Origin of the sequence: Pontivivens insulae (genome assembly GCF_900302495.1) — a bacterium.
Classification (GTDB): Bacteria; Pseudomonadota; Alphaproteobacteria; order Rhodobacterales; family Rhodobacteraceae; genus Pontivivens; species Pontivivens insulae.
The window spans coordinates 497515-723497 of record NZ_OMKW01000002.1; the positions used below are offsets into that span (position 1 = coordinate 497515).

Consider the following 225983-nt stretch of genomic DNA (forward strand, 5'->3'; position numbering starts at 1 on the left):
CAACACCTCCCACGCGCGCTGAATGCGCATCGGGTTGGCTGTGTCGATCCGGGCGAGCGTGGCTGAATCCTCTCGCAACAGGTCGGCCCGCATCCCCTCGGCGCCCAGAGCATCGGCGGCGGTGCGAACACTGGGCGGTGTTGGTGGAATGTCGGCCAGCCCGTCTGTTGCCGCGGCAAAATTCAGGCCTGTGCCGCCGATGATGATGGGCCTATGTCCTGCATGCCGGGCGCGCCGGAGTTGGGCGCGCAGATCACGCAGCCAGTGCCCGGTTGAATAGCTTTCGTGATTGGCCACATGACCATAGAGCGCGTGCGGGGCCGTGACCTCATCCGCCGGGCTGGGGCGTGCGGTCAGGACGCGCCACCCCGAATAGACTTGAAGTGCGTCGGCATTGATGATGATGCCGTTGTCACGCTGGGCCAGGGCGAGGGCGAGGGCGCTCTTTCCGCTGGCGGTCGGGCCCGCGATGAGGATCGGGTCAGAGGGCACGAGCGATGTCGGCGGCAAGGCGCGCATTGTTTTTGACCAGCGCGATATTCGCCGTCAGCGACCGTCCATCCGTCAGTTCGAAGATGCGACCCAGAAGGAAGGGGGTGACGGCCTTTGCGGCGATGCCCTGATCCTGCGCCTCGGCCAAAGCCTGCGCGACGATGGGCATTATTTCGGCCGAAGCGATTTCTGCCGAGGTGGGAATGGGATTGGCGATGAGTTGTCCGCCGGGCAGGCCGAGGGTGGCCCGCATGCGATGGGCCGTCGCGATGTCGTCGGCGGTGTCCATGCGGAGCGGAACCGCGATTTCAGAGGTGGCAGACCAGAAGGCGGGCAGGCGGTCTGTCTGGTACCCGATGACAGGAACGCCAAGTGTTTCAAGCACTTCCATGGTCTTTGGCAGGTCCAGGATCGCCTTCGCCCCGGCTGCGACAACGGTGACAGGCGTTTCGGACAATTCGCGCAGGTCTGCGGAGATGTCGAAACTTTCCTCGGCGCCACGATGTACGCCTCCAATGCCACCTGTGGCGAAGACGCCGATCCCGGCCAGATTGGCACAGATCATAGTCGCTGCGACCGTTGTGGCCCCGGTCGCGCCGGTTGCGAGTGCGGCGGCCAGATCGGCGCGGGAGAGCTTCATGACGTTATTTGCCTGCGCAAGATTATCGAGCTCGGCAGCCTCTAGCCCGATATGGATCTTGCCGCCCATGATGGCGATTGTGGCTGGAGTGGCGCCCGCATCGCGGATGGTCTGCTCAACCTCTTGCGCGGTGTCGCGGTTCTGCGGCCAGGGCATACCATGGGTGATGATGGTCGATTCCAGCGCGACGATCGGGGTGCCTGCGGCGCGGGCTGCGCTGACTTCGGCAGAGAAGGCAAGGGGCGCGGTCATGAGGATATTCCGTTGATATGGTCGGCGGCGGATTGAAGGGCGGCTGATAGCGCGTCCGCATCCGATGCGCCAGAGAGAGAGGCGCGGACATGTCCGGCCACGAACGCATCGCCCGCGCCGGTGATCTGGCCTTGGGCGGGTGGGGGCATCTGGGTCAGGACAGTGCTGTCCCGGCAGAAGCTCGCCGGGCGTGGGCCGTCCGTGACAATGGCAAAGGCGGCACCCTGTGCGCAGAGCGCCCGTGCGGCATCCGCCGGGTCGGCGTGGCCCGTCATTGCCTGACCTTCAATCTGATTGCAGTAGAGCGCAGCCCCGGCTGCGATCAGCGGGTGCAGCCGTGCCGTCTTGGACGGGCTTGCGGGCACAAGCCGCAGGTCGGCGGGCATGTTCGCGGTCAGTCGGGCGAGCGCGGCGCCTGGCAGGTTTCCGTCGAGAATGACGGGCGTATGCTCACCCGCGATGCGGTCGATGACCCGGTGGGCCTCCCGCTCCAACAGGTCGCAGCTGGCGATGGCTGCGACCAGGCCAGAGGGGTCTTCCACGGCGATGTAGTTGTCGGTCGCCCCGTTGGCGACGATCAATCCCGGCAGGCCGATCGCTGCGGACAGTGCCTGTCCGTCCGGATCATTGCCGATCACCGCGACCAGTTCGCAGCGCAGCGCGAGTGCGATATTGCAGGCAACCCCGCCCGGTCTCCGGATGACGGAGCCCGCCTGATCCGCGCCCCGTGGTGCCGGTTTTGGAGCCACGGCAATGACATCCCAAAGGGCCGCGCCCGCGCAGATCACACTCATTGCACCCAGCCGATCACATAGGTCAGCGTGCCAATGCTGAGAGCGGTGGAAAAGAGGATCGCGGAAGACGCCCGTTGGGGCGCGGTGTTGTAGTGTTGGGCGACGATATAGATGTTACCCGCAACCGGCATGGCCGCGGCACAGATCATGATCATCGCGTTGAAGGGGTCGAGATCGAAGAGCCACAGGGCGGAGATACCGACGAGCACGGGATGCACCACCAATTTCAGCGAGGAAATCCAAAGTGCCACAGAGGCCCGCTCCGCGGACTTACCGGCGAGTGACGCTCCGATTGCGAAGAGGGCACAAGGCGTCGCAGCGGACCCCAGGATCGTCAGGAACTCTGCCGCTGGCGGTGGCAAGTCCTGCCCATAGGCGGACCAGAGCAGGCCTGCGACGATAGCCATGATCATCGGGTTGGACAACAGGCCCTTTGCGATGGTCGCAATCGTGCCGACGCCGAGACGCGACCGGCTGCCGGTGATCACGGCAACGATCAGCGAACCGAAAATGATGAGATCCACGCAGAGAACCATGATGACGGGCAGGGCGGCACGCTCTCCGAACAGGCTGACAAGCATCGGGATACCCAGAAAACCCACATTTCCGATGACGGCGCATTGCGCCTCGACCGCGGCGACGCCTGCTGATTGCTTTCGGGCGATGGCAATGATCGTTGCCACGACCCACAGCGCGAGGGACGGGATCAGATAGGCCATCAAGAACGGCACATTCGCCACCTGGGCAAATTCCAGTGTCGCGGTGAAGTTGAAGATCATCGCCGACAGGGCGAAGAAAAAGACAAATCGTGTCAGTGCAATCGCGGCCTCGGCTGCGAAAAAGCGGGTGGCCGCCGCCCCATACCCCAGTCCGATCAGCGCAAAGAAGGGGATGATCTTGAGGAAGATGTCGAGCATGCCGTGGCCTTGATCGGGGGCGTTGGCCTGGGTTTATCATGTTTGCGACCGGATGGTAGGGGCTTGGCTGCCCCAGTCAGGCCCATCAGAACCGCCCTGACGCACCACCACCACCACTGCGCCCGCCGCCAAAGCGCCCGCCGCCCTGTGCCTTGGTCGGTCGCTGGGCAGGGATGACATATTTGGTCTCGGCCCGGTGATCGCAGCTTGTGCAGGTGATCAGATCAATCCCTTCGCCGCTTTGACCGAGCGAGGCGGGGCGAAGAACGCGGCTGCTGACATTCAGGGTGCGCTTGCCGCATTGTGGGCACGCCCGGCGAGCGATCAGCCATTGACGAATTTTTCCCGCGAACAGCCCCACAGCCCCAGCCAAGACTGCGAGGGCCAGAAACACTTTGTCGGAAAAACTCATGCTGTCGTTTTCCGGCGGGCTGGCACCTTCGAGGTAAGGCTGCACAATCCGCGTGATGATATCCGAAGTGCCAAGGTCGATCCCGGTGGTGAAATCATCCTCACGCAGCCAGGGCACCAGCGTTTCTTCGACTACCTGTTCCGCGAAACTGTTCCAATCCTGGCCATAAGCCGCGCCGAGTTCGATGCGAACCTCACGCTCCGCAACCAAGATCAGAAGCAGGACACCATCATTGCGTGATCTGTCTCCGATCCCCCAGCTATCGAAGAGCGCGGTCGCAAATTGCTCTAGCGTGACCTCCCGCGCGGTCCCGGATCTGCTGCGCAACGTCGCGACCGTCATTTCTACTCCGCTCTCGTTCTTTAACCGCGCCAAACGGCTGGATATGCGGCTCTCAACCGGATCGGGCAGCAGGTCTGCAAAATCATTAACGGTGCTGCTATAGGGCGGGGGGAACCCCTGTGCGGATGCAAGGCCGGCCCAGCATAGAAAGACGATGACGAAGATGCGCATGAACGGAAGCTCCGGCGGAAACAACTGAATGACGCCATTGGGATTGGCCGCTGGCAACGCTATCGTCCCGCCAGAATTCAGGCCAGTGCGAATGCACACAGGTCACGGGCTTGCATCCCCGGCCAAACGCGTCTAAGGCACCCGCACTTAATCCCGCAGGCGGGGGCGGGTGCATTGGGGAGACATCCCAATTCATCCACCGGTTGGGCCAGATGGTCCCTCACCCTTGCCGAGGCGAAACCGGAAAAGGAATATCAGATGGCTCTTCCCGAGTTCACTCTGCGTCAGCTGCTGGAAGCTGGCGTGCACTTTGGCCACCAGAAGCACCGCTGGAACCCGCGTATGGGCCAGTACATCTATGGTGACCGCAACGGCATCCACATCCTCGACCTGACGCAGACCGTTCCGCTGCTGGACGCAGCGCTGAACGTCGTGCAGCAGACCGTTGCAAAAGGCGGCCGCATCCTCTTCGTCGGCACGAAGCGTCAGGCGCAAAAGCCCGTCGCAGATGCGGCAGAGATGTGCGCGCAGTACTACATGAACCACCGTTGGCTGGGCGGCACGCTCACCAACTGGAAGACGGTCTCCAACTCCATCAACCGCATGAAGTCGCTTGATGAGCAGCTGGGCGAAGGTGCGGACGGCTTTACCAAGAAAGAGCGTTTGCAGCTCGACCGTGAGCAGTCCAAGCTCACCGCGTCCCTGGGCGGCATCCGCGACATGGGCGGTGTTCCGGACCTGATCTTCGTGATCGACACGAACAAAGAGGCGCTGGCGATTGCAGAAGCCAAGAAGCTGGGCATTCCGGTGATTGCGGTTCTCGATTCCAACTCCAACCCCGAAGGCATCGACTACCCGATCCCGGGCAACGACGATGCGGCCCGCGCCATCGCGCTTTACTGCGACCTGATCGCCCGCGCGGCTCTGGACGGCATGTCCGAGCAGCTGGGTGCGGCAGGCGTCGACCTGGGTGAGATGGAAGAGGGCATGGTTGAGGAAGCCGTCGCTGAATAAGCGACCCTCTGACTGTCACATATGGTTTGCGCCCTCGCTTTAGGTCGGGGGCGCACGAATTTCCGCTACATGAATTTTCCGTTGTAGGAGAGACGACATGGCAATCACCGCAAAGCAGGTGAAAGAACTGCGCGACAGCACCGGCGCAGGCATGATGGACGCGAAAAAAGCGCTGACCGAAACCGATGGCGACATGGAAGCCGCGGTTGATTGGCTGCGCACCAAAGGTCTTGCGAAAGCGGCCAAGAAGTCGGGCCGCACCGCGGCAGAGGGCCTCGTCGCTGTGAAGGCAGAGGGCGGCGTTGCCGTTGCAGTCGAGGTGAACTCCGAGACTGATTTCGTTGCCCGTAATGCCGAGTTCCAGCAGATGGTCGGCGACATCGCGGGCGTCGCGATGGGTGTGGACAGCACCGAAGCGCTGGCTGACGCGGATATGGGCGGCAAGTCCGTCGCCGCTGTCATTCAGGAAAAAGTCGGCACCATTGGTGAGAACATGGGCCTGCGCCGCATGTCCAAAGTCACCGGTGAGGGCGTTGCGTCCTACGTGCACGGCGCTGTTGTCGACGGCATGGGCAAGATCGGCGTGATCGTGGCGTTTGACGGCGACAATGCGGATTTCGGCAAGCAGGTTGCGATGCACGTCGCTGCAACCAACCCGGCCTCCCTGAACGAAGGCGATCTGGACCCGGCGCTGGTTGAGCGTGAAAAGCAGGTTCTGACCGATCAGGCCCGCGAGTCCGGCAAGCCCGAGCAGGTCATCGAGAAGATGATCGTTGGCCGCATGAAGAAGTATTTCGAGGAAGTCACGCTGGTGAACCAGAAATTCGTGATGAACCCCGATCTGACCGTTGGTGAAGCCGCGAAAGAAGCAGGCATCACCATCACCGGCTTCGCCCGTGTTGAAGTCGGCGAAGGCATCGAAAAGGTCGAAGAAGACTTCGCAGCCGAAGTCGCAAAGACCATGGGCGGCTAAGCCCACACGCGCAAGACGCACCACAAGGAAACGCCGCCTCGGAAGCATCCGGGGCGGCGTTTTCTGTTGGACGCAAATATTGAAATATTTGTTGTTAATGAATGCGGGCCAGTGTTTCTCTTCAAACTTGATCCGTGGGAAAAGGAACTTGGATGTTTAGTGCTAGAAAACACACTGGTGGCGATGAAAGTGCGCCTTCCAACGCTGGTGTAGTCCTGATTGCTCGCTTGAATTCAAAGACGCAACCCATTGACCGAGGTGATTTCTATGAGGATCCCCTTCATAATCGACTCGAAGCGCGGGGACTTGGCGCAGTAAGCGGCGGTGGAACGCAATTGATGGACGAACCGCACGGAATTGCCTTTGTTGATGTTGAAATTTTTGCTCGCGATGCCTCGGAAGAAACACTGACAGCCATTATCGAGGAGCTTGAGGCCATTGGAGTTCCGAAGGGATCAAAGCTGTTCGTTGAGAAAAGCGAGGATGGTAAACAGTTCGGCACATTGGAGGGCTTAGGTCTCTTCCTGAATGGGGTGGATTTGCCCACAGAGGTTTACGAGACTTCAGATGTGAATGAACTAATACGGCGCTGCGGGGCGCTCATGGGCGACGATTATGCAATGATGGGTTACTGGCAGGGTGCACGGGAAACCGGCCTTTATTTTTACGGCCCATCTTTTGAGCACATGAAGATTGCAATCGAGAATTTCGTTGCCAACTCGCCTCTTTGCCAGATGTCCCGGATTGAACAGATTGCCTGACAAGTTCCAAGACAACTTGACCTCCGCCTATTCCGCCCGACATCTCCTTCATGCCTATATTGCACCGCAACAATGAATCCGCTCAGCTTCGTCGGCGCTTCGAGGATTGGAAGGCGACGGCGACGCATCATTCTCCGCTGGAGGATGCGCAGGGGATCGGGGCCGGGGTGGTGATCACGGCGCTGGGGCTTGCGCTTTATCAGGGGGCGGGGCTGGTCACGGCAGGCATGGCCGGACTGGCGCTGATCATCAGCTATGCAAGCGCGTGGGATGCGGGGATCGTGTTCTGGTTGCTCAATCTGCCCTTCTATGGCCTTGCGATCCTGCGAATGGGCTGGGCCTTCACTCTCAAGACCTTTGCCGCGATCACGCTGTTGTCGGTGCTGCTGTCCTTTCAGGCAGATTGGCTCGCCGTGGCTGATATTGCGCCTGCTTATGCCGCTATTGCGGGCGGGATTGCTGTTGGCTTTGGACTTTTGGGGTTGTTCCGGCACCGCGCGAGCCTGGGCGGGGTCGGTATCCTGGCACTTTTCCTGCAAGACCGGCTCGGCTGGCGGCCGGGACTGGTGCAACTGGTGCTCGACCTGATGATCCTCAGCTCGGGTTTGCTCGTCCTGCCCTGGGGCGCGATGCTGTGGTCGATCATCGGGGCGGTGGTGCTCAATCTGTTTTTGACGGTCAATCACCGGCTGGACCGCTATATCGCCCGTTGAAGGTAAACGCGATCTGGGGCAGTGTCCGCGCAACCCGAATATTGGAGACTCGCCCATGTCTGACGCTGCGCCGACGCCTGCCTATTCCCGCGTGATGCTCAAGATTTCGGGGGAGGCGTTGATGGGCGATCAGGGCTTTGGCCTGCATCCTCCGACTGTTGAGCGTGTCGCCAAGCAGGTGCAGGGCCTCCATGCGATGGGTGTCGAGGTCTGCATGGTCATCGGCGGCGGCAACATCTTTCGCGGCCTTTCCGGTTCTGCCCAGGGGATGGAGCGGACCACGGCGGACTATATGGGCATGTTGGCCACGGTGATGAATGCGCTGGCCATGCAATCGGCGCTTGAGGCGCTCAAGATCAACACGCGTGTGATCTCCGCCATTCCGATGGATCAGGTTTGTGAGCCCTATATTCGCCGCCGTGCCGTCCGCCATCTGGAGAAAAAGCGGGTCTGCATCTTTGCCGCGGGGACGGGCAACCCGTATTTCACGACCGACACGGCGGCCACGCTGCGCGCGAACGAGATGAAGTGCGAAGCGATCTTCAAGGGCACGCAGGTTGACGGTGTCTATGACAGCGACCCCAAGACCAACCCGGATGCCGTCCGATATGACACCGTGACCTATGACGAGGTTCTGGCCAAGAACCTCAAAGTCATGGACGCCAGTGCCATTGCGCTGGCCCGCGACAACAAATTGCCAATCATTGTTTTTTCCTTAGGCGCGCCCGACGGCCTGTCCGGGGTCTTGAGTGGCAAGGGAAAATTCACCAAAGTGACGCAGTGACCGCCAATCGCGCTATATAGACGCGAAACCGCGCCCCGACGCGCGGCGGCACAGGAATTAGAGGGACCGAGCATATGTCCGACGAGCTTGATATTGACACCGACGCGCTGGCCAAACGCATGGATGGCGCGCTGAGCAGCCTGAAGGGCGATTTCGCCAGCCTTCGGACGGGGCGGGCCTCCGGCTCGATGCTCGACGTAGTGGAGGTTGAGGCCTATGGCTCCATGATGCCGATCAATCAGGTGGCGACGGTCAATGTGCCCGAGCCGCGCATGGTCACAGTCTCGGTTTGGGACAAGGGCATGGTTGGCGCTGTTGAAAAGGCGATCCGCAATTCCGGCCTCGGCATCAATCCGGTGATGGACGGCACGACGCTGCGCCTGCCGATCCCCGAGTTGAACGAGGAGCGTCGCCGGGATCTGACCAAGGTTGCGGGACAATATGCGGAAAATGCCCGCGTCGCGGTCCGCAACGTCCGCCGCGACGGTATGGATCAGATCAAGAAGGCCAAGGCCGCAGGCATGGCTGAAGACGACCAGAAGGTCTATGCCGACGAGATCGAAGAGATCACGAAGGCCCATATCAGCAAGATCGACTCCGCTCTGGAAACCAAGCAGGAAGAGATCATGCAGGTCTGACGACCTGCGATCCTGCATTTTCCCAAGGATTGCCCGCAATGAGCCGCTCAACCCAACGACCGACCCACGTCGCCATCATCATGGATGGCAATGGGCGTTGGGCCGTGCGCCGTGGGCTGCCCCGTGTGGCTGGACATAAGAAGGGCGTGCAGCGCGTGCGCGAGATTGTGCGCTCTTGCCCAGAGCTCGGTGTGGAAACCCTGACGCTCTACGCTTTCTCGACAGAGAACTGGAAGCGCCCGGTGATCGAGGTGGCGGCTCTGATGCGTCTGTTTCGGATCTATATCCGGATGGAGGCCGTCAAGCTGATCGAAAACGGCGTGCGCGTGCGCTTTATTGGTGAACGCTCAGCGCTGGAGGAAGATATCCGCGCGATGATGCTGGGGCTGGAGCAGGCCACGAAGGACAATGATCGGCTGACATTGCAGATCGCGCTGAACTATGGCGGACGTGATGAGATCGTGCGCGCGATGCGCAATATGGGCGAGGCGGTCGCACACGGTGCGCTGAGCCCTGATGATATCAATGAGGCGCTTTTGTCCGCCCATCTCGACACTCATGCGTGCAGCGATCCCGATCTGGTGATCCGCACCAGTGGGGAATATCGAACGTCGAACTTCCTGCCGTGGCAGGCGGCCTATTCCGAATATGCTTTTGTGCCAGAGTGTTGGCCTGATTTCACGCCAAAACAGTTTGGCGAAATTCTGGATGCATTTGGCCTGCGTGAGCGGCGCTTTGGTGCTGTCGAGGCGCAGGGCAGTTCGGCTTGAGTGGTCAGGCCTCCAAGTTCGATGATCTTCACATCCGGCTGATCTCAGCGCTGGCGCTGGGACTGATTGCTCTTGTCGTCTTTGTGTTCGGGGGCCTGTGGTCTGCCGCGTTGCTCGCCCTTGGATGCGGAGCGATGATCTGGGAATGGCGTGAAATGGTTGTCGGTAAGGGGCAGGGCCTCCGGCTGCGTGCGTTGCCGATGGTGATCGCTGGACCGGTTGGCGTACTTGTTGCTGATCAATGGGATCCGTTCACCGGAATTTTCGCGATGCTGGTCCTGCTGGCTATTGGCGCGGGGGCCGAGCGGGCGCGGCTTCGTTTCATCCTCCCCGGTGTTGCCTATATCGGCATCGCCATGATCTGTATCGAGGCGCTGCGCAATGACACGCGGTTCGGATTTCTGGCCGTGCTTTGGTTGGTTCTGATTGTGATTGCGGCAGATGTTGGCGGATATTTCGGGGGGCGGATATTCGGAGGGCCCAAGCTGTGGCCTCGGGTCAGCCCTAAGAAGACCTGGGCAGGCGTCATCGGCGGGGTGCTCTTTGCCCAGATCACGGGATTTGTCTTTGGCCTGTTCACCGCAGTGACATATGCGCCCGAAGTCGCATTGATGAGTGCGGTGGTCGCGCTGGTCAGTGTGGGCGGGGATTTGATTGAAAGCTCGGCCAAGCGTTATTTCGGGGTGAAGGACTCCAGCCGTCTGATGCCGGGGCATGGTGGCATTCTCGACCGGTTGGATGGACTGATGGCCGCCGCGATCTTTGTCGCCGCGATCAGCTTCTTCCGGGGGCAGTCGATCTTCCTATGGTGAGGCGTGTTTCAGTCCTGGGGGCAACAGGATCCATCGGAACCCAGACTCTTGATCTGATTGATCGTGCTGGCGGTGCAGAGGCGTTTGATGTCATCGCTCTGACGGGTCACTCCAATGTCGCGGCCCTTGCTGAGGCGGCGATCCGCCTGCGGGCAGATGTGGCCGTGACGGCTGATCTGTCAAAGCTGGATGCCCTGCGCGAAGCGCTCTCAGGATCAGATGTAGAGGCTGCGGCGGGACCTGATGCGATATGTGAGGCTGCGTCACGTCCGGCGGATTGGACGATGTCTGCGATCGTGGGCGCTGCCGGTCTCGCCCCAACGCTGGAGGCGGCGCAGCAGGGCAGATGCCTTGCGCTCGCCAACAAGGAGAGCATGGTCTGCGCTGGCGATCTGCTAAATGCTGTCTGTGCTGAGCACGGCACCACATTGCTGCCTGCTGACAGCGAACATGCAGCCATCTTTCAGTGCCTGCGCGGGGAAACAGCGCGTGAGGTCGAGCGGGTGATCATCACCGCGTCGGGTGGGCCGTTCCGAGGCCGAACCCGCGATCAGATGCGCGACGTGACGCTCGCAGAAGCCGTGGCGCATCCGAACTGGGACATGGGACAGGGGATTTCGATCGACTCTGCCACCATGTTCAACAAGGCTTTAGAAGTCATTGAAGCAAAATATCTTTTCGATTTACGACCAGATCAGATTGAGGTGATCGTGCACCCGCAGAGCATCGTCCACTCGATGATTGGGTTCGCGGATGGGTCGATCATGGCACAGCTGGGGCCGCCGGATATGCGGGGGGCCATCGGCTATTGCCTCAACTATCCAGAACGTCGCGACCTGCCGGTGGACCGGCTAGATTTTGCCAAGCTTGCCTCGCTCGACTTTCATGCACCTGATCTGGACGCCTTCCCGGCCCTGCGGCTGGTGCGCCGCGTGTTGGACGCGGGCGGTGCGGCGGGTGCCGTGCTGAATGCGGCCAAGGAGGCGGCAATGGCCGGGTTTGTCGCAGGCCGGATCGGATTTCTGGCGCAGGCCGACCTTGTGGAACTGGCCCTGAACGCCCTAATTGATGAGGCAGCCCGGGCTGGGCAGACGCTGGAGGCGGTGCTCGATATCGATCAGCGCACCCGGTCTTTCGTAGAACAGCGCATCGCGCAGGGAATTGAGCAATGATGGAATTGATCGCGGCAATCCCGCTTGTCGGTGGCCTGCTCGCCACGCTTCTGCCTTTTGTCGTGGTGCTTGGCATTGTCGTGTTCATCCATGAGTTCGGACATTACATCGTCGGTCGCTGGTGCGGGATCGAGGCCGAGGTCTTCTCCCTCGGTTTTGGCAAGGAAATCTGGCACCGGATGGACAAGCGCGGAACACGTTGGCGCATCGGGATCCTGCCGCTGGGCGGCTATGTGAAGTTTCTTGGTGATGCAGATGGTTCGTCCCGCCCGGATCGCAACACGATTGACCAATTGGCTGAGGATGAGCGGAGCCGCTCTTTCCCCGGGGCGGCGTTGTGGAAGCGTGCGCTGACGGTCGCTGCGGGACCTGTTGCAAATTTCCTTTTGTCCATCGTGATTTACAGCGGTCTGGTTCTATCGAGTGGGGTCGGCGTCGAGGAACCGCGTCTAGGAGAGTTGCCCGCCTCGGTCGCAGCTGAGGTTCCCTTGGAAGAGGGCGATCTGGTCCTCGCGGTGAACGGCGATCCGGTTGAGAGTTTCGTGGATCTTGTCGTCTATGTGGCCGAGCTTGAGAGCGGTACGTCCATTCAGTTCCTTGTGGACAGGAATGGGGAAGAGTTGTTGCTCGATGTGCCGCTTTTGCAGGCGCCTTTTGTGGCTGGTATCCGCCCGCTTTCGGCGGCGAGCCGTGCGGGGATCGAGCCGGGCGATCTGATCGTTGCCGCCGACGGTGCACCCCTGCCTGATTTCGACACGCTCAAAGATGCCGTCGCGGCCAAGGCTGGTGAGGAAATGGTCATAACCGTCCGACGCGGTGACGAGCGGATGGATCTGACGATGGTGCCAACCATCGAAGATGTTCAGGAACCTGACGGCACCTTTGTGCGACGGCCCATTATCGGCGTGAGCCTGTCGGGATATCTGGAGCCAGCAATTGAAAGCGCGGGATTTGTACGGGCCCTCGGCATTGGTGTGGACCGAACCTGGGGTGTCGTGTCCGCGACTTTCGAGGGAATCGGTCAGATGTTCGCAGGCAATGTCAGCCCGACGAATCTGCAAGGTCCGGTCGGGATTGCGCAGGTCTCGGGCGAGACGGCGAGCTATGGGCTGACGAGTTTCATTTTGCTCGTCGCCCTGATTTCGACAGCAATCGGCCTTATGAACCTGATGCCGGTGCCCGTTTTGGACGGTGGACACCTTGTTTTCTATGCGATTGAGGCGGTTACGGGCCGTCCTGCGCAGGGCAAATGGGTCGATGTTGCTATGGCAATCGGCATTGCAATGGTGTTGTCCCTGATGCTTTTCGCGACGTATAACGACCTGACACGTCTCTAGCTCCGCCATCGGGGCCGGAAGGGCGGCACCAAGTGATGACGAGGACGGACCAGATGCGATCAACTCAGCAATATGCGGGCCTTCGCCCGGTGCGTGCAGCCTTGTTTGCGGGCACGATGCTCGCGACCGGATTGTTCGGGTTCAGCGCGGCCGCGCAGGGAGTGCCTCGTCCGTTCACGCTGCAAGGTGTGCAGGTGCAGGGCAATGTGCGGATCGAGGCGGAAACCATCCGTATCTATTCCGAGCTGGTTCCCGGTGAGACGGTCTCTCCATCCGAACTGAATGACGCGGTGCAGGCGATCTATGCGTCCGGACTGTTTGAGGATGTTCAGCTTCAGGTCGCGGGCAACTCCGTCTTGATCGCAGTCGTCGAGAATCCGATCATCAATGTCGTCGCTTTCGAGGGCAATGATCTGGTCGATGACGAGACATTGGATGCCGCCGTAGATCTGCGCCCGCGGCTTGCCTATAACCGCGCTGATGTTGAGGCCGCCTCCGCACAGTTGATCGATGCCTACCGCGCGGTCGGGCGTTTCGATGCGCAGGTCAATCCGGTGATCATCGAACGCGCTGACAACCGCGTCGATGTGGTGTTCGAGATCTTCGAAGGCGGCGTGACGGAGATTGACCGGATCACCTTCGTGGGCAACGAGACGTTTTCTGACGGTGATCTGCGTGACGTGATTTCGTCCAATCAGGCGGGTTTCCTGTCCACATTCTTCTCCGATGATACCTATGATCCCGGTCGCGTGCGGCTGGATGAGGAATTGCTGCGCCAGTTCTATCTCGAAAATGGCTTTGCGGAATTTGTCGTTGAAAGCGCTGTTGCCGAGCTTTCGCCCGACCGTGAGGGTTTCTTCCTGACGTTCACGGTCAGCGAAGGGCCACGCTATACGTTTGGTGAGCTGGCGGTCGATAGCCTGATCGAAGGTTTGATCCCGCAGGATTTCGAAGGTGACATCACGGCGGAGGCCGGCGATGGCTTCGACCAGCGGGTCATCGACGATTCAATCGAGAATATTCTGGAGACCGCGCGGCTACAGGGCTTCGCCTTCACCGATGTTGTTCCGCGCGTGATGCAAGATCCCGAGGCGCAAACCGTCAACGTGATCTTCGAAGTCCTGCAAGGCGACCGTGTCTTCGTTCAGCGCATTGATATCGAAGGCAACACGCAGACCCTCGACCGTGTCATCCGGCGTGAGTTCGATCTGGTCGAAGGCGACGCGTTCAATGCCGCCTCCGTACGCGAAACAGCAGACCGTCTGCGCGGGCTGGGCTATTTCCAGGATGTTGCTGTAAATGTCAGCGAAGGCTCTGCCCCGGATCAGGCGGTTATCGATGTCGAGGTGGAAGAGCAACTGACCGGTGCGGTGAACTTCGGCCTCAGCTTCTCGTCCCAATCCGGTGTGGGTGGAACAGTTGAGTTGAGCGAACGCAACTTCCTGGGCCGTGGGCAGCGGGTCGCCGTCGAATTCTCGACCGCTTCGGACCTCAACGTCTATTCATTCAGCTTTGATGAGCCGTCCTTCCTCGACCGCGATGTGGGCGTCGGGTTTGACGTCTATGTGCGGGAGGAAGACCTTTCGACCCTGACATTCAACACCAACAGCATTGGGTTTGAGCCGCGTGTCAGCTTCCCTGTGAGCGACAATGGAACGGTGCAGCTGCGCTATCGTATCTCAAGTGATGAGATCGTGACCGGAACCGCGACGACAGCATCGGCAGCAATCCTTCAGGATGCAGGCGACGCGACGACCTCCTCTATCGGGGCGACCTATGTTTATGACCGGCGCAACAGCCGCGCGGCCCCCACGGATGGATATCTGTTCACCACCTCAGTCGATCTGGCCGGGTTGGGTGGCGATGCGCAATATCTGCGCGCAACGGCCCGTGGACGTGGGTACCTGTCGTTCCGCAATGACAGCGTTGTCACCTTCATCGAGGCGGAAGTTGGCGCGATGGGCGGTGATGACATCCGCATCAATGACCGGTTCTTCCTTGGCGGTTCCTCGTTCCGTGGCTTCGCGGCTGGCGGATTCGGCCCGCGTGACCGCTTCGTGAATGGCACGACGCGCAACATCAACTCGGCACTTGGCGGCAACTACTACGCTGTCCTGCGCGGGCAGGCATCGTTCCCGATTGGTTTGCCGGAATCTGCGGGCATCTTCGGTGGGGTCTTCGCCAATGTCGGCTCGATCTGGGGTCTGGATCGGGTGACCTATACCGACGCGGCGCGCCCCGGTGGCACGTTCACAGTGGATGACAGCCTCGAAATCCGCAGTGCTGTGGGTGTGTCGATCTTCTGGGACAGCCCCATCGGCGGTCTGCGGCTCGACTTTGCCAATCCGATCGAGACGATTGTCGGGGATGAGACCGAAAGCTTCCGTCTGTCGGGCGGTCGCCGCTTCTGATGGTCCGCTTGGGCGCAGCCCTTCTGGCGCTGATGCTGATGGGCACAATGGCGATGGGGCAGGGGCGGATACCGCCTTTGCTCCTCGTGAACCCGCAGCAGGTTCTTGAACGATCAGAAACCGGTCGCGCGCTGATTGCCGAAAATCAAGAGGCACGGGAGGCGCTGGCCGCTGAAAGTGCTGAGCGGTCCGACGCGTTCGAGCGTGAGGAGATGGAGTTGACAGAGCGGCGCGGCGCCATGGAGCCCGAAGCCTTTGCCGCCCTTGCCGACGAATTTGACGCCCGCGTGCGTGCAGCACGAGCCGAGCAAGACCGTGCGGGCCAGCAGCTCGCCCGTGATCAGGAGGCCGCCCAGGCGCGCTTCAATGCCTTGCTCACACCCATCTATTCCGAATTGATGCGCGAATCCGGCGCGGCGGCCGTGCTCGACATTCGAAATGTGGTGCTGGCAAATTCACAACTCGACATAACACGTGAAGTGATCCGGCGGCTCGATGCGGCTGCCGCGCTTGACGATGAACCGGCCGATCAATAGGCCGACAAGACCAACTTGCAGGGGGAAACCATGTCTGATCATTTCAAGGAAGCTGTCGGCCTGGCGGATATCAAACGGATGATCCCGCACCGCTACCCGTTCCTGCTGGTGGATCGGGTTGAGCGCATGGTTGAAGGAAAGTCGGCGGTCGGCATCAAGAATGTCACGGCCAATGAGCCTCATTTCGAAGGCCATTTTCCCGATAAGGCCGTGATGCCCGGCGTTCTTCAGGTCGAGGCGTTAGCGCAGACTGCGGCTGTCATGGTGGTGAACTCCCTTGATCTGATCGACAAGGGCATGCTCGTCTATTTCATGTCGATTGATGAGGTCAAATTCCGCCGCGTGGTTGAGCCCGGCGATGTTTTGGAACTGCATGTCGAAACCATCCGTGGCCGTGGCAAGGTCTGGAAGTTCCGGGGTGAGGCGAAGGTGAACGGTGAGCTGGCCACGGAATGCGTATTTGCCGCGATGATCGCTCCTGGCGAGTCCGAGGCATGACAGTCCACGAAACAGCAATCATCCACCCGACCGCCATCATCGCAGATGGTGCAGAGATCGGTGCGAAAACGGTTGTTGGTCCCTATTGCATCATCGGGGCAGAGGTGCGCCTGGGGGCTGAGATGACGTTGCATTCGCACGTGGTTGTCGCGGGCGACACGATGATCGGGGATGGTACGCGGATCTGGCCCTTTGCCTCTGTCGGGCATCAGCCGCAGGACCTGAAGTTCAATGGTGAGAAGACGCGCCTCACCATAGGCGCGCGGAACATGATCCGCGAAAGCACCTCGATCAATCCGGGAACGGAGGGCGGCGGGGGCCTCACTCAGATCGGTGACGGCAACCTGTTCATGCTCGGCTCGCATGTCGGCCATGACTGCATCATCGGCGACAACAACGTCTTCGCCAATAATGCTGCCATCGCGGGTCATTGCGTAATTGCGGATAATGTCATCGTTGGCGGTCAATCCGGGGTGCACCAATTCGTGCATATTGGGCGCGGCGCGATGATCGGTGCCGTCTCGATGGTGACCAAAGATGTCATCCCCTATGGCAATATTACCGGCAATCGCGGTCAGTTGTCCGGTTTGAACGTGACAGGTCTGAAGCGACGCGGCGTGCCCCGCGAAAAGATGCACGCGCTGCGGGCGGCCTATCAGGCGATCTTCGCCGACGGAACCGGAACCTTGCAGGATCGTGCGCGCCGGGCGGCGGAAGATCATCCTGAGAACGAATTGGTCGCCGAGATTGTCGCCTTTGTGTTGAAGGAGCATCAACGCTCCCTCGCGACGCCCTGAGCCATGCCTGGGCTGGGCATCATTGCCGGGCGGGGGGACCTGCCGCGCCTGATTGCAGAGGCACGGGCCGGGGACGGTCAGAACTATCACGTCATCGCACTGCGCGATTTCGCGGGCGACTGGGTTCGGGGCCATCCGCACAGCCGGGTTGGAATGCTCGAGATCCGAAAATTGCTGGGTGCGCTATCCCATGCCGGTTGCGACGAGGTTGTGATGGCGGGCGGCGTCGAGCGTCCGAAGATCAATCCACTTGGCTTGGACACAAAAGCGCTCAGCTGGCTTCCCCGTCTCGTCCCGGCGCTGCGCAAGGGCGATGACGCCGCACTGCGCACGGTGCGCGCGCTGTTGGAGGGGGAGGGGCTGACCCTGCGCGGTGCGGATGAGGTGTTGGATGGCTTGCAGGTCGGGGCAGGTGTTCTTGGCGCCCATGGCCCGGACGCGCAGGCCCTCGCGGATATCGAACGGGCGGAAGCGCTCTTGGCGGCCATGGCCGAGCAGGATGTCGGACAGGGATGTGTTGTCCGCGGCGGGCTGGTGGAAGGGGTCGAGACGGTGAGCGGCACGGACGCAATGCTCGGTTTTGTGGCCGAAACGCGCGCGACTGAGCCTCGTGGCGGCGTCTTGGTCAAGCGGGTCAAGGCCGGGCAGGACCGCAAGCTGGATCTGCCGGCCATCGGGGTAGAGACGGTGCGCCGCGCCCATGCGGCCAATCTGGCTGGCATTTCGATCGAGGCGGACGGTACCCTGATCATGGGCAAGGCCGAGGTGGTCGCGGCGGCGGATGAGGCGGGCCTTTTCCTGGTGGCGCGGCCATGAAGCTATTTCTGATCGCGGGGGAGCCATCGGGAGATCGCCTCGGTGCAGCTTTGATGGCGGGCCTGAAATCAATTAACCCGGATGTAGAGTTCGCGGGCGTGGGTGGCCCGGCTATGGAGGCTGAGGGGCTTTCCTCTCTCTTCCCCATGCACGAGCTGAGCGTCATGGGTTTGACGGAGGTTTTGCCCAAGCTGCGCAGCCTCTTCCGCCGTCGTGATCAAGCGGCAGGGGCCTTACTCGCCTCTGGTGCGGATGCTCTGATCACAATCGACAGCCCCGACTTTTGTCTGCGTGTTGCGAAAAAGGCGAAAGCCGCAGGCTTTGCGAAGCCTGTCATCCACTACGTCGCGCCGTCAGTCTGGGTTTGGCGTCCAGGACGCGCGACCAAGATGGCACGGCATGTCGATCACGTACTGGCTCTATTGCCATTTGAGCCGCCCTATATGGAAGCGGCCGGGATGACCTGTGATTTCGTGGGGCACCCCGTCGTAGCCGAACCACAGGCAACGGAGGCGGAGGTTGCCGCGCTGCGCGACGCGTTGGGTCTGGGAGCAGCACGCACTCTCGTGGTCCTGCCCGGATCGCGCAACGGCGAGGTTGGGCGGCTTGGTGAGATCTTTGGAGAAGCTGTCGCGAAGGTTGCGACACCAGATATGCGTGTCGTCGTGCCCGTGACCGCGAATGTCGCCGATCATGTCGCGGACGTGACCGCGATATGGGATGTGGACGTCACCTTGCTCGACCCAAGAGGATTGCCCCCGCATGAAGCGGAGGCACGCAAGCGCGCGGCCTTCGCCATGGCAGACGCCGCATTGGCGGCCTCTGGCACCGTAGGGTTGGAACTTGCAATGGCCGGGTGCCCCGGTGTGATTGCGTATCGCATGGCTCCGATCACGACATTCCTCGTGAAACGCATGGTGAAGGTGCGGTTTGTGAACCTCGTGAATCTGCTGCTTGATCGTGGCGTGGTGCCGGAAGTTCTGTTGGACGATTGCACACCGCAGACCATAGCCAACGCGCTCAAACCCGTTCTGGACGATCCTGCTGCACGAGAGGATCAGCGAAACGGCATGGCACAGGCGATGCAGATGCTGGGGCAGGGCGGGGAGGCTCCGGGCCTGCGCGCGGCGCGTTCGGTGCTTGGGGCGATCGAGCGTCACGGCTAGGCCAGCGCAACCGCGCCGCCCCTTGGGGGCGGAACGGCGCGGCGCAACGGTGCCCGTTGCGCGGGTACGGTATTCAACGTCTGACTCATCGCGGCCAGAGCCCCCGGATCAGGTCCGGGGCATGTGTCGTCTACATTGCAAAACGCCCCACCTTTGTCAGGCAGGGCGTTCCAAAATTAAAGCTAAGAACGGACCTTACCGGTCTTCGACATTCACATAGTCGCGGTAGGCGGCACCGGTGTAGAGCTGGCGCGGACGACCGATCTTTTGCTTCTCGTCGCCGATCATCTCTTTCCACTGGGAAATCCAACCGACAGTCCGGCTCAGCGCGAAAATCGGCGTGAACATGGAGGTCGGGAAGCCCATCGCTTCGAGGATGATGCCCGAGTAGAAATCGACATTCGGGAACAGCTTCTTTTCGGCGAAATACGGATCGGCAAGGGCTTGTTTTTCCAGCTCTTTCGCGACCTGAAGTACGGGGTTGTTCTCAACACCCAGCAGCTCCAGCACCTCGTCGGCGCTTTCCTTCATGACTTTCGCGCGCGGATCGAAGTTCTTGTAGACGCGGTGGCCAAAGCCCATCAGGCGGAACGGATCGTTCTTGTCCTTCGCGCGTGCGATGAACTCTGGGATCCGGTCGACAGAGCCGATTTCCTGAAGCATCTCAAGGCAGGCTTGGTTCGCACCACCATGGGCCGGGCCCCAAAGGCACGCGACGCCCGCTGCGATACAGGCGAACGGGTTCGCGCCGGACGAACCGGCCAGACGCACGGTCGAGGTCGATGCGTTCTGCTCGTGATCCGCATGCAGCGTGAAGATGCGATCCATCGCGCGGGCGAGGATCGGATCGACGACATATTCCTCTGCCGGGACGGCAAAGCACATGCGTAGGAAGTTCGACGCATAGTCGAGGTTGTTGTCGGGGTAAACGAAAGGCTGACCGATGGAGTACTTGTAAGCCCAGGCCGTCACCGTCGGCACTTTCGCGATCATGCGGATCGAGGCGACTTCACGCTGCCACGGGTCGTTGATGTCGGTGCTGTCCTGATAGAAGGCAGACATCGCACCCATCACACCGCAGACGATTGCCATCGGGTGCGCATCGCGGCGGAACCCGCGATAGAAATTCATCATCTGCTCGTGCAGCATCGTATGCTTGGTCACACGACCTTCGAAATCTTCCAGCTGTGCGGCGGAGGGAAGCTCACCGTAGAGCAGCAGGTAGCACACTTCGAGGTAATGCGACTTGGCCGCAAGCTGGTCGATCGGATAGCCGCGGTGCAGCAACTCACCCTTGCCGCCATCGATGAAAGTGATCGCACTCTCACAGGACGCGGTGGAGGTGAAACCCGGATCAAAGGTGAACACATCTGCCTGCCCATAGAGCTTGGAGATGTCGACAACGTCGGGGCCCGCGGTTGGGCTCATCATACCCAGCTCGTAGTCCTTACCGTCAATGCTCAGCTTTGCGGTCCGTTTTTCGCTCATTGTGTAATCCCTGTAATCGGCGCCAACCTTGTGGGAGAGGTCAGCAGGACCCCCTCCCGCAAGAGGCGGGGCCCGTGGTGGAACATGTTGTGGGGATTGGGGCCCCCAGCGCCCCCGAACGTTGCCGGGGGATGGTTCGCCCGTCTCCCCGCGTTATGCAGGGGCGAGCTGGTCTTCGATCCGGGCAAGGCTTTCGTCGCGGCCCAACTGGACCAGAACGTCGAAGACACTCGGAGACGTCGCGCGACCCGTCAGCGCAGAGCGCATCGGTTGCATGACCTTGCCAAGTTTGAGGTCTTCTTCCCCGGCGAAGGCCTTGATTTCGGCCTCCAGATCGTTGAGCGACCAGTTAGCATTCCGCAGGCGCTCAGTCAACTTTTCCAGCATACCACGGGATACATCATCCAGTTGTTTGGCCGCTTTTTCCTCAATTTCGAGGGGGCGTTCGGCGCGCAAATAGTATGACATATCAACAAGATCAGCGTAGGTCTTAGCGCGATCTTTAAGGGCCGACATTGCCTGTGTAATCTTTTCGTGACGGTGCGTGTCTGGCACCGAATTATGTTGCAGTGCCATAAATTCGAGCATCGCTTGCGTCAGTGCAGCGTCATCGGTCGCACGAATATGTTGTCCCGAAAGGTTATCGAGCTTCTTGAAGTCGAATCGAGCCGCTCCTTTAGAGATCGCGTCCAGACTGAACCACTCGATGGCCTGTTCGGTGGTGAAAAACTCTTCATCCCCGTGGCTCCACGACAGGCGGGCGAGGTAGTTGCGCATGGCCGCAGCCGGATATCCCATGTCGCGATAGCTCTCGACGCCGGGTGCGCCATGACGTTTCGAGAATTTTGCGCCATCTGGTCCGTGGATCAGCGGGATGTGGGCGAAGGTCGGGCGCTCCCAACCCATTGCGTCAAAGATGAGCACCTGACGGGCTGCATTTGTCAGGTGGTCGTCTCCACGGATCACATGGGTAACACCCATATCGTGATCATCGACCACAACGGCCAGCATATAGGTCGGACTGCCATCTGATCGCAGGATGATCAGATCATCGAGCGTCTCATTCTTCCAGCTCACGTCCCCCTGTACGGCATCCGCCACACGCGTCTCACCATCGCGCGGAGCTTTCACGCGGATCACGAACGGTGCGTCGGGATGGGTCGAGGGCTCGGCATCGCGCCATGGGGACTGAAAAACCGTGGATCGCCCTTCGGCCTTTGCAGCCTCACGAAATGCCGCGATTTCATCTTGTGTGGAAAAGCATTTGTAGGCGGCCCCCTTCGCCAGCATCTCGTTCGCCACCTCTGCATGACGCTCGGCCCGGCTGGCCTGACTGACGGCCTCCCCATCCCAGTCAAGACCGAGCCAGCGCATTCCCTCAAAGATCGCCTCGGTGGCTTCGGGTGTAGAGCGCGCCTTGTCAGTATCTTCGATACGCAACAGGAACTTGCCGCCATTTGCGCGGGCAAACAGCCAGTTGAAGAGCGCCGTGCGCGCGCCGCCAATGTGAAGAAAACCAGTCGGTGAGGGGGCAAAGCGGGTGATGACGGGCTGCGTGCTCATAGGAGTTAACCTTTCAGTAACCGTGCGGACGGCAGGATTTGCCTTGTGTCTAAACTGTATGAGCCCCCGGCCACAAGGCGACCGGACCTTGCCTTCCTGCTGCCCTTACTGGAACCGCAGCGGCGGCGTCTGGTACTCTGGGTGCCCGTCTTCCTCGCAGCCGGGATAGCACTCTATTTCGCCTTGCCTGTTGAGCCTTCGCGGCTGGAATATGGCACGAGCCTTATCTTGGGCACTCTCTTTCTGCTGCTTGGGTTGAATTGGCGGCAAAGGCTGCTGAGAGCGGCTACGTGCGGTGCCGTTGCGGCCATCTTGCTGGGGTTCGGCCTCGCGGCGCATCGGACGCATCACGTCGCGCATCCGGTCCTCACGTCCGATTTTTACGGCACGGTCACAGGAACCGTTGTCGGCATCGGTCGCAGCGCTGGTGGCAATCCGCGACTGCTTTTGGACGATGTGGTGCTCTATGGCGGTCCGCCGGTCGCGCGGGTCAGGATCGCCTTTGTAGGTCAGGATCTGGCGGACGGTCTGGCTGGGCGGCGCATCATGGTCACTGCACGCATCGGCCCACCCGGCGATCCGGTAGAGCCCGGTGGCTTCGACTTTCGCCGTATGGCTTACTATGAGCGGCTCAGCGGTGTCGGCTACACGGATGCGACCGTGTTCATTCAGCCCGATCCCCCTCGCGCTCCGGTTCTAAGGGCCCGGATGCAGGTCGCAGATGGGTTGCGCACTCGCATGGAGGCGCCTGCATCCGGCTTTGCGGCAGCAATCCTTACGGGAGACCGATCAACCGTCGATCCGGCAAGTCTTGAGGATCTGCGAGCCTCCAACCTCGCGCATCTGCTTGCGATTTCTGGTCTGCACATGGGGTTGCTGACCGCCTTCATCTTCGCGTGTGTGCGCGGGGGCCTCGCTCTGATCCCAAGCGTGGCACTACGCTACCCGATCAAGAAATGGGCGGCGGTGGCGGCCCTGTGCGGCGGGGCGGTGTATCTGGTGCTTTCGGGGGGAGCGGTGGCCACACAGCGCGCCTTCGTGATGACGGCCGTCGTGCTGATTGCAGTGATCATCGACAGGCCGGCCTTTACGCTGCGCGGCGTCGCGTTGGCCGCAACGATCATTCTGATCTGGCGGCCCGAAAGCCTGTTCGGGGCGGGGTTTCAGATGTCATTTGCCGCCACGGCCGCCCTTGTCGCCGTGTTCGAAGGATTGCGCAGCCAGCCGTGGTGGCGGGATGAGGGCCGGGGCTGGGTCACCCGGTTTCGCGCCCCGATTGCATTGCTGATCACCTCCAGTGTCGCGGGGGCGGCGACCGCACCGATCGGTGCATTTCATTTCGGGCAGATGAGCCAGCTTGGCCTGATCGCCAATCTGTTGGCGGTCCCGATCATGGGCATGATCATCATGCCTAGCGCTGTGATTGCCGCCGTTTTGTTCCCCCTCGGCCTTGATGGGATCCCCCTCCATATCGCGCAGGTCGGGATCGAAACCGTCCTGGGCATCGCAGGCTGGGTGGCCGAATTGCCGGGCGCTGTTCGCTATGTGCCCGCAGCACCGCCTGTTGTCCTGCCCTTGTTGGGGGGGGGCCTGTGTTGGGCGGTCCTCTGGACGGGGTGGGGGCGTCTCATCGCTTGCCTTCCTGTGGCCTATGCACTGACGCTCTGGTTGCAGGTGGAGCGTCCTCACATTCTGATCGACGCAGGCGGGCGGATGATTGGCGTCATGACTGTGGACGGACGCGCCCTCAGCCGGGCACAGGGCAACAGCTTTGCCGCTTCCACGTGGCTGGAAAATGATGGCGATCCCGTAGGACAGGAGGGGGCGGCGGCACGTTGGGTCGCGCAAGCGTCAACCGGCGCACGCACCATATCCACAAATGACTTCACCCTGCATCACGTCACGGCGCGCAATGTCTGGCCCGTCCTACCTGACTGTGACGGTCCGACACTCAACCTTGTCACAGGCTGGCAGGGGGACTTGCCGGATCTTTGCGGAACGGTGATCACACGCGCCGACTTACAACGCCGTGGGGCACTTGCAATCCGCCTGACCGCGGGACGGCTTGAAATTGTCAGTGTCCATGACGGCCAGCCTGACCGCCCGTGGACGCGGGACCGCCGCAGCAGCGATCAATAAGTGCGGATCAATCCGACCAGCTTGCCCTGAACCTTCACCTGATCATCGCGATAAACGCGGGTCTCATAGGCCGGGTTCGCGGCCTCTAGGGCAACGGCAGAGCCACGCTTGCGCAGGCGCTTCAGCGTCGCTTCCTGATCTTCGACCAACGCAACGACGATATCCCCACTATCTGCGTCATTCTGCTCTTGAATGACAACAATATCGCCATTGTTGATCCCAGCATCGATCATCGAGTCACCCTTGACCTCCAGGGCATAGTGTCGGCCGCCACTTGCCAACATGCCGCCGGGTACCGCGACAGCCGCGGAGGCCGTCTGGATCGCCTCAATCGGTGTCCCCGCTGCGATCCGACCCATGACCTGCAATTCGACTGCTGCAGCTTCGACCTGAAGGGCCGCCCGCGGCCGTTCTGTCAATCCGCCAGAAACAACTGTCGGGGTGAAGCCACCCGGCTCGGACGCGTCGGGCATCCGCACAATTTCGATCGCACGGGCACGGTGGGCGAGACGTCGGATAAAGCCACGCTCCTCCAACGCCGTAATCAAGCGATGGATCCCGGATTTCGATCGTAGATCCAGCGCCTCCTTCATTTCGTCAAACGAGGGGGAAACACCGTCCTTCTGAACACGGCTGTGAATGAAGTTGAGCAGATCGAGTTGCTTACGGGTCAGCATCGGTATTCCCCTTGCAGGTGATATCTCGACCCCGTTCTACAAAAGTTCTTGTTTTGTGTCAACTAAAGGTCTGAAAGGGGAACGAAGGGAACACGCGCGCCCTGTTTCAGGGGCGGAGCATTCGGTTCCCGCACCACAAGGGCGTTGGCATTCGCGATGACGCTGAGCAGTGAGGAATCCTGCCGGTCAAAGACCTTGACGGTATCACCCGAAACCAGCGCTCGCATGTAATGCTCACGCCCACCATTCGCGCCCAGGTCATGCGATAGGGCCGCACTGCGCCGCGGCAGGGCGCGTTGGGGCAGACCGAGCATTGCGTCGATCAGTGGTCGAAGGAACACATGGGCACAGACCAGCGCGCTGACAGGGTTTCCCGGTAAGCCGACAATCATCTGCTTCTGAAAACGCCCGGCCATCAGCGGCTTACCCGGGCGCATCCGAACCTTGTTGAATGACATTTCACCGCCCAGAACCTGCGCCACAACATCATGGTCACCGACAGAGGCACCACCAAGCGTCACGACCAGATCGCAGTCCGACGCCAGGGCAAGGGTCGCGCTAAGGCTTTGCGCCGTATCCCGTGCGATGGGCATGATATGGGGCAACGCGCCTTGCGCGCGCAGGATTGACGCGACCCCGTAGATATTCGAGCTGACAATCTGTGACGGACCCGGCGCCTCACCGGGCACCACCAGTTCATCCCCAGTCGCGATCAGCGCGACACGTGGCTGACGTCGCACGGGCACGTGCGCGATATTCATCGCGGCAAGCAGGGATTGCCGGGCGGGGCTGATACGGCAGATATCGAGTGTGTCTCCAACCTCGAAATCTCCGCCAGCCGGTCGCAGATAGGGGCTCTCGTCAAGATTGTCGCCCACCGTGATGGTGTCGCCATCACGCCGCACATCTTCCTGGATCAGGATACGGTCCGCGCCCTCAGGCACAGGTGCGCCGGTGAAGATGCGCACAGCTGTTCCCGCCGTTACCGTGCCGTGCCAAGCGCCGCCCGCCGGAATTTCAGCCAGAACCCGGAGTGTGGCGCCGGGAACGATATCGGCACTCCGAACGGCATACCCATCCATCGCGGAGGCGGGGAAGGGGGGCTGCGTGCGCTGCGCCGCAACCAGATCAGAAAGTACGCGCCCTTCCGCCCGGACCAGCGGCACGACCTCGCCCGGCATCACCCGACAAAGGGAGAAAAGATGCGAGAGGGCTTCGTCGACTGTGATCACAAAAGGGGCCTCACTCTTCGGCGGCGAAGCGGCCAGACTTTCCGCCGTCCTTGAAGACCAGCCGGATGTCGGTGATCTGCATATCCTTCTGCACGGCCTTGACCATGTCGTACACGGTGAGCGCAGCAATGTTGACGGCGGTGAGCGCCTCCATCTCCACCCCGGTCTGACCCGTCGTTTTAACCGTCGCTTCAATGGCGACACCGCGGTCGTTCAGCTCGAGCTGAACCGAGACTTTCGACAGCGGCAGGGGATGGCAAAGTGGAATCAGGTCGGCGGTCCTTTTGGCCCCCATGATCCCGGCCAGCTGCGCCACGGACAGAACGTCGCCCTTCTTGGCCTGACCGCTCTTGATCAAGTCAATTACATGCTGGGCCATGACGACCTGACCGCGTGCGATGGCTGTGCGAGTGGTGACAGATTTATCCGTCACATCAACCATATGGGCATCGCCCTCGGGCGTGAAATGGGTCAGGCTCATGCTGGGACCGGGTCAGATAGAAGATTGCGCGTCGCTGCCTCGACATCCTCTTTGCGCATCAGACTCTCGCCAATCAGGAAGGTCCGGGCACCATAACCGGACAGCTTTGCCAGATCTTCCCGCGTGGCCATTCCGCTTTCAGAGACAAGCAGACGCTCGCCGCCGACGCGCGCTCCAAGATCCCGCGTCACATCAAGAGACGTCTCGAACGTCTTGAGATTGCGATTATTTATCCCGATCAGGCCGGATTGCAACATCAGCGCGCGGTCGAGCTCCTGCCCGTCATGCACTTCGATCAACGCGCTCATGCCCCACGCACGCGCCGCATCTTCTAACTCAGTTGCCTGACTTTCGCTGACTGACGCCATGATGATCAGAATGCAATCCGCACCCAAGGCTCGTGCCTCGGCCACCTGCCACGGATCGTACATGAAATCCTTGCGAAGAACGGGTAGGCTCACGGCCGAACGTGCCGCGACCAGATAGTCCTCGTGACCTTGAAAGCTGGGCGCGTCCGTCAGAACGCTCAGGCAGGTCGCGCCACCCCGCTCATATTGCGCGGCGAGGTCTGCGGGCTCGAAGTCGGCTCGGATCAGGCCCTTTGACGGGCTGGCTTTCTTGACTTCGGCAATCAATGCGTATCGGCCCTCGGACACCTTGCGGCGCAGGGCACCCTCGAAATCGCGTACGGGTGACGCAGATTTTGCCGCCGCTTCAACCTCGGCCAGCGGACGCTGCGCCTTGCGGGCTGCGACCTCCTCCAACTTATAGGCTTTGATGCGATCCAGAACATTGGTCATACAAGTTACTCGTCTTGGCGGGGCTCAGCCCGCTGTGGTCACGCGGGCGAGGCCCTCAACTTTTGATAGGGCTGCACCGCTGTCGATGCTTTCCTGCGCCATATCGACCCCCTCAATCAGGCTGCCTGCGCGGTCTGCGATCACAAGGGCGGCGGCGGCGTTCAGCAACACCGCATCGCGATAGGCAGAATGTTCACCATTGAGCAGCGCACGGAAGGCCACGCCATTTTCTTCCGGCGTGCCGCCCAGGATCGCCTCGAACGGATGGACCGGCAGGCCGGCATCCTCGGGGTGCACTTCTCGCTCTGCCACGATCCCGTCTTCGAGGGCGGCAATCCAGCTGATGCCGGTGATCGTCAACTCGTCCGTTCCGTCAGACCCGTGGACGAGCCATGCCTTCTCCGAACCCAGCGCCCGCAATGTTTCCGCCATCGGGCGGATCAGATCGCGGCTGAAGGCACCGGTCAGCTGGCGTTTGACGCCTGCGGGGTTGGTCAGCGGGCCCAGGATATTAAAGATGGTGCGCGTGCCCAGTTCCTGACGCGCGGGCATCACATGGCGGATCGCCGGGTGATGCATCGGGGCCATCATGAAGGCGATCCCAACCTCGCCGAGCGCCTGCTCAACAACGTCAGGTCCGACCATGACGTCGATCCCCATCTGGCCGAGCGCATCTGCCGCACCTGATTTGGAAGAGAGGTTGCGATTGCCATGCTTGGCCACGGGAACTCCTGCGCCTGCGACTACAAAAGCCGTGGCGGTTGAGATATTGAGCGTTCCTTTTCCGTCACCGCCGGTGCCGACAATGTCCATCGCACCCTCAGGCGCGCGCACGGCATTGCACTTCGCCCGCATCACGGCGGCTGCCGCGGCATATTCGTCAACTGTTTCGCCGCGCGTGCGCAGCGCCATCAGAAATCCGCCAATCTGATGTGCGGTTGCTTCGCCCTCCATCAACACGCCAAAGGCCTGCTCGGCCTCCGCGCGGGTGAGGGGCCGTTCGCAGGCAGCCCCGATCAGCGGCTTGAGCGTATCAGGCATGTGCGGCCTCTTTTTCGTGCGCAAGGTCAAGGAACGTGCGGATCATCTGGTGTCCATGTTCGGACGCGATGCTCTCTGGATGGAACTGAACGCCGTGAATGGGGAGCGTCTTGTGGCTCAACCCCATCACAGTGCCATCGGCCACATCTGCGGTGATCTGAAGGCAATCGGGAATGGTGTCCCGCGCAACGGTCAGGGAATGATAGCGCGTCGCGGTAAATGGCGAGGGCAGCCCCCTGAACAGTCCGCCCTGGTCATGCCGGATTTCATCGACCTTGCCATGCATGATTGCATCCGCGCGCACGACCTTGCCGCCGAAATATTGCCCGATTGTCTGATGCCCCAGACACACACCCATCAGCGGGATACCTGTCTCGGCCGCGGCGGCCACCATATCGAGGCAAATCCCTGCCTGATCCGGGTCGCACGGGCCGGGAGAGAGCAGAATTGCCGTCGGGCGCAGCGCCATTGCCGCCTGAATATCGATGGCATCGTTGCGCTCAACCCGCACATCCGCGCCCAGTTCACCGACATAATGCACCAGATTATAGGTGAAGCTGTCATAATTATCTATAAGAAGCAGCATGTAAGGGTTGCCTTCGACCTTGAAGCGGGCTTGTCTTAAGAGGTTCTTACACCCGAGCGCGCCGGGTATAAATGCGCGAAGGGCCTGAGCGGGGTCAAGAGACCATCCGCACGCGCCTGTCCGTTGGGGCGGAATGGAAGGGGAAATTGATATGGCGCAGGGATCGGGCATCAGCTTCATCTCCGGTTTTGTGGGGGGCGGCCTTTTGAGCGGTCTGGTTCTGGGCGCTGTGTCCATTGCTGTTCCTCTGCCCGCGACCGAGCAGGTCGCGCGCGAAGATGTTGCAGCTGCCGCGCCAGACGCCGAACCGGAACAGGAAGAGGCCAGCAGCACTCCGCGTCTCGAAGTGACCGACAGGGATGTGACCGTCGCCCCCGCGCCTGAGACGACGACAGCCCGCCCGGCGGCAACCTCTGTTCCTACTGGCTTGAGCACGGCTCCGGCGGTCGATCCTGACCTGCCACAAACAGAGATCGCGCTCGCACCGGTCGAGGATGTGGATGAAGCGGTTGCCAACCGCTCTGGCGCGCCGCGACCTGCTGCCCCCACTGTCGACGATCCATTGCGCTCCGCAGCGCTGGAGACGCCGACCGGAACCGATTTGGGCGGCTTGAGTACCGACAATCCCGAACGTGTGCGCGCTCCGGTTCGGGAACCGACAAGCGGGCTGGGCGCGCCAGCGCCAACCGAACAGGCGACGGTCTCCCCCTCGCTTCCCGCCACGACCCCGAGTGTCGAGCCAACACGCCCGACGCCCGGTTTGATCACCGCCCGCGGCAGCGAGCTGATCCGTGGATCGATCCCCGATGTGGACAGCGCTGATCCACCGCCGGCGCCGTTCGAGTTGCCTGATGTCGCGCCAGCGGTTGAGGCTGTTCCCGATAGCCAGCGTCCGGTTCTGGTCAATGCCGCGCCATTTGAGGATGATCGCAGCCGTCCGCTTTTGGCCGTTGTTCTGATAGATGACGGCACTTCTGAAAATATCGCAGGCGCTTTGACGGCGGTCAGCCTGCCAGTCACCTTCGCGCTGGCGGCGGACCTTCCCAATGTGGAAGAGCGGGCCAATGCCTATCGTGCCAGCGGCTTTGAAGTTCTGGCGCTGATGCCGGACGATCTGGCAGAAGACCTTGAGACGCTGGAACTGGACGCCTTCAACCGCCGGATCGCCGGCGTGCTTGCCTCTGTTCCCGGCGCGGTCGGGCTGATGGATCGCGAGGGGGGCGTGCTCAGCGCCAATGCGGGTGTCGGGTCAGCTGCCGTCGATTACCTTGCGCTGTCGGGCCACGCTTTGCTGGTGCATCCCCGGATGGGTCTGACCCAGCTGGATCAGGTTGCGCGGTCTTCCGGCGTTCCATCCGTCGCCGTCGGACGTGATGTCAGCACAGCGGAGGGAGCGCTCGCCGTCGGCAGTACTCTGCGCCGCTCTGCCGTGGACGCACGCTCCAATGGCACGTCCGTGGTTGTCGGGTCCATCAACGACACCACGCTCTCGACGATCGTGACCTGGGCTTTGGCGACGGAAAACCGGACGGTTGCCCTCTCACCACTCACGGCGGTGCTGAACCGGGTCGGCCTCTGATCAAGACGCCAGAAAAACGAAAGGCGCGCTGCGATGTGCAGACGCGCCTCTTTTTATGGACATAGGTGGGGGGAGCGTCTCAGTTCCCGCGTCCGGTCATCCTGTAGGCATCCCGTGCTGCGGCCATCAGTGCACCAGCCTTGTTGACCGTCTCCTGATACTCAGCCTCTGGGTCGCTGTCGTAGACAACACCGCCACCCGCCTGAACATAAAGGGTTTCATCCTTCAGGACGGCTGTGCGTAGGGCGATGCAGATATCCATCTCGCCATCGGCTGAAAAATAGCCGACACCGCCGCCATAGACGCCGCGCTTTTCCTTCTCCAGCTCGTCAATGATCTCCATCGCCCGCACTTTCGGCGCGCCAGAAACTGTGCCTGCGGGAAGGCCTGCAAGCAGCGCGGAGAGCGCGTCATGCTCTTCGCTCAACTCGCCCTCGACATTCGAGACGATGTGCATCACGTGGCTATAGCGCTCAATGATGAATGTTTCGGTCGGTGTGACCGTGCCAATCTTGGCCACGCGGCCGACATCATTGCGGCCCAGATCTAGCAGCATCAGATGCTCGGCCCGCTCCTTTGGATCTGCGAGCAGGTCGAATTCGAGGGCCTTATCCTCCTCCATCGTAGCACCGCGCTTGCGGGTGCCCGCAATCGGTCGGATCGTCACCTTGCCATCGCGGGCCTGGACGAGGATTTCGGGGCTGGCCCCAATGACCTGAAAGCCGCCGAAATTGAAGAAGAACATATAAGGCGACGGATTCGTCCGACGCAGCGACCGGTAGAGCGCGAAGGGCGGCAGGTCGAAGGGCAGAGACCAACGCTGGGAGGGGACGACCTGAAAGATATCGCCTGCCTTGATATAGTCTTTGGCCTTTTCAACAATCCCGTCATATTCCGCGCGGGTGGTGTTCGAAACCGGCTCCGCCTGACCATCGGACGCGCCCGCGAGCGCTGTTTCCACCTTTGGGGAGCGGTCAAAATCGGCGACGGCATCCATCACCCGTTCGGCCGCCTGCGCATAGGCTGCGCGCGCGTTCAGACCACCTTCCGCCCAAACGGGGGACACGACGATGACTTCCCCCTTCACGGCATCCACGATTGCGATGACCGTCGGACGGATCATAACCGCATCGGGCAGGCCCAGCGGATCAGGGTTGATATTGGGCAGGTGTTCCACATGGCGCACCATGTCGTAACCCAGATACCCGAAAAGCCCCGCCGACATGGGGGGCATCCCCTCGGGCAGGTCAATGCGGCTTTCCTCTAACACGCTTCGCAGGCTGGTGAGGGGATCGGCGTCAACCGGGCTGAAACTGTCTGCATCGACACGGGCATCGCGGTTGATTTCAACCTCTGACCCGCGGCAGCGCCAGATCAGGTCAGGCTTCATTCCGATCACTGAATAGCGACCGCGATGCTCGCCACCCGTTACGGATTCGAGGATGAAGCTGTCCTTGCGCGCCCCGGCAAGCTTGAGCATCAGACCGACCGGCGTATCGAGGTCCGCAACCAGCCGCGTCCAGACGATCTGGTTCTTCCCCGCATCATGTGCCGCGGCGAAGTCTGCCATCGAGGGAAGGATGTTCATGGTCACTTACCGTGTGTTCTGGACGATATAGTCGATGAGCTGCTGATTGACGGTGAAGCCTTGCTCCTCGGCAATCGCGTTCGAGAAATAGCCAACCAGATCCTGTTGGTAATCGGCACCGACCTGCGCGTCCAAAATGGTCTGCAAATCGCGCCCCTCGTCGCTGTCGACGTCAAACTCGGTGATCGCGGTCAGCACGGCAATGACGGCGCCGGCTTCGTCATCCGCCTTGATCGGGCTGCCAATCTCCAGCTCGAACAAGGCGTCGCGGCTTTCTTCAGGCAAAAGGCCCGCTGTGCCATCGCGCGTAATCCCGTCATCGCTTTGCAGAACCAACCCATCCCGTTCTGCGAGGGCGGATAGGGTGATCCCTTCCTCAATCTCGGCGATCAGCGCATCGGCTTGCGTGCGGGCGATGGTCAGCGCCTCGCTGTCGCGCCAATCCTGCAACACCTCATCGCGAATATCGGCAAGGGCCGGCAGGGCAGGTGGGATGATCTCATCGACACGGACATGGAAGAATTCCAATGCATCCGTCTCTACCTGGTCCCGATCCTCGCCAAGCTCTGACGCGAAGGCCTCGTTGGCGAGCACGGCAGGCCGGTCGCTCAGCGTCAAGGTTGCAGTCTCAAGCTCGTAAGAGGTTTCGGCGGCGATATCTTCCGGCTGCGCACCACCCGCGATCAGAATTTCCGCATTGGTGGCCTCGTCCAGCACAAGTTGCTGCGCCTCGGCCAACGCCTCTGCGGCGCGAAGCTCCTCTCGCACATCCTCGAACCCTTGCGACAGGGCGGGCAGGATCGCGTTCACGGTGTAGATTGCGGGGCCAAGGTCGGTGTCAAACGGACCGACTGTGCCGGGACCGTCGAGTGCGAACACCGCGTCGCGGGCGCTGCTGGGCAGTTCGGATTGTTCCGTCAGGCCAAGCGAGATGTCATTCTGGGACAGGCCCCGCTCTTCGGCCAGACCGACCAATGTGATCTCGCCCGCGTCAATCCGCGCCTTTGCCTCTTCGGCCAGTTCGGGCGTTCCGAACGAGAGTCGGTCGAGAATGCGCCGCTCTGGCGTCTGATAGTCCTCGATATTGTCTTCGAACAGGCCACGCAGGAAATCGTCCTCATAATCCAGCGTATCTGCAATCATCGCAGGCGAGAGGGTCGCATAGGTGACGACGCGTTGCTCGTCGGTCTCGAACCGTTCTGCGAAAGCCTCAAGATGCTGCTCCAGCACGGCATCACCCGGGTCATCGAGTGCAAGCGGATCAGCTGGGACGATCACCCAGTCAATGCTCCGCTCTTCACCCAGATAACGCATCGTGGTGTGGGCATAGGTCGGTGGAAGCTGCGCGCCAGAGGTGAGCGCCGCGCTCAACGTACCGACCGTGATCTGGTCGCGCATTAGCGCCTCATAGCTTGCAGGCGTCAATCCACGCTGGCCCAGGAAGAATTCGTAGGCGGCGATATCCACTTCGCCATCAGCGTTGCGCAGACCGGGGGTCGACGCAATCTCGCGCGCGACCACGTTGTCTGGCATCGACAGGCCGAGGCGTGAGGCCTCATCCTCAAGCGCCGCAGTCCGCAGCAGCTCTGACGTGATCTGACGATCCACGCCTTGCGACTGCACCAGCAGCGGGTCGAGGCGAACGCCGAACTGTTGCTGAATGGTGCCGAGGCGGTTCTGAAGCGCGACGGAATATTCCTGCGCGGTCACCTCGGCGTCACCAACCCGGGCGACGCGGTTCGACGAACCGCCCTGCAAAAGATCGGTAAAGCCAAACGCACCCAATCCAATGATCAGCAGGATGATGATGATCCAGCCAAATATCCCGGATTTCTTGGATCGCATCGAAGACAGCATCACTCAGGTTCCCTTTGGCATCGCCGCTTGCATCCTCGCAAGGTCGAGCGAAGTGTTACGGGAGGGGTGGGGCGAGTGCAAGACACCCGGCGCAGGCTAGAGCGCCGCAAGCCTCCGCCCCATTTCGGCCAGCCCATCTGCATCGGCATTCGCAAAGGCAATTCTGACCGTTCTGCCACCAAACGGGTCGCCCTCTGGCACGAACATAGTGCCCGGCAAGATCAGCAAGGATTGCTCTAGCACCAGCCGCTGGGCAAGCGTATCTGACGGTTCGTCGAAAGGGTGGCGAAGGTATCCGAAATAGGCGCCAGACCCCAAACGCTCCCATCCCTCAAGCGCGTCTGTAACTTCTTCCAGCGCCTTGCGGCGGCGCAGGTTCTCTGCCCGTTCTCCGGCCACCCAGTCGCCCAGATGTTGCAACCCGAACAGGGCCGCACGCTGCCCGATCTGATTGGGGCAGATGGTCATCGTGTCGAGGACTTTCTCAACTTCGGCCATGCGGCGCGCACCAGTGATGAGGGCGCCAATCCTGTGGCCGGTCAGCCGAAATACCTTTGAAAAGGAGTAGAGATGGATCAGCGTGCCCTGCCAATCAGGGCACGCAAACAGGTTGTGGGGCGCACCAGACCGGCTGTCAAAGTCGCGATAGGTCTCATCAACGATCAGGCCTAGACCGCCGCTTTGGCAAAGCTCAAAGAAAGCGTCCAATACGCCGTCGGGATATTCCTTGCCCGTCGGGTTGTTGGGCGTCACCAGAACGATTGCGCGCGTTCTGTCATCCATCAACGCAGCCGCACGAGAAGGATCAGGGAGAAGATCGTCGCCACAGGGCAGTGGGCGAAGCTCGATCCCCATCATGTGCAGCCACATCGCGTGGTTGAAGTAATAAGGCGTCGGAACGATGACGTTATCACCGGCCTGGGCAAGCGTTGCGATAGCCGCGCAAAACGCCTGATTGCAGCCGGAAGTGACGGCAACTTGTGCGGCTTCGATCTCTCCGCCATAGGCTCGCGACCACCGCGCGGCAATTTCCGCCCTCAAATCAGGTTGCCCCAAGACTGGCCCGTAAATATGCGCGGACGGATCACCGATAGCCTCCCCCATCGCCTCTCGCAGCGGTGCGGGCGGCGGGTCGACCGGCGCGGCCTGGCTGAGGTTCACCAATGGGCGTTCAGGCGGGAAAGTAACGCCTTCAAGCCAGCGACGGGCCGCCATGACAGGCGGGGCGAATGTGGCGGCGAGGGCGGGATTGATTGGTGCATCGGTCATGGCTCAGACCGTGCCGTGTCCGCTGCGCGCGTGCAAGTGGACTTGACCCGCGCGGCGCAACACCGCAGATGGGCGCCATGGCACAACCACCGATCCTGACCCTCTCCGACATCGCGCTGACCTTCGGCGGCGATCCCCTGTTCACCGGTGCGGAACTGACCGTGCACCATGGCGATCGCATCTGCCTTGTCGGGCGGAATGGTTCGGGTAAATCAACGCTGATGAAGATCATGGCGGGCATGGTCGAACCTGACGGCGGGACCCGGTTCCTGCGTCCGGGTGAGACGGTCGCCTACATGGATCAGGATCCGGATTTCAGCGGCTTTGCGACCCTTGGTGCCTTTGCCTCTGCCGGTCTGGAACCTGGCAGCGAATGGCGGGTTGAGGCGGTGGCCGAGGGACTGAAACTTGCCATGGATCAGGATCCGGCGGCGGCCAGCGGGGGGGAGCGGCGCCGCGCCGCACTGGCCCGATTGCTCGCGGCTGAACCGCAGCTGATGCTGCTCGATGAGCCGACGAACCACCTCGACATCGAGGCGATTGCCTGGCTAGAAGATCATTTGAAATCAACGCGCTCTGCCTTTGTGTTGATCTCTCACGACAGGGCATTTCTGCGGGAGCTTACCCGCGCGACGCTTTGGGTGGATCGGGGCGTTGTGCGCAGGCTCGACAAAGGATTTGAGGCGTTTGAAGATTGGCGCGACAAGACCTTCGAGGAAGAAGATCTCGCCCGCCACAAGCTTAACCGCCTGATCAAGGAAGAGGCGCGATGGGCCGTCGAGGGTATCTCCGCCCGGCGCAAACGGAACCAGGGCCGCGTGCGGCGTCTGGGGGAGTTGCGCGACCAGCGCGCCAGCCAGATCAAGCGCAAGGGTACGGCGGCGATGGCCTTTGAAGGCGGCCAGAAATCGGGTCGTCTTGTCGTTGAGGCAACGGACATATCGAAGAGATATGAAGATAAGGTTATCGCTAAGGACTTTTCGATCCGCGTGATGCGGGGGGAGCGCATCGCCCTCGTGGGGCCGAACGGCGCAGGAAAAACCACACTTCTCAAAATGTTGACCGGAGAGGTTGAGCCTGACAGCGGAACGGTTCGGATCGGGCAAAACCTATTGCCGATTGTTCTTGATCAGAATCGCGCGGCTTTGGACCCGGAAAAATCGCTTTGGACCTCGCTGACGGAGGATCCTGAGTTGGGGGTTTCGGGCAAGAATGATCAGGTGATGGTGCGCGGCACGCCCCGCCATGTCGTTGGTTATCTTAAAGATTTTCTGTTCGATGATGCTCAGGTGCGCTCTCCGGTGCGGGCTTTGAGCGGGGGGGAGAAGGCGAGGCTGCTTTTGGCGCGTCTGATGGCGCGGGAGAGCAATTTGCTGATCCTTGATGAGCCGACCAATGACCTCGATGTTGAAACGCTCGATCTGTTGCAGGAACTGGTAAGTGACTATGATGGAACGGTTATTCTGGTCAGCCACGACCGAGATTTCCTTGACCGGGTCGCCACCACGACGGTGATGATGGAGGGGGACGGGCGCGTTCAGGCCTATGCGGGCGGCTGGTCTGACATGCTGGTCCAGCGCGGTGCACAACCCGTGCACAATGCGTACACAAACCGTGCACCGAAAAGTCAGACAAAGTCCGCGCCGAAACCCGCGTCGGAGGCGGCGAAACCGGCGGAGGCCAAGGCCAATCCGGTGAAGCTTACAGCCCTTGAGGCGGAGATGGAGAAGCTGACGGCGGAGATCGGCAAGCTCGAAACATTCCTCGCCGATCCTAACCTGTTCACGACCGCGCCGCAGAAATTCGAGAAGGCGAGCGCGGGTCTGCTGGAACGGCAGGAGCGGCTGGCCGCCGTCGAGGAAGAGTGGCTGGAGTTGAGCGAAGGTTGACGGTCAATCCGGTGGAACGATCAGGCCTGTGCCCGACCTTTGGTGGGCGTTCGTCCACTCAGAAGGATGCGCTTTATCTATCAATCCAGAATTCCGGCACCGCTGCGTGCGCTACCGATAAAGCGCCCTGCCGGGGGGAGGTCGGGCGCTGCCCGGATGCTGGTCGCATCCGGCAGTTATGGTGCACACGTCCCGGACTTGATCCGGGATCTCGATCTCCATTGGCGCGGCACCTGAAATTGGCTGAGGTCCCGGCGCGAGGCCGGGAAGGGCTCAATTGAACAGGAATTGCACTTGCGTATGACGGCCCTCGACCGGGCGGTCGGCGGTGAGCGTAAGGCCGTCATAGGTGCAGGAGAGGCGCGGGATCACCGGCGCGCCGTTCGCGTCGAGCGGTACGGTCAACTCTGCCGGTGTGGCAAATGTGAAGCTCTCCACCCCGACCGTCGCATGACAGAACGCGCCGGGCGCAATGCCCTGAGAGCGGGAGCGCGCAATGACGGAGATCGTCTGATCTGTCCCTACTGCAGTGTCGGTTGAGAGAAGGCCGCCCGGTGTGGCGCAGGTGGTGAGGGCAAAGGGCGGGGCGAGAAAGATACGTCTGGGGTGTGCTCTGGTTTGCGGGCAGAAATTGAAGTCGAATGGGGGAGATCAAATATTGAAAATTCTTTGACATCCGGAAAATAGATTTAATGATGTTCGGATTCCTCTATTCTATTTCTACCCAAAGGAAACGCGAGCATGACAGTTATTGATCTACGCAAGGTTCGCGATCCAGACGAATTTGTATTACGCCTTTCTGGCGATTTTCATTCTGTAGAGGCGAGTGATATTTCGCGCCTGATCGCGAGCTTCGCAGACGCGTACCGTGAACTTGGAAAACAGGTTCAGTGGGATGACTTTGAAGTCCATGTCGTTGGGTTTGAGGCTGGCAGCTTCAAAACGGTTTTCCGTAGGATAGACTCGGAAATTCGATCGCTTTTCACCGACGTGCCCAGGCAAGTTGTTGTAACGGTTCTAGCTGCCCTCCTTCTTAATTTTCTAAGGGATCCTGGCTTTGAGCTAACAGAATTTCAGGATCACGTTGTCTTCCAGCGTGGTGACGAACAGTACATTTTTGATAGGGCCGATTTCGAGGCTGCCGAGTCGCTAGAACAGCCTGAGAAAGTTGGAAAGCCTCTAGCGCGGTTTTTCCGGCGTCTTTTTGATATGCCCGACGTGATCGGCCTATCGGTCGAAGACCGCAATGAAAACTTACCATACCCATACATTTACGTACCAAGAGTAGATTTTGCACGAGTGGCTGAACAGGCGGAATTAGAGGAAGATCGTCGTGAAGAAAGGGTAATTCGGGAAGAACGTATTCCTATTCAGATTGTGAAGGCGGTGTTCAATGATCCAACCCGCAAATGGGATTTCATAATTGCGGGAAGAAAAGAATCCTGCCGCATAACCGACAAAGACTTCTACAGAGACACTCTGGCGCGCAAATACGTTTTTGGGCGTGGAGACGTGCTCCTTGTAGACTTAGTTGTTTTTCAAAGACTAGACGCTGAGCATGGTGTTTGGATGAATGAGGCATTTGAGGTCGAGAAGGTTCACGAGCTCGTTCCTGGCGGAAGCTAAATCTTTCACAGGTTAGAGGGATGCCCCCGCCCGGCATCGCCGGGCAGCGCCCGACCCTCCCCACGGGAGGGCGCTTCGCACCCACCCAGGGTCAGGCGCTGCCCTCTGTTTCGAGTTGGAATGGCGGCAGCGTTTGCTGCTGCGGAGGGACGCTTGGCCGCAACTTTACGCCCCCTCAAACATCCACATCCTCCACGAAACGTGCGTTCTCCTGAATGTACTGGAAGCGCAGCTCAGGCTTCTTGCCCATCAGGCGCTCGACCAGACCGCCGGTCTCTCCCGGGGCGTCCTCGTCCACCGTCACCTTGATGAGCGTCCGTTTGGACGGGTCCATCGTGGTTTCCTTGAGGTCCTTGGCGTCCATCTCCCCCAGACCCTTGAAGCGGGAGATGTCGACTTTGCCACGACCACCGAGGCCTTTCTCAAGCAGGGCGTCTTTTTCCGCGTCGTCGCGCGCGTAGACGCTGATCGCGCCTTGTTTCAGGCGATAGAGCGGCGGGGCGGCAAGGTAGAGGTGGCCGCCGTCGATCAGCGGGCGCATCTGCGAGAAGAAGAAGGTCATCAGGAGCGCCGCGATGTGGGAGCCGTCCACATCCGCATCCGTCATGATGATGACCTTCTCATAGCGCAGATCGTCGAGGCGGAATTTGGTGCCCATGCCGGTGCCGAGCGCTTGGGTCAGGTCGCTGATCTCTTGGTTCGTAGCGAGTTTCGCGCTGGCTGCGCCCATCACGTTGAGGATCTTGCCGCGCAAGGGCAGGAGGGCTTGTGTCTTGCGGTTTCGGGCCATCTTGGCCGAGCCGCCCGCGCTGTCGCCCTCAACGAGAAACAGTTCGGTGCCGTCGCGGGTATTGGTAGAGCAATCGACCAGCTTTCCGGGCAGGCGCAGCTTTTTCGTGGCGGACTTGCGGGCGGTCTCTTTCTCTTGCCGGCGGCGCAGGCGTTCCTCGGCCTTGAGCACGAGATAGTCGAGGATGGCTCCGGCGGATTTCGGGTCGGCGGCGAGCCAGGTGTCGAAGCGGTCGCGGATGGCGGTCTCCACCAGTCGCTGCGCTTCGGTGGTCGCAAGGCGGTCCTTGGTCTGGCCGACGAATTCCGGCTCTGCGATGAAGACGGAGATGAGGGAGGACGCGCCCGCCATCACGTCGTCGCGGGTGATCTGGGCGGCTTTTTTGTTGTTGGCAAGCTCGCCGTAGGCCTTGATGCCCTTGGTGAGCGCCGCCCAGAAGCCCGCCACATGCGTCCCGCCCTCGGGCGTGGGGACCGTGTTACAGTAGCTCGACATGAAGGCGTCGCGGGCAGGCGTCCAGTGGATCGCCCATTCGACGGAGCCGGGGGTGTTGAACCGCTCGGTAAAATCGACTTTGCCTGCAAAGGGTTGCTCGGCATAGGTGACCGCGCCTTCAAGGATTTCCTTGAGGTAGTCGGCAAGGCCGCCGGGGAATTTGAACGTTGCCTCGGCGGGCACGCCGTCCGCCTCAATCGCCGTCTTCCAGCGGATTTCAACGCCGGAGAAGAGGTAGGCTTTCGAGCGCACCATCTTGAGCAGGCGCGCCGGTTTGAAGCGGGCGGACGCGCCAAAAATCTCTGCATCCGCGTGGAAGGTGACGGAGGTGCCGCGGCGATTGGGGGCCTGTCCGACCTTCTCCACCGGGCCTTGCGGCAAGCCGCGGGAGAATTCCTGGGCGAAGAGTTCCTTGTTACGCGCGACCTCCACCCGGACATGGTCTGAGAGCGCGTTGACCACCGAGATGCCGACGCCGTGCAAACCGCCGGAGGTCTGGTAGGCTTTGCCGGAGAATTTGCCGCCAGCGTGGAGCGTGCACAGGATCACCTCCAGCGCGGATTTATCGGGGTGCTTTGGGTGCGGATCGATGGGGATGCCGCGTCCATTGTCCCGGATGGTGATGGAATAATCGGCGTGAAGCTCCACCTCGATCCGGGTCGCGTGGCCTGCGACGGCCTCATCCATCGAGTTGTCGAGCACTTCGGCAACGAGGTGGTGCAGCGCCCGCTCATCAGTGCCGCCAATATACATGCCGGGGCGCTTGCGCACGGGTTCAAGACCCTCCAACACCTCAATGGAAGAGGCGTCATAGGATTGTGATGCGTCGTCTTGAAAGAGATCGTTGGGCAAAGCGATTGTCCGGGTATAGTGGTGGCTGAGCTGCATTAGACCAGATGTGGCGGCGCGGGGCCAGTGGGGCCTCCTCGAAATTGAGGCGCGATATGAGCGGAGATCATGAATTTTCCTGCAGATGCGGCGCGTTCCGTGCGCGGGTGGCCCCCGGCGGTCCATCCGGGGCCAACCGGGTGATCTGCTATTGCGAAAGCTGCCAGAAATTCGCGCGCGAATTGGGGGCGGAGGCCACATTGGTGGAGGGTGGCGGCTCTGACATCGTTCAGATCAGCAGCGCCCGGATCGACATTCTGGACGGATCGGAGAGCCTTGCCGCGCTCAAGCTGAGCGAGAAGGGGCCCGTGCGATGGCACACCACCTGCTGCAACACGCCGATTGGAGCCGCGGCAGGATCGGCGCGCATCCCGTTCATTGGTTTGAACAATGAAGTTGCGAAGTTGCCGGAGGCGATGACTGGTCCTGTGACGGCGCAGCTCTATCGCCGCAGCGCGACCAAGCGCGTCCCAGAGGTCGGTCAGGGCCAGGGGATGTTTGCGGTGATCCTGGGTTTTGCGCGGGTGATGATCCCGGCCATGCTGCGCGGCGATGGGGCGCGCTCTCCGTTTTACGGACCCAATCGAAAACCGATTGTGCGGGTGCGGAGGATCGAACCATGAGAGCGTGGGCCATAGCTTGCTGTGTCGCACTGCCGGTTGCGGCGCAAGAACCGGGGCAAATTGTCGATGAAGAGGTGTTCCGAGCCAATGCCCTCGACCGCGTGTGGCTGGCACCGGGGGGACAGGTGCAGATCTTTTCGGACGGAACACTGCGCGCGAACTGGGGTGGTCGGATCCTGAGCGCGGAATGGGAATGGCGGCAGGACAAGGGCATGATGTGCCGCGAAGGCGACTTCGACGGCGACCCGCGCCCCTATGAATGCCAGATCATCTCTTTCACTGAAGACGGGATCAGTATTTCAAGATTTGAGGGACGGGGGCCGACTTTTTTCTTTGTTGAGGAGTAGCGGGTCTGGCGATAGCGACACAGGCGGAATTGAGGGCTGTAAGAACGGAGGCCCGGAATGAGCCTGGCCGGACGCTGCATGTTCCACCACAGTTCCGGGCTTGACCCGGAACCTCACCGGTTGATCGGGGTTCTAGCTTCTGCAGGAACAGTGGTTTCAAGCGGCCTATCGGGACTCAGTGGCAAATGCGAGCAGCGAAGACATAGGCGCATTGATCCATAGGCTGCCGGAATGCTAGCAGGCTGTTATTCGCACTTGGTCGTTTGGCAGATTGTCGCTCCCCGGCCTCCGCGCCGGGGCCTCGGTTTGTGAAAGAGACCCCGGAGCAAGTCCGGGGCGTACGGTAGGTGGCATGACAAGGTTTTCGTCAAGCCGATTGCACTCACTCGCTGCAAGACTGGGCGCAGTCGTGTATTCAGCTTTCAGCAATCAGGGCAATTGCGTTTGGCGTCACATAAAGGCGCAGTTCCTAACTCCTTTGCCAAAACGTGATCTGATATCCAATGATATCATCAAAGTCATCGGGCCGATAGAACTCGACTTCGCAGGGCCGGTCCGGGAACTGAAGCGCGAGTTTGGCGGCATACATCTCAGCCAGCACCTCTCCGAGGTAGATGCAGCTTTCGACCGTAACTTCGCCCTCTGACAAGGCATTCATGTGAATGTCGCTGATGTGAATGTGATTGAGCATCTGTTCGATCGCGGCGGGTTCGGTGAGCTGCGCGCGCCATGCGTCAATCGAGCCAGCGTCCAAGCCAGGGCGTAGGATCAGGCCATCAACCAGTTGAAAGTCAGGCCAGAACAGGTCGGCATATCCAACGGCGAGCCAGTAGTTCCCCATCATCTCGGAATACGCCTCTGGCGTGACTGGAGGGGCTGATGTTCCGGCATTCCATTGATTGAGATGAATCCGGAAATCGGGCGGTATCTTGCGCTCGGCCATATCTTCTTTCCTCATCACTCCGCCAGCGGATGTTTTTCCAGCACCAGTTCCTTTAGTCGTTCATCCAGAACATGGGTGTAGATCTCGGTTGTGGAGATGTCGGCGTGGCCCAGCAGCATCTGGATGGCGCGCAGATCCGCGCCGCCTTGCAGGAGGTGCGTAGCGAAGGCGTGGCGGAGTTTGTGGGGGCTGATCTTTGTCGGGTCGAGACCAGCGGTCACAGCGATCTGTTTGAGTGTCTGAAAGAAGCTCACGCGGGTCAGGTGGCCTGACTTACCCCGGGACGGGAAGAGGAAGCGGCTTTTCGCAGCACCGCGGGGCAGGGCGTCCTCAGCCTTGTCGCGCAGCAAGAGCCATTCGCTGAGCGCCTCATGCGCCTCCGGTGACAGCGGCACCATACGATCGCGACCGCCCTTGCCCTTGACGAGGATCATGCGGGGTTGGCCGCGCACGGCTGCGACGGGCAGAGACACCAGTTCGGTCACCCGCAGGCCAGTGGCGTAGAGCAGTTCGAGGAGGGCCGTATTGCGCACGCGGTCGGCCGGGGTGCGCCCCGTGTTGCGGGCCGCGGCCAACAGCGCGTCCACATCCTCAATCGCGAGGGTGCCGGGCAGGGTGCGCGGCTTGCCCGGGCCGCGGATCAGCGCGGCGGGGTCGTCCGCGCGCCAACCTTCGAGAAACGCGAAGCGGAAGAGCTTTTTCACCGAAGACAATCGCCGGGCGCGGGTGGTCACGGCCATGCCCTCTGCCTCCTGCGCGGCGAGCCACCCCTCGATATCCTCGCGCTCGGCCTCAGCAGCAGGGCGGTTGCCCATGAACGCGATGAACAAAGAAATGTCGCGGTGATAGGCCTGCACGGTGTTGTCGGAGGCGTCATTTTCGGCCCGCATGGCATCAAGCAGCGCGGGCAGCCAGCGTTCTGCGGTGCCCGTCACACTCATAGTGGAGCTGTGAGCCAGAGGGTTTCGATGGCGATGCGTCGCGCGATTTCCGGCTGGATCGGCGCAAGTGCGGCGAGGACGGCGTGCAGATCGCCAAATTCTATTTCCGTTCCGGCATCGAGCACGCGCAGGGCGCGCAGGATCGCCTCCCCAACCTGCTCATCGGCGACCAGTTGGCGCGGGTCCGAGAGGTCGGCGCCCGGCGGCTCTGGCGCGGCGAAGGCGGAATAGGCAGCGAGGGCGCGCCGCTCTCGATCTGTGCGGGGGGCGATCGCCGGGGGTGGAATGCGGCGCTGCTCCAGAATGGCAATGGACAGTGCCTCAATCAGTGTCAGCTCTTCATCGCGCATCCAGTCGCGGGCCTGACCGGGTTTGTTGTCCAGCAGGAACCACGCCGCGAGCGTCGGGTTTGGCGCATCCGCAGGCAGGTCGGCAAGTTGCACCGCGAACTCGCGCGCGGCGGCCTGTCTCAGACCAAGTGGGGCGAAGGCCTCATCCACCGCTTCGACGGCCGCAATGATCTCTTCGACCGAGCCGATGCGCAGCGCGTCATCGAGGTCTTGCACAGCGCCCGAACGCCCCCACAGCCCGCCCGATGCCGCAGGACGGGCGCGCCGATAGGTGGCAAATAAGACGGGTGGTGGCAAATCCCCGCGCTGTACGAGCGCCTCCGCCGCCTCGATCCGGGCACGCAGCGTGCGATTGCCCGACAGATCACCGTCGAGATAGGCCAGTGGCAACGTACCCGGCGGGCGCGGCTGGCCAATGGCTTCGCGCAGGGCGAAATCGAGCGGGGTCAGCGCCTCCGGCACATCAAGTTCAAAGCCGGTCTCAAACATTTCGGGGTCGAGAAACCAGGCGAGGTGATCTGCCCGGATCGGATCAATCTCTTCCAGTGCCGTCGCGATGCGGTAGAGGAACGCGGCCTCGTGCCACCGGCCCAGACGTGCGGCGCACCAGATCTGGCTCTCCACATTTGGCGCAAGTTCGGTCTGATTGAGCAATGTGCTGCACACGCGGTCATCGCGCCCCGTCAGTACGCCAATGTCGAAAGCAAGCTCGGTCACTTGCAGGTCGGGCTGTTCGGCGCGGTTCAGCATCGCCTCCGCGGCGTCGAGCGCGCCGGTGTCGAGCAGCCGTTCGATGCGTACGCCAAGAACCAGTCCGGGTGGACCTTGCGGGGGGCGTGCCTCGGCCAGCAGGATGCGGTTGAACAAGTGGCGCGAGGCGGGGACGCCGGTGTTCTTAATGTTGCGCAGCAGGGTCGCAATGATCCCCGCGGGCGCATCACCCCAAAGCGTGACCGGCAACCCGGTGATCCGGCTGGGCAGGAGCCCCAGTGCATCGGTCGTGAGACCGGGCAGGGGCTGTTCTTCGACCGCTCCGAAATAGCTGCGCAACCGATCCTGTTCGACGGTCGGGCGGGGCCGCGGCTGGGTCGCCACCTCCCGCGTAAGCCATTCGAGCGGGGATTGTCGTTCGGTGCTGCGGGCGGGGCCGTCTTGCGCGCTCAGCGGCGCGGCGGCGAGCGCAAGCGCGAGGGTCGCGCGGACCAGTCCCTTACGCATCCGGGCTGAGATCAACTTCGACCTCGATCGGCGTGTTCGGCGCCTCGGGCGGCACAAAGATGGAGTAAATCGCAAAACCCGCTGCGCAAAGCAGCAGAAGAAGGATGAGATAGCTCAGAAATCGGATCACTGCGCGTGCTCCCAAATGCCTGTACGCAAAACTGCTTGCCCGTTCGGGTCAATTTTGACAGATGCTAACCCGACGTGGCGACGTGGTCCAGCATATGGGCGTGATCGCCAGACGGGACAAGCCGGGGAGCAGGCCAATGGCACCGGAAACAACGCTGACGCGGCCCATCGTATTGATCGGGCTGATGGGAGCGGGCAAAACGAGCGTTGGGCGCAAGCTCGCCTCGGCGCTGCGGGTGCCTTTCCGGGACAGCGACGCAGAAATCGTGAAGGCGGCAGGGCAGAGCATTCCGCAAATCTTCGCCACACTCGGGGAACCTGCATTCCGGGATGGGGAACGTCGGGTCATCGCCCGGCTTCTGGGCGAGAAACCCAGCATCATCGCGACCGGTGGCGGTGCCTGGATGGATGCGGAAACCCGCGCGGCGGTCGCTGCCCAGGGGACGAGCATCTGGATCGACGCGACGGTTGAGACATTGTGGAACCGAGTGCGGGACAAGACAGGCCGTCCACTGCTGGACGAACCCGATCCGCGCGGTGTTCTGGAAGCGCTCGCCGCTGCGCGCTACCCGGTCTACGCACAGGCCGAACTGCGCGTCTTGTCAGAGGCCGGACAAACCCATGAGGCGATGGTGGATCGGATCATCGCCGCGCTGAAATCAGCAGGTAAGATTGCATAATGACCCTCTCCCAAGCTTTTGATACTCAATGTGAAACGGTCCGCGTCGAACTCGGCGATCGCAGCTATGATATCGTGATCGGTGCCGATGTTCTGACAGAGGCGGGTGCGCGCATCGCGCCCCTTTTGAAACGTCCGAAAGTCGCCATTCTGACGGAGAGCCGCGTTGCCGGGCTGCATCTAAACGCGCTGCAAGTCTCGCTAAAGGCCGCCGGGATCGAAAGTACAGCGCTGGAACTGGCGCCGGGAGAGGCCACAAAGGGTTGGGCTGGCCTGCAACAGGCCGTTGAGTGGCTGCTGGAGCAAAAGGTTGAGCGGGATGACATCGTTGTCGCCTTTGGGGGGGGCGTCATTGGCGATCTGGCCGGGTTTGCCGCGGCGATCCTGCGGCGGGGCGTGCGGTTCGTGCAAATCCCGACATCTCTTCTTGCTCAGGTCGACAGTTCGGTTGGCGGAAAGACTGGGATCAATTCGCCCCAGGGCAAAAACCTTATCGGGGCGTTTCACCAACCTCATCTTGTGCTGGCGGATACCGCGTTGCTGGGCACATTGACGGAACGGGACTTTCTGGCCGGCTATGGTGAGGTCGTCAAATATGGCCTGCTGGGGGACGCTGCCTTTTTTGACTGGATGGAACGGGAAGGCCCGCGCCTTGCCGCCGGGGATATGGCAGCGCGTGCCCGCGCGGTGCGCCGATCTTGCGAGATGAAGGCAGAGATTGTCGCGCGCGACGAACAGGAGCGTGGCGATCGTGCGCTGCTCAATCTCGGTCACACCTTCGGCCACGCGCTTGAGGCGGCAACGGGTTATTCTGATCGTTTGCTGCATGGTGAGGGCGTGGCGGTTGGCTGCGTGTTGGCCTTTGAATTGTCGAGCCGCCTCGGCTTATGCCCGCAAGAAGCGCCCGGACGGGTCGCGGCCCATCTGACGATGATGGGCATGAAGGTCCGTCTGGGCGACATTGACGGGGCCTTGCCAGATGCTGACGGCCTGATCGCTTTGATGGGGCAGGACAAGAAAGTGCAAGATGGGCAGATCACCTTCATCCTCGCCCGTGCCATCGGGGAGGCTTTTGTGGCCCGTGACGTCGATTTGAGTGTGGTGCGTGATCTTCTGACGGAAGAGTTGGCCGCGCGCTAAGGCGCGACGCCCGCCGGTCACGGGAACAAAGAAAGGGCCGCCCATATTCCGGGGCGGCCCTTCTTCTTGGCTCAAATATCCCCGCCGGAGGCGGACAAACCTAGCGGATATGCGGTTCGGTCTGACGCTTGCGGACGTAGTCCTGAACGTTGCCGATCATCTCATCCATGCCATTCTCAAAGAAATGGCCCGCGCCGGGCACGGTTTGATGGGTGACCGTGATGCCTTTTTGCTGTTGCAGCTTCTCGGCAAGGCCCGTGACGTCGGCGGGAGGAACAACGCGGTCCGCCTCGCCATTGATGATCAGGCCTGATGAAGGGCAGGGCGCAAGGAAAGTGAAGTCATACATATTCGCGGGCGGCGCGACAGAGATGAAGCCCGCCACTTCCGGCCGTCGCATCAACAGCTGCATGCCAATCCACGCGCCGAAAGAGAATCCCGCAACCCAGCATTGGCGGGAATTCGGGTTGAGCGACTGAAGGTAATCCAATGCGCTCGCCGCGTCCGACAATTCACCGATGCCCTGATCATATTCGCCTTGGCTTCTGCCCACTCCACGGAAGTTGAACCGCAGGACGGTAAAGCCCATGTCATGGAAGGCGTAATGCAGGTTGTAGACCACCTTGTTGTTCATCGTGCCGCCGAATTTCGGGTGCGGGTGGAGGATGATCGCAATGGGCGCGTCTTTTGATTTTTGCGGGTGGTAGCGTCCTTCGAGGCGTCCTTCGGGTCCGGGGAAGATCACCTCGGGCATGGGTGCCACCTTTCTCTTATCTTGTCCTGCCGCGAATGCTTGACGAAAGCGGTCAGGTTACCTAGAATTATTCTAAACAGAGCGCTGCGCACTCTTCCGAGACCCGGAGGTAGTCGCTGGCGGGTTTTGCGTCAATAGCGCTGACGAAAGGCGGGGTCATGAAGCTGAGCACCAAAGGGCGTTACGCGATGATTGCGCTGGCTGATCTGGCCGCTCAGCCACAGGACGTGCTGGTGACCTTGTCGGAAATTTCCGAGCGTCAGGATATTTCTCTGGCTTATCTGGAACAGCTTTTTGTGAAGTTGCGCCGGGCGGGTCTGGTGGAATCTGTGCGCGGGCCCGGTGGGGGGTATCGTATCGCGCGCAATCCCGAAACGATCCGGGTGAGCGAGATCCTGACCGCTGTGGACGAAACGATGAATGCGATGGCGCGCGGGGCCGGTGCCTCTGGCGCGACGGGCGGGACGGAGGCGCAGGCGCTGACGGACAAGCTGTGGGAACAGTTGTCGGCCCATGTCTATGTCTTCCTGCACCAAACCCGGCTGAGCGATATTACCGGCAACCAGCTCGCCCCGTGTCCGGCTGTGCCCGCACTGTTTGATCTGGTGGACGAATGAGCCGGGTCTACCTTGACTGGAACGCAACCGCACCTTTGCGGCCGGAGGCACGGGCGGCGATGCTGTCCGCGATGGAGGCTGTCGGCAATCCATCCTCCGTTCATGCCGAAGGGCGTGGCGCCAAGGCGATTGTTGAGCGGGCGCGTGCGCAGATCGCAGCAGCCGTCGGGGCATCCAATTCAGATATCGTCTTCACATCGGGCGCGACGGAGGCCGCAGCGTTGGCTCTGGCGGGGCGTGATTTGGCGAGTGCGGCGGTTGAACATGATTGCGTTGGCGCGTGGACTCACGGGGACTTGTCTGTTGATCAATACGGTGCTGTGGAGGTGAGCGATCCTGCGCAAAGCACTGTTCAGGTTGCTAATTCCGAGACGGGCGTAGTTGCTGTTTTGCCCGAAGGGCTGGCGGTGACGGACGCCGTGCAGGCCATTGGAAAGGTGCCATTCGCCTTTTCCTGGTCCGGTGCGGATATGGCCTTTGTGTCAGCGCATAAATTTGGGGGGCCGAAAGGCGTCGGCGCTTTGGTCCTGAAACAGGGGCTCGATCCCAAGGCGCTGCTGAAGGGCGGCGGTCAGGAGATGGGCTGGCGTGCGGGCACCGAGAATATCATTGGCATCGCAGGGATGGGCGCGGCAGCGGAGGCTGCTCTGCGTGATCTTGAGGCTGGTGTCATGGACGCTGTAGCAGAGCGGCGCGACGCACTGGAGGTGCGGTTGAAGGCCGGGTGCCCAGACCTCATCTTGATGGGAGAGGGGGCAAAGCGCCTGCCCAACACCTCGTGCTTTGCGGTGCCCGGTTGGAAGGGTGAGACGCAGGTGATGCAGATGGATTTGGCCGGATTTGCGATTTCTGCCGGGTCAGCCTGTTCAAGTGGAAAAGTGAAGGCCTCAAAGGTGATCCGCGCGATGGGTCATGACGAATTAACTGCAAGCAGTGTTGTGCGCGTCTCGATCGGGACGGACACGACAATGGATGAACTGGACAGCTTCGCCACGGCCTGGCTGCGCCAATACGAGAAATTTCGCGCCCGCGCGGCGTGACGGATTGATTTGCACGATTGCTGCAAAAGCAAGGGGATAGACAGATGACTGCTCTGGATGAAGCTCAAGTCGATATCGGCCAGGTCAAGGATGGCGTGGAAGAAGAGACCGTCGCCGCTGTGCAGTCCCTTGCGGGCAAGTACAAATATGGCTGGGAAACCGATATCGAGATGGAATACGCCCCCAAAGGGCTGACCGAGGATATTGTCCGCCTGATCTCGGCCAAGAATGACGAGCCGGAATGGATGCTGGAGTGGCGTCTTGAGGCGTATCGCCGCTGGCTCAAGATGGATGAGCCCGAGTGGGCGATGGTCGATTATCCCAAGATCGACTTTCAGGATCAGTATTACTATGCGCGGCCTGCGAGCATGGCGGAGAAGCCAAAGTCGCTCGACGAAGTCGACCCCAAGCTGCTGGCGACCTATGAAAAGCTTGGTATCCCGCTGAAGGAGCAGATGATCCTCGCCGGTGTCGAAGGCGCGGAAAACATGGATCCGGGCCGTAAGGTTGCTGTGGATGCTGTGTTTGACAGCGTCTCCGTCGGCACGACCTTCAAAGATGAGCTGGCCAAGGCGGGCGTGATCTTTTGCTCGATCTCTGAGGCGATCAAGGATCACCCAGAACTGGTGAAGAAATATCTCGGCTCGGTGATCCCGACTTCTGACAACTACTATGCGACGCTGAATGCTGCCGTGTTCTCGGACGGGTCGTTCGTATATGTGCCGGAAGGGACGAAGTGCCCGATGGAGCTGAGCACCTATTTCCGCATCAATGCGGAGAATACGGGCCAGTTCGAGCGCACGCTGATCATCGCGGACAAGGGTTCCTATGTGAGCTATCTTGAAGGCTGCACCGCGCCGCAGCGGGATACGGCGCAGCTGCACGCGGCCTGTGTGGAACTTGTGGCGCTGGAAGATGCCGAGATCAAATACTCCACCGTCCAGAACTGGTTCCCCGGCGATGAAGAGGGCAAGGGCGGCATCTATAACTTTGTGACCAAGCGCGCCGATTGCCGGGGCGACCGCTCGAAGGTGATGTGGACGCAGGTCGAGACCGGCTCCGCCGTGACCTGGAAATATCCGTCCTGCATCCTGCGCGGGGAGGAAAGCCAGGGTGAGTTCTACTCCATCGCCATCGCCAACAACTATCAGCAGGCCGATACCGGCACGAAGATGGTGCATCTGGGCAAGAACACGAAGTCCCGGATCGTTTCGAAGGGGATTTCGGCGGGCAAGGCGCAGAACACCTATCGCGGGCTGGTGTCGATGCACCCCAAGGCGAAGAACTCGCGCAACTACACGCAGTGCGACAGCTTGCTGATCGGCGATAAGTGCGGGGCGCACACGGTTCCGTATATCGAGGTGAAGAACAATTCCTCGCGGGTCGAGCATGAGGCAACGACCTCCAAGGTCGATGACGACCAGCTCTTCTACTGCCGCCAGCGCGGCATGGACGAGGAGGAGGCCGTGGCACTCGTCGTGAACGGCTTCTGCAAAGAGGTGCTTCAGGCGCTGCCGATGGAGTTCGCTATGGAAGCGCAGGCGCTGGTCGCGATCTCCCTTGAGGGGAGCGTGGGGTGAGCACTTCGCAGAAAGTGGAAGCGATAGAGCGCAGTTCAGGACAAATAATGCATTTCGCAAACTACCTGAGGGCAGCGACCGGCCCGAGGGTGGGCGAGAAGCGCCCGCCCTGTGGGGCGGGTCGGGCGCTGCCCGGCGGTGCCCGCCGGGCGGAGCATTCGATTGGAGACCTCTGACATGAAACACCTCTGGGGCGCGACCATCATTGCGGTGGTTATCTATTTCATCCTGTCGTTCTTCTCCGATCTGTGGTTCGGGGTGCCGAACCAGCAGACCATCGGGATTGCGCTGCGGGCCGGGGCGAAGGCGCTGATCCTCGGGGTGATCTTCCACTATGTGCACTCTTTCGTGGCGCACATGTTGGGCTGGTATGACTACGATCCGGAGCTTGATGCGCCGCGCCGCAAGCCTGAGCCGGTGGCGGAGGAACAGGAATGATCGTCTCCACCACCACGACCCTCGAAGGGCATCGGATCACCGAATATCGCGGAATTGTCACGGGTGAGGCGATCATGGGCGCAAATGTCTTCCGCGATTTCTTCGCGGGTATCAGTGACATCATCGGGGGCCGCTCCGGCGCCTATGAGGGATCGCTCAAGAAAGCGCGGGAAACCGCAATGGCAGAGATGGAGGCCGAAGCGGCACGGCTGGGCTGTGACGCGGTGGTCGGAGTGGACCTCGACTATGAGGTTCTTGGAGAAAAAGGCGGCATGCTGATGGTGAGCGTCAGCGGCACAGCTGTGAAGTTGGGATAAGAAATATGCTTGAGATCAAGAACCTGCACGTGAAACTTGGAGAGGAAGACAAGGTCATCCTCAAAGGTGTGAACCTGACCGTCGAGGCGGGCAAGGTGCACGCGATCATGGGGCCGAACGGCTCTGGCAAGTCCACGCTCAGCTATGTCCTGTCGGGCCGTGAGGGCTATGAAGTGACGGATGGCTCAGCCTCCCTTGCCGGTGAAGAACTGCTGGAAATGGAGCCGGAGGAGCGCGCGGCGCTCGGCCTGTTCCTCGCGTTCCAGTACCCGGTGGAGATCCCCGGCGTGGGCAACATGACATTTCTGCGTACGGCGGTGAACGCCCAACGCAAAGCGCGCGGGGAGGAGGAGCTTTCGGCGGCCGAATTCCTCAAAGTCGTGCGCGAAAAGGCGAAGAGCCTGAAGATTGACGCGGATATGCTGAAGCGTCCGGTCAATGTGGGCTTCTCGGGTGGTGAGAAGAAGCGCAACGAGATACTGCAGATGGCAATGCTTGAGCCGAAGATGTGCATTCTGGACGAGACGGATTCGGGCCTCGACGTGGACGCGATGAAGCTCGTCTCCGAGGGTGTGAATGCCCTGCGGGACGAGGGGCGTGGCTTCCTTGTGATCACGCACTATCAGCGCCTGCTCGACCACATCAAACCCGATGTGGTGCACATCATGGCCGATGGCCGCATCGTGAAGACCGGTGGGCCGGAGCTGGCGCTCGAAGTTGAGAACAATGGCTATGCCGACATTCTGGCGGAGGTCGCCTGATGGCTGTTCTGAAACCAACATTGAAGGCCAAGGGGCCATTGTCGGTCGAGGGGCTGCTGGCCCGGCACCCGATGGGCGGGCCCGGTGCAAAATGGGCGGAGAGCGCGCGGGCTGCGGCGCGGGCGCGGCTCGAAGGGTTTGGCGCGCCCCAGCGGCGTGACGAATATTGGAAATTCACCAATCCAGTGAAACTGGTCGGCGACGCAGTCAAAGCGTTCGCGATGGATCCAGATGACGTGTTTGGCGAGGTGGATGCACTGTCCCTCGTCTTTGTGGACGGTGTGTTCGATGCGGATGCGTCCGACTCTCTTGAGGGCGAAAGCCTTGAGATCGCAACATTGTCGCAGGCTCTGTCGGCCGATATTCACTGGGCCTCCGAGCTGTATGGCAAGCTGGAGGAGCGGGGTCAGAACCCTGTGCCGCGTGAGCTGGCAGCGCTCAACACGGCGGTCGCGCAGGAAGGGATCGTGATCCGGGCAACGGGAAAGGTCGCGCGACCGGTGCGGTTTTCCTATATCCACCGCGATGACGCCTCTGACGCTGTGATCCACAACCTCGTTAAAGTGGAGGCTGGTGCGGAAATCACGATCCTCGAAAGCGGCCCCGCTGCCGCGCGCTTCAACAAGCAGTTCGAGATCGACATCGCGGATGGTGGTGCATTGCATCATGTCCGCGCGCAGGGGCGTGACCACGATCGGCTGGCCTTTACGGCGATGTTCACCCGCCTTGGTCAAGAGAGTGTCTACAAATCCTTCACGCTGACCGCTAATGGCGTGCTGACCCGCAATGAGCAGGTGATCGAGATCACCGGTGACGATGCTGTTGCCCATGTGGCTGGTGCCTGTGCAGGTGAGGGTGACTTCCACCACGATGACACTGTGTTCATCACCCATGATGCGGTGAATTGTGAAAGCCGTCAGGTCTTTAAGAAGGTGCTGAAATCCGGGGCAACCGGTGTGTTTCAGGGCAAAATCCTCGTGAAGGAAGATGCGCAGAAAACCGATGGCTACCAGATATCACAAGGTTTGCTGCTCGATGATGACAGCCAATTCCTCGCCAAGCCGGAGCTTGAAATCTACGCCGATGATGTTGCGTGCTCGCATGGGTCGACCTGTGGCGGTCTGGATGAAACCGGCCTGTTCTATCTGTTGAGCCGGGGCGTGCCCCGCCGCGACGCCCAGAACATGCTCGTCATCGCGTTCATGGATGAGGCCGTGCAGGAGATCGAGGATGAGGACTTGCAGGAGTTGATCCGCAACCGCATCGCGAGCTGGCTCGACAAGCACTAAGAGGGGCCCTTCATGAGCCTTGTGAATGAAGTCTTCGCCGCGTGGGGCAACCCCCGCGCGGCTATGGCACGCCGGCTTGATGCAGGCGATGGCGAAGAGCGCGCCCTGTTCTACCTGATGGTTGCCCTGACCATTCAGGCCGTGGCCAGCCTTCCAGAGACTGTGATGCTGGCCGGTCAGGCGGGAAGTCCCGAAGATGAGATCGGCCCGCTCACCTTCGCAAGTTTTACCTTCCGCATTATCGTCGGTGCATTGGTGATGTATGCGCTCGGCGCCGCGGCCCACGGCGTGGCCCGGCTTTTCAAGGGGCAGGGCAGCTGGTTCGGTGCCCGTCTGGCCCTGTTCTGGTCGCTGTTTTCGGCCGCGCCGTTCTATCTGCTCGCCGGGGGGATCCTGGCGGTTGCCTTGGTCCTGAATGTCCCTGTTCTGGTCGAGGGCGCGTGGATCCTCGGGATTGCGGCCCAGCTCGTCTTTCTTTGGGTTTGGGCCGGATCGATCGCCGAGGTTGAGGGCTTCCGCCGACCTTTTGTCGTAGCGCTTGTGATTGGTGGGATCGTTCTGGTCGTGCTGGTTGTTTTCGCGGTAACCTCTGGTGGTGGAAGCGGGATTGCCTGATTTCTGCCCATATTCGAGCCGACACTCAGGGCAAACTCTGGGGGGAGATGCGCATGTCCGACGATTTCGAGGTCACACACGGTCACTACGAAGAGCGGCACGCAGGGCTCGCGTGGCGGATTGTGGATGCGTGGCGCGACATGTCGGGGTCAACCCATCGGTTAATCCGCGAGGATCCGCCCGAGGGCCGGTTGCTGTTCTACGTTCTGATGGCGGATATCGTCGTATTCCTCAGCTGGGCCTTGAAAACCGTGGTCGTCCCGCATCCAGATGCGCCGATCCCGTTGCAGGTCAGCCTCGTTCTGGTGCTGGCGCTGATGCTGCGCACCACGGCGATGTATGTGTTCGCCGGTGTCGCCGGGTTTATCGTCGGACTGTTTGGCGGGACCGGCAGCTATCGCGACGTCCGGGCGGGCGTGTTCTGGGGCGCACTGGTTGCCGCACCGTTCAGCCTGCTGGCCGCGCTGATTTCCGTCTCACTCGCAGCGACGGGCAGCGGGGGCGAGCAATTTATCCTGCCGCTCTACTGGATCAGCATGATCCCGTTCGTCTGGTATATCTCGGCCGGTCTGGCCGAGGCCCGCAATGTCCGTGTGGCCCCCGTTTTCCTTGGTCTAACACTTGCCACGTGCGGCGCGCTGTTCCTGGCACTCTATGCCAGTGCGGTTGGTTGGATCAGCCTGCCGACCGGCATGCACTAGGGCTGCGGCCAAAGGGCACTTTTGCCCGCCTTCACAATCCCCTATGTCTCGAACACTGCGCGGGCGTGTCGTCCGCGATGGAGGCTTCTCATGTATGATGTCCATGCAATCCGTGCCGATTTCCCGATCCTGTCGCGAGAGGTGAACGGCAAGCCGCTCGTCTATCTCGACAACGGGGCAAGCGCGCAAAAGCCGCAGGCCGTGATTGATGCGGTGGTAAAGGGCTATGCTGAGGATTACGCGAACGTGCATCGGGGTCTGCACACGCTCTCGACCATCTCGACAGAGAATTTCGAGGCGGTGCGCGGCAAGATTGCCCGCTTCCTGAACACGCCGACCGAAGAGGGCGTGATCTTTACCACGGGTTCGACCATGGGCTTCAACCTGATTGCCTATGGCTGGGCAATGGCCAATCTGCGCGAGGGGGACGAGATCCTGATCTCCGTCATGGAGCATCACGCCAATATCGTGCCCTGGCACTTCCTGCGAGAGCGTATGGGCGTGAAGCTGGTCTGGGTGGCACCGGAGGCAGATGGCTCCTTTGACGTTGGTAAGGTCGCGGATGCGATCACCGACCGCACAAAGCTGATCTCGCTGACACATATGAGCAACGTGTTGGGCACGATTGTGGATATTGCGGGCGTGGTCGAATTGGCAAAGCCGCGCGGCATTCCCGTGGCCGTTGATGGCTCGCAAGCGTCTGTTCATATGCCGGTGGATGTTGCGGCCTTGGGCTGTGATTTCTACGCCATCACCGGGCACAAGCTTTACGGACCGTCAGCCTCGGGTGCGGTCTGGATCAGTGATGCGCGTATGGCCGAAATGCAGCCGTTCATGGGCGGTGGCGACATGATCCGGACGGTGGCTCAGGACGAGATCACCTATAACGACCCGCCGCACAAGTTCGAGGCGGGCACGCCCGGCATCGTTCAGATGATCGGCCTCGGCGCAGCGCTCGACTATATGTCTGCGCTGGGGATGGAGAATATCGCAGCCCATGAGGCGGCTCTGCGCGATTATGCTCTGGAGCGGTTCCGGTCGCTGAATTGGCTGAACCTGCAGGGCACGGCACCGGGCAAGGGTGCGATCTTTTCGTTCACCATGGATGGGGGCGCCCATCCCCATGACATCTCGACCATTGTGGATCAGAAGGGGGTGGCCGTGCGCGCGGGCCATCATTGCTGTCAACCGCTGATGCAGTATATGGGCGTGAGCGCGACGACGCGGGCGAGCTTCGGCCTCTACAACACGACCGAAGAGGTGGACGTGCTGGTCGATGCGCTTGAAACCTGTCACCGCCTGTTTGGCTAGGTGAATTTCCCGCCGCCCCCTTGTCATTCCGGGCAGGCTGCGCACCTATGTGATCAAGACGAATTCAGGAGGCCGCGATGAGCGACAACGAAGACAAGAAAACGGACGCAGAGCAGGCCAACCCGATGATTGAGCGGATGCTCAAGGCGCGTCAGGTCCTGATCTGCGAAGCAATCAATCAGGACATGGCAAAGCGTGTGACCGCGCAGCTTCTGATGATGGCCAATGACAGTGATGACGACATCACCCTGTTCCTCAACAGTCAGGGCGGTCATGTTGAGGCTGGCGATACGATCCACGACATCATCAAGTTCATCAAGCCACGGGTAAAGATCGTGGGCACCGGCTGGGTGGCCAGTGCCGGAACGCATATCTTCCTGGCCGCGGACAAGGAAGACCGTGTCTGCCTGCCCAATACCCGCTTCCTGATCCATCAGCCCTCTGGCGGCGTTGGCGGGCAGGTCACCGATATTGCCATCCAGGCCCAGCAGATCGAAAAAATGCGGGCGCGTCTCGCCCGTGTGATTGCCGATGCAACCGGTCAGCCTTTCGAGCGGGTGATGGAGGATATTGACCGCGATCATTGGATGGATACGCAGGAGGCCATCGAGTATGGCATTCTCAGCCGCGTGGTCAGCAGCAGCGCTGACCTCTAGGCGTTGAACTCCGAATGCCTTTGATGGGGGGTGCTTTAGGGCGCCCCCTTTCTTCTTGGCAGAAATATCCCCGCCGGAGGCTATCCGTCCGGTTGCAGCGTGGTGATACCGATCGTACTGGCGCGGGCCTGATCCTCGCTCAGGCTCATGGGGATATACTCACCGCGCCGCCATAGGACCGACAGGTCGTCATAATGGCGCGACAGCGGATGACCGGATTGACCCGTGGACATGATATAGCGCGAGGCTTCGGGATCCCCGAAATCGACCACGATCCGCAATCCGGCAGCGTGGACATTGGCGTAGGGATTGGGCGCCTCGCCACCCAGTCGTCCACGCATCAGTGTATTGTCGCCGCCTGAGGTCGGCTGGATGATCGAGGCGATATAGGAAATGCCCGGCACGCGGTCGAGCACCTCATGCAGGTGCATCGCCTGATGGGCATCGCCCCAGCGCCATCCCTCAACACGGCTGCCATATTGGTCTTGCAGCTCAGCAAGCGCTTCGTTCAGTGCCGCGCGTGCCATGTCATAGCAGCTTTCGCTCTGTGCAGAGGTCACGACATCGCACCAGGCCGAGGCGCCGTCGACATCGCGGAAGACGCGTTCGATGAAGAGCGGTTCGAGGCGGTTGATGCGATCAGCCATCGCTCCCCCCAACTCGTCCCGGATAAGCAGATGCTGAAGGTTGCGGACCCACGCGGCATAGATCAGCGGCTCTGGCCCGTGTTCGGTCATGTCGCCATTCCATTCCGCGAGCCGCTCCAGCGCGACCCGCCGTAGGGGGGAGAGCGCATCATCCTCAACCGGGCTGCCGCTCCACCACAGATCCCGGCCAATCAACGGCAGCAGGGTCCGTGCGGTTGGGCTGACAGTGTCGGTTTGCGCCTCGATAAAGCTCTCTACCGAATGGAACTCCCGCTCCGCCAGCAGGCGCCGGGCGCGTTGAATGCGCTGCGTATCGCCCCAGCGATGGCTCAGATGCAGCGGAAAGGGCTGATCAGCCGTGCGGTTGTTGGTGTTGATGACAAGGCCCGAGCGCGGGGCGTAGATCGCGGGATTGTCGTCAAGCGGCACGTAACCCGCCCAGTCATTCTCGGCCACCCAGCCAGGCACTGGTATCCGGCCTTCGCCCTGATGTGTGCTCTGGCGCAGGGGCGCTCGTCCGCCGACTTGTAGTGCGACGCCATCCGCATCGGCCATGGTGAAGTTCTGCGAGGGCGAGATCAGACCTTCCAGCGCGCTACGCCCCTCCGCGATATTTCGCGCGGACATCAACCCTACAAGGGCATCCATCGCACGGTCTTGCGGGTCGAGAGCCGTCCACGCCAGCGCAATCACATGGCCCGGAGGGGTGATCGCGTCGATCCCGAAATTGCCGGCGGGCAGGACCGGTCCATGTCTTGTCCAACGCAGTGTTATCGGGCGCGCGGGCTCGTCCGGTCCGACACCGACAAGCACATCGCGCGTCTCGAAGGGCACATAGCCATCCGGCGTCAGATACTCGTCGGAATTGTCGGGATTGACCCGCTCAACATAGAGGTCCTGATCGTCCGTATATGCGGTCGTAAGGCCCCAGGCGAAGTCATCATTTCGCCCGATAATGATCCCCGGCATCCCCGGGATCGTTCCTCCAATCGCAGACCCGTCTTGAAGGCCCAACCGGGCGAGCATCCAGATGGAGGGGGCACTCAGTCCCAGATGCGGGTCATTGGCCAGCAGCGTGGCCCCCGATGCAGACCGGCTCGCGTCCGCAGCCCACGCGTTGGACGCCCCGGCGAGGCCCGGAGGGGCCACAGGGTGCAGCGGATGGTGCATTTCCGCCAGCGGGGTGACGGGGGCCAGTTGGGGGAAGAGGTCGGCAAATTCGGTTGAGGGTTCAGATAGCGCGGCCAGTTCCGGCGCATCGGGGATCAGATCCCGCAGCCGTTCTTCCTCTATCAACAGAGAGAGGGCCGCCCGCCGAGTCTCATACCAGGCGTGACCGCTGAGTTGCAGCGCCATAATGCGGCTCACAGCGATCGAATCCGCTGGTGTCCATGGCGAGATTTCACGGGAGAACAGGAAAAACTCCGGCGCACCCCGGCCCAGCGCCTCCGTCTGGATCTGCGCAAGACGGGCGTTCACGCCGCGGGCATAGGCGCGCAGGGCGGCCTGTGTCTCGTCTGACTGATTGAGCACCATCGCCCGGGCGACGCCATAGATGTCGAGCGCGCGCAGCAGGTGATCAATCTCGAAAGTCGCGTCTCCGAACAGCTCGCTCAGCCGTCCCTGGGCCGTGCGGCGCAGGATCGTCATCTGCCACAATCTGTCCTGCGCATGGGCGTAGCCGAGGCCGAAATGCACATCCTCATCGGTGTCGGCGAAGATATGCGGGACGGCGTGGCGATCCCGTACAATTTCAACGGGGCCGTTCAGCCCGGCCACCTCGACCTCGTCCTGATAGTCGGGCAGGGAGCCTGCCGCCAGATACCACACCAGACCCACAGCAAGCAGTGCGAGGATGGCAAGGGCCAGAAATCCCCGCGTAATCCATTTGAAAAGTGTCATCATGGTCGTGACCCGAACCCGCCGCAAATTGTCGACAGAACACGTAGCAGTGCCCTTGACTCGGCGCAATCGCACCGCGCCTTATCCCCCCAACGTAACAGCAAGCAGGAGCAGGCCAGATGGCAAAATGTGCATTTATCGGATTGGGTGTCATGGGATATCCGATGGCGGGTCATCTTGCCGCAAAGGGTCACGAGGTGCGGGTCTACAATCGCACGTCCTCCAAGGCAGAGGCCTGGGCTGCCGAACATGGCGGTACAGCCTGCGCGACACCTGCCGAGGCGGCGGAGGGGGCGGAATTCGTCTTTTGCTGTGTGGGAAATGATGATGATCTGCGCTCTGTCACCTTGGGTGCGGACGGGGCGTTCGCGCGCACTGGCAAGGACGCCGTCTTTGTGGACCACACGACCGCATCCGCTGAGGTTGCTCGGGAACTGGCCGCAGAAGCGGAGGCCGCTGGTTTTGCCTTCATCGACGCACCTGTATCGGGCGGTCAGGCCGGGGCGGAGAATGGCGTGCTGACGGTCATGTGCGGGGGGGCGCAAGCCGCATTCGATCGCGTCGCGCCGGTCATCGACTGTTTTGCACAAGCCTGCCGTCTGATGGGTCCTGTCGGGGCAGGGCAGACCACGAAGATGGTTAACCAGATCTGCATTGCCGGATTGGTGCAAGCGTTGAGCGAGGGGCTGAACTTTGCCGATAAAGCGGGGCTGGATGGCCACGCCGTCGTCGACGTGATCTCAAAAGGAGCGGCCGGATCGTGGCAAATGGCCAATCGCGGGAACACAATGCTCGACGATCAGTTCGACTTTGGTTTTGCCGTGGATTGGATGCGCAAGGACCTTGGCATCGTATTGGCCGAGGCGCGTAATATTGGTGCCTCCGTTCCGGTCACGGCGCAGGTCGACCAGTTTTATCAGGACGTCCAGAATATGGGGGGCGGACGGTGGGATACCTCCAGCCTAATTCGTCGCCTGCGTGCACTTTCGCACTGACTTTTCCGCTCCAGTATCTTGTAATCACAGATATATGATACGATATACATTTGTATACAAACATTGAAGGGATTGGGATGCTGGACATGCTCCTGTCGCCGAACGGGTTTCCGTTCGCGATTGCACTTGGACTTTTTGCGGGGCTGCTGGCGCTCGAACTGATCGCACTTGTTGTGGGTGGATCGCTGTTTGCATTCGATATGGATGCGGACGTTGATCTCGACCTGGATGTCGAGGCTGATGTTGATCTGGACGGCGATGCCTCTTTCCTGACCTGGCTGGGCCTTGGGGAAGTCCCATTCATCATGTGGTTCGCATCGCTGCTGGCGGGATTTGGCCTGTCCGGCGTCTTGATCCAGACGGGTGCTGTGGCGCTGTTTGATGCCCCGTTGCCCGCATGGGGGGCTGGCCTTGCGGCTGTGATCCCCGGATTGCTGTTCGCGCGCGAAGTGGGGACGCTGATCCTGCGGTTTTTGCCCCGGACGGAAACCAGTGCTGTTCCGCGCAGCCAATTGGGCCGTCGCACGGGCACCGTGACGCAAGGTACGGCCCGTGAGGATAGCCCGGCACAAGCGCGCGTGCGCGACCGCCACGGCAACCTTCAATATATTCGGGTTGTCCCCGCACAGGGTGAAGACCCAATCCCGCAGGGCAGTGAAATACTGGTCCTGACGGAACAGAACGGCGTGTTCCGCGCCCGTAAGCTCGGCGCCTGATCGGCGTCCAACAACACCATTTTCCACCAATAGGAGTACACAGATGGAATCCATCCTCATTCCCGTGGGCATAATCCTTGCCCTTGTCGTTTTTCTGGCGCTGGTCGCCTCCCGCCTTTATCGCCGGACGACACGCGAAGTCTCGATCGTGAAGACCGGATCGGGCGGCAAAAAGGTCATCATGGACGCGGGCACGCTCGCGATCCCGATGCTGCATGAAATCTCTTATGTGAACATGAAGACCCTTCGCCTTGAAGTCTCGCGCACAGGCGATGCCGCGCTGATCACCCGTGACCGGATGCGTGTGGATGTGGGCGTGGAATTCTATGTCTCGGTCAATGCGACTGAGGATGGGGTCAGCCGTGCCGCCCAGACCCTGGGCGACCGGACATTCGATGTGGAACAGTTGCGCGAGATGATCGAGGGCAAGCTGATCGACGGTCTGCGTGCGGTCGCGGCGCGTATGACGATGGACGGGTTGCATGAGAACCGCTCTGACTTTGTGCAGGAAGTGCAAAATGCCGTCTCGGAGGACTTGCTGAAGAACGGCCTCGAACTGGAGTCCGTCTCGCTGACCGCGCTCGACCAGACGCCATTTGAGGCCTTGGATGAGAACAACGCCTTTAACGCCGTCGGTATGCGCCGTCTGGCGGAGGTTATCGCGACCTCCAAGAAAGAGCGGGCGACGATTGAGGCTGAAGCCGAGGTTGAGGTTCGCCGTGCGGGCATGGAAGCCGAGCGCCAGAAATACCTGATCGAGCGGGATGAGGAGCAGGCCAAGATCGCTCAGGTACAGGAGCTTGAGACGCTGCGCGCCGCTCAGGAAGCCGAGATTGCGCGCCGCCGCGCTGATGCAGAGCGGGAGCAGGAAGAGGCCCGGATTGCGAAAGAACGCGCCGTGCGGGCGGCGGAAATTGATCGGGAGCAGACGATCCGTGCCGCTGAAATCGCCAAGGAGCGCGAGGTCGAGGTCGCCGATCAGGAGCGCCAGATCATCATCGCCACCAAGTCCGAAGAAGAGAGCCGCGCGCGCGCCAGCGCTGACAGTGCCCGGGCCGAGGCCAAGAAAGCGGCAGAGGCGATCGAAACCGCCCGCGCGGTCGCAGAGGCAGAGCGTGTGAAGCAGATCGCCCTGATCGAAGCAACGCGCGAGGCCGAGCGTGGCGCAACCCGCCTGCGCGTCGAAGCCGAGGCACACAAGGACGCCGCGGCGGACCGGGCTGAGGCTCGCCGTGAGGAAGCACAGGCGGAGGCCGACGCGATCTCCATCCGGGCCGAGGCGAAGAAGAAGGACCTCCTGGCGCAGGCCGAAGGTCAACGCGCGATCACCGAGGCAGAGAATGCATTGTCGTCCGCAATCGTCGACATGAAGATCGCGCTTGCCCGGTTGGAGGCGATGCCCAAGATCGTCGAGCAAATGGTCAAGCCGGCCGAAAAAATCGACTCGATCAAGATCCATCAGGTCACGGGCGTCGCAGGTGCTGGCAATGGTGGCGGCGACGGGCAGGGCGGTACGCCGGTCAATCAGGCCATGGACTCGATCCTCGGCATGGCGCTGCAACTGCCGGCCATGAAGAAGCTGGGTGAGGAACTTGGCGTCTCGATGGAGGATGGTTTGTCAGGTGTCACCAATGCAGCGCTGACAGACACCCCGGCTGAGCCTGCATCCGAGGTGCTCGAAGAGGCAGAGAAGCCTGCCTGATCCTAGGCGGTTTTGAATGGTTGAATGGTTCGGGCAGGGCGGCTAGACCCTGCCCGAACTGCATTTGGGAGAGTGCCATGAGCTTTGACCGGTCCATCAAGATCGCCCCATCCATCCTCGCCGCTGACTTCGCCGCCTTCGGCTCGGAATGTGAGGCGGTCGAAGCGCAGGGCGCGGACTGGATCCATGTCGACGTCATGGACGGGCATTTCGTTCCCAATATCACATTTGGCCCGGCCACCTGCGCCGCAATTCGCCCGCACATCAAAGGGGTGATGGACGTCCACCTCATGATTGCGCCTGCTGACCCTTATTTGGCGGAGTTTGCCAAGGCTGGCGCTGACGTTATCACGGTCCACGCCGAAGCTGGCCCGCACATTCACCGTTCCCTTCAGGCGGTGCGCGGCCTTGGCTGTAAGGCGGGCATCGCGCTGAACCCTGCGACACCTGCCAATGCGGTTGAGTACGTCCTCGACCAGATAGACCTGATCTGCGTGATGACGGTGAACCCCGGTTTTGGTGGGCAGAGCTTCATCCACTCGCAAATCGAAAAGGTCCGCCAGCTGCGGGCGATGATTGGGGATCGTCCCATTCATATCGAGATTGACGGTGGCATCACGCCCGAAACCGCCCCTCTGATGGCGGAAGCTGGCGCAGACGTGCTTGTCGCTGGCTCTGCTGTCTTCAAGGGCGGCAGTGTTGCGGAGCCTGCGCCATATGGTCAGAACATTCGCGCCATTCGGGCCGCAGCCGAAGCTGCACGGGGCACGATGGTCTGATGGAACCCGAAGAAAGCCTGAACGTCTTTGGTCAACCCATGCTGGTCTGCGGCACGGATCCGGTGACGGGATTTTTCCGCAATGGAAAATGCGACACCTGCGCGGCGGATGCGGGCTCGCACACTGTTTGTGCAGTTATGACGGACGAGTTCCTGGCCTTCTCGAAATATGTCGGCAACGATCTGAGCACGCCCCGCCCAGAATTTGGCTTTGCCGGGCTGAAAGCAGGCGATCACTGGTGTCTGTGCGCTGGTCGCTGGGCACAGGCCGCCGATGAGGGCTGCGCACCAAAGGTGAAGCTCGCCGCAACCCATCAGCGCGCGCTTGAGGTCTGTGACTTCGAGACGTTGAAGAAGCACGCGGTGGATCTGTAAAGCCGCTGCTCGATGATTTTCGCGGCTGCTTCAGCCCAGAGCGCATAGGTTGGCGCCGCTGGATGAAATCCATCCTCAGCCATCAGTGAACGGTCTGACATATCTGGGATCGGGATCGTTAAATGCACCACGTCCGGCGCGGTGGCGAGACCGACAAGCGTTTGGTCAAATCGCCGGGCCTGTCTGCCTAGTACCCAGCGTAGTGGCTGTGGCAAAAGCGGAAAGAGGTGCACAGGTGGCAAAGCCGTAAGAATGATGAACTGTGCCCCTCTTGCCCTAAGTCGCTCGATTAATCTTACTTGCCGCCGCCGCCAGATCGGTAGCGGCACGCCGCGCGTAACGTCGTTCACACCAAGTGCGATCACCGCAATATCAACGCGGGCTGGAGCATCCTCGTCCATCTCTTCGAGCATCTGACGCGTGGTACGCCCGGTTCGGGCATTGAGGTGCCAATCAACCGCTCTCGACGCCGCGAGGCGGCGGACAAGTTGGCCGCTCAGTGCCGATTCTTGTGTTTTCACCCCGACACCAGCCGCAGAGCTGTCGCCGAGAATGAAAAGAGAAAACGCGTCGCCGCTACCGACGCGCCCTCGGCGCGGTCCGGCAGCTTCCGGCAACTGCCGCGCCACATGCCGGACGTTCAATGCCTGCACGACGAGGATTGGAAAAAGAACGACCCGTGCGATCAGGTCCAGAAGGATCACCCCAGCGGGCCTTCCTCGGCGATCAGCTGCGCCACGTCCTTGGCAAAGTAGGTCAGGATGCCGTCGCAGCCCGCGCGCTTGAAGGCGCCAAGGGACTCGATCATGGCTTTTTGACCGTCAATCCAACCGTTATGGGCTGCGGCTTTGATCATCGCGTATTCGCCGCTCACCTGATAGGCGTAGGTCGGCACGCCAAACTCGCGTTTCACGCGGGTGCAGATGTCGAGATAGGGCATGCCCGGTTTCACCATCACCATGTCGGCCCCTTCAGAGAGGTCGATGGCGATCTCTCGCAAGGCCTCATCGGTGTTGGCCGGGTCCATCTGGTAAGTCTTTTTGTCGCCTTTCAAAGCGCCGGTGGCGCCCACCGCGTCTCGGAAGGGCCCGTAGAACGCGCTCGCATATTTCGCGGCGTAGCTCAGGATCGCAACATCGGGGAAATCGTGTTGTTCGAGCGCCTGCCGGATGATCGCAACGCGCCCGTCCATCATGTCGGAGGGGCCGAGGATGTCGCAGCCTGCCTCCGCCTGTGCAAGGGCCTGTTTTTCCAGCGCCATCAACGTCTCGTCATTCAGGATTACGCCGTCGCGCACGATGCCGTCATGCCCGTCCGAGTTGTAAGGATCGAGGGCGACGTCCAGCATCACGCCGATATCAGGCACCTGCCGCTTCACCTCGCGCGTGGCCCGGTTGACGAGATTTTCGGGGTTCCACGCCTCTTCCGCGCCGGGCGTCTTTACACTCGGGTCCGTGTAGGGGAACAGTGCGATGGCCGGGATGCCGAGGCCAGCGGCCTCATTCGCCATTTCGGCTACAAGATCGACGGAAACGCGCTGTACACCCGGCATGGAGGGGATGTCCTGCCGCTCGTTCTGACCATCCACCACGAAAAGGGGCCAGATCAGGTCGTCAACGCCCAAACTCGTCTCACGCACCAGACGACGCATCCAGTCGGATTGACGCAGACGGCGCGGGCGGGTCATGGGGAAGGGGGCTGCGGGATGCGGCATGTCAATTCTCCTGTTGCCAAATGTGTCGCACGAGCCTGACACAAGGCTCAAGTACGAATGCGCTTGCCCTTGCCGCCCATCGCCATATCGTCGCCGGACGTGGAGGGGTTTAACCGATGATGAGTGTGATTGACCGCCTGATCTCATTCGAGAGTTTCGGCTCGGTCTGGTACTGGATCTTTCTGGGACTGGCCTGGTCGTCTCGCACCCATTGGACAATCGGAATTCCTTTTGACGCCATCATGCGGGCCGACCGGCGAGGTGGCGAGTGGGAGGCCGATATTGATCGGCTGGCCATTGCGGCCTCGCGCCGTTTCGCGCTGATCGCCGGAAAGGTGGCGGCTGTCCTGACGCTGTTCGTGACTTTCTTTCTCGCAGCCCTCGCCACAGCCGCGCTCTATCTGGGCAATGAATTGAGCCAGGCGATGCTTGCCATTGCGCTGCCGATGATCGTGGCGGAGGTTGGTGACATCAGGCTGGCGCAACGTATTCACCATCAACAGATCCGTGGATACGAGCTGCGCCGTGCCATCGTTTGGCGTCGGTTCCTCAATCAGGCCACGGGGCTGAGTTCCCTGATCCTCGCTACGCTGTTTGCCACCTTCCAGTTCCTCGATCGTGTTGGATATTTCGACTTCTGGTAGACGTGCGCCTGTGCCCCCTTGTGTGCCCCGGCCAGCCGGGCTACCTGCCTGCGCATGGAAAGAGCCAAGCCCTTGAGCATCGGAACCGTAAAGGTCGGGGGCGCGCCAGAGGGGTATGACGCCCGGCTGGTCGCGGACTACGTGCGCGCTGAAACCGGCCCGCTGATCCATGTCGCCCGCGACGATACGCGCATGGCCGCGATGGAAGCGTCGCTGCGCTTTCTGGCACCCGAAATTCCGGTATTGCAGTTTCCCGCATGGGATTGCCTGCCCTATGACCGAATTTCGCCGAACGCTGACGTGGCCGCGCGGCGCATGGCCACGTTGGCGGCCCTTGCAGATGGGTTTGACCGCCCCGCTGTGATCCTGACAACGGTGAATGCGGCCACTCAGCGAGTGCCCGCGCGTGAGACGATGCGTGATGCCAGCTTCACGGCCATCATGGGTCGAAGGTTGGATGAGGAACGTCTGCGCAAATGGCTGATCCGAATGGGCTTTTCGCAAACGCCCATGGTCACGGAGCCGGGTGACTATTCCATTCGCGGCGGCCTGATCGACATCTATCCACCCGGTCCGGCGGGGCCTGTGCGCCTCGACCTGTTTGGCGATGAGCTCGACCGGGCGCGGCGCTTTGACGCTCAGACACAGCGCACGAAGGAAGAAGTCGCTCGGGTTGAGCTTGCCCCGGTCTCAGAGGTCATCCTCGATGAGGACAGCATTGAGCGTTTCCGCAAAACCTATCGCGAAACGTTTGGACAGCCAGGGCCTGAGGATGCGCTTTACGAAAGCGTAAGTGCGGGCCGCAAGCATCAGGGCTATGAGCACTGGGCCCCGTTCTTCCATCAGCGCATGGAGACCCTGTTCGACTATCTGCCGTACGCGCCTGTGACGATGGACGATCAATCGGATGCCGTGCGCGATGCGCGCTGGGACACCGTGCTGGATCATTACCGGGCGCGTGCGGATGTGCTGAAGGAAAAGGGCCGCCGTGACGGCGCCTACAAGCCGGTTCCGCCCTCACAACTCTACCTTGATGATGCCGCTTGGGACACAGCCATCGGCGCCCGCGCTGTGCGGAAATTCTCTCCTAACCCCACACCATCGGGGCCGGGTGTGGTGGATGCGGGTGGCCGCATTGGACGCAATTTCGCGCAAGAACGGCAGGCCGAAGATCTAAGCCTTTTCGGGGCTTTGGCCGATCATGTTGAGAAACGCCGAAAGTCAGGCGCTGTTCTGATCGCCAGCTATTCGCAAGGATCGCGAGACCGGATGTCGACCCTGATGTCCGACAGCGGGACAGCGGGCGCGGAAGAGATTACCCGGTTTTCCGAAGTTGGCGGGAAGGGCGCGCTGGCGTTGGCGATCTGGCCGCTCGATAGCGGATTCGAGGCGCCCGGACTGACGGTTATTGCTGAACAGGACGTTTTGGGCGACCGGCTCGTCCGCCGCGGTCGGCGCAAGAAGCGGGCGGACAATTTCCTGACCGAAGCGACCAGCCTCGCCCCAGGCGATTTGGTCGTGCATGTCGAGCATGGCGTCGGACGCTACCACGGGTTGGAGACGATCACCGTCACAGGCGCACCGCATGAGTGTCTCAGCCTTGAATATGCCGACAACGCGCGGCTTTATCTTCCGGTCGAGAATATCGAACTTCTCACCCGGTTTGGCCATGAAGAAGGCTTGCTCGACCGTCTGGGTGGCGGGGCGTGGCAGGCCAAGAAGGCAAAACTCAAGGAAAAAATCAAACTCGCCGCAGAGCGTCTGATCCGCGTCGCGGCTGAGCGGGAGTTGCGCAAAGCCCCGATCCTGACCCCGCCCGAGGGTCTGTGGGATGAGTTCTGCGCTCGCTTTCCCTATCAGGAAACCGAGGACCAGCTTTCCGCGATCGAAGACGTTCTGGACGATATGGGCGCCGGTAAGCCAATGGACCGGCTCGTCTGCGGCGATGTCGGCTTTGGCAAGACAGAGGTGGCGCTGCGCGCGGCCTTCGTCGCGGCCATGTCCGGGGTGCAGGTCGCAGTGATCGCCCCGACGACGCTGCTCGCACGACAGCACTATCGTGCCTTTGCCGAGCGGTTTAAGGGCCTGCCCGTGAAGGTGCGGCCCATGTCGCGCTTTGTCTCAACCAAAGAGATGGCGCAAACGCGTGAGGGGCTGGCACGCAACGAGGTTGAGATTGTCGTGGGCACACATGCAGTGCTTGCCAAGAATATGAAGTTTGCAAATCTCGGTTTGCTGATCATCGACGAGGAACAGCATTTCGGCGTGGCGCATAAAGAGCGGCTCAAGGAACTCCGCTCTGACATTCACGTGTTGACCATGACGGCGACGCCGATTCCACGCACGTTGCAACTCAGCCTCTCCGGTGTGCGCGAATTGAGCATCATCGGCACCCCGCCCGTCGATCGCCTCGCCATTCGCACCTATGTCAGCGAGTTCGATCCGCTGACCGTGCGCGAGGCGCTCTTGCGTGAGAAATACCGGGGCGGGCAGGCGTTTTATGTGGTGCCGCGCGTCAGCGATCTGGAGGAAATTGAGCGCTTCCTGAAAGACGAAGTGCCAGAGGTCAGCTTTATCACCGCCCACGGCCAGCTTGCGGCGGGCGACCTCGATGAACGGATGAACGCGTTCTATGATGGCCAATATGACGTGCTGCTGGCGACCACGATTGTGGAAAGCGGCATCGACATTCCGGCAGCAAACACGCTGATCGTGCACCGGGCCGATATGTTCGGCCTGTCACAGCTGTATCAGATCCGGGGGCGCGTGGGACGGTCCAAGATCCGCGCTTACGCCTATCTGACGACGAAAAAGCGCAAGAAGCTGACACCGGCGGCGGAAAAGCGGCTGCGTGTGCTGGGATCGCTCGACAGTCTGGGCGCGGGCTTTGCGCTGGCGTCCCAGGATCTCGACATTCGCGGGGCAGGGAACCTGCTCGGTGAAGAGCAGTCGGGCCAGATCAAGGAGGTCGGCTACGCCCTCTATCAGGACATGCTGGAAGAGGCGATCAACAAGCTGCGCTCAGGCGAGGGCGAAGGGCTGAGCGATGACGGCCAGTGGTCGCCGCAGATCAATCTGGGCGTGCCGGTTATGATCCCTGAGCCTTATGTGCCGGACCTCGACGTTCGCCTTGGCCTGTACCGCCGTCTGTCCACGCTGGAAAAGAAAGTGGAGCTTGAGGGCTTCGCCGCCGAACTGATCGACCGCTTCGGCCCGCTGCCCGCAGAGGTGGATACGCTGATGAAGGTCGTGCGCATCAAGGCGATGTGCCGCAAGGCGAATATTGGCCGGATTGACGCGGGCCCAAAGGGTGCGACGGTCCAATTCCATCAGAACCGCTACACCCGGCCCGAAGGTCTCGTGCAGTTTTTGCAGGACCAGAACGGCCGTGCAAAGATCAAGGACAACAAGGTCATCGTCGCGCGCAATTGGCCCGATGAGGCCGCGCGCATTCGCGGCAGTTTTGCAATCGCTCGGGATTTGGCCCGACTGGCAAAGGCCTGACTTTCTCGGAACCTTCCTTTCAGAGCGTCGTTGGTCCCTCAGAAGACGACAAGAATTTTGAAAGGATGTTTGTTATGAAAAAGTTTGTTTTTGCCGCCCTTGCCGTGCTGATCGCTGTTGGTCTGTTTTTCTTCATCGACGTCGAGCAGACGCAGCAGGCTGAACTGCCTGAGATCTCTGTTGAAGGCGGTCAGGCACCGGAGTTCAGCGCAACAACCGGTGATGTCGAAGTCGGGTCGGAGCAGGTGACGCTCAACGTGCCGACGGTCGACCTCCAGTCCGCTGAAGAGGAAGCTGCCGAAGAAGGTTAATTCAAATTCGAATTGAGTTACAAAAGGGCTGTTCCCTATGGGAGCAGCCCTTTTACTTTGCCATCATCTCATCAAGGTCTTTGATGATCTGAACCCAGGTTGCAGTGTCCTGTGCGCCCTGAACCGCGTATTTGCCACCGATGATGAAGCAGGGCACGCCAGACACGCCCATCTGCCGGGCATTCGCGTCCTCTGCGCGGACATCCTCGACATCGGCGTCGCTGGCGAGCAATCGTTCAATCAACTCACGATCAAGGCCCGCTTCCTGTGCCGCATCCGCCAAAACGGCGTGGTCGGAGATATCCTGACCTTCCTTGAAATACCGCCGGAACAGGGCACTGCCCACCGCATGTTGCAGTCCTTCGCTGCGCGCCCAGCGGATCACGCGGTGGGCGTCGATTGTGTTCGGCGTCCGCTCAATCTTGCTGAAATCCACGTCGAGACCGGCTGCATTCGCCGCGTCTTCGATCTGAGCGTAGAAGGATGTCGCCCGCTCCTTTCCAAACTTGCCCTCAAGATAGGCGCGCCGGTCCATTCCGTCCGCGGGCATGTCCGGGTTTAACTGAAACGGATGCCACGTGATCTCAAACGGATTGCCTGCCTCGGCCAAAGCCGCGTCGAGCTTTGCCTTACCGATGTAACACCATGGGCAGATCGGGTCGGAGATGATGTCGAGGCGGGTGGTCATGGCAGGCTCCGATCTGGGTCATAAAGGGCAGGCAACGCGCGGCGCAGCAGCTTTCCCGTCGCACCGCGGGGCAGGTCATCGACCCTTTGAAAATGTCTGGGCCATTTGTATCGAGCCAGATGGGTGGTGCAATGCTCTGACAGCTCTGTAGATGTCACATTCCCGCGAATAAACGCTGCGATCAGACGCAGACCCGGCCGAACCTCCACCTCGCACACGGCGGCCTCTGTAACGGTGGAATGCCGTTCCAATACCGCTTCGACCTCTGTTGGCGAGACCCGATATCCCTGCGCTGTCATCACATCATCGCGGCGACCGTGATAGCAAAACGCCCCATCTTCGCGCATCTCGACCAGATCCGAGGTTACAAACCACGGGTCGTCCGCCAGCGATACGTCATCATATCCCAGCATGAGACCCGGATCGTCACGTCCAATGGCGAGCAGCCCCGGCGTTCCTCTGGGGCAGGGGATGCCATCATCGTCCAACACCGCAAGAGTTCGGCCCGGCTGGGCGAACCCCTGGGTTCCCTCAGGCGCGGGATGTGTCGGGCTTGAAGACAGGAACGTTGAAACCTCCGTCATGCCGAGAGCTTCATGTATGTCGATGCCCAGTCGGCGCTGCCATTCCGCGCGTAGCGTTGGTGGCAGGGCCTCCCCGGCGCTCAATCCATGGCGCAGGTCGGGCAGGTTCGGTAGCGCGCCGAGGGCGAGGATTTTACGGTAGACACCCGGTACAGCGGCGAAAATCGTGGCGCGACTTTGCCTGAGTGCCGCCAAAATGCGGACAGGGGAGCGATCCCCCTCCAATAGCAGTGCGGTGGCGCCAGCGGCGACAGGATCGGTCAGACCGGTGCCCAGTGTATAGCTCCAGTTGAACGCTCCGGCGTGCAGAACGCGGTCGCGCGGTGTCAGCCCATACCAGCCGTCCCACATCATCTTCCGCGCCCAGCCCGCGCGATGGGCGTGACGCACAGCCTTCGCCCGCCCGCCAGAGCCGGAGGTGAACAGGATATAGGCCAGGTCATCTGCCGCGCTCTGCGTCGGCGCTGGCAATGGGGCAAATGCCTGCGCCACTTCGACAATATCATCCCGCATGATGGGGACGCCAAGATCCGGTACACTCAAGCCCTGATCCGCCAGAACCAGTGCGGGGGCAAGACCACGCAGCATCGGCGCGAGCTCAACATCCGTCAGCATCGCAGAGACTGGGACAGGCACGTAACCTGCAGCGATTGTTCCGAAAAAGGCGAGGGGGAAGCCGATTGTGTCGCCAAGACGCAAGATGACCCGCGCACCGGGCGGAAGCCCGCGATCCTGCACGGCCGCGGCAAAGCCCAGAATGGCGCGGTTCAACTCGGCCCGCGTCCAGCGCGTCACGCCGTTGGTGCTCAGAACCTCGACCGCGACCGTGTCTGGTGCGGCACCACCGCCCTCCAGCATATGTTGCGCCAGATTGAAGTCCTTCGGGCAGCGGAGCGGTGCAGATTTGATCAGGCTTTGCGGCATATACGGTGTCTTTGCATGTTGCCCCGGACCCGTCCATCGCTAAACTTGCGCCATGACTGATCAGACTGAACCGAGCGTCTTGCGCCTTGCCCGCGGGCCAAATTCCATCGAAACGCCAGAGCCGCTGCGCCTGGGTGAGCGGGTGCGCGCCTTGCGCAAGGCGCGCAACTGGACTTTGGAACAGGCCGCCAAGCAGGCCGGTCTTGCCCGCTCGACCCTGTCAAAGATCGAGAATGAGCAGATGTCGCCCACATTTGATGCTGTGCAAAAGCTTGCACAGGGCCTCGACATCACCGTGCCGCAACTGTTTACCCCCGCGACAGAAGAGCGGGCGATGGCACGCCGCACTGTAACGCGGCGCGATGAGGGGCGAGAGCATATCACGCCAACCTACGAGCATGAGATGTTGGCCACCGAAATGACGCGCAAGGTGATGCTGCCCTACAAGGCCCGTATCCGTGCCCGGTCAATGGACGATTTTGATGGCTGGGTGCGCCATGATGGAGAGGAATTTCTCTACGTGCTGACGGGCCGCATTCGCTTCTTCACCGAGTTCTACGAGCCGGTTGAGATGCAGCGTGGCGACAGCGCCTATTACGATGCCGCCATGGGCCACAATGTTGTGTCGATTTCGGATGAAGATGCGGAAATCCTTTGGGTGACCAGTCTTCCGAAAGATTAGGTCACTCAAACATCGCGCGCAGGTCCACGGTGGACCGGGTCCCCAGATCCGACCAATGCTGCTTTAGGAAAGTGTCCGCTGTTTTCCGACCGCGCGCTTTCAGTGTTTCGAGAAGCGTCAAATCGGGCTGCAATTTCGTGGCGACGCCCAGAGAGGCCATCGTATCATCGTCGCGCAGAGAGTGGATAAGGACGTCCTTGAAGCCCTTGCCCTCCAACTGACCGTCCTCGATCAGCCGTTTGACGAAGTCGATATTGCGCAATTCGCGCAGCAGTGAAGAGTTAAAGCTGATTTCATTGACCCGGTTGAGGATGTCAGTGGCTTTTGTCGGTACGTCGTCACGCTCAATCGGGTTGATATGGACAATCAGAATATCGCGCGTTTTCGTCTCGTAGAACAATGGGAACAGGGCAGGGTTGCCAATATAGCCGCCGTCCCAATACGCCTCCCCATCAATCTCGACAGCCTGAAAAAGTGTTGGAAGGCAGGCAGAGGCAAGGATTGCATCCGTACTGATCTCCTGTCCCTTGAACACCTTGATCTTGCCGCTGCGCACATTGGTCGCACAGATGAACAGCCGGGGGCCTTCGGGCTCATCCATGTCCTTGAAGTTCAACTCTCCAACCAAATCGCGCAAGGGATTGATGCCCAAAGGGTTGAGGTCATAGGGCGAGAACATGCGCGTCAGCGCATCGCCTGCCAGATAAGCCGGATTGGCTTGCAGCGCGCTTAGGCTCAACGCAAGGGACGGGTTCACCATGCGCAGCCATTCCAGCATAGGATTCGAGCCGCGGCCCCGTTCAGCGACCGCACGCCAGAATTGATCAAGCCGCGCCCGCGCGCCCTCTCGGCCGCCGCCGACCCAACCGCATTTCAATGCAGCTGCATTCATCGCCCCGGCAGAGGTTGCCGTGATCCCTTCAATCTCTAACGCCTCCTCCTCCAAGAGCCGGTCGAGAACGCCCCAGGTCAGCGCGCCATGGGCACCACCGCCCTGAAGCGCCAGGTTCACGGTCTTGATCGATTTGCGGGCCACGGGACGCATCCTTTTCGCAGGCGCCCCCGGCACATGTCGAAGGCGTATTTTCACATGAGATGAAGCGGATCAGAGCGCTGTCCATCCCCCATCGACACTGATCGTGGTGCCCGTGATTTGCGTTGCCGCGTCAGAGCACAGGAAAGCGACGGTCCCGCCGATCTGTTCCACGGTCGCAAATTCCTTGGACGGCTGGCGGGCAAGCAGAACTTCCTTGACCGCAGTGTCCCGATCCATGCCGTATTTCTCCATGGTTTCGGGGATCTGCTTTTCCACAAGCGGTGTCATCACATAGCCCGGACAGATCGCATTTGCCGTTATCGGTTCCTGTGCGGTTTCCAGCGCGACAACTTTGGTCATACCCACCACACCGTGTTTCGCGGCCACATAGGCCGACTTATACGGTGAGGCCGTCAAGCCATGGGCCGAGGCGATGTTGACCACACGGCCCCAACCCGCCTTGCGCATCAGGGGCAGGGCGGCGGCGGTGGTGTGAAAGTTCGATGTCATGTTGATCGCGATGATCGCGTCCCACTTTTCTGCCGGGAATTCATCAATACCCGCGACATGCTGGATTCCGGCATTGTTCACGAGAATATCGACGCGTCCCATCTTTTGCGCCGCCGTCTCGATCAAGGCACGGCACGCGTCGCCGTTCGAAAGGTCTGCGCTGACATAGATGCATTCGGTCCCGTGATCCTCTGCGATACGGGCGGCCAGGGCGTGATCGTCTTCCGAATCGGTGTAGGAGTTCAGCACCACGCGCGCGCCCTGACGGGCCAGTTCCTCGGCCACGCCCAACCCGATACCAGAGTTCGATCCGGTGACGACTGCGACTTTATCTTTGACGGACATGGGCACATTGCTCCTGCTGCGACTGCGTTTGGCCCTAACATACGTGTTGCAGGTGCGAAGGCGAGGGGCAGGCCAAAAAAAACCCCCTGGCAAGCCAGGGGGTAAGGTATTGAGGCAGGTTTCATACAGGCAAGAAACCTATCGAGCAGTGCCCTCACCATAGGCGCGGCGCCCGATGAACACAAAGATATTTTTTTGAACCCGGCCCGCAAGGGGTGTAGGCTGACCTCTATAAACCCATAAGAAACAGGCAGGTGGTGTAGAAATGTCACGATTTGGTTTGATCCCGGTCGCCGTAATCCTGAGCGCGACAACCGCGCTCGCAGAGCCGCAACATGGCATCGCTATGTATGGGGAGCCTGCGCTTCCACCAGATTTTGCGCATTTGCCCTATGCGAATCCTGATGCGCCGAAAGGGGGGGAGATCGTGTTCGGTGAAACCGGCTCCTTCGACAGCCTCAATCCCTGGATTCAGGCGGGACGTGCCCCATGGGGGACGCGTGCCCATGTCGCCGAGGGATTGATGGGCCGCTCTTACGATGAACCGTTCACACTCTACGGACTGCTCGCCGAATCGGTTGAGATGTCCGAGGCGCGCGACTGGATCGAATTCCACCTCAATCCGGCAGCAGAATTCTCCGACGGATCGCCGGTCACCGTCGAAGACGTGGTTTGGTCGTTTGAGACCATGGGCGAGGAGGGGCATGGACGCTACCGCCGCGCGTGGGACGGGGTTGAAAGCTGGGAGCAGACCGGCGAGCACTCTGTCCGCTTCAACCTCACCGGCGACAACCGCGAATTGCCGCTGATCCTCGCCCTGCGCCCGATCCTGAAAAAGGCCGATTGGGACGATCGGGAGTTCACCGAAAGCTCGATGGAGCCGTGGATCGCCTCTGGCCCATATGTCATTGGTGAGGCTGATCAGGGGCGTTCCGTCAGTTTCGAGCGGAACCCTGACTATTGGGGCGCGGATCTGGGCTTCAACGTCGGCAAGCACAATTTTGATACGATCCGCTACGAATTCTTCGGCGATAGCGAGGCGGTCTGGCAGGCCTTCACCTCAGGCGAGACCAACCATTTCGTCGAGAATGATCCGGGACGCTGGGTGGATCGCTATGACTTCCCGCGCGTCCGCAATGGCGAGGTCGTCCAATCCATCGTGCCGCATGAGCGGCCCTCGGGCATGTCCGGGCTTGTTTTCAATACGCGCAATCCGCTGTTTGAGGATGTGCGTGTCCGCGATGCGCTGATCCACGCCTTCAATTTCGAGTTCATAAACGAAACGCTCAATGCCGGGGTCCCACAGCGGATCGAAAGCTATTTCGACAACTCGATACTGGCCTTTGACGGTGCAGCAGAAGGGATGGAATTGGCTCTGCTAGAGCCTTTCGCCGGCGATCTGCCCGCAGATGCGCTGGAGGCTTATGAGCTGCCGTCCGGCACGGCTGATGCGCGCAACCGTGGCAACCTGCGCCGTGCGACCCAATTGCTCGCCGATGCGGGCTGGACGGTACAGGATGGTGTGCTGCGCAATGAAGAAGGGGAGGCATTCACCTTTGAGATCCTCATCAACTCCTCGCTGAACGAGCCGGTAACCAACATCTATGCCGATGCGCTGGAACGGTTGGGGATCGATGCGAATATCACGCTGCTCGTGGACAATGCGCAATATACCGAGCGGCGCGACAATTACGATTTCGACATGATCACCTACACTTGGGGCCTGTCGTTGAGCCCGGGAACCGAGCAATACCGCTATTGGGGCTCAGAAGGCCGTGAGGAAACCGGCACCCGCAACATGCCCGGGATCGATAACCCAGCAGTGGACGCATCAATCGACGCAATCCTGAATGCGGGCAGCCGTGACGAATTCCTCGCTGCCACCCGTGCTCTCGATCGCGTGCTGACGACGGGTCGCTATGTGGTACCGTTCTGGTTCACGCCGGAGGTGCGCGTTGCCCATGCGGCGGAAATCAGCTGGGATGCAGATAATCTGCCAATCTACGGCTACTGGATTGGCTTTATGCCAGACGCGTGGTGGTTCGAGGCCGAATGATCCGGTGATGTTTTTGGGGCAGGGCGCGTTGCAGTCGCAGCGCGCCCTTTTCCTTGGCCGGTCAACTGGGGCCCGTCAACAGGGGCCGATCAACTGGCCTTGCGGCGGACCGGCTCTCCGCGACGGTTCGCAACACGAACGCCTGCTGCACGCTCCTCCGGCGTGGGCGGCACGACAAGCCCGGCAGAGATCACCAGCTTCGCGGCTTCCTCCACATCCATGTCCAACATCACGACATCAGAACGGGGCACAAACAGCAAAAATCCACTCGTGGGGTTTGGGGTGGTCGGCAGAAAGACAGAGATCATCGGATCCTCATCCAACTTTTGCGCGACTTCGCCCTTTGCTTCGGTCGAGACAAAGGCAATAGCCCAGATGCCGCGGCGCGGATATTCGATCAGACAGGCTTTCTGGAAGGATGAACCGGACTGGCTCAGGATCGTTTCTGCAATCTGTTTGATGCCGTTATAGATCGAGCCGACCATGGGCATGCGATCAATCAGGTTCTCACCATAGCGCAACATCGAACGGCCGATCATACCCTTGGTCAGATATCCGACGAGGGCGGTGAACAGCAAGAAGATGACAACGCCAAATCCCGGGATCGATGGATCGATATAGGATTGCGGGACAAGCGGCACGACCTTGGCATCAATGAAGTTGATCACCGTCCAGATCAGCCAAAGCGTCAAACCCACCGGGGCGACAATCACGATACCAGTCAGGAAGTAGCCACGGATCCGCTGGAACAACGGCGGCCGTGATCGTCTACGTCGGGGGCGGTTGGTGGGGGCCATGTCAAAAGAACCTTTGCTTCACCCGTGTTAGGTATGGAATCTGGCCCTGCATGAAAAGACCCACGCGCACGTCACCGCAAAATATCCTACTTATGTATAATAAGTATTATGATAAATATTGGTGATAGGTTGATTGAGGCGTTGATCTGCTGGCTATGCTCACCCGTACCGGTTAAGTCCGTGCGTGACAGATCGTTCTGGAGGTTCGATGCCCACAGCTCTTATCACCGGTGGTGCCCGCCGCATTGGTGCAGCGATTGCGACTGAGCTTGCGGCTCAGGGCTTCGACATCGCACTTCACTACAACAGCAGTTCGTCCGAGGCGGATGCCTTGGCAGAGACGTTGCGCGCCAGCGGCATCCGGTGTGAGACGTTCCGGTCGGGGTTCACGTCCCAGGCTGATCTGATCGAGATGATGGATCGGATTGAGGCGTCGTTGGGCCCGCTCGATCTGCTGGTGAACAATGCGTCGGCGTTCTTCAATGATGAGATCACTGAGATCGACGAAGCACAGTTTGACACACACCTGATGGTCAATTTGAAGGCTCCGATCTTTCTGGCCAGCGCGATGGCCCGTCAAAACCATTCGGGCAACCGGCTGATCGTCAATATGCTCGACAACAAGCTCTTCGCGCTGAACCCCGATTTCCTGACCTACACGCTTTCCAAATCCGCGCTCCACACCAGCGTTGAGATGCTAAGCCGCAAGCTCGCGGGTCAGATCCGCGTTTGCGGCATAGCACCCAGCATCACCTTGATCTCTGGCAAGCAAAGCGTCGAGAATTTCGAAAAATCACGCCGGATCAATCCATTGGAGCGTGCTGTGAGTGTTGAGGATATCGCGCGCACCGTCACTCATCTCTGGCAAAATGATGGCCTGAATGGCGAGGTCATCCTCCTCGACGGGGGTCAGGCACTATGGCACCTGCCCCGCGATGTGGCTTTTTACGTCAAGGATGGAACCTATCATGGCTGACTATCAGATTGTTCTGGATGAACAGGAAATCACGATGTTCCTGGGCATTCACGCCTTCGAAAAAGAGACGATGCAGCGCGTCCTGATCTCGGCCACGATTGACGTCTTCCTCACCGATGACAGTGATTTCTACGACTATGACGCCCTCACTGATTTCATCCGCGGCTTTGCGGGCAAGCAGATTGAAACGCAAGAAGAGCTTCTGCGTCTCATCCATGGTTTCATCGTTGAGGATCGCCGCGTGCGCCATGCGGTCGTGCACACGAAGAAACCGGATATCTACCCAGATACCCGGTCCATCGGTGTGCGCTATTCGGGTTGATCCTCGAAGATTGTGCTGTGGGTTTTGAAGAACTGGTTCTTTTGTTTACCCGACCACTCAACCTCAACAATCATGCGCATGTCTTTGACATCGCTTGATTTAACCAGCTTATTGGCGTGAAGCCAGGCCACCGCCTCCCCGGCTGAGAATGGCAGGCTCAGCGTCTCCACCGACATGTCGGGCCGAAGTGCCTCGTCGATCAGAGCGAGCAATCCGTCCAGATTGTGCCCCGTGGTTGCGGAGATCGCGACATGGCGTGCATGTCGGTCGGCCACGTTTTCAGCCGCCCGTAACCCATCCTCATCCAGCAGATCAACCTTGTTCCATACCTCGATCATGTTGTTGCGCGCCTTCTCGGCCACGCCGAGACTTTCGAGGATATCCCGCACGTCTTCCGCCTGCTCCTGACTGTCAGGATGCGCAATATCACGCACATGCAGGATCAGATCGGCGTCCAGCACTTCTTCCAACGTCGCTCGGAAAGCCGCGACGAGTTGTGTCGGCAGGTCAGAGATGAAACCAACCGTGTCCGACAGGATAATGTTCTGTCCTGATGGCAGCTCCAGCCCGCGCATCGTGGGATCAAGCGTTGCGAACAGCATGTCCTTTGCCATCACCTCCGCCCCGGTCAACGTGTTGAACAGAGTCGATTTTCCGGCGTTGGTATAGCCGACAAAAGCCACGATCGGATACGGCACCTTCGCCCGCGCCTTGCGATGCAGGCCGCGCGTTTTTACCACTTTGTCGAGTGCACGGCGGATCTGGTTGATCCGCTCATCCAGCGCCCTGCGGTCCGCCTCGATCTGTGTTTCACCGGGTCCGCCGACGAAGCCCAAGCCACCGCGCTGCCGCTCAAGGTGTGTCCAGGACCGGACGAGCCGGGTTTTTTGATAGTTCAGCGCCGCCAAATCGACCTGAAGCACACCTTCACGGGTTTGCGCCCGGTCTGCGAAGATCTCAAGGATCAGACCGGTTCGGTCCAATATCTTGACCTGCCAGGCTTTTTCCAGATTGCGCTGCTGAACCGGTGTCACCGGCCCGTCAATAATGACGAGCTTCACCTCACGGTCGTGCAGCCACTCACCCAGTTCGTCCACCTTGCCCGAGCCGAACAGATAGCCGGGCCGCGCCTTGGGCACGCGCACGACCAGCTCATCCACAACCTCAAGGGATTGCAGAGCATGGGCCAGAGAGACCGCTTCGGCCAAAGCATGTTCAGGCGCACGCCGCTGGTCTGCACGCCTGAGGTCGGGATGCAGCACCGCCGTGCGGGTCAGACCTTCGCTCAGGTCCAGTTCGATGGGATCACTCAGCGTCTGGCTCGTAGAGGTTGACGGGTTGGGAGGGCATGATTGTCGAGATTGCATGTTTATAGACCAGCTGGCTCTGCCCATCACGGCGCAAGAGCACACAGAAATTGTCGAACCAGGTGATAACACCCTGGAGCTTCACCCCATTGACGAGGAAAATCGTCACCGGAATTTTCGCCTTGCGCACGTTGTTGAGAAACGCGTCTTGCAAGTTCTGCTTGTCGTTGGCCATGTCACACACTCCGAAGTTGGTGCACGAATTCTGTCACGTGCACTGACATTTTTTTGTTTCGTGTATGGAAAGTGGCCCAAGCGCCCGACTTTTTCCAGTGGTGCAGTGCAAAATTTTCGTGACTAGGTTGCTTTAGCGCCGCCAGAAGTCGGGATTGAGTAGCGCAATGAAAGCGAGCGCTTCCACCCGGCCCAGGATCATGCCCGCGGCCAGGATCAATTGGATTGTCGGGTCAAAGTCGATCACGCGCACCGGATCGGCTGAAAGCAATTCATATCCCGGCCCGGTATTTGCCAGCGTCGTGACCCCCAGCATCAGGGATTGTTCGAAACTGAGGCCGGCAAAGGTAAGGCCCAGCATCAATAGGCTCAACCCGCCCAGAAACAGCATCACGAAAATCCAGGCGATGAACGCGCCCTCGGTCCTGATGCGCCGCGCGGTCTGTCCAGATCCACCAATGGAGTGGGGCAGCGTCAGGCGCCGCAACTCGCGGGAGCCATGTTTGTAGAGCGCGTAGATCCGCAACAGCTTCATGCCGCCAGCGGTGGTCGCAACCCCTCCCCCGATCATCATCAAACCCATCAGGACGATGCCGGGCGTGGGCAGGCCGGACCAATCCTGGGCTGTCTGCCAATACCGGCTTTCCTGCCCAAAGGTCGCAATGAAACTCAGCGTCGTGAATATGGCCCCCCACAGCGCCTGAAGGCCCAGAATGAAGCCATCTTCGCGCCCGCCCTCAACATCGAAGGTGGCCAGCCAGTGGCGCAGGAACAAAAGTCCCGGCACGATGATGATCAGCGCAAGCAGCAAACGCAGTTCGGGATCCGTTGAATAGCTGTCTGCCGCCCGCCAACGCGCAGGATCATACAGGATTGACGTGATGGCGATGATCAAGAACGCCGCAACAATCCCCTCGCCCAGCCAGGATCCCCCGACATAGAGGTCATCCGCCCGGATGCCAGAGGTCGACATCACCGACATCGCCTCCATGAAGGCATGGAACGTGTCCTGTCCTGACAGCGCGAGCAATACGAACAGCACCGCCGTCAGGCCAGTATAGACTGGCAAAAGCCCGGCCAGCGTGCGGATCAGGCGGTCAGAGGCGTCCGCAGCCCCAATCTGGGCCCACCCTGCCCCCGGTTGCTTTCCGTGAATTACGCTTCGGATCTCGAACCCACCGATGTTGAGCGGTGCCATAATTGCAGCAGCGGCCAGCAAGATCATGAACCCGCCCAGCCAGCCAACGACACCGCGGTAGAGGTGCACCGTTTGGGGCACACTCCCGGGCGGATCGATCAGTGGAAGGCCGGTCGTTGTCAGTGCTGAAACCATCTCAAGATACCCGACAACCGGGGTCAATGTCGGAACCACCAGGATCAGCGGAACGGCCAGCCACAAGGGCAGCATCAGATAGGTGCCGATCAGCGCCAGAAGGTGCGAGCGCGCGGTCACCTTCGGCGTTCGGTTCATCAGGGTCAGCGCCAGCACCGCAACCGCAAAACCCGTGAGGATTGCACCATAGAGGAACGGACGCGCAGTCTGATGATCGTCCGCAAAATAGGCAACAATGGCGGGCAGCAGCATCGCCGGGGCCGCCATCGCACCGAAATAGACAAAGAGCGGTGCGCGCCGCCAACCCGATTGCATCAGAAGAAGTCGATTGAGACGCGGAACAGTTTTTCGACCTCCGGCACCTGCTCTCGCATGGCGAAGATCGTGATGCTGTCGCCTTCCTCGATCACCGTTTCCGCACGTGGAATGACAGTCTGACTGCCCTTCTGCACCGCACCGATGATCGCACCTTCAGGCAGATGCGTGTTGCGCACCCGTTTGCCGGCAATTGACGAGGTTGAGAGCACCTGCGCTTCAATCACCTCCGCTTCCGCATCGCCAATCGAATAGACCGCACGGATGCGTCCATGCCGTACATGGCGCAGGATGGATGACACCGTCGTTGAGCGTGGGTTGATATAGGCATCAATACCCAATGGCTGCATCAGCGGGGCGAGGCTCGGATCGTTGATCAGACAGACCGTCAGCTTTGCCCCCAGCGATTTTGCCCGCGCACAGCTCAGCAAATTCGTCTTGTCGTCATCGGTCACAGCGAGGAAGCTGTCGATATTGCGGATGCCCGCCTCTTCCAGCAATTCGATGGACAGACCGTCGCCGTTCAGAACGATGGTCCGCTCCAATGTGTCCGCCACGGCCTCCGCCCGATTACGATCCCGCTCAATCAGTTTGACGCGGGATCGGCGCTGCCCCTGTTCCAGCTGGCTTGCCACGCCTAGCCCCACATTTCCGGCTCCAAGGATGAGCGCACGATTTCCTTGCTGGGTCGTCTTGCCAAAGATCTCCAACGTGCGGTCCAAATCGCTATTGGCCACAAACACATAGATTTGATCGCCTGCGAAAAGCTGATCATCACTGTCCGCGACCCGCAATTCCCCATTCTCGGACCGGATGCTGACGACATAGGCGCGCAAGGTGGAGAAAAGCTCGGTCAGCTGGCGCAAGGGCGTGTTCAGCACCGGGCAGTCCTCGTCCAGCATCAGACCGACCAGTTGAACACTGTTGTCGAGAAACCCCTGAATCTCGAACGCTGCCGGGGCGGACAGGCGGCGCAATGCGGCCTCAGCCACCTCTTTCTCCGGCGAGATGATGACATCGATCGGCATATGGTCTTGCCGGTAAATGTCTGTCCATTCAGGGTCGAGATAGCTTTGCGCGCGCACGCGCGCGATCTTGCGTGGAACGGTGAACACCGAATGCGCCACCTGACAGGCGATCATGTTCACCTCATCGGAAAAGGTCGCGGCGATGATCATGTCCGCATCGCGTGCCCCCGCGCGCTCCAATACGTCAGGGTGGCTCGCATAACCCGTCACACCGGCAACATCTAGCGTATCGGTGATCCGTCGCACGAGGGCGGCGTCCTGATCCACGACAATCACATCGTTGTTTTCAGAGGAAAGGTGCCGGGCAATCTGCCAGCCGACCTGCCCTGCCCCGCAGACGATGACCTTCATTCTTCAGCGTCTCCGCCGCCGTCTTCGACGTCATCGACGGTGGCCATGCGCGCACCGCCACGGCTCAGCGTGACGATGCCCAGCGATTTCAGTTTGCGGTGAAGGGCCGACCGCTCCATGCCGACGAAATTCGCCGTGCGGGAAATATTGCCGGAAAACCGGTTGATCTGGGCAATCAGATATTCGCGCTCGAACACTTCGCGCGCTTCACGCAACGGCAACCCGGCCAGCGCAGCACTCAACTGGTCGCGATTGTCACCCGCGCTGGCATCCGGCTCTTGCGGCAATTCACTTGCAGCGATCGGGCCGCTATCGGCGCCAAGGATCAGCACGCGCTCGACCATGTTGCGCAGCTGACGGACGTGACCGGGCCACGGCAAGGTCTGGAGGATCGCAATCGCATCCTCGGACAGATCACGCCGCGGCAGGCCCTGTTCTTTGTGCAGAACGTCAACGAAGTGCTTGAAAAGCTCGGGAATATCATCACGGCGACTGTCGAGGCCGGGCACCTCGATCGGCACCACATTCAGGCGATGATACAGGTCCTGACGAAAGCGCCCTTCCTCGATCTCTCGCTTGAGGTCCTTATTCGTGGCCGAGACAACGCGCACGTCAACGCGCACGGTATCGGCCCCGTTGATACGGGTGAACGCCTGATCCACCAGAACCCGCAATATCTTTGACTGGGTGCCCACAGGCATGTCGGCCACCTCGTCGATGAACAACGTCCCACCATGGGCCCGCTCGAACAGGCCCTTATCGTGGGCGCGGTCCTCATGCTCGACACCGAACAGAACCTCTTCCATCCGTTCCGGCTCGATGGTGGCGGAGTTGACCACGACAAAAGGTTTGGTCGCCCTGTCGGACTGACCGTGCAAATAGCGGGCGGCCACATCCTTCCCCGATCCCGGCGGGCCAGACAGCAGCACTCGACCGTTGGAGCGGGCAACGCGGTCCAGGCTCTGGCGCAGTCCACGCATGGCCGCCCCCGCCCCGATCAACTCTGCCTGCTCGCCCTCTTGTCCGCGCAGGGCCGCATTCTCGCGCCGCAGGCGAGAGGTTTCCAGCGCCCGGTTCACCGTCATCAACAGCTTGTCGATGTTGAAGGGCTTTTCGATGAAGTCGTAGGCCCCCTGCTTCACGGCTGCGACCGCGATCTCCACATTGCCATGGCCAGAGATGATGATGACCGGCACGTTGGGATTATCACGTTTCACCGTCTTCAGGATCTCGATCCCGTCCATCCGGCTGTCCTTCAACCAGATGTCGAGCACCATCAGATCAGGGGCGCGCGCGTTCATTTGATCCATCGCCGCATCGGAATTGGCGGCGGTACGGGTTCCGTGACCCTCATCCTCCAGAATGTCGGCGACAAGCTCCCGGATATCGGCTTCATCGTCGACGATCAGAATGTCTGACGGTGCAGTCTCAGGCATGTTCGGTCTCGCTTCGGGTTGCAGCAGGCTTGCCTGCCTCCGTCTCTAACAGGGGAAGGGTCACGATGGCCACCGCACCCTGTCCGGGTTCCGGAGCGTCAGCTCCCGCCGGGGCAAGGTTCAGGGTTCCAGCATGATCTTCGATGATCTTCTTCACAATGGGCAGGCCCAAGCCAGTACCCTTGTCGCGATGAGTGACATAAGGTTCGAACAGCCGCTCAGGCGGCCCGTCCGGCAATCCACAGCCGTTGTCGGTGATGCGCAAGACAGCGATGCCCTCCTCAACAGAGAGGGAAACGTCCAACAGACCCGGAACGTTCCCGTCATCGCGCATCGAAATCGCTTCACATCCGTTCTTCAACAGATTGCCGAGCGCCTGCCCGATCATCGTCTCGTCGGCCTCAATCATAAGCACGCCGTTTGGCAGAGTGTCGGTGATGGCCACATCTGGTGAGCCGTCGCGTCGCAACAGCAAGGCTTCCTGAACAGCCTTCACCAGATCGAGCGGTTTGCGCCGTGGCTCTGGCATACGGGCGAACTGGCTGAACTCGTCAACGATCCGGCGCAGGTCATTTGTCTGACGGACGATGACATCAGTATATTGCGTAAAGCCCTCAACCTGATCTTCGGCCAATTGGCGTCCGTATTTCCGCTTCATCCGCTCCGCAGCCAATTGGATCGGCGTGAGCGGGTTCTTGATCTCATGCGCGATGCGCCGGGCAACATCGCCCCAGGCCGCCATCCGTTGGGCACTGACCAGATCGGTGATCGCGTCAAAGGTGATAACGAAGCCGTCCCGCTCTGCGTCGATATGGTGGCGGGCCACGCGCACCAGCAATTCTTCGGCCCGGCGCGGCGTTGTCAGCCTCAACTGTGCCTGAACGCTGTCGCGGCCCTCCCGCTCCAGTCGTTCAAAGGGCTCTGCAAATTCGGGGACGAGATCTGCGATGGGTACGCCAATCACATCACGCCGACCAAGGCCCAGAATGGTGCGCGTTGCCTCATTCATCACCTCGACACGGCCCTCAGGGTCGAGCCCGATGACACCCGCAGTCACACCGGATAGCACAGCTTCAAACAGGCGCCGGGCCTGCTCGCTCTCCGCCCCGGCCTCGACCAGCGCGTCACGCTGGTTTTTCACCTGTGTTGTCATACGATTGAAGGCCCGGCCGAGCATCGCGATCTCATCATCGCCCTTCTCTTCGCGCACGCGCACCGTGAAATTGCCAGATCCGACCTGCTGGGCGGCCCCTGCCAGTCGGGCCACGGGCCGGGACAGGCGGTCCGCAAACCAAAAGGCCAACCAGATTGCCGCAAGGATCACGATGACCGCAAAGCCCAGATAGATCAGCGCGAACTCAAACAACAGCTGTCCGCGCTCCCCTTCCAGCTGACGATACAGCAGGAAGGTTGCCTGCGTTTCATCCAGCAATTCCAAAACCTTACCATCCACATTTCGCGTCACGTAGAGATAGCGATCCGCAAAGGAGGTCAAATAGACGAGCGCGCGGAACTCGTTGTTTTCCCAATCCTCCAGAATAACCGGTGTGCCGCTTTCCCGCGCGATCTGTAGGTCCTGCGCGGTGGGCGCTTCGTAGTCAAACAGGTAGGAGTTCAGCCCCCGTGCCCGCAACTCCGCCGACCCGTCGATAATATAGGCTTCCGTCAGTTCCCGCAGCATCTGCGCCTGGCCAGAGGCAAGAAGCTCCCGCATTTCCCCGGCCGAGATCAGCGGAAACTGATCCTTGTTGCGGTTGATATAGTTGGCCAGCAGCTCAGCATCCGCAGACAAATTCTCCCGGTGCTCGCTCTCATAGGCTTGGGCCGCCTCGAAGGAATTGCCGATAACGCGCTGCACACGCTCGGAAAACCAACCCTCAAGGCCAAAGTTGATAGAGATGGCGGCAAAGATCGCCACGATGATCGTCGGGCCGAGGGCAATTACCGCAAATACGGTGGTCAACCGCGCATGCAACTTCGACCCGGCAGAGCGCGCGCGCCGCGCCGCAACCATCGCCCCCACCCGCATGGCCACCATGCCAGCGACCACGATAATGTAGACCAGATCGAGGGTCAGAACCGTGCGCAACAGGTTGTCGGTGCGCGATCCAAGTCCGTCAAAGGCGAGCCATGTCGCAAGTCCCAGCACAGGGGCCAGCGCCACGATAAAAACGGTGAACGTCAACCGCACCGATCGTCGCTGGCGCCAGCGTTCAAGCGACGCCAGTGTAGAGATCAGCCAACGGCTTCTACGCTTGATCAAGATGCACTGGCCTGACGGCTCCCTGTTGCAATTCTACATCAATTTCTTTCCCCGTGTGACGGGGATGTCAAGTTCCTGTATCTTCTTGCGCAGCGTGTTGCGGTTGATCCCGAGCAATTGTGCGGTCTTCACCTGATTGCCGCGCGTGGCAGCGAGGCTCAGCGCGATCAGCGGCATCTCAACCTCTCGAAGAATGCGGTCATAGAGGCCCGCTGGCGGCAATTCCCCGCCATGCAGGTCAAAATAGCGCCGCAAATGGTTCTCGATCGCCTCGCCCAGACGCTCACCATCCATCCCGCCGCTGCGCGTGGCAGCAGAGCTTGGCCGCGCGGCCAGCTCCTCACGCACTTCACGCGCGCCGATCACGTCATCCGGGCACAGGGCTGCGAGGCGCCGCATCAGGTTCTCCAACTCGCGGACATTGCCGGTCCACTGTTCCTGCTTGAGCACGTCAATCGCGTCGGTAGAGATGCTCTTGCGCGGCAGGCCCTCAGCCTCAGCCCGCCCCAGAAAGGCCCGCGCCAGATCCGGGATATCCTCAAGGCGCTCGCGCAGCGGCGGCAGACGTACTGGCACGACATTCAGGCGATAGAACAGATCCTCACGAAACCGGCCCTCATTGATCAGGGCGCGCAGATCCTGGTGGGTTGCCGCAATGATGCGCACGTCAGCCGGAATATTCTCCCGCCCGCCGATCCGCGTAAACTCGCCCTCTTGCAACACACGCAACAGGCGGGTCTGCGCATCCGCAGGCATATCCCCGATCTCATCCAGAAACAGCGTACCGCCCGCCGCCGCCTCAAAACGGCCCGTCGTGCGCTCTGTGGCCCCGGTGAAGGCGCCCTTCTCATGTCCGAAAAGCTCACTCTCAATCAACTCTCTCGGAATGGCCGCCATATTGAGTGCGACAAAGGGCTTGTCCTTCCGCGTGCCGAAATTGTGCAAGGCGCGTGCGACCAACTCTTTGCCCGTTCCGCTCTCACCATTGATCATGACGCTCAAGGTCGTATTCATCAGGCGTGCCATGATGCGATACACGTCCTGCATCGCCGGGCTGCGTCCGATCAGTGGCAGGTTCTCGGTCGAGACGGTCTCTGGCTCCGACGTGTTTGAAGAGGTCGGTGCACGGTCACGTTGGCCCAGCCCCTTGCGGACCTGCTCCAGAACCTCTTTCAGGTCGAAGGGTTTGGGCAGATACTCGTACGCCCCTGCCTCAGCCGCGCGAATGGCCGTCATCACCGTATTCTGAGCGCTCATGACGATAACTGGCAAATCGGGCCGTTTGCGCCGGATCGCCGGTAACAGGTCCAGACCGTCACCGTCGGGCATCATCACGTCCGTGACCACGACGTCGCCATCGCCCTCTTCAACCCAGCGCCACAGCGTGTTGACAGAGCCGGTGGCCCGCACCCGGCAGCCAGCGCGCGTCAGGGCCTGGCTCAACACGGTCCGAATGGCGCGGTCATCGTCGGCAATCAGGATCGTTCCGTCCATCAGCGTGGCTCCTTCCAGACAGGCAACAGGACGCGAAACGCCGTCCAGCCCGGTTCACTTTCACATTCGACGACACCGCCATGCTGACTGACGATCTTTGAAACCAGCGCCAGCCCCAGCCCGGATCCGGCAGCCTTGGTGCTGACAAAGGGTTCAAACAGATCGGCCTTCAAATCGTCGGGAACGCCATGACCATTGTCGATGATCGAGATTTCCAGCGGCAGGCTCTCGCGCCGCCCCCCGGGGAGACTCAACGACACGCCAGAGCGATAGGCGGTGCGCAGCGTGATCATCGCACCCATCTTCGGTGCTGCTTCGGCCGCATTCTTGATCAGGTTCAGCATGACCTGCATCAGCTGATCGGCATCGCCCGGAGTCGACGGCAAGGAGGGGTCGTAATCTTCGACAAATCGCACGGCCTTACCGAAACCCGATTCCGCGCTCAGCTTTGCGCGGTTGAGAATGTCGTGGATGTTGACCGGATCGCGCGCGACGGGGCGCAAATCGCCGAACTGCTCCACCCGCTCCAACAGCTTGCCAATGCGCTCTGCCTCTTCCCGGATCAGCACCGTCAATTCGGCATCGTCGCGCGTGGCGCTCATCTCCAGCAATTGTGCCGCGCCCGAAATGCCAGCAAGCGGATTCTTGATCTCATGGGCCAGCATCGCGGCCATCCCGGTCACCGAACGCGCAGCCGCCCGTGCTGACAGCGAACGATCCATCTTCTCGGCAATCGAGCGGGGTTGCAGTTGCAGCAAGATCAAACCGTCATCGCCCACCGGCGCGGCCTGCACACTGGCCACACGCGGCGGATGATCCGCCCAGACCAACTCGATGTCATGCTGTGCATAACTCACACTGTTTCGGCGCGCCTGCTGGACCATGTCCAACACGGCCGACCCCGCGCCGGAAAACTGGGTGATCGGCTTTCCACGCAATTGGCGATCGGACAGACCGGCGAAAATCTCCGCCGAAATGTTGACCGATTGGATCCGATCTTCCGCGTCCAGCATGATTGCCGGATAAGGATTGGCATTCCAGATCGCCTCATAATCCACGCTCATGCGGCCTGATCCTCATGTGTCATCGAAAAAGCCTCCCGCAACAGCGGTCTCGCGGCCTCGGGCGACGGTGCCGTCAGAATGGCACGCCGCAGCGGCGATGGTGCCGGCAATTGGTCGAGATACCACCCCAGATGTTTCCGCGCACATTTCAACCCGTGCTCAGTCCCATAGAAGCTGAGCATCGCGTCATAGTGCTCCAACACCAGATCACACAGCGCCTCGTGATTGAAATTTTGGTGCACGCTCTGTGCACGCTCTGTGCACGCGTTGTGTATGCCCTGTGCGACCTCGGAAATCAGCCAGGGTCGGCCCTGAGCACCCCGCCCGATCATCACCCCAGCTGCGCCAGATTGCTCCAGAGCCGTCTTCGCGTCCGCAGTGCCCAAAATGTCACCATTGGCAATCACGGGGATATCTGGAACGGCCTCAACAACGTCACGGATCGCTGCCCAATCGGCGCGACCCTTATAGAATTGGCAGCGCGTTCGCCCATGAATCGTGACCATCTGAACGCCCGCATCGCGTGCCCGCCGCGCAATTTCGGGCGCATTGAGCAGATCGTCATTCCAACCCAGACGCGTCTTCAAAGTAACGGGCACGTCAACGGCCTTAACCACCGCTTCGATCAACGACAATGCGTGATCCGGGTCGCGCATCAAGGCAGAGCCGGACGCCCCGTTTGTCACTTGTTTTGCAGGACATCCCATATTGATGTCGACAATGCGGGCGCCGCGATCCACGACCAGCTTGGCACATTCAGCCATCCAGTAGGCCTCACGCCCTGCAATCTGGACGCTCGCATTGCCCAGATCGCCATGCACTTCTGCCTTCGCGCGGGTCGATGGTCGGTTTTGGACCATCTCCTGACTGGCCACCATCTCACTGACCACAAGTCCCGCACCAAACCGGGACACCAGACGCCGGAACGGCAGGTCGGTGATGCCCGCAAGCGGGGCCAGAAGGACGTTCGAGTTCAGGGAAATGGAGCCAACAGTGAGGGTCATGTGCCTGTTTCCTGTGCAAGAATATCGCTTAGCGCATTTTTCAGGCACACGCAATTCCTTGCCCCCGCCGATGACTTGGCCCATCTTGCGCAAAACCGCCATGAAAGGACCCAAAATGCGCACCGCCGCCCTTATCGTTGCTGCCGGGTCCGGGATGCGGATGGGGGCTGGATTGCCCAAGCAATACAGGCTTTTAGGCGGTCAGCCCGTTTTGCGCAGAACGGTTCTCTCACTGCTCGACCACGTGGATGATCTGCGGGTCGTGATCAACCCTGACTTCGCGTCTGAGGCGGAACAGGCGCTCGCCGGGCTCAACGTGCCAAATCCGGTGCCCGGCGGCGCCACGCGCGCGGAAAGTGTCCGGGCGGGGTTGGAGGCTTTGGCCGAAAGTGCGCCTGATATTGTTCTGATCCACGATGCCGCCCGGCCGTTCCTTTCCGCGGACATCATCACTTCGCTAAAGCAGGCTTTAAGCGACCATGACGGTGCCTGTCCGGTTCTGCCGGTTGTTGATGCCCTTTGGCACGGCGAGGATCGGCTCGACACCAGCCATCCGCGCGACGGCTTGCTGCGCGCTCAAACGCCACAAGCGTTCCGCTATGACGCCATTCTGCACGCCCATCGCGCACAAACGGGAGATGTGGCCGACGATGTGGCTGTGGCGCGGGCTGCCGGGCTGGAGGTTGTCGCGGTGCCCGGCGACGAGCGAAATTTCAAGATTACGACGGCCGCCGACATGGCGCGTGCCGAACGGGAGAGCCCTATGGATATACGGGTCGGGAACGGCTTTGATGTGCACAGATTGGTTGAGGGTGATCATGTAACCCTCTGCGGAATAGACATTCCTCATGATCGCGCCTTGTCGGGGCACTCGGATGCCGATGTGGCGATGCATGCCATCACGGACGCGATTTTTGGTGCTTTGGCCGAGGGGGATATCGGGCAGTGGTTTCCGCCCTCCGATATGCAATGGAAAGGTGCGGCGTCTCATATCTTTCTGGAAAAAGCGGTGGAGCGTGTCGCGGCCAGAGGTGGAACCATCAGCCATCTGGACTGCACGATCATCTGCGAACAGCCCAAGATCGGACCTGTCGCGGGTGCGATGCGTGCGCGCATCGCCGAGATTTGTGGCCTGACCGAGGACCGCGTCAGTGTGAAGGCTACGACGTCCGAACGGCTCGGCTTTCCGGGCCGTGGGGAGGGGATCGCGGCGCAGGCGACTGCCACGGTGGTACTGTCATGATGGTCGCCCGACTGATCGCAAGTTTTGGCGGAGTTGGCTTTCTGCCCAAGGCGCCGGGAACGTGGGGCAGTCTGGCCGCCCTGCCCTTTGCGTGGCTTTTGCACGGTCTCGGAGGACCGTTTCTGCTGACCATCGGAATTCTTGCGGCGATCCTGATCGGCGTTCGGGCCACGCAGGAAGTGACGCGCGATGCCAAGGATCATGATCCCGGTTGGGTGGTGATTGACGAGGTCGCAGGCCAGTGGATCGCACTTTGGCCTCTCTCCATCGGGATGGTTATGGCCGGAAGCGATCCATGGGTTTTCCCGTGGCCCGGTGTTCTGGGTGGTTTCTTTCTGTTCCGTCTCTTCGACATCTGGAAGCCCGGTCCGGTTGGTTGGGCGGACCGTAGGGGCGGCCCTTGGGGCGTAATGCTCGACGACGTGTTTGCGGGGCTATTCGCTGCAATCGTCCTGGTTGCAACCGCATGGCTTGGCCATCAGGTGCTGTTATGAGCCGCGCGGCAGAGGTGCTGCGCCTCGCGCGGGCCAAGGGCTGGATGATTGCGACGGCGGAAAGCTGCACGGGCGGTCTGGTCGCAGCGGCGCTGACAGATGTGCCCGGTTCGTCAGACGTATTTGACCGTGGGTTCCTGACCTACTCCTATCCGGCAAAGGTTGCGATGCTTGGTGTCCGGCAAGACACGTTGGACGCTGTGGGCGCCGTCTCGGAAGAGGTCGCACGGCAAATGGCCGAGGGGGCCTGTGAGGCATCCGATGCTGTTTTGAGTGTCGCGATCACGGGTGTTGCTGGTCCCGGTGCGTCTGGCAGCAAGCCAGAGGGGCTTGTCCACTTTGCCACCACCTCCCCCACGGGTACGGTGCATTCCGTCAAGGAATTCGGCCCCTTGGGTCGAGAGGCTGTGCGGCGCGCGAGTGTTGATCACGCTTTGGAGCTGCTCCTCGATAGATTGATCTAGTCAATCAGCACCTTAACATCCTGTTCCGTCACGCTAAGTGTACGGCGCCCGAATACCGGCCGTGAGGTGCGCAGATCTATATTTGCGTCGCGCTCCAGATGCTCCAGAACGCGCGGATGGATATAGCTTTCGCGCGCAACGCTTGGCGTGTTGCCCAGATGTGTGGCCACAGCCTCAACCGCGTCGAGCACCCGACCTGATCGCGCGACTTTGCGTGCCGCAGCGGCGCAGAGGACGGTGCCGCCCCATGTGCGGAAGGTCTTCGCGCTCATCTGCTCACCAACGATGCTTTGCAGATAGGCGTTGAGATCTTGCGCGGTCAGGCGGTTTACATATCTGCCCTCCCGGTAGCGAAAGAGTGGCGTGCGTGGGCCGCCGTGAAGATGGCTCAGCGCCTGTGCGAGAGGTGCATCCCGCAAGACGATCTTGCGCGCTTGGCCTGATTTGCCGGGAAAGGCAAAGGTCATCTTTGCGCCTTCGATGCGGAGATGGCGACCGGTCAGCGTGGTCAGACCGCGTGTTCCATTGAGCTTGCGATAGCTCTCGCTGCCCACGCGGATATGGGCGCGGTCGAGAATTGTGACCATCAGGGCGAGAACCCAACGGCGGCTCATGACCGGGCTCCGCCGATCCGCCAGGACCTGAGACCGCAATGTCGGGAGCGCTGCGGCGAACTCAGTAAGTTGTGCAAATTTGCGGTCCGCCTGCCGCGCCTGCCAGTGAGGATGATAGATGTATTGCTTGCGTCCCAGCGCATCACGGCCCATCGCTTGAAGGTCAGCATCTGGGTCGGGGTTGATCCAGACGTCTGAATAGGCGGGCGGAATGGCCAGGGCATTGATCCGCGCCCGAACGTCTGGGTCCAGGATCCGCCCTTGCGGCCCACGGTAACTCCATCCCCGGCCAGCCCGGCGTCGGAGAATTCCTTGGGAGAGATCTATGCCGTCCAGAGTGCACATGAGCGGGTAACCCGCGTGGATGGGCTGCCGTTCCCGCAAGGTCTGCGGCATTTGCGCCTGACTTGTTCAGCAAACCCGCTAGGTCTTTTGTCAAAGCAAGAGGAGACTACGATGCGTCTGGCCCTGATATTCAGCATGTTTGCCCTGCCCGCGCTAGCAGATGATCTTCGCAGTCCCGCTGACTTTGCAACAATTGCTGATGATCAGGCACGGGCTGAGGCGATCTTCGCGGAAGCCGCGAAGGTGTTTCAGCACCCGCGCTGCTCGAATTGTCATCCGGTTGGTGAGCGGCCGTTTCAGGGCAACGATCCTCATCCGCATCAGCCGCATGTCATTCGCGGGGATGGCGGCTTTGGTGCGCCGGGCGGCATGGTCTGTACCACCTGCCACGGAGCGGAGAACTATGAGGCGTCCGGCGTGCCGGGAAACCCGGTCTGGCACCTCGCCCCAACAGAAATGGGCTGGCATGGACGGTCGGTCGGAGAGATTTGCGCGCAAATCTCAAATCCTGAAATGACGGGTGGTCGAGATCTGACCGAGGTTATCGAGCATCTGGCCGAGGATGAATTGGTCCATTGGGGCTGGGCGCCGGGCGCTGACCGCGAACCTGCTCCGGGCAGTGCCGAGGCTCTTGTCGAATTGATGGAGGCCTGGGTTGCGGCCGGGGCGCATTGCCCGGCCTAAGGGCGGCGTATTGCTGCGGGCAGAACCCGATCACGCGCATCGGTTCGGGAAGGTGTCCGATGCAGGTGACAGGCCCTGCCCGCAACGTCCCTATGTCAGCTTCCGGATGGCATTGGGAAGGTGCGTACGACACGGAAACCGACGGTGGGATGCCTCCAATCCTCATGGGCGCCCCTGCGGTTTTCGACACGCAGGGCTTCGGCGCGCATGCTCCAACTGCCCCCGCGCTGGGTGAACCAATTGCAGTCTGTGCCATCTTGGGCGGCGGGCTCCCAACAGTCGGCTGTCCACTCCCAAACATTGCCGCTGACATCGAATAGATCATATGCATTGGCGGCGAAGGACATGACGGGGCGCGTGGCGAAAGCATCATAATTGCCAATGCCATAACCAACGTCGTTTCCAGTCCAATAGACAGTGTCCGTACCGCCACGGGCTGCGAATTCCCACTCCTCACCTGTTGGCAAACGGTAGTTGAAGGCGGGGTCGAGGGACGATAGCCAATCGGTGAATGCGACGGCGTCGGCATGACTGACATTGATGACGGGCAAGCCCGACGTTCCAAACCCATCATCGGCGGGCCGATAACGGTTACAGCCCCCCTCCGCTACACAGCGAGACCATGCGTCGAATGTCACCTCGCCCTGCCCGATTGCAAAAGGCGCGATTGGTTCAGCCCCCAGGGGAGCACCGGGCAGCGATCCGCCTGCGACAATAACCATCGGCGGACACTCGGCGCAGTCCGTAAAGGGCACGCCGTAAGAATCCGCCGGGTTCACGCCCTCTGCCAGATAGGTCCGCGCATCGAGCCGCTGGCCTCGGCTGTTGATGTCATCGGCGGAGAGGGTGAACTCTGCACGTTGGAACAGGTCCGCGAAAAGCGGCGCCTCGACGATGATCTCGTCCCCAACGTTGAGCGTTTGGGAGAAGCGGAACCACGACCGCCCCTCATCATACTCCCCTTGCGCAGCCGCGCCATTCACCCGCACGTTGGCGTCAAAAGGAACGTTGCGCAGCAGGAAATCTTGCGATTGGGCCACGATAGAGGTCGTGACCATCGATGATCCCGCCAAGAGCCCCGTGAATATGAATGTCTTGAGCATGTGCCTTCCCCGCTGCTGTGAATTTGGTCTTTGGTGCGTCCGCGCGCCCCACAACGCGCGAACGCACCTCCCCTTCGGCGTTAACGAAGGGTGCCCGCATGGCTGGCGATCAGGCCCAGCGTTTCCCTGGTCACAAATCCCGGTCCTGAATCGATGTCGTTGGCTGGAAGCACCCCATATCGGTGCAGGTTCGCGAACACGACGATCGGCATGTAGCCTTGCAGAAACTGCTGTTGGTCGATGGCAAATGCGGTGCGTCCATCCTGAATGGCCTGAACCACAACTTCATCCAAATCAAAGGTTGCGTGGTAGATTGTTCTATCAGCAGGCATATTTGCAAGCGCTTGCAACGCGGATTGTGCTGCGGTTGCGCCTAGAGTGAAGACCGCTTCCGCCTCGCCGTCATCGGCAAGCCGCTGCGCGATGGAGGCAGCGTCAGAGGCGTCGCTCAGGCGCAGCTCCCGGCCCGCCAGATCCAGCCCAAGCCCATCGGCAAAGCCAAGACACCGCTCGCGCGCCGCTGGCACCTCTGGTCGATCGTTCACGCAGAGGAAGCTATCAACGCCATCCGCACGGGCGCGCTGACCAGCCGCAAATGCTGCGTCATAGTCTGGTTGCCCAACATACATCACCGCCCCCAACGCATCAGCCTGCGCGACAGTCCCGGAATTCACGACAATAACATCGGAGCCATTTTCTTGAATTCCTACAACGGACTCCGAAAGTTTCTGTGCGTCTGGCAGTGTTGTGACAACGCCCGCGAACCCACCGTCCGCGACGGCATTCAGGATAGCTGCCATCTCGTCAAGCGATCCGTTAGTCGGATTGAAGTGCTGCACTTCAACCCCCATCTGCTGGGCCGCAAGGTCGGCAGCATTGCGCATCGTTTGCCACCATTCGTCCCCGTCAACGGCATGGGTGATGAAGGCATAACGCTCCGCCTGCGCGCTGAGAGCTGGTGTCATCAGAGCGAGCGTCATCGCCGCGATTTTCAGCGGTTTTACTTGCATTGAGCTGTTCTCCCTTTGCGCGAAGGCGATACGTCGCCGCCTTGGTCACTGGCAGAATCACTAGCTCAAATTGATGTAAATTGCAACCGGTTGCAAGATTTGTGTGGGCAAAAAGATGGCCGGGATGTTTCAACACCCCGGCCGATCAAAGACTTAGCCGACGATTTCGAGGCCGGAGAAGAAGTAGGCAATTTCAACGGCTGCGGTTTCCGGTGCGTCGGACCCGTGAACGGAGTTCTCGCCGATGGACAGTGCGAATTCCTTGCGGATGGTGCCCTCTGCGGCTTCGGCAGGGTTGGTTGCGCCCATCACTTCGCGGTTCTTTGCAATCGCGTCTTCGCCTTCCAGGACCTGCACGACGATCGGGGCGGACGCCATGAACTCACACAGCTCGTCATAGAAAGGACGCTCTGCGTGCACGGCGTAGAAGACGCCTGCTTGTGCTTTGGTCAGGTGGATGCGCTTTTGCGCGACGATGCGCAGGCCCGCTTCCTCGAACTTCGCGTTGATCGCGCCGGTCAGGTTGCGGTTGGTTGCATCGGGTTTGATGATGGAGAACGTACGCTGGACAGCCATTGTGGGCTCCTTGGGTTCGGGTTTGAAATTGGCGGCGCTCTAACACGCAGGTTCGCCCGGATAAAGGCCCCTTTCGCTTTTGCAAACCGGGCTGTATGGCAGGCCTATGCTTAAGATCAGCGATATCACTTTTGTTTTGGAAGGCCGACGCCTGTTTGATGCGGCCTCGGCAACCATTCCGGCAGGCCACAAGGTTGGTGTGGTTGGGCGTAACGGCACCGGCAAGACCACACTTTTTCGCCTGATCCGGGGGGAGTGGACGCTGGACGGCGGAAGCATTGAAATTCCGCGCGGGGCCCGGATCGGGGGTGTCGCGCAGGAGGCGCCAGCCTCTGATATGAGCCTGATCGACACCGTGCTGGAAGCGGATGTGGAACGCACAGCATTGCTGGCAGAGGCGGAGACCGCAACGGACGGAATGCGCATTGCCGAGATTCAAACCCGCCTTGCGGACATTGAGGCGCATTCGGCCGAAGCGCGGGCAAGTGCGATCCTCAACGGTCTGGGCTTCGACAAGGTTGCCCAACGGCGCCCCTGTGCAGACTTTTCCGGCGGGTGGCGTATGCGTGTTGCACTGGCGGCTGTTCTGTTCAGTCAGCCTGACGTTCTGTTGCTCGACGAGCCGACAAACTACCTTGATCTGGAGGGCACAGTCTGGCTGGAGACCTTCCTGACGCGCTATCCGCACACGGCTCTGGTGATTTCGCATGACCGGGGCCTGTTGAACCGGTCGGTGGGTGGAATCCTGCACCTCGATGCTCAAAAGCTCACCTACTATCAGGGCAATTACGATCAATTCGACAAGATGCGCCGCGTCCAGTTGGAGCAACAGATCAGCGCGAAGAAAAAGCAGGATGCACAACGCGCGCATCTGCAAAGCTTTGTCGATCGCTTCAAGGCGAAAGCTTCGAAAGCTAAGCAGGCGCAAAGCCGCGTGAAAATGCTGGAGCGGATGCAGCCCATTGCCGGTGTGGTGGAAAGCAGCGTCGCGGGCTTCAACTTCCCCTCACCCGAGGAGCTGTCACCCCCTATCGTGTCGATCCGCGATGGTCAGGTTGGATATGACGGCAAACCGGTGCTGCGCAGCCTCGACCTGCGGATTGATCAAGATGACCGGATCGCTCTTTTGGGGGCGAATGGTCAGGGCAAGTCGACGCTTTCGAAGCTGATTGCTGGGCGTTTGGCGGCGATGGAGGGCAAGCTGACGACACCGTCCAAGCTGCGCATCGGTTACTTTGCCCAACACCAGTTGGATGAGCTATACCCTGACGAGACACCGCTCGACCACCTGCGGCGTGAACGGTCAGAGGAAACGCCCGCAAAACTGCGCGCCCGCCTCGCGGCCGCGGGGATCGGGGTTGAGATCGCGGATGTAGAGGTTGCGCGCCTGTCCGGTGGGCAAAAGGCGCGTTTGGCGATGATGCTGGCCACGTTGGAAGCGCCGCATCTGATGATCCTCGATGAGCCGACCAACCACCTCGACATTGAAAGCCGCGAGGCGTTGGTCATGGCGCTGACGGAGTATGAAGGCGCTGTGATCCTCGTCAGCCATGATCCCCATCTGGTGGAGAGCGTTGCGGATCGCCTCTGGCTGGTCAAAGACGGCGCGGTAACGCCCTATGACGGGGATATGGAGGCATATCGTCGATTGCTGCTGTCAGAGCGGGGCGGCAAGCCTGCAAAGGACAAAGACGAGAAGCCAAAGGCCAAACCGAAGCCCGCCCCCCGCAATGCAACCGCCCCGATCAAAGCCGAACTCGTCAAGGCAGAGGCCCGCATCGCGAAGCTTGAGGAGATGCGCGACAAGATCGATGAAGGTTTGGCTGATCCGCGCCTCTACGAACGGGGTGATACAGAGCGGCAGGAGATGCTTCAGAAAAAGCGTGCCGAGGTCATGAAGGGACTTGAGCGGGCGGAAGAAATCTGGATGGACCTGCAAGACAAGTTGGAGAAGGCCGGATGACCGAAATTGCCATCAGTGCCTTTGTCACGCTTTTCGTCATCATTGATCCCATCGGCCTGACCCCGATTTTCGTCGCATTGACGCCGGGGTTGAGCCGGACAGAGCGGACCAAGATCGCGGTGCGTGCGGTGGTCATCGCGTTTGTGATCCTGTGTCTTTTTGCCTTTCTGGGAGAGGCACTGTTGAACGCGGTTGGCATCGGTATGCCCGCCTTTCGTATTTCAGGCGGAGCGTTGCTGTTCCTGATTGCGGTTGAAATGTTGTTTGAGCGACGCACGGCGCGACGCGAAAAACAGGCGGATGAGCCCGAACCAAGCCGTGATCCGTCCGTCTTCCCCCTCGCCCTGCCCTTGCTGGGCGGACCTGGTGCGATGGCCACGATCGTCTTGCTGATGGGAGAGTTGGAGGGCGATTTCGCGTCACAAATGGTGGTTCTTGGCGTGATGGCGACTGTTCTGCTGATCGCGCTGATCCTCTTCATGATGTCGGGTGTGCTGGAGCGACTGTTGGGCGCAGTTGGTATCAACCTGATCACGCGAATTCTCGGTGTGCTCCTTGCAGCACTCTCGGTCCAGTTTATCTTGGATGGTCTGACCGCCTATGGCATCGCCGGGAGCTGACCCATGGCTGACTCTGAAGTCGCCAGCCTCATCTATCTGTCCATCATCCTGATCGCACTGGCCGGGTCGATGTTTGGTGTCTATCGCGGGCGCCTTGGAAAGATGTTGAAGGGTGTTTTGGGCTGGGCCTTGATCTTTGGCGTGCTGGTCGTCGGTTATACGTACCGCGAAACGATCGAGGATGCTGTACTGCCAGCGCAGACCGTCAGCATCGGAACGGGCAAGATCGAAATCCGGCGCCGCTTCGACGGGCACTATCACGCGGATGCGCTGGTGAATGGCGTTCCGGTCGACTTCATTGTTGATACCGGTGCCAGCTCCATCGTGCTGAGCCAACAAGATGCAGAGCGGATCGGCATTCCGATGGACAGGCTCGATTTTTCGGGCCGTGCGCGAACTGCGAATGGTGAGGTGCGCCTGGCAAGCGTCAGGTTGGGCGAAATCCGAATTGGCGATGTCGTCGATCAGAACCTGCCCGCCGTGGTGAATGGCGGTGAGGTGCACACCTCGCTTTTGGGTCTTGAGTATCTTGACCGTTTCGACAGCGTTTCACTGAACGGGTCGATCATGGTGCTCGAACGCTGATCAGCCAGAGCGGGCCTTTTCGACCCAGCGACCATCTTCCTCGGCCCAGAAGACAGCGGTTTGACCCGTTTCGGTGACCTTCTTCCAATCTTCCCGTGCGGCCTGCGTGGCCTCTGCATCGTGACCATCGAAGATCAGGGCCAACCGGTCGAGCTCGTCGATCCCGTCGGCCTCAAACCGCGCACCGTCGACGAGCAGCACCGTGCCCGCCGCATTGGGACGCCCCGCTTTGGTCGTCAGAAGGACGGGCTGCTCAGCATCATGCGTGCCGTCACGCCCATGTGGCAGAAAGCTGTCATCACGATAGGCCCACAGATGCGCATCGAGCTGGTCAAGGCGCGCCGCGCCCGTCCCGCGCACGATCATCCGGCCCCCGCGCTGAAGCGTCCGCTCCGCAAATGTGGTGACGGTCGCTTCCAACGAGGAACTGGTCAATCTGTAGAACAGGATATCCACCCGGCCCTCACTCCACCTCGAAATTGTCGCGCACTAACCGGTCGAGCGCACGAACGCCCCAGCCGGTTGCACCTGCTGGCGCATAGGTCGTCGCCGCCTTGACCGAGGCTGTTCCTGCGATGTCCAGGTGGATCCACGGCATGTCTTTCTTGATGAAGCGCTGAAGGAATTGCGCCGCCGTGATCGAGCCTGCATCGCGTCCGCCGACATTCTTCATATCGGCCACGCGGCTTTTGAGCTTTTTATCGTAAGCAGGGCCAAGCGGAAGCCTCCAAGCCCCTTCACCCTCTGCTTTCGCTGCCATCAGGAAGTCGTCTACGAAGGTGTCATTGTTCGAGAAAACGCCGGTATTCTCATGTCCCAGCGCTATGATGACGGCACCGGTCAGGGTGGCGAGGTCAATGATGCCGGACGGCTCGAACCGCTCCTGCGCATACCAGAGCACATCGCACAGGACGAGGCGGCCCTCGGCATCGGTATTGATCACTTCAACGGTGTCACCCTTCATCGACTTGACCACATCACCGGGGCGTTGTGCGCGGGCGGATGGCATATTCTCAACCAGTCCGACGAGGCCCACGACATTGGCCTTCGCGCCGCGCAACGCCAATGCACGCATGACGCCGGCGACCGTTCCGGCACCGCCCATGTCCATTGTCATGTCTTCCATGCCGCCGGCGGGTTTCAGACTGATGCCGCCCGTGTCAAAGGTGACGCCCTTTCCGACGAGCGCCAACGGTGCCTCATCACCACCGCCATTCCATTTCATGACAACAACCTTGGACGGCATATCCGACCCCATGCCGACGGCAAGGAGGGTGCGCATGCCGAGCTTTTCCAGGTCATCCTCCTCAAGAATTTCGACATCGAGACCGAGCTCTCCCATCGCGGCAAGCCGCGCGGCAAAATCGTCGGTGGTCAGAACGTTGGAGGGTTCGTTGATCAGATCCCGCGTGAAGAAGACACCCTCAGCGACCGCGGCCATCGGTCCCGCCTGGGCAGAGACCTCTTCCGGCTTTGTGACGAGCGCCGTTATCCGTGCAGGTGTCGGCGTATCATCGGTCTTGTGATCAACGAAGGCATAGGCTCGTAGGGCAAGCCCATAGGTAAAATCCGCCGCGTTGCGCAGTGCGCCCAACCCGAGCGTAACATCGCCCTTGCCCATCCGCGTCGCGACAGCCGCACCGGCCTTACGTGCCGCTTCCGCGCCAGCACGGGTGTCGAGCTTGACGACGATCAACGCCTCTGCCGCAAAGCCCACTGGATATTCCAGTGTGACAGCGCCCGATGCCGCCAGATCTTCCCAACGTTTCGTCTCACTCAGCCTGACCAATGCGCCTTTTGACAACTTGTTTGCCCGTCGCGCCATCGGTGACAACGTGCCATCTGTTCCCATCGTGACCACGACGCGCCCCTCAGCCGTGGCCAGGGCATCAATGTCAGCTTCGGCAAAAGTGATGTTGAGAGGTGTCGTCATCGAAAGCTCCAATGGGTCCAAACGGTTTCCCACAGGTCTAGCGGGCGGGTCGACCGAATGACAAGGCCGGGGGTGTTTGCTTGACCCTTAGCGGTGTGACGCGGTAGTCAGACAGACCGCCCCGGCCCAGATCTAGGACCCCGCCTACATGCGTTTGCTCGACCGATATGTTCTGACGCAAGCACTTGGCCCATTCGGATTTTTTGCCCTTATCTTTGCTGGCGTTATCTGGCTGACCCAGTCGCTGCGGATTGTGGAGGTTGTGGTCAGCAATGCGCAGGCGGCCGGTGTCTTTCTGGAACTGTCCGCGCTGCTCTTACCGGGCGTTTTGAGCATTGTGCTTCCAATCGCCGCATTCGCCGCGACGATCGTCGCCGTGAACCGCCTCTACACAGAATCTGAGCTTGTCGTGATGATGTCTGTCGGCAAAAGCCGCATCGCACTGGCGCGTCCAATCATCGTGCTCGGGCTGTTTGCGGCAATCGCCACACTCGTTCTGACAACCTATCTCGCCCCTCGTGCTGAACGGCAATTGAGCGACCGGACGGCCAGTATGCAGGCTGAGGTCGCCAATTCCGTGTTGCAGGAAGGCCGGTTTAATTTTCCAGCAACGGGTCTGACCGTCTTTATCGAACAATCGACAGCAGCCGGCGAAATGGCTGGCGTTTTCATCCACGACACCCGGGATCCTCTCGCCAAACGCACCTACATCGCGGAGCGGGCGCAACTTGTGAACGATGCGATGGGCACGCAGCTGGTCCTCTATGATGGCAACGTCCAGACCCTCGATCTCAACAGTCGGGAGTTGAGCCTTCTCGATTTCGACCGGGCCGGCTACAACATCGATCTGGCACAGGAACAGGTCGAAGAGCGGGTGCCAGACGAGAAAGAATTTACGATCTTTCAAATATTTGAGGAGTCTGAACTGTGGTGGGACCGTTTTCCGCCGCGGGCAAGATCGCTCTATGCCGAAGGACATGAGCAGCTGTCTTCCCCCTTATACGCGCTGGCTCTCCCGCTTCTTGGTGCGGCCTGCATACTGTTCGGTACGTATCAGAGAGGCGGTTTTGGGCGAAGAATTTCGATGGCAATCGGCTTAGCCATCGTTGTGCGGCTCACCGGTGTACCTCTTGCCAGCATGGCGCGGGAAGCGAGTGACCTCGCACCACTCATGTATGTGCCGCCATTGGTGACAATTTTAGGGTCTCTCATTGTCCTCGGTGGAAATGTTCGCGCACGCAAACCCAAGGGCGTCCCTGCATGATCGGGACGATGAACCAATACCTTTTGCGGCGCCATCTCGCCGGTCTCGGGTTGGCGTTACTCGCGGCCACGGCGCTGGTGGTCTTGGGTGATTTTCTCGAACTTACAAGGCGCAGCTCTGCGGCATCCCGCGATGACGTTCCGGTCGTCCTGATGCTTGCGTTGCATGTCCCCTCGATCCTTACAAAAACGCTGCCATTCGTGGTTTTGCTCGGCTCGCTGACTGCGTTTCTCAGACTTGCGCGCAGTTCGGAGCTGGTCGTGACGCGCGCTGCCGGAGTATCAGTTTGGCGGCTGCTCCTGTGGCCGACAGCGATGGCGATGGTGCTGGGGGCCCTTGCCTTCGGGGTCTGGAACCCCATCGCGTCAGCCGCGCTCGCCCGCTACGAGACGTTGGAGAGCCGTTACTTGCGAGGGCAGGAAAGCCAACTGTCAATTTCTGAGGATGGGCTCTGGCTGCGCCAGTCCGTGCGCGGCATTCAAACGGTGATCAACGCGCAGGAATCTTCGGCTGATGGGCAAAGCCTGTCGACCGTCGACATCTACCAATTCGACGCAGACGGGAACCAAACACGACGTATGACCGCAGAAAGCGGCATCTTGCGCTCGAACTATTGGGAGTTCAGTGCCGTTGCAGTCTGGACCTTTGAGCGGGATGGCGGCTCACTTACGACCAGTCCCGGTCTCATCGACGAAATCCAGATCCCGACAGATCTGACCGCAGCGCGGATTCTTGAGGGGTTCGCCCCACCCGAAACGCTCGGCTTTTGGTATCTTCCCGACTTCATTGAACGAATGGAAGCATCGGGGTTTTCCTCTGTCCGTCACCGCCTCTATCAGCAAACTGAACTCGCCCGGCCCGTTATGTTCGCGGCGATGGTGCTGCTCGCGGCAGGCTTTGCGATGCGGCATGTTCGCTTTGGATCCACCGGACGGCGCGTCCTTTTGTGTGTTCTGGCCGGATTTGGGCTGTTTTTTCTCTCCGATTTCACGCAAGCCTTGGGGGCGGCCGGAACGGTTCCGGTTGTCCTCGCCGCCTGGGTCCCCCCCGTTGCTGCGTTGATGCTTGCAATCGCGCTTCTGCTTCATCTTGAGGATGGTTGATATGCCCCGTCTGGCCCCTATCGTGGTCGCAGCATCGATTGCACTTGCAGCCCCAGTACACGCGCAGAATGCGGCGCCGGTAGGCGTTCTTGCAGACAGAATGTACGTGGATGCTACGACCGGCGATCTTCGGGCCGAGGGCGATGTTACAATCACACAAGGCACCACGACGCTTCAAACCGACGTTCTTGTCTACAATTCGACTGACGGCACACTGAGCATTCCGGGCCCGTTGCGCCTGATTGACGGAGCCGACGACACGGTCCTTGTTGCAGATTTCGCGGAATTGGATGCGAGCCTGCAGGCCGGTGTGATTTCGGGCGCACGGTCGTTGATTGACGGCGAATTGCAGCTGGCCGCTGGAACAGCGCAACGCGTGGGTGAACGCTACACCGTCCTGAACCGCGTCGTCGCCTCGTCCTGTTCAATTTGCGACACGGGTGAAACCCCGATTTGGCAGCTGCGCGCCACACGCGCAGTTCGCGATGCCGAGGAGCAACGGCTGCATTACGAGAATGTGAAGCTAGATGTTTTTGGCGTGCCTGTTCTGTATCTGCCCTATTTCAGCCATCCAGATGCCGGAGTCGAGCGAACTACCGGCCTGTTAACACCACTATTCACGTCGTCGTCAGTCTATGGAACGGGTGTCAAATTACCATACTTCGTTGCCCTTGCGCCAGATCGTGATACGACGATTACGCCGTTCCTTACGACTGGCGATGGAATTCTATTCGAGGCTCAGTATCGTCAAGCATTTACTCAAGGATATTTGGAGCTCAACGGTAGTGTCCGGCCATCAGATGACCTGTCAGATTGGCGCGGATTCTCCACAGCGCGCGGCAATTGGACTTTCGCCAACCGTGTTCGGGCCTCGTTTGCATTCACACAGATCTCCGATGATCGGTTCCTGGCAGATTACGGCTATTCCTCGCCGGATCGCATCGAGTCCAATTTTGGCCTCTCCTACTATGAAGAGGATCATTTCTGGGAGGCTGAGACCGTCTATTTCCAGACTTTGCGCGCGACTGAGGCGCAAAGCACTGTGCCGTATATCTTGCCGGATGCAGATTACCGTCGGCGGTTCACCATGGGCGACATGCAGGCCGAGCTGAGTGGCTCCATCCTGAGCTATTCCCGCCAGAACGGGCGCGATGTGACGCGAGTGACAGTCGGGGGACAAGTTGATCGAACCTATATCACTGGTCCCGGTCTGGTTTTGCGCGCCTTTGCTGAGGCCAACGCGGATTACTACGTCACGCAGGACGATCCAGTGTTCGGGTCCGACGATCAGGCGCGATTGCGCAGCCTTGCAGGGATCGAGTTGCGATATCCCTTCATTCTGCGCGGAGAGGGCTCCCATATTATCGAGCCGATTGTGCAGCTTGTTCGGGGAGATGATACCGCTGATCTGTCGCGCATAGCGAACGAGGATAGCAGCCTTGTCGAGTTCGATGAGACGAGCCTCTTCAGCACAAACCGCTTCGCCGGCGCGGACCGCTTTGAATCGGGAACTTACGCAAATGTCGGCCTGCGTTACGAATCCCGTACGCGCACTGGGATGCTGCTTTCTGGAACCTTGGGGCGCGTTTTCCGTTCGGACAGCAATTCGGGCTTTGCCGCGAATACCCCTTTGGGGGGTGAAGATTCCGATTACGTCGTCAGCTTCGGTGTAGATACGCCAAGCGGACTTTCCGTATCCGGGAGTGTTCTCGCATCTGATGAGTTCAACATCGAGCAGACCGAACTGGATGTCGGCTACACCCACGGCGATCTGAATGTGGATGTAACCTATGCTCAGCTAGAGCGGACCGCCACGGACCCCGCCCGCGCACAGTTGATCGCCGCCGCAGGCTATAATTTCGACGAGAACTGGCGCGGTGAAATTGATTTCCGTCGCGATATGGAAGTGGACGAATTTGTGTCAGCCTCGGGTCGATTGAGATGGGAAAATGAGTGCATTCGTGTTGGGTTTTCCGTGTCGCGCAACTTTGCGCAATCCGCTAATATCACTGGCGAAACGTCGTTTGGCCTGAATATCGAATTGGTTGGCGTCGGCTCGGGACGAGCTGCTGAGCGGCATCGTGAACGCTGCGCCGAAACGCCTGGGAGTTAAATGAAATCATGCGCTTACTGATTGCAATTGCCGTTGCATTTTCTGCGGTTTGTTCAACTGCTGTCGCCCAGACGACGCCGTTCGCACCGGCGATCATCGTCAACGAGGACGTCATCACCTATTACGATCTGCAGCAGCGTCGCGCGCTTTACAGTGCAACCGGCACCTCGCCCAATGCGCTGGACGAGCGGGTATTTCAGGACCTCACCGAAGAGGCCATCATGATGCAGGAAGGCCGTCGCCGTGGCATCACGCTGAGCGATGAGCAGTTGAATGCCGCTTTTGAACAATTCGCTCAACAGCGCGGCACGACAGCGCAAGGGCTTCTCTCAGCACTGGGTGGTGCCGGAATTGATCCGCAGACCATTCTCGATCAGGTGGCCGCGCAGACGATGTGGCGCCAGGCCGTGCAGCAGCGTTTTACCTCCCGCGCCCTGCCCACAGATCGTGATGTGGAAGAAGCCCTTGTGATTGATGCAGCGGGTGCCGGGCGGGAAGTTCGCCTGTCCGAGATCGCTATCCCCTTTGCGCAGCGCGGTGAGCCCGCGACGCTGCGGCTGATCCAACAGCTTTACGAGCAATTGCGCACCGGGGGCGACTTTGCCGCAGCGGCGCGTGAGTACAGCCGCTCGCAAAGCCGTAATGCCGGCGGTGACATTGGTTGGGTGGCCGTTGAAAACCTGCCGCCGACCATGCGTGCAGAGGTGGACCTGATTGACGCCGGTGGTGTGACCCGTCCAATCCCGATCACGCGGGGTGTGTCCTTGCTGAAAGTGGTGGATGAGCGTCAGATCGCGGCGAGCGGTGGCGCGCAGGTCACCATCACCTATGCGCGCGCGATTTTCCCGATTATCGGCGGTGATACGAACTCTGCCCGTGCAACGGCAAGTGCGGCACGGCGTGGCATCAGTTCTTGCGGTGATATTGAAGAACGCGCCGGGCAGTTTGCAGAAGGCAGCGGACGTTTCGGGCCGGTGCCGTTGTCCAGCGTGGACGTGTCCCTGTTCTCGGCCTTGGCCGGGTCACAGGTCGGCGAGGTCAGCCAGCCGATCCGTGTGGGTGATACTCTGAACCTCTTCGTGACCTGTGCGCGCGACGTGGAATTGGGTGAGGATGAGCGCCGCGCCGTTCAGGAACAACTGTTCAACGATCGCATTTCCTCCTTCGCGGACGGCTATATGCAGGATCTGCTGCGTGATGCGGTGATCGAAACGCGATGATCCCTGCCCTGACGATGGGTGAGCCTGCGGGCGTCGGGCCGGAGCTGATTGCCGCGGCCTGGAAAGCCGGGGTTGGCCCGTTCACCTGCCTTGGGGCGCCGGACGTGTTACGGCGCTTCGACGTTCCTGTTGTAGAGGTGGCGGAATTTGCAGACGGCGCAAAGGCGTGGGAGCATGGCGTTCCCGTCCTCGGCAAAGGTCTGCCCGAACCTGTCACGCCGGGCACCCCGAACCTCGCCAACGCGCCGGCAACACTTGATTGGATTGCCCAAGGCATTGATCTGGCTATGAGCGGTGCTGCCTCCGCCCTTGTGACCGCGCCGATCTCAAAGAAGGTCTTGCAGGACGGCGCGGCCTTTTCGCACCCCGGCCATACAGAGTTTCTGGCCCATCAATCCGGCGCGGCCCGCCCCGTGATGATGTTGGCAGGAACAGCGCTTAAAGTCGTGCCGGTGACCATCCACATTGCCCTTGCAGACGTGCCAACCGCGCTGACTGCGGATTTGTTGAAAGAAACGATCCGCGTCACGGATGCAGGTTTGAAGCGTGATTTCGGGATCGCCGCGCCGCGCATCGCGGTTGCGGGTCTCAACCCCCATGCAGGCGAAGGCGGTGCGATGGGGCAGGAAGAGATAGAGCTCATCAAACCCGCTTTGGTTGAGTTGGATGCCGAGGGTCTGCAGGTTACAGGCCCCCTGCCCGCAGACACGATGTTTCACCCCGCCGCGCGGGCACAATATGACGTGGCTGTCTGTATGTATCACGATCAGGCGCTGGTCCCGCTCAAGACGCTCAGCTTTTCAGATGGGGTGAATGTGACGCTGGGGCTGCCCTTCGTCCGCACCTCCCCCGACCATGGAACGGCGTTTGACATCGCGGGCCGTGGCATCGCTGATCCCGAAAGCCTTTTTGCCGCCATCAGGATGGCCGGTGACCTGGCCGATCGTAGGTCCGCGGTATGAGCATCGATGCCCTGCCCCCCTTGCGAGAAGTCATTGCGAAACATGGCCTGAGCGCGAAGAAACAACTGGGTCAGAACTTTCTGCTCGACCTCAACCTTACGGCCAAGATCGCACGGCAGGCTGGTGATCTTTCGAGCTATGACATTCTCGAAGTCGGTCCGGGCCCTGGCGGGTTAACCCGCGCCCTGTTGGCAGAGGGCGCGCGCAAGGTTGTGGCGGTAGAACGTGACGCACGCTGCCTGCCCGTCCTCGAAGAAATCTCCGAAAGCGCGCCAGGTCGATTGCACGTGATAGAAGGCGATGCGCTCGCTGTGGATCTGCGCCCGCATCTGACCGCTCCCTATAAGGTTGTGGCAAACCTGCCTTACAATGTTGGCACAGAGCTTCTACTGCGTTGGCTTACCCCAGCCAGTTGGCCGCCCGATTGGCAGAGCCTGACATTGATGTTCCAGCGAGAGGTTGCCGAACGCATCGTTGCTCAGCCGGGCAGTAAGGCCTACGGGCGGCTTTCGATCCTTGCGCAATGGCGATGTGATGTGCGCATTGCCCTGCACCTACCGCCACAGGCGTTTACGCCACCGCCAAAAGTGTCATCTGCCGTGGTGCAGGTCGCCCGGCTTGATGTTCCGCGATACGAGGCGGATGCACGCATTCTGTCGGACGTGGTGGCCAGAGCCTTCAATCAACGGCGCAAGATGCTGCGGGCCAGCCTGAAGGGGCTTCTGCCAGAAATTGAAGAGGCTCTGATCTTGGCCGGGATCAAGCCGACCCAGCGCGCCGAAGAAATCGGCCTTGAGCAGTTCTGTGCGCTGGCCCGCATCGTGGCCGACCAGCGCAAATCCTGATCACTCAGATCAACCAGCTGCCTCGGCTGTCGGCTCTGCGGGCTGTTCTGCGGCGGCCACCGGCGCATCTTCAGACGCAACAGTATCCTTGCGTGAGTTTCTGCGGGAACGGCGCGGCTTTGCCGGGCGATCCTCGGGCGTTTCGACAAGCTCTGCCGCTTCACCAGGTTGCTGTTCGACCGTCTCTGCCTTGGGTGCGTCATCCGCTGCGTCGCCACCACCATTCTGGCGCTGCTGCTCGGCCTGTGCCTCGCGCTGCTCCTGCTGCTGGCGATTGCGTTCGGCCTGCTCAGCCTCCCGCTTGGCATTTGCCGCTTCCTGCTGGCGCTGAGCTTCGGCCAACATGCGGGTGTAATGCTCTGAGTGCTGGGTAAAGTTCTCCGCCGCGACACGGTCCCCAGAGAGCTGGGCGTCTCGTGCGAGGCTTTGATATTTCTCGATAATCTGGCTTGGTGTTCCGCGCACCTTGCCTTCCGGTCCGGCACTGTCAAACACGCGGTTGACCACGTTGCCCATGTTGTTCTTCGAGCGGTTGTTCTTGTTCCGCGACCGGTTCTTGTTGGGTTGTCTCATGCTATCCGATTTCTGCCGAAGCCCTCACGAAGACAGCCCGTGAGGCTTGGTCGTTTTTCCTGCATAGTACGGGCTACGGCCCGGTGAACTCCTGCGGATTACGCTGAACGATGCGAGGTCCTGAATAGGGAGCGGGACATATCACCGCTCTCAGGATGGTTTTAAGTATCGTGCTTTTGCAGGGAAGTTCAAGCCTTTTGCCCGAAATTCCATGCTACATACGGATTTCAACGACGCGGTCACGCCCATCTAGGTCCTTGTGGACGCTGACGGACCCCATTTGCGCGAAATAACGGCTTACCGGATCGGCTTGCGTCGGCCCGATCTCCAGCAAAATGCGCGCATTCGGTGTTGCGTGCTGCCTGATATTTGCAGCGATTTGCCGATAGGGCTCCAGCCCGTCCCCGCCCGGCGTCAGGGCGAGGTGTGGTTCCCAATCGCGCACGGTGCGGGATAGATCTTTCATCTCGCTCTCTGCAATATAGGGCGGGTTTGAAACGATAAGATCGAACAACCCAACCACGCGATCGAACCAATCAGACTGTATGAAGTCGACGCCCACGATGCCGAGCTGTTCTGCATTCCGCCGGGCGACGTTCAGGGCAGCTGTCGAAATATCCGTTCCCATACCGTGCGTCTTCGCCCCCCACTCTGCCAGCAGGCTCAACAAAATCGCGCCGCTTCCGGTGCCTAAGTCCAAAACGCGCTCGGGCTGCAGCCCATCGAGCGCCAGTGCAACCAATAGCTCAGTCTCGGGCCGTGGATCCAACACGTCGGATGTGACACTGAAGTCGTGCTTCCAAAAAGCGCGCGTACCCAGGATATGCGAAACGGGTCGATGCTGGGCGCGATCCTCGATCCGTGCGCGATACTGGTCAGCAATATCAATGGCATCGTCCCTGCGCACGATTGCGAAGGAATGCGCGACCAATCCTTGCAGCAAACGACGTGCGTCTGTGTCTGCGGAGGTGATCCCGGCGTTGCGCAAGGTCTGGCTGCCTTCGCGCACCAATTCCTCGATTGTCACGCCTCGCTCTCCATCGCGGCGAGCCGTTCGGCCTGATCCGCTGTGAGCAGAGCGTCAATAATCTCATCCAGATCGCCACCAACAACTTGGTCGAGCTTATAGAGTGTCAGGTTGACGCGATGGTCCGTGACCCGACCTTGTGGGAAATTATAGGTGCGGATGCGTTCTGAACGGTCGCCCGATCCGACCTGACCCTTGCGATCCGCCGCACGCTCTGCATCCGCTTCTGCCCGTTGCATGTCGAACAACCGGGTGCGCAGGACCTGCATCGCCTTTGCACGGTTCGTATGTTGAGACTTTTCCGACGATGTCACGACAATGCCCGTCGGAATATGGGTGATCCGCACGGCACTGTCTGTGGTGTTCACGTGCTGGCCACCTGCCCCGCTGGCCCGCATCGTATCGATCCGAATATCTTCGGTGCGGATTTCAATATCGACTTCCTCAGCCTCGGGCAAAACCGCGACTGTCGCAGCCGACGTATGAATACGCCCGCCGCTCTCGGTTGTGGGAACCCTTTGGACCCGGTGAACACCGGACTCAAACTTCAAGCGCGCAAAGACGCCGTCACCCTGAACGCTCGCGACCAAGTCCCGTATGCCGCCCAGCTCCGTCAGGCTCTCTTCAACAATATCGAACCGCCATCCCCGCCCTTCGGCGTAGCGTTGATACATGCGCATCAAATCGCCGGCGAAAAGCGCGGCCTCGTCCCCACCGGTCCCGGCACGGATCTCAACAATCGCGGGTCGGGTGTCAGCCGCATCTTTCGGAAGCAACGCGATTTGCAGGTCAGCGGTGCGCGCCTCCAGACCGGCTTCGAGCTCCGCGATTTCCTCTCGCGCCAGTTCCGCCATGTCGGGGTCGGTCAACATGTCCCGCGCCTCATCCAGCGCGATCTGCATATTGCGATAGGCCTGCGCTTCTTCCGCGACGGGTCGCAATTCCGCATATTCGCGCGCGGCTTTGACCATCTCATCACCGCTCGCGCCATCATTCATCTTGGCCTCAAGATAGGCAAAACGGTTCAAAAGGGACGCGATTTTCTCGTCAGAAATCATGCTGTTATCACAGTGGCCGTGCGGCTCACTCTGCCTCGAAGCTTGCCAAGGGCTCAAGCCAACTGTCGATCCGGGCCTTGTTCACGCCCAAATCAGATTGTCCGATGCGCGAGCGTGAGAAGATCGCCAGCGTGCTGCGCCCTTCCCCCAGATCGAAGAAAATGACGGAGATATAGTCGGGGAACGCCAGCCGCTCACTTGTTTGGACATAGGTCATCCAGCCGGATTCGGGCGTACCGGCGATCCGCTGCACCCGCGGTTGCCGCAAGACATATTCGTCGAACGCCTGCGAAATCAGCGCCGGATTGGCATCATAGATTGGTGCCTCGCGATCTATCCGCTCGGCCGTCAACGGATCGAACCCGTCCAAGACGGGCACCACGCGATAGCTGTTTGGGCTGTCCGGCGTCGGCGCTGTCAGCGGATCAACATGCCACATATCCGCATCGTGGGTCAGATTGCGCAGCATGAAGAGGGAAGCAAGGCTTCCGACAATCACAACTATGGCGCTCCAGAACAAGATACGCGCGATCATTCGGCGGCCTCAGCCCCTGCGGCGCGCTCAATCTCAAGCTGCTCGGCCCGTTTTTCGACCAGTTCGACGATATGATCTATCATGCCGTCATTGCCTTGCTTGTGATCCTGCTTGCCCGCCAGATACACCATACCCGCGCCGTTTCCACCGCCGGTAAAGCCAACATCGGTCATCAACGCCTCACCAGGTCCGTTAACGACGCACCCGATGATCGAAAGGCTCATGGGCGTCTTCACATGTTCCAGACGTTTTTCCAGTTCGGCCACAGTCGCGATCACGTCAAAGCCTTGTCGCGCGCAGGATGGGCAGGAAATGATGTTCACGCCACGATGTCGCAGACCAAGGGATTTCAGAATTTCGAACCCGGCCTTCACCTCTTCGACCGGATCAGCAGACAGGCTCACGCGGAGTGTGTCGCCAATGCCAGCCCACAACAGGTTGCCCAAGCCGATTGCTGATTTGATCGTGCCCGCGTAATAGCTGCCCGCCTCGGTGATGCCCAGGTGCAGCGGCGCATCTGTTGCGTCCGCCAGCGCCATATAGGCAGCGGAGGCCAAGAACACGTCGCTTGCCTTCACGCTAATCTTGAACTCGTGAAAATCGTTGTCTTCCAGCAGCCTAATGTGGTCGAGACCGCTTTCGACCATCGCCTCGGGGCACGGCTCGCCATATTTTTCAAGCAGGTGCTTTTCCAGGCTCCCCGCATTCACGCCGATGCGGATCGAACAGTTGTGATCCTTCGCGGCCTTCACAACCTCGCGCACGCGCTCGGCAGAGCCGATATTGCCCGGATTGATCCGCAGACAGGCCGCGCCAGCTTCGGCCGCTTCGATGGCGCGTTTATAGTGAAAATGGATGTCGGCGACGATGGGAACGGGGCTTTCGCGCACGATCTCATGCAGTGCGGCGGTGCTGGCCTCATCCGGGCAGGACACGCGCACGATATCGGCACCAGCATCGGCGCAGGCCTGCACCTGCGCGATCGTACCGGCTACATCGTGGGTCAGCGTATTGGTCATGGTCTGCACGCTGATCGGTGCGTCCCCACCGACTGCTACAGGCCCCACGTGAATTTGTCTGCTTTTGCGACGCTCGATGTTCCGCCAGGGCCGGATATGGTTATGCATCGATTTTTGTCCGTATCGAGGGTGCCGTTGCCGCTAACATAGGTGGCACCACGCAAAGAGTCACGCCGTTGCCCGGCGTCACTCGGTCGTGAGTGCGGTTTGCGCGCCCATCAGGATCAACTCGCCTTCCAGCGCATCCCGTTGGTCATCGGTCAGATCGGCGATTGGCCACGACGCCGAGATGTCATCGGCCAACAGCGACACGGAACGTGCGACATTCGGGCCCGTGCCCAAAGGACCATGGACAGTCTGCCCCACCATCAGGAAGACGGAACCGGAATTGCCCGCGCGCAGCTCTGGTCCAATGACATCAGCAGGCAGCTCATAGCGCTCACCGGCGGCGAGAATCTTCTCAAACAATACAGCGCCGTCACCCTGGCGAACCCTTACCCAGGCGGGTTGGGCCGCGATAATCGAGACACTGGGCGGCCCGGCCGGTTCTGGCGCCACGGCCTCAAGCTCTTCTTCCAGCGCCGCAACGGTCACGGCATCTGTCGACGTTTCGGCAAGGGCTGCATCCCGCACCGTATCGCTCGTGACCGCAAAGCTTCCAACGCGGTCGGGATCAATGATTGAGATTGGTCCATCGCGCGGCGCGAGCAATGGCGTTGCGGGCTGCGATGGTTGATAAAGGCGCAGCAGCGCGGCAGAGCGCTCTTCTGCGGCAGCCACGTCCAAAAGCCCAACCTCTGCGCTTTCTGTCGGCGCGGCGCTCACAGCTGCGACTTCATCGGCGAGTTCGGGGGCCTGTGCCACAGGGGCCAACTCAACGCGCTGCACCTCCTGCAGAACGAGATAGCCACCATATCCGACACCGCCCAGAAGCCCGGCCATCACAAGCAGAGAGGCCAAAGCCGCCCCGGTCGCCCGGAAATCAAACGATCCACCCGAGCTGGACAATCCGACGCGGCTTTTCATCAGCGGATCGTTCTTAAGGTCGACCTTCACGGGAACGGACTTGTCACGCCCCTTCGCCTTGGTCCCGCTCAGATCGGAATTCACGCCCTCAAAACCGCTCTCAGCGCAGAAACGCTCGAACACGTCTTCGGGATCAAGGCCAAGATAACGGCCATAGCTGCGGACATAGCCCGCTACAAATCCACGATTTGGAAACACCGCAACGTCGCAATTCTCAATCGCAGCGACATAGGCCGCCTTAATGCGAAGCTCACGTTGCACATCGAGAAGGGATTTTCCCTTCGTGGCACGCTCACCACGAAGCTCATCCCCCAAGGTCACCTGGAAGGAGTCGTAACCTGACAAAGAAGATTGGCTGTCAAATCCCACAGCGTTGTCCAATTCTGCCCCTGGGTGCGGTTTTCCACTATCCCAAAACGTGGTTCAGTTTCTCCGAACCTTTGAGTGACGGTAACAGAATTTCTGAGGAAGTTGAACGGTTTTCCCATCGAACTTGCGATACGGCCTTCAAATTTTGTTTGAAGCATCCGCGCATTGAGCGGATTTCTGCCGGAAAATTCGGGAAATTTGCCCAGATCACACTACGGAGGGTGGACGGTCCTAATAAATATACCGAATCTGCTCTGTCCAATAGTTCTCAACCCGCCGCAAATCGTTGTTGATCTCCGAGATCCGATTTGGCGAAAGCACGTCGCGCGCGACGATTCCGGTGGCATGACGCTCGAACAGGCTGGCGACAACGTTGCGAATCTCTGCGCCGCGGGCGGTCAGGCGCACACGCACAGCGCGGCGGTCCACGCTGCAACGCTCGTGATGCATATAGCCTGCCTCAACCAGTTTCTTGAGATTGTAGCTGACATTCGAGCCCTGATAGTAGCCGCGGGTCTTCAGTTCCCCCGCCGTCACCACATTGTCGCCGACGTTGAACAAAAGCAGCGCCTGCACGGGATTGATGTCGATCACACCCAGCCGCTCGAACTCATCCTTGATCACATCGAGCAATAGCCTGTGCAGACGCTCCACCATGGAAAGGGTCTCAAGATAGGTGCCCAAAAAATCAGGACGCTTTTCAGCCCCAGGTGTGGAGGGGGTGTCGGCCATGCTCGTCATTGGTCTGCAACTCCTTTTCAGGCGAGATTGCAGTAAAATTCCGGCAAATGTCCAAAGAAAGTATTAAGGGTGCTGCATCAAAATTAGTTAAATTTCTCTGCGCCTTGGATGATAGAGACGATTGACACGTGCTCTGCCGGCACTGGTTCGCGCCCCGAAAACCACGTGTAAAGGTCCTGATCATTCTCCCCCAAAAGGGCTTCATACTGGTCGAGTTCTGCAGTCGTCAGTTGGCGCATCCCTTTGTCTGCAAAGGGGCCCAGGATCAAATCCATCTCCTTGATCCCCCGGCGCCAGGACCGGATTTTCAAGCGCTTCAGACGGTTTTCAGCTGTTTCATTTGCTGCACCTGGAATTTCGCCGGTCATGTGATCCTCGCCGCGCCACGCACGCCAGAGCTGTCGCCGAAGACCGCTTTGGTGACACGGGTTGCAAAATGGGTTGAGTAAACGTGGGGACGCATCAGTTCCGGCAACTCCTCGGCCAAACCCGGCAGGTTCGACACCCCTCCGCCCAGTACGATGACATCGGGGTCAAGCGTGTTGACGACAGTGGCCAGGGCGCGCGCCAATCGGCGGCGGTGGCGCTGCAAGGCCGCCTCTGCCTGGTCCTCGCCAGACTGAGCCCGTGAGACGATTTCAGGAACGCGCGGACCTGTGCCGGGCGTCATGCCGCAATCGCGGGCGTAGTCGGCTTCAAGTCCTGGTCCGGCCAGCCATTGCTCGATACATCCTTTCCGGCCGCAAAAGCACTCAGGCCCGGGAAATTCACTTGGATCGCTGATTGGCAGCGGGGAGTGGCCCCATTCACCTGCCATGCCGGACGCGCCGTTGACCATACGACCATGAACGGCCAAGCCCCCGCCGACACCAGTACCAAGGATTGCCCCGAAAACGATATCCGCGCCCCTCCCGGCCCCATCAATTGCCTCTGACAACACAAAGCAATTCGCGTCGTTGGCAACACGGACGGTGCGATCCAGTCGCGCGCTCAACTCAGCGCCAAGAGGCTGGCCAATCAGCCACGTCGAATTTCCGTTGAAGACCCGGCCGTCTGGAGCAACGGCGCCAGGAATGCCCAGTCCAACAGGCTCACCACTTCGGCCAACCTCCGCTTCGATATCTTGCACGAGGGAAACGATTGCATCCAGCGATCCGGCATAGTCATGACGCGGCGTGGGGACACGTTTGCGCGTCAGTTCGGTGCCGTCTTCGTCCAGCACGATGCCTTCAATCTTCGTTCCGCCATAATCAACGCCAATGGGCATGATGCATCCTCAATTCCGTCTTGCCCCGATGTATCACCGGAAATGGCAACAAGACGCAATAGGCGTTTGAAAGCGGTTTGGAAGGTTTTACAGAACCATCGAACGCAGCTTCTTCTCCAGCTGGCCAGAGCGCTCTGCGAGCCGGGTTTGCTCAATGCGAATCGCGCGCACCTCGGCAAGGATCGTGGCCAGGTCACCGTCATTGTCGGCGCCGACGGTGATTCCGTCACCCTGCCCGCTCAGCAGCCACGTGATCGAGACGCCCAGCACGCCCGCAAGCATCTGGATCCGGTTCGCGCGCGGCTCGGCCCGGTCATCTTCCCAGTTCCGGATCGTGTCGACCCGCAGGCCCAGACGTTTGGCAAGCCGTGACTGATCAAGGCCAATCGCCTCACGTGCCGCGGCCATACGGTCACCGAACGTTGCGGCATCGTCGTGAAAATAGTCCTGCATATCCGTCGGCTCCTGATCGCGCATCCGCTCTCTCCTCATACCCTTGGGTGGGACATAGCGCGAGATCGCCGGATTTGCACAAGGGAATGCGACGTCGGTGAGTGCGCTGGCGACGGTCCCAGCGCGAAAGCCTTGAAAATAGGGGGCGATCGCGGCATCAGTGGCGCAACTGACCCTAGGAGCCCTGTCATGCCCTTCCTCTCCGACCAGCTGTCCCGCGTTAAGCCCTCCCCGTCCATCGCTGTGACGACACGGGCGGCAGAGCTGAAGGCGGCCGGACACGACGTTATCGGATTGGGCGCGGGCGAGCCGGATTTCGACACGCCCGAACATATTCGCGAGGCCGCAAAGGCCGCCATTGATGCGGGAAAGACGCGCTACACCGCCCCGGACGGCATTCCCGAGCTCAAGCAAGCCATCTGCGACAAGTTCCAGCGCGAAAACGGGCTAAGCTATACCCCCGCGCAGGTTTCCGTCGGTTCGGGCGGCAAGCAGACCCTCTACAACGCTCTCGTTGCGACATTGAATGAAGGGGATGAGGTTCTGATCCCCGCGCCTTATTGGGTAAGCTATCCCGACATGGTTCTGCTCGCAGGTGGGACGCCTGTCGTGATCGAAGCCAGTGTCGAAGCGGACTACCGCATCACGCCAGAACAGCTTGAGGCTGCAATTACACCGCAAACCAAGTGGTTCATCTTCAATTCCCCGTCCAACCCGTCCGGCGCTGGGTACAGTCGGGAGCAGTTGAAGGCCCTGACCGAGGTTCTGATGCGGCACCCCCACGTTTGGGTCATGACCGACGATATGTACGAGCATATCGCCTTTGATGGTTTCGAGTTCTGCACCCCGGCCGAAGTTGAGCCCGCGCTCTATGACCGGACGCTCACCTGCAACGGTGTGTCGAAAGCCTATGCGATGACGGGGTGGCGGATCGGCTATGCTGCAGGCCCGGTGGATTTGATCGCAGCGATGCGAAAAGTGCAGAGCCAGTCGACGTCGAACCCCTGTTCGGTCAGCCAATGGGCCGCGGTGGCGGCACTGAACGGCCCGCAAGACTATATCACCATGAGCCGTGTGGCCTTCCAGCGCCGACGCGACCTTGTCGTCGCATTGCTCAACGACTGTCCGGGCATCACCTGCCCCGTGCCGGATGGTGCATTTTACGTCTATCCCTCCATCGCGGGCTGCATTGGCAAGTCTACACCCGACGGCAAGATCATTGAGACGGATGAGGATTTCGCGACGTCCCTGCTCAATGATGAGGGTGTCGCCGTCGTCTTCGGCGGGGCGTTCGGTCTCTCGCCCAATTTCCGTGTCAGCTACGCCACCGCAGACGATACGCTGCGTGAGGCCGTGGCCCGGATCAAACGCTTCTGCGAGGGCCTTGTATGAGCACGGCGACCCCGCTCTACTTTCGTGCGCGCGACAATGGCGCGGCGGTCTTTCGGGTCGAGACGGACAACCGTCAGCGGCGTCTTGAATTGCGCCAGTTGGCGGTAATCAATATCCGGTCGGGAGAGATCAAGCCCCACGGACAGCAGGTTCCAACCAATGCCGAGTTGGAAGAGATGCAGGTTTGGATTTCCACCCGCCGCGATACTCTGACCTCTCGCGAAGCCGACGACATCGCCCGCACTGTGGATGCGATCAGCGCTGCGGCGCAATGGGCACAGGCCCGCGCGTCGCAACACGATATCGATAAATTTGCCGATCCGCTGATGATGGCGATGCACGACTTGCGCGCCGTTCTTATCCGGCGAAAACTCGACAATGAGGCCGAATGACGCCTAAAGCCCCCCGGTGCGTACGATGAAGGACACGATCTCATCGACGCCAACACCGGTCTTCACATTGGCAAAGACCGTCGGCCGTTCGCCCCGCTGAACCTTTGCATCGCGTTCCATCACGTCAAGCGATGCGCCAACATGCGGGGCCAGCTCGATCTTGTTGACGATCAGCAGGTCCGAGCGCGTGATCCCCGGCCCGCCCTTGCGGGGAACCTTGTCGCCCCCGCACACATCAATCACGTAGAGCGTGATATCCGCAAGCTCCGGCGAAAACGTCGCGGACAGATTGTCTCCTCCACTCTCGATCAGCACGAGGTCGAGGTCGGGGAATTTCTCGACCATCTGATCGATAGCGTTGAGGTTGATACTTGCGTCCTCGCGAATGGCGGTGTGCGGACAGCCGCCTGTCTCGACCCCCATGATCCGCTCCAGCGGAAGGGCCTGCGCGCGCATCAGAAACTCCGCATCCTCCCGCGTGTAGATGTCGTTTGTGATCGCCGCGACGGAATAGTCACCGGCCATCGCCTTGCAGAGCTGTTCCATAAGCGCGGTCTTGCCCGCGCCGACCGGACCACCAAGGCCCACACGCAACGGGCCGTTAGGACTGGGCATTCTGATCTTCCTCTTCAAAAACTTCGAGCGCTGCATTCAGCGCATTGATCGCGGCCGGAAACCCACCATAGAGGCTCATCTGCCAGATGGTTTCGGCAATTTCCTCGCGGCTCAGACCGGCCTTGCGGCCGCCTGCGATGTTTACTTTTAGTTGCGGACGCGTCTGCCCGCCAAGGGCGGTCAGCGCGGCAATCGTCGCGATGTAGCGATCGCGCAGGGCCAGGCCCGGACGTCCATATTGCCGCCCATAGGCAAAATCGACCACGCCCTCTGCCATCCCCGGCAGCAAGTGGCCATAGCGTGCATCAAGGGCCGCCTCCATCCCAGGATTAAGCTCTTCGGACATTCTGCGCCCGCGTTCGGTTGTGTCGCTCATGAGCGGAACATCCTTGAATATTGTGTTTCGTGCTGAAGGCTTGCCATGTCGGCCCGAATGCTCGCCGTCCCAATCTTGTCCAGCCCGGCGTCTTGGGCGTCTTGGGCGACCGTCTCGCACAACGGCAACAGAGCCATGACGATCCGCTGTCCATCCGTCTGCCCAAGCGGGATCGCCCGTACGGCAGCGCTGACCAGATTGGCGACAAAGGCCTGTAGATAAAGCACCACCGTCATGTCGAGTGCGATCCCCTCTCGCGCGGCGCCATACCCAACAGCCACCGGGTAAGGCAGCGGATCGGTTCGCCCGCCAAAAAGCGCGCCCGTGACGCGCATGAAACTGGCCCCCTGATCCATCGTTTCGGCATAGCGTTCCCGCGAGGGGGCGAGGGCTGCGGCAAGCTCGGCAATCTCGCTGACATCATCCGCATGATAGGCATGGGACAGAAGGATCGCATCAGCCCGCCCTGCCCCATGGCGAAGGACATCCTCCAACCATGCTTGCAGGCCCGCCGCATCGTAGATGACATCATCAGAGATCAGCCGGTCCAAGCCATGCGACCAGGCAAAAGCCCCGGTCGGAAAACCGGGCGAGAGCCATTGGTGCAACAGCTGCGCATCCCTCATGATCCATCCTCAAACCTGTTTGCGAGATCATCGACATCGCCCATGGCCGCAAGCCGAAGCTCCCGAATGACATTCAGTGCCGGGCTGACCATGAACAGCGCGGACCCGATGACGAAAAGCCAAGTTCCCAGATAGAGCCAATCCTCCGAGAAAAAGCAGACAGACCCGATCACGAAGAGCAGTGCCGCAAGGAAATTGGCAACCGTCATGGCCAGCTCAAAAGCGGCATGCAGCCGCCTGTGTCGGTGGCTTAGGCCCCGCCGATCCGCTTCGAAAATCATCTGGACCTCAATGCTCGTGGGAATGCGTGCGACCCTGACCATAGGCGCCCCCTTCGGGCGTAAAGGGGCCGTCACGATAGGTAACCGCACACCCAAGGTGTTCGAGCATATGGGCAATCACCTTGTCCGCGCGCAACACCAACCGGTCGCTGAGAATTTGGCAAGTCAAATGCCGGTTGCCGACATGCCACGCGACCCGCGCGAGGTTTGAGAGGTCCTCCGGCACAGCCTCCATCAGCGGCTCATCCGCGGCAACAATGCGGATCAAGCGGCCGTCGTCCAAGACAAGACTGTCCCCCGCCCGCAATTCCTGCGCGTCCGGCAGATCGAGCAGGAACGCGGTGCCGCCGTCACCCGTCATCGCCATCCGCCGCCGGAAGCGGTCGTCATAAGCAAGCGTGATGGTGTCAGCGGGGGCGTCGTGGGAGTGGGTGAGTTTTGTGGCGCGGGTCATTTCGTCTAAGATATCTCGTTATAGGCACTTAGGGCCAATGGTCTGGATCTGATCTGATACGTCTCGATGGCCACAAGAAGTGGTCGCGGATCGGGTATTTGGTAGTACCCCGTGACCACATATCGGCTGACATCATTTGCCTTGTGCCAAGCTGCTAAAAACGAAGTGAGATCATCAAACTCGGCGCTTGGCAGGCCGGATGCTGACTGGGCGTGCTCCAAAATCTTTTGCCATTTTGGACGCTTTGACAACCACCGTTTTAATTTGCCGATGTCGTGGCCAAATTCTTCTCGGATCTGTGTGATTGTCTCGCCTTCCGCTCGGACCGCGGCTTTCATCGCCAGTTCCCACGAATGACCGACGAGAAACCAAGTCGGAATAAGGTGCGGCACATCCGTTGTCATCCAGCCGGGGCCTTGAACCAAAGCCAAAGCGGCCTTCGTAAACTCTTCCGATTTCGCCAGCATTGCGGTTGCCGGGCTACGCTCAGATGCATCAGGCTCCTTTAGCCGCTCGATAGTATAACGGTCGGACACTTGGGACTCCTTGAGCCCACTCAAAACATAAAATATCGCTGCGCCATCGGCAGCACTTCGGCGGGCTCGCAGGTCAGCAATTCGCCATCGGCACGCACCTCGTAGGTTTCGGGGTGCACTTCGATGTTGGGGCAATAATCGTTGAGGATCATTGCACTCTTGCCGATGCCGGAGCGGACGTTTTCGACCGCAAGCGTCTCCTTTTCCAGCCCCAGATGCGACGTCTCTGCCGCGCCACTCACGAAATGCACCGAAGACGCTTTTTGCGAGCCGCCGAATGCGCCGAACATCTGGCGGGAATAGACTGGCTGCGGTGTCGGGATCGAGGCGTTCGGGTCGCCCATCTGCGCGCAGGCAATGGTGCCGCCGACCAGCGTCATCTCCGGCTTCACGCCGAAAAAGGCCGGGTTCCACAGGCAGAGGTCGGCGCGCTTGCCTTCCTCAACCGAGCCGATATGCGCACTCACGCCATGGGCAATCGCGGGATTGATCGTGTATTTCGCGATGTAGCGACGGACGCGAAAATTGTCATTTTCGCCGGTCTCTTCAGCAAGCCGCCCGCGCTGTTTCTTCATCTTATCAGCGGTTTGCCACGTACGGATCAGCACCTCGCCCACACGGCCCATCGCCTGACTGTCACTCGCGATGATCGAAAACGCACCCATATCGTGCAGGATATCCTCTGCCGCGATGGTCTCCCGCCGGATGCGGCTCTCGGCAAAGGCCACATCCTCGGGGATCGATTTGTCGAGGTGGTGGCAAACCATCAGCATATCGAGATGCTCTTCCAACGTGTTAACCGTGTAGGGCCGCGTGGGGTTGGTTGAGGACGGTATGACGTGCTCCTCCCCACAAACCTTAATGATATCAGGGGCATGACCGCCGCCTGCACCTTCCGTATGGAAGGCATGGATCGTGCGGCCCTTCATGGCGGCGACGGTGTTCTCGACAAATCCGCTTTCGTTGAGCGTGTCGGTGTGGATCATCACCTGCACATCCATCGCGTCCGCGACGCTAAGGCAGGTGTCGATGGCAGCGGGCGTCGTGCCCCAATCTTCGTGCAATTTCATAGCGCAAGCACCGGCGCGGATCATCTCCTCCAACGGCGCCACCCGGCTGGCATTGCCTTTACATGACAGGCCGAAATTGATCGGGAACGCATCGAGCGCCTGTAGCATCCGCCCGATATGCCATGGCCCCGGCGTGCAGGTGGTTGCGAGCGTGCCGTGGGCCGGGCCTGTGCCGCCGCCGAGCATCGTGGTCACTCCAGAATGCAGAGCATCTTCAATCTGCTGCGGGCAGATGAAGTGGATATGAGCATCCATCGCGCCTGCCGTCAGGATCCGGCCCTCGCCCGCAATAGCCTCGGTGCCCGGTCCGACAATGATATCAACATTGGGCTGAGTGTCGGGGTTGCCGGCCTTGCCAATCTTATGGATACGACCGTCCTTAAGTCCGACGTCTGCCTTGTAAATCCCGGTGTGATCGACGATCAGCGCATTCGTGATAACAGTGTCCACCGCCCCTTCCGCGCGCGTCACCTGAGATTGGCCCATGCCGTCGCGGATCACCTTTCCGCCTCCGAACTTGACCTCTTCCCCATAGGTCGTCAGGTCACGTTCAACCTCGATGATCAGGTCCGTATCCGCAAGGCGAAGACGATCACCGGTCGTGGGGCCATACATATCCGCATAGGCGGCGCGAGAGATCTTAGCGGGCATTGGTTTCCCTTTCTTTGCAGCCTGTTAGGCGCGAATATTCAAGTGCTCAAGCCAAGCAGTGCGAGCCTTGGCGCATGCCGTTGGCGATACATTCGCTTGGCCAGAATCGCAGTCGGCAATGTCAGCCATCCGGCGTCGATTTCGATTGTGTCGATCTGTTTGCTGCCAGATGCGGTTGGTTGGATTTCGAGCGAATGGCGCCATGATTTGACGCCGCTGCCCTGCTCCATCGTCACGTAGCGGAACTGCGCATCATCAAGCTCCACCAGTTCCACGCGATATGGTTTCCAATCGCCACGCCCCATGACTTTCACTTCAAAATCAATGACATCCCCCAGCGCGACCGGGCCGCTCTTTAGTCCGCGATATTCAACAGATCCGGCCGAAAGTGGCGCAAGGTTCGCGAAATCCTTGGCGATTGCCCACACGTCCTGCGGGGGTGCGGCATATTCATTCTCAATCCGGATGGTGCGCGCCATCAGTCGAGCGCGCCCATCACTTTGGCATTGAAACCAAACACTTTTCTGTCTCCACCCAATGGGACCAAAGACACTTCGCGGCGCTGTCCCGGTTCGAAGCGAACAGCGGTTCCCGCCGCGATATCGAGGCGCAGGCCGCGGGCGGCCTCGCGGTCGAAGTCGAGCGCGGGGTTGGTCTCAGCGAAGTGGTAGTGGGAACCGACCTGGATCGGGCGGTCGCCGGTATTGGCGACCTCCATCGTAACGACCTCGGCACCATCGTTCAGAACGATCTCACCGGCGGCGGGAATAAGCTCTCCTGGGATCATCGGGCTCTCCTGAAAAGGGGCGAAAATGGCTGTGCACAGGGCGTGCACACTGCGTGCACAACCCGTGCACCGACACATGCAGACGAATTGGCGAGGGACGCGGTCATGACGCAGGCTCCATCCGGGTTGAAATCGCAACGAGGGCCGCGGCGCGCGCGTCCCCAAATTGTCGGGTCAGTTCCGGGCTAACGTCGCCACAGGCCCTGACAACCTGCGCGGCGCCGTCGATATAGGCGCGCGCGGCATCGGCCTCTGGAAATCCGGCGGGCAGGCGCACGATATCGCGCAAATTCGAGGTTTGATCGGCGATCTTTATGGCGCGCGCCGCGGCGGACGCCTCGGCCATATGACGGGCCTGCGCCGCTTTGCGATCGGCGCGCGGTAAAGACGACCGCTCTCCCGGATCGGTCAGTTCGGCCACGATGTCTGCCACTGCCTCACCAAATGCCGCTTTGATCGCCCCAACTTCCGTCGACGTATCCTCGACCGTGTCATGCAACAGCGCAGCTATGACAGCGTCCTCTTCCTGCCCGTCTGCGGAGACAAGGGCCGCGACCTCGCGCACATGATCGACATAGGGCACTTCGCCGCCGCGACGCGTCTGACCGGCATGGGCCTGCGCGGCAAAAGCGGCGGCCTGTCTTATGCGTGGGGTCGTCATCGCGGTCTCACCGGATCGGATGGTGGACGGTGACAAGCTTGGTGCCGTCTGGAAACGTCGCTTCGACCTGCACATCGTGGATCATGGAGGGCACACCTTCCATGCATTGATCGGCGCTGACCACGCTGGCCCCCGCTTCCATCAGATCAGCCACGGAGCGTCCATCACGGGCGCCTTCAACAACGAAATCCGTGATCAGCGCGATGGCCTCTGGATGGTTGAGCTTCACGCCCCGCTCCAGCCGATTGCGGGCGACGATGGCGGCCATGCTGATGAGCAGCTTGTCCTTTTCGCGGGGGGTCAGGTTCATGGCGGGTCGCCTCCTTCGTCGTGGGTTGGCGGTCGGTCTACATATACCATACCCGGGGCAAGGGATCGCCCCGGTAACGTTCCAGAAAGGCGCGGATGCCCTGTCGCAGCGGGTGCAGGTCGGCGGCATGCAACCGGCACACCAACTGGCCATTCCAGGCGGATGCCGCCGCTGTCACCGTTGATGGGAGCGCTTCGCGCGCAGCGTCGAGCCGATCCATGGCCAGTGGACCCGAATGCAAAAAAGTTGCAAACGCGCCGATGCCTTCAAGCGTCGCCGGGCCGTTGCGCAAAGATGCAAGATCACCGGTCAGCCGCAAAGCCTCTGCCTGCACCAGTTTTCCATCCCGGCGAATGCGCCAGTCATCCGTGAACGAGAGCGTGTTGAGGTGTTCGCCCATCGCGGCCCGGCCCAGGACGATTGTCTCCAGCGCCATGAAGTCCGCATCGCCCTCAAGCGAGACATCAATTCTGCGGGCAGTCGCGCTGCCATCAAACAAGATCGTCTCCAGCGGCAACCAGTCGAGCCGTGCGCCCGCGCCAACGCTGAGTGTGGTCTGAATCCGGCCCGTGTCGCCGCTGGCGCGGTACAGCCGCTCGGCGGCCTGTGTCGTGCCCACCAGATGCGCACCATCAGCCGCCTCAAGCGTCCAGTCGAACCGATCCCCGCCGGTCACGCCGCCTGCCGTGTTGATGAACACGGCCTGGCTGGGTCCACCATGTGTGGCGGGCATCAGCACTTTGCCAGAACCCGATTGCCGTAGGCCCGTCAGACGTCTACCGGAAACCGCCGCGCGCGCACCGCCGCGCGCCCGTTGCATCGGGCGGCCAGAGGTCGGTGGGGGCGTGAACGGTGCAGTCATTGCCCAAGTTTAGGGCAGCGTTCGCGAGAATGGCAATGGCGAAGGCGGCGAATGCCGTAATTGCCTATTCTGCAGGCACATGTCCCTGATCGAGCTGCGCCGTGCGCCACGCGGTCGGGCTCTGCCCCGTGCGCTCCCGAAACGCGCGGTTGAACGGAGCGAGGGAATTATAGCCGAGCGCGAAGGCATGGGCGATGATCTGCTCGCGGGCCTGTCCCGGATCGGCGAGACGGCGCTTGGCCTCCTCAATCCGGTGATCGTTCACGAAAGCAGCGAAGTTGCGGTAGCCAAGCCCGCGATTGATAAGGCGACGCAGCCTGTGTTCGGGCATGTCGAGTTGGTGGGCCAGTGCACCGATCGTCAGACCCGGTTCAAAACACGCGCCACTCGCAACAGCGTCGTTCAGTTTGTCGAGGTCCAACCTGTCAGCCACCGGTACATCACGGGGCCGAGGCGCAGTCTCTGCGTCAGGCGTGGACAGAAGCCCACGCTCCATCCGGGTGAGCCACAGGCTAAACAGAAGGGACGACCCGAAATACTTGACCCACTCAATGATTTGAAAGGCCGGGGCGTAGCCGTCGACCAATACCTCACCTGCGATTGACGTGATAACAAAGATTGGAACCAGCGTCGCCAGCACCACGCGGAAACTGCGTCGGAACTGGACGAGGTCGCCATCAAAATCCTGCAGCGCCAGAACCATGATGTGCAGCATCAGCCCGACGGTCACGATCTGACAGATAAAGTAAAGCTCTGGAAAAAAGCCGGTGACGGCGATCACCGCAAAGGGAATGACGGTCAGCACGCAGAGCCGTGCCCGGTCTGAAAAGAGCGCAAGCGCCAGCAACCAGAACGCAAATCCGAAGAAATTGCCAAGATAATAGAAGGTCGCGTCGAGCCATTGGGGCCCCAGTGACGGCGCCTCATGCGCGCCGAGAGCGTGAAAGGCGGCGACGACACAGCATAAAAAGCCCGCCCGATCCACAGCGCCGCGCAGCCCCATCATCGCAAAGCGGATTGCGAGAAACAGCAAAAGCCCGACAGAGGCCCCCCGGAACAGCAATTCATAGGATTCCATGTGGGTCATCTGCGCCGCTCCACCTGATACGCGTCTCAGTCTAGCAAGCCAGATATGGGCAAGCGAGAACTCGATTGCGCGCCGATTTCGAAAATAACCGGTCGATTTCTGGAAATTCGTACATTTTTTGAAATTTGCGCAACATGTGGGGCAGCGATTTCCCAACTGCGGATCAGACCATCACACCAAAGGAGATGACTGATGTTCCGTACCCTTCTTGCCCTGACCGTGGTAGCCACCCTCGCCGCCTGTGGCGCACCTGATCAGATGTCCTTCGTCGCCGCAGGCGATCACCCGATGGCAGATGTGAACGTCACCCCAGTCCCGGTCCCCCACTACTGAATGTGACGCCGCGCCTCGCGCTTGACGCGGGGCGCGCATCGGCATAGCACCCACGGTACTGGAACGCGGGTGTAGCTCAGTTGGTAGAGCATCAGCTTCCCAAGCTGAGGGTCGCCGGTTCGAGCCCGGTCGCCCGCTCCAGTCTCGAAACCGATATTCGAATATTGATCGCCGTTTAATTGCGCAGGCGAAAGATCACAACCGGTGCCACAGCTTCTCTGGCAAGAGGCGCATCAGATGCGCCATCACGCGCCAGCGCTTTGTGACGGTGACGGTTGATCGGCCTGCCTTGATCCCGGTCCAGATTTGCCGGGTCGCCTTGTCGACCGGTTGCAGCCAGAAGACTTTGCCCTGGACAATATCCGTGTCGACAAAGCCTGGACGCACATCCGTGACCTTTACCTGAGGCGCGCGCCGGGCCGCCCATTTGCGCAGACCTTCTGCATAGCGGGCTTGATAGGCCTTGGACGCATTATAGGCTGGCGCCGCGCCATCGCCGCGATGGGAGGCGATGGAGGAGATGATGACCAGATGGCCCGCCCCGGCCTCTGCAAAGTGGCGCATCGCAGCCGTGGCCAGATGGGTAAAGCCTGTCACGTTGACATCGATGGTCTGAAGCTCTGGTCCGACATCGAGCGGCTTGTTGAACAGGCCAATACCGGAGCTGAGGACAATCATGTCGCATCCGCCAAGCAGTTCTATCAGGTCCGTGAGGCCACGGGTTGCCACCTCGAAATCCGTCACATCCATGCGGGCGGGCACGATCTTTCCCGGATGTGCGGCCTCAAGCGCCTCTAGCCGCTCTAACCTGCGCCCTGTGACGCCGACGGTCCAACCATCGGCGACCATCTGGCGGGCCAGCTCCTCCCCAATGCCGCTTGTCGCTCCGATGATGATTGCGCGCTTCATCCCTGCCCCCTGACGTCAAGTTCCACCCGAAAGTGACTGGCGCGGCGGCGGGCTGCAAGCTAGTGATTTCACCTAACGCCGCGTCAATGTGCGAGCGATCAGCAAGGACGCGAGAAAGATGACGGAAAGCACAAAGGGTTGGATCGCCGTCGTCATCACCTTACTGATCTGGGCGAGTTTTTTGATCGTGACGCGCGCGGCCGCAGCCGCAAACCTCACTCCTGCGGATGTGGGCCTGCTGCGTTTCTTGCCCGCGGCACTGCTTTTTGCCCCGGTCTGGTTGAAACGCTCCCCATTGCCCGAAGGCGCGCGACCGCATCATATCATCACAATTGCACTGACCGGCGGTTTCGCCTTTGTCTTTCTGCTGTCCAGCGGCCTGCAATTTGCACCGGTGGCCGATAGCGGTGTTTTCGCACCGTCGATGCTGCCGCTCTATGTCGCCGTCCTGAGCTATTTTTGGCTGGGGGAACGCTTTGGTCCGGTTCGGTTGACCGGATTTGCCCTGATCCTGATCGGTGCGGTTGGAATTGGTGGATGGGAGGCATTGACCAATGCCGAGAGTGGGGCCTGGCGTGGACATCTGTTGATCTCGGCCGCGTCGCTGCTGTGGGGCATTTACACAGTGATCTTTCGCAAATCCGGGATCGAGCCTGTGGCTGCGGCGGCAATGATCTGTTTCTGGTCGGCGCTGGCATTCATTGCGCTGGCCGTAATCATGCCGCTCAATATCCCCGAGACCGCACCTGACACCCTTGCTTTACACATTGTCATGCAAGGTGTGCTGTCCGGCTTTGTCTCAACCATTACTTATGGTTACGCATTGTCGCGCATCGCGCCATCCAAGGTTGCAGCCTGCGCGGCTCTTGTCCCGATCCTGGCAGCCCTGGGCGGGCTTGTCATTCTGGGCGAGCCCATCGGCATGGTCAAATGGATTGGCATCGGAGTGGTGGCCAGCGGCGTGTTGCTGGCCTCTGGCGTCTGGCGCCTCAAAAGCTGATCTCGAAAACCGCACCCTTGTCGTTGTAGTAGTCGATCTTCGCATTCAGCTGTGTGCCGAGCGTCTGCAAGATCGTCATTCCCAAGCCATCCGAGTCTTTCAGCGTGAAACCATCGGGAAGGCCCCCGCCGTTGTCGCGGTAGACAAGAACCGTCTTACCCGCATCATCCGTGTTGAGTGAGAAAGTGATCGTCGGCTCTGTCACGTCCTTGAAGGCATATTTCAGCGAGTTGGTCGCAAGTTCGTTGATCGCGAGGGCGAGTGGGATCACATCCCCGACCGGCAGCACGCGATCCTGTGTCGTGTCATTGACGACGCGCACCTCAATCGAGTCCGTCAGCGTGGCTGTGATCTTGTCCAACATGGTCTCAAGATATCCGGCCAGCGCCACCTTGCCCTCGCCCTCCACCCGATAGAGCGCAGCGTGGACCGTGGACATGACGCGGATGCGGCTTTGCGTCTGGGATAAAAGCTCCCGCGTTTCATTCGATTTGCTGCGCCGCGCCTGATAGTTGAGCAGGCTGACCAGCAGGCTGAGATTGTTGGCGACCCGGTGGTTCACCTCGCTGAGCAGCATCTTTTGCACTTCGAGCGCTGATTGGAGCGCGCGCTCATCCGCAATGGCAAGCGTACGGTCCCGCAGCGTCAGGACCGCGCCGATCTTCTGCCCATCCGCTGACATGACAGGCGTGGCGCTGCCTTCAGCCACCACCTCGGTCCCATCGGGGCGACGGATCAGCCAACGTTCCTCCAACACGGTGACACCGTCGCGCACCGCGCGCGACAGTGGCAATTCCTCGAATGGATAGGGGGAGCCATCCTCACGAAACAGATGGAAGGTGTCGCTGTAACCTTCTGGTGTTACGCCAAATTTCGCAACACCGTGCAGACGCTCTGCCGCTGCGTTGACATAGAGGATCGCGCCTGCATTGTCCGTGATGATCACCCCTTCCGTCAGCTGTGAAAGCGCCGCTGTCAGAAGGGTTTTCCGTTCCAAATCATTCGACATATCGGACCGCCCGCCTTGTGCCGCCGGTCCCCCGAACTCAGGTCGCCGGTTGCGCTGTTTCCACGACTTTCACGAACCAAGATGCGCCTACCGGGCTCATCTCATCGTTGAAGTCATATTCGGGGTGGTGAAGGCCTGCGCCGCCACCCCCACCCAGGAACATATATGCGCCCGGACGCTTTTCGAGCATGTAGGAGAAATCTTCCGCGCCCATCATAGGGGAGACGTCTGTGTCGACCCGCTCTTCGCCGGAGACGGCCGCCGCGACCGCACTGGCAAATTCCGTTTCGGCCGGATGGTTCACCGTAACCGGATAGCCCTTTTCATACTCGACGACCGCTGTGCCACCATGGGCCCGGGCGATGTTCTCAGCCACCTCGGACATGCGGGCGATGGTGAAATCGCGCACTTCTTCGTCGAGCGTCCGCACTGTGCCAGACAGTTGAGCCGTGTCCGGGATGACGTTGTGTGTGGCGCCCGCATGGATCTGCGTGATCGACAGAACACAGGATTTCAGCGGGTCGACATTTCGGGCCGCAATCATCTGCAAGCCCTGCGCGATTTGGCAGGCGATCATGACACTGTCGATGCCTTCATGGGGCATTGCGGCGTGGGCGCCCTTGCCCGTCACCTTGATCTCGAACGTGTCGGCGGCGGCCATCAGTGGACCGGGGCGGGTATACCACGCGCCGAACTCACCGCCCGGATGGTTGTGGATGCCGTAAACCTGCGAGATGGCGTATTTCTCCATCATGCCATCCTCACACATGGCAAGGCCGCCGCCTCCGCCCTCCTCCGCAGGTTGGAAGATCAGCGCGACGCGGCCAGAGAAATTGCGCGTCTCAGCCAGATAGCGCGCAGCGCCCAGCAGCATTGTGGTGTGTCCATCGTGGCCACAGGCGTGCATCTTTCCATCGACCTTGGACTTGTAGGGAAGGTCGCGCACTTCCTGAATGGGCAGTGCGTCCATATCAGCGCGCAGCCCAATTGTGGGGCCATCGCCGCCCTGCCCCTCGATCACCGCGACAACACCCGTTCGGCCAACGCCTTCCTCGATCTGGGTGATGCCAAAGGATTTGAGCTTATCCACAACATAGGCTGCCGTCTCTTCCACATCATAGCCGAGCTCGGGATGGGCGTGGAGATACTGGCGCCACTCCTTCATGTCCTCGTGAAATTCCGCGATACGATTGATGATGGGCATGGGACACTCCTGTTGATGTCTTCAATGAAGGGCGCGGACCGGCCCACGTCAAGCTATCGGTTGTACCTCGTGCGCCCGGATGCGTAAGGTCGCGCCATGAGCAGACCTGATCCCGACCGCGCCGCCTCTGACCGCCTTGTCCACGATGGAGGGGCGACGTTCGAGCGCCTGATTGAGATCATGGCGCGATTGCGCGCGCCCGATGGATGCCCGTGGGATCTGGAGCAGACCTTTGCGACCATCGCGCCCTACACGGTCGAAGAAGCCTATGAAGTGGCAGATGCGATCGAGCGCGAGGATATGGCGGAGCTGCGCGGCGAGCTGGGCGACCTTCTATTGCAGGTTGTGTACCACAGCCAACTGGCAGCTGAAGATGGGGCCTTCACCCTCGATGACGTGATTCGTGGCATCAGTGACAAAATGGTCCGCCGCCACCCCCATGTTTTTGGCGATGCGCAGGATCGAAGTGCAGAGGAACAGGTCGCCGATTGGGAGCGGATAAAGGCCGCTGAACGGGCCGAGCGCGGCACGGTCAAGCGCCGCACATTGGATGATGTAGCCCGCACGCTTCCCGCCCTGACCCGAGCGCTCAAACTGCAAAACCGGGCAGCCCGGGTCGGGTTCGACTGGCCGGATGTGGCCCAGGTCCTCGACAAGGTGGCAGAAGAAACAGCAGAGCTGGTGTCAGCGCGCGAGACGGAGACGAAGGCCCGTCAGGCCGAGGAATATGGAGACCTGATGTTCGTCATGGTCAATCTCGGCCGGCATCTGGGCATTGTCCCGGAAGAAGCCCTTCGAGCGGCGAATTCGAAATTCGAAGCGCGGTTCAACTATATCGAGGATCAGCTTGAAATAGAAGGAAAATCACCTTCTGAAGCCACGCTCGATGAAATGGAAGCCCATTGGCAGGCCGCGAAATCCGTCTAGCCAGATGTGGTCATGCGATCCTGCCGGATCTGGCGGAAATCAATCGCATCATGCCGGGCGCGCCGCATATTTACCCCGTTCACGGTGCTGGCATCGCGGCTGAGGGCAAAAGCCCCATCAACCGCCGCACGTTGCGACGCGCGAAACCATGCAAGGCAGATTATGAAGAGAGCGATGGCGCAGCCTGTGACAGTGACCTGCAACACTGACAGACCTTCAGCGACCGCAACGACCTCCTCCACCGGGGTGCCTTCAGCGGGCTGTTCGATCACCTGGGTGAACAGACCTGAGGGATCGGACGCAATCGCACGCTGCGTTTCCGCTGCAGCCTCAGCCGGTGCATCCGGTCCAGTCGCAGGTTCAGGCGCACTGGGCGCGATCGTTATGTGCTTCGGGCCATCGCCAGCCATGTTGTGTCTCCGCGATGTGTGGGATGCCCTAATTTATCGCAAATTGTGTGAATTTGCACCTTGCACCTCACAAATTGCCGTGATTCGCCCGCAGGTTGCGCAGGAAGCTGCCGCTGGGTCAGAAGCACTTTGCGCTGCGCTGCGGAATGGGTTAGGCACCGCACGACCTTGATCAGAGCAATCACAGGAGCCATTGCCATGAGCATCATCCTCGACATCACAGCGCGCGAGATACTGGACAGCCGGGGGAATCCGACGGTTGAGGTTGATGTATTGCTGGAGGACGGTTCGCTGGGCCGTGCGGCGGTACCGTCTGGCGCGTCGACGGGGGCGCATGAGGCGGTTGAGCTGCGCGATGGCGACAAGGGCCGCTATCTGGGCAAGGGCGTGCTCAAGGCGGTTGAGGCGGTCAACACCGAGATCTGTCAGGAGCTTTTGGGCATGGATGCCCGCGAGCAGGTCATGATCGACGAGATGATGTGCCGTCTGGACGGGACAGAGAACAAGGGCCGCCTGGGCGCGAACGCGATCCTGGGCGTCTCGCTGGCCGTGGCACATGCGGCGGCCGAAAGCGTGGGTCAGCCGCTCTATCGCTATATCGGTGGCACGTCCGCCCGCCTGCTGCCGGTGCCGATGATGAACATCATCAATGGCGGCGAGCATGCCGACAATCCGATCGACATCCAGGAATTCATGATCATGCCCGTGGGCGCGGACAGCCTGCGCGAGGCGGTGCGTATCGGGGCGGAGATTTTCCACACGCTCAAAAAAGAGCTGAGCAGCGCCGGCCACAACACCGGCATCGGCGATGAGGGCGGCTTCGCCCCCGCGCTGCAATCGACCCGCGAAGCGCTCGACTTCATCATGACCTCCATCACCAAGGCCGGCTACACGCCCGGTGAGGACGTGTTCCTGGCGCTCGACTGTGCCTCCACCGAATATTACGCCAACGGTAAATACGAGATGAAGGGCGAGGGAAAATCGCTCACCTCGCAGGAGAATGCGGACTATCTGGCTGAACTTGTTGCAGATTATCCGATCATTTCCATCGAAGACGGCATGGCTGAGGATGATTGGGCGGGCTGGACGGCGCTGACGGCGGCGATCGGTGACAAGGTGCAACTGGTGGGCGACGATCTGTTCGTGACCAATTCCAAGCGCCTGGCGCGGGGCATTGCAGAGGATGCGGGCAACTCGATCCTGGTGAAGGTCAACCAGATCGGCTCCCTGACCGAGACCATCGAGGCGGTCGAAATGGCCCACCGTGCGCGCATGACGAGCGTGATGTCCCACCGCTCAGGCGAGACAGAGGACGCGACCATCGCCGACCTTGCCGTCGCGCTGAACTGCGGCCAGATCAAGACCGGCTCGCTCAGCCGCTCGGATCGCCTGGCCAAATACAACCAGCTCATCCGCATCGAAGAAGAACTGGGGACCACGGCGCAATATGCAGGGCGCGCGATACTGAAGTGATCCTGTCCCGGAGGTGATCCGGGACCAATCTGCCATTTGCAACGCCCCGGCCCAAAGGTCGGGGCGTTTGCATTTCTGGCGGATGGATCGACATGGGTATTTTTACCAATCCGAAGCGAACAAGGCCGCTATGCACGCGCGACGGCTATACAGGCGCGCAAAACTGTGCGAGGTGGCGCGCTTGCCCGTGATGATGATTGGATGACCCGTTGAAAAAAGCCCTCGCCGATGCGCTCGCCGCCCGTGGATATGAGACCCTCACCCCTGTCCAGGAGGCCGTGACGGAAGCGCATCTGACTGGCAAGGACATGCTGGTCTCGGCCCAGACCGGATCGGGCAAGACGGTTGGTTTCGGCCTTGCCATTGCGCCGACGCTGTTGGGCGAGGACGATGCTTTTGGTGCGTCCGGTGCGCCGCTGGCGCTGGTCATCGCACCAACGCGGGAGTTGGCCCTGCAGGTCAAGCGCGAACTGGGCTGGCTCTATCGCGATGCCGGGGCCTTCCTCGCCTCTACCGTTGGGGGCATGGATATGCGCGATGAGCGGCGGGCGCTGGCCCGTGGTGCACATATCGTCGTGGCGACACCGGGCCGTTTGCGGGACCATATCCAGCGCGGCTCCATCGACCTGAGTGACATCCGCGCCATCGTGCTCGACGAGGCGGACGAGATGCTGGATTTGGGCTTTCGCGAGGATCTGGAATTCATTCTGGGCAGTGCGCCGGAAGATCGGCAAACGCTGCTCTTTTCCGCCACGGTCCCGAAATCCATTGCCAAGCTTGCCGAGAGCTATCAGCGCGATGCCGTGCGCGTGGTCACGAAATCCGAAGCGACCCAACATGCGGACATCGAATATCACGCCTATTCGGTATCCAATGCGGATGCTGAGAATGCGATCATCAATACGCTTCGGCTGTTTGAGGCGCCCAATGCCATCGTCTTTGCCAACACGCGGGCGATGGTGAACCGGATCACGACACGGCTGACCAATCGCGGTTTTCCTGTTGTGGCCCTGTCGGGCGAACTCAATCAGGCGGCGCGAACAGCGGCCCTGCAATCCATGCGCGATGGTCGCGCCCGGGTTTGCGTGGCCACGGATGTCGCGGCGCGCGGCATCGACCTGCCCAATCTTGATCTGGTCGTGCATGCGGAACTGCCATCCAGCCACGAAACCCTCTTGCACCGTTCCGGTCGTACAGGCCGGGCCGGGCGCAAGGGCACCAGCGTTCTGATCGTGCCGCCAAAGGCGTTCAAGAAGGCGCAGCGCATCCTGAAATTCGCGAAACTCAAGGCCGAATGGGGCGGCGCGCCTTCTGCCGATGCGGTGCGCGCGGCAGATGAGCAGCGGATGCTGTCCAACCCTGTCTGGCAGGAGCCGATCCCCGCAGCGCGGGCGGAAAGCGTTGCCCATCTGGTGGAGGCCTTTTCCCCCGAACAAATCGCCAATGCCTATCTTGAGCTGTTTCATGCAAAGCACTCTGCGCCCGAAGAACTCTCCGGCGTTGAGGAGAAACCGCGGGAGCGTGCGCCCTTTGGGCCGAGTGTCTGGTTCTCTGTCGCGGGGGGCCGGAAAGCCGGGGCGGAACCGCGTCGCATGCTGCCGATGCTGTGCAAGGCTGGCAATGTGAGCCGAGAGGATATTGGCGCGATCCGCGTGCAATACGATCAGACCTTTGTGGAAATCCGCGACAGCAGTGTTGACCGTTTCACACAGGCCATCGGCGCGGATATGACGGTGGAGGGTGGAGCATCGATCATGCGTCTGGACAGCGCACCCGATCTGGGCCAGCGCCCACCACGTCCGACAGGCAGGCACCCGAATGCAGAGCGGTCCAATGCGCAACGGCGCGAACCGCGCCCGCGTCCCGCCGAGCCAATCCCCGAGGGAGAGGCCCAAGCGCCGAAACCAAAGATCAGCACGCAGCCGACAGATTGGAACGACGCGCCAACCCCACGTAAGAGAAAGCCAAAACCGGAAGACCGGAAGGCAAAACCCGCAAAGCCGGCAGAGCCGCGTCACCCCGAAGGCGCAGTGATTGCGAAACGCCGTGTTCCGGAAGGGGAGCGTAAGGGCGGCGGGTGGGAGCGACCGAAAGGCCCGCCGCCGCCGAAAGGCAAGAAAAATTCCAAGAAGAACAAGGCGCGCGCAGCTGCTGCAAAGGCCGAGGCGCGCGGCAAGCGCCGCTAGTCGCCCAAAGCGGCCCCAGCTTCGCGCAGAGCCGCAATCTCTTCCGCGCTATAGCCCGCCTCCGTCAGAATTGCGGATGTGTCCTGCCCGAAGGCCGGTGGGCGTGCGCGGGTTGGGTCCGCGGGCGTTCGGCTCATCTTGATCGGATTGCCCAAGGTTTTGACGCCCTCCGCCTCCACCACCATCGCGCGGTGATGCTGGTGGGCATCGGCGGTCACATCCGCGACGTTGAGCACCGGTCCAGCGGGCACGGCCTTGGCCATCAGGGCCTCTGCAAGGGCCTGTCCGTCCCAGTCTGACAGGAACGGGGCCAAGGCCTCTGCAATCTCTGCCTTGTGGCGATTGCGGGCGGGATGATCTGCAAAGCGCGGATCGCTGAGCAATTCCTGCGCGCCGATCACATTGCACAGCCGGGCAAACTGGCCGTCATTGGCTGCCGCGATATAGATTTTTGCGCCCTTCGTGGGAAACACATCATAGGGCGTGATGTTCGGATGGGCGTTGCCGGTCGGTGCGGGCACCTTTCCAGACAGGAAATAGTTGGCCGCGTGGGGGTGCAAAAGGCTGACCGCGACATCTTGCAGGGTCATATCGAGAAATTGCCCCTGCCCCGATTTCTCCCGCTCATAAAGCGCCATGCCAAGCCCGGCGAGCGCGCTGAGCCCGGTGCCGATATCGACCAGTGGAATGCCAAGGCGCAGGCCATCGCCGCCGGCCTCTCCATTCACACTCATCAAACCGGATTGCGCCTGCACGACCGCATCATAGCCCGGCAGACCGCCATAAGGTCCGTCAGCCCCGAAACCGGAAATACGGCAGTGGATCAGGCGCGGAAACTGTTCCTTGAGCGTCTCAAAGCCGAGGCCCCATTTCTCCATCCCGCCGGGTTTGAAATTTTCGATCAGAATGTCTGCATCCGCCAGAAGGCGCAGCAATACATCGCGCCCCGCCTGCTGCCGCAGGTCGAGCGCCATACCGCGCTTGTTGCGGTTCACGCCGATGAAATAGGAGGCTGCCCCCGTCTGCTCTTCAAACGGTGGGCCCCAGTGCCGGGTCTCATCCCCCTGCGGAGGTTCAATCTTGATGACATCCGCGCCGTGATCGCCGAGCCATTGGGTGCAGAACGGACCGCCCAGAACCCGTGTCAGGTCGATGACCTTCACTCCATCCAATGCGCCCATCGTGCTCTCCCTTTGTCTTTCGACCAAATACGCAAATTCGCGCCCTGCTGACCAGTGCAGCTGTCGGGGACTCGCGTATTTGTCAGAAAGATGCTGCGCGGGCTTCCAATGGCGGGCCGCTTCCACTAGGTCGCGATGCATGAGCAAGATTGATCCCATTCACATCGTTGGCGGCGGCATGGCCGGGTGCGAAGCCGCCTGGCAGGCCGTTCAGCTTGGCGTTCCCGTCGTGATCCACGAGATGCGACCAACCGTGGAAACATTTGCCCATCAAACCGAAGGGCTGGCGGAACTTGTCTGTTCCAATTCCTTCCGCTCCGATGACGATACGTCGAACGCCGTCGGCCTATTGCACTGGGAGATGCGGCAGGCAAATGGTCTGATCATCGGCATGGGCGATAAGCATTCCCTGCCCGCAGGTGGCGCACTGGCCGTCGACCGGGATGCGTTCTCCGACGATGTGACAGCGACGCTGAAAGCCCATCCGCTTGTAACAATTGAACGGGGTGAGGTGGCCGGTCTGCCGCCAGAGGAGTGGGGCCGGACCATCGTGGCCACTGGGCCGCTGACCTCTCCGGCTTTGGCCGAGGCGGTGCTGAAGGTGACCGGTGAAGACAGCCTCGCCTTTTTCGACGCAATTGCCCCCATCGTTCACGCCGACAGCATCGATATGTCGAAGGCCTGGTTTCAGTCCCGCTACGATAAGGGCGAGACGGAGGAGGAGCGGACTGCCTATCTCAACTGCCCCATGGATGAAGCGCAATATGAGGCCTTCATCGACGCCCTGCTCGAGGCACCAAAGACCGAGTTCAAGGAGTGGGAGGCGGACACCCCCTATTTCGACGCCTGCCTGCCGATCGAAGTGATGGCAGAGCGCGGGCGCGAGACGCCGCGCTGGGGGCCGATGAAGCCCGTGGGCCTGACCAATCCGCACCAGCCCGACATCAAGGCGCACGCCATCGTGCAGCTGCGGCGGGAAAATGCGCTCGGCACGCTTTACAACATTGTCGGCTTCCAGACAAAGATGAAGTACGGCGCGCAAACAGATGTTTTCAGGAGCATTCCCGGACTGGAGGGCGCGGAATTTGCACGGCTTGGCGGCATCCATCGCAACACCTTCCTGAACTCACCCCGGTTGCTTGGGCCCCGGATGGAGCTGCGCGCGCGGCCCGATCTGATGTTTGCCGGGCAGGTCACCGGCGTGGAGGGCTATGTTGAGAGCGCATCCATGGGCCTGCTCGCCGGGCGGATCGCGGCCTATGAGGCGCTGGGGCGCGAACTGCCGCTCCCCCCTCAGACCACAGCCATCGGCGCGCTCTTGAACCACATCACCGGCGGGGCGGAAGAGGAGACCTTCCAACCCATGAACGTCAATTTCGGCCTTTTCCCACCGCTGGAAAACGTGCGTGGCGGGCGTCGTGGCAAGAAGGATCGGAAGATCGCCTATACCGAGCGGGCAAAAGCCGATTGGTCAGCGTGGCTTAGTGACGCAATGACGGCATAATTTGCGCCGCGGCTGAATTGCAGTCTATCCTCTGAGGGCAACCGGGGGGAAGACGGTGACACGCAAATTTCTTGATGAGGTCTATGATCTGGCGGATGACGCTGGCGGGACCGAGAAACTCTATACCGAATGGGCTGCGAGCTATGACGCGGAAGTGGCGGAAAATGGCTATGTGACGCCACAACGCTGTGCGGAGGCGCTGGCTCAGTTCGTCGATGACAAATCGCAGCCGCTGATCGACATCGGGTGCGGCACAGGTCTGGCGGGGCTCGCTTTTCGTGCGGCCGGTTTTCCGACTCTGGATGGTGTTGATCTCACACCTGCGATGATCGCGCAGGCTGAGGCGCGGGGCATCTACCGGACGCTTCGCCTTGGTCAGGTTGACGATGCGGCCCCATTCGAGGCGCGGCGTTATGCCCTCGCTGCCGCCGTTGGTCTGTTCAGCCCTTCACATGCTCCGGCAGAGACAATTGACGCGGTAATGACCGCCCTGCCCGCTGGTGGACTGTTTGTCTTTTCGCTCAATGATCACGCCCTGGCCGAGCGGACCTATGAGGGCCGTGTTATGAGTTGGCTCGACAGCGGTGCCGCCCAGTGCCTGTTCCGCGAGCATGGTGAGCACTTACCCGCACAGGATATTGGATCGGTGGTCTATGTCCTCGCCAAAAACTGAGCGGTTTGCCCCGTCTCCGACCGGTTTCCTGCATCTGGGTCATGCCTATTCGGCGCTGACGGCGTTTGAAGCGGCGAAGGGCGGGCGATTTTTGTTGCGGATGGAGGACATCGACACCATCCGCTCTCGCCCGATCTATGAGGACGCGATTTTCGAGGATCTCGCCTGGCTTGGGATCGCGTGGGACGTGCCGGTGATCCGGCAATCAGAGCGTCTGTCCCTATACCAAGCGGCTGTGGATCGCCTGACGGCGAAAGGATTGACCTATCGCTGCACATGCACGCGCGCCGATATCAAGGCTGCCCTCTCTGCGCCGCAGGAAGGCGCGCCACTGCATGGCCCGGACGGGCTGGTCTACCCCGGAACGTGTCGTAACGCGCGCCACGATGACCCAGACGCCGCAATCCGCCTGAACATGGCGGCGGCGATCAGATCACTCGGCGGGGATACCATTGTCGATCTACTGGAGATCGAGGAGCTGGGGAATGGAGATGATGGGCAAAGTGGGCGGATCGCACTGAGTGCGCGGCACTTGCGTGATGGAATTGGAGATGTGGTCCTCGCCCGGCGGGACATCGGCACATCCTATCACGTGGCCGTGGTTGTCGATGATGCGGCCCAGGGCGTGACGCATGTGACCCGAGGGCAGGATCTGTTTCCGGCCACACCGCTGCACCGGTTGCTGCAAGCCCTGCTCGATTTGCCCGTACCGGTGTGGCGTCACCACGGGTTGATCCGGGATGATGCGGGAAAGCGGCTTGCCAAACGCGATGACGCCCGCGCCATTCGGCAATTGCGCGCCGATGGGTGGACGCCCGCCCGCGTGAGGTCTGCAATCAACCTGTGACGGGATCAGGCGATGGGGGTCATCAGCTCCACCTCGGCACCGTCGCGAATTGCCGTGTAAAAACAGCTGCGCCGATTTGTATGACAGGCAGGACCCTCTTGTCGGACAATCAACAGGATGGTGTCACGGTCGCAATCAACCCGGAAATCAATCAGGGTTTGGACGTGGCCAGAGCTTTCACCCTTCCGCCAGAAGCTTTGCCGCGACCGTGACCAATAGGTGACGCGCCCCGTCTCAAGCGTCTCTGCAAGGCTCTGCGCATTCATCCAGGCCATCATTAAAACCTCGCCCGCCTCATCCTGCGCGATGGCAGGGATCAGGCCCGCGTCATTATAGGTCAGGCTTGCGGGATCAAATGTCGCTTCCATGGGGCTTTCCTCTCATGCGTTGGGCGACTACGTAAGGGATCGATTTGCGAAAGGCTATGCCATGACCGCCCGTGACGACGATATGATGAAGCTCTATTCACAGCGCATCCTCGCGCTGGCCAGCGACATTCCGCATCGCGACCGGCTTGAGGGGCCGATGGCCACCGTCACCAAACGGTCCCCACTTTGCGGGTCAACGGTGACGGTGGATCTCGACGTGGCAAATGGGCAGATCAGCCGATTTGGACAGGATGTGAAGGCGTGCGCGCTGGGTCAGGCCTCTGCCGCAGTGTTCGCCGCACAGGCCGAAGGATTGACGCTGGAGCAGGCTCGCACAGCCCGCGATCAACTCAAGGCGATGCTGAAAGAGAACGGTCCCGTTCCTGATGCGCCATTTGATGGGTATGAAGTTTTGACGCCGGCCCGCGATTACCGAAATCGCCATGCTTCCATCCTTTTGGTGCCGGACGCCACCGTCGCTGCGATGGAAGAGATCGAGGCCTAAAAAAATCGCCGCAACACCGATAAGGTGTGCGGCGAGTTGGGCAGAAGCGGGTCCGGGCGCTCACACAGGATGCGGGGCAGTGCATCTTGCGGGGACAGAGGGGCCGGGTTGTCCCGTTTCAGGCAAAAGCATGTGCGGATTATCCGCGAAATTCACACCATCAGGAACGTGCCAATCATCAGGCAGGTTGCCGCCAGACCAATCGCATCAGAGATCAGTTCACCACGCGGGCTGCGGGTCAATTTGATGAGCTTGGCAATCATGGCGTCCTCCGTTCCGTCTGTTCCCTTAATGTTCCATTAACCACCTTCCCGCGCAAGACAAAAGTGGAACATTTGGGAACAAAAATGGATTACAGAAGGTTAACCAACTGAAATCAAACGGATTGCTTCATCTCGGCCCATCAGCCACAGCAGCGTTCGGGCGGCCCTGCCCCGGTCTGAGGCCAATTTCGGATCCCGCTCCAACAACAATCGCGCGTCGCGCTGCGCCAGTTCCATAAGTCCGGCCTGCCGCTCCAAATCAGCCACTCGGAAACGGGGCAATCCTGATTGAGCAAGGCCGAGCACATCACCCGCGCCCCGCAAGCGCAGATCTTCCTCGGCAATACGAAAGCCGTCCTCGGTCTCTCGCATGATCTCCAGCCGCGCGCGCGCTGTTTCCCCCAGAGGTGGCGCATACATCAGCAGACAGGTTGAACTGTCCGCCCCGCGCCCGACGCGACCACGCAACTGGTGCAACGCCGACAGGCCAAAATGTTCGGCTTGCTCGATCACCATGATGGTGGCGGAGGGGACGTTCACCCCAACCTCAATCACGGTGGTTGCGACCAAGAGGCGTGTTCGTCCCTCGGCAAAATCTGCCATCGCCGCATCTTTTTCAGCAGGTGGAAGGCGACCGTGGATCAGGCCGACCCGCTCTGCCCCCAAGGCCACGCGCAGGGCGCGATAACGATCCTCGGCGGCGGCAAGGTCGACGACTTCGCTTTCTTCAACCAGTGGACAGACCCAATAAACCTGCCGCCCCTGATCGAGAGCCGCACCAATGCGCGCAACCACCTCGTCAAGCCGCCCGGCCGACACCAGGCGCGTCTCAACCGGCTTTCGGCCAGGGGGTTTTTCATCGAGGATGGAAAGGTCCATATCGCCATATTGCGCGAGGCTGAGCGAGCGCGGGATCGGCGTTGCCGTCATGACGAGAATATCCGCAGCCGCCCCCTTTTGACCCAGACTCATCCGTTCGCGCACGCCGAACCGGTGTTGTTCGTCGATAATGGCAAGGCGCAGATCGTCAAAGGCGACATCCTTTTGGAACAAGGCATGAGTGCCGATCAGGATATCAGTCGTGCCATCGGCCAACGCCGAAAGCTTGGCCGCGCGGACGCTGCCCTTGTCACGCCCTGTCAAACTGTCGATCCGCAGATCAAGCCCTGCCGCCAACGGTCCAAGTGCCTCCAGATGCTGTTGCGCCAGAATGCCGGTCGGGGCCATGAAGGCCGCCTGCCCGCCCGCCTCAACGGCGGCGAGCATCGCGAGGAAAGCGACCAGCGTCTTGCCAGAGCCGACGTCACCCTGCAGCAGCCGGTTCATCCGAAACTCGGCCGCCATATCTGAGGTGATTTCCTTCACCGCACGGCTCTGCGCGCCCGTCGGCGCATAAGGCAGCGCGCTCAGCACTGCCCGGCTCAAAGCGCCTGTCCCGGATGTGGCCCGTCCTGGCTTGCGCCGCACCTGCGCGCGGGCAAGGGCGAGCGTCAGTTGATGGGCAAAGAACTCATCATAGGCCAGACGCTGCCGTTCCGCCGTCGTGTCGGCCAGATCAGACACATCCTCGGGTGCATGGGCACGCTGGACCGCGCTGCGCCAGTCGGGCCACTTATGTTCGTCGACAATGCTGCGCTCGATCCATTCGGGAAGAACCGGCAAACGCTCCAACGCACCGGCCATGGCCTTGGTCAGACCCTTAAGCGTCAGACCAGCGGTCAGGGGATAATGCGGCTCGAACGGTGGCAGATGATCTGCCGTCTCTGCGGACAGAACATGATCGGGATGCACCATCTGGGCCACGTTGTCGAACAGCTCAACCTTGCCTGATACGATCCGGCGCGCACCAATGGGCAGATTTCGTTGGATCCAGTCGGCCCGCGCATGGAACCAGACCAGCAGAAACTCCGTCGATGCATCCCGCACCTGAACGCGGAACGGGCGGCCCTTGCCTGACGGTGGCATGTGCCGCAGCACTTCAACCCCCACGGTCAATGTCGCGGGCAATGGAATGCCCCGGATCTCCGGCTTCAACCGTCGATCCGTGCCGCCTGTCGGCAGCAGAAACAACAAATCGCGTGGGGCAGCCACGCCGAGATTTTCATAGAGCGGCGCGGTTTTGGGACCGACGCCGGGCAAACCGGTCATATCGCCAAACAGGGGAAACAGGATTTCGGGGCGTCCGCTCATCAGCTTATCTGGCGCAGTCAATCGGGCGGGCGCAAGGGGGCATGCTCACCCGATCAGATCCAGCCAGTCCTGCTCGCTCAACACCTCGACCCCCAACTCGCGGGCCTTGGTCTCTTTGCTTCCAGCCCCTGGCCCGGCCACAACGATGTCGGTCTTTTTTGAGACCGAGCCAGACACCTTTGCCCCCAGTGCCTCTGCCCTCGCCTTTGCCTCGGCCCGCGTCATCTGTTCGAGCGTACCGGTAAAGACGACGATTTTGCCCGCGACCGGGCTTCCATCCGTTGCCGGTGCGGCGACATCCTGCACATCGAGATAGGCGTCGAGGGCATCGAGCAGATTACGCGCGTCCTCCTGCGCAAAGAAATCGGCGATCGCCTCTGCCATGACAGCACCGACGCCGTCGATCGCGGTCAGTTCTTCGCGTGCTGCGGCATCATTCCCCGCCGCTTCCATCGCGGCACGAAACCGCGCCCAACTCGTGTAATGCCGTGCCAGAAGTTGCGCCGTAGACTCGCCCACATGTCGGATACCCAAACCGAAAATCAGGCGGTTGAGCGGGATGCGGCGCCGTTCGCGGATCGCATCGAACAGCTTCGCCGCCGATTTGGGCCCCCACCCTTCCCGGTTCTTGAGCTGTTGCAGGCCGGAGCCATATCGCTCTTCCAACGCAAAGATATCTGCCGGGGTCCGCACCCAACCGTCGGCATGAAATGCCTCAACCTGCTTTGCCCCCAGACCATCAATGTCGAACGCGGCGCGAGACACAAAATGTTTCAGTTTTTCGACCTGCTGGGCCGGACAGACCAAGGCACCGGTGCAGCGCTGCACAGCCTCACCCGGTTCACGCAACGCCGGACTATCACAGATCGGGCAACGCTCAGGAAAGATATAGGGTTGGGCGTCCTTGGGGCGTCGTTCCAAGATCACATCGCGCACTTTCGGGATGACATCACCGGCACGGTAAATCTCGACCGTGTCGCCCTCACGAATGTCGACACCGTTGCGGATCGGGTCCCCATTGCTATCACGCCCGGCAATGTAGTCGGCGTTGTGCAGCGTCGCATTTGACACGACCACCCCGCCAACTGTCACCGGTGTGAGGCGTGCAACCGGGCTCAACGCACCCGTGCGACCCACCTGAATTTCAATGCGCTCGAGCGTCGTCAGTGCCGTTTCTGCCGGGAACTTATGCGCCGTAGCCCATCGCGGATTATTCGATCGGAAGCCGAGCCGCGACTGAAGCGCCAGATCATCGACCTTGTAGACGACGCCATCAATATCGTATTCAAGATCAATACGTTCCGCACCGATCTCGTCATAGTGCGCCAACATCTCCGCCGCTGTTTCACAACGCCGGGACAGTGGGTTGATGGTAAAGCCAAGGGCTGCGAGGCGCTCTAGTGCACCAGATTGCGTGTCGGCCAGAGGTTCCGAAAGCTCACCCCAGGCATAGGCGAAAAAGCGTAGCGGGCGCTCTTTTGTGATTGCGCTGTCCAGTTGGCGAAGTGACCCCGCAGCGGCGTTGCGCGGATTGGCAAATGTCTTGCCACCACGTGCTTCTTGGCGCGCATTCAGCGCCTGAAAGTCGCGATGGTCCATATAGACTTCTCCACGCACCTCCAGCACCTCCGGCGCGCCGGTGAGCGTGTGGGGAATGTCGTCAATTGTACGCGCGTTCGCGGTCACGTTCTCACCCACCTGCCCATCACCCCGCGTCGCTGCCTGTACGAGCACGCCGCCCTCATATCGAAGAGACAGCGACAGACCGTCGATTTTGGGTTCGGCTGTGTAGGCAATCGGCGTTTCGAGCCCGAGGAACTTCCGAACGCGTTGGTCAAACTCGTCCACCTCCTCCCGCTCGAACAGATTGGAAAGACTCAACATCGAAACGCGATGGGTCACCTTGCCAAACCCTTCCGCCACAGGCGCCCCGACCTTTTGCGAAGGGCTGTCTGATCGGATGAGATGTGGATGCGCCGCCTCAAGTTCGGCGTTCAGCCGCTTAAGCCGGTCATAGTCGGCATCAGAGAGATAGGGGGCATCTTCGCCGTGATAGGCCGCATCGGCGGCCGACATCTCTGCCGCAAGCGCCGACAGGATCTGGGGCACCTGGTCTTGAGTGATCTGGTCGGCGCGCAGGGCCAGAAGGTCGGAACGTGAGTAGGTGTCGGACAAGGTCGCCTCCCGCAGTCAGTGACCCACAGCTAAGCGCCATGGGCCCTGCGGTCCAGCCCGATCAGGCAGTGTCGCGGGTCGGTGCCTCAACAATTTGCGGCACAGGATCGCGCAGAACATATCCCCTGCCCCAGACCGTCTCGATATACGTTTCACCGCCTGTGGCCTGCGCGATTTTCTTGCGCAGCTTACAGATGAACACGTCGATGATCTTCAACTCAGGCTCATCCATGCCACCATAGAGGTGGTTGAGAAACATCTCTTTGGTGAGGGTCGTGCCTTTGCGCAGGCTCAAAAGCTCCAACATCTGATACTCTTTGCCGGTCAGATGAACGGATTTTCCAGCGACTTCCACTGTCTTTGCATCCACATTCACCGTGACCAAGCCGGTTTCGATGAGCGATTGGCTGTGCCCTTTTGAGCGGCGAACAATCGCGTGAATGCGTGCGACCAGCTCTTCACGATGGAAGGGTTTGGGCAGGAAATCGTCGGCGCCAAAGCCAAAGCCCTTAATCTTCGTGTCAGCGTCATCCATGCCGGACAGGATCAGGATCGGGGTCTCCACCTTCGAGAGACGCAATTTGCGCAACACGTCATGACCATGCATGTCAGGCAGGTTCAGATCCAGGATCATGAGATCATAGTCATAGAGGCGCGCAAGATCGATGCCCTCCTCCCCCAGATCGGTGGCGTAGACATTGAAATTGGCATTGGCCAGCATCAGCTCGATATTCCGAGCCGTAGCGGGGTCGTCTTCAACAAGCAAAATACGCATTTGTTTCTCCCGCGTTCCAGAAGGATTTCTGCCTCCTGTTTTACCTCATATACCATTAATTCGGTTCAAAGGTTAACGCGGCATGAACATTCGGGAAAATTCCGCGAACATCGGCGGGTTTCTTCAACTTTCCGAGCGATATCGTTGCAAAGCAGTGACTCTTAACGCCATTGGACCGTGCTTTGAGAGGGATTTTGTCCAGCTTTCCAGCTCTTCCTCAGACAGATCGTATCGCGCGCAAGCTTCCGCTGTGGTCAGCAAACCGCCGTTCACCGCCGCGACAACGGTTGCCTTGCGTCCCGCGACCCATCGTCGTGTATCAGCGGGGGGCAGATCCGCACGGGTGATTGTTCGCCCGGCATGATCGCGTGTGAAAACTGGCTTGTCTGACCGTTTCAGGTACATCGTAGCGCTCCCCAATACTCCTTGTGGTGCGGGGATTTAGGCGTCCGATCCTGAAGACGGAGTTAAGGCGCGCCTTGCGCATCATTCCAATTTGACTATATACCGCGCGACTTTCCTTAACCGCCCGGAGCAGCCATGCCGCTGAACAGCCTCGGATTTGACAAGGCCCCCGCCGACACCCGCGTCGTTGTAGCGATGTCGGGCGGTGTGGACAGTTCCGTTGTCGCAGCAGAGCTGGCGGCAGAAGGGTATGACGTCGTCGGCGTGACGCTTCAACTCTACGATCATGGCGCAGCGCTTGCCAAAAAGGGTGCCTGTTGCGCAGGGCGCGACATCCACGATGCCCGCCGTGTGGCGGAGACGATGGGCTTTCCGCACTATGTGTTGGATTACGAAAACAAATTTCGGGAAAGCGTCATCGACGAGTTTGCCGATGCATACCTCGCGGGTGCGACCCCCATCCCCTGCATTCGCTGCAATGAGCGGGTCAAATTCCGCGATCTGCTGGAAACCGCAAAGGATTTGGACGCCGATTGCATGGCGACCGGGCATTACATTCAGCGTAAAGCAGGCACGGCGAAGGCAGAGCTACACCGCGCGGCGGACCACGACCGGGATCAGAGCTATTTCCTGTTCTCCACCACGCAGCAGCAGCTCGACTATCTGCGGTTTCCCCTTGGCCATTTGAAGAGCAAGGCGGAAACACGCGCTCTGGCCGCAAAACATGGGCTGAGCGTGGCGGATAAGCCGGACAGCCAGGATATCTGTTTCGTGCCCAACGGCTCTTACGCAGCAGTCATTGAAAAGCTGCGCCCGGGTGCGGCGGAACCCGGAGACATTGTGCATCTTGATGGCCGTGTCTTGGGAGAGCATCGCGGTGTCATCCATTACACGATCGGACAACGCCGCGGCCTGGGCATCGGTGGTGGAGAGCCGCTCTATGTGCTCAAGCTGGATGCCGACGCTCACCGGGTGATCGTCGGTCCGAAGGAAGCGCTGGCAACCCGACGCGTCCCGCTGAAGGAACTGAACTGGCTGGGCGATACACCGCTCGATGCGCCCCGCGACCTGGAGGTCAAAGTGCGCTCCACCCGCCCCCCTCGGGAGGCCCGCCTGATCCCTATGGCAGACGGCACGGCCGAGGTTGAGTTGATGGTGGCCGAAGAAGGCATTGCCCCCGGTCAGGCCTGCGTCTTTTATGACGATGACGGATCGCGCGTTCTGGGCGGTGGCTGGATCACCCGCTAAGCGGCGGATTTTTCAACCAATTTAGAGATGGTGTTAAGGTTGCGCGCGGTTCCACGCGCCTGCGCCTCGACAATCATCCGTGACCGGCCCATCCCCTCTGGATAGCCGATGAACAGAGCGCCCGGTCCGGGTTCCACACGTTCGATGGTCTGATGGCGAATTGCACCGGGCTCAACCGGGTCGTCGAGCAAAAGAGCCATGACCTTGTTTCCTGGCAGATCGCTGAACGGATTGGCCGCCGCGAGATTCGTCAGATCGGCATGTGTGCGGATAAAAAGCGCCGGGCTGTCCCCCATCACCTGTTCAAGTTCCTGCGCGAGTCGAGATTTCACGTCATCCGACTTCAAATCTGATTGAAAAAGGAGATTTCCGGTCGCCAGATAGGTCTCTACATCTGTGAGGTCGCAGGCGATGGCAGCACGTTTCAGCGCTGCCATCGGTAGTTTTCCAGTACCGCCGACATTGACCGCCCGCAGGAAGGCAACCCGGCGACACCTCACCGCATCAGCCCGCGTTGGGATTGCGGCGCAGACGTTGAATGTCCTGAATCACCTCACCCGGACGCACATCCGGACCATCGCAACGCGGTGTTCCGTCATAGTTCAGGCGATTGGTCAGATACCCTTCGACGCCATCATCGATGATCCAATGCTGGCAGCCCAGCGGGTCGATCCAGATCGAGGCGCGCATGTCCGACAGGCGGTGCGCATCAATACCACGATCCACATCCGGATCATTCGCATCAAAGCGTGTCAGGGTTGTGCCACCCGTGCCGCTGCTGTTGGAACACGCCGCGAGGAGCGAGACGAGCGCGAGTGCGCCAATGGTGTAAACAGTCTTGGTCATGTCATGTCCCCTCAATTCACAACCTGAATTTCAACGCGGCGGTTGGAAGCGCGTCCCGCGACCGTCGCATTGGTCGAAACCGGCTGCGACGCACCCAGACCGCGCGTCTCTGCCGTCAGGCCAAAGCCACCGGCGATCTCTGCCACCGCAGCAGCACGGGCGAGCGAGAGGTTTTGGTTGGCTTGCGCCCCACCGGTATTGTCGGTGTGACCTGTGATCAGAACACGCGAACGGCCCTGATTGCGCAGGAATTCGAAGAACCGCGTAAGATCGGCCCGCGCCTCAGGTTGAACAACAGCGGAGCCAACCGGGAACGTCGCATCCGCCGCGACCGAGAAGTTCAGGTCATCCGCCGCCGTAACGAGGCCAAAGCCCGGAAGCCGGGCCCGCGTATTGTTCTCGGCCCGGGACGGGTCGCAGATCGGGCGCCCATCGGGCCGCAACTTTGGCGTGACATAGCCTTCCGCACCAGTGTCGAAGATCCAGTGCTCACACCCATCTGGGTCAATCCAGGTCGCAGAGCGCACAACAACGAAGGTCTCACCTTCGGTCCGGCTCGCGGCGGAGGAGAAGTCCCCCTGGTTACAGGCTGCCAGCGTCATCGCGCCGGCCCCCAGCATCATGATAGTCAAGCCGCGCATGTGGCCCCCCTCGTGTCATAAAACCATTCCTGATGATGATGGTCGCATCATCTGCCAGAAAGAGCAATTACAGGCAATTATGAAGAAATTATGCCCTCCATTGCAGTCTTGGGGTCGAAGTGCAATCTATGGAGGATAGGATGTTGAGGGGGTCAGCCATGAGTAATGTTCAAGCCGTTCTGGATCGTGTCGATGCAGATCTGGAGGCCGCTTTGGAGCGGTTGTTCAAGTTACTGCGCATTCAGTCGATCTCCACCGATCCGGCTTACAAGACCCCGTGTCGCGAGGCCGCCGACTGGCTGGTCGCGGATCTGGCCGAATTGGGCTTTGACGCCTCGCGCCGCGATACGCCGGGCCACCCGATGGTCGTCGCTCATGGTGGAGAGGGTGCGGGCAAGCACTTGCTCTTCTACGGGCATTACGACGTGCAACCCGTCGACCCGCTGCATCTTTGGAACCGCGATCCCTTCGATCCGGCGCTAGAGGAGACCGCCAAGGGCAAGGTCATCCGCGGACGGGGCTCTGCCGATGACAAGGGACAGTTGATGACCTTCGTTGAAGCGTGCCGCGCATGGAAGGCGGTTCACGGCACCCTGCCCGGGAAACTCTCCATCCTCTTTGAAGGGGAAGAGGAAAGCGGCTCTCCATCCCTTGTGCCGTTCATGGAGGCAAACGCCGAGGAGCTGAAGGCAGACCTCGCCCTGATTTGCGACACAGGCATGTGGGATCGTGAGACGCCAGCCATCACCACGATGCTGCGCGGCATGATGGGTGAGGAGATCATCATCAAGGCCGCAGATCGCGACCTGCATTCCGGCTTTTACGGCGGTGCGGCTCAGAACCCCATCAAGGTGCTCAGCAAGATCCTCGCCACGCTTCATGATGAAACCGGGCGCGTCACTCTCGACGGCTTTTATGACGGTGTCCACGACATCCCCGCCGAACTGGCGGCACAGTGGGAGGGGCTGGGCTTTGATGCCGCGGAGTTTCTAGGCGACGTCAATCTGGCCGTTCCAGCGGGTGAGGCAAATTACACCGCACTTGAACAAACATGGTCGCGCCCGACCTGCGAGATTAACGGCATCACCGGCGGTTATTCCGGCGAAGGCTTCAAGACGGTCCTGCCCGCTGAGGCCCGCGCGAAGATTTCCTGCCGACTGGTCTGGGATCAGGATCCCCACGCCATCCGCGCCGCCCTGCGCAAGCGGGTTGAGGACATGCTGCCCCCCGATTGCACGGCAGAATTCATCTCATACGGCACCGACACCGCAACAGTGATGAGCACGGACGATCCGGCTTTCGAGACCGCGCGCCAGGCCCTCTCCGAAGAATGGCCGAAAGAGGCTGTCTTTATCGGATGCGGTGGCTCAATCCCGATTGCCGGCCATTTCAAGGAGGTGCTGGGGATGGACAGTATGCTGATCGGCTTTGGTCAGGCGGACGATGCGCTCCACTCCCCCAACGAGAAATACGATCTCGCCAGCTTCCATCACGGCATCCGCAGCTGGGTCAGGGTTCTGGCCGCGCTGGCCTAAGGTCCTCCGATGGCAGAGCAAATCCGCGGCGGCATCGTCATCAGCGAAATTCTCGCTGACCCCAACGGGATCAACAACTTTGATACCGATGGTGACGGAACCGCCCGAGGCGGCGACGAATTTATCGAGCTGCGCAACGACAGCGATGGTGCGATTGATATCGGCGGTCTGGAGTTCTGGGATCGCGGGCGCGGCGGCTGGTACACGGTGCCTGATGGCACAATCTTACAACCAGATGCGACGTTCACGGTTGTGCGGGATGTCGCCGCTGGTGGAAGTCTGCCGAGTGGTGGGCCAAATGATGTCGTGGCCGAGTCCGGGTTTGGGCAAAACGTCATCAACAACAATGGCGACAATGTCGTCATTTATGACCCAGATGCAGACGAGTACATTCAGGCGCTCTTCAACGGAGATGCAGAGGACGACCCGGTCGGTGGGCCGGGATATGCTGGATTCTCGGCCACGGCGACGCAAATCGGCGTCACCGATGATTTCGGCAGTGATGTCGATGGCCAGTCAATGCAATTGGGCCCCGGCGGGAATGAGTATTTCACCGGCACGCCCACCCCAGCAGCGGAGAACATCTGCTTTTGCTCAGGCGCGCGGATCCTGACACCGACTGGCCCGCGCCTGATCGAAACGCTGGGTGTTGGCGATCTGGTGATTACCCGCGATCGTGGCATGTGTGCGATCAGGTGGGTCGGGCGGCGCGACATAACCTGGCGCGACCAGCTGGCACAACCATCACTGCGGCCGATCCTGATCCGCGCGGGCGCCCTTGGCCCGGACGCCCCACAATTCGATCTGCGCCTTTCCCCACAGCACCGCGTCGTGTGCCGCTTGCCGGGCGGCGCGTCGCTGCACTCACACGGATTGATCGCCGTCGTCTCGCTGCTCGGACGACCGGGTGTCGAGATTGATGAGAGCGGCGCCTCATTCAGCTATCACCATATCGCGCTGGACCGCCATGAAGTGATCTTTGCCGAAGGGCTGCCGACAGAAACGCTCCTGTTTGGCAAGCAGGCACGCGAAACACTTGGCGCCGATCAAATGGCTGAGCTTGAACGCATATTTCCCGATCTGGATATCACGGGTGAGCAACCGGCAGATGAGCTTGTCCCGACCGCCTATGGCCCAATCGTGCACTGATTGAGCCTAGGTGCGCGCCGCCTCGAACGCGGCCCACGCAGTCTCAAATTCCTCGAAACTCATCTCACCCTTGGCTGCATCAAGGACGATGCGTTCCGTCTCCAGCAGCTTGTGGATCGCAGCTTCCAGAACGGGAACTACCTCTTCGGGGATCGCGACGGCCCCGTGGCGATCGGCGTGTACCAACGCGCCGGGCTGAACGGTCAGACCGAAGATCTCCACCGGGGTATCCACCGCCGTCACATGCACGAAAGCATGGCTAGGCCCAACCGATCCGGCAACTACGGGATACCCTTCAGGCAGGTCTCCAAGGTCACGCATCACGCCGTTTGTCAGTGTACCGGACAGGCCGAAAGCCTTGTGAATATTGGTGTTTATCTCACCCCAGAACGCACCAACCGCATTTTCAGCGCCATCCTCGTCCTCAATGACGCACAGTGCCGGACGCGGCCCCTCGCTCATATAGCGATAATAGCCCATGCGCATTTCACGCACCTTTTCCGGCGGGTTTGTGGAGGGGGACAGCGCAGCAATCTTTGCCGTGCGCGCATAGCCGACCATCGCCTCACCCGGAGCGCTGCACTGCATCGTGCCCCGCGTGTAATCATTAAAGCCGCGCTTACCCTGCGCGACCTCGATCGCATTGCAAACGGTCGGCGTATCAACACGGCGCAACAGCGCCAGAAGACTTTCATCCATCACATTTCTCCAACCAGCGGGCGAGCGCGGCATTTGTAGCATCTGGTTGCTCCAGAACCGGTAAATGCCCTGCCCCATCAATGATTTCCAAGGTGCTGCCGCGCAGCAATGACGCCATCAATTCATGCCGGTCCAGCGGACACAGGCTGTCCTCCCGGCCCATCAGAACCAGTGACGGGCACTCCAGACCACGCAACGTCTCCTGCCGGTCCGGCCGGTCGCGCAGGGCGATGCTCTGACTTTCGAACACATCGGGGCCGAGCTTCAGTGCCATCTCCATGCACAGATCCAGAATCGACTGCTTGCCCGGTCCATCGGCGAGGTAGCGTGGCTTCATCTCATCGCGCATCACCGACGCCAATTTTCCTGCCCGCGCGCCCTCAATTTGCGGTGCGCGCGCCGCTTTTACGGTGTCAATCTCGGCGCGAGGATTGGTGTCCAGCAAGGCGAGCCCGGCCAAACATTCCGGTGCCTGCGCGGCAATCTCCATCGCGACGATCCCGCCCATCGACAACCCTAGCAAGGCAAAGCGTGGAGGGGCATGGATCAAGATTTCCTCAGCAATTTCAAAGGTCGAGCGCGCCCTCATCGGCGCGCATTGCACAGCACGCTCCGCAGAAAATGCAGCGATCTGCGGCCCGAACAACCGCGCGTCGCACATCATACCGGGCAGAAGGAGAAGCGGTGTCGCCACGAGCCTACCGCGCGCGGGCCAAAGCAGCCCCTTTGGCGAGGCTTTCAAGCTTTGCGAAGGCAATCTCGGGATCGACCGCACCGAAGCCCGCGAAGGTTCCAAAACCGCAATCAGACCCGGCGATCACACGATCGGCGCCGACGATATCCCCAAACCTTTCAAGGCGCTGGGCCACAACTTCAGGATGCTCCACAAAGTTGGTGGTCGTATCAACGACACCGGGAACAAGAATGCGATCTTCAGGGATTTCCGCCTTACGGTCGCGGAAGACTGTCCATTCATGGGCGTGGCGCGGGTTTGATGTCTCGAACAGGAGTTTGGACGCCTTCACTTTCATCAACACCGGGAAGACCGTGTTCATGTCGATATCGCAGACATGCGGTCCCTCATAATTACCCCAACAAATGTGGATACGCACTTGTTCTTGCGGAACATTTTCGAGTGCGTGGTTCAGAGCCTCCACATGACTTTCCGCCACCTTCAGGAACTCTGCATCCGAAAGATCGGTGAAGAGCATGTGGCGGGACAATGCCAGGTCGGGGCAGTCGAGTTGCAGATCGAGGCCGGACGCCACGATCTCCTCATATTCCGCCTTCATCGCGTCGGCCAAGGCGGCGAGATATGCATCGCGGGTCTTGTAGAAATCATTCTGCAAAAACAGGGAGATAACACCTGGCGAGGCGGCGTTCATGAAGCCCTGCTGCGCCCCATGTTTTGCCATCGCATCCTTGAGGTGGCGGATGTCCTTTTGCAGTTCGCCCTGCCCTTTGGATTTCACCTCGCCGGTGCACATTGGGCGAGCGTATTGCGGGGTGCCGCCGCTATCGGCTATCCGCTTGAGAAAGCTGGGAAATTGCTTCAGATCGGCCGGGGCATTGCGGGGGCTGTCGCCCGAAAAGCCGGTATAGCGATCCTTGACATAGGTCGCGTAGGAGATCTTGGAAGTCTCACCATCCGAGACCATATCGACGCCCGCCATGACCTGCTTTTTGACAGTCTTATCAACAGCATCGGCCATTACGGCATCGAATTTCGCCTGTTCATAGGGCTCGTTGTTTTCGCGGGCGAAGATCATATCCACGACATCCTGGGAGCGTGGCAGTGAGCCGACATGCGTGGTTGCGTAACGGGTCATGATGGATCCTCCAGCACCGGTTGATCTCCGGCGTTAACCAAATTTTGTGTGTGCACAAAGCGTACACAGGGCGTGCACAGACCGTACACCGGTTTCGCTGTCACCCAATTCTCTCGGCAGACCTTAACGCCGCCTTGCATCCGTATGCAAGGCGCATTGAACCGGCGCTGATTGTCCAGACACCCTTGAAGCGTCCAACGATTAGGCGCATGTGACGCGCGAGGTACAGGAGGGTCCTATGCAGGCGCGGATCAGAGCTATTGTCGAGCATCCCTATTTCGAGCGGATCATCATCGGACTGATCGTATTCAACGCGATCATCCTGGGCATGGAGACATCTGAGCGGATCATGTCCGTCGCCGGGCCTGTATTGGTTTCGCTCGACAAGATCATTCTGGGGATCTTCGTGGTGGAGCTGGTTGCGCGCTTTGTCGCCTCTCCGCGCGGTTTTGTGCGCGACCCCTGGCGGTGGTTTGACACCGTCATCGTGGCTATCGCGTTGATGCCCGCAAGTGGTGCGTTGAGTGTCCTGCGCGCCTTTCGCATTTTGCGGGTTTTGCGCCTTGTCTCGACCGTCCCGGCAATGCGCCGGGTTGTACAGGGCCTGATCGAAGCTTTGCCGGGCATGGGGTCAATCGTCCTACTGCTCGGCCTGATCTTCTATGTCTTTGCTGTGATATGCACCAAGGCGTTTGGGGGTGCGTTTCCGGAATGGTTCGGCACGCTAGCGGCGTCGGGCTATACTCTGTTCCAGATCATGACGCTGGAAAGCTGGTCGATGGGGATCGTGCGCCCGGTCATGGATGAGTTTCCGTGGGCCTGGGCGTTGTTCCTGCCGTTTATTCTGGCGACGGCCTTCACCGTGTTGAACCTCTTTATCGGTGTGATCGTCGACGCAATGCAGTCGGAGCACGCGGCAGAGGCGGCGGCGGAGCGGGAAAGCCTGACATCGGACAACGAAAAGATCCTGGCCGAACTGGCGGCCATCCGCGAAGAGCTTAATCGCCAGCGCCGCTCATAACGAAAAAGGGCGAACCTGATGTCCGCCCTTTTGATACTCAATAAAGCCCGCCAGATCCCAGATCATCCAGATCTGCAGGTGGTGCCGGAATCGGCGCCACGGTGACGGCCCCTCCCCCGGCATTCGCACCGGGCACTGCGACGGTCCCTGTCGTGGTTGGGGGGATATAGATGTCGTTTGCAACCGTTGCCGGCAGATCATTAAGGTCGAAGGTGCGTCCACTGCCTGAAGAGCTGACGCCTCGCTGGATAGCAGCGGCGCCGACAGCTGGCGCTTCGCCCAACGGAAACACCTCGTAAACCCAATCGCCCGATGTGGTGTCATCAGGCAGACGGGCGCCCGAGGTACGATCCATTTTGATCACGTCAACGCCCTCGGGCGGTTGGAAACGCCCCGGATCGGCGGGGTTGATTTCGAGGTAATCTTCCATGAACGCGCGGAAGACCGGACCACACATGCTGCCGCCAGTACCGCCCCGGCCCATGCCGCGTGGCGTGTCGAATCCGATATAGCACCCGGCGACGATGTCTGGCGTGAAGCCGATGAACCATGCATCGCGGCTTTCGTTGGTTGTGCCTGTTTTTCCGGCGAGCGGAACCGGCAGATCCGCGAGGCTGCGCGCGGTGCCGCGATCCACGACGCCCTCGAGCATCGAGATCAGGCGGAAGGCTGTGATCCGACTCATCGTGCGTTCGGCTGTCGAGTAGATGTGCGGTTCGGGTTGCTGGGAATAGGTGCTGTCGTCGCAGCCCTCACAGCCGCGCTGGTCATGGCGGTAAATCGTATTGCCGAACCGGTCCTGCACGCGGTCAACCAAGGTCGGCTCAACCCGCTGGCCACCATTGGCGAACATCGCATAGGCCGAAATCATGCGGAAAAGCGTGGTTTCCCCGGCGCCGAGGCTCATGGGCAGGAACTCACCCATATCCTCGTAAATGCCGAAATCTTCGGCGTAGTCTGCAATGACGTCCATGCCGATATCGTCGGCGATCCGCACGGTCATCAGGTTCAGCGACCGCTCAAGCCCCACGCGCATCAGGGTCGGACCGTTAAAGCTGTCTGCACCAGAGTAGTTCTTGGGCCGCCATGTCGGCTGACCGGGCTGTTCCAGAACGAAGGGCGCGTCGAGAATGATGGAATTCGGGGTCATGCCCGCGTCGAGCGCTGCGGCAAAAACAAAGGGTTTGAAGGCCGAACCGGGCTGGCGCGTTGCCTGTGTCGCGCGGTTAAAGCTGGAGGCGTCATAGGAAAAGCCCCCCTGCATGGCCAGAACCCGGCCCGTGCGATGGTCCATCACCATGAACGCGCCGTTGAGTTCGGGAACCTGACGCAAGTTCCAGTTGGTAAAGGTTCCTTCTTCGTTGCGGCCTTCAGCCACAAGGATCACGTCACCGACGTCGAGAATATCATCGGGGCTGTCCGGGGCAGATCCAAGGCTGGTGCCTTCGAGCCGGGGGCGGGCCCATTGGAAATCGCGCACATAAAGGCGGTGCTGGCCATCGGCAGGATCTGCAATGCCTTCAATGCCGATCACGGCCGCATCGGATTCCAGCTCCAGCACCACGGCCATATGGAATTCCGGCACGTCACGCACACCACGTGTGGCGCGCAGGGCGCTGCGCCAATCGGCGCCCTCTTCGGCCAGATCCTCGGCAATGTTATCAAGTGGGCCGCGGTAACCGAGCCGGTCGCGGTCATATTCAACGAGTTGCGCACGCAGGGCAGCCGCGGCGGCCTCCTGAATGTCCGGCTCCACCGTTGCGCGGATGGTCAGGCCGCCGGTCAGCAGTTCATCCGTGCCGAAGCGATCGGACATCTGGCGGCGAATTTCCTCGGAAAAGTAGTCCCGCCCGGGTCGGGTGGATGACAGCGGTGCGTAATCCCCGCCTTGTACGGACAGTAAGGGAGCCGCCTGCGCCGTCTCTACCTCTTCCGGGGTGAGGTATCCCTGCTCTCCCATCAGGCGGAGCGTATTGTTGCGCCAGAACATTGCGGTTTCCGCATCATCAACCGGGTGGCGGTTGGAGGGCGCCTTGGGCAGTGACGCCAGATAGGCCGCTTCCTGCGGGGTCAGTTCCTCAAGCGATTTGCCGAAATAATTGGCCGCAGCGGCGACGATGCCAAAGCTGTTTTCGCCCAGAAAGATCTCGTTGAGATAGAGTTCGAGAATCTGTTCCTTGGTCAGCAGGCTTTCGATGCGGACGGCGAGGATGACCTCCTGGATCTTGCGCTCCACCTCGCGCCGACCGTCGAGCAGGAAGTTCTTTACGACCTGCTGCGTAATGGTCGATGCACCGCGCAGACGGCCACCGCGTGCGGCGTCCAGTCCAGCGGAGACGATGCCTACCGCGTCAAAGCCAGGATGTTCGAAAAACGAGCCATCTTCGGCGGAGACAAAGGCCTGCCAAACAACGGGTGGAATCTCATCGAACGGGACGAAGACGCGGCGCTCACGAACATATTCGTCCAGAAGACGCCCTTCGCCTGAATAGACGCGGCTGAGCGTGTTGGGCCGGTAGTCCGCCAGCTCCTCGGTATCTGGCAGATCCTTGGAGTAGCTCCAGACCACACCGCCGACGACGAGAACGCCCATCAACGACGCCAGAACAAGTGCGCTGAAAATCCAGCCGAAGAAGCGTCCGATATATCGCATGCATTACACCTTTACGTTCCGCAGGCACGTCTGCGAGCGGTCAACGTGCCACATAGCATTGCGGTTCCGCTTTGTCAGCGGAGGCGCGACTATTGTGACGCAGCGCCCGCGGCGAGGATCCGGTCCTGCTCGCTCCACTGATCGAGCGCGCCGATTATGCCAGCGATAGCCTCCGCCCGCCATGCAGGAGAGATCATATTGGCGCGATCTTGCCGGTCGGACAGAAAGCCAAGCTCTACCAGAACGGATGGGATATCGGGGGCCTTCAGGACGCGAAACCCCGCGGAGCGGTGGGGGTTCGAGCGGATCACCCCGACCGAATGGCGCAGGCCGGTGACCAGTTCCTCAGCAAAGCGTGCGGAGCGGGCATTGGTCTCCCGCTGGGTCATATCATTGAGCAGGAGTGCCAGATCATCATCACCTGCATCCAGCACCTCACCCCCGACACTGTCGGCGCGATTCTCAAGGGCTGCGAGTGCCGCCGCCTCTGCCGAGCTTGCTTCGGCTGAAAGCGTGTAGACGGCTGCACCAGAGGCGTTCCCGCGGGTGACGGTATTTGCGTGGAGCGAGATGAAGGCCGCAGCCTCTGTAGCACGTGCGATGCGCACACGTTCCCGTAGGGACAGGAAGAGGTCCGTCTCACGTGTCATGACAACAGTGTAGGCGTCGCCTGCCTCAAGTGCTGTGCGCAATTCCAGCGCGAAGGCCAGCGCGATGTCTTTCTCAGAGATGCCATCGCGCACGGCGCCCGGATCAATTCCCCCATGTCCGGGGTCTAGCACGATGATCGGGCGGTCGGGATCTTCGGGCAGATCGGGGCGGACGGGGGTGACACGGGCATTGCCGACGGAAAAAATCAGGGTGAGCAGCGCGCCGTTGCGGGTCTGCTCCATCCCGGCAGATTCGAGCGTGACCTGTCGTTGAAAACCCAATGTGATCCGCGCGGTGTTCAGGTCGGCACGCCCCATGCGAACCGAGCCAAGCACCCCATCCGTTTCAATGACCGGATCTGCCGCAATCGACCCGTCGACCAGATCGACGTGAAGCTGGCCATGGGTATCCTGAACGCCGATCCGATAGGCCTGCGCCTGGACCAACGCGATGGTCACGACCGTCTCGCGTGAAAACCAGCCTGATGTCGAGGCTGAGACGGACAGAACCTCAGCCCGTGCGGAAAAGGCAGCCAAAAACAAGGTGAGGATCGGGACGGCAAGGTGAAAAGCACGCATCACAATTTCTTTCGACCGCCGCGCGGCATGATTTCGGCCATAAACGCCTGAACAAATGCAAGTTGTCCCCATTCGCTTGGAAAAACAAATTGTAATCCCTGCGTCAATTCGCATATCAAGAAAAGACGTAGCAGCGTGACGATCCGCTGCCCCGTGAAAGAATTTGTCACGCCTCAAGCGCGTGCTGACCGGTCAGACCGGCGTTGCACACAGATGGACGTGACATGGCGCTTTGGTGCCAACCCGCAGAACCGCCGAAGCAATTCGGCCCATAACGCGGTCATGATAAAGCCCCCTGACACCGGGCGTCGTGACCCAGGATGACAACCGCGATGAAACGCGCCGAAGCAACAGGCAGGATCGACGGAAGCGGACTTACCGCCCGTGCGACCCGCTGTCCGGCGCCCATCGCCTTCACTGAAAGCGCGCAACGAACCTCATCCGGGCCTCCCGGGCGAGAACGGGTGCGTGTCGCAAGGTCAAAATGTCCAAGAAAATGCTTATCGATGCCACCCACTCGGAAGAGACAAGGGTCGTCGTGGTCGACGGAAAGAAAGTCGACGAATTTGATTTTGAGAGCCTGAACAAGAGGCAACTTTCCGGAAATATCTATCTTGCCAAGGTGACGCGGGTTGAGCCGTCGCTTCAAGCTGCTTTTGTGGACTATGGCGGGAATCGTCACGGCTTCCTCGCCTTTTCGGAAATTCACCCCGACTATTATCAGATCCCGGTCGCTGATCGTGAGGCCTTGATGGCTGAACAGGCGGCGGAGGAAGAAGCACGTCGTCAGGAAGAGGAAGAGCGGGAAGCCGCACGGGCCAAGCAGGCGGAAAGCGGTGGGCGCCGCAGCCGTTCCCGCTCTCGCTCAAAAGCTGCTACTGCGACGGCCGAAGACGCGGTCGTGACAGAAGAGGTTCCCACAGACACCGCTGGGGCGACAGTCGACGGCGGTGACGTCAGTACTGAAGAAACAGTGACTGATGCGGATGCTGTCGCGGCGGTAGAGGCCGACGAAAAGCCCGTGGATGCCGTCGTTACCGAAGACGCCCCTGCGGAAGCGCTTGATGAAGCCCTGCCCGAAGCGGCAGAGCGCGCAGGTATGGAGCCGTCTGAACATCAGGGCGACGGGCCGGATGTGGAAGGTGCCGAAAGCGGCCTTGGCCAGCCTGCCGATATTGTCGAGACGCCGGAAAGTGGCGATGCGCCCGCAGATGTCGCCGCTGAGACGAGCGCCGACGTTGAGGGCGATCAGGACGAAGATGACGACGACAGCGATGACGAGGTGGAAGAGGTCCGCCGGGAAACGCGCCGCCGTCCGCGCGCACGTCGCTATAAGATCCAGGAAGTGATCAAGGTTCGCCAGATCATGCTGATCCAGGTCGTCAAGGAAGAGCGCGGCAACAAGGGTGCGGCCCTGACCACCTATCTGAGCCTTGCGGGCCGCTATTGCGTCTTGATGCCCAATACCGCCCGCGGTGGCGGGATTTCGCGCAAGATCACCAATGCGCCGGACCGTAAGAAGCTGAAAGAAATCGCGAATGAGATCGAGGTTCCGCAGGGTGCGGGCCTTATCATTCGGACCGCAGGGGCCAAGCGCACGCGGACCGAGATCAAGCGCGACTACGAATATCTGATCCGTCAGTGGGAGCAGATTCGCGACCTGACGATGAAATCCGTAGCGCCCAAGCTGATCTATGAGGAAGGGAGCCTGATCAAACGCTCGATTCGCGATCTTTACGGGCGCGAAATCGACGAGGTGTTCGTGGAAGGGGCCGACGGCTACCGCGAGGCCAAGGACTACATGCGCATGCTGATGCCGAGCCACGCCAAGAACGTGAAGCTCTATCAGGATCAGGTCAGCCTGTTCGGCCGCCATCAGGTCGAAAGCTATCTCGCCCAGATGTTCAATCCGACGGTGCAGCTGAAATCCGGCGGCTATCTGGTGATCGGCGTGACCGAGGCATTGGTTGCGGTTGACGTGAACTCTGGCCGGTCGACCAAGGAAGGCTCGATCGAGGAGACGGCGCTCAAGACCAATCTGGAGGCAGCGGAAGAGGTTGCGCGCCAGCTGCGGCTGCGCGATCTGGCCGGTCTGATCGTGATCGACTTCATCGACATGGATGAGCGGCGCAACAATTCCGCTGTTGAAAAGCGGATGAAAGAGGCGCTGAAAAACGACCGGGCGCGCATTCAGGTTGGACGGATTTCGTCGTTCGGCTTGATGGAGATGAGCCGTCAACGGCTGCGCCCCGGCATGCTGGAAGCATCCACCCAGCCCTGCCCTGCCTGTCACGGCACCGGGCTTGTGCGCTCGAATGACAGCCTCGGCCTGTCGATCATTCGCGAGCTTGAAGAAGAAGGCGTGCGCCAGCGCTGCAAAGAGATTGTGCTGACCTGCCCGGTCGATGTCGCGAACTATCTGCTGAACGCCAAGCGTGAGCATATCGCGATGATCGAGACACGCTATGGTATCGCGATCCAGATCAACGGCGATGCGCATCTGGTCAGCCCTGACTTCAAGATGGAGCGGTTCAAAACCGCAAGCCGCGTGGTTGTGCAGGATGCAACGGCGGGTGCGATCCAGATCGACAGTCTGGACCTTGCGCGCGAGGCGGAATTGGACGCGGCTGCCGCGGCTGCCGAACCCGAAGACGTGCAGGAAGCAGAGGCACACACCGAGACGGACGACCAGCCGAAGAAGAAAAAGCGCCGCCGGCGTCGGGGTGGACGCAATCGCAACTTCGATCAGGACGAAGCGCAGAAGGATGCGAATGCGTCCGAGGGCGCGGACGGAACCGATGATGCCGCGAAGTCCGATGCAGAGGGTGCAGAGAAAGCTGATGCAGAGGGTGCAGAGAAAGCTGATGAAGAGGGTGCAGAGAAAGCTGATGAAGAGGTGAAGGCGGACGGGGAAGAGACCCCGAAACCCAAAACCCGGCGTCGGTCCCGCAGCCGCAAGAAGCCTGTCGCCGAGGAGACGACCCCGGCTGAGGATAGCCCTGCTGAGGATGCAGCCCCTGCCCCCGTCGAGCCTGTCGCCGAGCCGCAGGCGGATGAAGCGCCGGTCGATGCGGTCGTGAATGAGGAAAACCCCGCACGTGCGGCGGAGGCTCAACCTGACGGCCAGAGCGAGGACCCATCCGGTCCGGCGGATGAGGTTCAGCCTGACGCGACGGTCGAAGATGCGGCGGAGCCGACGACGGAAACGCAAGTTGCGGACGTCCCGCAGGACATCACCGAAGAAGCAAAAGCAGATGCGGCGACGAATGAAGCTGAGGCACAAAGTGAAGCCGACGCAGTTGAGGCGAAGCCTGAAGGACGACGCCCCGCGAGTGAGAAGCAGCCCGATACGCCAAAGCCCGAAGGGCCAAAGCGCAAGGGCTGGTGGGCGCGCACCATTGGCGGCTGATTGATCCGCAATTCAATACAAAACGCCCCGGTTCGGCCGGGGCGTTTTTGTTTGAGCCATTACATCTGTGTCTTGAGAAAGCTGAAGAGTTTCAGGCACTTTCAGCGAAGTATTCGTCCCTTGGCAGGTATTTGACGAGTTCGGCGGCCTCGGCCCAGCCTTGTTGGTGCGCTCCGCGACCGATCATCACAACAGATGCTGCCGGAACGGCATTGGCGCGCAACAAATCGCGCAATGCCGCGCGCTGTTGGGACCAACTGTAATGAGGCTCAGGCTCTGCCCCGGCGTCCTTGATCGTGACCTCTGCAAGAGATCCCAACTCATCTGCGAACTGCCGTGGCACCTCGCCAGATGGGGAAAGGGCGAGCAAATCGGCCCGGCGAAGGGTACCGAGCTTGTCGCGGACCGCATCGGGGATGCTCAATTCGCGCGTCAGTTTCAGATGAAGTCCCTCGGCGGTGAACAGGAAGGCCGTAATGTCGCGCCCGCCGCCCAACAGGATCGAGCGGTATTGAGGGAAGCTGAGACCCAACTCACGCGCGCGGGCCATGCGGACCTTGATCATCTCGAGCGGAAGACGTTCGCCCACCAGTTCTTTCCGGGCGCGCGTCCAGCAGTGTCGCTGCCAGCCTGTGGGCTGCGGCGGGCGGTTATGTCCGATACCATGTGTCATATCGCCAAGATGGATGGGTTCTGAGCGTTTCGCAATCCTTCAGCCTGAAGCTGTCTGGCGGGCACGTGTGAGGAAGACGCGGGCGAGCACCAGAATAATGGCACAGGCGATCAGGCCCAATCCGCGCTCATAGGCCCCGTCAACATCCGTTGGTAGAACCAGAAAAATCGGGGCTGCAATCAGCCATATCGTACCGAGCGCGTAGAGCGTAGGCTTGGCCCATCGGTGAACCCGACCCGCACCCGGTGCCATGCTGTATGGGATCACCGTGAAGGCCAAACCCAGCCCGTAAACGAGATAGGCGTGGATCACGATGCCGTCGCTGTCATTGTCGCCATATTCGTTCCGCGCGCCGACAATGATCACTAAAGCCCCCGCCAAGGCGAGGGAGATGAGACCGACGCTCCAACGCCGCCCGCCAAGATGGGCATTCGATGCGGCCATTGCAGCTGCAAACAGCCCTGCCGCGAATCCGTAGAGCGCGACATCCATCACGATTTCACCGGGTCCCGCTGCTAAGTCACTGATAGTATCGGCAATCCAATCGTGATCCGGCACAACACTCTGCCCAGCCACGGTGCCCACAATCAGTGAAAGGCAACCAGCAAGAGCCAGACAGGCTAACAGACGTAGCAGCGTCGGCCTTTCATCGGATTTCAACTGAGGCATATGTGCTCCTCCCACCGGCGAAACGGGCGGGAGCGCGGGATGGTTCCGCTAGCCTAGAGTTGCTGCATAAACCGGGCGATCCGCTCTGCACCTTCCTGAATGGCCTCCGTCGATCCAGCATAGGAGAAGCGGACGGTGTGATGGCCCCGCTCCTTATCAAAGTCGAGGCCCGGTGTCGCCGCCACGCCTGCTTCCCGCAAAAGTCGGTCGGTGAAGGTGCGGGATGTCAGCCCGGTCGCCGCGATATTTGCGTAAATGTAGAAGGCCCCGTCGGGCGGCGCGATATCGGCAAAGCCTGCCTGCGTCAGCGCGTCCAGCAGGATGGTCCGGTTGCGTGCGTAGACGGCACGATTGGCCTCAAGCTCATCAGTGGCATCCATGGCGCCAAGCGCAGCGATCTGACTGGCATGGCTGGGACAGATGAACAGGTTCTGCGCCAGGCGTTCAATTGTGCGCACATGGCTTTCGGGAACCACCATCCAGCCGACACGCCAACCGGTCATCGAAAAGTACTTTGAGAACGAGTTGATGACGATCGCCTCATCCGTCAATTCGAGCGCGGTCACCCCGCGCTGCCCGGCATAGTCAAGACCGTGATAGATCTCGTCAGAGATGAAGGCGACATCGTTGGCGCGGGCGGCCTCCAGCAGATTGGACAGAGCCTCGCGCCCCAGCATCGAGCCGGTCGGATTGGCTGGGCTGGCCACCAGCACACCGTCGAGATCATGTGTTAAATCAGCCGGTTGCGGCTGAAACCTCCCTTCAAGCGTGCCCTCGATCCGCACCGGTTCGAGGTTCAGGGCCCGCAGAATATTGCGATAGCTGGGGTAGCCCGGATCCGCGATCCCCACACGTTGTCCCGCATCGAAGAGCGACAGGAACGAGAGCAGGAACCCTGCTGAGCTGCCGGCCGTCACGACGACCCGCCCGGGATCGAGGTCGACATCGTACCATTCGCCGTAGAGCCGCGCGATCCGGGCACGTAGAGCCGGAAGGCCGAGGGCGACAGTATATCCGAGCGGCCCCTGCTCCATCGCATTGGCAACGGCTTCGCGCGCCGCCGCGGGGGCGGCCGTTCCGGGTTGACCGACCTCCATATGAATGACGGACTGGCCTGCGTCCTCCACCTGACGGGCGGCCTCCATCACGTCCATCACGATAAAGCTATCGACTTCACTTCGACTTGATATCCGCATGAGCCCCGCCCTAGGTTCGAGTGTGTTGCGAGGGTTTTTGAGTAGCGGGCGCGCAGGCGTCAAGCGGGGGATTGTAACAATGCGATTTCTTCTGGCGGCGTTGATGTGCTTTGTGGTGCTGGCGCAGGCGGCGACAGCTCAGGGTTTGATCCGGGATGCGGAAATCGAGCAGGTGCTTGCCGATCTGACCGCCCCGTTAGAGCGTGCGGCGGGCCTTGCGCCGGGCAGCACCAATATTTTCATCGTCAATGATCGGGAGATGAATGCGTTCGTCACGGGCGGGCAGAATATCTTCATCCATTCCGGGCTGATCCAGCGCCTGCCGCGCGCGGATATGCTGCAAGCGGTGATTGCACATGAGCTGGGCCATATCACTGCCGGACATATCACCGCGCGCAGTTTTGAGATTGCACAGGCCGAGCGGAACAGTGCGGCCGGTGCTGTTCTTGGCCTGATTGTCGGCCTTGCAGGAGCGCCCGGTGCTGGTGTCGCGATTGCGAGCGGGGCGCAAGGCACGGCGGAGGGCCTGCTGCGCGCCTATACCCGCGATCAGGAGGCGACGGCGGATCAGCTGGGTGCACGCTATATGGACCTTGCGCGGATTGACCCGGGCGCGATGCTCGACACGCTCGACCTGTTCCGGGGCCAGGACCTGCTGTCGACGGCGCGCCAGGACGAATATGCGCAGTCCCATCCGCTTAGCTCGACCCGGATCGACCTGTTGTCGCGCCGGGCGGACAATGCGTCGAGCCGGGGGGCCACTGTTGATCCGGCGACGGAAGAGGCTTATCGCCGGATGCAGGCCAAGTTCGATGGCTTCTTGCGTGGGCCCAGCGATGCGCTGCGCCGTGTGGAAGGCCGGACCGATATGGCCGCGCGTATCCAGCGGGCCGTTGCGATGCACCGCATCCCGGATCTGGGTGCTGCCCTGCGTGAGATCGACGCCGCCCTTGCCATCGAGCCGCAAAACCCGTGGCTTCATGAGCTGAAAGGTCAATTCCTGTTGGAAGCCGGACAGGCGGAAGCGGCGGTCGGACCTTACCGTCAGGCGGTGACCTTGCGGCCCGACGCACCATTGCTGCGCGCCGGATATGGTCGCGCACTGCTCGCAACAGGTCAAAACAATGCCGAGGCGTTGCGCCAGCTTTCGGCAGCGCGCGAAGGCGCGACCGGAACACCGCTTTCGCTGCGCGCGCTGGCGGAGGCGCATGCGCGCGCTGGCAATACGGCGCAGGCCGCCCTGTACACAGCGGAGCGCTATGCCTTGAACCGCGAAGTTGAGGATGCGCTGCGGTTCGCCCGGCGTGCGGCCGAGGGGTTGCCCAACGGCTCTCCGGATTGGATAAGGGCACAAGATCTGATTGCCGTGCTGGAGCGGCTGTGACGCCGGGGGATGAGAGATGACTGAAACGACGACACGTCCCTTGACGCTCGCCATTGCTGCTGCCGCGATCATTGGAGGCGGGGCCGGATATTTCGGCGGAACCCTCTCCACCCCGGATGCGCCCGTTGCAATGGCACAGCAAGAGGCGCCGCAGGGCGAGGCGCTCTCCCTGCTCGATCTGGACGATGCCTCGCGCGATGCATTGCAAGGGGAAATGCGTCGCTATCTACTGGAAAACCCAGAGATCATTGTAGAGGTGATCGGGCTGCTTGAGGCACAACAGGTTGCGGAAGCGGCAGAGGCCGAGCGTCAGATGGTCGCCGATGCGGCGGACGACCTGTTCAATGACGGGTTTTCGTATGTGGGTGGCAATCCAAACGGGGACATCACGCTCGTCGAATTCCTCGACTATCAGTGCGGGTTCTGCAAGCGCGCCCATGCCGAGGTGCAGACCCTGATCCAACAGGACGGCAACATCCGTTACGTCGTAAAGGAATTGCCCATTCTCGGCCCGATGAGCGTCGAGGCGAGCCGCGCTGCCGTGGCCGTCCTGATCGAGGATGGTGCAGCCGTCTATGAACGCTTCAACGACACGCTGATGACCTTTGGCGGTCAATTGTCGTCGCAGGTGATCGACGGTCTGGCCCAACGCGCCGGGGCGGATGTCACGGCGATGCGGGCAGCGATGGAAAATAACGAAGAGATTGACGAGCGGATTGCAGCGACCCGTGCGCTTGCCGGGGCGTTGGAGATCACAGGTACACCGACTTTCGTGATGGGAGACACCGTGATCCGTGGCTTCCTGCCACTGCCCCAGATGGAAGAGGCGGTTGCTGCCGTCCGCAACACCGCCAATTAAGCGCATTGCCTTGATCCCACGGTTCGGATCGGGCTTTCACGTTGCGTCACTTCGGCTTATATGAGTCTCAAGCAGTAACAATGGCCCCTCTCAAATCGGGGCCGCCCGGCGGGGTGCCGGGTTAGACGCGCGAGGGATCATGGCAGACAAATATGACGCGGATACCGCATTCATCACGGCACTGGCGAAATTGCTCAACGACACGGACCTGACCGAAATCGAGGTTGGTCGGAAGTTCGGTGAGGATGACAAGCTGGAAGTGCGCGTGTCGCGCCAGACGGTCCAGCAAGTTGTCGCAGCCCCTGCCCCGGTCGCAGCCCCTGCTGCGGCCCCCGCACCTGCCAGCGCCGCCGCCCCAGCAGCTGCCTCTGCCCCAGCGGCAGAAGCCCCGACCGATCCGGCACAGCTGCCCGGTGCAGTAACCTCTCCGATGGTGGGGACGGTCTATCTGCAGGCAGAGCCCGGCGCGCCCTCCTTCGTGTCTGTGGGCGATCAGGTGGCCGAGGGTCAGACCTTGCTGATCATCGAGGCGATGAAAACCATGAACCAGATCCCCTCCCCGAAAGCGGGCAAGGTGGCGCGTATTCTGGTTGGGGATGGTGAACCGGTTGAGTTTGGTGCCCCTCTCGTTGTGATCGAGTGAGGCGGGAATGTTCAAGAAAGTCCTGATTGCGAACCGGGGTGAGATTGCGCTGCGCATCCACCGCGCGTGCAAGGAAATGGGGATCAAGACGGTTGCCGTGCACTCCACCGCTGACAGCGATGCGATGCATGTTCGCATGGCGGATGAGAGCGTGTGCATCGGCCCGCCCTCTGGCGCACAAAGCTATCTGTCGATCCCCAACATCATTTCTGCCTGCGAAATCACAGGGGCAGATGCCGTCCATCCCGGCTATGGCTTCCTGAGCGAGAATGCACAATTCTCTCAGATCGTTGCCGATCATGGCATCACCTTCATCGGACCCTCCGCAGACCACATCAATGTCATGGGCGACAAGATTGCCGCCAAGGACACGATGAAGAAACTGGGGGTGCCTTGTGTTCCCGGTTCTGACGGGGGTGTTGAAACGCTGGAAGAGGCACACGCGATTGCCGCCGAGATGGGTTATCCCGTCATTGTCAAAGCGGCCGCCGGTGGCGGTGGACGGGGCATGAAGGTTGCAGAGACTGCCGAGGATATGGATACGGCCTTCCGCTCTGCCAGGACGGAGTCCAAGGCCGCCTTTGGCGATGATGCGGTCTATATCGAGAAATATCTGCAAATCCCCCGCCATATCGAGATTCAGGTCTTTGGCGATGGCAAAGGCAATGCGGTCCATTTGGGTGAGCGGGATTGCTCACTGCAACGTCGGCACCAGAAGGTGTTTGAGGAGGCCCCCTCCCCGATCATCACGGCTGAGCAGCGCGCAGAAATCGGAAAGACCTGCGCGGAGGCCGTCGCGGCGATCAACTATATTGGCGCGGGCACCATCGAATTCCTCTATGAGAATGGTGAGTTCTATTTCATCGAAATGAACACGCGCCTACAGGTCGAGCATCCTGTGACCGAGGCGATCTACGGTGTTGATCTGGTTCAGGAGCAGATCCGTGTCGCCGCAGGGGAGCCGATGAGCTTTACCCAGGACGATCTTGTCCCGCGCGGCCATGCGATCGAATGCCGGATCAATGCAGAGAAACTGCCGGAATTCCGCCCCTCGCCGGGTGATATCACGGCCTTTCACGCACCTGGTGGTCTGGGCGTGCGGATGGACAGTGCGATCTATGCCGGCTATCGCATCCCGCCCTATTACGACAGCCTGATCGGAAAGTTGATCGTCTATGGCAAGGATCGGCCAGAGGCGCTGGCCCGGCTGGATCGTGCGTTGAGCGAGTTTGTTGTGGAAGGTGTCGACACGTCGCTGCCCCTCTTCCCCATGCTGCTGGCTGAGCCTGATGTGCAGACGGGTGACTACAATATCCACTGGCTTGAAAAGTGGCTGGATCGGACTTTTGACACCTGATGCGCGATGATGCGCCAGCGGTAACGGCGGAGCTGCTGCTCAACGCCTATGCCGCTGGCGTCTTTCCCATGGCGGAGACGCGGGATGGGGAAACGCGCTGGGTTGATCCGACGCGCCGGGGGATCATTCCGCTCGACGGCTTGCATATTTCCCGCTCTCTGAAGAAACGCGCGCGACGCCAGGATTTCGAGATACGCGTGGACACGGCCTTTGCCGATGTCGTCTCTGCCTGTGCAGATCGCGACGAGACCTGGATCAACGACGAGATCTTTCGGCTTTATGGAGAGCTGCACCAGTTGCGCTTTGCCCACTCGGTTGAGGTGTGGGCCAGCGGTGCGTTGGTTGGTGGCCTCTACGGCGTGCGTCTGGGCGGGGCCTTCTTTGGCGAAAGCATGTTCAGTCGTATGACTGATGCATCAAAGCTGGCACTGGTCTGGCTGGTGGCGCGGTTGCGCGCGGGCGGGTTCGTTCTGCTCGACACACAGTTTCTGACCGATCATCTGGAAAGCATGGGCGGGATGGAGATCAGCCGTGCGGCCTATCGGTCACGATTGGCCCGCGCGCTTTCGGTGCAGGCCGAGTGGAGCGCCCTGCCCCTGGACACAGAAGTTGATCGGATCATTGCCCTCGCCAAAGCCGCGTAAAGCATTTTCCGGGATCTATTGATCCTGTGGGGCGGGCTGCAACGTACGGTCGGCGGACACGCGTTCCAGCGTTGGAAGCTCCGGCATTTCGCCCTCATAGCAGCGGTCAACCCAGATATCGTAGCGCGGATGGTCGAGCGCGTTGAGCGCCGGGCTGGACGCGATCATCCAACCGGAGAATTGTGGCGCGTCCTCTCGCTGGTCCTGAATATGCAGGAAGGCATATCCATCCGGCTTCTCCCCCTCCGCGGGGATCCGGCATGCTTCCAGATCAATGGTTAGCCGCTCGTAATCAACCGTCTGACCGACGGGAACCGCGAAGATGGAGACGGTCCCATTCAACGTATCGAGACCGCGAAGCACGGCACCATCGACGACACGTGACGTGATCTCCCCACGATCTGGTATCACGTCATCGCCAAAGTCGCGCAGCAGATCTTCAAGAATGTCCTGCTCCACCTGCGCCGTGGCTGTCGTGGCCATCAGGCTGATCGCCAGTGTTATCAGGGCTTTACGCATGAAAACCTCAACCTTACATAATCCGCCGTCCACGCGCCCGTTCCGTCACACAAGGCCGGTTCCAGCAAGGCCGTAACCCGGTCAAGGAACGCTGACCGATCCCCCGGAACCTTGTGCAGGACCGGTGCGGCCAACGTCTCTACCCATGCGCGCATTCCGGCCGGAACCGGTGTGGGGCGTGGTATCAATGTGATCGAGGTAACGTCAAAACCACCCTTTTCCAGTGCTGCGCGATATTCTGCGACAGACGGAAAGTACCAGATGTCTTTGAGATCGGCGGTCACACCTTCACGCGCCAATTCCGCGATCAGGGCGGTACGGATCGCGGCAACATTGCCCATGCCACCAAATTCGCCCACAAAGCGGCCGCCCGCTTTCAGTGCCGCATGTACCCCCGCGATCACGGCCTGCGGTTGGGTCATCCAGTGGAGCGCGGCATTGCTGAACACCGCATCGAACTCCGCCCGAAAATCCAGCGCATGCCCGTCAACAACCTGCGCCGTTAGCCCGCGCGCCTGAGCAGCGGCGACCATATCGGCAGACCCATCAACGGCGAGCACATCGGCACCCACCGCCACAATCCGGTCGGTCAGCGCGCCATCACCCGCCCCCAGATCGAGAACACGCTCCCCTGCCCGGGGGGCCAGAAGGTCCAGCACAGGTGCGCCCAGGTCCGAGACAAAGCGCGCATTGGCCGCATAGGCCTCAGCCGACCAATCGTCAGTCATTGGATGAGCCAGCAAAACTCACGAAGAGGTCGAGCAGGCTGACGGAGCCCTGGGTGTTCAGGATTTCATCCCCATCGACAAGCATGAAATCCGACGCGCCCGGCGTGATGCTGACATAGTTGCCGCCGAGCAGACCGTCGGCCAGGATGCGAGCGTCGCTGTCCTCGGGCAATTCCAGATCAGCGCTCACCGTGAACTGCGCTACGGCCTCATAGGTGATCGAATCAAGCGAGATGTCCGAAATGGTGCCAACCTTGACGCCGGCCACACGCACATCGGTTCCCGGGCCAACACCGCTGAGGGAACGGAAGCTGGCGCTGAGCGCGTAGCTGTCTGACGAAACACCGGTGCCCGTCGCACCCGCTGCCACATAGGCGAACCCCGCCGCTGCAGCGAGGACGGCCGCTCCAACCAGGGTTTCTAAGACATTATTGGCCATCACTCTGGCTGCCAGGCCTCATAATCGCCGCGCCGCTGGGGGCGGGTTTCCGGGGTCAGAATCGAGCCGGGCGGGCGATAGGCAAGCGCGGTGCCCGTCATGTTTTCCAGATGCGGCTTTTCCCAATCCTTGCGGGGCAACGGCGCCTCGGTCGGTGGTTGATCGAAGGTGTGGTGCAGCCAACCATGCCATTCGGGGGAGACGCGGGACGCCTCCATATCCCCGTTATACATCACCCAGCGGCGGGCGCCGTCAGAGGTCTGCATGTAAACGTTGCCCTGAGCATCCTCACCCACCTTCTGCCCATTCCGGCGAGACCAGAGGGCAGTGTTCAGGGTGGAGCCGTTCCACCAGGTCAAAAGGCGCAGGATCGGGTTCATGTGCTTCGCTCCGAAGGGCATGTGTTTGCGGGTGTTATGCACCCAATCCGGGTCAGAGGTAAAGTGCGCGTTCGCGACTGAGCCACGCCCAAAATAACCTGCTTGCCCCATATGGCAGCGTGCGCCTACTCGACCCCGGCGCAGGCCATGGCCATGTCGAATGCGGCATCGGACCCGCCGCGTTGCTGGAAGAGAGCACGCGCTTCATCCACGTTACCCCCTGCATCAAAGAAGGCTTGCAAGCCTCTCAGGGCAACATCGTCGGGATGCTGGGCGTAGCTGTCAGTGAACCAAGTGCTGATGGTGCCGTCCGCGCGAAATTCATCAACATAGCCCGAAAGCCATTGATAGCCTTCAGGCGCATCGGCGGGACAGGTCGCGGCGTGTGACGATGCCGCGACGAGGGTGAATCCTGCGATGGCAGCGAATTTGAGTGCGGACAAGGCAACCTCCAAAAAATGGCTCTGTATCTTTGGAAGGGAGCCTAGGATGGTTCCTGGCCCGTTGAAACCAAAATAAGACAATTGATTTTGGCCGCTCAATCAAAGGCGAACGATATGCCACAATAAAAAACGCCCCGACCTTTCGGACGGGGCGATTGTATAAATTGTTCAGATCATCCTAGCCCGCCGTTGCAGGCTCCTGCGCCTTGTCGGAGTAGACGTAGATCGGCTTTCCGTCGCCGTCGATTGCATCGGGGTTCACCACGACCTCCTCGACGCCTTCCAGCGCGGGCAGGTCGAACATTGTGTCGAGCAGAGCCGCTTCGAGGATGGAGCGGAGGCCGCGGGCACCCGTCTTGCGCTCAATGGCCTTCTTGGCGATGGCGCGCAGGGCCTCATCGGTGAAGGTGAGCTTGGCATCCTCCATCTCGAACAGGCGCTGGTACTGTTTGATCAGCGCGTTTTTCGGCTCGGACAGGATGGTCACAAGCGCGTCTTCGTCCAGATCGCGCAACGTGGCGATTACCGGCAGACGACCCACGAATTCTGGGATCAGACCGAATTTCAGCAGGTCTTCCGGCTCCAGATCCATGAAGATGTCGCCGATCCCGCGATCCTCTTCATCCCGCACATCCGCGCCGAAGCCCATGGCAGAGCCACGCCCGCGTTGGGAGATGATCTTGTCGAGGCCGGCAAAGGCGCCACCGCAGATGAACAGGATGTTTGTCGTGTCCACTTGCAGGAATTCCTGTTGCGGATGCTTGCGACCACCCTGCGGTGGAACGGAGGCAACCGTGCCCTCCATGATCTTCAGGAGCGCCTGTTGCACGCCTTCCCCGCTGACGTCGCGGGTGATGGAGGGGTTGTCGGACTTGCGGGAAATCTTGTCGACCTCGTCGATATAGACGATGCCGCGCTGCGCCCGCTCCACATTATATTCAGCCGATTGGAGCAGCTTGAGGATGATGTTCTCCACATCTTCCCCGACATAGCCCGCTTCGGTCAGCGTCGTCGCATCGGCCATTGTGAATGGCACATCGAGGATACGCGCCAGTGTCTGCGCGAGCAGCGTCTTGCCGCAGCCGGTCGGGCCGATCAGCATGATGTTGGATTTCGCAAGCTCCACATCGCCATTCTTGGAGGCGTGGTCGAGACGCTTGTAGTGGTTGTGCACGGCAACGGACAGCACGCGCTTGGCCTGCGCCTGCCCGATCACGTAATCGTCGAGGACGCCGCAAATCTCCTGCGGGCTGGGAACACCATCGGACGATTTCACGAGGCCGGATTTCGTCTCTTCACGGATGATGTCTGTGCAGAGACTCACGCATTCATCACAGATGAACACGGTCGGGCCCGCGATCAGTTTGCGCACCTCATGCTGGCTCTTCCCGCAGAAAGAGCAGTACAGGGTGTTTTTGGATTCACCACCATTAGACTTGGACATCATGCCCTCCTTCCGGTCGGGTTCACGCCCGATCCGTCAACTGGCCTGCATTGGACCGCATGGGTCCGGGAATGACAAGGCGCGCGAAACGATTTTCGCGCGCCCCGTGTCAAATTAGCTCGACAGCGGTTTACGCTTCGTCACCAATCTCGCCGCGTTTCTCGACGATCTTGTCGATCAGGCCCCAATCGAGCGCCTCTTGCGGTTGCATGAAGTTGTCACGCTCCAATGCGGCCTCGACGGTGGCGTAGTCCTGACCGGTATGTTCGACGTAGATCTCGTTGAGTCGCTTCTTGAGATTCTCGGTGTTGCGGGCGTGGATCATAATGTCCGTCGCCTGCCCCTGATAACCGCCGGAGGGCTGATGCACCATGATCTGCGAATTGGGCAGCGAGAAGCGCATGTCCTTCTCGCCCGCCGTCAGCAGCAGCGAGCCCATCGACGCCGCCTGCCCCACACAGAGCGTGGAGACCGCAGGTTTGATGAGCTGCATCGTGTCATAGATCGAAAGACCGGATGTCACCACGCCGCCGGGCGAGTTGATGTACATCTGGATTTCTTTCTTCGGGTTCTCGGATTCAAGCCAGAGCAGCTGTGCCACCACAAGGCTCGACATGCCATCATGGACGGGGCCGGACACGAACACGATCCGCTCTTTGAGCAGTCGTGAAAAAATGTCAAAGGCCCGCTCGCCCCGCGCCGATTGCTCGACGACCATTGGCACAAGGTTCATGTAGGTTTCGATTGGATCGCGCATGTCTCGTGCCTCTTGTTCGGGCCGTGCCGCAGGGCGCGGCCCGGTTTGCAGTCTTCTTGGCCCTTAGGTGTAGTGTTGCGACCGGGGGGCTGCAAGGGGCGCACTGGCAATCGGCCGCGTGCTGTGTGGGCCACAAATCACAAGGCTTGACCGGACACCCCGCAGGCGCGACACCTTGGGCCTTCATAGATTACAGGTTTTCGATGCGCTTGTCCTTGCTGCAATCCGCCCCCACGTCATCGCCAGAGGCGTTTCTGGAGGTTCTTCGAGACGCCGCGACGGAGGCGCGTGAAGGCGGCGCAGACCTGCTCGTGACGCCGGAAATGGCTTTGACCGGCTACACGATCGGGGCCGCGGCTGTGCGCGAATTGGCCGCGCCCTTTGACCGGGCCCATTGGGCCGGAGTGGCGGAGATTGCCGAGGCATGCGGGATCGCTATCGCCGCCGGTGGCCCCGAAGCCCCACGCTATAACGCGGCGGCGCTATTCGATGCCACAGGTGCGCTGCGCATGAGTTATCGCAAGACCCATCTTTACGGCGATGTGGATGCCACCCAATTCGATGCCGGTGAGGCGATCAGCAACGTGATCGAATTCGGCGGTCTGCGCATCGGGTTGGCCATCTGTTTTGACATCGAATTCTCTGAGGTTGCGCGCTGTCTGCGCCGGGCGGGCGCCGATCTGATCCTGGTGCCTACCGCCAACATGAAGCCTTACCAATCTGTCGCGACACGATTGGTGCCAGCACGCGCGCAGGAAAACGGAGTGGCAATCGCCTATGCAAACCCTGTCGGCTTTGATGGCACTTTCGACTATTGCGGGCTCAGCTGTATTTGCGCGGCTGATGGCGATGATCTGGCGCGCGCTGGCGACGACGCCCCTGCCCTGATCTTTGCCGATGTGAACCGGGACGACGTGACGCGGGTCCGCGCCGATCTCGACTATCTCTCCCAGACCCGGACGGAGCTCTACCGATGAGCCCAACAGAAAACTCCGTGACAGCCTTTGGCCCTGATTTCCCCTTCGATTATGAAAGTTGGCTGGGTCACCCGGCAGGTCTGGGCACGATCCCTGAGAAGTTCCATGGCGCGAAAGTTGCCGTCATCGGGGCCGGCATGGCCGGGATCACGGCTGGATATGAACTGATGCGGATGGGGCTGCACCCCGTGTTCTACGATCCGGGGGAGATTGGCGGGCGTCTGCGTTCCCGCCCCTTCACGGGTCAGACTGACATTGTGGCCGAACTGGGCGGCATGCGCTTTCCCGTCTCGTCCCGTGCCTTTTACCACTACATCAACAAACTGGGGCTGGAGACACGGCCTTTCCCGAACCCGCTGACAGAGGCCGCAGGCTCGACCGTCATCGAGATTGAGGGCAACCGGCACTATGCCGAAAGCCTCGATGATCTGCCCGCGCTCTATCGCGAAGTGGCGGAGGCCTATGACGCCGCGCTGGAGGAAGGCGCGCGGTTCAGCGACCTGAAAGCAGCCATAGCGGCCAAGGATGTGGAGCGGATCAAGGCAATCTGGGATCCGCTGGTAAAAGCCTGGGACGAGCGCACATTCTACGATTTTGTGGTGTCATCCGAAGCGTTCCAGAAGCTGAGCTTTCATCACCGCGAGGTGTTCGGTCAGGTGGGCTTTGGCACAGGTGGTTGGGACAGCGATTTTCCCAACTCGATGCTTGAAATCCTTCGGGTTAATCTGACGGAACTCGACGATGCGCAACGTTTCGTCGTGGGCGGGGCGAGCAAGGTACCAAAGGGGCTGTGGGAGCACGCGCCGATTGCTCCGGTGCATTGGCCCCATGGAACGACGCTGAAATCACTCAATGACGGCGCACCGCGCGCGGGTGCCGCCCGCCTGTTCCGCGATGAGAATGATGCATTATGCGTGACTGACAATTGGGGGACGACGCAGCGCTATGCCGCTGTCATCTCCACCTGTCAGAGCTGGCTGATGACCACCGCGATTGAGACGGAGGAGGCTTTGTTCTCGCCAAAGGTGTGGATGGCGCTGGACCGCACCCGTTACATGCAATCGTCCAAGACCTTCGTGATGACGGACCGTGCGTTCTGGCGGGACCGCGACGCGGACGGGCGGGAAGTTATGAGCATGACGCTGACCGACCGCCTGACACGTGGCACCTATCTGCTGGATCAGGGCGAGGGCAAACCGGGCGTGATTTGCCTGACCTATTCCTGGATGACGGATGCACTGAAGATGCTGCCCTTACCCGTTGAAAAGAGGGTGGAATTGGCACTTGGTGCGCTGGAGAAAATCTACCCTGATGTCGATATCCGCTCTCACATCATTGGCGATCCGATCACGGTCAGCTGGGAGGCTGATCCGAATTTCCTAGGTGCATTCAAGGGCGCTTTGCCCGGACATTATCGCTATAACCACCGGATGTATGCGCACTTCATGCAGCGGGGCGCACCTAAGGCCGAAAAGGGCATTTTCCTTGCTGGTGACGATGTCAGCTGGACCCCCGGTTGGGTGGAGGGCGCCGTCAGTACAGCGCTCAACGCCGTGTGGGGCGTGATGGATCATCTGGGCGGGCGCACCGACCGTGTGAACCCCGGTCCCGGAGACATGTGGGACCAGTTGCGTCCCGTGGAATTGGGAGACTGAGCATGACCCGCATAGGCATCATTGGACTGGGGCGGATGGGCACGGCGATGGCCCACCGCTTTGCCGATCAAGGGGCAGACGTGATCGGATGGACGCGGAGCGGGCGCAGAATTGAGGGGGTTAAATCTGCACCCGATCTCTCAACACTGGTCGCGTCCTCGGACATGTTGGTGCTGAGCCTGTTCGATGACACAGCCGTGGCCGAGATGCTGGATGCGCTGCTCGCCGAAGACCTGAGCGGCAAATTGATTGTTGAGACCAGCACCGTGGTGCCAGACGTGCTGCGGGAACGCGAACAGGCGCTCATTGCCGCCGGAGCAAGGGCTGTCGACGCCCCCATATCTGGCGGGCCTGAGCTGGTTTTGGCCGGGCAATGCGGCATTTTCATCGGTGGAGAGGCGCAAACTGTGCAAGAGGCGCAGGCCCGCCTCACCCTTCTGACCGAGCGGATCTTCCATGTCGGTCCACTCGGTGCCGGGCTGGTGATGAAGACGATCAACAATGCGATGATCCAGGCCTATTTCTGCGGCTTGAATGAGCTGTTGCCCTTGGCAAAGCGCGCGGGGCTGTCGCTCGAAACTGCGGCGAACATCCTTGCAAGTGGACCTGCGGGCACACCCATGTTCGCGGATCGGCTGCCCCGGTTGTTGGGAGAGGATGATAGCGTTGGCTGCGCGATTGAGGCGGTCGCGAAAGATGCAGACGTGTTCCGTCGGGTTGTGGAAACCCATGGACTGCCCGCCCCGCTGTTGACGCTGTTTGGCGCGCAGGCCCGAGCTGCTGTGGATGCTGGATTGGGCGGGCTGGATGCCGCGCGCATGGCAACGGCTGCCTATGAGAATGGGGCGCAGGACTAGCCCAGAATTTCGTTCCGCCGTGCGTCTGAAATCCTCAGCGCGCGGGCAATGGGGATGATCACCGCCAGCTCTGAGTCGTCAATTTGGCCGTCGATGCTCGCGATACGCACCGCCTGCCCCAGAATAGCCTCACTGGTCGCCGGATCGAGGCGCATCTTTTCAAGCAGTTTCATATCCTCAAAGAAGTTCTCGGGCTTCACCCGTGCGACCTCCTGAACGATCTCGGCGAGGGGGATCTGGGCGTCGAGCATATGGCGCAGGACGTCCGCGAGCAGCTTGAGCTCTTCCGCATCAAGTTTGCCGTCAGCCTTTGCAACATGGCTCATGACCAGAACGACGGCGCGCAGTCCTGCATCCGCCTGCTCAGCGGCCCGCCGGTTTTCACGGCTTTGACGCCGTGAAGGACGTCTCTCGTGCGGTGGGGCTGTTGGCGTCGGCTTGCGCTTGGCGTTCGGAACCGTTGCCCTGACCCGAACGCCGATCACGATGAGGGCCAGCGCGCCGATGCTGAATGTGCCCCACATCGAGACGATCTTGTCCTGGGCAGGCATTTCCGGCTCATTGGGTAGGCTGTCAGGCAGCAAGCCAACTTTCTTACCCTCAACGACGTCTTCTCGCGTGAACTCGTAATAGGTGTCGCCGGTGCAGCCGTCGTCAGACAATGCGTATCCGTCCATCTCCGCATAGAGCGATACCACGCCCATGATACGGGTGTGGTCAATCAGATGGCAGAGCGACAGTTTGCTTCCCGCGCTGTCGCGATACTCCGTTTCCATCAGGAAGTGCAGTTCCTGCTGACCGCCGCCACCGCCGAAGAACGGGATGCCGCCGCCACGTCTGCGCGCCTCCGCATCGTCGGGCAAAAGCGCCATGGCACAAAGGGTCGCAATAGCGATGGCAGGTTTGAAATACACGGACCGACAACTCCCCGGACAACAGCGTGACGGATGGCAGAGTACCGCGTGAGGCCGGTGCTTGATCCAGAGTGTCAACGCCTCGCAAACCTATGCAAATTCAGCCTGTTGCCTGCCGGTCACGTTGAATGTGCGCTAGCGCACACTCGGCGCACCATAGGTTTCGACAAACCACCTTAAACGCAAAAAGGGCGCCCCGCAGGACGCCCTTCAGATTCGGAAATCAGATCGAAGATTACTCTTCGTCCATATCCTCAATTGCCTTTTGCAGATCTTCCTTGGAGACGGTCTTTTCTTCGACCTTCACCAATTCAAGCATGTAATCGACAACCTTGTCCTCAAACAGAGGCGCGCGGATCTGCTGAAGCGCCTGCTGGTTGGACTGCACGAAGTCGAAGAACGCCTTCTCCTGACCCGGATATTGCTGCGCCTGACGGAAGACCGCCTGCTGCATTTCCTGATCGGAGACGGTGACTTCGTTCTTCTGGCCAACTTCGGCCAGCAGAAGACCCAGCTTCACGCGGCGCTCTGCCAGAGCGTTGTGCTCATCCGTCGGTTCGATCTTCTCGTGATCGTGGCCCTGAACGTCAGGGTTTTCCTCGTGCCACAGCTGGTGCGCGATCTGACCTGCCTCCGCCTCGACCATCGAGGGCGGCAGTTCGAAGGAAACGGCGCCGTCCAGTGCGTCGAGTAGGTTGCGCTTGGTCACAGTGCGGGACGCACCGGCATATTCAGCCGCAAGGCGCTCGCGCAGCTGACCTTTCAGCGCGTCGAGGTCGTCCATGCCGAACTTCGTGGCCAGCTCATCATTGATTTCAGCAGCCTTCGGTTCTGCGACCTGCTTCACATTCACAGTGAACACAGCAGCTTTGCCGGCAAGGTGAGCGGCCTGATATTCCTCAGGGAAGGTGACTTCGACGTCCTTCTCATCGCCTTCCTTCACGCCGACGAGCTGATCCTCAAAGCCGGGGATGAAGGAGTTGGAGCCGAGCACCAGAGGATAATCTTCCGCGGCACCACCTTCGAAGGCTTCGCCGTCGACCTTGCCGAGGAAGTCGATGGTCACCTGATCGCCGTCCTTGGCCTTGGACCCTTTGCGCCGCTTTTCGAAGTTCTGCGTGGATTCGGCGAGATTGGCGAGCGCCTCATCAACGGCGTCGTCCTCAACCTCTGCCACCAGCTTTTCAACAGTCAGGTCGCCATAGGACGGCTCGTTGATTTCGGGGAGCGCTTCGTAGGAGACGGAGACGACAACATCGTCGCCCTCTTTCCAGTTCTCGCCCTTCATCTGCACGTTGGGTTGTGCGGCCGGACGGTCACCGGTTTCTTCGAAATGGGCCTTGAGCGCGTCGTCGATGCCCTCTTGCATCGCTTCACCCATCACGGACTGGCCGAACTGCTTTTTCAGCAGCGCCATCGGGACCTTGCCCTTACGGAAGCCCTTCATCTGCACTTCGGGGCGGGCTGCTTCGAGTTTTTCGTCAACCTTCGCCGCCAGCTCTGCCGCCGTCATGGTGATCTCGTAGCCGCGCTTCAGGCCTTCGTTCTGGGTCTCGGTGACCTGCATGTGTTTACCTCATTCATTGCCCAAAGGGCGCAAATACCTGTTCGTCCTGCTCGATGGTACGGGCGGAGGGACTTGAACCCCCACGCCTTGCGGCACCAGAACCTAAATCTGGCGTGTCTACCAATTCCACCACGCCCGCATCGAGCCTTCCCAGGGTTGCCCCGGAAAATCCGTGCACCGCTTAACAGAGCCGTTCGGGGGACGCTAGGGGGAATTGCCCTCAAGATCGGCGAGGACGGCGGGAAGCTGCTCTGGCAGGTCCTCGGCAATAAGGCCCGGGCCGAATTTAAGGGCGCATTCGGTGTGGAGCCAGGCTGCGGACGCCGCGGCGGCGTGCGGGGTATGCCCCCGCGCCAGCAATCCGGTGATATATCCCGCAAGCACATCGCCGGATCCAGCGGTGGCGAGCCATGGGGCCGCGCGCTCATAGACGGAGGCGTTGACGCTTACCCTGCCATCGGGGTCGGCGATGACAGTGTCGGGGCCTTTGAGCAATATGGTGCAGCCTGCGCGCGACGCAGCCTCCCGCGCGGCGTCGATCTTGGAGTAGGCCGGACCGGTTTCCGGCGGCGCGTCAAGCTTGGCCTTAATGTCGGGGAACAGCCGCCCGAACTCACCCATATGCGGGGTGAGGACACAGCCATTGTGAAGTTGATTGAACAGCGTCTGCGGGTCTTCGGCGAATGCGGTCAGCGCATCGGCGTCCAGAACCGTCGCGCGTCGGGCCGAGAGGGCGGCAGGTACCAGCGCCCTTGCCCGGTCCACCCCCAGGCCCGGGCCAAGGCAAAGCGCATTGATCCGTGTGTCCTTTAAAGCATCAGCAAGGGCGTCCGCATCCCTTACTGATTTGAGCATAATCGCATTCAACTGAGCCGCATTTTCGATCAAAGCCGCAGGCGGCGGTGCAACCGTGACTAACCCTGCCCCGATCCGTAGAGCACCGCGCGCCGCAAGACGGGCGGCACCGCCTTTCCCGACCCCACCAGCAAGGATCAGGGCGTGACCATGGGAATATTTGTGGGGATTATGAATATGCTTAAGGACCCCGGAATCCCGAGTGATGGCCTTAATTCGAATGGGAGACCTCGGGTGCACGTACCAACGGAGAATACGATGCGAGATCCCTATTCTTTTAGTTACCAACTTGAACGTGGAGGCCAACCCTTCGCTTAGGACGTGCCCAACCCTTCGGTTTTCGAATGTAACGGTGAGATCAGCCGGAAAGAAGACCCTAAGCTTAGCGTCTCTTTCTCGAAATCCTGGGTCGCCCAGATACCGCCCAGAGTCCGCGCAAATACCAGAGGCAATATCTATCGCCACCTTGGTGTCAGCAAAGAGAACCGTTTCAAGGGCAGCTTGGGCCAGTTCACTGATGTTTCGATTTAAGCCAGTTCCAAACAGGGCGTCGAAAGCGCAATCGAAGCAGTCAAACTCATCAGCTTGAAATCGACTGATGAGCTCCTGAGTCACCAGCTCAACCTCCGCCATCTCCAACCAGCGCTCCGCATTCACCTTCGCATCGGGCGGTAGTTTCTCGACTTCGCCATAGAGGAATACCTCCACGTCCCAGCCGCGCTCTCGCAGCAGGCGTGCGACCACGAAACCATCACCGCCATTGTTGCCGGGGCCGCACAGCACAACAGCGCGATGCGGTGTAGTCGCAAAATGCGGCCATTCCTCCAGCACCGCCTCCACAACGCCGTGCCCGGCGCGTTCCATAAGCTCCAGCCCGGTGACGCGACCGCTTTCGATTGCGGCCTGTTCGATGGCGCGCATCTGGGCTGCGGTCAGAAGTTCCATAGGATCACCTCAACGATTTGCCCGGAAAACGGTCAACTTGCACAAAATTTACGCAGAAAAGCCGGATTCGACTCCACGCCCTGCGCGACTATCTGCCGATTGGTTGAAGCAACCTGACAGAGTTGTTTTGTAACCCGTGTCGAAACCTGCGGCAAAGAGGAAGCGGGAATGAAAAAGATCGAAGCGATCATCAAGCCCTTCAAGCTCGACGAAGTGAAAGAGGCGCTTCAGGATGTCGGTATCCAAGGCCTCTCGGTCATCGAGGCAAAGGGCTTTGGCCGCCAGAAAGGCCACACAGAGCTCTATCGTGGTGCCGAGTATGTCGTCGACTTTCTGCCCAAAGTGAAGATCGAGGTCGTCGTGGACGACGCATTGGTCGAGCCCGCGATCGAAGCGATCGTGGCAGCCGCCAAGACCGGTAAGATCGGCGACGGCAAGATCTTCGTATCCGATGTGCAGCAGGCGATCCGCATTCGCACCGGCGAAGACGGCACGGAAGCGCTGTAAAGCGCCCTGCCCGGACAAGTATCAAGACCCCAAAAACCAATACGCAACGAGAGGACACATCCAATGAGTGCCAACTCCGATCTGGTAAAAATGATCAAGGACGAGGACATCGACTACGTCGATATCCGTTTCACCGACCCGCGCGGAAAACTGCAGCACGTCACCGTGATGAGCGATCAGGTCGATGAAGACTTCCTCGAAGAAGGCTTCATGTTCGACGGTTCCTCCATCGCTGGCTGGAAAGCGATCAACAACTCCGACATGAAATTGATGCCCGACGCGGCGTCCGCTTATGTCGATCCGTTCTATGCGGAAAAAACGCTCTGCGTGCACTGCTCCATCGTCGAGCCGGACACCGGCGAAGGCTATGAGCGCGACCCGCGTGGCACTGCCGAGCGCGCAGAAGCGTATCTGAAATCCTCCGGCATTGGTGACGACTTCTTCGTCGGCCCCGAGGCAGAGTTCTTCGTCTTCGACGACGTGCGCTATGCCAACACGATGAACAAGGTCTCCTTCGAAGTCGACGCAGTCGACGGCGCTTGGAACACCGACACCGCGTTCGAAATGGGCAACATGGGCCACCGTCCGGGCGTCAAGGGCGGCTACTTCCCGGTCAACCCAATCGACCCGGCGCAAGATCTGCGTTCTGAAATGCTCTCCACCATGAAGCGCATGGGCATGAAGGTCGACAAACACCACCACGAGGTGGCGTCCAACCAGCACGAATTGGGCCTGATCTTCGACAGCCTGACAAAGCAGGGCGACAACCTGCAGAAGTACAAATACGTCATCCACAACGTGGCAGACGCATACGGCAAGTCGGCAACCTTCATGCCGAAGCCGATGGCCGGCGACAACGGCACCGGCATGCACGTGAACATGTCGATCTGGAAGGACGGCAAGCCGCTCTTCGCAGGCGACCAGTATGCCGATCTGTCGATGGAAGCACTCTACTTCATCGGTGGTATCCTGAAGCACGCGAAGGCCCTGAACGCCTTCACGAACCCGTCCACCAACTCCTACAAGCGTCTGATCCCGGGCTTCGAAGCTCCGGTTCTGCGTGCGTATTCCGCATCCAACCGTTCCGGCTGCGTGCGTATTCCGTGGACCGAAAGCCCGAAGGCAAAGCGCGTCGAGGCACGCTTCCCCGATCCGTCCTCCAACCCCTATCTGTGCTTCTCCGCACTGCTGATGGCGGGCCTCGACGGCATCGTGAACAAGATCCACCCCGGCGAAGCCAACGACAAGGATCTCTACGACCTGCCGCCAGAAGAGCTGGCCGAGATCCCAACCGTTTGCGCAAGCCTGCGCGAAGCACTCGACGAGCTGCAGAACGACTACGAGTTCCTGTTGGCCGGCGACGTGTTCACGAAGGATCAGATCGACGCTTACTGCGACCTCAAGTGGGAAGAAGTGTATGCCTACGAGCACACCCCGCACCCGGTCGAGTACCAGCTCTACTACTCCGTCTGATCCAGTCAGATATATCTTTGGAAAGGGCGTCCTGCGGGGCGCCCTTTTTGCTGTTCAGGGTGCTTTGCGCAACTTTGACAGCTCCCGCCGCAAAACCGCACCGCCCTTGTAGTCAAACTCGACCTCTGGCAGCGCATCGAGGGCATTGACCAGCCCTTCCAGCGCCTGGGTGGGCAATGTGGCCACAGGGCTAATCTCTGTTCGGATGGCAAACAGCACGGCGCCCGTGGCGGGCAGCGCGATCAGGCTTTGATGTTCCACCCGAAGGTAAATTTCGCCCGTCCATGCGGGGTACTTCACCTGCCCTTCCCGTTTCGGGTAGTGCAGTTCCGCATCTGGATAAAGCAACCAGTTCGCGCGTCGCAGCGGTCGCTTTGGCCTCAGAGTGTCAAAGAGCCTCGCGACGCGGGCGCCCAGCGTTTCGGCATAGAACGGAACCGGCCCATGTATGGCGTCCAGCCCCCTGCCCATTTTTTGCGACAGCGTCCAGTGGGACGGAAAGCAGAGCATTCCGGCGACAAGCCGCCACTCCGCCCCGGTTTTGACCAGAAGCAGGAGGTCTTCCTGCACCAGGCGGCCAAGCCGCTCCAAGGATGGAAGGTCATTCGGAATGATGACACCGTCCGGGCGGGTGATTGCGTCCGCTCCGAACTCGTAACCAGCGCGCGATTTCAGCCGGTCGAGCACAAACTGCTCAAGATCGTGCAGGGCAGGCTGACCCTCCGGTCTAAGTGCCAGCACATCGTCGCGATGCGCCGCAACCAGACGGTCCCGTTCCGCCATCTGGGCCGCAAAGCAGGCGTCCTGCTGGGGAAACACTTGCAAATCGAAGGGGCGCATGCCAGGGACGCGCGCCATTTGCGGGTCCATCCATGGACAAAACGGTGCCACTGGATGGATCAGCACATTACCGCTCAGGCGGAAAATCGAGGCGATGCACCGACGAGGCGTCGCCTGCCTCTTCACAATCCACGATGAACATCTCCAGCGCCAGATCGAGAGACCGTGCGGTTGCCGGACAATTCAAGCGGGAGGCGCGCGCCCTGAGCAGCCGCAGTTCGGCGTGTAGCTTCCGGCGGGATGGCGAATAGATCGCAGGGTCGAGTGCTTCTTCCAAGCCTTGGGCCTTCATCGGAACACCTCCAAAGATAGGGACAAGATCGACCCTCCGAGGACGCAAGATGGAACGATCACCCCAAAACGACAAGGGCATGACGAAAATACGACAGTTCGCAGCGATTCTCCGGCGCAGCGTGAGAGTCAAAGAAGCTGGGGAGAGACCAATGAACCTGCATTACGCCGATACCCGAAAGATCACTCCTGGCCTGCGGCCCGACGGTTCACCCGCGGATAATGACCGGATGGAGATCGGGCCAACGCCTTTAGCCTTTCAGGAGTGGGCCGATGCGGGGTTGGAGGCACCGAACCTCACCATCATGCGACAGGCACGTCTCGATCGACTTTGTAAGATGCTGCAAGAGCGCGATTATGGCGGCATCCTGATGTTCGATCCACTCAACATCCGCTATGCCTCTGACAGCACGAACATGCAGCTTTGGAACGCTCATAATCCGTTCCGGGCCTGTTTCGTTTCCGCAAGCGGTCACATGATCCTTTGGGATTTCAAGGGGTTGGGCGGACTTTTGACCTCGCATAACCCCTTGATAAAGGAAACGCGCGCTGGCAGCAGCTCGTTTTTCTATTTCTCGAATGGCGATAAGACGAAAGAGCGCGCGATGGCCTTTGCCCAGGAAATCGACGCTGAGATGCGCAAACATGCCGGATCAAACCGACGGCTCGCCGTCGACAAGATCATGGTCCACGGGCTGCGTGCGTTTGAAGCGATCGGCCTTGAGATCATGGAGGGGGAGGAAGTCACCGAGAAGGCCCGCGTCGTCAAATCTCCCGAAGAGATCAAGGCGATGCGTTGTGCAGTGCATGCCTGCGAAACCTCCGTCCGCATCATGGAAGAGGCCGTTGAACCGGGTATGACCGAGGATGATGTCTGGGCGGTCCTGCATGCCGAAAATATCCGCCGCGGAGGGGAGTGGATCGAGACACGGCTCATGGCCTCTGGCCCGCGTACGAATCCCTGGTTTCAGGAATGCGGCCCCCGCGTTCTGCAAGAGGGCGACATTCTGGGCTTCGACACGGACCTGGTGGGCTGCTACGGGCTGTGCACCGACATGAGCCGAACTTGGGTTGTCGGGGATGCGATGCCCACGCAGGAGCAGATCGACACCTACCGCATGTCAGTCGAACATATAGAGACCAACACCAAACTGCTCGGCCCCGGCGTTCCGTTCCGCGAGCTGACGATGGGCGGCCATAAACTGCCGGAGGAATTTGTCCCGCAGCGCTATGGCGCAAAGATGCACGGCGTGGGCCTATGCGATGAATGGCCCCTGATCACCTATCCTGAGGATTGGGAGCGGGGCGTCTTCGATTACGATTGCGAAGAAGGCATGATGTTCTGCGTCGAAATCTACGCGGGCAAGGTCGGCGGCTCGTTCGGCATCAAGCTGGAGGATCAGGTACTTGTGACCGCCGACGGTCACGAGGTTCTGACGAAATATCACTGGGACGAACGGCTGATGGGACGCTAACGCCCCTGCCCCCAGATGATGTAGCCGGTTCACCCTCAGACACGACTGCGTGACCTTATCTATCCCTGTCAGCGGAGCACTGCTTAAGTGTTCCGCAGCAAGATACAGGATCACAGGCAATGAAAACCGAACAAATTACATTCAAAGGACATTCGGGCGAGCCGCTGGCCGCCCGCCTCGACTTACCCGAAGGGCCGCATCTGGCGACAGCACTGTTCGCCCACTGCTTCACCTGCTCGAAAGACATCCCCGCCGCGCGCAGGATCGCCGCACGATTGGCGCAGGCTGGAATCGCGGTGATGCGGTTCGACTTCACCGGATTGGGGCATTCGGCGGGTGAGTTCGAGAACACGCATTTCACGTCGAACGTTGCGGACCTGCATCTGGCCGCAAAGGCTCTCGCCGAAAGGGACATGGCCCCCTCGCTGCTGATCGGCCATTCCCTCGGCGGTGCCGCCGTTCTGGCGGCGGCTGGCGACATTGAGAGTGTGAAAGCGGTCGCGACGATTGGCGCACCATCTGATCCGGCGCATGTCGCCCACAACTTCAAGTCGGAAATCGAAAGCATAGAGCGCAACGGTCAGGCCAAGGTCTCGCTGGGCGGTCGCCCCTTCACGATCAAACGCGGTTTTCTTGACGACATACGCGCCAACAAGCTGGAGCCGCGATTGGCAAAGCTGAAGCGTGCCCTGCTGGTGCTGCATGCCCCCGGTGATGACATCGTCGGGATCGACAATGCCTCAAAGATCTGGCTTGCAGCAAAGCATCCCAAAAGCTTTGTGACACTCGATACCGCCGATCACCTGCTGACACGCGCGTCCGACGCCGAATATGCGGCAGAGGTCATTGCGAGCTGGGCCGGTCGGTATCTCGACCTGAAAACGCCTGCTGCCCCCATTGGCGCACCAGAGGGCGTCACCCGTGTCAGCGAGGCTGATCCAACCGGGTTCCTTCAGGATGTGAATGCCGGTCCAAAGCACCACACCTTGGCCGATGAACCGCTCTCCTATGGCGGAACGGATCAAGGGCTGACCCCCTATCAGTTCCTTGCGGCAGGTCTGGGTGCCTGCACTTCGATGACGATCCGCATGTATGCGCGCAAGAAGGGTTGGCCGCTCAGCCATGTCTCGGTCGACGTGACCCATGACAAGGTTCATGCAAGCGATTGTGAAACCTGCCTGATGCAAGAAGGCCGGATCGACCATCTGCACCGCGCCATTCGGCTGGAAGGAGATCTGGACGATGCGCAACGTGCGCGCCTGTTAGAGATCGCGGATAAATGTCCGGTTCACAAGACGTTAGAAAGCGGTGCTCACGTAACGACGGTGCTGGCAGCCTGACATTGCGCATGGGGCAACCGCGTGCAAGGCTGCCCCATGATCGAAGAACATAGAGTGATGATTGACGGGGCACCCACACGGGTGCTCACGTCCGGACCCACGGATGGGTCGCCGCTGATCCTGTTGCACGGGTTTCCTGAAATGTCTTTGGCGTTCACACCGTTGATGGACGCTTTGAAGTCTTTTCGGTGCATCGCATTTGACCAACGCGGCTTTGGGATCAGTCGCAATCCGGCGCCCGATTTGAAAGGGTTTGCGATGCCCGCCCTGTTGTCCGATCTGCACGCGATCGCGGACGCATTCGAGCTGCGGAGCTTTTCGCTGCTCGGCCACGATTGGGGCGCGGCTGTTGCCTATGCCGCGGCATTTGCCATGCCCGAACGGGTTGAACGGCTGATCGTCATGAATGGCGTTCATCCGGTCTGCTTTCAACGCGCGCTGTCGGCTGGCGGCCCCCAGTCGGAGGCGAGTGCCTATATTGATTGGTTGCGTGCGGACGGGGTTGAGGATGTCTTGCGCGCAGATGGTTTCGCGCGCCTGCTCGGGCTGTTTGCCGCTCATATGGATATGGGTTGGCTGGAGGGCAAAACGCGCGAGATGTACCTGGCGGAGTGGGCGCGCCCCCGTGCATTAGAGGGGATGGTCAGCTGGTATCGCGTCTCACCCGTGGAGGTCGCAGCCCCGGGCCAGCCGCGCCCCCTGCCCGATTGGGCGAAAGCGGATTTGCAGGTGCGCATGCCGCATCTGTTGATTTGGGGGCAGAATGACACTGCACTGCTTCCCGAAGCGACCGAGGGTCTTGAGGGCATTTGCCATGATCTGACCCGAGTAACTCTGCCCGACTGTGATCATTGGCTTCATCACCAACGGCCAGAGGCCGTCGCTGCGGCGATCACAAGCTGGCTTGATCCCTGAGCGCCTTGTCAGGTGACGTTCGGGACCCCATAACCTGCTGAGGCGAATGAGGGAGCCAACAGATGGAAGAGACCACAGCATTTCTGACCTGGGAGCCGGGCATGATCTGGCCAATGGCCGCGATCTTGTTCCTTCTGGTCTGTTCAGCCTTCTTCTCGGGCTCTGAAACTGCACTTACAGCGGCAAATCGGGCCAAACTGCACGGTCAGGGCACGCCAGGCGCAACCCGTGCCTTAACGCTGAAAGAAGATAGTGAACGTTTGATCGGTGGCATTCTGCTGGGCAACAACCTGGCCAATATTCTGGCGACATCGCTGGCAACGGCGCTATTGACGGTGATGTTTGGTGAGAATGGCGTCGCCGTTGCGACCCTCGTGATGACCTTGCTCGTTCTGATCTTTGCGGAGGTTCTGCCCAAGACCTATGCGATCATCAATCCTGAGCGGATGGCGGCGCTGGTCTCACTGCCGATTGGGTTGGTCGTGCGTGTCCTCGCCCCTGTCGTCAATGTGGTGCGGCTGATCGTACGTGTGACCCTGCGCATCTTTGGCGTTCAGACCGACCCGGAGGCGTCGATCATGGCGCATGAAGAAATTGCAGAGGCAATCACCCTGCACGCCTCGGAAGGATCGGTGGAGAAGGACGACCGCGATCGTCTGCTCGCAGCACTTGATCTGAAGATGCGCACGGTTGAGGAAGTGATGATTCACCGCCGCAACATTGAGATGATCGATGCGGACAGCGCGCCCGAAGATATTCTGACCGCGTGCCTCCGCTCGCCCCATACACGTATTCCGGTCTATCGCGATGAGCCAGAAAACATTGTCGGTGTCATCCATGCCAAGGACCTGTTGCGCGCCGTGGACAAACTTGTACGCGGCACTAGTGGCGGGCTCGACAATCTGTCCGAGTTTGACGTCATGGATGTCGCGATGGAACCGTGGTTCGTGCCGGATGCCACAACTCTGGACGACCAGATGCGCGCTTTCCTGCGCCGCCACAGCCATTTCGCCTTGGTCGTGGATGAGTATGGCGCGCTGCAAGGCCTCGTGACGCTTGAGGACATTCTCGAAGAGATCGTTGGTGACATCACAGACGAGACTGATGTTGAGGTCGACGGGCTGGAGCGGCTTGCGGATGGCACTTACCTGGTCGATGGCACAATGACGATCCGGGATCTTAACCGCGCCACGGATTGGGCCTTGCCCGATGATGAGGCCAACACGATTGCGGGCCTGATCATTCATGAGGCGCAGACCATCCCAACGACGGGTCAGGTCTTCTCTTTCTACGGATATCGGTTTGAGATTGCCGAGCGGGCGCGCAACCAGCTTACCAAATTGCGCATCCGCTCTCTGCTATAGGCAGTCACCCGCCAACATTCACCGCGCGAAAGCTCGGCTCAGCCTGACGCGCCCCAGCGATTGGCACGTCAGGTGCTGCGGCAAGGCGCGCCCGCAGACGGCGGCGCAATCTGAGATGGACGAGAAACAGCACGTTGAGGGATATCAGCAAAAGGATCAGCGACATGGGGCACCTCGCAAAGTGGGGTTTGGGGTACTCCAAGGGCTAAGGGCCAAGTCTGAACAAGACCCTAACGGCTGTGCCGGGATACCATCCGATAGTCCTTGCGCGGGCCAACAACCCGCCATTCCGCCCGCCAATGATCAGCGTCATCAAAGACATAGCGGACGTCGTACAAGTCCGCCTCACACAGATGACTGGCCTCCGCCACGGGCAAGGAGGGGTCGAATCGATGGAAGAAGCGCTCATCGTCAAAATGCACGTCGATAAGACCGTCACGACTGGTCCAGAGATAGCGGCGGGTCGCCTCCATCGCCTGCAATCCGGCAAATTTTAGCGTCCCGCGCTCGTTGAGTTCCAGCCAGTCGCCAACGCGACGGAAAACCGCCTCTCCGACCAACTTGCCCGTCCAGTTGCTGTCGAGATCGAAAATATCTCGTTTCAGCGCCCACCGGCCCTCGAACCTGTCCAGAACACTCAATCGATATAGCGCCCGACTGTGATGCCGCCCTGGGCTCCGATGAAACGGACCGTGTCCCCGGACTGCTCCATGACGTAGCAAGCCCATAGATCAGACGGCGGCCAGGCCGAGCAGTATTGGTCCTGCGCCACCCGCCACGAGCCTTGTTCGGGACGGCCGTTCGACGTGTAGACAGTCCTTCCGGAGGCCATGAAGGTCTGGGATGCTGCGCCATAATCCAGTGCCCGGTCCGTCAGAGCCGCCCGGATCTCCTCCCCAGAAAGGGGGCGCCAATCCTGGGCTGTGGCAGCACTTGCCACGAAAATCACGATCAGGGCCAGGGCACGCATCGGGCCATCCTCTTGTGCGGGTGCGAAGCCCGGTCTATCACGCGCGCAACGTGAAGCGAAAGAGGCCTTGCCCATGATCCCCCGCTATTCCCGCCCCGAAATGGTTGCCATCTGGTCGCCGGAATCCAAATTCCGCATCTGGTACGAGATCGAAGCCCATGCCTGCGATGCCATGGCCGATCTTGGGGTGATCCCGCGCGAGAATGCCGACGCGGTGTGGAAAGCCAAGGATGTCGAATTCGACGTGGCGCGGATTGATGAGATCGAGGCCGTCACCAAGCATGACGTGATCGCCTTCCTGACCCACCTCGCTGAACATGTTGGAAGTGAGGAAGCGCGTTTCGTCCATCAGGGCATGACCTCCTCAGACGTCCTGGACACCGCGCTGAATGTCCAGTTGGTCAAAGCGGCAGATATCCTGATTGCGGATGTGGAGGCGCTGCTGGCAGCGCTGAAGCGCCGTGCCATCGAGCACAAGGACACGGTGCGGGTCGGGCGCTCTCACGGGATCCACGCGGAACCCACGACAATGGGCCTGACCTTCGCGCGTTTTTACGCAGAGATGGATCGCAACCTCACCCGCCTGCGCACCGCGCGCGACGAGATTGCGACCGGCGCCATCTCTGGCGCGGTTGGCACCTTCGCCAATATCGACCCTCGGGTCGAAGAGCATGTCTGCGCCAAGCTGGGCCTCGTGCCAGAGCCGATTTCAACGCAAGTGATCCCGCGTGATCGTCATGCTGCCTTCTTCGCGTGCCTTGGTGTTGTAGCGTCCTCCGTCGAAAACATCGCTATTGAAATCCGCCACATGCAGCGCACGGAAGTGCTGGAGGGGGCGGAGTTCTTCTCTATGGGCCAGAAAGGCTCATCAGCGATGCCGCACAAGAAGAACCCCGTGCTGACAGAAAATCTCACCGGCCTCGCCCGCCTCGTGCGGATGAGCGTGATCCCGGCGATGGAGAATGTGGCGCTGTGGCACGAGCGGGATATCTCCCACTCCTCCGTCGAGCGGATGATCGGACCGGACGCCACGGTCACCCTCGACTTTGCGCTGGCGCGTTTGACCGGCGTGATCGACAAGATGCTGATCTTCCCGCAGAACATGCTCGACAACATGAACAAGTTCCCCGGCCTCGTGATGTCCCAGCGGGTTCTTCTGGCCCTGACCCAGGCGGGTGTGAGCCGCGAAGACGCCTATGTGATGGTTCAGCGCAACGCGCTGAAAGTCTGGGAAGAGCGCACCGATTTCAAGGAGGAGTTGCTGTCGGATACGGATGTCGTCGCGGCCCTCGGCGCGGATGCCATCGAAGAAAAATTCGACATGGGGTATCACACAAAGCATGTCGACACGATCTTCGCGCGCGTGTTCAGAGACTGATCTAACTGACGGCTTTTAAAGCGTTAAATGCATTGGGCGCCGGGTGGTCATAGCGAACCGTCCGGCGCTTTCACGTTGCTGTGCTTATGTGGGTCTCGACTTTTGCTGCAGCGCAGCATATAGAGGGGATATCTCTATAAAGGGAAGACTGACATGGCAGCCTCGCTTTTCGACCCGCTCGGGCTCGCCCCCCTTATGATCTTGCAGCAACAAACAACCCTGTCAGCAATGGAAACGGTCCTGCAAAGATCAAAGTTGATTGCAAAAGGATCTCTCACGGCTGTTGAGGCAACGGCGATGCTGGTCGAAAAGCCGGTAGCCTTTGCCGAAGGCACGCAGGACGCAGCCCTGGCTTTCGCGCGTGGCGAAAGTCCCTCAGCGATTTTTCAGGCCGGACTGCGTCCCGTTGCGCGCGCGACAGAGCGGAACGCAAAGCGTCTACGCACTTAGGTCTCGCTCAGCAATTGCGCCTTGGCCTCGGTGAGCGCGACAACCATCCGGGCGCGCAAATCGACCTCGGACACCCGATCACCTAAATCGGTGGAAAGCTTGCGATAGACATCCTCGTCGCCCGCCTCTTCGAAATCTGAACGAATGACCTCTTTCACATAAGCGGCAGCATCCTCTTCGGATTTGCCGAGCAGTGCGGCCGCCCACTCCGCCAGCAATTTGTTGCGCCGCATCTCTGCTTTGAACTGCATTTCAGCGTCATGCGCGAATTTCGCTTCAAAACTCCGCTCGCGCTCCGTCATCGAACTCATATCCGTCCCCTTCCCAGGTTGATATAGCCCAATAGGTGGGGATCACGGCGGTTTCCCGCAAGCATTTGGCCCGAATCCTTGCCCTGCCCGGTCAGCCCGGCTAAGACCCGCCCATAGCTTCCAAGTGTTCGGAGATCGCCATGGCGCGCCGCAGAATGGTCTATGAAGGCAAGGCCAAAATCCTCTATGAGGGCCCTGAACCCGGAACGCTGATCCAGTTCTTCAAAGATGACACCACCGCCGGCAACGGTGAGAAGCATGAGCTGATTGACGGCAAAGGCGTTCTCAACAACCGTCTGTCAGAGCACTTCATGGAAGGCCTTGCCTCCATCGGTGTGCCGACCCACTTCATCAAACGCCTCAACATGCGCGAACAGCTTGTCCGTGCGGTGGAAATGATCCCGCTGGAAGTCGTCGTGCGCAATGTCGCGGCAGGCTCCATGTCCAAGCGTCTGGGCCTGGAGGAAGGCGCACCACTGCCCCGCCCCATCATTGAATTCTACCTCAAGAACGATGATCTCGGCGATCCGATTGTGTCGGAAGAGCACATCATCGCATTCGGCTGGGCCAGCCAGCAGGATCTTGACGACATGGTCTCGCTCGGCTTGCGCGTGAATGACTTCATGTCCGGCATGATGCGGGGCGTCGGCATCCGACTCGTCGATTTCAAGATCGAGATCGGGCGCGTGTTCGAAGGTGACTTCCAGCGCCTCGTCGTGGCGGATGAGATCAGCCCGGACAGCTGCCGCCTTTGGGACATTGAAACGGGTCAGAAGCTCGACAAAGACGTGTTCCGCCGGGATTTGGGCAATCTGGCCGATGCCTATACCGAAGTGGCCCGCCGATTGGGCGTCATGCCACGCTCCAACGGCTCGAACACCGGGCCAAAGCTGGTTCACTGATGGATAAAGTGCTCGCCTTCCTGCGCCACCCGGCCACCGCGCTCGGCGCAGGGATCTATTTGATGGCGATCAGCTTTGCCTGGACATTTTTCGGGATCGCACCGGGACCGCTGGTCATCGGCTCGTTCCTATGGGTTGGCGGCGGCATGGCCGTCGCGGCCTTCTTTACCCTAGCCGAACGATCGGAGAAGCGATGAAACTGCGCGTCCATATCATGCTGAAACCCGGTGTCCTCGACCCGCAGGGCGAGGCCGTGCGCCATGCGCTTGGTACACTCGGCTTTGATGGGGTCAACGGTGTGCGTCAGGGCAAAGTGATCGAGCTGGATCTGGCCGAAACGGATGAAGCAAAGGCCGTTGAGGCCGCGAGTGCCATGGCCGAAAAGCTTCTGGTGAACATGGTGATCGAAAGCTACCGGGTCGAGGTCGCCTGACCGATGCGCGCCGCCCTGCTGACAGACTGGCGGCAATTGTCCATCGAAACGGTGGATGAACCGGATTGTCCGGCAGATGGCGTTGTGCTCGACGTGCTGGCCTGCGGCATCTGCAGATCCGATTGGCATGGCTGGACCGGAGCCGACCCTGACATCAACCTCCCGCATATTCCCGGGCATGAGTTCTGCGGAACCGTGCGTGAGGTCGGGCGCGACGTGCGCAACTGGAACGTCGGTGACCGTGTCATAGCGCCGTTTATTCTGGCCTGCGGCCACTGCGGGGATTGCGCTGCGGGCAACCAGACCATTTGCGCGACGCAGGCCGTGCCGGGTTTCACGATCAACGGTGCGTTTGCGCAAGCCATCGCGGTGCCCCGTGCGGACGCAAACCTCACGCACCTGCCTGATGGGATGGATCCCGCCGTTGCCGCGGCACTTGGCTGCCGGGTGACAACCGTTTGGCATGCGCTGACCGACCGTGCGGCCCTTGCGCCCGGTGAATGGCTGGCCGTGCATGGCGCTGGCGGCATCGGACTTGCGGCGCTGATGCTGGGCAAAGCCCTCGGCGCGCGTGTCGTCATGGTGGATGTGGTGGCGGAGAAGCTGACCCATGCAATGTCTCTGGGGGCTGATGCCGTGATTGATGCGCGGGGCACGGATGTTGCGGGGGAGGTCCGCACCCTGACTGGTGGTGGCGCCCATGTGAGTGTTGAGGCCTTGGGAATCGCACAGACGATGACCGCCTCCATCCGATCGTTGCGCAAGCTCGGGCGTCACGTTCAGATCGGCATGCCAGCAGGCGATCATATCAACGTTAAGCTGCCCATGGACGCGGTCTATTCGGGACAGCTGGCACTTTACGGGACACGCGGGATGCCCTCGTGGAAATATCCCAGTCTTCTCAACTTGCTGAATGGGGGTCTTGATCTCTCCCCCATGATTGCTCGCCGCGTGGCACTTTCAGACGCTGCCGCGGAACTCGCCCTTTTCGACGGAGACGCCCCACCGGGCATCGCCGTCATCACCGACTTCACCTGCTAAGGGGAACGCCTCCATGAAAACCGCTGTCATCACCTTCCCTGGTTCCAATTGCGACCGCGACATGCAGGTCGCGCTGGAGCGTGCAACGGGCAAAGCACCGGTACAGGTCTGGCACAAGGACACTTCCCTGCCAGATGGCGTAGATCTGGTGTCAGTGCCGGGTGGTTTCTCATTTGGCGACTACCTGCGCTGCGGCGCGATCGCGGCCCGCGCACCGATCATGGACGAGCTCGTGAAATTTGCAGAACGTGGTGGCCTGATCCTGGGCGTGTGCAATGGATTCCAGATCCTGATCGAGGCGGGCCTGCTGCCCGGTGCGCTGATGCGCAATGCCGGGCTGAAATATGTGTGCAAGCCACAGGCTTTGACCGTCGCCACCGCCGACAGCGCCTTCACTTCCGCCTATGCCAAAGGCGAGACGGTGACCTACGCCATTGCCCATCATGACGGGAATTACATTGCCGACGATGAGACGCGCGACCGTCTTTCTGGCGAGGATCGGATCGCGTTCACCTATCAGGGCAATCCCAACGGCTCGATGGACGATATCGCAGGTATTCTGAGCGACAACCGTCGCGTCCTAGGGATGATGCCGCATCCCGAACGGCTGAACGATCCGCAACTTGGCGGGAATGACGGCAGCCGGTTCTTCGAAGGGCTCACCGGCGTGCTTGCATCCGTCTGAAGGCGATTGGGTATTTTAACCAATCCGAAACGAGACCTGTCGCAGAAAAAACGGGCGGTACAGGCTGGGGAGCCGATGACCGCCCAAGCCGAAGCCCTGCCCCTGACGGACTGCTGCCGATGGACCGGCCCGATCCTAAGGGGCAGGCAGCGCTTCGGATTGGCGCAAATACCCAATCCGCCGCGCGACGCCATGTGAAGCATTAGCTCTTGGCGATCTCCACCTCTAGCACCTGATGGTAGGGCTGTTCGGGACTGTAGAGGATCGAGGGCCAGTCGGGATTGTTCAGGCTGTCGGGATAGTGCTGGGGTTCCAACGCCATGCCGGGATACGCATCTGGCCGGTAGCCATCGTGATGGTCCACATCGAACTGGAAGTGCCACGTGTTGAACACCTGCAAGCCCGGCTGATCTGTCCACATTTTGAGCCCTACGCCGTTGGCGATGTTGCGCAAAGTTGCGGCAGGCTGGCTTTGGTCCCGGTCGACACGCAGGACCATGTTGATGTCCATCCCGATCTCTTTGGGATCAGCCGCACGCGGGCTACGCTCGGTCATGTAGTCGTAATGCGTGCCTTTAACGGGCAGGATCTCCCCGGTTGGGAGCAAGCTGTCATCCGTGGGCGTATACCGATCTGCATCCAACCACATCATGTGGTCGCGCACACCAAATTCCGCCCCCAATGTGTAGTAATTGTGTTGGGCCAGGTTGATCGGTGTCTTGCGATCCGGTGTGGCGCTCATCTCCATCCGCAGCTTCGGCCCTTCCAGCGACATGCGCAACTCGAAGGTTACCTCGCCCGGATAGCCCATATGCCCGTCAGGGCTGGTATGGGTGAGGGTCAGCCCGTTGTCGTGCTGCTCCATTGCCCAGATCTGTTTGCCAAGCCCTTCAGACCCGCCATGAAGGTGGTGTGGCGGCTTCGGCACGTCGAGCTGATAGGTCTTTCCATCCATCTCGAACCGACCAAACCCCGTGCGGTTGGCCACCCGACCCGCGATGGTGCCATGGGCCCGCGAGTGTTCGAGATAGGTCTCGAACTCTGGAAAGCCCAACACCATGGACCGCTCAACACCGGATATGCGCCAGTCACGGATCACGGCACCGTAATTCAGCACGTCGATCCGCGCGAGATCGCTTTCCAGCCGTGCTTCCAGAATGTCCTGCCCGTTCAGGGTGGCGATTTTTCTCATTGGGTCAGCTCCGATCAATCGAGAAGGGCGCGCACCTTGGCCAGCAGGGTCGCATCCAGGGTCACGCCCTCTTCAGCCGCTTTGGCCCGAGAGGTCAAGCGCCGTGATCCGGGCAGGCGCGCGCCGTCTGTTTCCGCGTAGATTGCCGCGAGATCCGCCATACGTCCGGCGAAGGCCCCGCCTGACAGTGCGGTTGCGTCAATCGCCAGCACCACCTGACCCAGATTTGGCGCCTCCCCTTCAGCGTCAAAAAGGGAGCTCGCCTCGGTCCCGAAAGCCGCACCTGCCAGCGCGGCCGACATCACTTCCACCATCAGCGCAAGTGCGGCCCCCTTGGCCCCACCCATCGGCGCGACAGTACCGGCCAGCGCAGTAACCGGATCGGTGGTTGGCTCTCCGTCCGGGCCAAGGGCCCATCCTTCAGGGATCTCTGTCTTTCCGGCCTCGCGCGCCGCCAGGATCTTGCCCCGCGCGACAGTCGTTGTCGCCATGTCAATCACGAGGGGCGCAGGCTCCATCGGGGCTGCAAAGGCGATCGGATTGGTTCCGAGAACTGACCGGGTCGAGCCCCAGAGCGCCATAGCCTTTGGCGCATTGCCGTAGGTGATCCCGATCATCCCCCGTTCAGCCAACCACTCACAGGAATGGCCCGCCACGCCGAAATGGTGGGAGCGATACACAGCACAGGCCGCAATCCCGGTTGTTTGGACACGCCGCTCCAACTCTGGCAGTGCCAATTCGAAGGCTGGATAGGCAAATCCGAAGCCTGCATCCACCCGAAATAGCCCCTCGCGCACATCTTCGATCCGGGGCACGGCATGGCCGTCAACCTTACCGGCGCGGGCCTGCACAGCGTAGGACGGCACACGGCTGATCCCGTGTCCACCCTGCCCATCGGCCTGTGCGCGGACGAGGGCACGCGCAGTCGCGGCCGCATTCTCTGCCGACGTGTTGCACGCAATGAGCGCTGCAGTTGCCAGCGCCTCTGCCTGTTCGAGTGTGAGGGTTTCAGTCGTCATGAACACCAATTTCCTATTTGTGAGTAAGGTCAGTCGACCCTGATATGAAAAACCGCCCAGACTTGCAGTGCCTCAAGCTCCGCATCCGCTTCCAGCGCAGTCTGGGGAAAGGCGATGAGGGTCGGGCCTAGACCACCCAACATGAAAGGCACGCCGGAAATATGGGTTGCCAGCACAGGCCGAGCCTCGGCCATCAGGTCCGCTGTTATGACCGCGCTGTACCCATCGAGTGCATAGATAGCGACGTCGCCCTCCAAGCCCGCCGTCGCTACAACATCAGCAAGCAGGGGACCCGAGACCATGACGGGTTCCGAATATCCCGAGATTTGCGCGGGGAAGGACGTTTGATCGAGCGCCGCAAGATCCGCAGAGCTGAACGCAATCGCGTCATCGAACTGAATGCCAAGAACCTCGAAGAGGCTGGCTCGATCACCGCCCGGCCCGATTCCATCCGATATACTGGCCCCCGTGATCGTGATGAGCGGCGGCCCATCATCCGCATTGGCAGGCCCCATCAGGCCAAGCAAAACGAAAAGTCCAAAAACCGCGCGCCGCATCAGGATGCCCTCCACAAACTATGACGCGCAGGAGTTTATCCTGCGCGCCACCATCTCTCAATCCGGCCTTGAAAGGCCATCATTCGCGATTACGCGGACCGATAGAGCTTCGTCATCACGAACTCGCGGTGACCCAGGGCCTCCGCCGCGGTGAAGCGACCATTCGCGGTGCGACGGATCATGTCGATGAGCGCATCACCGGCCTGATCAATCGTCTGCTCACGGGTCAGCACACCGGTCACGTCAACATCGATATGCTCGGACATCGTACGCAGGGTGCGCGGGTTGCCAGAGATCTTGATGACCGGAACGATCGGGTTGCCGACCACATTGCCCTGCCCTGTCGGGAAGGTGTGGATGACATAGCCTGCCGCACCCATCAGCGTCACACATTCCGCCGCAGCGGAGGACGTGTCCATGAAGTAAAGACCCGGCCCCTTGGCCGGAGCCTCTGCCGCCTGAAGCGCGTCGATGTAGGTGCACTCACGACCGATCTTCTCCAGGTTGCCGAGAGCTTTTTCCTCGATGGTGGTCAAACCGCCGAGGATGTTGCCCTTGGTCGGCTGACTGTCAGAGAGATCATCGGTCTGGTGCGCGAAGATGACGTTGTCGGAATACTCTTTGAAGATCGCCATGAACTTCTCAGCCGCTTCCGGGTTCGCCGCGCGCTTTTCACAGATATGCTCAGCACCCGTGATTTCCGACGTCTCGCCAAACACGCCATAAAGGCCATGCGGGATCAGCTTGTCGTACATGTTGCCAACGGTCGGGCAAGACGAAAGGCCCGTCGTTGTGTCGGACTCACCGCACTTGGTCGAGACCCAAAGATCGGTAATCGGGCACTCTTCCTTTTGCAGTTCGGATGCCCAGTGGACGTATTCCTTGGCCTTCCAGGAGGCTGCACGGATGGTCTCGAAATCACCCTTCTGTTCGATCGAGAAGCCGGTGACGGGCTTGCCGGTGGCCGCGATGCCATCGACGATCACTTGCGTCCACTCCGGCTCGATCCCGATCACGACGACGGCTGCGACGTTGGGGTTTGCGCCAGTGCCGATCATGGTGCGGAAGTGCAGGTCCAGATCCGCACCGAACTGCAGACGGCCATAGGCATGCGGCAGGGCCATGGTGCCCTTCACATTGTTGGCCACAGCCTCACAAGCGGCATTGGAAATGTCATCGACCGGCAGGATGATGACGTGGTTACGGACACCGACGCGGCCATTCTCGCGGCGCCATGCCATTACTGTCGTGGAATTTGCATCAAACATGTCAGATCACCAGCGCTTCGTTTTGCAGTTATGGGTATGGACGTGGTCGCCCGTGCCCGCGGCACCGACCATCTTGCCGATATCCTCGCCGTACTTCATGACCGTGTCGCCCTCGGCCAGATCCTTCAGCGCAACCTTGTGCCCGATCGGAATGTCCGCGTTCGCTGTGAGTTTGAAGTCAGAGTTGTCATGCGTTACGACGCAGAGCATTTCCGTGCCCGCTGTCAGCCCCTCAACAACGACAACACCAACATTATCACCGTGATCATGCACGAGAAGATGGGGTATCTGGCCCATTTGCGGTCCTCCCTTTAAGGTTTCGCTTGGAATCGAATGTAGGTCTTGTATAAGACTACTTATAGATGAGATGCAAGAGGTAGTTCATGCCGCCGACCCCGCTTTACATGCAAGTGCGCGACCGCCTGCGCACGCGGATCGCCAGCGGTGATCTGCGGCCGGGCACCATTCTGCCCTCCGAATTCGCGTTGGCCGACGAGATGGACGTCAGCCAAGGCACAGTGCGCAAGGCGTTGGACCTGCTGGTCACGGACAACCTTGTCGAGCGGCGTCAGGGCCGTGGCACATACGTCGCGGAAACCACTGCCGAACAAGCACTTTTCCGTTTCTTCAAGCTAGAGGAAGCAGGCGGCCAACCCGTCATTCCTTCCCCCGTTAGCGAAGATGTGAGAGAGCGCGCAGCCCCCGACCGGATTGCCGAGCGGCTTGGCCTCGCACCGGACGCACCGATTGTCCGCGTCCGCCGCGTTCGGGCGTTAGGTCAGTCGGTCGCCGCCTTCGAGGATATCTTCACGGACCCGGCCCGCCTGCCCCTGCATCGACATGCGGGGCAATTGCCGAATGCGCTTTATTCCCACTACCAACGCGCGTTCAGCGTTTCGGTCGCGCGGGCGCAGGATTACCTCACAGCGCAACTGGCACCACCGCGCGTGCGCAAGGCGCTCGAACTTGATGAGGGCACGCCGGTGCTCTGCGTGCGACGCGACGCGTTTGATCTGAGCGATGCTTGTGTGGAAACGCGCGAGAGCTTCTTCGTTACCGACGGGCTTGGCTACGGCGTCACACTTGATTGATTGGGTCAACAAAGCGCGACCACCGCTTCTTCCCTTTCCCTTGCAGGAACAATCTTTTATCCAGACCTAAACGCGAGAAGAGGTCCGAGATGTTCCTGCTGACCCAAGTAACTGGCCTGCTGGCAGGTATCGGGGCCACTGTTCTGGGCGCTCTTGCAGGTATAGGTCGGGTCACGTTGTTTGCGCTCGACGCGTTGCGCCACCTTCTGGCCCCGCCCTTCTACTTTGCTGAGATCGGTCGGCAGTTCATGCGGATCGGCTACTATTCCCTGCCGGTCGTAGGTTTGACGACGCTGTTTACCGGAGGGGCGCTCGCGCTGCAGATCTACGCGGGCGGGGCGCGGTTCAATGCGGAAAGCGTCGTGCCCTCCATTGTCGCAATTGGTATGGTCCGCGAACTGGGCCCGGTGCTTGCCGGGCTGATGGTCGCCGGCCGGGTGAGTGCCGCGATCGCCGCCGAGCTGGGCACGATGCGGGTTACCGAGCAGATCGACGCGCTTTACACGCTGTCCACCAATCCGATGAAGTACCTTGTTCTGCCGCGCCTGATCGCGGCCACCATCGCCCTGCCCCTGTTGGTCCTTGTCGGGGATAGCATCGGCATCATGGGGGGCTATCTGGTGGGCGTCGAACGGCTCGGCTTTGATCCGGACACGTATCTGAAAACGACCGTCGACTTTCTGGAGAATGGGGACGTGCTGTCTGGCCTGATGAAAGCCGCTGTCTTCGGGTTCATCGTCGCCCTTATGGGATGTTATATGGGCTATAACTCAGCCGGAGGCGCGCAGGGGGTCGGGCGGGCCACGACAAATGCAGTTGTTTCAGCGTCGGTGCTGATCCTCGCTTCAAATTATATCCTAACAGAACTGTTCTTTGCCGTATGACCGCCAAGCTTGAACTGACCGGGATCACGAAATCCTTTGGACGCAAGACCGTCCTGCGCGGGGTGGACCTTAGCATTCCCGAGGGGCAGAACCTTGTGATCCTCGGCGGATCAGGCTCGGGCAAATCCGTGCTCTTAAAATGCATCCTGGGGCTTTTGCGCCCCGATGCCGGCACCGTTCGCATCGACGGGCAGGAAATCGGCGCGCGCGATGATGCTGTCCTCTCCCGGTTCGGCATGCTGTTTCAGGGCGGCGCGTTGTTCGACTCACTCACGGTTTGGCAGAATATCTCGTTCCGGCTGCGACAGGGCCAGAACCGGTTGAGCCGGACCGAGGCCCGCGACCTCGCCATTGAAAAGCTGCGACGCGTCGGACTGACGCCGGATGTTGCGGATCTGCTGCCTGCCGAGCTTTCAGGCGGCATGCAAAAGCGGGTTGGCCTTGCGCGGGCAATCGCCGCCGAACCAGAAATTATCTTCTTTGACGAGCCGACAACCGGGCTCGACCCCATCATGGCCGGTGTGATCAACGATCTGATCCGGGAGGTCATCGCCGATCTTGGCGCGACCGGCATCACGATCACGCATGACATGATCTCCATGCGTGCCGTCGGTGATCACGTCGCACTCATGCTGGATGGAAAGGTTCATTGGACCGGACCCGCAGCTGAGGTCGACACTTGTGGCGACCCGCACGTCACGCAGTTCGTTTCGGGCAGCGCGAGCGGCCCGATTGCGACAGTGCGTTAGCGATGATCCTACACCTCGATCTGCCCGATGCCCTCGCCGTCGGCCTGATGTTCATCGCCCTCCCCGTTCTTGCGATCCTTGCCGTGGTGCAGCTGATGCGCGGACGCCGGAAAGCTGGGGCGGTGGCCTTGATTTGTATCGGCATCTACACCGCTATGCTCACCTTCGTGCCTTTTCTCACAGATCGCGCCGTCGGATTGGGAGCGCTGGTCGCGACTGTCGGAGCAACAGCGGCCCTGATCCGCGCGCCCGGAACCATGCGCTGGGTTGCAATCGGGAGCGTGGCCGTCAGCCAGATCCTCGGCCTTATACTGTACATCGTTCAATGAAGATGCTGAATGCCGCACTTCTCATTCTCTACCCGGTTGCCTGGGTCGCACCGATGATAGAGACGCGCGTGTTCTGGCTGCTTGGCGGTGGCCAGATCTCTTTGCTTGGCGGGTTACAGACGCTCTGGTCGGAAAGCTGGCCGCTGGCATGCCTTGTCGCGTTGCTTGCGGTGATCATGCCCTATGCGAAGGTGGTCCTCACCCAGCTTGCATATCATCGGCCCATGCCTCTGATCGGACAGGCCCTGCCCTGGATCGCCAGACTTTCCATGGCCGATATCTTTCTCATTGCCCTTTACATCGTATTGGCCAAGGGCATCGCCGGTGCATCCGTGACGCCGCAATGGGGCCTTTGGCTGTTCACCGGCTGCGTCCTGCTGTCCCTATGGATTTCGTGGAGGAAGACATGACGATACCCGCGCTTCTGATCGGCATTCTTGGTGGTTTCGCAGTTTTTGCCGCGATGTTCTGGTCGCTGTGGCAGGCCGTCATGCAAAAGGGAATTCGACGGATTGCCCATCTGGCCGCTGTCCTGGCGACACTGGCGGGCATGGCCTCTATCAGCCTGTTTGATCCGCTGCTCGCGATTTTGGCAGGGGCCGTTCTGTTGATCGCCGGGGCCGGATTGGCCGCGACAGAAAAAGGCGGCAACCGGGTGTTGCCGCTCTTTCAGGTCATCTTCGCATTGATGTTGCTCGCTGGCCTGCCGTTCAGGTGAGCAGGTCGAGCACGGCCCCAGCCGCTTGCGCCGGAGGGGTCAGCACATCACGGTTCTCACCGGGATGAAAACGTGCACGCAGCGCCGTCGACATCGGGGGCGGTGTGTGCAGATGAACCTGCAAGGGTTGCTCCGCCGTCTCGCGCTGCCAGCTTTGCGCAAGGGCCCGCGCGGCCGCCTTCGACGCGCCGTAAGCGCCGTAATAGGGATCACCCGCCACCGTATCGTCCATCAGCACCGCACGGGGAGACTTGGAGAAGGCCAGCAAAGGCTCGATCAACGCGACGCAGCGATGCACCGCGCGCACATTGATTGAAAGCGTCTTGTCCAACTCCTTGACCGCAATATGGGGCGCCAGCGACAAGGGCGGCGCATAGATCGCGGTATGAACCCAGATATCGGCCCGGCCCCAACGCTCATGCACAGCCGCGCACATGCGCTGTATGCCGCCCTCATCCGTCACGTCGAGCGGCACCAGCGTGACATCACCTGGCAGTGCGTCAATCGCATCGGCAAGGTCTTCCAGCCCACCCACCGTGCGGGCCACTGCAACAACCTGAGCGCCGCGGGCCGCAGCCCCTTCGGCCACCGCCCGCCCGATGCCGCGCGAGGCACCGGTAACAAGCACGATCTGATCTTTGAGCGTCTGTTCCATGGTCTGCGTAATGCCCGCAAGCCGGGCCAGACGCAAGCAACTCTGTTGACATTCGCACCCGCACAACGGCACATCTGACGTCATCTAATGTTCATCAAAGAAGGAGCCCTTCGATGACCCAACGCACCCCCATGGCGATGAGCCTGTGGTCCAACCCATCCCTGCTGCGTGACGGCGCCCTGATTGTCGGCGGTTCGCTTCTGGTCGCGATTGCCGCACAGATCAGCGTCCCGATGTTCCCGGTTCCGATGACACTGCAAACCCTTGCGATCCTGTTTGTCGGTCTGAGCCTCGGCGCATGGCGCGGTGCAGCAGCACTGGCTCTCTACCTCGCAGAAGGTGCAATGGGTCTGCCGGTCTTCGCGAATGGCATGAGCACCGCCGCCCTGTTCGGCCCTACGGCGGGCTTCCTGTTTGGCTTCGTGATGATGGCCTTTGTCGCGGGCTTCCTGTCGGAGCGCGTCTTCGGACAGAAGCTTCCGGGCCTCGTCCTCTCCGGTCTGATCGCAGCCGCGCTGCTCTACATCCCGGGCCTCGCATGGCCCGCCATTGTTTCTGGCACCTCGGGCGCCGATCTCTGGGCCTACTGGATGTCGCCCTTCCTGGTGGGTGATGCGGTCAAGGTGGTTCTGGCGGCTCTGCTCGTCACCGGCGGCTTCAAGCTGGCCCGCCGCTGATCACGATCCAAGCAACACTTGCGAAACGCCGCTCCTACTGGGGGCGGCGTTTTTCTTTATCCGTCAAATATCCCCGCCGGAGGCTGGCAACCGTGCATGCAGACGTTCAACGGCTGATGTGCACATGCCCATTGGCAGCCACTGACACCCGCGACAGAGCGTCTGCAGATCATCGGGCTGCACGTTGTCACGCACACGTTGTTGAGCCTCGCCCCAGGTCAATTCCAACCCGTCAGACAGATCGAGTGCCGCCGCATGGCGGCTGTCGAGCGCACTGATCGCAATCTGCGACGTGCAGCACGTGCCCAAACGTTTGGGGCAAGGTGCGCAGATATCATCGGTCTTTTCAGTGATACGGACCGTCACGTCGTCCCCATCGTCGGCGCGCAGAATGCCATCGACGATCCGGGTCATATTCGCGGTGAACCGGCTGGAATAGCCCTTGCCCTCATACCCCAAAGCGCAAAGCACGTGATGGGGTCTGAGGATGACGGGATCAGGCATCGACCTTCATCTGCAACTTACCGCTGGCCAACTGATCCGTCGGCGCAACCGGATACTCACCCGAGAAACACGCATCGCAGAATTGCGGCTCGGCCTCACGCTTCTTTTCGCCGCACGCGCGATAGAGGCCGTCGAGCGAGATGAATTTCAGGCTGTCCACGCCCAGATGGGCGCGCATCTGCTCTTCACTCATCTGCGCGGCCAGCAGCTTCTCACGATCGGGCGTATCGACGCCATAAAAACAGGGCCATTGCGTCGGTGGGGAGGCGATGCGGAAATGCACTTCCTTCGCCCCGGCATCAAGGATCATCTCTTTGATCTTCCGGCTGGTCGTGCCGCGCACCACTGAGTCGTCCACCAAGATCACCCGCTTGCCTTTGATGAGCGCACGATTGACGTTCAGCTTCAGGCGGACCCCCATATTGCGGATCTCTGCCGTCGGCTCGATGAAGGTGCGGCCCATATAGGAATTGCGGATGATCCCCATTGCATAGGGGATGCCGCTTTCCTGACTATAGCCGATGGCTGCGGGCGTCCCACTGTCAGGCACCGGGCAGACGAGATCTGCCTCAACCGGATTTTCCTTGGCCAGTTCAACACCGATCTTGCGCCGTGTTTCATAGACGGAATGTCCGCCGATCACGCTGTCAGGTCGGGAGAAATAGACATACTCGAAGACGCAGAATTTCTTCGGCTTCGTCTCGAACGGGAAGCTCGACTCAATGCCATCTGCCGTGGCGATCACCATCTCACCGGGCTGGACCTCTCGCACGAAATCGGCACCAATGATGTCGAGCGCACAGGTTTCCGACGCTAGCACCCAGCCGCCGGACCCAACCTTGCCCAACATCAGCGGGCGGACACCGCGCGGATCACGCACACCGATCAACTTGGTCCGCGTCATCGCGATGACCGAGAACGCGCCCTCAACCCGGCGCAATGCATCCTTCATCCGTTCCGGGATCGACCGCTGGATCGAGCGGGCCATCAGATGAATGATACATTCCGTGTCCGACGAGCTTTGGAAGATCGAACCACGGTCAATCAACTCGTCACGCAGCTGATCTGCGTTGGTCAGATTGCCGTTATGGGCAATCGCACAACCGCCCATGGCAAATTCGGCGAAAAGTGGCTGCACATCCCGGATCGCCGCACCCTTGGAACCTGCCGTGGAATAGCGCACGTGACCACAGGCAATCTGTCCGGGCAGTTGCTCCATCACATCCGAAGAGGTGAAATTGTCCCGAACATAGCCAAAACGGCGGACCGAGTTAAAACCGGTGCCGGGTTGGAAGCTGACGATGCCGCCGGCCTCCTGCCCTCTGTGCTGGAGGGCGTGCAAGCCCAGAGCCACGAAATTGGCGGCATCCGGCACGCCGATCGCTCCAAAAATACCGCATTCTTCCTTGAGCTTGTCATCATCCCAGGGGAGCGACGGCAGGTCGGTCGAGGTCATCCGCGAATCCTTCGGCCAGAGGGTCATCCGTTAACGAGCCTTCTAGCGAGGTGTCATGGACCTGTCACCCATGTTGCGCCGCGGCAGAGCAACCCGTCGCGATTGCGCCACAGCCCTGCCCCCCAAATCAAAAACGCCCCCGAATATCGGAGGCGCTCTCAATTGGTCAGCCTGGCTGGAAGCGACGACGCTTATTCGGAGCAGCGCCCCATCAGTTGCTCGTAGCTGTCGGTGATCTGCGGCGGCATTTCCGTCGGGATGTAGCTCGACAATGTTTCCTGCAAGCTGGCGATGAAATCGCGGGACGCTGCATTCTCGACCATCGCGATGCCATCATTGGCCATCGGCGTCATATCGAAAATGATAAAGGCAACAGCGACAAGCAGGAGGCCGCGCGCCAAGCCGAAAAGCAGCCCCAAACCGCTGTCGATAGAGCCCAGCGAGGAATTCTGGATCGATCCCGCCAAAAGCGGGGTGAACATCGACACGATGACCAGCGCGATGATGAAGACCACGGCAAAGGCCGCCAAAATGCTCAGCTGGCACGATCCCCCCACGATGTCCCGTACGACCGGCAGTTCCGCGATGATGGGTTCGACCTGACCCGCGAAATAGAAAGCGGCGACAGCCGCGATCACCCAACCGGCGATCGACATGATCTCGCGCACAAGGCCACGGGAATAGGCCAAGAGGGCCGAAATGAGAACAACGGCGGCAACGCCACCATCCACCAACGTGAAGTTCTCCATAATGTCCCCTGCCTTTTTCTGCTCGTCAGTCGAGCGGTCCGAATACGGATTCCACGAAGCCGCCAAGATCGTCAAGCGTTTCAAGCGAGATCGGGGCCTGTGCAGCCCGTTTCAGCCCATTTGGACCGACCGCCCGGCTAAATCCCAGCTTTGCCGCCTCTCTTAGCCGAGCGTCAGCCTGTGGAACGGGGCGCAAGGCGCCAGACAGGCTGATCTCACCAAAGACAACGGTTTCGGCGGGCAGTGCATGATCCTGCCGCGCGGACATCAAGGCAGCCGCCACGGCCAGATCTGCCGCAGGTTCGGCGACGCGAAGACCACCTGCGACGTTCAAATAGACGTCCATGCCACCAAAGGCGATCCCCGCCCGCGCCTCCAACACCGCAAGGATCATCGCCAATCGCCCACTGTCCCATCCAACGACAGTCCGCCGGGGCGTAGCGAGCGGTGAGGGCGCGACCAGCGCCTGGATTTCGCACAGAAGAGGCCGCGTCCCTTCAATCCCGGCAAAAACAACGGAGCCAGAGGCCGGTTGCCCGCGCTCTGACAGGAACAACTCGGATGGATTGCTGACCTCGGCCAAGCCCTCTCCTGTCATCTCAAACACGCCGATCTCATCCGCGGGACCAAAGCGATTCTTCACCGCGCGCAAGATGCGGAACTGATGACCACGCTCGCCTTCGAAATAGAGCACCGTATCAACCATGTGCTCGACCACACGCGGCCCCGCGATCTGGCCTTCCTTGGTCACATGACCAACGAGGATCACACTGATCCCCTGACGTTTGGCAAACGTGACCAATTCATGCGCCGCCGCGCGAACCTGCGAGACCGATCCGGGCGCGCTGTCCACATGATCCGCCCACATCGTCTGGATCGAATCGATGATGGCAAGTCGCGGCTTCTCAGCCTCCAAAGTCGCCAGAATGTTGCGCAAGTTTGTCTCTGCCGCCAGCTTGACCGGTGCATCCGCAAGGCCCAGACGCTGGGCACGCATACGGATCTGGGCCGCCGCCTCTTCGCCGGAAACGTAGACGACGCCCGCACCTTTGCGGGCGAATGCTGCTGCCGCCTGCAACAACAGGGTTGATTTTCCGATCCCCGGATCCCCGCCCACCAACGTGGCCGAGGCTGGCACCAGCCCGCCGCCCAACACGCGATCAAGCTCGGCAATGCCGGACACGGACCGGGGCAATGGCGGATCCGCAACGCTGAGATCGGACAATTCAACGGGACGCCCGCCCTTCCGATCTAACGCCTTGCCCTTGGGGCCGCTGGGCGCCGCGGCTGTGTCCTCGACAATCGAATTCCAGGCAGAACAGGCATCGCACCGTCCGGCCCATTTTTTGTGAACGGCCCCACATTCATTGCAGACAAAACGGGTCATGTTTCGCGCCACGGGGCCACTCCTTCTGCTTGGTTCAAATATCCCCGCCGGAGGCGGTCAGTATTGATTGTCCTTGAACCCGGGCCGCTTGCGCAGCTTGGTCGCCCGATGGGTCTTTCGATCCGCATAAGGGTTGTCGCGTTTGCGCAATTCCAGTCGAATTGGCGTTCCCGGCATATCAAGATCACGGCGCAAGCCGTTGATCAGAAATCTTTTATAGCTTTCTGGCAACGCATCGGGGATCGAGCAGAAAACCGCAAAGGTCGGCGGGCGCGACTTCACTTGCGTCATATAGCGCAGCTTGATCCGCCGTCCGCCGGGGGCGGGTGGCGGATGCGCCTCAAGCTGATCATTCAGCCAGCGGTTCAGCACAGCGGTGGACACACGCTTGTTCCACACCTCATGTTGCTTAAGGATCGCCTCTCGCAAGCGTTCCAGCCCCCGCCCTGTCAGGGCAGAGACGGTAATCAAAGGTGCGCCTGAAAGCTGCGGCAATAACCGGCCCAGCTGCTCCTTCATCATGGCGAGTTTTTCGGCCCGGTTCTCCTCCGCGTCCCACTTGTTGGCGGCAAAAACGACGGCGCGTCCCTCGCGCTCGGCCAAATCGGCAATGCGCAGATCCTGGCTCTCAAACGGGATGGATGTGTCGAGTACCACGACAACCACCTCTGCGAATTTTACTGCTCGCAAACCATCGGAAACGCTCAGCTTCTCTAGCTTCTCCTGAACTTTGGCCTTGCGACGCATCCCCGCCGTATCGAAGATTTTCATCTTCGTGTCGCCCCATGTGAACGGGACAGAGATGGAATCGCGGGTGATCCCGGCCTCAGGCCCGGTCAGCAGACGATCCTCTCCGATAATTTTGTTGATCAGCGTGGATTTGCCCGCATTCGGACGGCCAACGACGGCAATCTGCATCGGACGGCCGCTCGCCTCATCCCCGGCTTCCAGATCGAGCTCAACCTCTGCGGTCTGCGCCTCGAACTGCTCAGCCCAGGGGGTCAACGCGATGCGCAGCTCATCCATCCCCTCGCCATGTTCAGCCGAAATCGCAACCGGTTCGCCGAGCCCGAGGTTATAGGCCTCGTAAAAGCCCGCTTCCCCCGCCTGGCCCTCTGCCTTGTTGGTTGCGACGATCACACGACCGTCGGCGCGCTTGCGCAGGATATCTGCAAAAACAAGATCTTGCCGGGTCAGGCCTGTCCGCGCATCGACCATGAACAGACACAAGTCCGCCATATCCACGGCACGCTCTGTCAATGCGCGCATACGGCCCTGAAGACTTTCATCCGTGGCCTCTTCCAGACCCGCCGTATCGATCACGGTGAAGCGTAGCTGGCCCAGTCGCGCGGCCCCTTCGCGCAAATCGCGGGTGACACCGGGCTGATCGTCCACCAATGCCAGCCGCTTGCCCACCAGACGGTTGAACAGGGTCGACTTGCCCACATTGGGACGACCGACAATGGCAAGAGTGAAAGACATGGCCAACTCCACGAAACAAAACCACCGCGCGAGACGTCCCGCGCGGTGAGAAAGCGGCTCTTACGCCCTTTTTCGCGCCTTGGAAAGCGCTCTACTCAAAGGCGTGCAGAGACCCCGTGCCGGACTGGACGTAGAGCCGCCCCCCAGCAACAGCCGGGGCCGAGGCCGCACCATCGGGCAAACTGACAGCCCCCAGAGAGGAGCCATCCGTCGGCGAGAAGAAGGACAGTCCGGTATCGGTCGCGACGACCAAGCGGCCTCCCGCAAGAACAGGTCCAGCATAGAAGGCAGAAACATCCTCATCCCGCGGATTGCGCGCGGGCAGTTGCACGCTCCAGATCGGGTTGCCATTTGCGGCATCCAGACGGATCAGCTCTGCCTGGTCAGACACGAACCAGACGCTGTCTCCAACCACCAGTGGCGCGTCCACCGCACCATCCGGGTGCGTCCAGTTGCGCGTCCCGGAAAGACCGTTGATCGATACGAGGGAGCCGGACTGGTTCGCGGCATAGACAGATGTGCCCACGACAACCGGATCGCCGGTGATGTCACCGATGGAAGAGCGCGCCAGACCACGCCGGCCCTGCGTCAGCGCGGTTGCCCATGCGCGCCGCCCGTTCCGCGCCCCAACTGCCAGAATTTCACCGGACGAGAACGGAAGCACGGCAAGGCCCTCGAACACCGCGACCTGACCACCACCCAGAACGCCAGTATCCCCCCGGGCGCCCTGCACCCGCCATTCGACCGTGCCCGTATCTGCGTTGAACGCAGTTGCCGTGTCATCTCGCCCAACAACGAACACCCGGCCATTTGCAAAGGTCGGAGCGGACCGCACCGGCGCACCCACATTGGCCTGCCACAGGATTGAGCCATCGCTGGCGTCCAGCGCGAACACCTCGCCAAAGCCGGTCGCAGCAAAGACCGAGTTGTTGCCCAGCGAAACACCGCCGCCAAAACCATCCTGTGCCTGCTCACCCAGTGGTACGAGCGATTGCGCCCAGCGACGCTGACCCGATGTCGTCGTCGCTACAACCGTGCCCGTGGAAGAGATCGTGTAGACAGAGCCGCCCGCTACGACAGGACCGGAGGTTATCCGCACCTCGTCGCTGTTCCCGGTGCCCACGCTGGTCACAAAAGCGGATGTCACCTCACCCTGCAAGTCCGGATGTCCGGTTGCATGACTGGCGGAACCGCCGGGATGGGTCCATGCATCATTGATGCGCGCGGCAGGAAGTGCTGCGGGGCGAGCAGTATTCTGAATGACCGTCGCAGAAGTTGCAGGGCGCACCTGAATACGCTCACCCGGCAGGATATCCTCTTCACCGTCAAAAAGGCCGCAAGACGCAACGAGGCACGCCATAGAAAGGGTCAGAACAGGACGGATCATGGATCAGTTCTCCTCAGCATTGGGATCGACCAGAACCGGTCCGGCATCGAGCGTTCCGCCCGTTGCAAAAATCATCTGAGCCGCGCGGTTGCGCAATGCGCCCGTCGCCAGCGGCGCATCCAGCAAACCGGCCAGAATGTCCTGCGCCTCCTCAACCTCACCCATCTCGATCAAAGCGAGCGCACGCTGCTCCGTCGCGAGAAGCGAGAACGAGCCACCCGCGGCGATGATTGGTTCGACCAACGCGATCCGCTCCTCCGGGCTGGGCACAGCGCCGGGCAGACCGACACGACGCAAGGTTGCCAGGTCGGCATAGAGCCCATCACCGGCCATCAACTCTTCCAACAGCGCGGCAGCACCCTCAGCATCGTCAGCCTGCTGTAGGCTGGTGACCTGGGCAAAGCGTGCAACGACGTCTGCGTCACCGACGGTCACCTCTGCCAGCGCATCAGCGCGCGCAGCCGGTTCTTCTATTTGCAGGGCACTGTCAATAACGCCGCCGCTGACCTGTGCGTCCGCCTCTGCACTGGCCTTCGACCATTCGACATAGGCCGCCCCGCCGACGATCGCGATAATGACCGTGGCACCGATCCAGCCATAGCGGCGCAAATAGCCATAAAACTGGTCACGGCGAACTTCTTCGCTGACCTCATCAATAAAGGAATCAGGGTTGCTCACGCCGGGAACCTCGTCTGTCTGACGTTCAATCTTGGGCGGACACTACCCAATGCAGCGAGTGGCTGCAAAGCCAGTTTCCAAAATGTCGCACGGTCAGAGTGATCCATTCTTCACCTTGCAGCGCAAAAAAAGAGAACCGCGTTCACATAAATGGACAAGAGACCCTTGTTCTGTTAAAAGTGAGCCACTATTTGCGAGGGCAGAAACGAGCCCGTGATGGAGCATTGGCCATGAAACTCGGCAACCTCATCCTGACCGCATTGGTCGCCTTCGGCATATATGCTTGGCTCTTCCAGCCGGAATTCGTGACACGCTACCTCCCCGCCCCGTCCGGTGAAGAAACGGACGTGGCCGCAGAAGATGAAATTCCCCAGACGATCGGCGGGTCCGGCAATCCAGTCTCGGTCGTCGCAATCCGCTCTGTCGCGCAAGATGTGCAAAGCGGCATCGTCCTGCGGGGCCGGACCGAGGCCGCGCGGCGCCTTGATGTCGCCGCAGAGACCAGCGGTCAGGTCATCTCAAACGCGCTCTCCCGCGGCACACTCGTCGAAGCGGGAGATGTAATGTGTGAGCTTGATCCCCAGACGCGTGAGGCCAGCCTGGCGCAGGCCATCGCCGCGCGCGAAGAAGCGCGCGTGAATGCCGAAGCGGCTGAGCAATTGGCCGAACGGGGTCTCGGGCCCGAGAACACCGCAATTGCCCGTCGCGCCCAACTTCAGGCCGCCGAAGCCGCCGTCGATGTCGCCCAGCGGGAAATCGAACGTCTGACGATCACCGCCCCCTTCACCGGCCTGCTGGAGGCAGACACGGCAGAGCTGGGCAGCCTGATGCAGCCCGGCGCGATCTGCGGCACCTTGCTCGATCTGTCCACAATTCGTCTGGTCGGCTTCGCGGCAGAGCGCGACGTGTCAAAGATCGAAGTCGGTGCCTTTGGCGGCGCGCGACTGATCAGCGGTGAGGAACTCGCCGGAACAGTCAGCTTTGTCGGCCGTTCCGCTGATCCGCTGACCCGCACCTTCCGCGTCGAAATTGATGTGCCCAATGAGGATCTGTCGATCCGCGACGGGTCCACGGCTGAAATCGCGATCTCACTAGCCGGGGTTGAGGCCCATCTGCTGCCGCAGGTCGCACTCACCCTTGATGATGAAGGGCGGCTGGGCGTGCGCACCGTGCAAAACGATCAGGCCATGTTCAAACCGGTCGAGGTCATCCGCGACAATGCTGAGGGCGTTTGGGTCAGCGGCCTCGACGCGCAGGAGGACGTGATCGTCACCGGTCAGGAATTCGTCAGTGATGGTCGGACCATCGCTGTGACCTATCAGGATCAGCTCGGCCAACAGGGCGATGCTGGCCTGACCCGCTCGCAATTGCCCCGCAGCCAGCTTGATGAAGAAAGTGACACGCTATGACCGGTATCGTCGATTGGGCCGCCGAACGGGCTCGTATGATCATTGTCTTCATCGCGATGAGCCTTGCCGTCGGCTGGATCGCATATACCGGGCTTCCGAAAGAGGGTGAGCCTGACATTGACGTCCCCGTCCTCGTCGTCACGGCCCCCCTGCCCGGCGTGAGTGCAGAGGACAGCGAAACACTACTCGTTCAACCGCTAGAGAACGAGTTGCGCGACATTGACGGTCTGGCAGAGATGACAGCCACGGCAGCCGAAGGCGTCGGGATTGTCGTGCTCGAATTCGAGTTTGGCTGGGACAAGTCCGCCACCATCGCAGATGTCCGCGACCGGGTGGATCAGGCGCAGGCCGAAATGCCCGCCGAGGCGGAAGAGCCGACGATTTCCGAGATCAACTTCTCCGAATTCCCGATCCTTGTGATTTCTCTGTCCGGCAATGTGCCAGAGCGGACGTTGCTGCGTGTGGCGAACGACCTGCAAACCGACATCGAGTCCATGCCGTCCGTCCTTGAGGCTGGCCTGGCCGGGCATCGCGACGAGATGCTTGAGGTGACAATCGACCCGCTACGGCTCGAAGCCTATAACGTGACCGCGCAGGAACTTCTCGCTGCTGTTCAGAACAACAACCAGCTTGTTGCCGCCGGTGAGGTGGAGAACGGCACCAGCGCCACCTCCGTAAAGATCCCGTCCAGCTTCGACGACCCGCAAGACGTCTATAACCTACCAGTGAAGGTGAATGGCGACCGGGTCATCACCCTGGGCGATCTGGCCGAAATCCGCCTGACTTTCGAGGATGCGCAGGGCACGGCCCGCTACAATGGCGAAACAACCGTCGCCCTACAGGTGGTGAAGCGCAAAGGCGTGAACCTGATAGACACCGTCGCCGATGTGCGCGCGCAGGTCGCCGCAGCTGTGGCCGAGTGGCCGCCAGAGCTTCAGGACGCGATCACCGTCAACTTCTCGATGGACGAGTCCACGAATGTTGCGGATATGGTCAGCCAGCTTGAGGCTTCCGTCCTGACAGCGATTGCGCTCGTGATGGTCGTGATGCTGCTGGCCCTCGGCGTGCGCTCGTCGTTGCTGGTCGGCTTCGCAATCCCGACCTCGTTCCTGCTCTGCTTTGCACTGTTGAGCCTGCTGGGCTTCACCGTTTCCAACATCGTGATGTTCGGCCTGATCCTCGCCGTGGGGATGCTGGTCGATGGCGCGATCGTCGTCGTCGAATATGCCGACAAGCGGATCGAGCGTGGCGAGGCTCCGATGCAGGCCTATGCCGGGTCGGCCAAGCGGATGTTCTGGCCGATCATTTCCTCGACGGCTACAACGCTCTGCGCTTTCCTGCCGATGCTGTTCTGGCCGGGCATTCCGGGTGAGTTCATGGGCATGCTGCCTGTCACCTTGATCTTTGTCCTGTCGGCCTCGCTGGTCGTGGCACTCGTCTACCTGCCTGTTGTCGGCGGTGTTTCGGGCCGCGTGACCCGAATGCTCGAAAACGCCTCTGCCGCAATGCGGCGTAGCCTGCACTGGTCGATCCGCGCATTTGCCTTCGCGGCCATCGGCGTCGGCATGGTCGGCACCTTCTGGACGATGCTGCAAACGGCAGAGGGCAAACTGCCGCTCGTGCTCGCACTAGTCGCCCTCTTCGTCGCACTCAGCGTGACGGCCGGATCGCTCAAGTCGGTGGGTGAAGGTAAGAAGGTCAAATCCGGCTATCGCAAGAGCGGCTTTGGCTGGCTCACACAGGTCATCTCCGGCAACATCGGTCGCCCCTACCTCGCCTTCATGCCCTTCGTTGTGATTGGCGCCGTGGTTGGCACCGTCTTCTGGGTCTTCACGGTCTTCTTCCCCAACAACAATTACGGGGTCGAATTCTTCGTGGAGCAGGAGCCGGAGCGCGCCGTCGCCTACGTCCGTGCGCGCGGCAATCTCAGCCTTGAAGAAAAGGACCGCCTCGTCCAGCAGGTCGAGGAAGTCATCATGGGCACCGATGGGGTCGAGAGTATTTTCGCCTTTGCAGGTTCCGGCGGTCTGAACCAAAACACCGGTGGAGCGTCTGCCCCCAATGACGCCATCGGTCAGGTGCAGATCGAACTTCTGCCTTGGAACACGCGGCGCGACGGCAATGTCATCCTCGATGAGATCAACGAAAATCTCGCCCAAATCCCTGGCGTGATTGCCGAGATCAGTGAGAGCGCACAGGGCCCCGCACAGGGTAAGCCGCTGCACCTGCGCCTCACCGGCTCGAACTGGGAAGACCTGCTCGCCACAACCGCCCTGATGCGCGCCCGATTTGATGAGACCCCCGGTCTGGTCGAACAAGAGGACAATCGCCCCCTGCCCGGCATCGACTGGCAAATCAATGTCGATGTGGAAGCGGCCGGGCGCTATGGCGCGGACGTGGCCACGGTGGGCGGTATGGTCCAGCTTGTCACCCGCGGCATCCTGCTCGACACGATGCGCGTGGACTCATCGGATGAAGAGATCGAAATCCGCGTCCGTTTCCCCGAAGAAGACCGCATCCTCGCCACCCTCGACACATTGCGTGTGCGCACGCAGGACGGTCTGGTGCCGATGTCGAACTTCGTGACACGTGAGCCGGTGCCGAGCCTTGCCGAGATTGGCCGCGTGGACAGCGTGCGATACTTCGATGTGAAGTCGGATGTTGCCGCCGGCATGATCACGGTGACCGACCCGGCAAATGACGGCGAGATCGTGGAAATTGTCAGCGCCGAGGTCGCCGAAGCAAATGCCGATGCATATGCCGAGGCGGGTTACATGACCGCGCCGCTCAACGCCAATGAGCGCATCGCAGTCCTGACCGAATGGTTGGAGACTGAAGCGGACATCCCTGCCGGGATCGAGTGGGAGTGGACCGGCGATCAGGAAGAACAGGCCGAAAGCCAGGCCTTCCTGATGAGTGCCTTTGCAGGCGCGCTTGGCCTGATGTTCGTGATCCTACTGGCGCAGTTCAACAGCTTCTACAATTCGGTTGTGGTTCTGCTGGCGGTGGTTCTGTCGGTTGCCGGTGCGCTCGTCGGGATGGTCGTGATGCAGCAGCCCTTCTCGATCATCATGACCGGAACGGGCATCGTGGCGCTCGCTGGCATCGTGGTGAACAACAACATCGTTCTGATCGACACCTATCAGGAATATGCGCGCTATATGCCAAAGCTTGAGGCAATCTCCCGCACGGCACAGGATCGTCTTCGCCCGGTTCTGCTGACCACAATCACGACGATTGCGGGCTTGCTGCCGATGGCGTTGGGTGTATCGCTCAACTTTGCTGAAGCAGGCACAGCCAACGCGATCTCGGTCGATGCGCCCACCGCGCTGTGGTGGAAACAGCTCGCAACGGCCGTTGTCTTCGGTCTGGCCTTTGCGACCATCCTGACGCTGGTGTTCACACCGGCCATGCTCGCCGCACGGGTCTGGGTGGTGTTGTTTGCCAAAGCGCTGTTCCGCTTCGCCTATGCGCAACTGCGCAGTCGCAATGCGACGATCAACCGGGATCGCGCCCTTGGCCGTGCGGCCCGCCGCGCCCGCAAACCTGGGGAGATCGACTGGACCGATACCGAGGTCTGGAACGACGATATCTCCGATCCGTGGGCCAGCCCGAAGCGGCAGAAAGAGGCGGAACCGCCCCTGCCCTTCCCAGCCTCGATTACGGCTGCGGAGTGAGCGGTCTGACGCCGCATCTCGACACCATGCCGACCAACCCGTCGGCATGGTGTTCTCTGTTTGAGGCGAGCTTTACCGCGTCGGAAGGCGCCGATGAAGGTCAAGCAATCCGGTCTTTGGCAGAAAACCTATTGGCCCATACCCGGCGGGCCGATCTCAACCCCTGTTGGCTTGAAACAAAGGAAGTGGTCGTCGCCGCGATCTGTCTGACGCGGCTCACATTTGCGCAGGAAACTGGGCCGATTTGGCTACTCTCCCCGGTCGCCGTGCATCCGGATCACTGGAAAACAGGCAAAGGCTCCACCCTGATCCGCGCGGCCATGGCCCATCTGCGCTCAGAACAGGCAGCTGCGATCGTCACTTATGGCGACCCCGGTTACTATGGCCGGTTCGGGTTTGAACACGTGGCGGCAGAGACGGTCAGACCGCCTCATGCGCTCTCCATGCCGATGGGCTGGCAGGCAAAGTCATTGAAGGACGGTGGACTTTCTGGGTTGAGCAGCCCCTCGCGCGCTGTGGCAGCTTTCGACGACCCAGCGCTCTGGTAGGGTTAGAGTACCAGCCGCTTTCGGGCCGCCTCATATTCCTCGGCCAGTTTCGCGACCAGATCCGCAGCCGGTTGAACCCGATCCACCGCGCCGATGCCCTGCCCGGCGCCCCAGATCTCCTTCCACGCCTTTGGCTTCTCGCGATCTGATCCAAAGCTCATGGTGCTGACATCGCCTTCGGGCAGGTTGTCCGGGTCCATCCCCGCATTCTCAATCGACTGGCGCAGATAGTTGCCGTGCACCCCGGTAAAGAGGTTGGAATAAACGATATCGTCGGCTGAGCCGTCCACGATGCCCTGCTTATAACCCTCAACCGCCCGCGCCTCATCCGTCGCGATGAAGGGGGAACCGATATAGGCATAGTCCGCGCCCATGGCCTGCGCCGCCAACACGCCGTCCCCCGTCGCGATGGAGCCGGAGAGCAGCAGCGGCCCATCAAACCAGCCCCGGATTTCCCGGATCAGCGCGAAGGGGCTGAGCCGCCCCGCATGACCGCCCGCGCCCCAGGCAACGGCAATCAAGCCATCGGCCCCCTTCTCGACGGCCTTTTTCGCGAATGTGTTGTTGATGATGTCGTGCAGCGTGATCCCGCCCCAGGCGTGGACTGCATCGTTCAACTCCGTCCGTGCCCCAAGCGAGGTGATGGTGATGGGTGGCGCGTATTTCGCGCAGGTCTCGATATCCGCCTGCAACCGATCATTGGAGCGGTGGACAATCTGGTTCACAGCATAGGGTGCCGCAGGCTGATCGGGGTTGTCCCGATCATGGGCGGCGAGCGCCTCCGTAATCTCGTGCAACCACTCGTCCAACTGGCTTTGCGGGCGCGCGTTCAGTGCCGGGAAGCTGCCCACAATCCCCGCCTTGCACTGTGCGATCACCAATGCCGGATTGGAGATGATGAAGAGTGGGGCGGCAACAGCGGGAATACGCAGGTTCTTGATCATTTGATCCTCATCAGGGCTGCTTGGGCGAACATCGGGACATAGGCGCCCATCTTCAGCCCGGCCTCCGGGTTCGAGGCATTGCCGTCGAGCGCGCGTTTCTTCACGCCCTGGATAATGGCGGCCATGCGAAAGAACGCAAACGCAACCGGGTAATCGAGCTGCGGCACATCCGCCAAGCCTGCGCGCGCCGCATAGCGTTCGGCATATTCGGTGTCGGATGGGATGCCGAGTGCGGCCCTGTCCACGCCCATCAAGCCCCGACCCTCGGTTCCGGGCGGCAACTGCCACTGCATGATCTGCGAGCCGAGATCAGCCAGCGGATGGCCCAGCGTCGAAAGCTCCCAGTCCAGCACAGCGGTACAGCGCCCATCGGGGCCGAACAGCATGTTGTCGATGCGCCAATCGCCGTGCACCAGTCGCGCGGGCCCCTCTGGCGGGGTCTGCCCCTCAAGCCACGCGATGAGCTCTTCCATAGGCTGCACGGTCTCGGTCTCGCTGGCGCGGTACTGCTTGGTCCAGCGCCCGACCTGCCGCTCAAAGTAATTGCCCGGCGGGCCGTAATCGCCGAGCCCCACCGCCTCCACATCGACGGAGTGCAGGGCCGCCAGCGTCGCGTTCATGCTGTCATAGACGGCGGCGCGGGTCTCGTTGCTCTCATCCTTGAGGCGCGGGTCGACCCAGTTCGCCCCCTCCACAAAGGACATGACGTAAAACATGGTGCCCAGCACGCTCTCATCCTCACACAGATGCAGCGCTTGCGGGACGGGCACATCGGTTTCGGCAAGGGACGAAATGACGCGAAACTCCCGATCCACAGCATGGGCAGATTTCAGCAACTCGCCCTCTGGCTTTCGGCGCAGCACATAGCGCCCGCTGGCGGCGGTAAAGATGAAGGTCGGGTTCGACTGGCCCTGCGCGGTCTTGCGCACATCGCTGATCGGGCCCTGAAAGCCGGGCACATGTGCTTCAAGATAGGGGGTGAGTTCAGATATGCGTTCTTGCATGGCGTCGCTCCTGTGGATCGAGATGCGGGCTGGCATTGAAGAGGGAGAGGCGCAACTGCCCCTCCTCCAGATCAAGCCGGTGCAGGCTGGCATTGTGAATGTTGACGAGCAGGTTGCCAGCAGCCACGGCATCGAGGCCAAGCACCCGTGCGATGGCCATGCCGATCACGCCACCCGATGTGACGAGCAGCGTTTCGCCGCCCATTGTCGCGGCCTCGTCCACGACGGCATTGGTTCGTGCAAAGAACGCCTCGTAACTCTCCCCATCATTGGAGATTTCGTCCTCAGCCCACCGTGCGAACATAAGCGGAAAATGGTGTAGAAACTCCGCACGTGACGTCGGCGCGGTTGAACCTGTCGCGGCAATATACTCGGTGGCAAGCGCGTCAAAATGGAGTTCGTTCAACCGCGCATCAACACCCGGTTGCGGCACTGTCGCCGCCCGTGCGATCCCCTCTGCCGTCTCACGATGGCGGCGCAGATCACCGCGCAGGGCGCGGTCAAAACCCATCTGGTGCGCGGTCATGTACTCACCCAACCACTCGGCCTGCATATGGCCGAGCGGGCTGAGCTTGTCATAGTCTTCCGCGCCGAAACTGGCCTGTCCATGGCGGACCAGCGTGATCCCCGCCAAGGCTCAGGTGGCCTGATTGGTGTAGGGTTTCAGCTCTGCCCGCGCGACCTGACGGCGGTGAACCGCATCGGGCCCATCGGCCAGGCGCAACGTGCGCACATGGGTCCACGCAATCGCGAGCGGCGTGTCCTGACTGACACCGGCGCCACCATGCATTTGCACCGCTTCATCAATGACTTCGAGGGCGACGCGCGGCGCGACAACCTTGATCTGGCTGATCCACGGAGCGGCGGCGCGCGCATCGCCCTGATCCATCATCCACGCCGCCTTGAGGCACAACAGCCGGGCCTGCTCGATCTTCATCCGCGCCTCGGCGATGATGTCGAAATTCGCGCCAAGCCGGGCGAGCGGTTTGCCAAATGCCTCCCGCTGGGTGGAGCGGCGGCACATCAGCTCAAGCGCGCTTTCCGCCTGCCCGATGGCGCGCATGCAGTGGTGGATGCGGCCCGGCCCAAGACGACCTTGCGAGATCGGAAAGCCCATCCCCTCCCCCACCAGCATCGCATCGGCTGGCACACGAACGTCGGTAAAGCGCATGTGCATATGGCCATGCGGCGCGTCGTCATGGCCGTAAACCTGCATCGCGCGCAGAATTTCGATCCCCGGCGTGTCAGCCGGAACGACGACCATCGAGTGTTGCTGATGGCGGGGCCTATCATCGGAAGGTGTAGAAACCATTACGATATAAACCGCACAACGCGGATCACCCGCGCCGGAAATCCACCATTTCTCTCCGTTCAGCACCCACTCATCGCCGTCCCGCACGCAAGTCATGCTCATATTCGTAGCGTCTGAGGACGCGACCTGAGGTTCCGTCATTGCATAGGCGGAGCGGATTTCACCGGCGAGAAGCGGTTTCAGCCAGCGTTCCTTCATCTCTTGCGTACCGTACCGCTCAAACACTTCCATATTGCCCGTATCAGGTGCGGAGCAGTTGAAAACCTCGGCCGCCAGATGAACTTTTCCCATCTCTTCAGCCAGATAGGCGTATTCCACGGTGCTCAGCCCGTAGCCCTTGTCGCTGTCGGTCAGCCAGAAATTCCACAGGTTCCGCTCCCGCGCGGTGGCTTTGAGGCTTTCCAGGATCTCGGTCTGACGCGCGGAGTAG

At 60.7% G+C, this 225983-nt stretch carries 230 protein-coding genes and 2 tRNA genes (2 of these 232 only partly in view); 108 read left to right on the plus strand and 124 right to left on the minus strand.

All coding sequences use genetic code 11. The annotated features are described in order from the left end of the window. The 5 genes from miaA to POI8812_RS07880 form a co-directional block, all read right to left on the minus strand. On the minus strand, positions 1-519 hold the 5' portion of the coding sequence (gene miaA, locus POI8812_RS07860) for a tRNA (adenosine(37)-N6)-dimethylallyltransferase MiaA (protein ID WP_108782001.1). It extends 408 nt beyond the left edge of the window; only the first 519 of its 927 coding nucleotides appear in the window; its start codon is at positions 517-519; its stop codon lies beyond the left edge, outside the window. Beyond that, positions 482-1384 carry a pseudouridine-5'-phosphate glycosidase gene (locus POI8812_RS07865; RefSeq protein WP_108782002.1) on the minus strand — a complete coding sequence of 301 codons (903 nt, stop codon included), beginning with the start codon at positions 1382-1384 and terminating at the stop codon, positions 482-484. The genes miaA and POI8812_RS07865 overlap by 38 nt, the downstream gene beginning before the upstream one ends. Continuing rightward, complete coding sequence (locus POI8812_RS07870) at positions 1381-2178, minus strand: PfkB family carbohydrate kinase (protein ID WP_108782003.1); 798 nt, start codon at positions 2176-2178, stop codon at positions 1381-1383. The genes POI8812_RS07865 and POI8812_RS07870 overlap by 4 nt, the downstream gene beginning before the upstream one ends. Beyond that, positions 2175-3095: an AEC family transporter gene (locus POI8812_RS07875; protein WP_108782004.1), complete on the minus strand. Its 921-nt coding sequence runs from the start codon at positions 3093-3095 to the stop codon at positions 2175-2177. The genes POI8812_RS07870 and POI8812_RS07875 overlap by 4 nt, the downstream gene beginning before the upstream one ends. Positions 3096-3180: 85 nt before the next feature. After that, positions 3181-4020, minus strand: a complete 840-nt coding sequence (locus POI8812_RS07880) for a TPM domain-containing protein (RefSeq protein ID WP_146186139.1) — start codon at positions 4018-4020, stop codon at positions 3181-3183. A 258-nt stretch (positions 4021-4278) separates the two neighbouring features. Here POI8812_RS07880 and rpsB point away from each other — a divergent pair, with 258 nt between their 5' ends. From rpsB to lpxB, 16 genes are all read left to right on the plus strand, one after another. Beyond that, on the plus strand, positions 4279-5034 hold the full coding sequence (rpsB, locus tag POI8812_RS07885) for a 30S ribosomal protein S2 (protein WP_108782006.1): 756 nt from the start codon (positions 4279-4281) through the stop codon (positions 5032-5034). 97 nt (positions 5035-5131) lie between these two features. After that, positions 5132-6007 carry a translation elongation factor Ts gene (gene tsf / locus POI8812_RS07890; protein WP_108782007.1) on the plus strand — a complete coding sequence of 292 codons (876 nt, stop codon included), beginning with the start codon at positions 5132-5134 and terminating at the stop codon, positions 6005-6007. Positions 6008-6159: 152 nt separating this feature from the next. Further along, positions 6160-6768 (plus strand): hypothetical protein, encoded by a 609-nt coding sequence (locus POI8812_RS07895; protein ID WP_146186140.1) that lies wholly within the window; start codon positions 6160-6162, stop codon positions 6766-6768. A 50-nt stretch (positions 6769-6818) separates the two neighbouring features. Beyond that, positions 6819-7481, plus strand: coding sequence for a YitT family protein (locus POI8812_RS07900; protein WP_108782009.1), 663 nt, complete (start codon positions 6819-6821; stop codon positions 7479-7481). 55 nt (positions 7482-7536) lie between these two features. Further along, a complete protein-coding gene (gene pyrH, locus POI8812_RS07905; RefSeq protein ID WP_108782010.1) occupies positions 7537-8265 on the plus strand; it encodes a UMP kinase in 729 nt (242 codons plus the stop codon). Positions 8266-8339: 74 nt separating this feature from the next. Continuing rightward, complete coding sequence (frr, locus tag POI8812_RS07910) at positions 8340-8903, plus strand: ribosome recycling factor (RefSeq protein WP_108782011.1); 564 nt, start codon at positions 8340-8342, stop codon at positions 8901-8903. 38 nt (positions 8904-8941) lie between these two features. Further along, positions 8942-9673, plus strand: a complete 732-nt coding sequence (gene uppS, locus POI8812_RS07915) for an undecaprenyl pyrophosphate synthase (RefSeq protein ID WP_108782012.1) — start codon at positions 8942-8944, stop codon at positions 9671-9673. Next, positions 9670-10485: a phosphatidate cytidylyltransferase gene (locus POI8812_RS07920; RefSeq protein ID WP_108782013.1), complete on the plus strand. Its 816-nt coding sequence runs from the start codon at positions 9670-9672 to the stop codon at positions 10483-10485. Before uppS ends, POI8812_RS07920 begins: the two co-directional genes overlap by 4 nt. After that, complete coding sequence (gene dxr, locus POI8812_RS07925) at positions 10482-11657, plus strand: 1-deoxy-D-xylulose-5-phosphate reductoisomerase (RefSeq protein ID WP_162844965.1); 1176 nt, start codon at positions 10482-10484, stop codon at positions 11655-11657. Before POI8812_RS07920 ends, dxr begins: the two co-directional genes overlap by 4 nt. After that, complete coding sequence (gene rseP / locus POI8812_RS07930) at positions 11654-12994, plus strand: RIP metalloprotease RseP (protein WP_108782015.1); 1341 nt, start codon at positions 11654-11656, stop codon at positions 12992-12994. Before dxr ends, rseP begins: the two co-directional genes overlap by 4 nt. Before the next feature lie 53 nt (positions 12995-13047). Then, complete coding sequence (gene bamA / locus POI8812_RS07935) at positions 13048-15405, plus strand: outer membrane protein assembly factor BamA (protein WP_162844950.1); 2358 nt, start codon at positions 13048-13050, stop codon at positions 15403-15405. Further along, positions 15405-15941, plus strand: coding sequence for an OmpH/Skp family outer membrane protein (locus POI8812_RS07940; protein ID WP_108782017.1), 537 nt, complete (start codon positions 15405-15407; stop codon positions 15939-15941). Before bamA ends, POI8812_RS07940 begins: the two co-directional genes overlap by 1 nt. A gap of 30 nt (positions 15942-15971) precedes the next feature. Next, entirely contained in the window at positions 15972-16439 is a 468-nt protein-coding gene (fabZ, locus tag POI8812_RS07945; RefSeq protein ID WP_108782018.1) for a 3-hydroxyacyl-ACP dehydratase FabZ, read from the plus strand. Then, positions 16436-17236 carry an acyl-ACP--UDP-N-acetylglucosamine O-acyltransferase gene (gene lpxA / locus POI8812_RS07950; RefSeq protein ID WP_108782019.1) on the plus strand — a complete coding sequence of 267 codons (801 nt, stop codon included), beginning with the start codon at positions 16436-16438 and terminating at the stop codon, positions 17234-17236. Before fabZ ends, lpxA begins: the two co-directional genes overlap by 4 nt. A gap of 3 nt (positions 17237-17239) precedes the next feature. Further along, positions 17240-18052 carry an LpxI family protein gene (locus POI8812_RS07955; protein ID WP_108782020.1) on the plus strand — a complete coding sequence of 271 codons (813 nt, stop codon included), beginning with the start codon at positions 17240-17242 and terminating at the stop codon, positions 18050-18052. After that, positions 18049-19218 carry a lipid-A-disaccharide synthase gene (lpxB, locus tag POI8812_RS07960; protein WP_108782021.1) on the plus strand — a complete coding sequence of 390 codons (1170 nt, stop codon included), beginning with the start codon at positions 18049-18051 and terminating at the stop codon, positions 19216-19218. Before POI8812_RS07955 ends, lpxB begins: the two co-directional genes overlap by 4 nt. 195 nt (positions 19219-19413) lie before the next feature. Here lpxB and gltA read toward each other — a convergent pair whose 3' ends face one another. Further along, the gene (gltA, locus tag POI8812_RS07965; protein ID WP_108782022.1) at positions 19414-20706 is read right to left on the minus strand and encodes a citrate synthase; all 1293 of its coding nucleotides are present in this window, start codon (positions 20704-20706) and stop codon (positions 19414-19416) included. Between the two features lie 153 nt (positions 20707-20859). Beyond that, positions 20860-22269 carry a glutamate--tRNA ligase gene (gltX, locus tag POI8812_RS07970; protein ID WP_108782023.1) on the minus strand — a complete coding sequence of 470 codons (1410 nt, stop codon included), beginning with the start codon at positions 22267-22269 and terminating at the stop codon, positions 20860-20862. Between the two features lie 45 nt (positions 22270-22314). Between gltX and POI8812_RS07975 the strand changes: the two genes are divergently transcribed. Beyond that, positions 22315-24408 carry a ComEC/Rec2 family competence protein gene (locus tag POI8812_RS07975; RefSeq protein WP_108782024.1) on the plus strand — a complete coding sequence of 698 codons (2094 nt, stop codon included), beginning with the start codon at positions 22315-22317 and terminating at the stop codon, positions 24406-24408. On the opposite strand, the gene lexA is transcribed toward POI8812_RS07975, so the two are convergent. From lexA to POI8812_RS08005, 6 genes are all read right to left on the minus strand, one after another. Continuing rightward, on the minus strand, positions 24402-25085 hold the full coding sequence (lexA, locus tag POI8812_RS07980; protein WP_108782025.1) for a transcriptional repressor LexA: 684 nt from the start codon (positions 25083-25085) through the stop codon (positions 24402-24404). The two genes, POI8812_RS07975 and lexA, sit on opposite strands and share 7 nt — an antisense overlap. 62 nt (positions 25086-25147) lie before the next feature. Next, positions 25148-26317, minus strand: coding sequence for a molybdopterin molybdotransferase MoeA (locus POI8812_RS07985; RefSeq protein WP_108782026.1), 1170 nt, complete (start codon positions 26315-26317; stop codon positions 25148-25150). A gap of 10 nt (positions 26318-26327) precedes the next feature. Beyond that, positions 26328-26798 carry a cyclic pyranopterin monophosphate synthase MoaC gene (moaC, locus tag POI8812_RS07990; RefSeq protein ID WP_108782027.1) on the minus strand — a complete coding sequence of 157 codons (471 nt, stop codon included), beginning with the start codon at positions 26796-26798 and terminating at the stop codon, positions 26328-26330. Next, a complete protein-coding gene (trpC, locus tag POI8812_RS07995; protein WP_108782028.1) occupies positions 26795-27598 on the minus strand; it encodes an indole-3-glycerol phosphate synthase TrpC in 804 nt (267 codons plus the stop codon). Before trpC ends, moaC begins: the two co-directional genes overlap by 4 nt. Before the next feature lie 24 nt (positions 27599-27622). Then, on the minus strand, positions 27623-28639 hold the full coding sequence (gene trpD / locus POI8812_RS08000; protein WP_108782029.1) for an anthranilate phosphoribosyltransferase: 1017 nt from the start codon (positions 28637-28639) through the stop codon (positions 27623-27625). After that, positions 28632-29225 carry an anthranilate synthase component II gene (locus tag POI8812_RS08005; protein WP_108782030.1) on the minus strand — a complete coding sequence of 198 codons (594 nt, stop codon included), beginning with the start codon at positions 29223-29225 and terminating at the stop codon, positions 28632-28634. The genes trpD and POI8812_RS08005 overlap by 8 nt, the downstream gene beginning before the upstream one ends. A gap of 151 nt (positions 29226-29376) precedes the next feature. On the opposite strand from POI8812_RS08005, the gene POI8812_RS08010 reads away from it, so the two are divergent. Further along, a complete protein-coding gene (locus POI8812_RS08010) occupies positions 29377-30804 on the plus strand; it encodes a divergent polysaccharide deacetylase family protein (RefSeq protein ID WP_162844951.1) in 1428 nt (475 codons plus the stop codon). 79 nt (positions 30805-30883) lie between these two features. Here the strand turns inward: POI8812_RS08010 and trpE are convergent, their stop codons facing one another. The 3 genes from trpE to POI8812_RS08025 form a co-directional block, all read right to left on the minus strand. Continuing rightward, positions 30884-32392: an anthranilate synthase component I gene (trpE, locus tag POI8812_RS08015; protein WP_108782516.1), complete on the minus strand. Its 1509-nt coding sequence runs from the start codon at positions 32390-32392 to the stop codon at positions 30884-30886. Positions 32393-32398: 6 nt separating this feature from the next. Beyond that, on the minus strand, positions 32399-34249 hold the full coding sequence (locus POI8812_RS08020) for a peptidylprolyl isomerase (protein WP_108782032.1): 1851 nt from the start codon (positions 34247-34249) through the stop codon (positions 32399-32401). 96 nt (positions 34250-34345) lie between these two features. After that, positions 34346-35518, minus strand: a complete 1173-nt coding sequence (locus POI8812_RS08025; RefSeq protein WP_108782033.1) for an aminotransferase — start codon at positions 35516-35518, stop codon at positions 34346-34348. Positions 35519-35595: 77 nt separating this feature from the next. Between POI8812_RS08025 and POI8812_RS08030 the strand changes: the two genes are divergently transcribed. Then, the gene (locus POI8812_RS08030) at positions 35596-37407 is read left to right on the plus strand and encodes an ABC-F family ATP-binding cassette domain-containing protein (RefSeq protein WP_108782517.1); all 1812 of its coding nucleotides are present in this window, start codon (positions 35596-35598) and stop codon (positions 37405-37407) included. A gap of 273 nt (positions 37408-37680) precedes the next feature. Here the strand turns inward: POI8812_RS08030 and POI8812_RS17660 are convergent, their stop codons facing one another. After that, on the minus strand, positions 37681-37845 hold the full coding sequence (locus POI8812_RS17660) for a hypothetical protein (protein WP_162844952.1): 165 nt from the start codon (positions 37843-37845) through the stop codon (positions 37681-37683). Positions 37846-38148: 303 nt separating this feature from the next. Between POI8812_RS17660 and POI8812_RS08035 the strand changes: the two genes are divergently transcribed. Beyond that, on the plus strand, positions 38149-39033 hold the full coding sequence (locus POI8812_RS08035) for an LAPAL motif-containing putative phage structural protein (protein WP_108782034.1): 885 nt from the start codon (positions 38149-38151) through the stop codon (positions 39031-39033). A gap of 175 nt (positions 39034-39208) precedes the next feature. Here POI8812_RS08035 and parE read toward each other — a convergent pair whose 3' ends face one another. Further along, entirely contained in the window at positions 39209-41170 is a 1962-nt protein-coding gene (parE, locus tag POI8812_RS08040; protein ID WP_245895311.1) for a DNA topoisomerase IV subunit B, read from the minus strand. A 92-nt stretch (positions 41171-41262) separates the two neighbouring features. Here parE and POI8812_RS08045 point away from each other — a divergent pair, with 92 nt between their 5' ends. Both POI8812_RS08045 and POI8812_RS08050 read left to right on the plus strand, forming a co-directional pair. Next, positions 41263-41829, plus strand: coding sequence for a DUF6151 family protein (locus POI8812_RS08045; RefSeq protein ID WP_108782036.1), 567 nt, complete (start codon positions 41263-41265; stop codon positions 41827-41829). After that, complete coding sequence (locus POI8812_RS08050) at positions 41826-42176, plus strand: hypothetical protein (protein WP_108782037.1); 351 nt, start codon at positions 41826-41828, stop codon at positions 42174-42176. The genes POI8812_RS08045 and POI8812_RS08050 overlap by 4 nt, the downstream gene beginning before the upstream one ends. A 469-nt stretch (positions 42177-42645) precedes the next feature. Here POI8812_RS08050 and POI8812_RS08055 read toward each other — a convergent pair whose 3' ends face one another. From POI8812_RS08055 to POI8812_RS17665, 4 genes are read right to left on the minus strand one after another with little or no spacing between them, the layout of a single operon-like run. Then, positions 42646-43119: a hypothetical protein gene (locus POI8812_RS08055; protein WP_146186141.1), complete on the minus strand. Its 474-nt coding sequence runs from the start codon at positions 43117-43119 to the stop codon at positions 42646-42648. Positions 43120-43133: 14 nt separating this feature from the next. Beyond that, on the minus strand, positions 43134-44060 hold the full coding sequence (locus tag POI8812_RS08060) for a site-specific tyrosine recombinase XerD (protein ID WP_108782039.1): 927 nt from the start codon (positions 44058-44060) through the stop codon (positions 43134-43136). After that, a complete protein-coding gene (locus tag POI8812_RS08065; protein ID WP_108782040.1) occupies positions 44057-45628 on the minus strand; it encodes a hypothetical protein in 1572 nt (523 codons plus the stop codon). Before POI8812_RS08065 ends, POI8812_RS08060 begins: the two co-directional genes overlap by 4 nt. Then, positions 45621-45758, minus strand: coding sequence for a hypothetical protein (locus POI8812_RS17665; protein ID WP_162844953.1), 138 nt, complete (start codon positions 45756-45758; stop codon positions 45621-45623). The genes POI8812_RS08065 and POI8812_RS17665 overlap by 8 nt, the downstream gene beginning before the upstream one ends. 136 nt (positions 45759-45894) lie before the next feature. Here POI8812_RS17665 and POI8812_RS08070 point away from each other — a divergent pair, with 136 nt between their 5' ends. After that, positions 45895-46437 carry a shikimate kinase gene (locus POI8812_RS08070; protein WP_211310402.1) on the plus strand — a complete coding sequence of 181 codons (543 nt, stop codon included), beginning with the start codon at positions 45895-45897 and terminating at the stop codon, positions 46435-46437. Continuing rightward, complete coding sequence (gene aroB / locus POI8812_RS08075) at positions 46437-47576, plus strand: 3-dehydroquinate synthase (RefSeq protein WP_108782042.1); 1140 nt, start codon at positions 46437-46439, stop codon at positions 47574-47576. Before POI8812_RS08070 ends, aroB begins: the two co-directional genes overlap by 1 nt. A 100-nt stretch (positions 47577-47676) precedes the next feature. Here the strand turns inward: aroB and POI8812_RS08080 are convergent, their stop codons facing one another. Continuing rightward, on the minus strand, positions 47677-48330 hold the full coding sequence (locus POI8812_RS08080; protein WP_108782043.1) for an alpha/beta hydrolase: 654 nt from the start codon (positions 48328-48330) through the stop codon (positions 47677-47679). Positions 48331-48488: 158 nt separating this feature from the next. Between POI8812_RS08080 and iscR the strand changes: the two genes are divergently transcribed. The 11 genes from iscR (at position 48489) to POI8812_RS08135 (ending at position 57655) form a co-directional block, all read left to right on the plus strand. Further along, positions 48489-48947, plus strand: coding sequence for a Fe-S cluster assembly transcriptional regulator IscR (gene iscR, locus POI8812_RS08085; RefSeq protein ID WP_108782044.1), 459 nt, complete (start codon positions 48489-48491; stop codon positions 48945-48947). Then, a complete protein-coding gene (locus tag POI8812_RS08090) occupies positions 48944-49987 on the plus strand; it encodes a cysteine desulfurase family protein (protein ID WP_108782045.1) in 1044 nt (347 codons plus the stop codon). The genes iscR and POI8812_RS08090 overlap by 4 nt, the downstream gene beginning before the upstream one ends. Positions 49988-50031: 44 nt before the next feature. Further along, positions 50032-51567, plus strand: a complete 1536-nt coding sequence (gene sufB, locus POI8812_RS08095; protein WP_108782046.1) for a Fe-S cluster assembly protein SufB — start codon at positions 50032-50034, stop codon at positions 51565-51567. A 177-nt stretch (positions 51568-51744) separates the two neighbouring features. Then, positions 51745-52005, plus strand: coding sequence for a hypothetical protein (locus POI8812_RS08100; RefSeq protein WP_108782047.1), 261 nt, complete (start codon positions 51745-51747; stop codon positions 52003-52005). Next, positions 52002-52322 (plus strand): heavy metal-binding domain-containing protein, encoded by a 321-nt coding sequence (locus POI8812_RS08105; RefSeq protein WP_108782048.1) that lies wholly within the window; start codon positions 52002-52004, stop codon positions 52320-52322. The genes POI8812_RS08100 and POI8812_RS08105 overlap by 4 nt, the downstream gene beginning before the upstream one ends. Positions 52323-52327: 5 nt before the next feature. Next, complete coding sequence (gene sufC, locus POI8812_RS08110) at positions 52328-53083, plus strand: Fe-S cluster assembly ATPase SufC (RefSeq protein ID WP_108782049.1); 756 nt, start codon at positions 52328-52330, stop codon at positions 53081-53083. A gap of 71 nt (positions 53084-53154) precedes the next feature. Next, positions 53155-54372 carry a SufB/SufD family protein gene (locus POI8812_RS08115; protein ID WP_245895354.1) on the plus strand — a complete coding sequence of 406 codons (1218 nt, stop codon included), beginning with the start codon at positions 53155-53157 and terminating at the stop codon, positions 54370-54372. 12 nt (positions 54373-54384) lie between these two features. Next, positions 54385-54987 carry a YIP1 family protein gene (locus POI8812_RS08120; RefSeq protein ID WP_108782051.1) on the plus strand — a complete coding sequence of 201 codons (603 nt, stop codon included), beginning with the start codon at positions 54385-54387 and terminating at the stop codon, positions 54985-54987. A 53-nt stretch (positions 54988-55040) separates the two neighbouring features. Beyond that, positions 55041-55688 carry a YIP1 family protein gene (locus POI8812_RS08125; protein ID WP_108782052.1) on the plus strand — a complete coding sequence of 216 codons (648 nt, stop codon included), beginning with the start codon at positions 55041-55043 and terminating at the stop codon, positions 55686-55688. Between the two features lie 90 nt (positions 55689-55778). Continuing rightward, a complete protein-coding gene (locus tag POI8812_RS08130) occupies positions 55779-56999 on the plus strand; it encodes a cysteine desulfurase (RefSeq protein WP_108782053.1) in 1221 nt (406 codons plus the stop codon). A gap of 77 nt (positions 57000-57076) precedes the next feature. Beyond that, a complete protein-coding gene (locus POI8812_RS08135; protein ID WP_108782054.1) occupies positions 57077-57655 on the plus strand; it encodes an ATP-dependent Clp protease proteolytic subunit in 579 nt (192 codons plus the stop codon). 80 nt (positions 57656-57735) lie between these two features. Here POI8812_RS08135 and POI8812_RS08140 read toward each other — a convergent pair whose 3' ends face one another. After that, complete coding sequence (locus POI8812_RS08140; protein ID WP_108782055.1) at positions 57736-60207, minus strand: penicillin acylase family protein; 2472 nt, start codon at positions 60205-60207, stop codon at positions 57736-57738. A 116-nt stretch (positions 60208-60323) separates the two neighbouring features. Here POI8812_RS08140 and POI8812_RS08145 point away from each other — a divergent pair, with 116 nt between their 5' ends. The 5 genes from POI8812_RS08145 (at position 60324) to POI8812_RS08165 (ending at position 64770) form a co-directional block, all read left to right on the plus strand. Beyond that, on the plus strand, positions 60324-61199 hold the full coding sequence (locus tag POI8812_RS08145) for an NAD(P)-dependent oxidoreductase (RefSeq protein ID WP_108782056.1): 876 nt from the start codon (positions 60324-60326) through the stop codon (positions 61197-61199). Between the two features lie 86 nt (positions 61200-61285). Continuing rightward, positions 61286-61915 (plus strand): OB-fold-containig protein, encoded by a 630-nt coding sequence (locus POI8812_RS08150; RefSeq protein ID WP_162844954.1) that lies wholly within the window; start codon positions 61286-61288, stop codon positions 61913-61915. A gap of 43 nt (positions 61916-61958) precedes the next feature. Then, positions 61959-63617 carry a flotillin family protein gene (locus POI8812_RS08155; protein ID WP_108782058.1) on the plus strand — a complete coding sequence of 553 codons (1659 nt, stop codon included), beginning with the start codon at positions 61959-61961 and terminating at the stop codon, positions 63615-63617. Positions 63618-63694: 77 nt separating this feature from the next. Further along, on the plus strand, positions 63695-64396 hold the full coding sequence (rpe, locus tag POI8812_RS08160; protein ID WP_108782059.1) for a ribulose-phosphate 3-epimerase: 702 nt from the start codon (positions 63695-63697) through the stop codon (positions 64394-64396). Then, complete coding sequence (locus tag POI8812_RS08165) at positions 64396-64770, plus strand: DUF2237 family protein (RefSeq protein WP_108782060.1); 375 nt, start codon at positions 64396-64398, stop codon at positions 64768-64770. Before rpe ends, POI8812_RS08165 begins: the two co-directional genes overlap by 1 nt. On the opposite strand, the gene POI8812_RS08170 is transcribed toward POI8812_RS08165, so the two are convergent. Together POI8812_RS08170 and hemB are read right to left on the minus strand one after the other, a co-directional pair. Continuing rightward, on the minus strand, positions 64710-65474 hold the full coding sequence (locus POI8812_RS08170; protein ID WP_211310403.1) for an SGNH/GDSL hydrolase family protein: 765 nt from the start codon (positions 65472-65474) through the stop codon (positions 64710-64712). The two genes, POI8812_RS08165 and POI8812_RS08170, sit on opposite strands and share 61 nt — an antisense overlap. Further along, positions 65471-66484 carry a porphobilinogen synthase gene (gene hemB, locus POI8812_RS08175; RefSeq protein ID WP_108782061.1) on the minus strand — a complete coding sequence of 338 codons (1014 nt, stop codon included), beginning with the start codon at positions 66482-66484 and terminating at the stop codon, positions 65471-65473. Before hemB ends, POI8812_RS08170 begins: the two co-directional genes overlap by 4 nt. 116 nt (positions 66485-66600) lie before the next feature. Here hemB and POI8812_RS08180 point away from each other — a divergent pair, with 116 nt between their 5' ends. The 3 genes from POI8812_RS08180 (at position 66601) to POI8812_RS08190 (ending at position 70943) form a co-directional block, all read left to right on the plus strand. Then, on the plus strand, positions 66601-67128 hold the full coding sequence (locus POI8812_RS08180; RefSeq protein ID WP_108782062.1) for a hypothetical protein: 528 nt from the start codon (positions 66601-66603) through the stop codon (positions 67126-67128). 54 nt (positions 67129-67182) lie between these two features. Further along, positions 67183-70632: a transcription-repair coupling factor gene (gene mfd, locus POI8812_RS08185; protein ID WP_108782063.1), complete on the plus strand. Its 3450-nt coding sequence runs from the start codon at positions 67183-67185 to the stop codon at positions 70630-70632. Between the two features lie 74 nt (positions 70633-70706). After that, positions 70707-70943 carry a hypothetical protein gene (locus POI8812_RS08190; protein WP_108782064.1) on the plus strand — a complete coding sequence of 79 codons (237 nt, stop codon included), beginning with the start codon at positions 70707-70709 and terminating at the stop codon, positions 70941-70943. A 52-nt stretch (positions 70944-70995) separates the two neighbouring features. Here the strand turns inward: POI8812_RS08190 and POI8812_RS08195 are convergent, their stop codons facing one another. Beyond that, positions 70996-71631: a DsbA family oxidoreductase gene (locus POI8812_RS08195; RefSeq protein ID WP_108782065.1), complete on the minus strand. Its 636-nt coding sequence runs from the start codon at positions 71629-71631 to the stop codon at positions 70996-70998. Further along, positions 71628-73139 carry a class I adenylate-forming enzyme family protein gene (locus POI8812_RS08200; protein WP_108782066.1) on the minus strand — a complete coding sequence of 504 codons (1512 nt, stop codon included), beginning with the start codon at positions 73137-73139 and terminating at the stop codon, positions 71628-71630. The genes POI8812_RS08195 and POI8812_RS08200 overlap by 4 nt, the downstream gene beginning before the upstream one ends. A 52-nt stretch (positions 73140-73191) precedes the next feature. On the opposite strand from POI8812_RS08200, the gene POI8812_RS08205 reads away from it, so the two are divergent. Then, positions 73192-73821, plus strand: coding sequence for a helix-turn-helix domain-containing protein (locus POI8812_RS08205; protein ID WP_108782067.1), 630 nt, complete (start codon positions 73192-73194; stop codon positions 73819-73821). 1 nt (position 73822) lies between these two features. Here the strand turns inward: POI8812_RS08205 and POI8812_RS08210 are convergent, their stop codons facing one another. Together POI8812_RS08210 and POI8812_RS08215 are read right to left on the minus strand one after the other, a co-directional pair. Then, positions 73823-74857, minus strand: a complete 1035-nt coding sequence (locus tag POI8812_RS08210; RefSeq protein WP_245895314.1) for a patatin-like phospholipase family protein — start codon at positions 74855-74857, stop codon at positions 73823-73825. Positions 74858-74926: 69 nt separating this feature from the next. After that, complete coding sequence (locus POI8812_RS08215; protein WP_108782069.1) at positions 74927-75712, minus strand: 3-hydroxybutyrate dehydrogenase; 786 nt, start codon at positions 75710-75712, stop codon at positions 74927-74929. 265 nt (positions 75713-75977) lie between these two features. Between POI8812_RS08215 and POI8812_RS08220 the strand changes: the two genes are divergently transcribed. Continuing rightward, the gene (locus POI8812_RS08220; protein WP_108782070.1) at positions 75978-77768 is read left to right on the plus strand and encodes an extracellular solute-binding protein; all 1791 of its coding nucleotides are present in this window, start codon (positions 75978-75980) and stop codon (positions 77766-77768) included. A gap of 89 nt (positions 77769-77857) precedes the next feature. Here the strand turns inward: POI8812_RS08220 and POI8812_RS08225 are convergent, their stop codons facing one another. After that, on the minus strand, positions 77858-78565 hold the full coding sequence (locus tag POI8812_RS08225; RefSeq protein WP_108782071.1) for a DUF502 domain-containing protein: 708 nt from the start codon (positions 78563-78565) through the stop codon (positions 77858-77860). 208 nt (positions 78566-78773) lie between these two features. Here POI8812_RS08225 and POI8812_RS08230 point away from each other — a divergent pair, with 208 nt between their 5' ends. Next, entirely contained in the window at positions 78774-79541 is a 768-nt protein-coding gene (locus POI8812_RS08230) for an SDR family oxidoreductase (RefSeq protein WP_108782072.1), read from the plus strand. Beyond that, a complete protein-coding gene (locus POI8812_RS08235) occupies positions 79534-79863 on the plus strand; it encodes a dihydroneopterin aldolase (RefSeq protein WP_162844955.1) in 330 nt (109 codons plus the stop codon). The genes POI8812_RS08230 and POI8812_RS08235 overlap by 8 nt, the downstream gene beginning before the upstream one ends. Here the strand turns inward: POI8812_RS08235 and hflX are convergent. The 9 genes from hflX to dusB form a co-directional block, all read right to left on the minus strand. Next, positions 79851-81230 (minus strand): GTPase HflX, encoded by a 1380-nt coding sequence (gene hflX, locus POI8812_RS08240; protein ID WP_108782074.1) that lies wholly within the window; start codon positions 81228-81230, stop codon positions 79851-79853. The genes POI8812_RS08235 and hflX overlap by 13 nt on opposite strands. Further along, complete coding sequence (gene hfq, locus POI8812_RS08245; protein WP_108782075.1) at positions 81169-81405, minus strand: RNA chaperone Hfq; 237 nt, start codon at positions 81403-81405, stop codon at positions 81169-81171. The genes hflX and hfq overlap by 62 nt, the downstream gene beginning before the upstream one ends. Positions 81406-81537: 132 nt before the next feature. Beyond that, positions 81538-83052, minus strand: coding sequence for a potassium transporter TrkG (locus tag POI8812_RS08250; RefSeq protein ID WP_108782076.1), 1515 nt, complete (start codon positions 83050-83052; stop codon positions 81538-81540). Continuing rightward, positions 83052-84431, minus strand: a complete 1380-nt coding sequence (gene trkA / locus POI8812_RS08255; protein ID WP_108782077.1) for a Trk system potassium transporter TrkA — start codon at positions 84429-84431, stop codon at positions 83052-83054. Before trkA ends, POI8812_RS08250 begins: the two co-directional genes overlap by 1 nt. Next, positions 84428-85867: a nitrogen assimilation response regulator NtrX gene (gene ntrX, locus POI8812_RS08260; RefSeq protein WP_108782078.1), complete on the minus strand. Its 1440-nt coding sequence runs from the start codon at positions 85865-85867 to the stop codon at positions 84428-84430. The genes trkA and ntrX overlap by 4 nt, the downstream gene beginning before the upstream one ends. Then, positions 85860-88130 carry a sensor histidine kinase NtrY-like gene (locus tag POI8812_RS08265; protein ID WP_245895315.1) on the minus strand — a complete coding sequence of 757 codons (2271 nt, stop codon included), beginning with the start codon at positions 88128-88130 and terminating at the stop codon, positions 85860-85862. The genes ntrX and POI8812_RS08265 overlap by 8 nt, the downstream gene beginning before the upstream one ends. 33 nt (positions 88131-88163) lie before the next feature. Continuing rightward, positions 88164-89624 (minus strand): nitrogen regulation protein NR(I), encoded by a 1461-nt coding sequence (gene ntrC, locus POI8812_RS08270; RefSeq protein ID WP_108782080.1) that lies wholly within the window; start codon positions 89622-89624, stop codon positions 88164-88166. After that, positions 89624-90688 carry a two-component system sensor histidine kinase NtrB gene (locus POI8812_RS08275; RefSeq protein WP_108782081.1) on the minus strand — a complete coding sequence of 355 codons (1065 nt, stop codon included), beginning with the start codon at positions 90686-90688 and terminating at the stop codon, positions 89624-89626. Before POI8812_RS08275 ends, ntrC begins: the two co-directional genes overlap by 1 nt. Continuing rightward, positions 90685-91692 carry a tRNA dihydrouridine synthase DusB gene (gene dusB, locus POI8812_RS08280; RefSeq protein WP_108782082.1) on the minus strand — a complete coding sequence of 336 codons (1008 nt, stop codon included), beginning with the start codon at positions 91690-91692 and terminating at the stop codon, positions 90685-90687. Before dusB ends, POI8812_RS08275 begins: the two co-directional genes overlap by 4 nt. 115 nt (positions 91693-91807) lie before the next feature. Between dusB and POI8812_RS08285 the strand changes: the two genes are divergently transcribed. Genes POI8812_RS08285 through POI8812_RS08295 form a run of 3 tightly spaced genes read left to right on the plus strand, consistent with a single transcriptional unit; the run spans position 91808 to position 93893 of the window. After that, a complete protein-coding gene (locus POI8812_RS08285; RefSeq protein ID WP_108782519.1) occupies positions 91808-92935 on the plus strand; it encodes a bifunctional 2-C-methyl-D-erythritol 4-phosphate cytidylyltransferase/2-C-methyl-D-erythritol 2,4-cyclodiphosphate synthase in 1128 nt (375 codons plus the stop codon). Then, the gene (locus POI8812_RS08290; RefSeq protein WP_108782083.1) at positions 92932-93429 is read left to right on the plus strand and encodes a phosphatidylglycerophosphatase A family protein; all 498 of its coding nucleotides are present in this window, start codon (positions 92932-92934) and stop codon (positions 93427-93429) included. The genes POI8812_RS08285 and POI8812_RS08290 overlap by 4 nt, the downstream gene beginning before the upstream one ends. Beyond that, positions 93426-93893, plus strand: coding sequence for a CinA family protein (locus tag POI8812_RS08295; RefSeq protein WP_108782084.1), 468 nt, complete (start codon positions 93426-93428; stop codon positions 93891-93893). Before POI8812_RS08290 ends, POI8812_RS08295 begins: the two co-directional genes overlap by 4 nt. Here POI8812_RS08295 and POI8812_RS08300 read toward each other — a convergent pair. Continuing rightward, the gene (locus POI8812_RS08300) at positions 93890-94903 is read right to left on the minus strand and encodes a DNA topoisomerase IB (RefSeq protein ID WP_108782085.1); all 1014 of its coding nucleotides are present in this window, start codon (positions 94901-94903) and stop codon (positions 93890-93892) included. The two genes, POI8812_RS08295 and POI8812_RS08300, sit on opposite strands and share 4 nt — an antisense overlap. A gap of 60 nt (positions 94904-94963) precedes the next feature. On the opposite strand from POI8812_RS08300, the gene POI8812_RS08305 reads away from it, so the two are divergent. Further along, a complete protein-coding gene (locus tag POI8812_RS08305) occupies positions 94964-95536 on the plus strand; it encodes an Isoquinoline 1-oxidoreductase subunit (protein WP_211310405.1) in 573 nt (190 codons plus the stop codon). Positions 95537-95631: 95 nt separating this feature from the next. Here the strand turns inward: POI8812_RS08305 and POI8812_RS08310 are convergent, their stop codons facing one another. The 3 genes from POI8812_RS08310 to ndk all read right to left on the minus strand — a co-directional run bounded on the left by POI8812_RS08310 (position 95632) and on the right by ndk (position 98225). Then, the gene (locus tag POI8812_RS08310) at positions 95632-96639 is read right to left on the minus strand and encodes a formylglycine-generating enzyme family protein (RefSeq protein WP_108782086.1); all 1008 of its coding nucleotides are present in this window, start codon (positions 96637-96639) and stop codon (positions 95632-95634) included. 80 nt (positions 96640-96719) lie between these two features. Continuing rightward, on the minus strand, positions 96720-97649 hold the full coding sequence (locus tag POI8812_RS08315) for a substrate-binding domain-containing protein (protein ID WP_108782087.1): 930 nt from the start codon (positions 97647-97649) through the stop codon (positions 96720-96722). A 153-nt stretch (positions 97650-97802) separates the two neighbouring features. Continuing rightward, entirely contained in the window at positions 97803-98225 is a 423-nt protein-coding gene (gene ndk, locus POI8812_RS08320) for a nucleoside-diphosphate kinase (RefSeq protein WP_108782088.1), read from the minus strand. A 106-nt stretch (positions 98226-98331) separates the two neighbouring features. Here ndk and POI8812_RS08325 point away from each other — a divergent pair, with 106 nt between their 5' ends. From POI8812_RS08325 to POI8812_RS08335, 3 genes are read left to right on the plus strand one after another with little or no spacing between them, the layout of a single operon-like run. Beyond that, positions 98332-100188 carry an ABC-F family ATP-binding cassette domain-containing protein gene (locus POI8812_RS08325; RefSeq protein ID WP_108782089.1) on the plus strand — a complete coding sequence of 619 codons (1857 nt, stop codon included), beginning with the start codon at positions 98332-98334 and terminating at the stop codon, positions 100186-100188. Continuing rightward, a complete protein-coding gene (locus POI8812_RS08330; RefSeq protein ID WP_108782090.1) occupies positions 100185-100808 on the plus strand; it encodes a MarC family protein in 624 nt (207 codons plus the stop codon). The genes POI8812_RS08325 and POI8812_RS08330 overlap by 4 nt, the downstream gene beginning before the upstream one ends. Positions 100809-100811: 3 nt before the next feature. After that, a complete protein-coding gene (locus POI8812_RS08335; protein WP_108782091.1) occupies positions 100812-101393 on the plus strand; it encodes a retropepsin-like aspartic protease family protein in 582 nt (193 codons plus the stop codon). Here the strand turns inward: POI8812_RS08335 and POI8812_RS08340 are convergent, their stop codons facing one another. Both POI8812_RS08340 and POI8812_RS08345 read right to left on the minus strand, forming a co-directional pair. After that, positions 101394-101849 carry a DNA polymerase III subunit chi gene (locus POI8812_RS08340; RefSeq protein ID WP_108782092.1) on the minus strand — a complete coding sequence of 152 codons (456 nt, stop codon included), beginning with the start codon at positions 101847-101849 and terminating at the stop codon, positions 101394-101396. Between the two features lie 7 nt (positions 101850-101856). Next, positions 101857-103326 carry a leucyl aminopeptidase gene (locus POI8812_RS08345; protein WP_108782093.1) on the minus strand — a complete coding sequence of 490 codons (1470 nt, stop codon included), beginning with the start codon at positions 103324-103326 and terminating at the stop codon, positions 101857-101859. A gap of 148 nt (positions 103327-103474) precedes the next feature. Here POI8812_RS08345 and lptF point away from each other — a divergent pair, with 148 nt between their 5' ends. The 6 genes from lptF to rsmA are packed head-to-tail and all read left to right on the plus strand — an operon-like array spanning position 103475 to position 110833. Continuing rightward, positions 103475-104590 (plus strand): LPS export ABC transporter permease LptF, encoded by a 1116-nt coding sequence (gene lptF / locus POI8812_RS08350; RefSeq protein WP_108782094.1) that lies wholly within the window; start codon positions 103475-103477, stop codon positions 104588-104590. Beyond that, the gene (gene lptG, locus POI8812_RS08355) at positions 104587-105693 is read left to right on the plus strand and encodes an LPS export ABC transporter permease LptG (protein ID WP_108782095.1); all 1107 of its coding nucleotides are present in this window, start codon (positions 104587-104589) and stop codon (positions 105691-105693) included. The genes lptF and lptG overlap by 4 nt, the downstream gene beginning before the upstream one ends. A 1-nt stretch (position 105694) precedes the next feature. Continuing rightward, positions 105695-107806: an LPS-assembly protein LptD gene (locus tag POI8812_RS08360; RefSeq protein ID WP_162844958.1), complete on the plus strand. Its 2112-nt coding sequence runs from the start codon at positions 105695-105697 to the stop codon at positions 107804-107806. 8 nt (positions 107807-107814) lie between these two features. Beyond that, the gene (locus POI8812_RS08365) at positions 107815-109026 is read left to right on the plus strand and encodes a peptidylprolyl isomerase (RefSeq protein ID WP_108782097.1); all 1212 of its coding nucleotides are present in this window, start codon (positions 107815-107817) and stop codon (positions 109024-109026) included. Continuing rightward, complete coding sequence (gene pdxA / locus POI8812_RS08370) at positions 109023-109988, plus strand: 4-hydroxythreonine-4-phosphate dehydrogenase PdxA (protein ID WP_108782098.1); 966 nt, start codon at positions 109023-109025, stop codon at positions 109986-109988. Before POI8812_RS08365 ends, pdxA begins: the two co-directional genes overlap by 4 nt. Beyond that, on the plus strand, positions 109985-110833 hold the full coding sequence (gene rsmA, locus POI8812_RS08375) for a 16S rRNA (adenine(1518)-N(6)/adenine(1519)-N(6))-dimethyltransferase RsmA (protein WP_108782099.1): 849 nt from the start codon (positions 109985-109987) through the stop codon (positions 110831-110833). The genes pdxA and rsmA overlap by 4 nt, the downstream gene beginning before the upstream one ends. A 9-nt stretch (positions 110834-110842) precedes the next feature. Here the strand turns inward: rsmA and POI8812_RS08380 are convergent, their stop codons facing one another. The 10 genes from POI8812_RS08380 to POI8812_RS08425 form a co-directional block, all read right to left on the minus strand. Further along, entirely contained in the window at positions 110843-111406 is a 564-nt protein-coding gene (locus POI8812_RS08380) for a DUF4167 domain-containing protein (protein WP_108782100.1), read from the minus strand. Positions 111407-111620: 214 nt separating this feature from the next. Further along, positions 111621-112433, minus strand: a complete 813-nt coding sequence (gene prmC, locus POI8812_RS08385; protein WP_108782101.1) for a peptide chain release factor N(5)-glutamine methyltransferase — start codon at positions 112431-112433, stop codon at positions 111621-111623. Then, a complete protein-coding gene (gene prfA, locus POI8812_RS08390) occupies positions 112430-113491 on the minus strand; it encodes a peptide chain release factor 1 (protein WP_108782102.1) in 1062 nt (353 codons plus the stop codon). Before prfA ends, prmC begins: the two co-directional genes overlap by 4 nt. 25 nt (positions 113492-113516) lie before the next feature. Beyond that, on the minus strand, positions 113517-114026 hold the full coding sequence (locus tag POI8812_RS08395) for a DUF1499 domain-containing protein (RefSeq protein ID WP_108782103.1): 510 nt from the start codon (positions 114024-114026) through the stop codon (positions 113517-113519). Further along, positions 114023-115153, minus strand: coding sequence for a flavodoxin-dependent (E)-4-hydroxy-3-methylbut-2-enyl-diphosphate synthase (ispG, locus tag POI8812_RS08400; protein WP_108782104.1), 1131 nt, complete (start codon positions 115151-115153; stop codon positions 114023-114025). Before ispG ends, POI8812_RS08395 begins: the two co-directional genes overlap by 4 nt. Before the next feature lie 78 nt (positions 115154-115231). Beyond that, entirely contained in the window at positions 115232-116452 is a 1221-nt protein-coding gene (locus tag POI8812_RS08405) for a helix-turn-helix domain-containing protein (protein WP_108782105.1), read from the minus strand. 219 nt (positions 116453-116671) lie between these two features. Continuing rightward, positions 116672-117172 carry a MarR family winged helix-turn-helix transcriptional regulator gene (locus tag POI8812_RS08410; protein ID WP_181377196.1) on the minus strand — a complete coding sequence of 167 codons (501 nt, stop codon included), beginning with the start codon at positions 117170-117172 and terminating at the stop codon, positions 116672-116674. A 92-nt stretch (positions 117173-117264) separates the two neighbouring features. Then, on the minus strand, positions 117265-117549 hold the full coding sequence (locus tag POI8812_RS08415) for an FAD assembly factor SdhE (protein WP_108782107.1): 285 nt from the start codon (positions 117547-117549) through the stop codon (positions 117265-117267). Next, the gene (locus tag POI8812_RS08420; protein ID WP_108782108.1) at positions 117546-118448 is read right to left on the minus strand and encodes an ROK family protein; all 903 of its coding nucleotides are present in this window, start codon (positions 118446-118448) and stop codon (positions 117546-117548) included. The genes POI8812_RS08415 and POI8812_RS08420 overlap by 4 nt, the downstream gene beginning before the upstream one ends. A gap of 87 nt (positions 118449-118535) precedes the next feature. Beyond that, positions 118536-118925, minus strand: coding sequence for a helix-turn-helix domain-containing protein (locus POI8812_RS08425; protein ID WP_108782109.1), 390 nt, complete (start codon positions 118923-118925; stop codon positions 118536-118538). Between the two features lie 165 nt (positions 118926-119090). On the opposite strand from POI8812_RS08425, the gene POI8812_RS08430 reads away from it, so the two are divergent. Continuing rightward, positions 119091-120293 carry a pyridoxal phosphate-dependent aminotransferase gene (locus tag POI8812_RS08430; protein WP_108782110.1) on the plus strand — a complete coding sequence of 401 codons (1203 nt, stop codon included), beginning with the start codon at positions 119091-119093 and terminating at the stop codon, positions 120291-120293. After that, positions 120290-120685 (plus strand): hypothetical protein, encoded by a 396-nt coding sequence (locus POI8812_RS08435; protein ID WP_108782111.1) that lies wholly within the window; start codon positions 120290-120292, stop codon positions 120683-120685. The genes POI8812_RS08430 and POI8812_RS08435 overlap by 4 nt, the downstream gene beginning before the upstream one ends. Before the next feature lie 3 nt (positions 120686-120688). Here the strand turns inward: POI8812_RS08435 and ureG are convergent, their stop codons facing one another. The 13 genes from ureG to POI8812_RS08500 all read right to left on the minus strand — a co-directional run bounded on the left by ureG (position 120689) and on the right by POI8812_RS08500 (position 129001). After that, positions 120689-121300, minus strand: coding sequence for an urease accessory protein UreG (ureG, locus tag POI8812_RS08440; RefSeq protein ID WP_108782112.1), 612 nt, complete (start codon positions 121298-121300; stop codon positions 120689-120691). Next, positions 121287-121676 (minus strand): carboxymuconolactone decarboxylase family protein, encoded by a 390-nt coding sequence (locus POI8812_RS08445; RefSeq protein WP_108782113.1) that lies wholly within the window; start codon positions 121674-121676, stop codon positions 121287-121289. Before POI8812_RS08445 ends, ureG begins: the two co-directional genes overlap by 14 nt. Then, the gene (locus POI8812_RS08450) at positions 121673-122302 is read right to left on the minus strand and encodes an urease accessory protein UreF (protein WP_108782114.1); all 630 of its coding nucleotides are present in this window, start codon (positions 122300-122302) and stop codon (positions 121673-121675) included. Before POI8812_RS08450 ends, POI8812_RS08445 begins: the two co-directional genes overlap by 4 nt. Next, positions 122299-122583 (minus strand): YrhK family protein, encoded by a 285-nt coding sequence (locus POI8812_RS08455; RefSeq protein ID WP_108782115.1) that lies wholly within the window; start codon positions 122581-122583, stop codon positions 122299-122301. Before POI8812_RS08455 ends, POI8812_RS08450 begins: the two co-directional genes overlap by 4 nt. Before the next feature lie 7 nt (positions 122584-122590). After that, positions 122591-123037, minus strand: coding sequence for an urease accessory protein UreE (locus POI8812_RS08460; protein WP_108782116.1), 447 nt, complete (start codon positions 123035-123037; stop codon positions 122591-122593). Between the two features lie 5 nt (positions 123038-123042). Next, a complete protein-coding gene (locus tag POI8812_RS08465; protein ID WP_146186142.1) occupies positions 123043-123573 on the minus strand; it encodes a hypothetical protein in 531 nt (176 codons plus the stop codon). A 20-nt stretch (positions 123574-123593) separates the two neighbouring features. After that, positions 123594-125294: an urease subunit alpha gene (gene ureC, locus POI8812_RS08470; protein ID WP_108782118.1), complete on the minus strand. Its 1701-nt coding sequence runs from the start codon at positions 125292-125294 to the stop codon at positions 123594-123596. Positions 125295-125332: 38 nt separating this feature from the next. Further along, positions 125333-125773, minus strand: coding sequence for an SRPBCC family protein (locus POI8812_RS08475; RefSeq protein ID WP_108782119.1), 441 nt, complete (start codon positions 125771-125773; stop codon positions 125333-125335). After that, positions 125773-126081 (minus strand): urease subunit beta, encoded by a 309-nt coding sequence (locus POI8812_RS08480; protein WP_108782120.1) that lies wholly within the window; start codon positions 126079-126081, stop codon positions 125773-125775. Before POI8812_RS08480 ends, POI8812_RS08475 begins: the two co-directional genes overlap by 1 nt. Before the next feature lie 103 nt (positions 126082-126184). Beyond that, entirely contained in the window at positions 126185-126742 is a 558-nt protein-coding gene (locus POI8812_RS08485; protein ID WP_162844959.1) for an HD domain-containing protein, read from the minus strand. A 7-nt stretch (positions 126743-126749) separates the two neighbouring features. After that, the gene (locus POI8812_RS08490) at positions 126750-127052 is read right to left on the minus strand and encodes an urease subunit gamma (protein WP_108782122.1); all 303 of its coding nucleotides are present in this window, start codon (positions 127050-127052) and stop codon (positions 126750-126752) included. A gap of 37 nt (positions 127053-127089) precedes the next feature. Beyond that, positions 127090-127914, minus strand: a complete 825-nt coding sequence (locus POI8812_RS08495) for an urease accessory protein UreD (RefSeq protein WP_108782123.1) — start codon at positions 127912-127914, stop codon at positions 127090-127092. Between the two features lie 64 nt (positions 127915-127978). Continuing rightward, on the minus strand, positions 127979-129001 hold the full coding sequence (locus POI8812_RS08500) for an AraC family transcriptional regulator (RefSeq protein WP_108782124.1): 1023 nt from the start codon (positions 128999-129001) through the stop codon (positions 127979-127981). 192 nt (positions 129002-129193) lie between these two features. Between POI8812_RS08500 and POI8812_RS17670 the strand changes: the two genes are divergently transcribed. Next, positions 129194-129334 carry a hypothetical protein gene (locus POI8812_RS17670; RefSeq protein ID WP_162844960.1) on the plus strand — a complete coding sequence of 47 codons (141 nt, stop codon included), beginning with the start codon at positions 129194-129196 and terminating at the stop codon, positions 129332-129334. A gap of 65 nt (positions 129335-129399) precedes the next feature. Beyond that, positions 129400-129475: transfer RNA gene (locus POI8812_RS08505), tRNA-Gly, on the plus strand. Positions 129476-129529: 54 nt separating this feature from the next. On the opposite strand, the gene POI8812_RS08510 is transcribed toward POI8812_RS08505, so the two are convergent. Further along, positions 129530-130243 (minus strand): SDR family NAD(P)-dependent oxidoreductase, encoded by a 714-nt coding sequence (locus tag POI8812_RS08510; protein ID WP_108782125.1) that lies wholly within the window; start codon positions 130241-130243, stop codon positions 129530-129532. A gap of 118 nt (positions 130244-130361) precedes the next feature. Here POI8812_RS08510 and POI8812_RS08515 point away from each other — a divergent pair, with 118 nt between their 5' ends. After that, complete coding sequence (locus tag POI8812_RS08515) at positions 130362-131243, plus strand: DMT family transporter (RefSeq protein ID WP_108782126.1); 882 nt, start codon at positions 130362-130364, stop codon at positions 131241-131243. On the opposite strand, the gene POI8812_RS08520 is transcribed toward POI8812_RS08515, so the two are convergent. Further along, on the minus strand, positions 131233-132252 hold the full coding sequence (locus POI8812_RS08520) for a sensor histidine kinase (RefSeq protein ID WP_108782127.1): 1020 nt from the start codon (positions 132250-132252) through the stop codon (positions 131233-131235). The genes POI8812_RS08515 and POI8812_RS08520 overlap by 11 nt on opposite strands. A 37-nt stretch (positions 132253-132289) precedes the next feature. Continuing rightward, positions 132290-133456 (minus strand): M20 aminoacylase family protein, encoded by a 1167-nt coding sequence (locus POI8812_RS08525; RefSeq protein WP_108782128.1) that lies wholly within the window; start codon positions 133454-133456, stop codon positions 132290-132292. A gap of 96 nt (positions 133457-133552) precedes the next feature. Here POI8812_RS08525 and mazG point away from each other — a divergent pair, with 96 nt between their 5' ends. Further along, on the plus strand, positions 133553-134383 hold the full coding sequence (gene mazG, locus POI8812_RS08530; RefSeq protein WP_108782129.1) for a nucleoside triphosphate pyrophosphohydrolase: 831 nt from the start codon (positions 133553-133555) through the stop codon (positions 134381-134383). Here mazG and POI8812_RS08535 read toward each other — a convergent pair. Then, positions 134380-134793: a hypothetical protein gene (locus POI8812_RS08535; RefSeq protein WP_108782130.1), complete on the minus strand. Its 414-nt coding sequence runs from the start codon at positions 134791-134793 to the stop codon at positions 134380-134382. The genes mazG and POI8812_RS08535 overlap by 4 nt on opposite strands. A 198-nt stretch (positions 134794-134991) precedes the next feature. On the opposite strand from POI8812_RS08535, the gene eno reads away from it, so the two are divergent. After that, positions 134992-136266: a phosphopyruvate hydratase gene (eno, locus tag POI8812_RS08540; protein ID WP_108782131.1), complete on the plus strand. Its 1275-nt coding sequence runs from the start codon at positions 134992-134994 to the stop codon at positions 136264-136266. A gap of 209 nt (positions 136267-136475) precedes the next feature. Continuing rightward, entirely contained in the window at positions 136476-138452 is a 1977-nt protein-coding gene (locus POI8812_RS08545; protein WP_108782521.1) for a DEAD/DEAH box helicase, read from the plus strand. On the opposite strand, the gene POI8812_RS08550 is transcribed toward POI8812_RS08545, so the two are convergent. Continuing rightward, entirely contained in the window at positions 138449-139633 is a 1185-nt protein-coding gene (locus POI8812_RS08550) for a CaiB/BaiF CoA transferase family protein (protein WP_108782132.1), read from the minus strand. The two genes, POI8812_RS08545 and POI8812_RS08550, sit on opposite strands and share 4 nt — an antisense overlap. 139 nt (positions 139634-139772) lie before the next feature. Between POI8812_RS08550 and trmFO the strand changes: the two genes are divergently transcribed. From trmFO to gluQRS, 3 genes are read left to right on the plus strand one after another with little or no spacing between them, the layout of a single operon-like run. Next, positions 139773-141137: a methylenetetrahydrofolate--tRNA-(uracil(54)-C(5))-methyltransferase (FADH(2)-oxidizing) TrmFO gene (trmFO, locus tag POI8812_RS08555; RefSeq protein ID WP_108782133.1), complete on the plus strand. Its 1365-nt coding sequence runs from the start codon at positions 139773-139775 to the stop codon at positions 141135-141137. A 55-nt stretch (positions 141138-141192) separates the two neighbouring features. Next, entirely contained in the window at positions 141193-141810 is a 618-nt protein-coding gene (locus POI8812_RS08560; RefSeq protein ID WP_108782134.1) for a class I SAM-dependent DNA methyltransferase, read from the plus strand. Next, positions 141791-142657, plus strand: coding sequence for a tRNA glutamyl-Q(34) synthetase GluQRS (gene gluQRS / locus POI8812_RS08565; RefSeq protein WP_108782135.1), 867 nt, complete (start codon positions 141791-141793; stop codon positions 142655-142657). The genes POI8812_RS08560 and gluQRS overlap by 20 nt, the downstream gene beginning before the upstream one ends. A gap of 5 nt (positions 142658-142662) precedes the next feature. Here the strand turns inward: gluQRS and hisI are convergent, their stop codons facing one another. Beyond that, complete coding sequence (hisI, locus tag POI8812_RS08570) at positions 142663-143025, minus strand: phosphoribosyl-AMP cyclohydrolase (RefSeq protein ID WP_108782136.1); 363 nt, start codon at positions 143023-143025, stop codon at positions 142663-142665. A 61-nt stretch (positions 143026-143086) separates the two neighbouring features. Here hisI and POI8812_RS08575 point away from each other — a divergent pair, with 61 nt between their 5' ends. Beyond that, positions 143087-143530, plus strand: coding sequence for an iron-sulfur cluster assembly scaffold protein (locus tag POI8812_RS08575; RefSeq protein WP_108782522.1), 444 nt, complete (start codon positions 143087-143089; stop codon positions 143528-143530). 362 nt (positions 143531-143892) lie between these two features. On the opposite strand, the gene recG is transcribed toward POI8812_RS08575, so the two are convergent. The 4 genes from recG to sciP form a co-directional block, all read right to left on the minus strand. After that, on the minus strand, positions 143893-145983 hold the full coding sequence (gene recG, locus POI8812_RS08580) for an ATP-dependent DNA helicase RecG (protein WP_108782523.1): 2091 nt from the start codon (positions 145981-145983) through the stop codon (positions 143893-143895). A gap of 45 nt (positions 145984-146028) precedes the next feature. After that, positions 146029-148158, minus strand: a complete 2130-nt coding sequence (gene ligA, locus POI8812_RS08585; protein WP_370739580.1) for an NAD-dependent DNA ligase LigA — start codon at positions 148156-148158, stop codon at positions 146029-146031. A 61-nt stretch (positions 148159-148219) separates the two neighbouring features. Next, positions 148220-148933: a response regulator transcription factor CtrA gene (gene ctrA / locus POI8812_RS08590; RefSeq protein ID WP_108782138.1), complete on the minus strand. Its 714-nt coding sequence runs from the start codon at positions 148931-148933 to the stop codon at positions 148220-148222. 123 nt (positions 148934-149056) lie between these two features. Next, positions 149057-149338 carry a CtrA inhibitor SciP gene (gene sciP, locus POI8812_RS08595; protein ID WP_108782139.1) on the minus strand — a complete coding sequence of 94 codons (282 nt, stop codon included), beginning with the start codon at positions 149336-149338 and terminating at the stop codon, positions 149057-149059. Positions 149339-149473: 135 nt separating this feature from the next. On the opposite strand from sciP, the gene mnmA reads away from it, so the two are divergent. Then, complete coding sequence (mnmA, locus tag POI8812_RS08600) at positions 149474-150586, plus strand: tRNA 2-thiouridine(34) synthase MnmA (protein WP_108782140.1); 1113 nt, start codon at positions 149474-149476, stop codon at positions 150584-150586. Here the strand turns inward: mnmA and POI8812_RS08605 are convergent. Genes POI8812_RS08605 through POI8812_RS08615 form a run of 3 tightly spaced genes read right to left on the minus strand, consistent with a single transcriptional unit; the run spans position 150583 to position 152073 of the window. After that, positions 150583-151086: a DUF1697 domain-containing protein gene (locus tag POI8812_RS08605; protein WP_162845012.1), complete on the minus strand. Its 504-nt coding sequence runs from the start codon at positions 151084-151086 to the stop codon at positions 150583-150585. The two genes, mnmA and POI8812_RS08605, sit on opposite strands and share 4 nt — an antisense overlap. A 4-nt stretch (positions 151087-151090) precedes the next feature. Next, entirely contained in the window at positions 151091-151432 is a 342-nt protein-coding gene (locus tag POI8812_RS08610; RefSeq protein ID WP_108782142.1) for a hypothetical protein, read from the minus strand. 11 nt (positions 151433-151443) lie between these two features. After that, the gene (locus POI8812_RS08615) at positions 151444-152073 is read right to left on the minus strand and encodes an OmpA family protein (RefSeq protein WP_108782143.1); all 630 of its coding nucleotides are present in this window, start codon (positions 152071-152073) and stop codon (positions 151444-151446) included. A 158-nt stretch (positions 152074-152231) separates the two neighbouring features. Here POI8812_RS08615 and POI8812_RS08620 point away from each other — a divergent pair, with 158 nt between their 5' ends. Both POI8812_RS08620 and POI8812_RS08625 read left to right on the plus strand, forming a co-directional pair. After that, positions 152232-153608 carry a M20/M25/M40 family metallo-hydrolase gene (locus POI8812_RS08620; RefSeq protein WP_108782144.1) on the plus strand — a complete coding sequence of 459 codons (1377 nt, stop codon included), beginning with the start codon at positions 152232-152234 and terminating at the stop codon, positions 153606-153608. Positions 153609-153617: 9 nt separating this feature from the next. After that, positions 153618-154757 carry a Hint domain-containing protein gene (locus POI8812_RS08625; protein ID WP_108782145.1) on the plus strand — a complete coding sequence of 380 codons (1140 nt, stop codon included), beginning with the start codon at positions 153618-153620 and terminating at the stop codon, positions 154755-154757. 6 nt (positions 154758-154763) lie between these two features. Here the strand turns inward: POI8812_RS08625 and POI8812_RS08630 are convergent, their stop codons facing one another. The 3 genes from POI8812_RS08630 to POI8812_RS08640 are packed head-to-tail and all read right to left on the minus strand — an operon-like array spanning position 154764 to position 157285. Then, complete coding sequence (locus POI8812_RS08630) at positions 154764-155456, minus strand: RraA family protein (RefSeq protein ID WP_108782146.1); 693 nt, start codon at positions 155454-155456, stop codon at positions 154764-154766. Then, the gene (locus POI8812_RS08635; protein WP_245895320.1) at positions 155449-156150 is read right to left on the minus strand and encodes an alpha/beta fold hydrolase; all 702 of its coding nucleotides are present in this window, start codon (positions 156148-156150) and stop codon (positions 155449-155451) included. Before POI8812_RS08635 ends, POI8812_RS08630 begins: the two co-directional genes overlap by 8 nt. A 4-nt stretch (positions 156151-156154) precedes the next feature. Then, complete coding sequence (locus POI8812_RS08640) at positions 156155-157285, minus strand: cobalamin-independent methionine synthase II family protein (RefSeq protein WP_108782147.1); 1131 nt, start codon at positions 157283-157285, stop codon at positions 156155-156157. Positions 157286-157523: 238 nt separating this feature from the next. Here POI8812_RS08640 and POI8812_RS08645 point away from each other — a divergent pair, with 238 nt between their 5' ends. Continuing rightward, on the plus strand, positions 157524-158306 hold the full coding sequence (locus POI8812_RS08645) for an ion transporter (RefSeq protein ID WP_108782148.1): 783 nt from the start codon (positions 157524-157526) through the stop codon (positions 158304-158306). 37 nt (positions 158307-158343) lie between these two features. Here POI8812_RS08645 and POI8812_RS08650 read toward each other — a convergent pair whose 3' ends face one another. Both POI8812_RS08650 and POI8812_RS08655 read right to left on the minus strand, forming a co-directional pair. After that, on the minus strand, positions 158344-160959 hold the full coding sequence (locus POI8812_RS08650; RefSeq protein WP_108782149.1) for a penicillin-binding protein 1A: 2616 nt from the start codon (positions 160957-160959) through the stop codon (positions 158344-158346). A gap of 89 nt (positions 160960-161048) precedes the next feature. Beyond that, positions 161049-162188: an N-acetylmuramoyl-L-alanine amidase family protein gene (locus tag POI8812_RS08655; protein ID WP_162845011.1), complete on the minus strand. Its 1140-nt coding sequence runs from the start codon at positions 162186-162188 to the stop codon at positions 161049-161051. A 484-nt stretch (positions 162189-162672) separates the two neighbouring features. On the opposite strand from POI8812_RS08655, the gene POI8812_RS08660 reads away from it, so the two are divergent. Further along, positions 162673-165597, plus strand: coding sequence for an Rne/Rng family ribonuclease (locus POI8812_RS08660; RefSeq protein ID WP_108782151.1), 2925 nt, complete (start codon positions 162673-162675; stop codon positions 165595-165597). Positions 165598-165688: 91 nt separating this feature from the next. Here POI8812_RS08660 and POI8812_RS08665 read toward each other — a convergent pair whose 3' ends face one another. From POI8812_RS08665 to POI8812_RS08675, 3 genes are all read right to left on the minus strand, one after another. Beyond that, positions 165689-166186 carry a hypothetical protein gene (locus POI8812_RS08665; protein ID WP_116203191.1) on the minus strand — a complete coding sequence of 166 codons (498 nt, stop codon included), beginning with the start codon at positions 166184-166186 and terminating at the stop codon, positions 165689-165691. 123 nt (positions 166187-166309) lie between these two features. Next, the gene (locus POI8812_RS08670; RefSeq protein ID WP_108782153.1) at positions 166310-166939 is read right to left on the minus strand and encodes a DUF998 domain-containing protein; all 630 of its coding nucleotides are present in this window, start codon (positions 166937-166939) and stop codon (positions 166310-166312) included. A 53-nt stretch (positions 166940-166992) separates the two neighbouring features. Further along, entirely contained in the window at positions 166993-168135 is a 1143-nt protein-coding gene (locus POI8812_RS08675; RefSeq protein ID WP_108782154.1) for a pyridoxal phosphate-dependent aminotransferase, read from the minus strand. Positions 168136-168214: 79 nt separating this feature from the next. Here POI8812_RS08675 and POI8812_RS08680 point away from each other — a divergent pair, with 79 nt between their 5' ends. From POI8812_RS08680 to aat, 5 genes are all read left to right on the plus strand, one after another. Further along, positions 168215-169519 carry a M48 family metalloprotease gene (locus tag POI8812_RS08680; RefSeq protein WP_162845010.1) on the plus strand — a complete coding sequence of 435 codons (1305 nt, stop codon included), beginning with the start codon at positions 168215-168217 and terminating at the stop codon, positions 169517-169519. Positions 169520-169535: 16 nt separating this feature from the next. Continuing rightward, entirely contained in the window at positions 169536-170378 is an 843-nt protein-coding gene (locus POI8812_RS08685) for a DsbA family protein (RefSeq protein WP_245895322.1), read from the plus strand. Positions 170379-170517: 139 nt separating this feature from the next. Beyond that, positions 170518-171021 (plus strand): acetyl-CoA carboxylase biotin carboxyl carrier protein, encoded by a 504-nt coding sequence (gene accB / locus POI8812_RS08690; protein WP_108782156.1) that lies wholly within the window; start codon positions 170518-170520, stop codon positions 171019-171021. Between the two features lie 7 nt (positions 171022-171028). Further along, entirely contained in the window at positions 171029-172378 is a 1350-nt protein-coding gene (gene accC, locus POI8812_RS08695; RefSeq protein WP_108782157.1) for an acetyl-CoA carboxylase biotin carboxylase subunit, read from the plus strand. After that, complete coding sequence (aat, locus tag POI8812_RS08700; RefSeq protein WP_108782158.1) at positions 172378-173022, plus strand: leucyl/phenylalanyl-tRNA--protein transferase; 645 nt, start codon at positions 172378-172380, stop codon at positions 173020-173022. Before accC ends, aat begins: the two co-directional genes overlap by 1 nt. 15 nt (positions 173023-173037) lie before the next feature. On the opposite strand, the gene POI8812_RS08705 is transcribed toward aat, so the two are convergent. The 7 genes from POI8812_RS08705 to POI8812_RS08735 all read right to left on the minus strand — a co-directional run bounded on the left by POI8812_RS08705 (position 173038) and on the right by POI8812_RS08735 (position 177732). Next, entirely contained in the window at positions 173038-173541 is a 504-nt protein-coding gene (locus POI8812_RS08705; RefSeq protein WP_245895324.1) for a DUF2155 domain-containing protein, read from the minus strand. Next, complete coding sequence (locus POI8812_RS08710) at positions 173526-174269, minus strand: class I SAM-dependent methyltransferase (protein ID WP_108782159.1); 744 nt, start codon at positions 174267-174269, stop codon at positions 173526-173528. Before POI8812_RS08710 ends, POI8812_RS08705 begins: the two co-directional genes overlap by 16 nt. Beyond that, complete coding sequence (gene mlaD / locus POI8812_RS08715) at positions 174262-174708, minus strand: outer membrane lipid asymmetry maintenance protein MlaD (protein ID WP_108782160.1); 447 nt, start codon at positions 174706-174708, stop codon at positions 174262-174264. Before mlaD ends, POI8812_RS08710 begins: the two co-directional genes overlap by 8 nt. Continuing rightward, positions 174708-175088 (minus strand): NADH:ubiquinone oxidoreductase subunit NDUFA12, encoded by a 381-nt coding sequence (locus POI8812_RS08720; protein ID WP_108782161.1) that lies wholly within the window; start codon positions 175086-175088, stop codon positions 174708-174710. Before POI8812_RS08720 ends, mlaD begins: the two co-directional genes overlap by 1 nt. A gap of 125 nt (positions 175089-175213) precedes the next feature. Continuing rightward, positions 175214-175531 carry a hypothetical protein gene (locus POI8812_RS08725; protein WP_108782162.1) on the minus strand — a complete coding sequence of 106 codons (318 nt, stop codon included), beginning with the start codon at positions 175529-175531 and terminating at the stop codon, positions 175214-175216. 178 nt (positions 175532-175709) lie between these two features. Next, positions 175710-176975, minus strand: coding sequence for an ATP-dependent Clp protease ATP-binding subunit ClpX (gene clpX / locus POI8812_RS08730; RefSeq protein WP_108782527.1), 1266 nt, complete (start codon positions 176973-176975; stop codon positions 175710-175712). A 130-nt stretch (positions 176976-177105) separates the two neighbouring features. Beyond that, positions 177106-177732, minus strand: coding sequence for an ATP-dependent Clp protease proteolytic subunit (locus tag POI8812_RS08735; protein ID WP_108782163.1), 627 nt, complete (start codon positions 177730-177732; stop codon positions 177106-177108). A 203-nt stretch (positions 177733-177935) separates the two neighbouring features. Here POI8812_RS08735 and POI8812_RS08740 point away from each other — a divergent pair, with 203 nt between their 5' ends. The 3 genes from POI8812_RS08740 to POI8812_RS08750 are packed head-to-tail and all read left to right on the plus strand — an operon-like array spanning position 177936 to position 181221. Further along, a complete protein-coding gene (locus POI8812_RS08740) occupies positions 177936-178709 on the plus strand; it encodes a nitrilase-related carbon-nitrogen hydrolase (RefSeq protein ID WP_108782164.1) in 774 nt (257 codons plus the stop codon). After that, positions 178706-180364, plus strand: a complete 1659-nt coding sequence (locus POI8812_RS08745) for a flavin monoamine oxidase family protein (protein ID WP_108782165.1) — start codon at positions 178706-178708, stop codon at positions 180362-180364. Before POI8812_RS08740 ends, POI8812_RS08745 begins: the two co-directional genes overlap by 4 nt. 2 nt (positions 180365-180366) lie before the next feature. Then, on the plus strand, positions 180367-181221 hold the full coding sequence (locus POI8812_RS08750; protein WP_108782166.1) for an NAD(P)-dependent oxidoreductase: 855 nt from the start codon (positions 180367-180369) through the stop codon (positions 181219-181221). On the opposite strand, the gene POI8812_RS08755 is transcribed toward POI8812_RS08750, so the two are convergent. From POI8812_RS08755 to POI8812_RS08770, 4 genes are all read right to left on the minus strand, one after another. Continuing rightward, the gene (locus tag POI8812_RS08755; RefSeq protein WP_108782167.1) at positions 181218-182135 is read right to left on the minus strand and encodes a tellurite resistance TerB family protein; all 918 of its coding nucleotides are present in this window, start codon (positions 182133-182135) and stop codon (positions 181218-181220) included. The two genes, POI8812_RS08750 and POI8812_RS08755, sit on opposite strands and share 4 nt — an antisense overlap. A gap of 235 nt (positions 182136-182370) precedes the next feature. Continuing rightward, on the minus strand, positions 182371-183702 hold the full coding sequence (gene tig / locus POI8812_RS08760) for a trigger factor (protein WP_108782168.1): 1332 nt from the start codon (positions 183700-183702) through the stop codon (positions 182371-182373). A gap of 54 nt (positions 183703-183756) precedes the next feature. Then, a tRNA-Leu gene (locus POI8812_RS08765) sits at positions 183757-183841 on the minus strand. A 65-nt stretch (positions 183842-183906) separates the two neighbouring features. Next, positions 183907-185502, minus strand: coding sequence for an NAD(P)H-hydrate dehydratase (locus POI8812_RS08770; RefSeq protein WP_108782169.1), 1596 nt, complete (start codon positions 185500-185502; stop codon positions 183907-183909). 168 nt (positions 185503-185670) lie between these two features. On the opposite strand from POI8812_RS08770, the gene POI8812_RS08775 reads away from it, so the two are divergent. Both POI8812_RS08775 and glnA read left to right on the plus strand, forming a co-directional pair. After that, positions 185671-186009, plus strand: a complete 339-nt coding sequence (locus POI8812_RS08775) for a P-II family nitrogen regulator (protein ID WP_108782170.1) — start codon at positions 185671-185673, stop codon at positions 186007-186009. Positions 186010-186072: 63 nt separating this feature from the next. Then, the gene (gene glnA, locus POI8812_RS08780) at positions 186073-187482 is read left to right on the plus strand and encodes a type I glutamate--ammonia ligase (RefSeq protein WP_108782171.1); all 1410 of its coding nucleotides are present in this window, start codon (positions 186073-186075) and stop codon (positions 187480-187482) included. A gap of 54 nt (positions 187483-187536) precedes the next feature. Here glnA and POI8812_RS08785 read toward each other — a convergent pair whose 3' ends face one another. Both POI8812_RS08785 and POI8812_RS08790 read right to left on the minus strand, forming a co-directional pair. Continuing rightward, positions 187537-188340, minus strand: a complete 804-nt coding sequence (locus POI8812_RS08785; protein ID WP_245895326.1) for a heme-dependent oxidative N-demethylase family protein — start codon at positions 188338-188340, stop codon at positions 187537-187539. Between the two features lie 49 nt (positions 188341-188389). Then, positions 188390-188614 (minus strand): hypothetical protein, encoded by a 225-nt coding sequence (locus POI8812_RS08790; protein ID WP_108782172.1) that lies wholly within the window; start codon positions 188612-188614, stop codon positions 188390-188392. 151 nt (positions 188615-188765) lie between these two features. On the opposite strand from POI8812_RS08790, the gene dddP reads away from it, so the two are divergent. The 4 genes from dddP to POI8812_RS08810 all read left to right on the plus strand — a co-directional run bounded on the left by dddP (position 188766) and on the right by POI8812_RS08810 (position 193707). Continuing rightward, complete coding sequence (gene dddP, locus POI8812_RS08795; protein WP_108782173.1) at positions 188766-190088, plus strand: dimethylsulfonioproprionate lyase DddP; 1323 nt, start codon at positions 188766-188768, stop codon at positions 190086-190088. Positions 190089-190207: 119 nt separating this feature from the next. Continuing rightward, complete coding sequence (locus POI8812_RS08800) at positions 190208-191428, plus strand: bifunctional alpha/beta hydrolase/OsmC family protein (protein WP_108782174.1); 1221 nt, start codon at positions 190208-190210, stop codon at positions 191426-191428. A 36-nt stretch (positions 191429-191464) separates the two neighbouring features. Then, the gene (locus POI8812_RS08805) at positions 191465-192343 is read left to right on the plus strand and encodes an alpha/beta fold hydrolase (RefSeq protein ID WP_108782175.1); all 879 of its coding nucleotides are present in this window, start codon (positions 191465-191467) and stop codon (positions 192341-192343) included. Positions 192344-192405: 62 nt separating this feature from the next. After that, positions 192406-193707, plus strand: coding sequence for an HlyC/CorC family transporter (locus tag POI8812_RS08810; RefSeq protein WP_245895328.1), 1302 nt, complete (start codon positions 192406-192408; stop codon positions 193705-193707). Positions 193708-193711: 4 nt separating this feature from the next. Here POI8812_RS08810 and POI8812_RS17675 read toward each other — a convergent pair whose 3' ends face one another. The 3 genes from POI8812_RS17675 to POI8812_RS08820 all read right to left on the minus strand — a co-directional run bounded on the left by POI8812_RS17675 (position 193712) and on the right by POI8812_RS08820 (position 194677). Next, entirely contained in the window at positions 193712-193873 is a 162-nt protein-coding gene (locus tag POI8812_RS17675; protein ID WP_162845009.1) for a hypothetical protein, read from the minus strand. A 64-nt stretch (positions 193874-193937) separates the two neighbouring features. Further along, complete coding sequence (locus tag POI8812_RS08815) at positions 193938-194348, minus strand: DUF6314 family protein (protein ID WP_108782176.1); 411 nt, start codon at positions 194346-194348, stop codon at positions 193938-193940. Then, complete coding sequence (locus tag POI8812_RS08820) at positions 194345-194677, minus strand: hypothetical protein (RefSeq protein ID WP_108782530.1); 333 nt, start codon at positions 194675-194677, stop codon at positions 194345-194347. Before POI8812_RS08820 ends, POI8812_RS08815 begins: the two co-directional genes overlap by 4 nt. A 73-nt stretch (positions 194678-194750) precedes the next feature. Between POI8812_RS08820 and purB the strand changes: the two genes are divergently transcribed. After that, positions 194751-196055, plus strand: coding sequence for an adenylosuccinate lyase (gene purB / locus POI8812_RS08825; protein WP_108782177.1), 1305 nt, complete (start codon positions 194751-194753; stop codon positions 196053-196055). A 153-nt stretch (positions 196056-196208) separates the two neighbouring features. Next, entirely contained in the window at positions 196209-196505 is a 297-nt protein-coding gene (locus POI8812_RS08830; protein ID WP_108782178.1) for a hypothetical protein, read from the plus strand. On the opposite strand, the gene POI8812_RS08835 is transcribed toward POI8812_RS08830, so the two are convergent. After that, a complete protein-coding gene (locus POI8812_RS08835) occupies positions 196502-196816 on the minus strand; it encodes a DUF1476 domain-containing protein (protein WP_108782179.1) in 315 nt (104 codons plus the stop codon). The genes POI8812_RS08830 and POI8812_RS08835 overlap by 4 nt on opposite strands. Positions 196817-196956: 140 nt before the next feature. Between POI8812_RS08835 and purC the strand changes: the two genes are divergently transcribed. From purC to purQ, 5 genes are read left to right on the plus strand one after another with little or no spacing between them, the layout of a single operon-like run. Next, positions 196957-197718: a phosphoribosylaminoimidazolesuccinocarboxamide synthase gene (gene purC, locus POI8812_RS08840; RefSeq protein ID WP_108782180.1), complete on the plus strand. Its 762-nt coding sequence runs from the start codon at positions 196957-196959 to the stop codon at positions 197716-197718. Further along, complete coding sequence (locus tag POI8812_RS08845) at positions 197718-197915, plus strand: hypothetical protein (protein WP_108782181.1); 198 nt, start codon at positions 197718-197720, stop codon at positions 197913-197915. The genes purC and POI8812_RS08845 overlap by 1 nt, the downstream gene beginning before the upstream one ends. Next, positions 197912-198151 carry a phosphoribosylformylglycinamidine synthase subunit PurS gene (purS, locus tag POI8812_RS08850; RefSeq protein ID WP_108782182.1) on the plus strand — a complete coding sequence of 80 codons (240 nt, stop codon included), beginning with the start codon at positions 197912-197914 and terminating at the stop codon, positions 198149-198151. The genes POI8812_RS08845 and purS overlap by 4 nt, the downstream gene beginning before the upstream one ends. 3 nt (positions 198152-198154) lie before the next feature. Continuing rightward, positions 198155-199192 carry a zinc-dependent alcohol dehydrogenase family protein gene (locus POI8812_RS08855; protein WP_108782183.1) on the plus strand — a complete coding sequence of 346 codons (1038 nt, stop codon included), beginning with the start codon at positions 198155-198157 and terminating at the stop codon, positions 199190-199192. 13 nt (positions 199193-199205) lie between these two features. Beyond that, the gene (gene purQ, locus POI8812_RS08860) at positions 199206-199877 is read left to right on the plus strand and encodes a phosphoribosylformylglycinamidine synthase subunit PurQ (protein ID WP_108782184.1); all 672 of its coding nucleotides are present in this window, start codon (positions 199206-199208) and stop codon (positions 199875-199877) included. A 202-nt stretch (positions 199878-200079) separates the two neighbouring features. On the opposite strand, the gene POI8812_RS08865 is transcribed toward purQ, so the two are convergent. From POI8812_RS08865 to POI8812_RS08885, 5 genes are all read right to left on the minus strand, one after another. Further along, complete coding sequence (locus tag POI8812_RS08865) at positions 200080-201069, minus strand: aldose epimerase family protein (protein WP_108782185.1); 990 nt, start codon at positions 201067-201069, stop codon at positions 200080-200082. A 14-nt stretch (positions 201070-201083) separates the two neighbouring features. Beyond that, positions 201084-202088, minus strand: coding sequence for an Ldh family oxidoreductase (locus tag POI8812_RS08870; protein WP_108782186.1), 1005 nt, complete (start codon positions 202086-202088; stop codon positions 201084-201086). Positions 202089-202117: 29 nt separating this feature from the next. After that, on the minus strand, positions 202118-202645 hold the full coding sequence (locus POI8812_RS08875; protein ID WP_108782187.1) for a molybdopterin-binding protein: 528 nt from the start codon (positions 202643-202645) through the stop codon (positions 202118-202120). A gap of 89 nt (positions 202646-202734) precedes the next feature. Beyond that, positions 202735-203913 (minus strand): UxaA family hydrolase, encoded by a 1179-nt coding sequence (locus POI8812_RS08880; protein ID WP_108782188.1) that lies wholly within the window; start codon positions 203911-203913, stop codon positions 202735-202737. A gap of 6 nt (positions 203914-203919) precedes the next feature. Further along, positions 203920-204210: a UxaA family hydrolase gene (locus POI8812_RS08885; RefSeq protein WP_108782189.1), complete on the minus strand. Its 291-nt coding sequence runs from the start codon at positions 204208-204210 to the stop codon at positions 203920-203922. A gap of 86 nt (positions 204211-204296) precedes the next feature. Here POI8812_RS08885 and POI8812_RS08890 point away from each other — a divergent pair, with 86 nt between their 5' ends. The 6 genes from POI8812_RS08890 (at position 204297) to POI8812_RS08915 (ending at position 207684) form a co-directional block, all read left to right on the plus strand. Continuing rightward, positions 204297-205004, plus strand: a complete 708-nt coding sequence (locus POI8812_RS08890) for a GntR family transcriptional regulator (protein ID WP_108782190.1) — start codon at positions 204297-204299, stop codon at positions 205002-205004. Between the two features lie 89 nt (positions 205005-205093). Continuing rightward, the gene (locus tag POI8812_RS08895) at positions 205094-205888 is read left to right on the plus strand and encodes an MlaE family ABC transporter permease (RefSeq protein WP_108782191.1); all 795 of its coding nucleotides are present in this window, start codon (positions 205094-205096) and stop codon (positions 205886-205888) included. Next, entirely contained in the window at positions 205885-206637 is a 753-nt protein-coding gene (locus POI8812_RS08900) for an ABC transporter ATP-binding protein (protein ID WP_108782192.1), read from the plus strand. Before POI8812_RS08895 ends, POI8812_RS08900 begins: the two co-directional genes overlap by 4 nt. A 2-nt stretch (positions 206638-206639) precedes the next feature. Further along, entirely contained in the window at positions 206640-206966 is a 327-nt protein-coding gene (locus POI8812_RS08905; RefSeq protein ID WP_108782193.1) for a hypothetical protein, read from the plus strand. Further along, positions 206963-207376 carry a paraquat-inducible protein A gene (locus tag POI8812_RS08910; RefSeq protein ID WP_108782194.1) on the plus strand — a complete coding sequence of 138 codons (414 nt, stop codon included), beginning with the start codon at positions 206963-206965 and terminating at the stop codon, positions 207374-207376. Before POI8812_RS08905 ends, POI8812_RS08910 begins: the two co-directional genes overlap by 4 nt. Next, a complete protein-coding gene (locus tag POI8812_RS08915) occupies positions 207373-207684 on the plus strand; it encodes a hypothetical protein (protein WP_108782195.1) in 312 nt (103 codons plus the stop codon). The genes POI8812_RS08910 and POI8812_RS08915 overlap by 4 nt, the downstream gene beginning before the upstream one ends. On the opposite strand, the gene POI8812_RS08920 is transcribed toward POI8812_RS08915, so the two are convergent. Further along, the gene (locus tag POI8812_RS08920; RefSeq protein ID WP_245895330.1) at positions 207677-208375 is read right to left on the minus strand and encodes an SDR family NAD(P)-dependent oxidoreductase; all 699 of its coding nucleotides are present in this window, start codon (positions 208373-208375) and stop codon (positions 207677-207679) included. The two genes, POI8812_RS08915 and POI8812_RS08920, sit on opposite strands and share 8 nt — an antisense overlap. A 77-nt stretch (positions 208376-208452) precedes the next feature. Here POI8812_RS08920 and POI8812_RS08925 point away from each other — a divergent pair, with 77 nt between their 5' ends. Further along, positions 208453-209016 (plus strand): biotin transporter BioY, encoded by a 564-nt coding sequence (locus tag POI8812_RS08925; protein WP_108782197.1) that lies wholly within the window; start codon positions 208453-208455, stop codon positions 209014-209016. A 63-nt stretch (positions 209017-209079) separates the two neighbouring features. Here POI8812_RS08925 and POI8812_RS08930 read toward each other — a convergent pair whose 3' ends face one another. From POI8812_RS08930 to POI8812_RS08960, 7 genes are all read right to left on the minus strand, one after another. After that, entirely contained in the window at positions 209080-209520 is a 441-nt protein-coding gene (locus POI8812_RS08930; protein ID WP_108782198.1) for a DUF1284 domain-containing protein, read from the minus strand. Beyond that, the gene (gene purF / locus POI8812_RS08935) at positions 209513-210976 is read right to left on the minus strand and encodes an amidophosphoribosyltransferase (protein ID WP_108782531.1); all 1464 of its coding nucleotides are present in this window, start codon (positions 210974-210976) and stop codon (positions 209513-209515) included. Before purF ends, POI8812_RS08930 begins: the two co-directional genes overlap by 8 nt. A gap of 191 nt (positions 210977-211167) precedes the next feature. After that, positions 211168-211725 carry a CvpA family protein gene (locus POI8812_RS08940; RefSeq protein ID WP_108782199.1) on the minus strand — a complete coding sequence of 186 codons (558 nt, stop codon included), beginning with the start codon at positions 211723-211725 and terminating at the stop codon, positions 211168-211170. 25 nt (positions 211726-211750) lie between these two features. Next, on the minus strand, positions 211751-213112 hold the full coding sequence (gene radA / locus POI8812_RS08945) for a DNA repair protein RadA (protein WP_108782200.1): 1362 nt from the start codon (positions 213110-213112) through the stop codon (positions 211751-211753). Positions 213113-213169: 57 nt separating this feature from the next. Next, positions 213170-214594, minus strand: a complete 1425-nt coding sequence (gene der, locus POI8812_RS08950; protein ID WP_108782201.1) for a ribosome biogenesis GTPase Der — start codon at positions 214592-214594, stop codon at positions 213170-213172. Positions 214595-214685: 91 nt separating this feature from the next. Continuing rightward, positions 214686-215981: an outer membrane protein assembly factor BamB family protein gene (locus tag POI8812_RS08955; protein WP_108782202.1), complete on the minus strand. Its 1296-nt coding sequence runs from the start codon at positions 215979-215981 to the stop codon at positions 214686-214688. 3 nt (positions 215982-215984) lie between these two features. After that, positions 215985-216659 (minus strand): tetratricopeptide repeat protein, encoded by a 675-nt coding sequence (locus POI8812_RS08960; protein WP_108782203.1) that lies wholly within the window; start codon positions 216657-216659, stop codon positions 215985-215987. Between the two features lie 230 nt (positions 216660-216889). On the opposite strand from POI8812_RS08960, the gene POI8812_RS08965 reads away from it, so the two are divergent. Genes POI8812_RS08965 through POI8812_RS08975 form a run of 3 tightly spaced genes read left to right on the plus strand, consistent with a single transcriptional unit; the run spans position 216890 to position 222293 of the window. Continuing rightward, positions 216890-218068 (plus strand): efflux RND transporter periplasmic adaptor subunit, encoded by a 1179-nt coding sequence (locus POI8812_RS08965; protein WP_108782204.1) that lies wholly within the window; start codon positions 216890-216892, stop codon positions 218066-218068. Beyond that, on the plus strand, positions 218065-221745 hold the full coding sequence (locus tag POI8812_RS08970; RefSeq protein ID WP_108782205.1) for an efflux RND transporter permease subunit: 3681 nt from the start codon (positions 218065-218067) through the stop codon (positions 221743-221745). Before POI8812_RS08965 ends, POI8812_RS08970 begins: the two co-directional genes overlap by 4 nt. Continuing rightward, complete coding sequence (locus POI8812_RS08975; RefSeq protein WP_146186143.1) at positions 221742-222293, plus strand: GNAT family N-acetyltransferase; 552 nt, start codon at positions 221742-221744, stop codon at positions 222291-222293. The genes POI8812_RS08970 and POI8812_RS08975 overlap by 4 nt, the downstream gene beginning before the upstream one ends. 2 nt (positions 222294-222295) lie before the next feature. On the opposite strand, the gene POI8812_RS08980 is transcribed toward POI8812_RS08975, so the two are convergent. The 4 genes in view from POI8812_RS08980 to POI8812_RS08995 are tightly spaced (at most 3 nt apart) and all read right to left on the minus strand, a layout consistent with a single transcriptional unit that may run on beyond the window. Further along, complete coding sequence (locus POI8812_RS08980; protein ID WP_108782207.1) at positions 222296-223237, minus strand: NAD(P)H-dependent flavin oxidoreductase; 942 nt, start codon at positions 223235-223237, stop codon at positions 222296-222298. Further along, positions 223234-224241, minus strand: coding sequence for a phosphotransferase family protein (locus tag POI8812_RS08985; protein ID WP_108782208.1), 1008 nt, complete (start codon positions 224239-224241; stop codon positions 223234-223236). The genes POI8812_RS08980 and POI8812_RS08985 overlap by 4 nt, the downstream gene beginning before the upstream one ends. Next, positions 224222-224875: a histidine phosphatase family protein gene (locus tag POI8812_RS08990; protein WP_108782209.1), complete on the minus strand. Its 654-nt coding sequence runs from the start codon at positions 224873-224875 to the stop codon at positions 224222-224224. Before POI8812_RS08990 ends, POI8812_RS08985 begins: the two co-directional genes overlap by 20 nt. 3 nt (positions 224876-224878) lie before the next feature. Then, positions 224879-225983: the 3' portion of an acyl-CoA dehydrogenase family protein gene (locus POI8812_RS08995; RefSeq protein ID WP_108782210.1), read on the minus strand. Its footprint extends 128 nt past the window's final position; only the last 1105 of its 1233 coding nucleotides appear in the window; the start codon falls outside the window, past its right edge — the gene reads right to left on this strand; the stop codon is at positions 224879-224881.

Coding starts and splice junctions, on each gene's coding strand:
- POI8812_RS08520 (WP_108782127.1), bottom strand. CDS start 132,252: ATGTCGAATGATTTGGAACGGAAAACCCTTCTGACAGCGGCGCTTTCA.
- POI8812_RS08685 (WP_245895322.1), top strand. CDS start 169,536: ATGACTGAAACGACGACACGTCCCTTGACGCTCGCCATTGCTGCTGCC.
- POI8812_RS08010 (WP_162844951.1), top strand. CDS start 29,377: ATGGCGCAGGGATCGGGCATCAGCTTCATCTCCGGTTTTGTGGGGGGC.
- mfd (WP_108782063.1), top strand. CDS start 67,183: ATGGAAAGAGCCAAGCCCTTGAGCATCGGAACCGTAAAGGTCGGGGGC.
- recG (WP_108782523.1), bottom strand. CDS start 145,983: ATGAGCGGACGCCCCGAAATCCTGTTTCCCCTGTTTGGCGATATGACC.
- lexA (WP_108782025.1), bottom strand. CDS start 25,085: ATGCTGACCCGTAAGCAACTCGATCTGCTCAACTTCATTCACAGCCGT.
- gluQRS (WP_108782135.1), top strand. CDS start 141,791: ATGTCCTCGCCAAAAACTGAGCGGTTTGCCCCGTCTCCGACCGGTTTC.
- POI8812_RS08345 (WP_108782093.1), bottom strand. CDS start 103,326: ATGACGACACCTCTCAACATCACTTTTGCCGAAGCTGACATTGATGCC.
- POI8812_RS08980 (WP_108782207.1), bottom strand. CDS start 223,237: ATGATCAAGAACCTGCGTATTCCCGCTGTTGCCGCCCCACTCTTCATC.
- POI8812_RS08745 (WP_108782165.1), top strand. CDS start 178,706: ATGAGCCCAACAGAAAACTCCGTGACAGCCTTTGGCCCTGATTTCCCC.
- POI8812_RS08450 (WP_108782114.1), bottom strand. CDS start 122,302: ATGAGGGATGCGCAGCTGTTGCACCAATGGCTCTCGCCCGGTTTTCCG.
- eno (WP_108782131.1), top strand. CDS start 134,992: ATGAGCATCATCCTCGACATCACAGCGCGCGAGATACTGGACAGCCGG.
- POI8812_RS08650 (WP_108782149.1), bottom strand. CDS start 160,959: ATGCGATATATCGGACGCTTCTTCGGCTGGATTTTCAGCGCACTTGTT.
- POI8812_RS08720 (WP_108782161.1), bottom strand. CDS start 175,088: ATGAACCCGATCCTGCGCCTTTTGACCTGGTGGAACGGCTCCACCCTG.
- POI8812_RS08200 (WP_108782066.1), bottom strand. CDS start 73,139: ATGCCGCAAAGCCTGATCAAATCTGCACCGCTCCGCTGCCCGAAGGAC.
- POI8812_RS08130 (WP_108782053.1), top strand. CDS start 55,779: ATGTATGATGTCCATGCAATCCGTGCCGATTTCCCGATCCTGTCGCGA.
- trkA (WP_108782077.1), bottom strand. CDS start 84,431: ATGAAGGTCATCGTCTGCGGGGCAGGGCAGGTCGGCTGGCAGATTGCC.
- POI8812_RS08065 (WP_108782040.1), bottom strand. CDS start 45,628: ATGCGTAAGGGACTGGTCCGCGCGACCCTCGCGCTTGCGCTCGCCGCC.
- POI8812_RS08020 (WP_108782032.1), bottom strand. CDS start 34,249: ATGCTGTCTTCGATGCGATCCAAGAAATCCGGGATATTTGGCTGGATC.
- POI8812_RS08220 (WP_108782070.1), top strand. CDS start 75,978: ATGTCACGATTTGGTTTGATCCCGGTCGCCGTAATCCTGAGCGCGACA.
- POI8812_RS08045 (WP_108782036.1), top strand. CDS start 41,263: ATGAGCGGAGATCATGAATTTTCCTGCAGATGCGGCGCGTTCCGTGCG.
- POI8812_RS08205 (WP_108782067.1), top strand. CDS start 73,192: ATGACTGATCAGACTGAACCGAGCGTCTTGCGCCTTGCCCGCGGGCCA.
- POI8812_RS08680 (WP_162845010.1), top strand. CDS start 168,215: ATGCGATTTCTTCTGGCGGCGTTGATGTGCTTTGTGGTGCTGGCGCAG.
- POI8812_RS08180 (WP_108782062.1), top strand. CDS start 66,601: ATGATGAGTGTGATTGACCGCCTGATCTCATTCGAGAGTTTCGGCTCG.
- POI8812_RS08105 (WP_108782048.1), top strand. CDS start 52,002: ATGATCGTCTCCACCACCACGACCCTCGAAGGGCATCGGATCACCGAA.
- trpD (WP_108782029.1), bottom strand. CDS start 28,639: ATGCCTGATACGCTCAAGCCGCTGATCGGGGCTGCCTGCGAACGGCCC.
- POI8812_RS08790 (WP_108782172.1), bottom strand. CDS start 188,614: ATGAAGGCCCAAGGCTTGGAAGAAGCACTCGACCCTGCGATCTATTCG.
- gltX (WP_108782023.1), bottom strand. CDS start 22,269: ATGAGCACGCAGCCCGTCATCACCCGCTTTGCCCCCTCACCGACTGGT.
- POI8812_RS08215 (WP_108782069.1), bottom strand. CDS start 75,712: ATGTCCGTCAAAGATAAAGTCGCAGTCGTCACCGGATCGAACTCTGGT.
- iscR (WP_108782044.1), top strand. CDS start 48,489: ATGAAGCTGAGCACCAAAGGGCGTTACGCGATGATTGCGCTGGCTGAT.
- trpC (WP_108782028.1), bottom strand. CDS start 27,598: ATGACCAATGTTCTGGATCGCATCAAAGCCTATAAGTTGGAGGAGGTC.
- POI8812_RS08965 (WP_108782204.1), top strand. CDS start 216,890: ATGAAACTCGGCAACCTCATCCTGACCGCATTGGTCGCCTTCGGCATA.
- POI8812_RS08100 (WP_108782047.1), top strand. CDS start 51,745: ATGAAACACCTCTGGGGCGCGACCATCATTGCGGTGGTTATCTATTTC.
- POI8812_RS08510 (WP_108782125.1), bottom strand. CDS start 130,243: ATGAAGCGCGCAATCATCATCGGAGCGACAAGCGGCATTGGGGAGGAG.
- POI8812_RS08885 (WP_108782189.1), bottom strand. CDS start 204,210: ATGGGCCAGATACCCCATCTTCTCGTGCATGATCACGGTGATAATGTT.
- POI8812_RS08880 (WP_108782188.1), bottom strand. CDS start 203,913: ATGTTTGATGCAAATTCCACGACAGTAATGGCATGGCGCCGCGAGAAT.
- POI8812_RS08785 (WP_245895326.1), bottom strand. CDS start 188,340: ATGGCGCGCGTCCCTGGCATGCGCCCCTTCGATTTGCAAGTGTTTCCC.
- POI8812_RS08775 (WP_108782170.1), top strand. CDS start 185,671: ATGAAAAAGATCGAAGCGATCATCAAGCCCTTCAAGCTCGACGAAGTG.
- POI8812_RS08295 (WP_108782084.1), top strand. CDS start 93,426: ATGAGCCGCGCGGCAGAGGTGCTGCGCCTCGCGCGGGCCAAGGGCTGG.
- POI8812_RS08155 (WP_108782058.1), top strand. CDS start 61,959: ATGGAATCCATCCTCATTCCCGTGGGCATAATCCTTGCCCTTGTCGTT.
- lpxA (WP_108782019.1), top strand. CDS start 16,436: ATGACAGTCCACGAAACAGCAATCATCCACCCGACCGCCATCATCGCA.
- POI8812_RS08915 (WP_108782195.1), top strand. CDS start 207,373: ATGACGATACCCGCGCTTCTGATCGGCATTCTTGGTGGTTTCGCAGTT.
- hisI (WP_108782136.1), bottom strand. CDS start 143,025: ATGGAAGCGACATTTGATCCCGCAAGCCTGACCTATAATGACGCGGGC.
- gltA (WP_108782022.1), bottom strand. CDS start 20,706: ATGAGCGAAAAACGGACCGCAAAGCTGAGCATTGACGGTAAGGACTAC.
- POI8812_RS08485 (WP_162844959.1), bottom strand. CDS start 126,742: ATGACGACCCCACGCATAAGACAGGCCGCCGCTTTTGCCGCGCAGGCC.
- accC (WP_108782157.1), top strand. CDS start 171,029: ATGTTCAAGAAAGTCCTGATTGCGAACCGGGGTGAGATTGCGCTGCGC.
- POI8812_RS08575 (WP_108782522.1), top strand. CDS start 143,087: ATGACCGCCCGTGACGACGATATGATGAAGCTCTATTCACAGCGCATC.
- POI8812_RS08445 (WP_108782113.1), bottom strand. CDS start 121,676: ATGAGCGACACAACCGAACGCGGGCGCAGAATGTCCGAAGAGCTTAAT.
- POI8812_RS08225 (WP_108782071.1), bottom strand. CDS start 78,565: ATGGCCCCCACCAACCGCCCCCGACGTAGACGATCACGGCCGCCGTTG.
- POI8812_RS08410 (WP_181377196.1), bottom strand. CDS start 117,172: ATGGCCGACACCCCCTCCACACCTGGGGCTGAAAAGCGTCCTGATTTT.
- ctrA (WP_108782138.1), bottom strand. CDS start 148,933: ATGCGTATTTTGCTTGTTGAAGACGACCCCGCTACGGCTCGGAATATC.
- POI8812_RS08060 (WP_108782039.1), bottom strand. CDS start 44,060: ATGAGTGTGACGGGCACCGCAGAACGCTGGCTGCCCGCGCTGCTTGAT.
- POI8812_RS08420 (WP_108782108.1), bottom strand. CDS start 118,448: ATGCCCATTGGCGTTGATTATGGCGGAACGAAGATTGAAGGCATCGTG.
- POI8812_RS08925 (WP_108782197.1), top strand. CDS start 208,453: ATGACCCAACGCACCCCCATGGCGATGAGCCTGTGGTCCAACCCATCC.
- POI8812_RS08145 (WP_108782056.1), top strand. CDS start 60,324: ATGGCAAAATGTGCATTTATCGGATTGGGTGTCATGGGATATCCGATG.
- POI8812_RS08070 (WP_211310402.1), top strand. CDS start 45,895: ATGGCACCGGAAACAACGCTGACGCGGCCCATCGTATTGATCGGGCTG.
- POI8812_RS08710 (WP_108782159.1), bottom strand. CDS start 174,269: ATGACTGACGATTGGTCGGCTGAGGCCTATGCGGCCAATGCGCGCTTT.
- POI8812_RS08425 (WP_108782109.1), bottom strand. CDS start 118,925: ATGCGCGATCAGGAGCCGACGGATATGCAGGACTATTTTCACGACGAT.
- aroB (WP_108782042.1), top strand. CDS start 46,437: ATGACCCTCTCCCAAGCTTTTGATACTCAATGTGAAACGGTCCGCGTC.
- mlaD (WP_108782160.1), bottom strand. CDS start 174,708: ATGGCCAATAATGTCTTAGAAACCCTGGTTGGAGCGGCCGTCCTCGCT.
- POI8812_RS08875 (WP_108782187.1), bottom strand. CDS start 202,645: ATGCGGCGCGCGGTTTTTGGACTTTTCGTTTTGCTTGGCCTGATGGGG.
- POI8812_RS08275 (WP_108782081.1), bottom strand. CDS start 90,688: ATGAGCGTGGATTATGAGGCGATCTGGAATGCCAATCCTTATCCGGCA.
- aat (WP_108782158.1), top strand. CDS start 172,378: ATGCGCGATGATGCGCCAGCGGTAACGGCGGAGCTGCTGCTCAACGCC.
- POI8812_RS08640 (WP_108782147.1), bottom strand. CDS start 157,285: ATGACCCGTTACGCAACCACGCATGTCGGCTCACTGCCACGCTCCCAG.
- POI8812_RS07880 (WP_146186139.1), bottom strand. CDS start 4,020: ATGCGCATCTTCGTCATCGTCTTTCTATGCTGGGCCGGCCTTGCATCC.
- POI8812_RS08675 (WP_108782154.1), bottom strand. CDS start 168,135: ATGCGGATATCAAGTCGAAGTGAAGTCGATAGCTTTATCGTGATGGAC.
- POI8812_RS08480 (WP_108782120.1), bottom strand. CDS start 126,081: ATGATCCCAGGAGAGCTTATTCCCGCCGCCGGTGAGATCGTTCTGAAC.
- POI8812_RS08515 (WP_108782126.1), top strand. CDS start 130,362: ATGACGGAAAGCACAAAGGGTTGGATCGCCGTCGTCATCACCTTACTG.
- POI8812_RS08930 (WP_108782198.1), bottom strand. CDS start 209,520: ATGCCTGATCCCGTCATCCTCAGACCCCATCACGTGCTTTGCGCTTTG.
- POI8812_RS08290 (WP_108782083.1), top strand. CDS start 92,932: ATGATGGTCGCCCGACTGATCGCAAGTTTTGGCGGAGTTGGCTTTCTG.
- mnmA (WP_108782140.1), top strand. CDS start 149,474: ATGCCGCTGAACAGCCTCGGATTTGACAAGGCCCCCGCCGACACCCGC.
- POI8812_RS08050 (WP_108782037.1), top strand. CDS start 41,826: ATGAGAGCGTGGGCCATAGCTTGCTGTGTCGCACTGCCGGTTGCGGCG.
- POI8812_RS08670 (WP_108782153.1), bottom strand. CDS start 166,939: ATGCCTCAGTTGAAATCCGATGAAAGGCCGACGCTGCTACGTCTGTTA.
- purC (WP_108782180.1), top strand. CDS start 196,957: ATGGCGCGCCGCAGAATGGTCTATGAAGGCAAGGCCAAAATCCTCTAT.
- ureG (WP_108782112.1), bottom strand. CDS start 121,300: ATGCCCAGTCCTAACGGCCCGTTGCGTGTGGGCCTTGGTGGTCCGGTC.
- purB (WP_108782177.1), top strand. CDS start 194,751: ATGATCCCCCGCTATTCCCGCCCCGAAATGGTTGCCATCTGGTCGCCG.
- hfq (WP_108782075.1), bottom strand. CDS start 81,405: ATGGCCAACGACAAGCAGAACTTGCAAGACGCGTTTCTCAACAACGTG.
- POI8812_RS07955 (WP_108782020.1), top strand. CDS start 17,240: ATGCCTGGGCTGGGCATCATTGCCGGGCGGGGGGACCTGCCGCGCCTG.
- POI8812_RS08835 (WP_108782179.1), bottom strand. CDS start 196,816: ATGAGTTCGATGACGGAGCGCGAGCGGAGTTTTGAAGCGAAATTCGCG.
- POI8812_RS08655 (WP_162845011.1), bottom strand. CDS start 162,188: ATGCGTGCTTTTCACCTTGCCGTCCCGATCCTCACCTTGTTTTTGGCT.
- rpe (WP_108782059.1), top strand. CDS start 63,695: ATGAGCTTTGACCGGTCCATCAAGATCGCCCCATCCATCCTCGCCGCT.
- POI8812_RS07940 (WP_108782017.1), top strand. CDS start 15,405: ATGGTCCGCTTGGGCGCAGCCCTTCTGGCGCTGATGCTGATGGGCACA.
- lpxB (WP_108782021.1), top strand. CDS start 18,049: ATGAAGCTATTTCTGATCGCGGGGGAGCCATCGGGAGATCGCCTCGGT.
- rpsB (WP_108782006.1), top strand. CDS start 4,279: ATGGCTCTTCCCGAGTTCACTCTGCGTCAGCTGCTGGAAGCTGGCGTG.
- POI8812_RS08495 (WP_108782123.1), bottom strand. CDS start 127,914: ATGACTGCACCGTTCACGCCCCCACCGACCTCTGGCCGCCCGATGCAA.
- POI8812_RS08910 (WP_108782194.1), top strand. CDS start 206,963: ATGAAGATGCTGAATGCCGCACTTCTCATTCTCTACCCGGTTGCCTGG.
- POI8812_RS08315 (WP_108782087.1), bottom strand. CDS start 97,649: ATGCAAGTAAAACCGCTGAAAATCGCGGCGATGACGCTCGCTCTGATG.
- POI8812_RS08475 (WP_108782119.1), bottom strand. CDS start 125,773: ATGGCGCGCACCATCCGGATTGAGAATGAATATGCCGCACCCCCGCAG.
- POI8812_RS08120 (WP_108782051.1), top strand. CDS start 54,385: ATGAGCCTTGTGAATGAAGTCTTCGCCGCGTGGGGCAACCCCCGCGCG.
- POI8812_RS08235 (WP_162844955.1), top strand. CDS start 79,534: ATGGCTGACTATCAGATTGTTCTGGATGAACAGGAAATCACGATGTTC.
- lptF (WP_108782094.1), top strand. CDS start 103,475: ATGCGTTTGCTCGACCGATATGTTCTGACGCAAGCACTTGGCCCATTC.
- POI8812_RS08855 (WP_108782183.1), top strand. CDS start 198,155: ATGCGCGCCGCCCTGCTGACAGACTGGCGGCAATTGTCCATCGAAACG.
- POI8812_RS08615 (WP_108782143.1), bottom strand. CDS start 152,073: ATGCGCGGCTTGACTATCATGATGCTGGGGGCCGGCGCGATGACGCTG.
- POI8812_RS07895 (WP_146186140.1), top strand. CDS start 6,160: ATGTTTAGTGCTAGAAAACACACTGGTGGCGATGAAAGTGCGCCTTCC.
- POI8812_RS08005 (WP_108782030.1), bottom strand. CDS start 29,225: ATGCTGCTTCTTATAGATAATTATGACAGCTTCACCTATAATCTGGTG.
- POI8812_RS08305 (WP_211310405.1), top strand. CDS start 94,964: ATGCGTCTGGCCCTGATATTCAGCATGTTTGCCCTGCCCGCGCTAGCA.
- POI8812_RS08455 (WP_108782115.1), bottom strand. CDS start 122,583: ATGATTTTCGAAGCGGATCGGCGGGGCCTAAGCCACCGACACAGGCGG.
- POI8812_RS08025 (WP_108782033.1), bottom strand. CDS start 35,518: ATGACCGATGCACCAATCAATCCCGCCCTCGCCGCCACATTCGCCCCG.
- POI8812_RS17670 (WP_162844960.1), top strand. CDS start 129,194: ATGTTCCGTACCCTTCTTGCCCTGACCGTGGTAGCCACCCTCGCCGCC.
- POI8812_RS08865 (WP_108782185.1), bottom strand. CDS start 201,069: ATGAGAAAAATCGCCACCCTGAACGGGCAGGACATTCTGGAAGCACGG.
- rseP (WP_108782015.1), top strand. CDS start 11,654: ATGATGGAATTGATCGCGGCAATCCCGCTTGTCGGTGGCCTGCTCGCC.
- rsmA (WP_108782099.1), top strand. CDS start 109,985: ATGAGCATCGATGCCCTGCCCCCCTTGCGAGAAGTCATTGCGAAACAT.
- fabZ (WP_108782018.1), top strand. CDS start 15,972: ATGTCTGATCATTTCAAGGAAGCTGTCGGCCTGGCGGATATCAAACGG.
- frr (WP_108782011.1), top strand. CDS start 8,340: ATGTCCGACGAGCTTGATATTGACACCGACGCGCTGGCCAAACGCATG.
- prfA (WP_108782102.1), bottom strand. CDS start 113,491: ATGATTTCTGACGAGAAAATCGCGTCCCTTTTGAACCGTTTTGCCTAT.
- POI8812_RS08300 (WP_108782085.1), bottom strand. CDS start 94,903: ATGCCGCAGACCTTGCGGGAACGGCAGCCCATCCACGCGGGTTACCCG.
- POI8812_RS08030 (WP_108782517.1), top strand. CDS start 35,596: ATGGCACAACCACCGATCCTGACCCTCTCCGACATCGCGCTGACCTTC.
- POI8812_RS08080 (WP_108782043.1), bottom strand. CDS start 48,330: ATGCCCGAGGTGATCTTCCCCGGACCCGAAGGACGCCTCGAAGGACGC.
- sufC (WP_108782049.1), top strand. CDS start 52,328: ATGCTTGAGATCAAGAACCTGCACGTGAAACTTGGAGAGGAAGACAAG.
- POI8812_RS08800 (WP_108782174.1), top strand. CDS start 190,208: ATGAAAACCGAACAAATTACATTCAAAGGACATTCGGGCGAGCCGCTG.
- pdxA (WP_108782098.1), top strand. CDS start 109,023: ATGATCCCTGCCCTGACGATGGGTGAGCCTGCGGGCGTCGGGCCGGAG.
- POI8812_RS08645 (WP_108782148.1), top strand. CDS start 157,524: ATGCAGGCGCGGATCAGAGCTATTGTCGAGCATCCCTATTTCGAGCGG.
- POI8812_RS08940 (WP_108782199.1), bottom strand. CDS start 211,725: ATGGAGAACTTCACGTTGGTGGATGGTGGCGTTGCCGCCGTTGTTCTC.
- POI8812_RS08610 (WP_108782142.1), bottom strand. CDS start 151,432: ATGACCAAGACTGTTTACACCATTGGCGCACTCGCGCTCGTCTCGCTC.
- POI8812_RS08630 (WP_108782146.1), bottom strand. CDS start 155,456: ATGGATGAAAGTCTTCTGGCGCTGTTGCGCCGTGTTGATACGCCGACC.
- POI8812_RS17675 (WP_162845009.1), bottom strand. CDS start 193,873: ATGTCGCTGATCCTTTTGCTGATATCCCTCAACGTGCTGTTTCTCGTC.
- POI8812_RS08380 (WP_108782100.1), bottom strand. CDS start 111,406: ATGAGACAACCCAACAAGAACCGGTCGCGGAACAAGAACAACCGCTCG.
- POI8812_RS08660 (WP_108782151.1), top strand. CDS start 162,673: ATGTCCAAGAAAATGCTTATCGATGCCACCCACTCGGAAGAGACAAGG.
- POI8812_RS08900 (WP_108782192.1), top strand. CDS start 205,885: ATGACCGCCAAGCTTGAACTGACCGGGATCACGAAATCCTTTGGACGC.
- POI8812_RS08325 (WP_108782089.1), top strand. CDS start 98,332: ATGCTTAAGATCAGCGATATCACTTTTGTTTTGGAAGGCCGACGCCTG.
- POI8812_RS08395 (WP_108782103.1), bottom strand. CDS start 114,026: ATGATCGCGCGTATCTTGTTCTGGAGCGCCATAGTTGTGATTGTCGGA.
- POI8812_RS08310 (WP_108782086.1), bottom strand. CDS start 96,639: ATGCTCAAGACATTCATATTCACGGGGCTCTTGGCGGGATCATCGATG.
- POI8812_RS08490 (WP_108782122.1), bottom strand. CDS start 127,052: ATGAACCTGACCCCCCGCGAAAAGGACAAGCTGCTCATCAGCATGGCC.
- uppS (WP_108782012.1), top strand. CDS start 8,942: ATGAGCCGCTCAACCCAACGACCGACCCACGTCGCCATCATCATGGAT.
- ntrC (WP_108782080.1), bottom strand. CDS start 89,624: ATGGACGGAACGATCCTGATTGCCGACGATGACCGCGCCATTCGGACC.
- POI8812_RS08905 (WP_108782193.1), top strand. CDS start 206,640: ATGATCCTACACCTCGATCTGCCCGATGCCCTCGCCGTCGGCCTGATG.
- POI8812_RS08460 (WP_108782116.1), bottom strand. CDS start 123,037: ATGACCCGCGCCACAAAACTCACCCACTCCCACGACGCCCCCGCTGAC.
- POI8812_RS08165 (WP_108782060.1), top strand. CDS start 64,396: ATGGAACCCGAAGAAAGCCTGAACGTCTTTGGTCAACCCATGCTGGTC.
- trpE (WP_108782516.1), bottom strand. CDS start 32,392: ATGAACATCCTTCCCTCGATGGCAGACTTCGCCGCGGCACATGATGCG.
- hflX (WP_108782074.1), bottom strand. CDS start 81,230: ATGCAATCTCGACAATCATGCCCTCCCAACCCGTCAACCTCTACGAGC.
- POI8812_RS08135 (WP_108782054.1), top strand. CDS start 57,077: ATGAGCGACAACGAAGACAAGAAAACGGACGCAGAGCAGGCCAACCCG.
- POI8812_RS08365 (WP_108782097.1), top strand. CDS start 107,815: ATGCGCTTACTGATTGCAATTGCCGTTGCATTTTCTGCGGTTTGTTCA.
- POI8812_RS08820 (WP_108782530.1), bottom strand. CDS start 194,677: ATGCGTGCCCTGGCCCTGATCGTGATTTTCGTGGCAAGTGCTGCCACA.
- trmFO (WP_108782133.1), top strand. CDS start 139,773: ATGAGCAAGATTGATCCCATTCACATCGTTGGCGGCGGCATGGCCGGG.
- clpX (WP_108782527.1), bottom strand. CDS start 176,975: ATGTCCAAGTCTAATGGTGGTGAATCCAAAAACACCCTGTACTGCTCT.
- POI8812_RS08115 (WP_245895354.1), top strand. CDS start 53,155: ATGGGCGGGCCCGGTGCAAAATGGGCGGAGAGCGCGCGGGCTGCGGCG.
- ndk (WP_108782088.1), bottom strand. CDS start 98,225: ATGGCTGTCCAGCGTACGTTCTCCATCATCAAACCCGATGCAACCAAC.
- POI8812_RS08895 (WP_108782191.1), top strand. CDS start 205,094: ATGTTCCTGCTGACCCAAGTAACTGGCCTGCTGGCAGGTATCGGGGCC.
- POI8812_RS08500 (WP_108782124.1), bottom strand. CDS start 129,001: ATGACCCACATGGAATCCTATGAATTGCTGTTCCGGGGGGCCTCTGTC.
- accB (WP_108782156.1), top strand. CDS start 170,518: ATGGCAGACAAATATGACGCGGATACCGCATTCATCACGGCACTGGCG.
- POI8812_RS07865 (WP_108782002.1), bottom strand. CDS start 1,384: ATGACCGCGCCCCTTGCCTTCTCTGCCGAAGTCAGCGCAGCCCGCGCC.
- POI8812_RS08740 (WP_108782164.1), top strand. CDS start 177,936: ATGCGCTTGTCCTTGCTGCAATCCGCCCCCACGTCATCGCCAGAGGCG.
- POI8812_RS08830 (WP_108782178.1), top strand. CDS start 196,209: ATGGCAGCCTCGCTTTTCGACCCGCTCGGGCTCGCCCCCCTTATGATC.
- POI8812_RS08620 (WP_108782144.1), top strand. CDS start 152,232: ATGAGTAATGTTCAAGCCGTTCTGGATCGTGTCGATGCAGATCTGGAG.
- POI8812_RS08330 (WP_108782090.1), top strand. CDS start 100,185: ATGACCGAAATTGCCATCAGTGCCTTTGTCACGCTTTTCGTCATCATT.
- POI8812_RS08090 (WP_108782045.1), top strand. CDS start 48,944: ATGAGCCGGGTCTACCTTGACTGGAACGCAACCGCACCTTTGCGGCCG.
- POI8812_RS08735 (WP_108782163.1), bottom strand. CDS start 177,732: ATGCGCGATCCAATCGAAACCTACATGAACCTTGTGCCAATGGTCGTC.
- sciP (WP_108782139.1), bottom strand. CDS start 149,338: ATGTACCTGAAACGGTCAGACAAGCCAGTTTTCACACGCGATCATGCC.
- moaC (WP_108782027.1), bottom strand. CDS start 26,798: ATGAGCCTGACCCATTTCACGCCCGAGGGCGATGCCCATATGGTTGAT.
- POI8812_RS07875 (WP_108782004.1), bottom strand. CDS start 3,095: ATGCTCGACATCTTCCTCAAGATCATCCCCTTCTTTGCGCTGATCGGA.
- POI8812_RS08535 (WP_108782130.1), bottom strand. CDS start 134,793: ATGGCTGGCGATGGCCCGAAGCACATAACGATCGCGCCCAGTGCGCCT.
- dusB (WP_108782082.1), bottom strand. CDS start 91,692: ATGACCCTCACTGTTGGCTCCATTTCCCTGAACTCGAACGTCCTTCTG.
- POI8812_RS08335 (WP_108782091.1), top strand. CDS start 100,812: ATGGCTGACTCTGAAGTCGCCAGCCTCATCTATCTGTCCATCATCCTG.
- POI8812_RS08810 (WP_245895328.1), top strand. CDS start 192,406: ATGGAAGAGACCACAGCATTTCTGACCTGGGAGCCGGGCATGATCTGG.
- purF (WP_108782531.1), bottom strand. CDS start 210,976: ATGACCTCGACCGACCTGCCGTCGCTCCCCTGGGATGATGACAAGCTC.
- POI8812_RS08230 (WP_108782072.1), top strand. CDS start 78,774: ATGCCCACAGCTCTTATCACCGGTGGTGCCCGCCGCATTGGTGCAGCG.
- hemB (WP_108782061.1), bottom strand. CDS start 66,484: ATGCCGCATCCCGCAGCCCCCTTCCCCATGACCCGCCCGCGCCGTCTG.
- purS (WP_108782182.1), top strand. CDS start 197,912: ATGAAACTGCGCGTCCATATCATGCTGAAACCCGGTGTCCTCGACCCG.
- POI8812_RS08805 (WP_108782175.1), top strand. CDS start 191,465: ATGATCGAAGAACATAGAGTGATGATTGACGGGGCACCCACACGGGTG.
- POI8812_RS08770 (WP_108782169.1), bottom strand. CDS start 185,502: ATGGAACTTCTGACCGCAGCCCAGATGCGCGCCATCGAACAGGCCGCA.
- ureC (WP_108782118.1), bottom strand. CDS start 125,294: ATGCCCGCTAAGATCTCTCGCGCCGCCTATGCGGATATGTATGGCCCC.
- sufB (WP_108782046.1), top strand. CDS start 50,032: ATGACTGCTCTGGATGAAGCTCAAGTCGATATCGGCCAGGTCAAGGAT.
- POI8812_RS08970 (WP_108782205.1), top strand. CDS start 218,065: ATGACCGGTATCGTCGATTGGGCCGCCGAACGGGCTCGTATGATCATT.
- POI8812_RS08250 (WP_108782076.1), bottom strand. CDS start 83,052: ATGCAATCGGGTTGGCGGCGCGCACCGCTCTTTGTCTATTTCGGTGCG.
- POI8812_RS08890 (WP_108782190.1), top strand. CDS start 204,297: ATGCCGCCGACCCCGCTTTACATGCAAGTGCGCGACCGCCTGCGCACG.
- POI8812_RS08955 (WP_108782202.1), bottom strand. CDS start 215,981: ATGATCCGTCCTGTTCTGACCCTTTCTATGGCGTGCCTCGTTGCGTCT.
- mazG (WP_108782129.1), top strand. CDS start 133,553: ATGAGCAGACCTGATCCCGACCGCGCCGCCTCTGACCGCCTTGTCCAC.
- POI8812_RS08845 (WP_108782181.1), top strand. CDS start 197,718: ATGGATAAAGTGCTCGCCTTCCTGCGCCACCCGGCCACCGCGCTCGGC.
- POI8812_RS08415 (WP_108782107.1), bottom strand. CDS start 117,549: ATGACCGGCGAAATTCCAGGTGCAGCAAATGAAACAGCTGAAAACCGT.
- ispG (WP_108782104.1), bottom strand. CDS start 115,153: ATGCATAACCATATCCGGCCCTGGCGGAACATCGAGCGTCGCAAAAGC.
- POI8812_RS08125 (WP_108782052.1), top strand. CDS start 55,041: ATGTCCGACGATTTCGAGGTCACACACGGTCACTACGAAGAGCGGCAC.
- purQ (WP_108782184.1), top strand. CDS start 199,206: ATGAAAACCGCTGTCATCACCTTCCCTGGTTCCAATTGCGACCGCGAC.
- POI8812_RS08360 (WP_162844958.1), top strand. CDS start 105,695: ATGCCCCGTCTGGCCCCTATCGTGGTCGCAGCATCGATTGCACTTGCA.
- POI8812_RS08870 (WP_108782186.1), bottom strand. CDS start 202,088: ATGACGACTGAAACCCTCACACTCGAACAGGCAGAGGCGCTGGCAACT.
- POI8812_RS08140 (WP_108782055.1), bottom strand. CDS start 60,207: ATGATGACACTTTTCAAATGGATTACGCGGGGATTTCTGGCCCTTGCC.
- POI8812_RS08195 (WP_108782065.1), bottom strand. CDS start 71,631: ATGACCACCCGCCTCGACATCATCTCCGACCCGATCTGCCCATGGTGT.
- POI8812_RS08625 (WP_108782145.1), top strand. CDS start 153,618: ATGGCAGAGCAAATCCGCGGCGGCATCGTCATCAGCGAAATTCTCGCT.
- POI8812_RS08035 (WP_108782034.1), top strand. CDS start 38,149: ATGACAGTTATTGATCTACGCAAGGTTCGCGATCCAGACGAATTTGTA.
- radA (WP_108782200.1), bottom strand. CDS start 213,112: ATGACCCGTTTTGTCTGCAATGAATGTGGGGCCGTTCACAAAAAATGG.
- POI8812_RS08750 (WP_108782166.1), top strand. CDS start 180,367: ATGACCCGCATAGGCATCATTGGACTGGGGCGGATGGGCACGGCGATG.
- POI8812_RS08430 (WP_108782110.1), top strand. CDS start 119,091: ATGCCCTTCCTCTCCGACCAGCTGTCCCGCGTTAAGCCCTCCCCGTCC.
- POI8812_RS08705 (WP_245895324.1), bottom strand. CDS start 173,541: ATGCGTAAAGCCCTGATAACACTGGCGATCAGCCTGATGGCCACGACA.
- tig (WP_108782168.1), bottom strand. CDS start 183,702: ATGCAGGTCACCGAGACCCAGAACGAAGGCCTGAAGCGCGGCTACGAG.
- der (WP_108782201.1), bottom strand. CDS start 214,594: ATGTCTTTCACTCTTGCCATTGTCGGTCGTCCCAATGTGGGCAAGTCG.
- bamA (WP_162844950.1), top strand. CDS start 13,048: ATGCGATCAACTCAGCAATATGCGGGCCTTCGCCCGGTGCGTGCAGCC.
- POI8812_RS08985 (WP_108782208.1), bottom strand. CDS start 224,241: ATGCAAGAACGCATATCTGAACTCACCCCCTATCTTGAAGCACATGTG.
- lptG (WP_108782095.1), top strand. CDS start 104,587: ATGATCGGGACGATGAACCAATACCTTTTGCGGCGCCATCTCGCCGGT.
- pyrH (WP_108782010.1), top strand. CDS start 7,537: ATGTCTGACGCTGCGCCGACGCCTGCCTATTCCCGCGTGATGCTCAAG.
- tsf (WP_108782007.1), top strand. CDS start 5,132: ATGGCAATCACCGCAAAGCAGGTGAAAGAACTGCGCGACAGCACCGGC.
- POI8812_RS08055 (WP_146186141.1), bottom strand. CDS start 43,119: ATGGCCGAGCGCAAGATACCGCCCGATTTCCGGATTCATCTCAATCAA.
- POI8812_RS08150 (WP_162844954.1), top strand. CDS start 61,286: ATGCTCCTGTCGCCGAACGGGTTTCCGTTCGCGATTGCACTTGGACTT.
- POI8812_RS08525 (WP_108782128.1), bottom strand. CDS start 133,456: ATGCCCATCATCAATCGTATCGCGGAATTTCACGAGGACATGAAGGAG.
- ntrX (WP_108782078.1), bottom strand. CDS start 85,867: ATGCCTGAGACTGCACCGTCAGACATTCTGATCGTCGACGATGAAGCC.
- POI8812_RS07870 (WP_108782003.1), bottom strand. CDS start 2,178: ATGAGTGTGATCTGCGCGGGCGCGGCCCTTTGGGATGTCATTGCCGTG.
- POI8812_RS08190 (WP_108782064.1), top strand. CDS start 70,707: ATGAAAAAGTTTGTTTTTGCCGCCCTTGCCGTGCTGATCGCTGTTGGT.
- glnA (WP_108782171.1), top strand. CDS start 186,073: ATGAGTGCCAACTCCGATCTGGTAAAAATGATCAAGGACGAGGACATC.
- POI8812_RS08550 (WP_108782132.1), bottom strand. CDS start 139,633: ATGGGCGCATTGGATGGAGTGAAGGTCATCGACCTGACACGGGTTCTG.
- dddP (WP_108782173.1), top strand. CDS start 188,766: ATGAACCTGCATTACGCCGATACCCGAAAGATCACTCCTGGCCTGCGG.
- POI8812_RS07900 (WP_108782009.1), top strand. CDS start 6,819: ATGCCTATATTGCACCGCAACAATGAATCCGCTCAGCTTCGTCGGCGC.
- POI8812_RS08435 (WP_108782111.1), top strand. CDS start 120,290: ATGAGCACGGCGACCCCGCTCTACTTTCGTGCGCGCGACAATGGCGCG.
- POI8812_RS08285 (WP_108782519.1), top strand. CDS start 91,808: ATGCGCACCGCCGCCCTTATCGTTGCTGCCGGGTCCGGGATGCGGATG.